Annotated in this window: 217 protein-coding genes, 3 pseudogenes and 2 riboswitches (2 of these 222 running past the window's edge); of the genes and pseudogenes, 114 read left to right on the top strand and 106 right to left on the bottom strand. The window is 71.8% G+C overall.

Annotated features, from left to right (window positions below; all coding sequences use genetic code 11):
* Together ACQP1V_RS24120 and ACQP1V_RS24115 are read right to left on the bottom strand one after the other, a co-directional pair.
* Positions 1 to 619 carry the 5' portion of a DUF7064 domain-containing protein gene (locus ACQP1V_RS24120; RefSeq protein WP_433411950.1) on the bottom strand. 488 nt of this gene lie to the left of the window's left edge, so 619 of the gene's 1,107 nt are visible here — the first part of the coding sequence; its start codon is at positions 617 to 619; its stop codon lies beyond the left edge, outside the window.
* 3 nt (positions 620 to 622) lie between these two features.
* Complete coding sequence (locus ACQP1V_RS24115) at positions 623 to 3,388, bottom strand: FAD-binding protein (RefSeq protein WP_433411947.1); 2,766 nt, start codon at positions 3,386 to 3,388, stop codon at positions 623 to 625.
* Between the two features lie 157 nt (positions 3,389 to 3,545).
* On the opposite strand from ACQP1V_RS24115, the gene ACQP1V_RS24110 reads away from it, so the two are divergent.
* The gene (locus ACQP1V_RS24110) at positions 3,546 to 4,163 is read left to right on the top strand and encodes a TetR family transcriptional regulator (RefSeq protein WP_387416991.1); all 618 of its coding nucleotides are present in this window, start codon (positions 3,546 to 3,548) and stop codon (positions 4,161 to 4,163) included.
* A gap of 130 nt (positions 4,164 to 4,293) precedes the next feature.
* On the top strand, positions 4,294 to 5,070 hold the full coding sequence (locus ACQP1V_RS24105; protein ID WP_433411944.1) for an SDR family oxidoreductase: 777 nt from the start codon (positions 4,294 to 4,296) through the stop codon (positions 5,068 to 5,070).
* 67 nt (positions 5,071 to 5,137) lie between these two features.
* Here the strand turns inward: ACQP1V_RS24105 and ACQP1V_RS24100 are convergent, their stop codons facing one another.
* On the bottom strand, positions 5,138 to 6,076 hold the full coding sequence (locus ACQP1V_RS24100; protein ID WP_433411942.1) for a 3-oxoacyl-ACP reductase: 939 nt from the start codon (positions 6,074 to 6,076) through the stop codon (positions 5,138 to 5,140).
* A 228-nt stretch (positions 6,077 to 6,304) separates the two neighbouring features.
* Here ACQP1V_RS24100 and ACQP1V_RS24095 point away from each other — a divergent pair, with 228 nt between their 5' ends.
* From ACQP1V_RS24095 to ACQP1V_RS24075, 5 genes are all read left to right on the top strand, one after another.
* The gene (locus ACQP1V_RS24095; RefSeq protein WP_433411940.1) at positions 6,305 to 7,465 is read left to right on the top strand and encodes a steroid 3-ketoacyl-CoA thiolase; all 1,161 of its coding nucleotides are present in this window, start codon (positions 6,305 to 6,307) and stop codon (positions 7,463 to 7,465) included.
* Between the two features lie 105 nt (positions 7,466 to 7,570).
* Complete coding sequence (locus tag ACQP1V_RS24090) at positions 7,571 to 8,806, top strand: lipid-transfer protein (RefSeq protein ID WP_433411938.1); 1,236 nt, start codon at positions 7,571 to 7,573, stop codon at positions 8,804 to 8,806.
* Between the two features lie 3 nt (positions 8,807 to 8,809).
* Positions 8,810 to 9,676 carry a MaoC/PaaZ C-terminal domain-containing protein gene (locus tag ACQP1V_RS24085; RefSeq protein WP_433411935.1) on the top strand — a complete coding sequence of 289 codons (867 nt, stop codon included), beginning with the start codon at positions 8,810 to 8,812 and terminating at the stop codon, positions 9,674 to 9,676.
* Positions 9,673 to 10,293 (top strand): PaaI family thioesterase, encoded by a 621-nt coding sequence (locus ACQP1V_RS24080; protein WP_433411932.1) that lies wholly within the window; start codon positions 9,673 to 9,675, stop codon positions 10,291 to 10,293. The genes ACQP1V_RS24085 and ACQP1V_RS24080 overlap by 4 nt, the downstream gene beginning before the upstream one ends.
* A gap of 137 nt (positions 10,294 to 10,430) precedes the next feature.
* Positions 10,431 to 11,129: a poly-gamma-glutamate hydrolase family protein gene (locus ACQP1V_RS24075; protein ID WP_433411930.1), complete on the top strand. Its 699-nt coding sequence runs from the start codon at positions 10,431 to 10,433 to the stop codon at positions 11,127 to 11,129.
* 120 nt (positions 11,130 to 11,249) lie between these two features.
* On the opposite strand, the gene ACQP1V_RS24070 is transcribed toward ACQP1V_RS24075, so the two are convergent.
* Both ACQP1V_RS24070 and ACQP1V_RS24065 read right to left on the bottom strand, forming a co-directional pair.
* On the bottom strand, positions 11,250 to 12,344 hold the full coding sequence (locus ACQP1V_RS24070; RefSeq protein WP_433411927.1) for a HEAT repeat domain-containing protein: 1,095 nt from the start codon (positions 12,342 to 12,344) through the stop codon (positions 11,250 to 11,252).
* Positions 12,345 to 12,348: 4 nt separating this feature from the next.
* Positions 12,349 to 13,989 (bottom strand): class I adenylate-forming enzyme family protein, encoded by a 1,641-nt coding sequence (locus tag ACQP1V_RS24065; protein WP_433411925.1) that lies wholly within the window; start codon positions 13,987 to 13,989, stop codon positions 12,349 to 12,351.
* Positions 13,990 to 14,160: 171 nt separating this feature from the next.
* Between ACQP1V_RS24065 and ACQP1V_RS24060 the strand changes: the two genes are divergently transcribed.
* From ACQP1V_RS24060 to ACQP1V_RS24025, 8 genes are read left to right on the top strand one after another with little or no spacing between them, the layout of a single operon-like run.
* Positions 14,161 to 15,390, top strand: a complete 1,230-nt coding sequence (locus ACQP1V_RS24060; protein WP_433411922.1) for an NADH:flavin oxidoreductase — start codon at positions 14,161 to 14,163, stop codon at positions 15,388 to 15,390.
* Between the two features lie 21 nt (positions 15,391 to 15,411).
* Positions 15,412 to 17,067 carry an AMP-binding protein gene (locus tag ACQP1V_RS24055; RefSeq protein WP_433411920.1) on the top strand — a complete coding sequence of 552 codons (1,656 nt, stop codon included), beginning with the start codon at positions 15,412 to 15,414 and terminating at the stop codon, positions 17,065 to 17,067.
* A gap of 39 nt (positions 17,068 to 17,106) precedes the next feature.
* A complete protein-coding gene (locus tag ACQP1V_RS24050) occupies positions 17,107 to 18,273 on the top strand; it encodes an acyl-CoA dehydrogenase family protein (protein ID WP_433411917.1) in 1,167 nt (388 codons plus the stop codon).
* Entirely contained in the window at positions 18,270 to 19,289 is a 1,020-nt protein-coding gene (locus ACQP1V_RS24045; RefSeq protein ID WP_433411915.1) for a bifunctional MaoC family dehydratase N-terminal/OB-fold nucleic acid binding domain-containing protein, read from the top strand. The genes ACQP1V_RS24050 and ACQP1V_RS24045 overlap by 4 nt, the downstream gene beginning before the upstream one ends.
* On the top strand, positions 19,289 to 20,404 hold the full coding sequence (locus ACQP1V_RS24040) for an acyl-CoA dehydrogenase family protein (RefSeq protein WP_433411913.1): 1,116 nt from the start codon (positions 19,289 to 19,291) through the stop codon (positions 20,402 to 20,404). The genes ACQP1V_RS24045 and ACQP1V_RS24040 overlap by 1 nt, the downstream gene beginning before the upstream one ends.
* Positions 20,401 to 20,880 carry a MaoC family dehydratase gene (locus tag ACQP1V_RS24035; RefSeq protein ID WP_433411911.1) on the top strand — a complete coding sequence of 160 codons (480 nt, stop codon included), beginning with the start codon at positions 20,401 to 20,403 and terminating at the stop codon, positions 20,878 to 20,880. Before ACQP1V_RS24040 ends, ACQP1V_RS24035 begins: the two co-directional genes overlap by 4 nt.
* Positions 20,877 to 22,061 carry a lipid-transfer protein gene (locus ACQP1V_RS24030; RefSeq protein WP_433411908.1) on the top strand — a complete coding sequence of 395 codons (1,185 nt, stop codon included), beginning with the start codon at positions 20,877 to 20,879 and terminating at the stop codon, positions 22,059 to 22,061. The genes ACQP1V_RS24035 and ACQP1V_RS24030 overlap by 4 nt, the downstream gene beginning before the upstream one ends.
* Complete coding sequence (locus tag ACQP1V_RS24025) at positions 22,058 to 22,981, top strand: MaoC/PaaZ C-terminal domain-containing protein (protein ID WP_433411906.1); 924 nt, start codon at positions 22,058 to 22,060, stop codon at positions 22,979 to 22,981. Before ACQP1V_RS24030 ends, ACQP1V_RS24025 begins: the two co-directional genes overlap by 4 nt.
* A 240-nt stretch (positions 22,982 to 23,221) precedes the next feature.
* On the opposite strand, the gene ACQP1V_RS24020 is transcribed toward ACQP1V_RS24025, so the two are convergent.
* The 3 genes from ACQP1V_RS24020 to ACQP1V_RS24010 form a co-directional block, all read right to left on the bottom strand.
* Positions 23,222 to 23,671: an ester cyclase gene (locus ACQP1V_RS24020; protein WP_067133297.1), complete on the bottom strand. Its 450-nt coding sequence runs from the start codon at positions 23,669 to 23,671 to the stop codon at positions 23,222 to 23,224.
* 555 nt (positions 23,672 to 24,226) lie between these two features.
* A complete protein-coding gene (locus tag ACQP1V_RS24015; RefSeq protein ID WP_433411904.1) occupies positions 24,227 to 24,685 on the bottom strand; it encodes a DUF5990 family protein in 459 nt (152 codons plus the stop codon).
* Positions 24,686 to 24,960: 275 nt separating this feature from the next.
* The gene (locus tag ACQP1V_RS24010; protein ID WP_433411902.1) at positions 24,961 to 25,770 is read right to left on the bottom strand and encodes an SDR family oxidoreductase; all 810 of its coding nucleotides are present in this window, start codon (positions 25,768 to 25,770) and stop codon (positions 24,961 to 24,963) included.
* Positions 25,771 to 25,946: 176 nt separating this feature from the next.
* Here ACQP1V_RS24010 and ACQP1V_RS24005 point away from each other — a divergent pair, with 176 nt between their 5' ends.
* Positions 25,947 to 27,524 (top strand): FadD3 family acyl-CoA ligase, encoded by a 1,578-nt coding sequence (locus ACQP1V_RS24005; RefSeq protein WP_433411900.1) that lies wholly within the window; start codon positions 25,947 to 25,949, stop codon positions 27,522 to 27,524.
* A gap of 8 nt (positions 27,525 to 27,532) precedes the next feature.
* Here ACQP1V_RS24005 and ACQP1V_RS24000 read toward each other — a convergent pair whose 3' ends face one another.
* Both ACQP1V_RS24000 and ACQP1V_RS23995 read right to left on the bottom strand, forming a co-directional pair.
* Positions 27,533 to 28,015, bottom strand: coding sequence for a hypothetical protein (locus ACQP1V_RS24000; RefSeq protein ID WP_433411898.1), 483 nt, complete (start codon positions 28,013 to 28,015; stop codon positions 27,533 to 27,535).
* A gap of 259 nt (positions 28,016 to 28,274) precedes the next feature.
* Positions 28,275 to 29,240, bottom strand: coding sequence for a helix-turn-helix transcriptional regulator (locus tag ACQP1V_RS23995; protein WP_433411896.1), 966 nt, complete (start codon positions 29,238 to 29,240; stop codon positions 28,275 to 28,277).
* A gap of 52 nt (positions 29,241 to 29,292) precedes the next feature.
* Between ACQP1V_RS23995 and ACQP1V_RS23990 the strand changes: the two genes are divergently transcribed.
* Together ACQP1V_RS23990 and ACQP1V_RS23985 are read left to right on the top strand one after the other, a co-directional pair.
* Positions 29,293 to 30,438, top strand: coding sequence for an epoxide hydrolase family protein (locus ACQP1V_RS23990; protein WP_433411895.1), 1,146 nt, complete (start codon positions 29,293 to 29,295; stop codon positions 30,436 to 30,438).
* Positions 30,439 to 30,687: 249 nt separating this feature from the next.
* Entirely contained in the window at positions 30,688 to 31,983 is a 1,296-nt protein-coding gene (locus tag ACQP1V_RS23985) for a sensor histidine kinase (RefSeq protein WP_387414444.1), read from the top strand.
* 49 nt (positions 31,984 to 32,032) lie between these two features.
* Here ACQP1V_RS23985 and ACQP1V_RS23980 read toward each other — a convergent pair whose 3' ends face one another.
* Complete coding sequence (locus ACQP1V_RS23980; RefSeq protein WP_433411892.1) at positions 32,033 to 33,187, bottom strand: sensor histidine kinase; 1,155 nt, start codon at positions 33,185 to 33,187, stop codon at positions 32,033 to 32,035.
* On the bottom strand, positions 33,184 to 33,840 hold the full coding sequence (locus tag ACQP1V_RS23975) for a response regulator transcription factor (RefSeq protein ID WP_433411890.1): 657 nt from the start codon (positions 33,838 to 33,840) through the stop codon (positions 33,184 to 33,186). The genes ACQP1V_RS23980 and ACQP1V_RS23975 overlap by 4 nt, the downstream gene beginning before the upstream one ends.
* Before the next feature lie 183 nt (positions 33,841 to 34,023).
* Here ACQP1V_RS23975 and ACQP1V_RS23970 point away from each other — a divergent pair, with 183 nt between their 5' ends.
* From ACQP1V_RS23970 to ACQP1V_RS23960, 3 genes are all read left to right on the top strand, one after another.
* On the top strand, positions 34,024 to 35,457 hold the full coding sequence (locus ACQP1V_RS23970) for a hypothetical protein (protein WP_433411888.1): 1,434 nt from the start codon (positions 34,024 to 34,026) through the stop codon (positions 35,455 to 35,457).
* Between the two features lie 157 nt (positions 35,458 to 35,614).
* Positions 35,615 to 36,058 carry a CBS domain-containing protein gene (locus ACQP1V_RS23965; RefSeq protein WP_433411886.1) on the top strand — a complete coding sequence of 148 codons (444 nt, stop codon included), beginning with the start codon at positions 35,615 to 35,617 and terminating at the stop codon, positions 36,056 to 36,058.
* Positions 36,059 to 36,107: 49 nt separating this feature from the next.
* Complete coding sequence (locus ACQP1V_RS23960) at positions 36,108 to 39,812, top strand: FHA domain-containing protein (RefSeq protein ID WP_433411884.1); 3,705 nt, start codon at positions 36,108 to 36,110, stop codon at positions 39,810 to 39,812.
* 109 nt (positions 39,813 to 39,921) lie between these two features.
* Here the strand turns inward: ACQP1V_RS23960 and ACQP1V_RS23955 are convergent, their stop codons facing one another.
* Complete coding sequence (locus ACQP1V_RS23955) at positions 39,922 to 40,824, bottom strand: SDR family oxidoreductase (protein ID WP_433411882.1); 903 nt, start codon at positions 40,822 to 40,824, stop codon at positions 39,922 to 39,924.
* 127 nt (positions 40,825 to 40,951) lie between these two features.
* Between ACQP1V_RS23955 and ACQP1V_RS23950 the strand changes: the two genes are divergently transcribed.
* The 4 genes from ACQP1V_RS23950 to ACQP1V_RS23935 all read left to right on the top strand — a co-directional run bounded on the left by ACQP1V_RS23950 (position 40,952) and on the right by ACQP1V_RS23935 (position 44,483).
* Positions 40,952 to 41,713 (top strand): enoyl-CoA hydratase family protein, encoded by a 762-nt coding sequence (locus ACQP1V_RS23950; protein ID WP_433411880.1) that lies wholly within the window; start codon positions 40,952 to 40,954, stop codon positions 41,711 to 41,713.
* A gap of 105 nt (positions 41,714 to 41,818) precedes the next feature.
* A complete protein-coding gene (locus tag ACQP1V_RS23945; RefSeq protein ID WP_433425929.1) occupies positions 41,819 to 42,673 on the top strand; it encodes a CoA transferase subunit A in 855 nt (284 codons plus the stop codon).
* On the top strand, positions 42,670 to 43,422 hold the full coding sequence (locus tag ACQP1V_RS23940) for a CoA-transferase subunit beta (protein WP_433411877.1): 753 nt from the start codon (positions 42,670 to 42,672) through the stop codon (positions 43,420 to 43,422). The genes ACQP1V_RS23945 and ACQP1V_RS23940 overlap by 4 nt, the downstream gene beginning before the upstream one ends.
* Positions 43,422 to 44,483, top strand: a complete 1,062-nt coding sequence (locus tag ACQP1V_RS23935; RefSeq protein WP_433425927.1) for an NAD(P)H-dependent flavin oxidoreductase — start codon at positions 43,422 to 43,424, stop codon at positions 44,481 to 44,483. Before ACQP1V_RS23940 ends, ACQP1V_RS23935 begins: the two co-directional genes overlap by 1 nt.
* Positions 44,484 to 44,671: 188 nt before the next feature.
* On the opposite strand, the gene ACQP1V_RS23930 is transcribed toward ACQP1V_RS23935, so the two are convergent.
* Positions 44,672 to 44,830, bottom strand: coding sequence for a transposase (locus tag ACQP1V_RS23930; protein WP_433411875.1), 159 nt, complete (start codon positions 44,828 to 44,830; stop codon positions 44,672 to 44,674).
* A 72-nt stretch (positions 44,831 to 44,902) separates the two neighbouring features.
* Here ACQP1V_RS23930 and ACQP1V_RS23925 point away from each other — a divergent pair, with 72 nt between their 5' ends.
* On the top strand, positions 44,903 to 46,051 hold the full coding sequence (locus tag ACQP1V_RS23925; protein WP_433411873.1) for an RNA-guided endonuclease InsQ/TnpB family protein: 1,149 nt from the start codon (positions 44,903 to 44,905) through the stop codon (positions 46,049 to 46,051).
* A 62-nt stretch (positions 46,052 to 46,113) separates the two neighbouring features.
* Here the strand turns inward: ACQP1V_RS23925 and ACQP1V_RS23920 are convergent, their stop codons facing one another.
* Entirely contained in the window at positions 46,114 to 46,488 is a 375-nt protein-coding gene (locus ACQP1V_RS23920; RefSeq protein WP_433411871.1) for a VOC family protein, read from the bottom strand.
* A 153-nt stretch (positions 46,489 to 46,641) separates the two neighbouring features.
* On the opposite strand from ACQP1V_RS23920, the gene ACQP1V_RS23915 reads away from it, so the two are divergent.
* Both ACQP1V_RS23915 and ACQP1V_RS23910 read left to right on the top strand, forming a co-directional pair.
* A complete protein-coding gene (locus ACQP1V_RS23915) occupies positions 46,642 to 47,190 on the top strand; it encodes a TetR/AcrR family transcriptional regulator (RefSeq protein WP_433411869.1) in 549 nt (182 codons plus the stop codon).
* Between the two features lie 27 nt (positions 47,191 to 47,217).
* Positions 47,218 to 49,374: an MMPL family transporter gene (locus ACQP1V_RS23910; RefSeq protein WP_433411867.1), complete on the top strand. Its 2,157-nt coding sequence runs from the start codon at positions 47,218 to 47,220 to the stop codon at positions 49,372 to 49,374.
* Between the two features lie 142 nt (positions 49,375 to 49,516).
* Here the strand turns inward: ACQP1V_RS23910 and ACQP1V_RS23905 are convergent, their stop codons facing one another.
* The 3 genes from ACQP1V_RS23905 to ACQP1V_RS23895 form a co-directional block, all read right to left on the bottom strand.
* On the bottom strand, positions 49,517 to 50,518 hold the full coding sequence (locus ACQP1V_RS23905) for an acyl-CoA dehydrogenase family protein (protein WP_433411865.1): 1,002 nt from the start codon (positions 50,516 to 50,518) through the stop codon (positions 49,517 to 49,519).
* A gap of 125 nt (positions 50,519 to 50,643) precedes the next feature.
* Complete coding sequence (locus ACQP1V_RS23900) at positions 50,644 to 51,771, bottom strand: acyl-CoA dehydrogenase family protein (RefSeq protein ID WP_387414183.1); 1,128 nt, start codon at positions 51,769 to 51,771, stop codon at positions 50,644 to 50,646.
* The gene (locus ACQP1V_RS23895; RefSeq protein ID WP_387414185.1) at positions 51,761 to 52,600 is read right to left on the bottom strand and encodes an enoyl-CoA hydratase; all 840 of its coding nucleotides are present in this window, start codon (positions 52,598 to 52,600) and stop codon (positions 51,761 to 51,763) included. The genes ACQP1V_RS23900 and ACQP1V_RS23895 overlap by 11 nt, the downstream gene beginning before the upstream one ends.
* A 72-nt stretch (positions 52,601 to 52,672) precedes the next feature.
* On the opposite strand from ACQP1V_RS23895, the gene ACQP1V_RS23890 reads away from it, so the two are divergent.
* Genes ACQP1V_RS23890 through ACQP1V_RS23880 form a run of 3 tightly spaced genes read left to right on the top strand, consistent with a single transcriptional unit; the run spans position 52,673 to position 55,288 of the window.
* Positions 52,673 to 53,449, top strand: coding sequence for an SDR family oxidoreductase (locus ACQP1V_RS23890; RefSeq protein WP_433411862.1), 777 nt, complete (start codon positions 52,673 to 52,675; stop codon positions 53,447 to 53,449).
* Between the two features lie 55 nt (positions 53,450 to 53,504).
* The gene (locus ACQP1V_RS23885) at positions 53,505 to 54,131 is read left to right on the top strand and encodes a TetR/AcrR family transcriptional regulator (RefSeq protein WP_067133383.1); all 627 of its coding nucleotides are present in this window, start codon (positions 53,505 to 53,507) and stop codon (positions 54,129 to 54,131) included.
* Positions 54,131 to 55,288, top strand: a complete 1,158-nt coding sequence (locus ACQP1V_RS23880) for an acetyl-CoA C-acetyltransferase (protein ID WP_433411860.1) — start codon at positions 54,131 to 54,133, stop codon at positions 55,286 to 55,288. Before ACQP1V_RS23885 ends, ACQP1V_RS23880 begins: the two co-directional genes overlap by 1 nt.
* Before the next feature lie 24 nt (positions 55,289 to 55,312).
* Here ACQP1V_RS23880 and ACQP1V_RS23875 read toward each other — a convergent pair whose 3' ends face one another.
* Positions 55,313 to 56,824 (bottom strand): hypothetical protein, encoded by a 1,512-nt coding sequence (locus ACQP1V_RS23875; RefSeq protein WP_433411858.1) that lies wholly within the window; start codon positions 56,822 to 56,824, stop codon positions 55,313 to 55,315.
* Positions 56,825 to 57,301: 477 nt separating this feature from the next.
* Here ACQP1V_RS23875 and ACQP1V_RS23870 point away from each other — a divergent pair, with 477 nt between their 5' ends.
* On the top strand, positions 57,302 to 57,655 hold the full coding sequence (locus ACQP1V_RS23870) for a PadR family transcriptional regulator (RefSeq protein WP_387414449.1): 354 nt from the start codon (positions 57,302 to 57,304) through the stop codon (positions 57,653 to 57,655).
* Between the two features lie 189 nt (positions 57,656 to 57,844).
* On the opposite strand, the gene ACQP1V_RS23865 is transcribed toward ACQP1V_RS23870, so the two are convergent.
* Positions 57,845 to 58,753, bottom strand: coding sequence for an oxidoreductase (locus tag ACQP1V_RS23865; protein WP_433411856.1), 909 nt, complete (start codon positions 58,751 to 58,753; stop codon positions 57,845 to 57,847).
* 67 nt (positions 58,754 to 58,820) lie between these two features.
* Here ACQP1V_RS23865 and ACQP1V_RS23860 point away from each other — a divergent pair, with 67 nt between their 5' ends.
* Positions 58,821 to 59,816 (top strand): ArsR/SmtB family transcription factor, encoded by a 996-nt coding sequence (locus ACQP1V_RS23860; RefSeq protein WP_433411854.1) that lies wholly within the window; start codon positions 58,821 to 58,823, stop codon positions 59,814 to 59,816.
* 124 nt (positions 59,817 to 59,940) lie between these two features.
* Here ACQP1V_RS23860 and ACQP1V_RS23855 read toward each other — a convergent pair whose 3' ends face one another.
* The 10 genes from ACQP1V_RS23855 to ACQP1V_RS23810 all read right to left on the bottom strand — a co-directional run bounded on the left by ACQP1V_RS23855 (position 59,941) and on the right by ACQP1V_RS23810 (position 67,949).
* A complete protein-coding gene (locus ACQP1V_RS23855) occupies positions 59,941 to 60,666 on the bottom strand; it encodes a polysaccharide deacetylase family protein (protein ID WP_433411852.1) in 726 nt (241 codons plus the stop codon).
* A gap of 96 nt (positions 60,667 to 60,762) precedes the next feature.
* Entirely contained in the window at positions 60,763 to 60,870 is a 108-nt protein-coding gene (locus ACQP1V_RS23850; protein WP_387414193.1) for a DUF6893 family small protein, read from the bottom strand.
* Complete coding sequence (locus ACQP1V_RS23845; RefSeq protein WP_433411850.1) at positions 60,867 to 61,754, bottom strand: hydrogenase maturation protease; 888 nt, start codon at positions 61,752 to 61,754, stop codon at positions 60,867 to 60,869. The genes ACQP1V_RS23850 and ACQP1V_RS23845 overlap by 4 nt, the downstream gene beginning before the upstream one ends.
* Positions 61,751 to 62,803 carry a hypothetical protein gene (locus tag ACQP1V_RS23840; protein ID WP_433411848.1) on the bottom strand — a complete coding sequence of 351 codons (1,053 nt, stop codon included), beginning with the start codon at positions 62,801 to 62,803 and terminating at the stop codon, positions 61,751 to 61,753. Before ACQP1V_RS23840 ends, ACQP1V_RS23845 begins: the two co-directional genes overlap by 4 nt.
* A gap of 7 nt (positions 62,804 to 62,810) precedes the next feature.
* The gene (locus ACQP1V_RS23835) at positions 62,811 to 63,458 is read right to left on the bottom strand and encodes a DUF6084 family protein (RefSeq protein WP_433411846.1); all 648 of its coding nucleotides are present in this window, start codon (positions 63,456 to 63,458) and stop codon (positions 62,811 to 62,813) included.
* Positions 63,459 to 63,476: 18 nt separating this feature from the next.
* The gene (locus ACQP1V_RS23830) at positions 63,477 to 63,743 is read right to left on the bottom strand and encodes a hypothetical protein (protein ID WP_433411844.1); all 267 of its coding nucleotides are present in this window, start codon (positions 63,741 to 63,743) and stop codon (positions 63,477 to 63,479) included.
* Positions 63,740 to 64,468 (bottom strand): DUF5947 family protein, encoded by a 729-nt coding sequence (locus ACQP1V_RS23825; protein ID WP_433411841.1) that lies wholly within the window; start codon positions 64,466 to 64,468, stop codon positions 63,740 to 63,742. The genes ACQP1V_RS23830 and ACQP1V_RS23825 overlap by 4 nt, the downstream gene beginning before the upstream one ends.
* A gap of 10 nt (positions 64,469 to 64,478) precedes the next feature.
* A complete protein-coding gene (locus tag ACQP1V_RS23820) occupies positions 64,479 to 65,078 on the bottom strand; it encodes a NifU family protein (RefSeq protein WP_387414201.1) in 600 nt (199 codons plus the stop codon).
* A gap of 10 nt (positions 65,079 to 65,088) precedes the next feature.
* A complete protein-coding gene (locus ACQP1V_RS23815) occupies positions 65,089 to 66,885 on the bottom strand; it encodes a nickel-dependent hydrogenase large subunit (RefSeq protein ID WP_387414203.1) in 1,797 nt (598 codons plus the stop codon).
* Between the two features lie 17 nt (positions 66,886 to 66,902).
* A complete protein-coding gene (locus ACQP1V_RS23810; RefSeq protein ID WP_387414205.1) occupies positions 66,903 to 67,949 on the bottom strand; it encodes a hydrogenase expression protein HypE in 1,047 nt (348 codons plus the stop codon).
* A 373-nt stretch (positions 67,950 to 68,322) separates the two neighbouring features.
* On the opposite strand from ACQP1V_RS23810, the gene iolC reads away from it, so the two are divergent.
* The 4 genes from iolC to ACQP1V_RS23790 all read left to right on the top strand — a co-directional run bounded on the left by iolC (position 68,323) and on the right by ACQP1V_RS23790 (position 73,245).
* Entirely contained in the window at positions 68,323 to 69,285 is a 963-nt protein-coding gene (iolC, locus tag ACQP1V_RS23805; protein ID WP_433411838.1) for a 5-dehydro-2-deoxygluconokinase, read from the top strand.
* A 96-nt stretch (positions 69,286 to 69,381) separates the two neighbouring features.
* Entirely contained in the window at positions 69,382 to 71,256 is a 1,875-nt protein-coding gene (gene iolD / locus ACQP1V_RS23800) for a 3D-(3,5/4)-trihydroxycyclohexane-1,2-dione acylhydrolase (decyclizing) (RefSeq protein ID WP_433411836.1), read from the top strand.
* Between the two features lie 237 nt (positions 71,257 to 71,493).
* On the top strand, positions 71,494 to 72,270 hold the full coding sequence (locus tag ACQP1V_RS23795; RefSeq protein ID WP_067133415.1) for a nuclease-related domain-containing protein: 777 nt from the start codon (positions 71,494 to 71,496) through the stop codon (positions 72,268 to 72,270).
* A gap of 108 nt (positions 72,271 to 72,378) precedes the next feature.
* Positions 72,379 to 73,245, top strand: coding sequence for an alpha/beta fold hydrolase (locus ACQP1V_RS23790; protein WP_433411833.1), 867 nt, complete (start codon positions 72,379 to 72,381; stop codon positions 73,243 to 73,245).
* A gap of 49 nt (positions 73,246 to 73,294) precedes the next feature.
* Here ACQP1V_RS23790 and ACQP1V_RS23785 read toward each other — a convergent pair whose 3' ends face one another.
* From ACQP1V_RS23785 to ACQP1V_RS23775, 3 genes are all read right to left on the bottom strand, one after another.
* Entirely contained in the window at positions 73,295 to 73,555 is a 261-nt protein-coding gene (locus tag ACQP1V_RS23785) for a hypothetical protein (protein ID WP_433411830.1), read from the bottom strand.
* Between the two features lie 252 nt (positions 73,556 to 73,807).
* Entirely contained in the window at positions 73,808 to 74,431 is a 624-nt protein-coding gene (locus tag ACQP1V_RS23780) for a DJ-1/PfpI family protein (RefSeq protein ID WP_433411828.1), read from the bottom strand.
* Between the two features lie 2 nt (positions 74,432 to 74,433).
* The gene (locus tag ACQP1V_RS23775) at positions 74,434 to 75,399 is read right to left on the bottom strand and encodes a GlxA family transcriptional regulator (RefSeq protein ID WP_433411825.1); all 966 of its coding nucleotides are present in this window, start codon (positions 75,397 to 75,399) and stop codon (positions 74,434 to 74,436) included.
* A 273-nt stretch (positions 75,400 to 75,672) separates the two neighbouring features.
* On the opposite strand from ACQP1V_RS23775, the gene ACQP1V_RS23770 reads away from it, so the two are divergent.
* Entirely contained in the window at positions 75,673 to 76,557 is an 885-nt protein-coding gene (locus ACQP1V_RS23770; RefSeq protein WP_433411823.1) for a hypothetical protein, read from the top strand.
* A complete protein-coding gene (locus ACQP1V_RS23765; protein WP_433411821.1) occupies positions 76,554 to 76,919 on the top strand; it encodes a GntR family transcriptional regulator in 366 nt (121 codons plus the stop codon). Before ACQP1V_RS23770 ends, ACQP1V_RS23765 begins: the two co-directional genes overlap by 4 nt.
* 104 nt (positions 76,920 to 77,023) lie before the next feature.
* On the opposite strand, the gene ACQP1V_RS23760 is transcribed toward ACQP1V_RS23765, so the two are convergent.
* From ACQP1V_RS23760 to ACQP1V_RS23745, 4 genes are all read right to left on the bottom strand, one after another.
* A complete protein-coding gene (locus ACQP1V_RS23760) occupies positions 77,024 to 77,446 on the bottom strand; it encodes a DUF3147 family protein (RefSeq protein WP_433411819.1) in 423 nt (140 codons plus the stop codon).
* On the bottom strand, positions 77,443 to 77,793 hold the full coding sequence (locus ACQP1V_RS23755; protein WP_433411817.1) for a hypothetical protein: 351 nt from the start codon (positions 77,791 to 77,793) through the stop codon (positions 77,443 to 77,445). The genes ACQP1V_RS23760 and ACQP1V_RS23755 overlap by 4 nt, the downstream gene beginning before the upstream one ends.
* Positions 77,794 to 78,005: 212 nt before the next feature.
* Positions 78,006 to 79,097: a M20 family metallopeptidase gene (locus ACQP1V_RS23750; protein ID WP_433411815.1), complete on the bottom strand. Its 1,092-nt coding sequence runs from the start codon at positions 79,095 to 79,097 to the stop codon at positions 78,006 to 78,008.
* Positions 79,094 to 80,140 (bottom strand): LacI family DNA-binding transcriptional regulator, encoded by a 1,047-nt coding sequence (locus ACQP1V_RS23745; RefSeq protein WP_433411813.1) that lies wholly within the window; start codon positions 80,138 to 80,140, stop codon positions 79,094 to 79,096. The genes ACQP1V_RS23750 and ACQP1V_RS23745 overlap by 4 nt, the downstream gene beginning before the upstream one ends.
* Before the next feature lie 234 nt (positions 80,141 to 80,374).
* On the opposite strand from ACQP1V_RS23745, the gene ACQP1V_RS23740 reads away from it, so the two are divergent.
* From ACQP1V_RS23740 to ACQP1V_RS23715, 6 genes are read left to right on the top strand one after another with little or no spacing between them, the layout of a single operon-like run.
* Positions 80,375 to 81,355, top strand: a complete 981-nt coding sequence (locus tag ACQP1V_RS23740; RefSeq protein WP_084258919.1) for a substrate-binding domain-containing protein — start codon at positions 80,375 to 80,377, stop codon at positions 81,353 to 81,355.
* A gap of 50 nt (positions 81,356 to 81,405) precedes the next feature.
* Positions 81,406 to 82,245, top strand: coding sequence for an ATP-binding cassette domain-containing protein (locus ACQP1V_RS23735; RefSeq protein WP_387414225.1), 840 nt, complete (start codon positions 81,406 to 81,408; stop codon positions 82,243 to 82,245).
* Positions 82,242 to 83,279 carry an ABC transporter permease gene (locus tag ACQP1V_RS23730; protein WP_218001796.1) on the top strand — a complete coding sequence of 346 codons (1,038 nt, stop codon included), beginning with the start codon at positions 82,242 to 82,244 and terminating at the stop codon, positions 83,277 to 83,279. The genes ACQP1V_RS23735 and ACQP1V_RS23730 overlap by 4 nt, the downstream gene beginning before the upstream one ends.
* Positions 83,276 to 84,373: a phosphotriesterase family protein gene (locus ACQP1V_RS23725; protein WP_433411810.1), complete on the top strand. Its 1,098-nt coding sequence runs from the start codon at positions 83,276 to 83,278 to the stop codon at positions 84,371 to 84,373. Before ACQP1V_RS23730 ends, ACQP1V_RS23725 begins: the two co-directional genes overlap by 4 nt.
* 12 nt (positions 84,374 to 84,385) lie before the next feature.
* Positions 84,386 to 85,135 carry a glutamine amidotransferase gene (locus ACQP1V_RS23720; RefSeq protein ID WP_067133455.1) on the top strand — a complete coding sequence of 250 codons (750 nt, stop codon included), beginning with the start codon at positions 84,386 to 84,388 and terminating at the stop codon, positions 85,133 to 85,135.
* Position 85,136: 1 nt separating this feature from the next.
* Positions 85,137 to 86,078 carry a nucleoside hydrolase gene (locus ACQP1V_RS23715; RefSeq protein WP_433411808.1) on the top strand — a complete coding sequence of 314 codons (942 nt, stop codon included), beginning with the start codon at positions 85,137 to 85,139 and terminating at the stop codon, positions 86,076 to 86,078.
* A gap of 449 nt (positions 86,079 to 86,527) precedes the next feature.
* Here the strand turns inward: ACQP1V_RS23715 and ACQP1V_RS23710 are convergent, their stop codons facing one another.
* The 4 genes from ACQP1V_RS23710 to ACQP1V_RS23695 form a co-directional block, all read right to left on the bottom strand.
* Positions 86,528 to 87,031, bottom strand: a complete 504-nt coding sequence (locus ACQP1V_RS23710; RefSeq protein ID WP_433411806.1) for an N-acetyltransferase family protein — start codon at positions 87,029 to 87,031, stop codon at positions 86,528 to 86,530.
* Positions 87,028 to 87,384, bottom strand: a complete 357-nt coding sequence (locus ACQP1V_RS23705; protein WP_433425925.1) for an arsenate reductase ArsC — start codon at positions 87,382 to 87,384, stop codon at positions 87,028 to 87,030. Before ACQP1V_RS23705 ends, ACQP1V_RS23710 begins: the two co-directional genes overlap by 4 nt.
* A gap of 84 nt (positions 87,385 to 87,468) precedes the next feature.
* Positions 87,469 to 88,569, bottom strand: coding sequence for an ACR3 family arsenite efflux transporter (gene arsB, locus ACQP1V_RS23700; RefSeq protein ID WP_433411804.1), 1,101 nt, complete (start codon positions 88,567 to 88,569; stop codon positions 87,469 to 87,471).
* Entirely contained in the window at positions 88,566 to 88,949 is a 384-nt protein-coding gene (locus ACQP1V_RS23695) for an ArsR/SmtB family transcription factor (RefSeq protein ID WP_433411802.1), read from the bottom strand. Before ACQP1V_RS23695 ends, arsB begins: the two co-directional genes overlap by 4 nt.
* A 126-nt stretch (positions 88,950 to 89,075) precedes the next feature.
* Here ACQP1V_RS23695 and ACQP1V_RS23690 point away from each other — a divergent pair, with 126 nt between their 5' ends.
* Together ACQP1V_RS23690 and ACQP1V_RS23685 are read left to right on the top strand one after the other, a co-directional pair.
* Positions 89,076 to 89,555 carry an ArsI/CadI family heavy metal resistance metalloenzyme gene (locus tag ACQP1V_RS23690; RefSeq protein WP_433411800.1) on the top strand — a complete coding sequence of 160 codons (480 nt, stop codon included), beginning with the start codon at positions 89,076 to 89,078 and terminating at the stop codon, positions 89,553 to 89,555.
* A gap of 143 nt (positions 89,556 to 89,698) precedes the next feature.
* Positions 89,699 to 90,142 (top strand): hypothetical protein, encoded by a 444-nt coding sequence (locus ACQP1V_RS23685; protein WP_433411798.1) that lies wholly within the window; start codon positions 89,699 to 89,701, stop codon positions 90,140 to 90,142.
* 80 nt (positions 90,143 to 90,222) lie between these two features.
* On the opposite strand, the gene ACQP1V_RS23680 is transcribed toward ACQP1V_RS23685, so the two are convergent.
* Positions 90,223 to 90,687, bottom strand: coding sequence for a hypothetical protein (locus tag ACQP1V_RS23680; RefSeq protein WP_433426142.1), 465 nt, complete (start codon positions 90,685 to 90,687; stop codon positions 90,223 to 90,225).
* Between the two features lie 22 nt (positions 90,688 to 90,709).
* Positions 90,710 to 91,108: pseudogene (locus tag ACQP1V_RS23675) on the bottom strand (AMP-binding protein); the annotation flags it as partial.
* Positions 91,109 to 91,114: 6 nt separating this feature from the next.
* Here ACQP1V_RS23675 and ACQP1V_RS23670 point away from each other — a divergent pair.
* The gene (locus tag ACQP1V_RS23670; protein ID WP_433411796.1) at positions 91,115 to 91,486 is read left to right on the top strand and encodes a hypothetical protein; all 372 of its coding nucleotides are present in this window, start codon (positions 91,115 to 91,117) and stop codon (positions 91,484 to 91,486) included.
* Between the two features lie 98 nt (positions 91,487 to 91,584).
* Here the strand turns inward: ACQP1V_RS23670 and ACQP1V_RS23665 are convergent, their stop codons facing one another.
* Positions 91,585 to 92,709, bottom strand: coding sequence for a terpene synthase family protein (locus tag ACQP1V_RS23665; RefSeq protein ID WP_433411794.1), 1,125 nt, complete (start codon positions 92,707 to 92,709; stop codon positions 91,585 to 91,587).
* 739 nt (positions 92,710 to 93,448) lie between these two features.
* Between ACQP1V_RS23665 and ACQP1V_RS23660 the strand changes: the two are divergent.
* A pseudogene (locus ACQP1V_RS23660) lies at positions 93,449 to 93,898 on the top strand (IS30 family transposase); the annotation flags it as partial.
* A gap of 298 nt (positions 93,899 to 94,196) precedes the next feature.
* Here ACQP1V_RS23660 and ACQP1V_RS23655 read toward each other — a convergent pair.
* The 3 genes from ACQP1V_RS23655 to ACQP1V_RS23645 all read right to left on the bottom strand — a co-directional run bounded on the left by ACQP1V_RS23655 (position 94,197) and on the right by ACQP1V_RS23645 (position 97,541).
* Positions 94,197 to 94,574: a hypothetical protein gene (locus ACQP1V_RS23655; protein WP_433411792.1), complete on the bottom strand. Its 378-nt coding sequence runs from the start codon at positions 94,572 to 94,574 to the stop codon at positions 94,197 to 94,199.
* Between the two features lie 649 nt (positions 94,575 to 95,223).
* Positions 95,224 to 96,264 carry a trypsin-like serine peptidase gene (locus ACQP1V_RS23650; RefSeq protein ID WP_433411790.1) on the bottom strand — a complete coding sequence of 347 codons (1,041 nt, stop codon included), beginning with the start codon at positions 96,262 to 96,264 and terminating at the stop codon, positions 95,224 to 95,226.
* Positions 96,265 to 96,887: 623 nt separating this feature from the next.
* Complete coding sequence (locus ACQP1V_RS23645; RefSeq protein WP_433411788.1) at positions 96,888 to 97,541, bottom strand: GNAT family N-acetyltransferase; 654 nt, start codon at positions 97,539 to 97,541, stop codon at positions 96,888 to 96,890.
* A 269-nt stretch (positions 97,542 to 97,810) separates the two neighbouring features.
* On the opposite strand from ACQP1V_RS23645, the gene ACQP1V_RS23640 reads away from it, so the two are divergent.
* Positions 97,811 to 98,671 carry a class I SAM-dependent methyltransferase gene (locus ACQP1V_RS23640; RefSeq protein ID WP_433411786.1) on the top strand — a complete coding sequence of 287 codons (861 nt, stop codon included), beginning with the start codon at positions 97,811 to 97,813 and terminating at the stop codon, positions 98,669 to 98,671.
* Between the two features lie 428 nt (positions 98,672 to 99,099).
* Entirely contained in the window at positions 99,100 to 100,740 is a 1,641-nt protein-coding gene (gene pgm, locus ACQP1V_RS23635) for a phosphoglucomutase (alpha-D-glucose-1,6-bisphosphate-dependent) (protein WP_433411784.1), read from the top strand.
* 20 nt (positions 100,741 to 100,760) lie between these two features.
* On the opposite strand, the gene ACQP1V_RS23630 is transcribed toward pgm, so the two are convergent.
* On the bottom strand, positions 100,761 to 102,503 hold the full coding sequence (locus tag ACQP1V_RS23630) for a bis-aminopropyl spermidine synthase family protein (RefSeq protein ID WP_433411782.1): 1,743 nt from the start codon (positions 102,501 to 102,503) through the stop codon (positions 100,761 to 100,763).
* 776 nt (positions 102,504 to 103,279) lie between these two features.
* Here ACQP1V_RS23630 and ACQP1V_RS23625 point away from each other — a divergent pair.
* From ACQP1V_RS23625 to ACQP1V_RS23595, 7 genes are all read left to right on the top strand, one after another.
* Positions 103,280 to 104,326 carry a PP2C family protein-serine/threonine phosphatase gene (locus tag ACQP1V_RS23625; RefSeq protein ID WP_433411779.1) on the top strand — a complete coding sequence of 349 codons (1,047 nt, stop codon included), beginning with the start codon at positions 103,280 to 103,282 and terminating at the stop codon, positions 104,324 to 104,326.
* Between the two features lie 138 nt (positions 104,327 to 104,464).
* Complete coding sequence (locus ACQP1V_RS23620) at positions 104,465 to 104,908, top strand: CBS domain-containing protein (protein ID WP_433411777.1); 444 nt, start codon at positions 104,465 to 104,467, stop codon at positions 104,906 to 104,908.
* Positions 104,905 to 106,197, top strand: coding sequence for an ArsB/NhaD family transporter (locus ACQP1V_RS23615; RefSeq protein ID WP_433411775.1), 1,293 nt, complete (start codon positions 104,905 to 104,907; stop codon positions 106,195 to 106,197). Before ACQP1V_RS23620 ends, ACQP1V_RS23615 begins: the two co-directional genes overlap by 4 nt.
* 71 nt (positions 106,198 to 106,268) lie before the next feature.
* Positions 106,269 to 106,853, top strand: coding sequence for an MFS transporter (locus ACQP1V_RS23610; RefSeq protein WP_433411772.1), 585 nt, complete (start codon positions 106,269 to 106,271; stop codon positions 106,851 to 106,853).
* Between the two features lie 453 nt (positions 106,854 to 107,306).
* The gene (locus ACQP1V_RS23605) at positions 107,307 to 107,915 is read left to right on the top strand and encodes a copper chaperone PCu(A)C (protein ID WP_387414256.1); all 609 of its coding nucleotides are present in this window, start codon (positions 107,307 to 107,309) and stop codon (positions 107,913 to 107,915) included.
* A 5-nt stretch (positions 107,916 to 107,920) separates the two neighbouring features.
* Positions 107,921 to 109,132, top strand: coding sequence for a Dyp-type peroxidase (locus ACQP1V_RS23600; protein ID WP_433411770.1), 1,212 nt, complete (start codon positions 107,921 to 107,923; stop codon positions 109,130 to 109,132).
* A 67-nt stretch (positions 109,133 to 109,199) separates the two neighbouring features.
* Positions 109,200 to 111,062, top strand: coding sequence for a cytochrome P450 (locus ACQP1V_RS23595; RefSeq protein ID WP_433411768.1), 1,863 nt, complete (start codon positions 109,200 to 109,202; stop codon positions 111,060 to 111,062).
* A gap of 73 nt (positions 111,063 to 111,135) precedes the next feature.
* Here the strand turns inward: ACQP1V_RS23595 and trxA (ACQP1V_RS23590) are convergent, their stop codons facing one another.
* From trxA (ACQP1V_RS23590) to ACQP1V_RS23580, 3 genes are all read right to left on the bottom strand, one after another.
* Positions 111,136 to 111,579, bottom strand: a complete 444-nt coding sequence (gene trxA, locus ACQP1V_RS23590) for a thioredoxin (protein ID WP_433411766.1) — start codon at positions 111,577 to 111,579, stop codon at positions 111,136 to 111,138.
* Between the two features lie 93 nt (positions 111,580 to 111,672).
* Positions 111,673 to 112,137 carry a hypothetical protein gene (locus ACQP1V_RS23585; protein ID WP_433411764.1) on the bottom strand — a complete coding sequence of 155 codons (465 nt, stop codon included), beginning with the start codon at positions 112,135 to 112,137 and terminating at the stop codon, positions 111,673 to 111,675.
* Positions 112,138 to 112,236: 99 nt separating this feature from the next.
* On the bottom strand, positions 112,237 to 112,485 hold the full coding sequence (locus tag ACQP1V_RS23580) for a hypothetical protein (protein WP_433411762.1): 249 nt from the start codon (positions 112,483 to 112,485) through the stop codon (positions 112,237 to 112,239).
* A gap of 191 nt (positions 112,486 to 112,676) precedes the next feature.
* Between ACQP1V_RS23580 and ACQP1V_RS23575 the strand changes: the two genes are divergently transcribed.
* Both ACQP1V_RS23575 and ACQP1V_RS23570 read left to right on the top strand, forming a co-directional pair.
* A complete protein-coding gene (locus tag ACQP1V_RS23575; protein WP_433411759.1) occupies positions 112,677 to 113,693 on the top strand; it encodes a sigma-70 family RNA polymerase sigma factor in 1,017 nt (338 codons plus the stop codon).
* A gap of 7 nt (positions 113,694 to 113,700) precedes the next feature.
* Entirely contained in the window at positions 113,701 to 114,546 is an 846-nt protein-coding gene (locus ACQP1V_RS23570) for a glycosyltransferase family 2 protein (protein ID WP_433411757.1), read from the top strand.
* Between the two features lie 4 nt (positions 114,547 to 114,550).
* Here ACQP1V_RS23570 and ACQP1V_RS23565 read toward each other — a convergent pair whose 3' ends face one another.
* The gene (locus ACQP1V_RS23565) at positions 114,551 to 114,946 is read right to left on the bottom strand and encodes a VOC family protein (protein WP_387414270.1); all 396 of its coding nucleotides are present in this window, start codon (positions 114,944 to 114,946) and stop codon (positions 114,551 to 114,553) included.
* Positions 114,947 to 115,074: 128 nt separating this feature from the next.
* Here ACQP1V_RS23565 and thyX point away from each other — a divergent pair, with 128 nt between their 5' ends.
* The gene (gene thyX, locus ACQP1V_RS23560) at positions 115,075 to 115,857 is read left to right on the top strand and encodes an FAD-dependent thymidylate synthase (RefSeq protein ID WP_432861045.1); all 783 of its coding nucleotides are present in this window, start codon (positions 115,075 to 115,077) and stop codon (positions 115,855 to 115,857) included.
* 145 nt (positions 115,858 to 116,002) lie between these two features.
* Here the strand turns inward: thyX and ACQP1V_RS23555 are convergent, their stop codons facing one another.
* From ACQP1V_RS23555 to ACQP1V_RS23515, 9 genes are all read right to left on the bottom strand, one after another.
* Complete coding sequence (locus ACQP1V_RS23555; RefSeq protein WP_433411755.1) at positions 116,003 to 116,551, bottom strand: RICIN domain-containing protein; 549 nt, start codon at positions 116,549 to 116,551, stop codon at positions 116,003 to 116,005.
* 444 nt (positions 116,552 to 116,995) lie between these two features.
* Positions 116,996 to 118,432: a hypothetical protein gene (locus ACQP1V_RS23550; RefSeq protein ID WP_433411753.1), complete on the bottom strand. Its 1,437-nt coding sequence runs from the start codon at positions 118,430 to 118,432 to the stop codon at positions 116,996 to 116,998.
* Positions 118,433 to 118,508: 76 nt separating this feature from the next.
* Positions 118,509 to 119,249 (bottom strand): hypothetical protein, encoded by a 741-nt coding sequence (locus ACQP1V_RS23545; protein WP_387414278.1) that lies wholly within the window; start codon positions 119,247 to 119,249, stop codon positions 118,509 to 118,511.
* Positions 119,249 to 120,232 (bottom strand): MinD/ParA family ATP-binding protein, encoded by a 984-nt coding sequence (locus ACQP1V_RS23540; protein ID WP_387414280.1) that lies wholly within the window; start codon positions 120,230 to 120,232, stop codon positions 119,249 to 119,251. The genes ACQP1V_RS23545 and ACQP1V_RS23540 overlap by 1 nt, the downstream gene beginning before the upstream one ends.
* Before the next feature lie 26 nt (positions 120,233 to 120,258).
* Complete coding sequence (locus tag ACQP1V_RS23535; RefSeq protein ID WP_433411750.1) at positions 120,259 to 122,949, bottom strand: hypothetical protein; 2,691 nt, start codon at positions 122,947 to 122,949, stop codon at positions 120,259 to 120,261.
* 5 nt (positions 122,950 to 122,954) lie between these two features.
* Complete coding sequence (locus ACQP1V_RS23530; RefSeq protein WP_433411748.1) at positions 122,955 to 124,895, bottom strand: hypothetical protein; 1,941 nt, start codon at positions 124,893 to 124,895, stop codon at positions 122,955 to 122,957.
* Between the two features lie 31 nt (positions 124,896 to 124,926).
* Complete coding sequence (locus ACQP1V_RS23525) at positions 124,927 to 125,979, bottom strand: hypothetical protein (RefSeq protein WP_433411746.1); 1,053 nt, start codon at positions 125,977 to 125,979, stop codon at positions 124,927 to 124,929.
* A gap of 567 nt (positions 125,980 to 126,546) precedes the next feature.
* Positions 126,547 to 126,855 carry a hypothetical protein gene (locus tag ACQP1V_RS23520; RefSeq protein WP_084258924.1) on the bottom strand — a complete coding sequence of 103 codons (309 nt, stop codon included), beginning with the start codon at positions 126,853 to 126,855 and terminating at the stop codon, positions 126,547 to 126,549.
* Positions 126,856 to 127,932, bottom strand: coding sequence for a WD40/YVTN/BNR-like repeat-containing protein (locus ACQP1V_RS23515; RefSeq protein ID WP_433411744.1), 1,077 nt, complete (start codon positions 127,930 to 127,932; stop codon positions 126,856 to 126,858).
* A 557-nt stretch (positions 127,933 to 128,489) separates the two neighbouring features.
* Between ACQP1V_RS23515 and ACQP1V_RS23510 the strand changes: the two genes are divergently transcribed.
* Together ACQP1V_RS23510 and ACQP1V_RS23505 are read left to right on the top strand one after the other, a co-directional pair.
* Complete coding sequence (locus tag ACQP1V_RS23510; RefSeq protein WP_433411742.1) at positions 128,490 to 129,173, top strand: gamma-glutamyl-gamma-aminobutyrate hydrolase family protein; 684 nt, start codon at positions 128,490 to 128,492, stop codon at positions 129,171 to 129,173.
* 260 nt (positions 129,174 to 129,433) lie between these two features.
* Positions 129,434 to 130,354, top strand: a complete 921-nt coding sequence (locus ACQP1V_RS23505; protein WP_433411740.1) for an alpha/beta hydrolase — start codon at positions 129,434 to 129,436, stop codon at positions 130,352 to 130,354.
* A 124-nt stretch (positions 130,355 to 130,478) separates the two neighbouring features.
* On the opposite strand, the gene ACQP1V_RS23500 is transcribed toward ACQP1V_RS23505, so the two are convergent.
* Positions 130,479 to 131,090, bottom strand: a complete 612-nt coding sequence (locus ACQP1V_RS23500; protein ID WP_433411738.1) for a class I SAM-dependent methyltransferase — start codon at positions 131,088 to 131,090, stop codon at positions 130,479 to 130,481.
* 133 nt (positions 131,091 to 131,223) lie between these two features.
* Between ACQP1V_RS23500 and ACQP1V_RS23495 the strand changes: the two genes are divergently transcribed.
* From ACQP1V_RS23495 to ACQP1V_RS23445, 11 genes are all read left to right on the top strand, one after another.
* Positions 131,224 to 132,816, top strand: a complete 1,593-nt coding sequence (locus tag ACQP1V_RS23495) for a histidine kinase (protein WP_433411736.1) — start codon at positions 131,224 to 131,226, stop codon at positions 132,814 to 132,816.
* Between the two features lie 73 nt (positions 132,817 to 132,889).
* A complete protein-coding gene (locus ACQP1V_RS23490; RefSeq protein ID WP_387414297.1) occupies positions 132,890 to 133,579 on the top strand; it encodes a response regulator in 690 nt (229 codons plus the stop codon).
* Positions 133,580 to 133,665: 86 nt separating this feature from the next.
* Positions 133,666 to 134,232 (top strand): CDP-alcohol phosphatidyltransferase family protein, encoded by a 567-nt coding sequence (locus tag ACQP1V_RS23485; RefSeq protein WP_433411734.1) that lies wholly within the window; start codon positions 133,666 to 133,668, stop codon positions 134,230 to 134,232.
* A 4-nt stretch (positions 134,233 to 134,236) separates the two neighbouring features.
* Positions 134,237 to 136,741, top strand: a complete 2,505-nt coding sequence (locus tag ACQP1V_RS23480) for a sugar phosphate nucleotidyltransferase (RefSeq protein WP_433411732.1) — start codon at positions 134,237 to 134,239, stop codon at positions 136,739 to 136,741.
* A 203-nt stretch (positions 136,742 to 136,944) separates the two neighbouring features.
* The gene (locus ACQP1V_RS23475) at positions 136,945 to 137,448 is read left to right on the top strand and encodes an FHA domain-containing protein (protein ID WP_067133549.1); all 504 of its coding nucleotides are present in this window, start codon (positions 136,945 to 136,947) and stop codon (positions 137,446 to 137,448) included.
* 25 nt (positions 137,449 to 137,473) lie between these two features.
* Positions 137,474 to 138,130 (top strand): transcriptional regulator FtsR, encoded by a 657-nt coding sequence (ftsR, locus tag ACQP1V_RS23470; protein ID WP_387414302.1) that lies wholly within the window; start codon positions 137,474 to 137,476, stop codon positions 138,128 to 138,130.
* Positions 138,131 to 138,203: 73 nt separating this feature from the next.
* A complete protein-coding gene (locus ACQP1V_RS23465; RefSeq protein ID WP_157570373.1) occupies positions 138,204 to 138,674 on the top strand; it encodes a bifunctional nuclease family protein in 471 nt (156 codons plus the stop codon).
* Positions 138,675 to 138,825: 151 nt separating this feature from the next.
* A complete protein-coding gene (locus ACQP1V_RS23460) occupies positions 138,826 to 139,443 on the top strand; it encodes a MerR family transcriptional regulator (protein WP_387414303.1) in 618 nt (205 codons plus the stop codon).
* 152 nt (positions 139,444 to 139,595) lie between these two features.
* Positions 139,596 to 139,686, top strand: a riboswitch (glycine riboswitch).
* Positions 139,687 to 139,808, top strand: a riboswitch (glycine riboswitch).
* Between the two features lie 52 nt (positions 139,809 to 139,860).
* On the top strand, positions 139,861 to 142,719 hold the full coding sequence (gene gcvP, locus ACQP1V_RS23455) for an aminomethyl-transferring glycine dehydrogenase (RefSeq protein WP_433411730.1): 2,859 nt from the start codon (positions 139,861 to 139,863) through the stop codon (positions 142,717 to 142,719).
* 126 nt (positions 142,720 to 142,845) lie between these two features.
* Positions 142,846 to 143,358 (top strand): hypothetical protein, encoded by a 513-nt coding sequence (locus ACQP1V_RS23450; protein WP_387414307.1) that lies wholly within the window; start codon positions 142,846 to 142,848, stop codon positions 143,356 to 143,358.
* Between the two features lie 5 nt (positions 143,359 to 143,363).
* The gene (locus tag ACQP1V_RS23445) at positions 143,364 to 143,960 is read left to right on the top strand and encodes an alpha/beta hydrolase family protein (protein ID WP_433411727.1); all 597 of its coding nucleotides are present in this window, start codon (positions 143,364 to 143,366) and stop codon (positions 143,958 to 143,960) included.
* 103 nt (positions 143,961 to 144,063) lie between these two features.
* On the opposite strand, the gene ACQP1V_RS23440 is transcribed toward ACQP1V_RS23445, so the two are convergent.
* Positions 144,064 to 144,264: a DUF5999 family protein gene (locus tag ACQP1V_RS23440; RefSeq protein ID WP_067133568.1), complete on the bottom strand. Its 201-nt coding sequence runs from the start codon at positions 144,262 to 144,264 to the stop codon at positions 144,064 to 144,066.
* A 655-nt stretch (positions 144,265 to 144,919) separates the two neighbouring features.
* Here ACQP1V_RS23440 and ACQP1V_RS23435 point away from each other — a divergent pair.
* The 4 genes from ACQP1V_RS23435 to ACQP1V_RS23420 are packed head-to-tail and all read left to right on the top strand — an operon-like array spanning position 144,920 to position 148,931.
* Entirely contained in the window at positions 144,920 to 146,212 is a 1,293-nt protein-coding gene (locus tag ACQP1V_RS23435) for an extracellular solute-binding protein (RefSeq protein ID WP_433411725.1), read from the top strand.
* Positions 146,191 to 147,159: a carbohydrate ABC transporter permease gene (locus ACQP1V_RS23430; RefSeq protein WP_433411723.1), complete on the top strand. Its 969-nt coding sequence runs from the start codon at positions 146,191 to 146,193 to the stop codon at positions 147,157 to 147,159. Before ACQP1V_RS23435 ends, ACQP1V_RS23430 begins: the two co-directional genes overlap by 22 nt.
* Complete coding sequence (locus ACQP1V_RS23425; protein ID WP_433411721.1) at positions 147,156 to 147,986, top strand: carbohydrate ABC transporter permease; 831 nt, start codon at positions 147,156 to 147,158, stop codon at positions 147,984 to 147,986. The genes ACQP1V_RS23430 and ACQP1V_RS23425 overlap by 4 nt, the downstream gene beginning before the upstream one ends.
* Before the next feature lie 39 nt (positions 147,987 to 148,025).
* Positions 148,026 to 148,931 carry a MurR/RpiR family transcriptional regulator gene (locus ACQP1V_RS23420; protein WP_433411719.1) on the top strand — a complete coding sequence of 302 codons (906 nt, stop codon included), beginning with the start codon at positions 148,026 to 148,028 and terminating at the stop codon, positions 148,929 to 148,931.
* A 30-nt stretch (positions 148,932 to 148,961) separates the two neighbouring features.
* Here ACQP1V_RS23420 and ACQP1V_RS23415 read toward each other — a convergent pair whose 3' ends face one another.
* Complete coding sequence (locus ACQP1V_RS23415) at positions 148,962 to 149,540, bottom strand: TetR/AcrR family transcriptional regulator C-terminal domain-containing protein (RefSeq protein WP_433411717.1); 579 nt, start codon at positions 149,538 to 149,540, stop codon at positions 148,962 to 148,964.
* Positions 149,541 to 149,663: 123 nt separating this feature from the next.
* Here ACQP1V_RS23415 and ACQP1V_RS23410 point away from each other — a divergent pair, with 123 nt between their 5' ends.
* Together ACQP1V_RS23410 and ACQP1V_RS23405 are read left to right on the top strand one after the other, a co-directional pair.
* A complete protein-coding gene (locus ACQP1V_RS23410) occupies positions 149,664 to 150,062 on the top strand; it encodes a hypothetical protein (RefSeq protein WP_433411715.1) in 399 nt (132 codons plus the stop codon).
* A 233-nt stretch (positions 150,063 to 150,295) separates the two neighbouring features.
* Positions 150,296 to 151,420 carry an MFS transporter gene (locus ACQP1V_RS23405; RefSeq protein ID WP_387414315.1) on the top strand — a complete coding sequence of 375 codons (1,125 nt, stop codon included), beginning with the start codon at positions 150,296 to 150,298 and terminating at the stop codon, positions 151,418 to 151,420.
* Between the two features lie 132 nt (positions 151,421 to 151,552).
* Here the strand turns inward: ACQP1V_RS23405 and ACQP1V_RS23400 are convergent, their stop codons facing one another.
* From ACQP1V_RS23400 to ACQP1V_RS23385, 4 genes are all read right to left on the bottom strand, one after another.
* Positions 151,553 to 152,527 carry a LuxR C-terminal-related transcriptional regulator gene (locus ACQP1V_RS23400; RefSeq protein ID WP_433411713.1) on the bottom strand — a complete coding sequence of 325 codons (975 nt, stop codon included), beginning with the start codon at positions 152,525 to 152,527 and terminating at the stop codon, positions 151,553 to 151,555.
* Positions 152,528 to 152,881: 354 nt separating this feature from the next.
* A complete protein-coding gene (locus tag ACQP1V_RS23395) occupies positions 152,882 to 154,240 on the bottom strand; it encodes an RNA polymerase sigma factor (protein WP_433411711.1) in 1,359 nt (452 codons plus the stop codon).
* A gap of 131 nt (positions 154,241 to 154,371) precedes the next feature.
* Positions 154,372 to 154,746 (bottom strand): hypothetical protein, encoded by a 375-nt coding sequence (locus ACQP1V_RS23390; RefSeq protein WP_433411709.1) that lies wholly within the window; start codon positions 154,744 to 154,746, stop codon positions 154,372 to 154,374.
* 34 nt (positions 154,747 to 154,780) lie between these two features.
* Positions 154,781 to 155,968: an AMP-binding protein gene (locus ACQP1V_RS23385; RefSeq protein WP_433411707.1), complete on the bottom strand. Its 1,188-nt coding sequence runs from the start codon at positions 155,966 to 155,968 to the stop codon at positions 154,781 to 154,783.
* A 68-nt stretch (positions 155,969 to 156,036) separates the two neighbouring features.
* Here ACQP1V_RS23385 and menB point away from each other — a divergent pair, with 68 nt between their 5' ends.
* The 4 genes from menB (at position 156,037) to ACQP1V_RS23365 (ending at position 160,181) form a co-directional block, all read left to right on the top strand.
* The gene (gene menB, locus ACQP1V_RS23380) at positions 156,037 to 156,867 is read left to right on the top strand and encodes a 1,4-dihydroxy-2-naphthoyl-CoA synthase (RefSeq protein ID WP_067133594.1); all 831 of its coding nucleotides are present in this window, start codon (positions 156,037 to 156,039) and stop codon (positions 156,865 to 156,867) included.
* Positions 156,867 to 157,802: an o-succinylbenzoate synthase gene (locus tag ACQP1V_RS23375; protein ID WP_084258926.1), complete on the top strand. Its 936-nt coding sequence runs from the start codon at positions 156,867 to 156,869 to the stop codon at positions 157,800 to 157,802. The genes menB and ACQP1V_RS23375 overlap by 1 nt, the downstream gene beginning before the upstream one ends.
* Positions 157,799 to 159,463, top strand: coding sequence for a 2-succinyl-5-enolpyruvyl-6-hydroxy-3-cyclohexene-1-carboxylic-acid synthase (gene menD, locus ACQP1V_RS23370; protein WP_433411704.1), 1,665 nt, complete (start codon positions 157,799 to 157,801; stop codon positions 159,461 to 159,463). The genes ACQP1V_RS23375 and menD overlap by 4 nt, the downstream gene beginning before the upstream one ends.
* Before the next feature lie 88 nt (positions 159,464 to 159,551).
* On the top strand, positions 159,552 to 160,181 hold the full coding sequence (locus ACQP1V_RS23365) for a DedA family protein (protein WP_433411702.1): 630 nt from the start codon (positions 159,552 to 159,554) through the stop codon (positions 160,179 to 160,181).
* Here ACQP1V_RS23365 and ACQP1V_RS23360 read toward each other — a convergent pair.
* Entirely contained in the window at positions 160,168 to 160,911 is a 744-nt protein-coding gene (locus ACQP1V_RS23360; protein WP_433411700.1) for a GntR family transcriptional regulator, read from the bottom strand. The genes ACQP1V_RS23365 and ACQP1V_RS23360 overlap by 14 nt on opposite strands.
* 162 nt (positions 160,912 to 161,073) lie before the next feature.
* Between ACQP1V_RS23360 and ACQP1V_RS23355 the strand changes: the two genes are divergently transcribed.
* On the top strand, positions 161,074 to 162,186 hold the full coding sequence (locus tag ACQP1V_RS23355) for a winged helix DNA-binding domain-containing protein (protein ID WP_433411698.1): 1,113 nt from the start codon (positions 161,074 to 161,076) through the stop codon (positions 162,184 to 162,186).
* Here ACQP1V_RS23355 and ACQP1V_RS23350 read toward each other — a convergent pair.
* Positions 162,176 to 162,466: a hypothetical protein gene (locus ACQP1V_RS23350; protein WP_433411696.1), complete on the bottom strand. Its 291-nt coding sequence runs from the start codon at positions 162,464 to 162,466 to the stop codon at positions 162,176 to 162,178. The two genes, ACQP1V_RS23355 and ACQP1V_RS23350, sit on opposite strands and share 11 nt — an antisense overlap.
* A gap of 76 nt (positions 162,467 to 162,542) precedes the next feature.
* On the opposite strand from ACQP1V_RS23350, the gene ACQP1V_RS23345 reads away from it, so the two are divergent.
* Together ACQP1V_RS23345 and ACQP1V_RS23340 are read left to right on the top strand one after the other, a co-directional pair.
* Positions 162,543 to 163,571, top strand: a complete 1,029-nt coding sequence (locus ACQP1V_RS23345; protein ID WP_433411694.1) for a fatty acid desaturase family protein — start codon at positions 162,543 to 162,545, stop codon at positions 163,569 to 163,571.
* A complete protein-coding gene (locus tag ACQP1V_RS23340; RefSeq protein WP_433411692.1) occupies positions 163,568 to 164,599 on the top strand; it encodes an MFS transporter in 1,032 nt (343 codons plus the stop codon). The genes ACQP1V_RS23345 and ACQP1V_RS23340 overlap by 4 nt, the downstream gene beginning before the upstream one ends.
* 6 nt (positions 164,600 to 164,605) lie before the next feature.
* Here ACQP1V_RS23340 and ACQP1V_RS23335 read toward each other — a convergent pair whose 3' ends face one another.
* Positions 164,606 to 165,142, bottom strand: a complete 537-nt coding sequence (locus ACQP1V_RS23335; RefSeq protein WP_433411690.1) for a TetR/AcrR family transcriptional regulator — start codon at positions 165,140 to 165,142, stop codon at positions 164,606 to 164,608.
* 127 nt (positions 165,143 to 165,269) lie between these two features.
* Here ACQP1V_RS23335 and ACQP1V_RS23330 point away from each other — a divergent pair, with 127 nt between their 5' ends.
* Positions 165,270 to 165,920 (top strand): YigZ family protein, encoded by a 651-nt coding sequence (locus ACQP1V_RS23330; protein ID WP_387414336.1) that lies wholly within the window; start codon positions 165,270 to 165,272, stop codon positions 165,918 to 165,920.
* Here the strand turns inward: ACQP1V_RS23330 and ACQP1V_RS23325 are convergent.
* Positions 165,895 to 167,142, bottom strand: coding sequence for an isochorismate synthase (locus ACQP1V_RS23325; protein WP_433425923.1), 1,248 nt, complete (start codon positions 167,140 to 167,142; stop codon positions 165,895 to 165,897). The genes ACQP1V_RS23330 and ACQP1V_RS23325 overlap by 26 nt on opposite strands.
* Before the next feature lie 144 nt (positions 167,143 to 167,286).
* Between ACQP1V_RS23325 and ACQP1V_RS23320 the strand changes: the two genes are divergently transcribed.
* On the top strand, positions 167,287 to 168,123 hold the full coding sequence (locus ACQP1V_RS23320; protein WP_433411688.1) for an SGNH/GDSL hydrolase family protein: 837 nt from the start codon (positions 167,287 to 167,289) through the stop codon (positions 168,121 to 168,123).
* 109 nt (positions 168,124 to 168,232) lie between these two features.
* On the opposite strand, the gene ACQP1V_RS23315 is transcribed toward ACQP1V_RS23320, so the two are convergent.
* From ACQP1V_RS23315 to ACQP1V_RS23290, 6 genes are all read right to left on the bottom strand, one after another.
* Positions 168,233 to 168,838, bottom strand: coding sequence for a response regulator (locus ACQP1V_RS23315; protein ID WP_433411686.1), 606 nt, complete (start codon positions 168,836 to 168,838; stop codon positions 168,233 to 168,235).
* On the bottom strand, positions 168,835 to 169,620 hold the full coding sequence (locus tag ACQP1V_RS23310) for a sensor histidine kinase (protein WP_433411684.1): 786 nt from the start codon (positions 169,618 to 169,620) through the stop codon (positions 168,835 to 168,837). Before ACQP1V_RS23310 ends, ACQP1V_RS23315 begins: the two co-directional genes overlap by 4 nt.
* A gap of 17 nt (positions 169,621 to 169,637) precedes the next feature.
* Positions 169,638 to 169,979 (bottom strand): hypothetical protein, encoded by a 342-nt coding sequence (locus tag ACQP1V_RS23305; RefSeq protein ID WP_433411681.1) that lies wholly within the window; start codon positions 169,977 to 169,979, stop codon positions 169,638 to 169,640.
* Positions 169,980 to 169,989: 10 nt separating this feature from the next.
* On the bottom strand, positions 169,990 to 170,715 hold the full coding sequence (locus tag ACQP1V_RS23300; protein WP_433411678.1) for an ABC transporter permease: 726 nt from the start codon (positions 170,713 to 170,715) through the stop codon (positions 169,990 to 169,992).
* The gene (locus tag ACQP1V_RS23295; protein WP_433411676.1) at positions 170,715 to 171,629 is read right to left on the bottom strand and encodes an ABC transporter ATP-binding protein; all 915 of its coding nucleotides are present in this window, start codon (positions 171,627 to 171,629) and stop codon (positions 170,715 to 170,717) included. The genes ACQP1V_RS23300 and ACQP1V_RS23295 overlap by 1 nt, the downstream gene beginning before the upstream one ends.
* Before the next feature lie 112 nt (positions 171,630 to 171,741).
* A complete protein-coding gene (locus ACQP1V_RS23290) occupies positions 171,742 to 172,476 on the bottom strand; it encodes an alpha/beta fold hydrolase (protein WP_433411674.1) in 735 nt (244 codons plus the stop codon).
* A 42-nt stretch (positions 172,477 to 172,518) separates the two neighbouring features.
* Between ACQP1V_RS23290 and ACQP1V_RS23285 the strand changes: the two genes are divergently transcribed.
* Complete coding sequence (locus ACQP1V_RS23285) at positions 172,519 to 173,478, top strand: helix-turn-helix transcriptional regulator (RefSeq protein ID WP_433411672.1); 960 nt, start codon at positions 172,519 to 172,521, stop codon at positions 173,476 to 173,478.
* Positions 173,479 to 173,494: 16 nt separating this feature from the next.
* On the opposite strand, the gene ACQP1V_RS23280 is transcribed toward ACQP1V_RS23285, so the two are convergent.
* The 5 genes from ACQP1V_RS23280 to ACQP1V_RS23260 form a co-directional block, all read right to left on the bottom strand.
* Complete coding sequence (locus tag ACQP1V_RS23280) at positions 173,495 to 173,917, bottom strand: hypothetical protein (protein ID WP_433411670.1); 423 nt, start codon at positions 173,915 to 173,917, stop codon at positions 173,495 to 173,497.
* A 52-nt stretch (positions 173,918 to 173,969) separates the two neighbouring features.
* Entirely contained in the window at positions 173,970 to 175,184 is a 1,215-nt protein-coding gene (locus tag ACQP1V_RS23275) for an SRPBCC family protein (RefSeq protein ID WP_433411668.1), read from the bottom strand.
* A gap of 118 nt (positions 175,185 to 175,302) precedes the next feature.
* A complete protein-coding gene (locus ACQP1V_RS23270) occupies positions 175,303 to 176,448 on the bottom strand; it encodes a glycosyltransferase family 4 protein (protein ID WP_433411666.1) in 1,146 nt (381 codons plus the stop codon).
* 209 nt (positions 176,449 to 176,657) lie between these two features.
* Positions 176,658 to 177,359, bottom strand: coding sequence for a class I SAM-dependent methyltransferase (locus ACQP1V_RS23265; protein ID WP_433411664.1), 702 nt, complete (start codon positions 177,357 to 177,359; stop codon positions 176,658 to 176,660).
* 196 nt (positions 177,360 to 177,555) lie between these two features.
* Positions 177,556 to 178,581 (bottom strand): Rv2578c family radical SAM protein, encoded by a 1,026-nt coding sequence (locus tag ACQP1V_RS23260; protein ID WP_433411662.1) that lies wholly within the window; start codon positions 178,579 to 178,581, stop codon positions 177,556 to 177,558.
* A 302-nt stretch (positions 178,582 to 178,883) separates the two neighbouring features.
* Between ACQP1V_RS23260 and ACQP1V_RS23255 the strand changes: the two genes are divergently transcribed.
* A complete protein-coding gene (locus ACQP1V_RS23255) occupies positions 178,884 to 179,156 on the top strand; it encodes a DUF3040 domain-containing protein (RefSeq protein WP_067133652.1) in 273 nt (90 codons plus the stop codon).
* Between the two features lie 92 nt (positions 179,157 to 179,248).
* Here the strand turns inward: ACQP1V_RS23255 and ACQP1V_RS23250 are convergent, their stop codons facing one another.
* From ACQP1V_RS23250 to ACQP1V_RS23240, 3 genes are all read right to left on the bottom strand, one after another.
* Positions 179,249 to 181,087 carry a protein kinase domain-containing protein gene (locus tag ACQP1V_RS23250; protein WP_433411659.1) on the bottom strand — a complete coding sequence of 613 codons (1,839 nt, stop codon included), beginning with the start codon at positions 181,085 to 181,087 and terminating at the stop codon, positions 179,249 to 179,251.
* A 98-nt stretch (positions 181,088 to 181,185) separates the two neighbouring features.
* Positions 181,186 to 182,799 carry a penicillin-binding transpeptidase domain-containing protein gene (locus ACQP1V_RS23245; RefSeq protein WP_433411657.1) on the bottom strand — a complete coding sequence of 538 codons (1,614 nt, stop codon included), beginning with the start codon at positions 182,797 to 182,799 and terminating at the stop codon, positions 181,186 to 181,188.
* A 66-nt stretch (positions 182,800 to 182,865) separates the two neighbouring features.
* The gene (locus ACQP1V_RS23240; protein ID WP_387414352.1) at positions 182,866 to 183,516 is read right to left on the bottom strand and encodes a lysophospholipid acyltransferase family protein; all 651 of its coding nucleotides are present in this window, start codon (positions 183,514 to 183,516) and stop codon (positions 182,866 to 182,868) included.
* A 793-nt stretch (positions 183,517 to 184,309) separates the two neighbouring features.
* Here ACQP1V_RS23240 and ACQP1V_RS23235 point away from each other — a divergent pair.
* A pseudogene (locus ACQP1V_RS23235) lies at positions 184,310 to 184,801 on the top strand (GNAT family N-acetyltransferase); the annotation flags it as partial.
* Here the strand turns inward: ACQP1V_RS23235 and ACQP1V_RS23230 are convergent.
* Complete coding sequence (locus tag ACQP1V_RS23230) at positions 184,765 to 185,349, bottom strand: dihydrofolate reductase family protein (RefSeq protein ID WP_433411655.1); 585 nt, start codon at positions 185,347 to 185,349, stop codon at positions 184,765 to 184,767. The pseudogene ACQP1V_RS23235 and the gene ACQP1V_RS23230 sit on opposite strands and share 37 nt — an antisense overlap.
* A gap of 42 nt (positions 185,350 to 185,391) precedes the next feature.
* The gene (locus ACQP1V_RS23225; protein ID WP_433411653.1) at positions 185,392 to 185,913 is read right to left on the bottom strand and encodes a pyridoxamine 5'-phosphate oxidase family protein; all 522 of its coding nucleotides are present in this window, start codon (positions 185,911 to 185,913) and stop codon (positions 185,392 to 185,394) included.
* A 77-nt stretch (positions 185,914 to 185,990) separates the two neighbouring features.
* Here ACQP1V_RS23225 and ACQP1V_RS23220 point away from each other — a divergent pair, with 77 nt between their 5' ends.
* From ACQP1V_RS23220 to ACQP1V_RS23190, 7 genes are all read left to right on the top strand, one after another.
* On the top strand, positions 185,991 to 186,647 hold the full coding sequence (locus ACQP1V_RS23220) for a winged helix-turn-helix transcriptional regulator (RefSeq protein WP_433411651.1): 657 nt from the start codon (positions 185,991 to 185,993) through the stop codon (positions 186,645 to 186,647).
* A 206-nt stretch (positions 186,648 to 186,853) separates the two neighbouring features.
* Complete coding sequence (locus ACQP1V_RS23215) at positions 186,854 to 187,069, top strand: hypothetical protein (RefSeq protein ID WP_433411649.1); 216 nt, start codon at positions 186,854 to 186,856, stop codon at positions 187,067 to 187,069.
* Between the two features lie 258 nt (positions 187,070 to 187,327).
* Positions 187,328 to 187,597, top strand: coding sequence for a metal-sensitive transcriptional regulator (locus ACQP1V_RS23210; protein WP_067133675.1), 270 nt, complete (start codon positions 187,328 to 187,330; stop codon positions 187,595 to 187,597).
* Positions 187,598 to 187,709: 112 nt separating this feature from the next.
* Positions 187,710 to 188,300: a rhodanese-like domain-containing protein gene (locus tag ACQP1V_RS23205; protein WP_433411647.1), complete on the top strand. Its 591-nt coding sequence runs from the start codon at positions 187,710 to 187,712 to the stop codon at positions 188,298 to 188,300.
* A 77-nt stretch (positions 188,301 to 188,377) separates the two neighbouring features.
* Positions 188,378 to 189,280 carry a sulfite exporter TauE/SafE family protein gene (locus tag ACQP1V_RS23200; protein ID WP_433411645.1) on the top strand — a complete coding sequence of 301 codons (903 nt, stop codon included), beginning with the start codon at positions 188,378 to 188,380 and terminating at the stop codon, positions 189,278 to 189,280.
* A gap of 33 nt (positions 189,281 to 189,313) precedes the next feature.
* Positions 189,314 to 189,679, top strand: a complete 366-nt coding sequence (trxA, locus tag ACQP1V_RS23195; RefSeq protein WP_433411643.1) for a thioredoxin — start codon at positions 189,314 to 189,316, stop codon at positions 189,677 to 189,679.
* 63 nt (positions 189,680 to 189,742) lie between these two features.
* Positions 189,743 to 191,128, top strand: coding sequence for an MBL fold metallo-hydrolase (locus ACQP1V_RS23190; protein ID WP_433411641.1), 1,386 nt, complete (start codon positions 189,743 to 189,745; stop codon positions 191,126 to 191,128).
* A 61-nt stretch (positions 191,129 to 191,189) separates the two neighbouring features.
* Here the strand turns inward: ACQP1V_RS23190 and ACQP1V_RS23185 are convergent, their stop codons facing one another.
* Complete coding sequence (locus ACQP1V_RS23185) at positions 191,190 to 192,149, bottom strand: tyrosine-type recombinase/integrase (protein WP_387414370.1); 960 nt, start codon at positions 192,147 to 192,149, stop codon at positions 191,190 to 191,192.
* A 264-nt stretch (positions 192,150 to 192,413) separates the two neighbouring features.
* Between ACQP1V_RS23185 and ACQP1V_RS23180 the strand changes: the two genes are divergently transcribed.
* Positions 192,414 to 193,187 (top strand): aminotransferase class IV, encoded by a 774-nt coding sequence (locus ACQP1V_RS23180; RefSeq protein WP_433411639.1) that lies wholly within the window; start codon positions 192,414 to 192,416, stop codon positions 193,185 to 193,187.
* A gap of 72 nt (positions 193,188 to 193,259) precedes the next feature.
* Here ACQP1V_RS23180 and ACQP1V_RS23175 read toward each other — a convergent pair whose 3' ends face one another.
* Complete coding sequence (locus ACQP1V_RS23175; protein ID WP_433411637.1) at positions 193,260 to 194,072, bottom strand: hypothetical protein; 813 nt, start codon at positions 194,070 to 194,072, stop codon at positions 193,260 to 193,262.
* Between the two features lie 227 nt (positions 194,073 to 194,299).
* On the bottom strand, positions 194,300 to 196,138 hold the full coding sequence (locus ACQP1V_RS23170; RefSeq protein ID WP_433411635.1) for a SpoIIE family protein phosphatase: 1,839 nt from the start codon (positions 196,136 to 196,138) through the stop codon (positions 194,300 to 194,302).
* Positions 196,139 to 196,262: 124 nt separating this feature from the next.
* Here ACQP1V_RS23170 and ACQP1V_RS23165 point away from each other — a divergent pair, with 124 nt between their 5' ends.
* Positions 196,263 to 196,856, top strand: a complete 594-nt coding sequence (locus ACQP1V_RS23165; RefSeq protein ID WP_387414376.1) for a TetR/AcrR family transcriptional regulator — start codon at positions 196,263 to 196,265, stop codon at positions 196,854 to 196,856.
* A gap of 6 nt (positions 196,857 to 196,862) precedes the next feature.
* Here the strand turns inward: ACQP1V_RS23165 and ACQP1V_RS23160 are convergent, their stop codons facing one another.
* Together ACQP1V_RS23160 and ACQP1V_RS23155 are read right to left on the bottom strand one after the other, a co-directional pair.
* Positions 196,863 to 197,519 carry a response regulator gene (locus tag ACQP1V_RS23160; RefSeq protein WP_433411633.1) on the bottom strand — a complete coding sequence of 219 codons (657 nt, stop codon included), beginning with the start codon at positions 197,517 to 197,519 and terminating at the stop codon, positions 196,863 to 196,865.
* Positions 197,516 to 198,712, bottom strand: a complete 1,197-nt coding sequence (locus ACQP1V_RS23155) for a sensor histidine kinase (protein ID WP_433411630.1) — start codon at positions 198,710 to 198,712, stop codon at positions 197,516 to 197,518. Before ACQP1V_RS23155 ends, ACQP1V_RS23160 begins: the two co-directional genes overlap by 4 nt.
* Positions 198,713 to 198,887: 175 nt before the next feature.
* On the opposite strand from ACQP1V_RS23155, the gene ACQP1V_RS23150 reads away from it, so the two are divergent.
* From ACQP1V_RS23150 to ACQP1V_RS23140, 3 genes are read left to right on the top strand one after another with little or no spacing between them, the layout of a single operon-like run.
* Positions 198,888 to 199,811, top strand: a complete 924-nt coding sequence (locus tag ACQP1V_RS23150; protein ID WP_433411628.1) for an ABC transporter ATP-binding protein — start codon at positions 198,888 to 198,890, stop codon at positions 199,809 to 199,811.
* On the top strand, positions 199,808 to 200,605 hold the full coding sequence (locus tag ACQP1V_RS23145) for a hypothetical protein (protein WP_433411626.1): 798 nt from the start codon (positions 199,808 to 199,810) through the stop codon (positions 200,603 to 200,605). The genes ACQP1V_RS23150 and ACQP1V_RS23145 overlap by 4 nt, the downstream gene beginning before the upstream one ends.
* Before the next feature lie 21 nt (positions 200,606 to 200,626).
* Positions 200,627 to 201,817: an alpha/beta hydrolase family protein gene (locus tag ACQP1V_RS23140; RefSeq protein ID WP_433411623.1), complete on the top strand. Its 1,191-nt coding sequence runs from the start codon at positions 200,627 to 200,629 to the stop codon at positions 201,815 to 201,817.
* A gap of 80 nt (positions 201,818 to 201,897) precedes the next feature.
* Here ACQP1V_RS23140 and ACQP1V_RS23135 read toward each other — a convergent pair whose 3' ends face one another.
* Together ACQP1V_RS23135 and ACQP1V_RS23130 are read right to left on the bottom strand one after the other, a co-directional pair.
* On the bottom strand, positions 201,898 to 202,722 hold the full coding sequence (locus ACQP1V_RS23135; protein WP_433411621.1) for an ABC transporter permease: 825 nt from the start codon (positions 202,720 to 202,722) through the stop codon (positions 201,898 to 201,900).
* Positions 202,722 to 203,705: an ATP-binding cassette domain-containing protein gene (locus tag ACQP1V_RS23130; protein ID WP_433411619.1), complete on the bottom strand. Its 984-nt coding sequence runs from the start codon at positions 203,703 to 203,705 to the stop codon at positions 202,722 to 202,724. Before ACQP1V_RS23130 ends, ACQP1V_RS23135 begins: the two co-directional genes overlap by 1 nt.
* A 78-nt stretch (positions 203,706 to 203,783) precedes the next feature.
* On the opposite strand from ACQP1V_RS23130, the gene ACQP1V_RS23125 reads away from it, so the two are divergent.
* Positions 203,784 to 204,602, top strand: a complete 819-nt coding sequence (locus tag ACQP1V_RS23125; protein WP_433411617.1) for a TetR/AcrR family transcriptional regulator — start codon at positions 203,784 to 203,786, stop codon at positions 204,600 to 204,602.
* Positions 204,603 to 204,623: 21 nt separating this feature from the next.
* On the opposite strand, the gene ACQP1V_RS23120 is transcribed toward ACQP1V_RS23125, so the two are convergent.
* A complete protein-coding gene (locus ACQP1V_RS23120) occupies positions 204,624 to 205,799 on the bottom strand; it encodes an FAD-dependent oxidoreductase (protein ID WP_433411615.1) in 1,176 nt (391 codons plus the stop codon).
* A gap of 78 nt (positions 205,800 to 205,877) precedes the next feature.
* On the opposite strand from ACQP1V_RS23120, the gene ACQP1V_RS23115 reads away from it, so the two are divergent.
* The gene (locus ACQP1V_RS23115) at positions 205,878 to 206,372 is read left to right on the top strand and encodes a MarR family winged helix-turn-helix transcriptional regulator (protein ID WP_433411613.1); all 495 of its coding nucleotides are present in this window, start codon (positions 205,878 to 205,880) and stop codon (positions 206,370 to 206,372) included.
* Here the strand turns inward: ACQP1V_RS23115 and ACQP1V_RS23110 are convergent.
* The 3 genes from ACQP1V_RS23110 to ACQP1V_RS23100 are packed head-to-tail and all read right to left on the bottom strand — an operon-like array spanning position 206,348 to position 207,665.
* Positions 206,348 to 206,506, bottom strand: coding sequence for a hypothetical protein (locus ACQP1V_RS23110; RefSeq protein ID WP_433411611.1), 159 nt, complete (start codon positions 206,504 to 206,506; stop codon positions 206,348 to 206,350). The genes ACQP1V_RS23115 and ACQP1V_RS23110 overlap by 25 nt on opposite strands.
* Positions 206,507 to 206,511: 5 nt before the next feature.
* Complete coding sequence (gene narJ / locus ACQP1V_RS23105) at positions 206,512 to 207,219, bottom strand: nitrate reductase molybdenum cofactor assembly chaperone (protein WP_433411609.1); 708 nt, start codon at positions 207,217 to 207,219, stop codon at positions 206,512 to 206,514.
* Positions 207,216 to 207,665, bottom strand: a complete 450-nt coding sequence (locus ACQP1V_RS23100) for a hypothetical protein (RefSeq protein WP_433411607.1) — start codon at positions 207,663 to 207,665, stop codon at positions 207,216 to 207,218. The genes narJ and ACQP1V_RS23100 overlap by 4 nt, the downstream gene beginning before the upstream one ends.
* Positions 207,666 to 208,080: 415 nt before the next feature.
* On the opposite strand from ACQP1V_RS23100, the gene ACQP1V_RS23095 reads away from it, so the two are divergent.
* A complete protein-coding gene (locus ACQP1V_RS23095; RefSeq protein ID WP_433411605.1) occupies positions 208,081 to 209,562 on the top strand; it encodes a nitronate monooxygenase in 1,482 nt (493 codons plus the stop codon).
* A gap of 69 nt (positions 209,563 to 209,631) precedes the next feature.
* Here the strand turns inward: ACQP1V_RS23095 and ACQP1V_RS23090 are convergent, their stop codons facing one another.
* Entirely contained in the window at positions 209,632 to 210,048 is a 417-nt protein-coding gene (locus ACQP1V_RS23090; RefSeq protein ID WP_433411603.1) for a cupin domain-containing protein, read from the bottom strand.
* 60 nt (positions 210,049 to 210,108) lie between these two features.
* Between ACQP1V_RS23090 and ACQP1V_RS23085 the strand changes: the two genes are divergently transcribed.
* The 4 genes from ACQP1V_RS23085 (at position 210,109) to ACQP1V_RS23070 (ending at position 213,943) form a co-directional block, all read left to right on the top strand.
* Positions 210,109 to 210,573, top strand: a complete 465-nt coding sequence (locus ACQP1V_RS23085; RefSeq protein ID WP_433411601.1) for a MarR family winged helix-turn-helix transcriptional regulator — start codon at positions 210,109 to 210,111, stop codon at positions 210,571 to 210,573.
* A gap of 72 nt (positions 210,574 to 210,645) precedes the next feature.
* Positions 210,646 to 211,788, top strand: coding sequence for a TetR/AcrR family transcriptional regulator (locus ACQP1V_RS23080; RefSeq protein WP_433411599.1), 1,143 nt, complete (start codon positions 210,646 to 210,648; stop codon positions 211,786 to 211,788).
* Complete coding sequence (locus ACQP1V_RS23075; RefSeq protein ID WP_433411597.1) at positions 211,785 to 212,396, top strand: transcriptional regulator; 612 nt, start codon at positions 211,785 to 211,787, stop codon at positions 212,394 to 212,396. The genes ACQP1V_RS23080 and ACQP1V_RS23075 overlap by 4 nt, the downstream gene beginning before the upstream one ends.
* Positions 212,393 to 213,943 carry a pyruvate, phosphate dikinase gene (locus tag ACQP1V_RS23070; RefSeq protein WP_433411595.1) on the top strand — a complete coding sequence of 517 codons (1,551 nt, stop codon included), beginning with the start codon at positions 212,393 to 212,395 and terminating at the stop codon, positions 213,941 to 213,943. The genes ACQP1V_RS23075 and ACQP1V_RS23070 overlap by 4 nt, the downstream gene beginning before the upstream one ends.
* Positions 213,944 to 213,963: 20 nt before the next feature.
* Here ACQP1V_RS23070 and ACQP1V_RS23065 read toward each other — a convergent pair whose 3' ends face one another.
* The 3 genes from ACQP1V_RS23065 to ACQP1V_RS23055 all read right to left on the bottom strand — a co-directional run bounded on the left by ACQP1V_RS23065 (position 213,964) and on the right by ACQP1V_RS23055 (position 215,362).
* A complete protein-coding gene (locus ACQP1V_RS23065) occupies positions 213,964 to 214,551 on the bottom strand; it encodes a histidine phosphatase family protein (RefSeq protein ID WP_433411593.1) in 588 nt (195 codons plus the stop codon).
* Positions 214,552 to 214,682: 131 nt separating this feature from the next.
* On the bottom strand, positions 214,683 to 215,132 hold the full coding sequence (locus ACQP1V_RS23060) for a hypothetical protein (protein WP_433411591.1): 450 nt from the start codon (positions 215,130 to 215,132) through the stop codon (positions 214,683 to 214,685).
* The gene (locus ACQP1V_RS23055; protein ID WP_387414415.1) at positions 215,129 to 215,362 is read right to left on the bottom strand and encodes a hypothetical protein; all 234 of its coding nucleotides are present in this window, start codon (positions 215,360 to 215,362) and stop codon (positions 215,129 to 215,131) included. The genes ACQP1V_RS23060 and ACQP1V_RS23055 overlap by 4 nt, the downstream gene beginning before the upstream one ends.
* A 186-nt stretch (positions 215,363 to 215,548) precedes the next feature.
* On the opposite strand from ACQP1V_RS23055, the gene ACQP1V_RS23050 reads away from it, so the two are divergent.
* Positions 215,549 to 216,010: a MarR family winged helix-turn-helix transcriptional regulator gene (locus ACQP1V_RS23050; RefSeq protein ID WP_387414417.1), complete on the top strand. Its 462-nt coding sequence runs from the start codon at positions 215,549 to 215,551 to the stop codon at positions 216,008 to 216,010.
* A gap of 30 nt (positions 216,011 to 216,040) precedes the next feature.
* On the opposite strand, the gene leuA is transcribed toward ACQP1V_RS23050, so the two are convergent.
* A complete protein-coding gene (gene leuA / locus ACQP1V_RS23045) occupies positions 216,041 to 217,729 on the bottom strand; it encodes a 2-isopropylmalate synthase (protein WP_433425921.1) in 1,689 nt (562 codons plus the stop codon).
* A 317-nt stretch (positions 217,730 to 218,046) separates the two neighbouring features.
* Between leuA and ACQP1V_RS23040 the strand changes: the two genes are divergently transcribed.
* On the top strand, positions 218,047 to 218,736 hold the full coding sequence (locus tag ACQP1V_RS23040; RefSeq protein ID WP_433411588.1) for a FadR/GntR family transcriptional regulator: 690 nt from the start codon (positions 218,047 to 218,049) through the stop codon (positions 218,734 to 218,736).
* A gap of 32 nt (positions 218,737 to 218,768) precedes the next feature.
* Here the strand turns inward: ACQP1V_RS23040 and ACQP1V_RS23035 are convergent, their stop codons facing one another.
* Positions 218,769 to 219,662, bottom strand: a complete 894-nt coding sequence (locus ACQP1V_RS23035; RefSeq protein WP_433411586.1) for an endonuclease/exonuclease/phosphatase family protein — start codon at positions 219,660 to 219,662, stop codon at positions 218,769 to 218,771.
* A gap of 354 nt (positions 219,663 to 220,016) precedes the next feature.
* Between ACQP1V_RS23035 and ACQP1V_RS23030 the strand changes: the two genes are divergently transcribed.
* A complete protein-coding gene (locus tag ACQP1V_RS23030) occupies positions 220,017 to 220,976 on the top strand; it encodes a helix-turn-helix transcriptional regulator (RefSeq protein ID WP_387414421.1) in 960 nt (319 codons plus the stop codon).
* A gap of 28 nt (positions 220,977 to 221,004) precedes the next feature.
* Here the strand turns inward: ACQP1V_RS23030 and ACQP1V_RS23025 are convergent, their stop codons facing one another.
* On the bottom strand, positions 221,005 to 221,855 hold the 3' portion of the coding sequence (locus tag ACQP1V_RS23025; protein ID WP_433411584.1) for an SDR family oxidoreductase. 64 nt of this gene lie beyond the right edge of the window; only the last 851 of its 915 coding nucleotides appear in the window; its start codon lies beyond the right edge, outside the window; its stop codon occupies positions 221,005 to 221,007.

Below are 221,855 nucleotides of genomic sequence, written 5' to 3'. Positions count from 1 at the left end.
GCGGCGCGTACACCCACCAGTGGCCGGCGAGGGGCTCGTCGGCGAGCCGTCCGGCGGGGTCGGCGTCGCCGACGGGGCGGATGCCCCACGACCGGTCGCGGCCGCCGACCCAGACCTCGGGATCGGCCCGCAGCTCCTCGCCGGCCACGCTCAGCGTGCCCGACCAGCCGCCGACCTGCGCGAACCGGGTGGCGTCGAGGATCGCCTTCGGCCCCGACATGAGCACGTGCCGGTCTTCGAGGACCGCCGGGAACGCGCCCTCCCAGGTGAGGTCGAAGCACACGGAGCCGTCCGCGGGCTCGCACACCACCCGGACGCGGCGCAGCGGCTCCACGACCTCCACCCGGTAGCCGCCCACCCGCGCCTCCAGCGAGCGCTCGTCGAGGGCGTCGGAGAAGCGCACCGCCCACTGCTCGCCGCCGCGCCGCACGGTCGCGAACGCGTCGGTCACACCGAGGTTCGGGTACACGCCGAGCCCGGTGACCAGGAACACCTCACCCGTGCGGTCGTGGGCGTTGAAGTAGCACCGGTCGTAGAAGTTGCGGTCGGTGGCCGCGACCTGGGCCATCGACAGCGGCGACTGGTGGATCGGGTACTCGTCCAGAGGGACCGGTCTCATCCATCACTCCCAGGCGTAGGTTCCGGCGACGAGGTCGCGCAGGGCGGCGTGGTGCATGACGTACTCGTCGGGGGTCGGCGGCACGGTCTCCTCGCCGAACCGGATGGCCCGGCGTCTGATCTGCGACATGACGATGGCGTGCCGCAGCGCGGCGTACGTCAGATAGAAGTCGAGATCGCGGACCCGGTGGCCGGTGCGCCGCTCGTACTCCTCGACCACGTCCGAACGGCGGCAGAAGCCGGGCAGGCCCGGCGCTTCCAGCACCTCGGCGATGTCCTGGAAGAACCGGTGGAGGAAGACGAACCACCCGAGGTCCGTCTCGCGCGGCCCCAGCGCGGCCATCTCCCAGTCGAGCACGGCGACGGGCCGGGTCCCGCCGTACACGATGTTGCCGACCCGCGCGTCGCCCCACAGCAGCACCGGCGGGCCGGGGTCGGCCGGCCAGTTCTCCTCCAGCCAGGCGAACGCGTCCTCGATCACCGGGATGCGCACGCCGTCGTCGCGGCGGGTCCACTCGTAGTAGGCGCGCTCCCGCTCGACGTGGCCGCGCAGCGCGTCCTCGCCCGCCTCGGCGGCCAGATCGGGAAGCAGGCCGGCGGCCCCCGCCAGCCCGTGCACCCCGGCCAGGACCGCGACGCCCGAGTCCTGGACCTCGCGCCTCTCCTGCGCGGTCGCGTCCCGTAACCACCCGTCGAAGACGTACGGCGGGTTGTCGACGGGCACCCGGCCGTCCGCGCGGCTCATTACGAGGAACGGCACGCCGAGGACGTCGCCGGACTCCTCCAGCCAGTGGACCTCGGGGACCGGGACCTCGGTGTGCCGGGCCACCGTCCGCATCACCTCGAACTGGCGGCGGATGTCGTAGCCGGGGAAGACCGGGAAGGTGCTCGGCCGGGGCGCCAGCCGGGCGACCAGGGACGTCCGCCGCTCCTCGCCGGCGACCGTCCACTCGGCGTCGAACAGGACCGAGACGCTCGACATGCCGGAGTGGGCCGGTCGGGTCAGCCCGCTCAGCCGTACCGGGCCGTCGGCGCCGAGCCGTTCGGCCAGCCAGCCGGCCAGGGCGGCGCGCACCGCGTCGAGGTCCGTCGGATCGACGGTGATGACCCGGCGGGCCGCCTCCGGCACGTCGCCGGACGGTTCCGGGGGTGCGGACGGTCGCATGCCACCGGCCAGGTCACCGGCCGTGTTCCCTGCCGTGCTTCCGGCCATGTCACCGGTCACGTCGCCGGCCGTGTTTCCGGCCATATTTTCGGCCATGTCCCGCGCGGCCCGATAGGCGAAGACCATCGCCGACCCGATCGGCACCCCCGGGCCGGGGTAGACGCGCCCCGAGAAGGAGGCGCTGGTGTTGCCCGCGGCGTACAGCCCGGCGATCGGGCGGCCCGCGCCGTCCAGCACGCGGCCCTCCGTGTCGGTGCGCAGGCCGCCCTTGGTGCCGAGGTCGCTGAGGACCAGGCGCGCCGCGTAGTACGGCGGGCGGTCCACCGGGACCAGGCAGGGGTTCGGGCCCGCCCCCTCGGAGCGGCCGGCGAAGAACAGGTCGTAGGGGTCCTCACCTCGATGGAAGTCGGCGTCCACGCCGTCCCGGGCGAAGCCGTTGAACCGCTCGACCGTGGCGGCCAGCGCGGCGGCGGGCAGGCCCAGCTTCTCCGCCAGCTCGTCCAGCGAGCCGGCCTCGACCCAGGCCGAGCGGGGGAGGGACGGGATCGAGATGGCCGGGAGCGCGTCCGCGTGCCGCGAGTCGAAGACCAGATACGCGGGCACCCGCTCGGGCGCGGCGGCCATCTCCCGCCCCATCCGGTCGTAGGGGAGCGACTCGTTGGCGAACCGGCGGCCGGCCGAGTCGACCACCAGCCCGCCGCGGAAGCCGAGCGTGAAGCAGCCGCGGCCGTTCTCGTCCGCCACGCCGGGGCACCACCACGCCTGGTCCATCAGCTCGGTGGCGGCCCCGGCGGCGACGGCGGCCACGATGGGGTCGCCGGTGTTCGCCCCGGCGGGCGCCATCGACCACTCGGCCGCGCCGGGGACGCCGTGCTCGGCCCGCATCGCGCCGTTCCCCTCGAAGCCGCCCGCCGCCAGCAGCACCCCGCGCGCCGCGCGGATCCGCGCCGGGCCGTCCGCGGTGTCGACCTCCACGCCGGTCACCCGGCCGTCCTCGACGACGAGGCGGCGGAGCCGGACACCGGTGCGCACGGTGGCGTTCCCCGTGTTCGTCAGTGCGAGCAGCAGCCGGCCGATGAGCGCCCGGCCCTGGGCGAGCGCGGCGCCGGCGTGGCCGCGTCCGGTCCGGTCGCGGTCCACCGGCGGGCGCACCAGGGAGGCGAGCCCGCCCAGGCGCTCGGCGGGCAGGTCCAGCGGGACGAACGAGCGCCCGGCGTCCATGCGGCCGGGGACCGCGTAGTAGTCGGGGAAGGGACGCCACTCGAACTCGATCGCCGGGTCGCGCTCCAGGAACTCGGCGACCTCGGGGGCGGTCGCCAGGAACGCCTCCTGCCGGCCGTGGGCGTCCTCGCCCAGCAGGGCGCGCAGGTAGGCGCGCGCCGACTCGGTCGAGTCACCGATGCCCGCCCGCTCCTGGACCCGGGTCCCCGGCAGCCAGACGGCGGCCCCGGCGTACGCGGAGGTGCCGCCGAGCAGGGAGGTCTTCTCCAGCACCACGGTGCGCAGGCCGTGCGACGCGGCGATGAGCGCCCCGGTCATCGCCCCGGCGCCGGAGCCCGCGACCACCACGTCGTACTCGTCGTCCCATACCCCGGTACCGGCCATGCCGTCCGTCCTTCCGTGAACATCTCGCGCTGTCCGCCCAGGGAACCCCAGCGCTGCCGCCGCGTCGCGATGGCATCCCACTCACCGGTATGGACCAATTCACGGAGCCACCCGGAGCCGTGTGTAATGTCTTGTCGAAACACCTGGGGGGAAGACCGTGCCGAGAATCGCCGAAGCCAGGCCGCCGGCCGAGCCGAGCTCGCCCGAGCAGCGCGCCCGGCATCTGCGCATCCTCCGGGCGGCCGCGCACCTCGGCGCGGACAAGGGCCTGGAACGGGTCCAGATGCACGAGGTGGCGAAGGCCGCGGGCGTCGCGATCGGCACGCTGTACCGCTACTTCCCGTCGAAGACCCACCTGTTCACCGCGGTGATGGCCGAGCAGATCGACCGGTTCAACGAGACCGTCACCCGGCCCAAGCCCGGCGTGAGCCCCGAGGACGCGGTCGGCGACCTGCTGGTGAGCGCGAGCAGGCAGCTGCTGCGCCGGCCCGCGCTGGCGACCGCGATGCTCAACTCCGCCAACGCCGCCAACGCCGCGGCGGTCGCGGACGCGGGCCGGATCGACAGCACGTTCCGCGACATCGTGCTGCGGGCCCTCGGCATCGACGACCCCACCGCCCAGGACGTCACGCTCGTCCGGCTGCTCATGCAGTGCTGGTACGGCGTACTGCAGTCGAGCCTCAACAGCCGGGCCTCGATCCCGGACATGGAGAGCGACATCCGGCTCGCCTCCCGGCTGCTGCTCGCCCCCCGCTCCAACGCCGCCGACGCCTGACCCGTACTCACCCCTCCTCCGGCGGCTGAGCCGTCCCGGCCGTCCTGATGACCGGGATCCGCTGTCAGGCGGCCCGCCGTAGGGCTATCGTCCGAGGCTACCGGGCACGACTCGGAAGGGGAGCGGGCGAATGACGCGGAAGATCGCCGTCAGCGGTACGGCGTCGGGCATCGGCAGGGCACTGGCCGGACTGCTGCGCGAGCAGGGCGACCAGGTGATCGGGATCGATCTGAAGGACGCCGACGTGTGCGCGGACCTCGGCACCCGGGACGGGCGGGCGCTGGCCGTGGAGTCGGTGCTGCGGCTGGCCGGCGGCGCGCTCGACGGCGTTGTCGCCTGCGCGGGCGTCGCCGGGGTCACCCCGCTGACGGTGCGGGTGAACTACTTCGGCGTCCTCGCCCTGCTGGAGGGGCTGCGCCCGGCGCTCGCCGCCGCCCCCGCGCCGCGCGCCGCCGTGGTGTGCTCGATCGCCGGCACCCACGCGGTGGACCCGGACGTGGTGACGGCCTGTCTGGAAGGCGACGAGGACGCCGCGGTCGCCCTGGCGGATCGGGCGATCGAGCGCGGGGCGGGGGCGCTGCTCTACCCGTCGTCCAAGTCGGCGCTGGCGCGGTGGCTGCGCCGCGTCGCGGTCACGCCGGAGTGGGCGGGTACGGGCATCTCGCTCAACGCGATCGCCCCGGGCATCGTGCTCACGCCGATGACGGCGCCGCTCTTCGCGGACGAGGCGATGCGCGCGGTCATGGCGACCGCCGTCCCCATGCCCCTCAACGGGCACGCCCGGCCCGAGGCGATCGGCGAGGCGTTGCGCTGGCTGATCAGCCCGGCGAACACCCACATGGCGGGGCAGATCGTGTACGTGGACGGCGGCGCCGAGGCCACCGTGCGCGGCCCGAACGTCTACTGACCGAACGCGGCGAGAGCCAGGTGGGGGAACCGCATGCACACGGAGGGGGCGGCCCCCGCCGCGTGAGTCACTTCTTTGCCGTGGCGGCGTTCGGGACGCCGGTCATGTCGAGTTCGGCGACGCTGTAGGCCGCGAAGTTCCGGTACGGGCCGCGGCCGTCGAAGTACGGCGTGAGCTGCGCGTCGAGTTCCTCGACCGAGAAGACGCCGTCGGCGGCGGTGAACTTCCGCTCGACCGTCGGCGCGGCCATGAGGGCGACCATGTCGCCGTACACCACGAACACCTGGCCGTTGATCTCGGCGGCGGCGGGGGAGGCGAGGTAGCTGACGAACGTGCCGACCCGCTCGGGCGCCAGGACGTCCAGGCCGCCGGGGGCGTTCCCGCCGCCGGCGAACACGTGCGCGGTCATGCCGGTGCGGGCGCGCGGGCAGATCGCGTTGGCGCGCACGCCGTACCTCGACAGGCCCTGGGCGGTCGAGAGGGTCAGCGCGACGATGCCCGCCTTGGCCGCCGAGTAGTTCGGCTGGCCCGCCGAGCCGAAGAGGAACGCCTCGGACGAGGTGTTGATCACGCGGCCGTAGACCGGCCCGCCGGCGGCCTTGCTCGCCTCGCGCCAGTACGCGGCCGCGGCGCGGGACACCGCCGCGTGCCCCTTGAGGTGGACGCGGACCACGTCGTCCCAGTCGGACTCGGTCAGGTTGAAGAGCATCTTGTCGCGGAGCACGCCCGCGTTGTTGACCAGGATGTCGAGGCCGCCGAACGCGTCCACCGCGGTGCGGACCAGGCGGTCGCCCAGGGCCCACTCGCTCACGTCGCCGGTCACCGCGACGGCCTTCCGCCCGAGCGCCTCGATCTCGGCCACGACCTCGTCGGCGGCCGGTCCCATGTCGTTCACGACGACGTTCGCGCCGCACGCGGCGAGCGCGAGCGCCTCGCTGCGGCCGAGTCCGGCACCCGCGCCGGTGACGATGGCGGTCCTGCCCTCCAGGCTGACGTTCGGGCTCATGTCCCTGCTCCTGTCCGATCACCATATGAGGGCATAAAACTAGTACGTATTCTAATTTCGGCCGAGGCGGCGTCCCACTCAGTGGAGGGGGCTCGCCGGCCGCCGACCTGTGGTTGCCACTCACCGGGACACGAGCATTGTGGCGAACAAGAATTGATTCTAGTGTCGCCGCCAGGCCTGCCTGAAAGGGCCGGCGTGGACGGGAAGCACTGAATCGAGGAGAACCCCATGGCTGAGGCCGTCATCGTCGACGCCGCCCGCACGCCGGTCGGCAAGCGCCGGGGCGCCCTGTCCGGCCTGCACCCCGCCGATCTGCTCGGGCGCGTCCACAAGGGCCTGCTCGACCGTACGGGCGTCGCCCCCGGCGAGATCGGACAGGTGATCGGCGGCTGCGTCACCCAGGCGGGCGAGCAGTCGAACAACGTCACCCGTCAGGCGTGGCTGTACGCCGGTCTGCCGTACCAGACGGCGTGCACGACGATCGACTGCGCCTGCGGGTCCTCTCAGCAGGCCGTGCATCTGGTCGCGGGCCTGATCGCCTCCGGCGCGATCGACGCGGGCATCGGCTGCGGCGTCGAGTCGATGAGCCGTGTCTTCCTCGGGCAGGCGCGCACCCCCGAGACCGGCAGCCCCTTCCCGGAGGACTGGTCCCTTGACCTGCCCGACCAGTTCACCGCCGCCGAGCGGATCGCGCGCCGCCGCGGCATCACCCGCGCCGACGTGGACGACTTCGGCCTGGAGTCGCAGCGGCGCGCCGCCGCCGCGTGGGCCGAGGGACGGTTCGACGGGCAGATCATCCCGATCGAGGCGCCCGTGACGGGCCCGGACGGACCGACGGGGGAGACCGCCCTCGTCGCCCGCGACCAGGGGCTGCGCGAGACCAGCCCCGAGGCGCTGGCCAAGCTCGCCCCCGTGATCCCCGACGGCGTCCACACGGCCGGGAACTCCTCACAGATCAGCGACGGCGCCGCCGCCGTGCTGCTGATGAGCGCGGAGAAGGCGGCGGCGCTCGGCCTGCGGCCGCGGGCCCGCATCGTCGCCTCCGGCATGGTCGGCTCCGACCCGCACTACCACCTCGACGGCCCGGTGGAGGCGACCGCGCACGTGCTGCGTACGGCCGGGATGACGCTCTCCGACATCGACCTGGTCGAGATCAACGAGGCGTTCGCGTCGGTCGTGCTGTCCTGGGCGCGGGTCCACGACGCCGACATGGACAAGGTCAACGTGAACGGCGGCGCCATCGCCCTCGGGCACGCGGTCGGCTCCACCGGCGCCCGCCTGATCACCCAGGCGCTGCACGAGCTTGAACGGACCGGACGGTCCACCGCGCTGATCACCATGTGCGCGGGCGGCGCCCACGCCACGGCGACCGTCATCGAACGGATCTGAGAACCCCATGCGCATCGGACTCACCGACGAGCACCGCGCCCCGCCCGCGACCCCGTGCCCGCGCCTGTTATGGGCTGACACCCCCCGGACGAAGGAAGACCTGACATGAGCGAGAGGACGTTCGTCATCGGCGTCGGGATGACGAAGTTCGAGAAGATCGAAACCCGTGAATGGGAGTACCCCGACATGGTCGGGGAGGCGGTCGGCGCGGCCCTGGCCGACGCCGGGGTCGGTTACGAGGCGGTGGAGCGCGCCGCCGTCGGCTACGTGTTCGGCACCTCGACCGCCGGTCAGCGCGCCCTCTACGACGTCGGCCTGACCGGCATCCCGATCGTCAACGTCAACAACAACTGCGCCACCGGCTCCTCCGCGCTGATGCTGGCGCGGGAGTGGGTGCAGGCCGGCCTCGCCGACGTCGCCCTCGCGGTCGGCTTCGAGAAGATGACCCGGGACGCGCTGAACCCGTCCGGCGCGATGCCCAAGGTGACGACTGTGGACCGGCACCTGGAGGTGCTCGTCTCCACCTATGGCTGGGCCGCCGCGCCGATGACCGCGCAGTTCTTCGGCAACGCCGCGCGCGAGCACATGGACAGGCACGGCACGACCGCCGCGCAGATCGCCTCCGTCGCGGTCAAGAACCACCGGCACTCGGTGCACAACCCGTACGCGCAGTTCCAGCGCGCGTACACGCTGGAGCAGGTGCTCGGCGACAAGCCGATCCACGAGCCGCTCACCCGCTCGCAGTGCTCGCCGACCTCCGACGGCGCCGCCGCCGCGGTCGTCGTCGGCGAACGGTACGTACGCGAGCACGGGCTGGAGGGCCGGGCGGTCGAGATCCTCGCCCAGGCCATGACCACCGACACGGAGGAGGCGTTCGCCACGCGCTCCCACATCGACGTCGTCGGCGCCCCGATGACCCGCGCGGCCGCCCGCCAGGTCTTCGCCCGGTCCGGGCTCGGCATCGGCGACGTCGACGTGATCGAGCTGCACGACTGCTTCTCGATCAACGAGATCCTCACGTACGAGGCGCTCGGCATGTGCCCCGAGGGCGAGGGCGGCACGCTCGCCGAGTCCGGCGCCACGACGTACGGGGGCCGGTGGGTGGTCAACCCGTCCGGTGGCCTCATCTCCAAGGGGCACCCGCTGGGCGCGACCGGCCTGGCGCAGTGCGCCGAGCTGACCTGGCAGCTCCGCGGCGAGGCCGGCACCCGCCAGGTGGACGGCGCGCGGATCGGCCTGCAACACAATCTCGGGCTCGGCGGCGCCTGCGTCGTCACCCTGTACGGCGCGGGCACGCTGGACGGTTCCGTCGCGGGTCCCGGCACGAGTGAGGAGGACTGAACCATGCCGATCGACGTCGACGAGGCGCTCGGCGCGCCGCCCTCCGTGCGGGAGATCGCGTGGACCAGCCGTGACGTGCTGCTCTACCACCTCAGCCTGGGGGCGGGCCGCGGCGCGGACCCCGAGCTGTCCTACACCTACGAGCGGGGTCTGCGCGTGCTGCCGACGTTCGCGCTGGTCGCCGGCCAGGGCGTCTCGGCCGGGGAGCGCCGTCCCGCCGCGCTGCACCTGCCCGGCATGCACATCGACCTGCGCCGGATCCTGCACGCCGGGCAGGGCCTCACCGCCCACCGGCCGCTGCCCGCCTCGGGTGCCGCCACCGTCACCTCCCGCGTGGCCCACATCTGGGACAAGGGCAAGGCCGCAGTGATCGTCCTGGAGCAGTCGGCGGCCGCCCCCGACGGGGCGCCCCTGTGGACCACCACCATGCAGATCTGGGCGCGGGGCGAGGGCGGCTTCGGCGGCGACCCCGGCCCGGAGACCCCGTGGGCGGCGCCCGAGCGCGCGCCCGACCATGTGCTCGACACCCCAACCGGCGCCCGCCAGGCCCTGCTGTACCGGCTCAACGGCGACCTCAACCCGCTGCACGCCGACCCCGAATTCGCGCGGACGGCCGGCTTCGACCGGCCGATCCTGCACGGGCTCGCGTCCTACGGCATCGTCGCCAAGGCGCTGGTGGACGGCGTCCTCGGCGGCGACGTGACCCGGCTGACGGGCCTGTCGGTCCGGTTCGCCGGGACGCTGTTCCCCGGCGAGACGATCCGTACCACGGTGTGGCGCGAGGACGACCGGCTCGTGCTGACCTCGACCTGCCCGGAACGCGACGGCGCGCCCGTGCTCACCCACGCGACCGCGGAGGTGGGCGGGTGAACGAGGGCCGGTCGGAGCTGACCGCCAGAGCGAACAACAAGGGCGTGGACGCCGCCGTCGCCGCGGCCCGCCGGGTCATCGCCTCGCTGCTGCACGCGGGCGACGGGTCGGACGCCGAGATGTCCGAGGTGGCGGAGCGGCTGAACGCCGTCGCCGACTACCTCGACGAACACGCCCCCGCCGTGCGGGAACGGATGGTGGACATGTGGCGGGGCGAGGGTGTGACCCGGCACGACCCGGTGACCGGCCCGGAGAACGCCGTCGCGCCCCCGCTCGCGCTCACCGGCCAGGAGGACGGCTCGATCGAGGGCATCGTCGTCCTGGGCATGCCGTACCAGGGGCCGCCCGGGTTCGTGCACGGCGGGATCTCGGCGCTGCTTCTGGACCACACGCTCGGCGTGGCGAACGACTGGGGCGGGCCGTCCGGCATGACCGCCGAGCTGACCCTGCGTTATCACCGGCCCACGCCGCTGTTCGAGCCGCTGACGGTCACCGGGCGGCAGGTCGCGGTGGACGGCCGCAAGATCCGCGCCGTCGGCACGATCTCGGCCGGAGGCGAGGTGTGCGTCAGCGCGGAGGGCCTGTTCGTCGCCAAGCGCGTCCCGCGCCCCCGCTGACGGGGGACGCGCGTCGCGAGAGGGCCCGGGCCGGCGATCACCGACCCGGGCTCTCTTCGTCGTACGACCACGGCGAGAGCACCGGATGATCACGCGTTGTATTCTCGGGCGATCTTTGATCTTTGAAAGGTTTGCCCATGAGGAAAGCGCTGTTCGTCGTCGCGGCGAATGCACTGGTGCTCACGTTGTGCGGTACGGCCCAGGCCGCCTCGGCCAAGAGGGCCGACACGTATCCCAACTTCCGGCAGCTCGCGGCCCACGAGGCCGAGGGGAAGGACTTCCGCCGCGTACAGCGGTTTCCACGCGGGGCGCGAGTGGCGCACATCGCCATCCACGGCGGCGCGATCGAGTCGCCCACCACTCAACTTGCCAACGCGGCCGCGGGGAGCAAATACGCCTTCTACTCCTTTGAGGGGCTCAAGCCGTCCGGCAACAGACAGCTCCACATCACCGCCACCCATTTCGACGAGCCCAAGGCCCTCAAGCTGGTGGCGGCGGTCGACTACACCGTCTCCTGGCACGCCGCCGCGGGCGCAAACGCGACGACGTACGTCGGCGGTCGCGACAAGGGGCTTGTCCGCAAGGTCAGCGCCGAACTGCGTGCGGCGGGGTTCACCGTCGCGACCTCGGTGCCCGGCGAGATCGCCGGTGTGAGCCCGCGAAACATCGCCAACAAGAACCGCAGGGGCATGGGCGTGCAGCTGGAGATCAGCCGCGGCCAGCGAGAGCGGTTCTTCGCCGGAGGGAAGCTGGGCCGCGCCTGGGTCGAGAACCCGGCCCACCGCACCGAGGCCTTCAACCGGTACGTCTCCGCGGTCAACCGCGCACTGTCCTGATCCGAGGCCGGCCTACCCGGCCGCCAGCCCTCGATGGGTTCTGGTCAAGGAGCCGCGGCAAACGATCCGTCCATCGCCCGCCGGCTCACTCAGCCGATCCGAGAAAGAAGCCAACGTAGCTCAGCGGCGCCTCCCGGACCGAGAGACGCCTCGGCCGCGTCGATCAGGGCAGCCAGTTCGTCCCTGAGCGGCTCCGGCGGCTTCGTGTACAGCGTCGCGCCGCCCTTCGCGTGCCAGGTCGTCGTGAGCCCGTCGGCGGAGCGACGCGTCGGCGTCGTCTATCAGCGTCAGATCGGCCTTGAGCCTGGTCCAGCCGTCCGCACCGGACAGGATCCGGTGGGCGGCCTGCCGTACGTGTCGTGGCCGGGCGGTGTCGAGCAGCGGCCACAGCCGGTCCGCGGGCACGCCGGAGCCGCGCAGTGCGGCGGCTGCCCGCCTGGTCACCGCGGGGGAGGGGTCGCCGAGCAGGGCGATGAGGTCCATCGGCGCGCCGAGTCGATGCAAGGTTCGGACGGCCTCGGCCCGGACCCGGGGGCGGGGGTCGGCCAGGTATGGCCGGACGAGATCGGTGTCGGCGCGGCCGCCGCAGTCGGCGAGGCCGGCGATCAGGTTACGGACCTCCGTGCCCGGCCGCCCGGCCAGGAGCCGGCGGTAGATGTGCGCCGGGTCCCCGCCCGCTCGCCTGACCGCCCATTGCGCGGTCAGGCGGGTCATCGAGGACGCGTCGCCCAGGAAGCGCGACCCGTGCTCCGGGCGTCCCAGCCGGACCAGGCCGGTGAGCGCGACGGCCCGGACCCGGGAGGAACGGGTGGCCAGCAGGCGCTCCAGCAGGTCGGGCCTATCCATGCGGTCGATCGCCTCCGCGCACCGGATCCGGGAGACGACGTCCGCCTCGCCGAGGGCGGCGGCCATCAGATCAGACTCGCGCAAACGGCCCACATCAAGCGAAATCTCGTAGGCGAACCTGCGGGCACGCGGATCGGCGCAGCCCCGCATTGTGGCCAGCGTCTCGTCGTCCGCGCCCAACGCGTCGAGGGCGCGGTCGGCGAGTTCGTCGTGCGTGACCACGTTGGCGAGAGCCACGCACAGGTCCTGGAGCGCGTGCCGGCGGCCGGCTTCCACTCCCGCCACGAGCCCGGGGACGACGTCCACAAACGACTTCGCCCGAGTAAGCGGCCAGATCCGTCGCGCCCTGAAGCCCTTCACACCGGTCATGATCTCAGGGTTCGATGTCGCGGCGGATCACTTTGCCGGTGGCGTTGCGGGGGAGGGGCTCGGTGGTGATGCGCCAGCGGGACGGCACCTTGAAGTACGCCAGCTCGCCCGCGGTGTAGGCGCGCAGCTCCTCCTCGCCGACGGGCCGCTCGCCGTCGGTGACGACCACGGCCATGACCTCCTGGCCGAGGTCGGGATGGGGGACGCCGATCACGGCGCACTCCAGCACGGCGGGGTGCTCCGCCAGGACGTTCTCGATCTCGGCGGGGTAGACGTTCTCGCCGCCGCGCAGGATCAGATCCGAGCGGCGGGCGGTGAGGCGCAGCCGCCCCTGCTCCATCACGCCGACGTCGCCGGTGTGCAGCCACCGGTCGGCCCGGATGGCCTGTTCGGTGGCCGCCGGGTCCTTCCAGTAGCCGAGCATGGTGAACGGGCTGCGGACGCAGATCTCGCCCTCCTCGCCCTCGGGGAGCGGCTCGCCCAGCGGGTCGCGGATCTCCACCTGCACAGTGAGGACGGGACGGCCCAGCGTGCCGGGCGCCTCGGCGAGGTCGGCGGGCGTCGCGGCGGACACGGCGGTCGAGGTCTCGGTCAGGCCGTAGCTGTCGACCAGGGCGTTCTTCGCCGGAGGGAAGGCCCCGCGCAGCCGCTCCTTGAACGCGGGCGAGGACGGCGCGGAGGCGAGCGCGAAGGCGGTCAGCGAGGAGAGGTCGTATTCCGACAGGTCGCCGTGCTCGATCAGGCGGTGCGCCATCGTCGGCACCGCGCCCCAGTTCGTGATCCGCTCCTTCTCGATGAGGCGCAGCACCCGGTCCACGTCGAAGGCCCCCTGGTGCATCACCACGGCGCTGCCGGTCGCCAGGCGGGGCACGACGAGGTTGTGCAGGCTCGCGATGTGGAACAGCGGCAGGGCGAGCAGGTAGCGCCGGTCGGCGGGATCGACCGGGTCGCCGAACGCGGCGGCCAGGGCGTCGTTCATCCGGTGGTACTCGATGACCGATGTCAGGTTGCGGTGCGAGTGGACGGCTCCCTTCGGCCGCCCGGACGTGCCGCTGGTGTAGAGGATGACCGCGGGGTCGTCCTCGGCGACATCGGCGACGGGCAGGACGGCGCCGGGGTGGCGGCGGGCGAGCCGGGGGACGTCGTCCTCGATGGTCAGGACGGTGCCGCCGTCCTCGACCAGGGCGGCCCGCTTCGCGTCCGCGACGATCAGCGCGGGCTCGGTGTGGCCGATCGCGTACGCGACCTCGCGGCGTGACCACCAGGCGTTGTAGCCGACGGCGACGGCGCCGATCGCGACGCTCGCCCAGAAGGAGAGGATCCAGCCGGGGGAGTTGGCCGCGTTGATCGCGACCCGGTCGCCGGGGCGCACACCGTACTCGTCCCGGAGGGCGGTGGCGAGAGAGGCGACCTGGGCGGCGTGCTCGGCGAAGCTCAGCCGGCCGTCCGCGGTGACGATGTAGTCGCGGTCGCCGAACCGGACGGACCGGGCCAGCACCTCTCCCAGGGACCTGGCGCGGTTCTTGTAGACCCGCATGCGCGCGCCGAGGACGTCCTCCTCGACCAGTTCGAAATCCCCGCCGGGGCCGGTCAGCCGGGCCATCACGGCGAGGGCCGCCGCTCTCGGATCCGTCGACGTCGACATCAGTTCCCTCCCGTGTCGCCGGGACTAGGTCTTCCTGGCCGCCAATATTCGCGATCGCGGGTGCCGCGGAACGCGGCTTTCCCGTTCAGCGGGATTCACCGGAGCCGGGGGACCCTCCGCTGGCTAACGTCGGCCGTGCTCCCCGAGACGGAGTGCGGACGGAGGACCCTCTTGACTCACACGACGCCCGGGGCCCGCGAGGTGCCGGACGTGCTCGCTCCGGCGAAGCTCGGCCCGGTGGCCCTGCGCAACCGCATCATCAAGGCCGCGACCTACGAGGGGTTGAGCCGCAAGGGCCTCGTCACCGACGAGCTCATCGACTTCCACGTGCGCCACGCGGCCGGCGGCGTCGGAATGACCACGGTGGCCTACTGCGCGGTCGCGCCCGAGGGCCGAACCGACCGGCGCCAGATCCTGTGGACTCCGGAGGCACTGCCCGGCCTGCGCAAGCTGACCGAGGCGGTGCACGCCGAGGGCGCCGCGGTCGCCGCGCAGATCGGCCACGCGGGCCCGGTGGCCAACCCCAAGTCCAACAGGCTCCCCGCGCTCGCGCCCAGCCGGCACTTCCACGCCACCACCACCAGCTTCACGAAGGCCGCCACCCGGGACGACCTGACCCGGATCGTGGCCGCCCACGGCCACGCCGCGTCGATGGCCGTCGAGGCCGGGTTCGACGCCGTCGAGATCCACCTCGGGCACAACTACCTCGCCAGCTCGTTCCTCAGCCCCAAGCTCAACCACCGCAAGGACGAGTACGGCGGAAGCCTGGAGAACCGCGCCCGCTTCTCCCGGGACATCGCCCGGGCCGTGCGCGACGCCGTCGGCGACCGGATCGCCATCACCGCCAAGCTCAACATGGACGACGGCGTGCCCGGCGGGTTCTGGCTCGACGAGGCGATCACGGTCGCCCGGTGGCTGGAGCAGGATGGCTCGCTCGACGCCCTCGAACTCACCGCGGGCAGCTCCCTGCTCAACCCCATGTACCTGTTCAAGGGCGACGCGCCGCTGCGGGAGTTCGCGGCGGTGATGAAGCAGCCGGTCAAGCTGGGCGTCCAGCTCGTCGGCAAGCGTTTCCTGCGCGCCTACCCGTACCGGGACGCCTACCTGCTCGACGACGCCCGGCAGATCCGCGCCGCCGTCACGATGCCGCTCATCCTGCTCGGCGGCATCACGAACAAGGCGGTCATGGACCAGGCGATGGCGGAGGGCTTCCAGTTCGTCGCGATGGCGCGGGCGCTGCTGCGCGAGCCGGACCTGATCAATCGGATCGCGGCCGACGAGAGCGTCCGCTCCCTGTGCATCCACTGCAACAAGTGCATGACGGCGATCTACGGCGGCACCCACTGCGTGCTCACCGGCCCCCTGATCGCGCAGCCGCCGGTACGGAAGCCGCGGGCCTGAGCAGGAGGAGAACGGAGAACCGTGCACCGAGAGACGATCGCCGACCTGTTGCTCGACCGGGTGGGGGACGACCGCCCGGGCCTGCGCACCCGGGAGCGTACCTGGACCTGGGACGAGGTGGTCCGCGAGAGCGCCGCCCGGGCCTCCCTGCTGCGCGAGCTGCGGATCGAGGGGCCCTTCCACGTCGGGGTCCTGCTCGGCAACGTGCCCGAGTACGTCTTCTGGCTCGGCGCGGCGGCGCTCAGCGGCGCCTCGATCGTCGGCATCAACTCGACCCGGCGCGGCGCGTACCTGGAGCAGGAGGTCAGGCATGCCGACCTGCGGCTCGTCGTCACCGACGAGGCCGGGCTGAAACTGCTCGACGGCCTCGACATCGGCGTGGAGCGCGACCGCTTCCTCCTCGTGGACGGCGAGGACTACGCGGCCCGGGTGGCCGCGCACGCCTGCGAGCCGGAGCGCGACCGCGGCATCACCGCCGCGACCCGGATGCTGCTGCTGTTCACCTCCGGCACCACCGGCGCGTCCAAGGCGGCGATCTGCTCCCAGGGCCGGCTGGCCGCGCTCGGCTACGCCAACTGCGCCAAGTACGGCGTGGCCAGGGACGACGTCACGTACTGCTGCATGCCGCTGTTCCACGGCAACGCCGTCATGGGCCTGTGGGCGCCCTCGCTCGCCGCGGGCGCGACCGTCGCCCTTGTGCCCGCGTTCTCCGCGTCCACGTTCCTGCCCGACGTCCGGTTCTACGGCGTCACGTTCTTCACGTACGTCGGCAAGGCGATCGCGTACATCCTGGCCACGCCCGAGCGTCCGGACGACGCGGACAACACGCTCGACCACGCCTTCGGCACGGAGGCCTCGCCCGAGGACCAGGCCGAGTTCCGGCGCCGCTTCGGCTGCCGGCTGATCGAGGCCTACGGGTCGAGCGAGGGGTCCGGCATGGTCACGCTCGCGCCCGAGGGGCCCGCGAGCGCGCTGGGCCGCCCCGCCCACGCCGGTGTCGTCGTCGTCGATTCAGAAACCAGGGAGCGGCGGCCGCGCGCGGTGCTCGACGAGCACGGCCGGGTCGTCAACGCCGAGGAGGCGATCGGCGAGATCGTCAACACCGAGGGCGCGGCGAAGTTCGAGGGCTACTACAAGAACGACGCGGCCAACGCCGAACGGGTCCGGCACGGCTGGTACTGGACCGGCGACCTCGGCTACATCGACGAGGCCGGCTACATCTACTTCGCCGGCCGTTCCGGCGACTGGATCCGGGTGGACGGCGAGAACATCTCCGCGCTGCTGACCGAGCGCGTCCTGCGCCGCCATCCGCGCGTCGTCGCCGCCGCCGTCTTCGGCGTGCCCGACCCGCGCTCCGGCGACCAGGTGATGGCCGCGATCGAGATCCCCGAGGGGACGGCCTTCGAGGACCTCGACCTGCCCGCGTTCCTCGCCCGGCAGGCGGACCTCGGCACCAAGGGCGCGCCGCGCTACGTGCGGGTGTCCCACGCGCTGCCGGCCACCGGCTCGAACAAGCTCCGCAAGAAGGAGATGCGGCACGACGGCTGGCGGACCGAGGACGCCGTGTACCGCTGGGCCGGCCGCGCCGCGCCGCGCTACACCCCGATGACCGCCGAGGACAAGGCCGCGTTGCGCGCGGAGTTCCACGCCAACGGACGGCAGCGCTTCCTGCCGTAGCCCCCGTACGGCCCAGCAACCCGAGTAGGAGAGCGGAACATGGATCTGCGCGAGACCGCCGCGCAGCAAGAGCTGCGCATGGAGCTGCGAAGGTACTTCGCCGGCCTCATGCCGGAGGCCGAACGCCGCCGCGCCGGCGAGCAGGGCGTCGGAGGCGACCGCTTCCGCGAGGTGGTCAAGCGCCTCGGGGCCGACGGCTGGCTCGGCATCGGGTGGCCGGTCGAGTACGGCGGCCAGGGCCGCTCGATCGAGGAGCAGTACGTCTTCTTCGACGAGGTCCAGCGGGCCGGGCTGCCGTTCCCGTTCGTCACCGTCAACACGGTCGGCCCGACCCTGATGAGCCAGGGGTCGGAGGAGCAGAAGAGGCGCTTCCTGCCCGGCATCCTGTCCGGCGACATCGTCTTCGCGATCGGCTACACCGAGCCGGACGCCGGCACCGACCTCGCGTCTCTGACGACCCGCGCGGTCCGCGACGGCGACGAGTTCGTCGTGGACGGCAGCAAGATCTTCACCAGCGGCGCGAACACCGCCGACTACGTGTGGCTGGCCTGCCGTACCGACCCGGACGCGCCGAAACACAAGGGCATCTCCATCCTGATCGTGCCGACGGACGCGCCCGGGTTCTCGTGGAGCCCGATCCATACCGTGGGCGGCATGATCGTGACCGCCACCTACTACAGCGGCGTACGGGTGCCCGCGACCGACGTCGTCGGCGAGGTGAACGGCGGCTGGCGGCTGATCACCCACCAGCTCAACCACGAGCGGATCGGGCTCGCCGCGCTCGGCGGTCGCATGATCAGGCTCTGGGAGGACGTCCTCGCCTGGGCCAGGGAGAACGGGACCATCGAGCTGCCGTGGGTCCAGCGGGACTTCGCCCGCACCTACGCCAAGCTGGAGGCGATGCGCCTGCTCAACTGGAAGATGACCGGCGCCGTGGCGCGCGGCTCCCTGTCCGGCGCGGAGGCCGGGGCCGCCAAGGCGTACGGCACCGAGACCCACATCGACGTGCAGCGCACCCTCACCGGCATCATCGGCGCGGCCGGGCGGATCCGGCCCGATTCACCCGGCGCGGCGCTGGCCGGCCAGATCGAGCAGCTCTCCCGCCAGGGCATCGTGAACACCTTCGGCGGCGGTGTGAACGAGATCCTCAGGGACATGGTCGCCACCCAGGGGCTCGGCCTGCCCCGGCTGGGGCGGGGCGTATGAGCGCGGCGTACGAGGACCGGCTGCGCGCGTTCGTCGGCCGCGAGATCCACCCGCTGCGGCGAGGACAGGACCCGGTCAACGTGCCGATGATCCGGCACTGGGTCGAGGCCATGGAGGACGACAACCCGATCTACCTCGACGAGGAGGCCGCCCGCGCCACCGGCAGGGACGGCGTCGTCGCGCCCGCGTCCATGGCGCAGGCGTGGGTGATGCGCGGGTACGCCGCGACGGCGGCGGCGAAGGGCGGCGGCGGCCCCGCCGACGAGCTGACCGACCTGCTCGCCGAGGGCGGTTACACCTCGGTGGTGGCGACCGACTCGGAGTTCGAGTTCCACCGCGAGCTGGTGCCCGGCGACCACGTCGCCGCGCGGGAGGTGGTCGAGTCCATCTCACCGGAGAAGGCCACCGCGCTGGGCGCGGGCCGTTTCATCACGTCGTTGCGGACGTACCACGACCAGGACGGCGAGATCGTGGCCGTGCAGCGCTGGCGCATCCTGCGCTTCCGCCCCAAGCAGAAGCCGCAGAAGCCGCAGGGGCCGGAGGAGCGGCCCGAGGGCACCGCGGCGGAACGGCCCGAGGCCAACACGGGGGAACGGCCCGAGGAGCGGGCGCCCCGGCCGCAGCCGGCGATCAATAGGGACAACGCGTTCTGGTTCGAGGCGGCCCGCGAGCGCCGGCTGCTGATCCAGCGCTGCGCCGCCTGCCGGACGCTGCGCCACCCGCCCGGCCCCTGCTGCCCGGAGTGCGGCTCGTTCGAGTGGGACACCGTGCGGGCGTCCGGCGACGCGCACGTCTACAGCTTCGTGGTCAACCACCACCCCCGCCATCCGGCGTTCGACTACCCGTTGATCGTCGCGGTCGTCGAACTGGCGGAGGGCACCCGGCTGATCACCAACCTGGCCGGCGTCACCCCGGAGGAGGTCGAGATCGGCATGCCGGTCGTCCTCGACTGGGTGGACGCGGGCCCCGAGTCATCGCTTCCGGTGTTCCGGCCGGTCGCCCAGGAAGGCCACTGATGGACTTCACCCTTGACGAAGAGCTCGAAGCGATCCGCGACCTGGCCCGGAAGATCTTCACCGACCGCGCCACCCCCGAGCGGGCGCGCGAGGTGGAGCGCTCGCCCGAGCGCGTGGACGAGAGCCTGTGGGCCGAGCTGGCCAAGGCGGGACTGCTCGGCGTCTGCGCGCCGGAGGAGGCCGGGGGAGCCGGTCTCGGACTCGGCGCGCTGTGCGTCCTGCTTGAGGAGCAGGGCCGCGCCGTGGCGCCCGTCCCGCTGTGGCCGGCCTCCGTCGCCGCGCTCGCGGTCGCCGCGCACGGCACCGCCGAGCAGCGCGCGCGCCTGCTGCCCGGCGCCGTGGACGGCTCGTCGCGGCTCACCCTCGCCCTGGAGGAGTTCGGCCCGGACGAACCCGGCGCGCCGCGCTGTGCGGCGGTGCGCGACGGCGGGTCCGGCGGCTGGCGGCTGACCGGGGTCAAGGCGGTCGTCCCGTCGCCCTTCGGCGCCGCGCACGTCCTGGTCGCCGCCCGGATCGACGGCGGAACCGGGCTGTTCCTGGTCGCCCGCGACGCGGACGGCGTGACCTGGGAGGCGGCCGAGACCACGAGCCGCGACCTCGGCGGCACCATGACCCTGGACGGCGCGCCCGCGCAGGAGATCGGGTCCCCCGGCTCCGGCGTCCTCGACTGGACGATCGGGCGCGTCTCGGTGGCGCTGGCCGCCGTCCAGCTCGGGGTCGCCCAGGGGGCGCTGCGGCTCGCGGCCGGCTACCTCGGCGAGCGCCGGCAGTTCGGCCGCCCGCTGGCCACGTTCCAGGCGGTGCAGCACCAGCTCGCCGACTGCTACATCGACATCGAGGCCATGGGGGTCACCATGTGGCAGGCCGTCACCTCGCTGGAGGCGGGCGAACCCGCCGATGCCGCCGTGCTCGTCGCCAAGTGGTGGGCGGGCGAGGCCGGGCTGAACGTCGTCCACCGCACCCAGCACCTGCACGGCGGCATCGGCGTGGACGTCGACTATCCGGTGCACCGGCACTTCCTGTGGGGCAAACAGATCTCCGGCACGCTGGGCGGCGCGAGCGCGGATCTCGCCCGCCTCGGCGCGGTGCTGGCGGCGGGGCCGGTGACGTCATGACAGAGACCACTGCGAACGCCGCCGTGAATCACACCGTCCGGCAACTCGGCGGGCCCGGCCGCACGTACGACGAGGTGGCGGTCGGCGACCGGCTGCCCGAGCTGTCCGTCCCGCTGACCCGGACCCTGATCGTGGCGACCGCGATCGCGAGCCGCGACTACCAGGACGTGCACCACGACCCCGAGCTGGCGGTCGAGCGCGGGTCCAGGGACGTCTTCATGAACATCCTGACCAGCAACGGCCTGGTCGAACGCTTCGTCACCCGCTGGGCGGGCCCGGCCGCGGTCGTCGCCGCGATCCGGATCAGGCTCGGCGCGCCCAACTACCCGGGCGACACCATGGTGCTCACCGGCGAGGTCACCGCGAAGGACGACGCGGAGGGCCGGGTCGAGGTCTCCGTGCGCGGCGAGAACGCCCTCGGCGCGCACGTGACCGGCACCGTCGTCGTACGGCTCCCGAAGGGAGAGAACGCGTGAACGTCGCCCGCCCCCTCTCCGGCGCCGCGGCGATCGCGGGCATCGGCGCCACCGAGTTCTCCAAGAACTCCGGGCGCAGCGAGCTGCGGCTCGCCTGCGAGGCGGTGCTCGCCGCGGTCGCCGACGCCGGGCTGAAGCCGTCCGACGTGGACGGCCTGGTCACGTTCACCGCCGACACCAACAGCGAGATCCACGTCGCACGCAACACCGGCATCGGCGAGCTGACGTTCTTCTCCCGCGTCGGGTACGGCGGCGGCGCCGCCTGCGGCACGCTCCAGCAGGCGGCGATGGCCGTCGCGACCGGCGCCGCCGAGGTCGTCGTCTGCTACCGCGCGTTCAACGAGCGCTCCGGCGAGCGGTACGGCCTCGGCCAGGCGGAGCGGCCGATGGACACCAGCGCCGACCGGGCCGCCTACGCCTGGATGACCCCGTACGGGCTGAACACCCCGGCGCAGTGGGTCGCGATGTTCGCCCGCCGCTACATGCACGAGTACGGCGCGACCAGCGAGGACTTCGGCCGGGTCGCGGTCGTGGACCGCCGGCACGCGGCGGTCAACCCGGCCGCGTGGTTCTACGGGCGGCCGATCACCCTGGAGGAGCACCAGGCGTCGCGCTGGATCGCCGAGCCGCTGCACCTGCTCGACTGCTGCCAGGAGACGGACGGCGGTCAGGCGCTGGTCGTGGTCTCCGCCGAGCGGGCCCGCGACCTGCCGCACCCGCCCGCGGTCATCCGGGCCGCCGCGCAGGGGTCCGGCGCGGACCAGCACATGATGACCAGTTACTACCGGCCCTCGATCTCCGGCATCCCCGAGATGGGCCTGGTCGGGGGCCAGCTCTACCGGCAGAGCGGTCTGGGGCCGGGCGACGTCGACGCGGCGATCCTGTACGACCACTTCACGCCGCTGGTGCTCCCGCAGCTTGAGGAACTGGGCTTCTGCGGGACGGGAGAGGCCAAGGACTTCGTCGCGGACGGCCACCTCGAACTCGGCGGGCGGTTGCCGTTCAACACGCACGGCGGGCAGCTCGGCGAGGCGTACCTGCACGGCATGAACGGCGTCGCCGAGGCGGTCCGGCTGGTCCGGGGCACCTCGGTGAACCAGCCGGACGACGTGCGCAACGTGATCGTGACCGCGGGCACGGGCGTGCCCACCAGCGGCCTGCTGCTGGGAGCGGACGGATGAGCGGCGGGGGAGAGGCCCCCGCCACGACGGATGTGGGGGACGACGTGTCTCGTCCGACGACGGCGGAGCGGGACGCGGGCGCCTGGGCGGGCCACGACCTGGGTGAGCGCACGGTCGCCTACGACGAGCGGGACGTGATCCTCTACGCGCTCGCCGTCGGCGCCGAGGCGGCCGACCTGGACCTGGTGTTCGAGGAGCGGCTGCGGGTGCTGCCGACGTTCGCGCTGACGCAGGCGCAGTGGGCCCCGGACGCGCTGGGCGCGCTCGGCGCGTTCGACGTCGCCACCGCGGTGCACGGCTCGCAGCGCCTCGTGGTGCGCGCGCCGCTGCCCGCGTCCGGCGAGCTGACGATGCGGGCCCGGGTCGCGGCCGTGTGGGACAAGGGCAGCGCGGCCGTCTTCGACGTCGAGGTGGAGAGCGCGTGCTTCCAGGCCACCTGGTCGCTCTTCGCGCCGGGACGCGGCGGGTTCGGCGGCGAGCGCGGCGCCTCCCGCCCGAAGCCGCAGGAGACGCCCGCCGACCATGAGCTGCGGGTCCGCACCGCGCCCAACCAGGCGGCGCTGTACCGGCTGCTGGGCGACCGGCACCACATGCACATCGACCCGGAGGCGGCGAAGGCGGCCGGGATGCCCCGGCCGTTCATGCACGGCCTGTGCACGCTCGCGGCGGTGACCCTGCCGCTGGCCGCGGCCGTGGGCGCGCACCCCGCCGACCTGGTCGAGTTGGAGGGCCGCTTCGCCGCCCCCGTCTTCCCCGGCGACCGGCTCGACACGCGCGCCTGGGCGGACACCGGCGACGGGGCGGCGGTGCTGTTCGAGGCCGCCGCCGACGGCAGGACGGCGATCGCCGGTGGCCGCGCCTGCTTCCGCGCGTTAGTGCGGCGGCGTTCTCCCGGCGATCGTGGGCCCAGCTCGGCCTGACGCTGCCCTTGTGGTCAGCCTGCCGCAGGTACGGCAAGCCGGCGACGCCCTGACCGTGGAGCAGCCTTCGCGTCGTGGACCGAAGGGGGCCATCTGGTCGGCAACCCGATCAGCGCCGTGCCGATCGGCGACGGCGGCCCCACCGCACTGTGCGGTGGGGCCGGTCAAGCCGGGTGGGTCCATGCGGGAGTCCTGACCCTCCTCGCCCTCGATGAGCACCAGCTTGAGCGGGCGCTCAGCTCAGGCGGTAGGGATGATTCCGAGCTGCTGAAGGACCTTCACACCGTCGTCGAGCCCGAGCTCCTCGACGATGAGACCGTCCTGGATCTTGAGCACCGTCGTGCCGGTGAAGCGGAGCGTCTTGCCGGACGCCGCCGGCGCGGAGCCGATGGGAAGGTCATCGAAGATGATCGGCCCGGTGTGCGTGCCGCCGCCCTCCCACTGGCCGACGACGTAGTCGCCCTCGGCGATGAGGTCCGCGGTGCCCCAGAAGTTGAGGTCCGGGAACGCGGTGCGGAACTTGGTCGCGAACTCGCGCACCTCGTCGCGACCGCGCATGGGCTTGTGCAGCGAGTACTCGAACCGGATGTCCGGAGCGGCGAGTTCGTCGATGATGTCGGGGTTGAAGGGGTTGCCCCAGAACTCCGTAAACCATTGGCCGACAATGGCCTTGTTCTTCTCGAGCGACATGGGTTGTCCTTTTTGTCGGTGACCGCCACCGGTCCGCCAGCAGGCGTGGTGACATTTCGAAGACGCTGGTCGAAGCCGATACGTGAGGTTGGCGGTGAAGATTCACGGGCGAAGGCCGGGTGTCTGGTGGAACGACCGAGCGACCCTGTCGGAGGGAGCCCTGAACGCACTGCTTCCGGCTTTTCACACGTCATGAATCGAACGGATCTTCATGGCAGTCGCAAGCCCGTGGGCGTCCGTGATGTCTCGGTCATGCGGTCACCTCCAGGCGGCTGCAGGAAGCCTGCGGAGCTTCTCGCGAAGAAGCGTGCTCGACACGCCCGCGGCGTAGGGAAGCAGACGACTCGCACACTGATCTCGGCAAACAGCTACTCGTAGGCATCCCAGCCCACCGTGCCCTTCCAATCGCAGACTGCGACGGACCAGCCGCTGCCCCGTGCCCTACGAGAAGCTGTACAGGACGGCGAACGACACGCTCGTGGACTTGGTCTCCTGGCCCCTGAAGGTCACCGAACTGATCGACCAGCACCTGGCCTCTCCATCGGGGCGGGGGCTTCAGTCTGCGGGGGCGGACCACTCCACCAGCGGCGGGCGGATCGCCGCGCACAACGGCTGACCACGGGAATCCGTCAGCCCCAGCCGAGCCACCAGCAGCCCGTTGTGCACCGCAGCGTCCAGCACATCGGCAGGAATACTGTCGAACCACAGCTTCGCCCGCCGGAACATCGAGAACACCCCGGCGTCATCAACCGTCCCCCACGACAAGTACACGAATCGGCCACCCGGCCGGCCCTGCACAAACGGGCCCCGAAGATCCCACCCGGTCTCCCGATGGGTCGCGGTCACATCCAACTCCCAGACCGCTGACGGGGCATCTCCGCGGTGCAGATTGAGCAGTTCGTCACGGCGCTCCCGTCGCTGCACACCGACATGGATATTGCGGTATCCGGGGAACCCGGGTGCCTGCCCACATTCCCGCCCTGGAAGGGTCAACGCCTCGATACGGATCAGCACGCCAGCATCATCCCCCGGACTCATCGCGTTCGGCCGTCGCCAGGGTGCCATGCATCTTGTGAAAAACGCGCCCTCGTTCTCGCAAGCGACCTTGCGCGCTTGTGAGCACCCGTATCGGGCACCCAGGCTTCCGGACGCAATCCGGGTTGAGGAACATCTGTGTCAGCGTCACCCACGACAAGGGCAGTGAAGCCGGCGCCCGCCTCTTTCGGGAGTCCTCGACACCCTCCCGAGCCCCGGCCCGCGTTCCGGCGGCCGGCCGACCTGCCGATCTCCTACCTGCTCGGAACCGGCCCGCCCAGCTGCCGCGCCGCCAGGTAGCGTGCCGGGATCTCGCCGCCGCCGTGGACGGCGATGTCCGCGCCGGTCACGTAGGACGCCAGGTCACTGGCCAGGTAGAGGCAGGTGTCCGCCACGTCGCCGGGCACCGCCATGCGGCCCATCGGGATGACCTCGGCGACGGAGGCGCCCTCGTCCGGGCCGTAGATGTGGGCGGCGGCCTCGGTGCGGATCAGCCCGGTCGTGATGTGGTTGACCCGCACCTTGGGGGACCATTCGAGCGCCAGCGCGCGGGTCAGCACGAGCAGGCCCGCCTTGGCGGCGGAGTAGGCGGCGGTGCCCGGCTGCGGGTCGTGCGCGGACACGCTGCCGATGTTGATGATCGACCCGCCGGTCTCCTGCTCGCGCATCACCGTGTTGGCCGGCTGCGCTACGTAGAACGGCGCGAGCAGGTTCAGGTCCACGACACGCCGCACGAACCGGGGCGAGACGGTGGCGGCGTCCGCGTCCGGCGACCCCCCGGCGTTGTTCACCAGGACGTCGAGCCGTCCGAACTCGGCCACGACGCCCTCCACCAGGGCCGCGGCGGCCGCGGCGTCCCGGATGTCCGCCGGGAAGAATCGGGCGGTCCGGCCGCCTGCGCCGGGCAGGACGTCCGGCTCGTTGCGCGCGCACACGGCCACCTCGGCGCCCGCGGCCAGGAACCGCTCCGCGATCACGAAGCCGATGCCCTTGGTCCCCCCGGTCACGAGTACGGCGCGGCCGCCGAAGTCGATCGTCACGTTCATCGTGGTCCTCTCGTTCACGGTCGAACCGGCCCACCGGAGGCTACGGGCGCGCGGCGCCCGGCGGGGGCTCCGTACCGGCCACCGGGACAGCCTGGGCGGCGGGCGCCGCACGGCCGGATCATGGGCGTCGCGGCGTCTTCCCGTCGCGGTGTCTCCCCCCGGAACCCGAGAGGCTCCCACCGAAGGCAGGCAGCATGATCGACAACGACATACTGACGATTCCGTCCGTCCTGGAGCGTGCCGCGCGTGACTTCCCCGACGTCGAGGCCGTGGTGGACGGCCCCGACCGGGTGACGTACACGCGGTTACGGGACCGGGTGCGCGAGGCGGCGCGGGCGTTCGTCGCGCTCGGTGTCGAGCGCGGCGACCGGATCGCGATCTGGGCGCCGAACAGCCTGAAGTGGATCGTGACCGCTCTGGGCGCGCTCGCCGCCGGAGCCGTCGTCGTGCCGGTCAACACGCGCTACAAGGGCGAGGAGGCCCGGTGGCTGCTCCAGCGGAGCCGGGCCCGGATGCTCTTCGCGCAGGACGGGTTCCTCGGCAACGGCTACCTGGACATGCTCGGCGTGCCCGGGAACGGCGGCGGCGTCCCCGGGCTGCCCGGCCTCGCCACCGTGGTCACGTACGACGCCGAGCCGCGGCCCGGCGCGACCTCCTGGGACGCCTTCCTCGCCGAGGCGGGCGGCGTCACCGACGCGCGGGCGGCGGAGCGGGCGGCGTCGGTCGCCCCGGGCGACATCGCGGACATCCTGTTCACCTCGGGGACGACCGGCCGGTCCAAGGGCGCGATATGCACCCACGAGCAGAACGTCCGCACCTACCGGTCGTGGTGCGACCGGACCGGCGTCCGGCACGGCGACCGCTACCTCATCGTCAACCCGTTCTTCCACTCGTTCGGCTACAAGGCGGGCGTGATCGCCTGCCTGCTCCGGGGCGCGACGATGGTGCTCCAGCCGGTCTTCGAGACCGGCGAGACGATGCGGCTGGTCGAGGCCGAGCGGATCACCGTCCTGCCCGGGGCGCCGACCATCTACGTCTCGCTGCTGGACGCGCCCGGGCGGTCCCGGTTCGACCTCTCCTCGCTCCGCCTCGCGGTGACCGGCGCGGCGGTGGTGCCGGTCGCGCTGGTGCGGCGGATGCGGGCGGAGCTGTTCCCCGAGGTCGTCACCGCGTACGGGCTGACCGAGTCGTGCGGCACCGTCACCTCCTGCTCGCTGGACGACGACGACGCGACCGTGGCGAACACCGCCGGCCGCGTGATCGACGGCGTGGAGCTGCGCATCGTGGACCCGGAGGGCCGCGACGTCCCGGCAGGGGAGGACGGCGAGGTCCTCGTCCGCGGCTACAACGTGATGCTCGGCTACCTCGACGACGACGAGGCGACCGCCGGCGCGATCAGGGACGGCTGGCTGGTGACCGGAGACCGCGGCCGCCTGGACGAGCGCGGCAACCTGACCATCACCGGCCGCTCCAAGGACATGTTCGTGGTCGGCGGCTTCAACGTGTACCCCGCCGAGATCGAGCAGGTGCTCGCCCGGCACGAGGGGGTCGCCGAGGCGGCCGTGATCGGCGTCCCCGACCGGCGGATGGGCGAGGTCGGCCGCGCCTACGTCGTGCCGCGCCCCGGCGCCGACCTCGCCCCCGACGCGCTCGTGGAGTACTGCCGGGGCCTGCTCGCGAACTTCAAGGTGCCCCGCGAGGTCGTGGTCGTGGACGGCCTGCCCAAGAACGCCTCGGGGAAGGTGCAGAAGGCCGAGCTCTCCCGCGCCTGACCCGAGCCTCAGGCCGCCTGTACGAGCACGGTGCACCAGATCTCGTTGGAGTCGCCGATGCCGCAGTCGGCGATCTCCCCGTCCCTGATCTTCGTCCAGACTCCCTTCGTCCGCCAGTGCCAGGGGCCGACACGCGAGAATCGCTCGTGGTAGCCCTCGTTGTTGAACGTGAAGGCGTCGACGTCGACGCCGGTGCCGTTGCCGCCCTTCGTCCCGTTGCCGAACGCCTGCTGGTCGCATCGCATTTGCTTGGAGTTGCTCCCGGTGCCACCGCCCGAGTTCCACACGTTGCAGAGGCCCGAGCCGGCGCCGAGGTTGAGCGTGATGTGCATCGTCCGGCCGGTCCTGTTCTTCACCGCGCCGCAGAAGCGACCGGTGCACGTGCTGGCGGAGGCGGCGGGCGCCCCCACGACGGCCACCCCGGACGCCAAGAGGACAACGGCGGCGGCCGCGCCGGCCGCCCGGGTCAGGCGAGACTTCGTCTTGCGCATGGCGGTTCCATCTCCTTTGAACGGCTTCGGTCCCCCGACATTGAGATGATCAGGTACGAGCACGGGGGACGGGAACCTGGAAGCTTCAAGGGTCCGGAGACAACGGGTCTGATGCGGGACGTCTCCGGCCCCGGGCCCGGCAGGGTTCCAGCGGGCGCCCTTGTCGGTGGCCGGGCCGTGGCGGAAGCCCTCCATCATGCAGACGCGGCCGGCCGGAGCGCCTCGGTGGAGCGGGGCAGCTGGCCGCCGGGGTGGGGTGTCAGATGGGCGGGTGCGGCCGGGCCGCGTCGACGAGGCGGGTGCCGAGCGCGTGGATGTGCTCGACGAGTTCGGGCGGTTCGTGCACCTGGAACGGGACGCCGAGTTGCGCGATCCACATGGCCAGTTCGTCAAGGGAGTTCGATCCGGCGTTGAGGACGCAGGTGCCGTCGTCGGCCGGCTCGACCACCGCCATCGTCGGCGCCATCCGGGCGGCGATGATGTCGGCCGGGGCGTGCACCGTGAACCGGCCGCGGTAGCGGTACGGGTCGACGGAGATCCGCTCGGAGACGTAGCGGACGAGGTCGGCACTGGGCGGCTCACGGGGTGTGAAGCGTGGCCCGTTCGGGGTGTGCAGGCGCAGTCGGTCGACGCGGAACGTGCGCCAGTCGCCCCGGCCGGTGTCCCACGCCACCAGGTACCAGCGGCGGCCCGAGTTCACCAGCCGGTACGGCTCGGCGGTGCGGCGGTCCTCGGTGCCGTTGTGGGAGCGGTAGTCGAACCGCAGGCTTTCCCGGTGGCGGACGGCCGCGGCGATCGCGGTGAGCACGGCCGGGTCCACGGCGGCGGCCGGGCCAGCCAGCGGGACCGTGACCGACCGCAGGTCACCGACGCGGTGCCGGAGCCGGGACGGGAGGACCTGCTCAAGCTTGGCGAGGGCGCGAACCGAGGTCTCCTGGATGCCCGTCACGCCGGAGACGGCGGCGGTGCCGAGCCCGATGGCGACCGCGACCGCCTCGTCGTCGTCGAGCAGCAGCGGCGGGAGCCCGGTGCCGGCGCCGAGCCGGTAGCCGGGTGCGCCCGCGGTGGCGTGCACGACGTAGCCGAGTTCGCGTAGCCGGTCGATGTCGCGGCGGATCGTGCGGTGCGAGACCCCGAGCCGGTCGGCCAGCTCGGCGCCCGGCCAGTCTTTGGGGGTCTGCAGCAGCGACAGCAACCGCAGCAGCCGCGCCGATGTCTCCAACATGGCGCCCATCCTAGGACCGAATCTGTCCTAACCGGTATCTACTGTTACAGACATGAACGACGACCTGCGAATTACCCCGTTCCGGATCGATGTCCCGCAGGCGCAGCTGGACGACCTGCATGGTCGGCTGGCGGCGGCCCGCTGGCCGGACGAACTGCCCGGTGTGGGCTGGTCCTACGGGGTCCCCGTCGGCTACGCGAAGAAACTTGCCGAGTACTGGCGCACCACTTTCGACTGGCGTGCCGCCGAGGCGCGGCTGAACGCCTTCGCGCAGTTCACGACCCCCATCGACGGGCAGAACATTCACTTCCTGCACGTCCGCTCGCCCGAACCCGACGCGCTGCCGCTGATCATCACGCACGGCTGGCCGGGTTCGGTCGCCGAGTTCTTGAAGGTCATCGGCCCGCTCACCGACCCGGCGGCGCACGGCGGCGACCCGGCCGACGCCTTCCACGTCGTCGCTCCGTCGATCCCCGGGTTCGGCTTCTCCGGTCCCACCACCGAGACCGGCTGGGACCTGCAGCGGGTCGCGCGGGCGTGGGCGGAGCTGATGGACCGGCTCGGCTACCGGCGGTACGGCGCGCAGGGCGGCGACAGCGGCGCGGTCATCTCGCCGATGCTCGGCCGCGCCGCGCCCCAGAACGTCGTCGGCGTGCACGTCAACGGCGCGCTCGGGTTCCCGACGGGCGACCCGGCCGACTTCGAGGGGCTCACCCATGCGGAACTCGCCCGCCTCGGCCAGTACCAGGACCAGGACCGGGCCGGTTACGCGATCATCCAGGCGACCCGGCCGCAGACCCTCGCGTTCGGGCTGCACGACTCGCCCGCGGCGCAACTGGCGTGGATCGTGGAGAAGTTCAAGGAGTGGACCGACCCGGCCCGCGAACTGCCCGAGGACGCGGTGGACCTCGACCAGATGCTCACCGACGTGAGCATCTACTGGTTCACCCAGACCGCCGCCTCAGCCGCCCGTCTCTACAAGGAAGGGCAGAAGGGCTGGGGAGCGGTGGCCGAGTACTCCGCGCTGCCGCACGGCGTGGCCGTCTTCCCCGGCGACGCCGGGGTCCGGCGGATCGCCGAGCGCGAACACAACGTCGTGCACTGGTCGGAGTTCGACCGCGGCGGCCACTTCGCCGCGATGGAGGCGCCCGACCTGCTCGTTGAGGACGTCAGGGCCTTCTTCCGCCCCCTCCGATGAGCTCCTGACCCCGGCGGCCACCACCGCCGGGGTCCCACGTCGGATCGGCGTCGGAAGGCCGAGCCCTCCTGTCGGGCAACAGCCAGGGCCGCTGGTAAACGCGGCCCCGAACCCCGCCGAATATCGCACTAATTAGTCTTTTTTGGGATTGAATCTCCCATTAACGGAAAAAAGCTGTCCTAGTGTGACGATGACATGGCTCGAGTGCGCATATGGCAGCGATGCTCCATCAGAACCCGCTTGACGGCGATGACGACCGCCGTCATGGCGCTGATCTGCACTGTCATCGCGGCCCTCATCCTGGTGAACGTACGGGATAATGTCCGGGAATACTATTCGAAGGACCTCGTCGCGAAGGCCGTGCAGATCAGTCAGGAGGTACGCCAGAAGGGCACGGTCTCCCACCTCCCCAAGGATCCGGACACCGCGATCCAGGTGTTCGACCCCTCCGGCTCCCTTGTCGCGGCGACACCGAACGTGGCGAACGCGCCACCGATGACGATGCTGATCTACCGTGCCGACAACATCGCGACCAGTGACATCTGCACCCTGCGGGCCTTCCCGGGCGAGTGCAAGATCGGCGTCTATTTTCCCTTCCACGTGTCCGATGGGATCTGGCGGCTCCATATGGTCGTCTCCGACGTCCCCTGGTACATCAGCCCCCGTTTGCTGGGCCTGCTCATCGGGGGCTGGATCCTGCTGGTCGGGGTCACCGCCCTGGCTGCCTACCGGGCTGTGAGCAGCACGCTTGCACCGGTGGACGCGATGACGTCCAAGCTGGCCGAGATCACCGGTGGCGACCTGAGCCAGCGGGTGCCGGTGCCCTGGTTCCACGACGAGCTGCGCCGGCTCGCGGAACGGGCGAACCAGACGTTGGACCGGGCGGAGCGCGCGGTGGAACAGCAGCGCCGTTTCGCCTCCGATACGTCCCATGATCTGCGCACCCCCTTGACCGCCATGCACACCGAGCTCGATGAGGCGCTCCTCCACCCGGAGGAGACCGACTGGCCGCGCACCGCGTGTAAGGTGCTGGGCAGCCTGGAACGGCTGCAGGTCATGGTCGCCAGCCTTCTGGACATCGCGCGCCTGGACGCGGGTGCTCCCGAACGACGCGAACCCGTCGACCTTGCCGAGCTGGTGAAGTCCGAGCTGGTACGGCGGGCACGCAAGGTCACGGTGACCGAGCAGCTCACCCCCGGCGTGGTGGTCGACGGCGACCCGCTGCACCTGTCCCGGCTCCTGGGCAACCTTCTCGACAACGCGGAGCGCCACGCCGAGCGCAACGTGACGGTCGAGGTCGCTCGCGATGACGGATCAGCGGTGCTCGAAGTGGTGGACGACGGCGACGGCATCCCGCCCGATCAACGGGAGATCGTCTTCAAGCGTTTCGCCCGGCTGGACGCCTCACGGAGAAAGGACGCCGGGGGCACCGGCCTCGGCCTGCCGATCGCCCGGCAGATCGCGGAGAGCCACGGCGGCACGCTCACGATCGGCGACTCCCCGCGCGGCGCCAGGTTCGTGCTCCGCCTGCCGTTGCGCTCCTGAAGCGCACGGCAGGCCGACGGTCCGGTGCCCGGCCCCACGCCCCGGGGTCTCAGGCGCTCTCCTGCGGCAGCTCGACGGCGATCGTGAGGCCGCCTTCCTCACGGGGGTCGGCGGTCACGGTGCCGCCGTGCGCCTCGGCGACCACCCGGACGATGGACAGCCCGAGCCCGCTGCCCCGGTCGGAGCGCAGCCGGTCGCCGTGCAGCCGCCGGAACGGTTCGAAGATCGTCTCGATCTCGTACGGCGGCACGGGCAGGCCGGTGTTGGACACGACCAGTTCCACCCGGTCGGTCCGCCGCCGGGTGGACACCCACACCTCGCCGCCCGTGTGATTGTGCCGGATCGCGTTCTCCACCAGGTTCTGCACGAGCCGCTCGACCAGGACGGCCTCGCCCGCGGTGGGCGCGGGGTCGAGCAGCCGGTGGACGGTCACGCCCTGCTCCTTGGCCTCGCCGGCGGCCAGGTCGATCACGTGCTCGGCCACGTCGGCCAGGTCGAACGGCCGCCGGTCGAGCACCTCCCGCTCGCCCTCGGCCAGGGCGAGGAGGCCGTTGATCAGCCGTTCGTGCCGGGTGTTGACCACGAGCAGGGACTCGCCGAGCCGCTTGACGTCCTCGCTCGCGTCGGACCGCCGGACCGCCACGTCCACCAGCGTGCGGTTGATGGTGAGCGGCGTGCGCAGTTCGTGCGAGGCGTTGGCGATGAACCGCCGCTGACCGTCGAACGAGCGGGACAGCCGGGCGAGGACGATGTCGATGGTGTCGGCCAGCTCCTTGACCTCGTCGTCCGGCCCCGTGTGGGCGATGCGTTCGGTGAGGTCGTGGTTCTGGGCGACGCGCACCGCGCGCGCCGTGACCGACCGGACGGGGAGCATCGCCCATCCGGCGGCCCGCCAGCCGGCCGCCGCCGCCACCCCGCCGCCCGCAAGGACTGCGACGCCGCCCCAGACCAGCACGTTCTTGATCGTGTCGGCCTGGTAGACGCGCCTGACCTGCGCGACCCGCTGCCCGGCGATGTAGTACTCGTCGGTGCCGGGCCAGATGGTGCGCCCCGCGGCGTTGATCTGCCGCGGCTGCCGGAGCCCGTCACGCGGTTCCAGGCTCTGCCGTACGACGAAGGCGAGCGCCGCGACCAGGAGGACCCCGACGAAAACGAAGACCCCGCCGCAGGCGAGGGCGAACCGGAACCGGACGCTGCTCTTCACGGGATCCGGTACCCCACTCCGGTGACGGTCTCGATGACCGGCGGGTCGCCGATCTTGCGGCGCAGCTTCATCATCGTGGTGCGCACCGTGTTGGTGAACGGGTCGATGTGCTCGTCCCACACCTTTTCCAGCAACGTCTCGGCGGAGACCACCGCCCCGCGGGCGCGCAGCAGCTCGGCCAGCAGGCCGAACTCCTTGCGCGCCAGCGGCACGTAGCGCCCGTCCCGGAACGCCTGCCGGTGCGCCCAGTCCAGGCGGATGCCCGCCCGCTCCAGGATCGGCGGATCGGCCGCCCGGACCCGGCGGCCCAGCGCGTGGACCCGGGCCACCAGCTCCTCGAACGCGAACGGCTTGGGCAGGTAGTCGTCGGCCCCGAGGGAGAGGCCCGCCACCCGGGAGCGCACGTCAGCCGACGCGGTGAGCATGAGGATGCGCACGGGCACGGCGTCGGCCACCACGGCCCGGCACACCTCGTCGCCGTGCATGCCCGGCATGTCCCGGTCCAGGATCAGCACGTCGTAGTCGTTGACGCGGACCCGTTCCATCGCCGCCTCCCCGTCGTAGGCGACGTCCACGGCGAGCGCCTCCCCGCGCAGCCCCTCCGCGATCGAGTCGGCGAGCATCCGCTCGTCCTCGGCGACCAATACCCGCAACGTGCCCCCTATGTCATGCGATGCCGTCGAGCTGTTCGTCAAATGCCGTTGAATCGCGCCACCCTGCCATCAACGCCATAACGCGGACATAACCGGATCAGGTTACGCCGAGTTTAACGATCATCGGTTTCAGTTCTCCTCTGATGCCGGGAACCGCCCGGCCCTGGATCAGGGGGACCATCCATGCTCACCTCACCGGGTGGCGTCCAGACAGAACAGACCGAACCGGTCACGGAGGGCGGTGGCGCGCGCCACCGCCTGCGCCGGGCGCTCAGCTCGGGTCACAGCCTGTTCGTCGTCGTGATCACCCTGGCGGCGGCGCTGCGCGCCGTCGTGATGCTCGGCTACAACACCGCCCAGCTCTACTGGTACGACTCGTTCACGTACCTGGACACGGCCGTCCATCTGAAGCCCGGCGGCGCGTTCCATCCCGCCGGCTACTCGTTCTTCCTGCGGCTGCTCTGGCCGTTCCACAGCGTCTCGCTCGTGGTCGGGCTGCAGCACGTCATGGGGCTCGGCATGGGCCTGATGATCTATCTCCTGCTGCGCCGCCGCTCACTGCCCGCGTGGGGTGCGACGCTGGCCACGGTGCCCGTGCTGTTCAACCCGTCGTTCCTGCGGCTCGAACACTCCGTGCTCTCCGACACCCAGGTCACGTTCCTCGTCATCGCCGCGCTGACGGTCCTCATGTGGCGGGCGAAGCCCTCGGTGCGGTCCGCCGCCGTGGCCGGGGTGCTGCTCGCGGTGGCCGGGCTCACCCGGACGGCCGCGGCGCCGCTGCTCGTCCTGTTCGTGCTCTACCTGGTCCTGCAGCGGGTCGGCTGGCGGCACGTGGTCGCGCTGGCCATCGCGGGGACGCTGCCGCTCGCCGCTTACGCGGGCTGGTATCAGCAGCACCACGGGCGCTTCGCGCTCAGCGGCTCGGACGGAGTGGCGCTGTGGGCACGCACCATGACGTTCGCCGACTGCTCGAAGATCAAGCCGCCGGCCGAGGAGGCGCGGCTCTGCCCGAACGGCACCGTCGTCGACGCCGCCGGGGAGTACGTGTGGGCCGCGGACGCCTCGCTCAACCGGCTGCCCGGCGACCGCTTCTCCCACAACGACCTGGCCAGGTCCTTCGCGCTGCGCGCCATCGCCGCCCAGCCTCTCGACTACCTGCGCGAGGTCGTCTCCGACGCGTCGCTCGCCTTCGCGTGGACGCCCGTGAGCCACCCGAAGCGGGTCGTCCCGGCGCTGTCGCTTCCGGTCGGCTCGTGGCCGCTGCCCTCGTTCCCGCTCATCCACCAGGTCCGGGTGGAGTACGACCCCGCCATCCGCGGGATGGCGTCCGTCGCGCCCTACGACACGTTCTTCGCGGGCTACCGTTTCCCGAACGTCCTGCACGGTCCGCTGTTCGGCGTGGTCCTGCTGCTCGGCGGCCTCGGCGCGATCGGGCGGCGGCGTCCGGCGCTGCTGCCGTGGGCCGCGGCGATGTTCCTGTTCGTCGGGCCGATCGCCGCGCTCGACTTCGACCACCGCTACATGCTGCCCGCGGTCCCGATCGCGTGCATCGCCGCGGCCCTGGGCGCGGCGAGCCTGTGGCGCGCCCGCCGGGGCCGCCGCGCGACCGCTCGGTGAAGCGCCGGTGACCAGTACACCCACCGGCCGCGTGCCGACCGCGTCCGGTGGCTGTACCCGGCATTCGTAACGAATTCGTACTCGCGGACGATTGTTCTGGATGAGCGGCCAGGTAACCGATTGTGCGGGACGACCGCGGGGCGGACCTGGAGGTGGCGTGCTCGTAAGCGACGTCATGACGGCGTTCCCGGCCTACATACGGCTCGGCGCGACCATCCGGCGGGCGGCTGAGATGGTCAGCGTGTCGGAGGTCGGCCAGCTGATGGTCCTGGACCACGACGGCCGGTTCGCCGGGTCACTGTCCGAGGAGGACCTGGTGCGGGCCATGCTCCCCGGCTTCGACGACGTGACCGCCGCCGGCGGCACGCTCGCCGACGCGTTCCGGGTGTTCCTGGAGCGGGGCCGCGCTCTCGCCGACCGCGTCATCGACCCTCTCGTCGTGCGCGACGCGGCGACGGTCCGATCGATCGACGAACTTGCCCGGGCGGCGATCGTGATGATCGACCGCGGGATCCGAAGGCTTCCCGTGGTCGACGACGGGACCCTCGTGGGCACGTTGTCCCGGGCCGATCTGTGCCGTGCGGTGATCTACCATTCCTGAACTCCGGCTGATTCTCACCGATCGGCACACCCGGGAGACCGGCGAGCGGGTGTGTGCGCTGCCGGCCACTCTCGGCCGGGACAGCGGTGCGGCGGCGGTGGTGCTGGACGACGGCGCCGTCTCCCGGCGCCACGCGCGGCTGGAGATCGTCGACGACCATCTGGTGATCACCGATCTCGGCAGCTCCAACGGAACCTACGTGAACGACACCCGGGTGACGCGCCGGGTGCTCGTCCCCGGGGATCGTATGCGGATCGGCCGATACGAGCTGACGTGGACGTTCCTCGATCCGGAGGCGACGGCGCTCGTCGATCCGGACCAGCTGACCGTGCTGCGGCCGGTCGGGTCGCCGCGCGTCGCCGCACGACGCGTGGTGGAGGCCGCCGAGGCGCACAACCGGCAGGTCGGGCACGAACTCGACGGCTTCCTGTCGCTTGCGCACGGATTCCTGCCGGCCGAGCTGCCATTGCTGGCCTTCCCGGAATCGCACCGAGCCTGGGACGAGATGACCGACCGGCTCCCCGGCCTGTTCCGCGGGCTGTCGCTGCGCCGGGCGTTCGATGCGATGCCGGTGCTCGACGCCCGGCCCGAGGCGTTGCCCGACCGATACCTGTTGCGCGCCTCGACGCTGCTCGGCGTTTTCGCCCACGCCTATCAGTACATGGCGATCGATCCGCCGACCGCTCTGCCCGCGTCGCTGCTGCGACCGTGGACCACGGTCTCGCGTCGACTGGGTAAGAAGATCCCGGCCGTCTCCTACATCGATCTGTTCTTCTACAACTGGCGGCTGCGCGATCCCGCCGGGCCACGGGCGCTGGACAACATGGACCTGCTCGTGCCGACCTGGAACAACGCGGCGGAGCGGGTGTTCTACCTGGTCACCACCGAATTCGCGATGGGGCTCACACCCGTGCTGGGCGCCATGCTGGATGCTCAGGAGGCCGTCGTCGCGGACGATCCGGCCGCCTTGGAAAGCGCGCTACTGGTGATCCTCGACCGGCTGTGGCACGTCACCCAGGCCATTTATCCGAAGATCGATCCCAACCCCCGCGGCCGCGATCCGCTCGACCAGGTGCTGTGGGCCAAGACGGTCGGCACCGCGGGCGTCCCGATCTTCGACGGCGCACCCAGTCCGAGCGGCACCGCGCAACCGCAGATCCACGCGCTGGACGCGTTTCTCGAGCGCCGCGACTACGGCTCGCTGGTCGGGCGACAGAGCGTCTACCTCGCCGGATTCTTCCCGCGGCACTGGCGGGAGCTGGTGGCCGCGTTACGCGAGGTGTCGGTGCGCCAGTACGTCGAGGACACCCGCAACAGCGCTTTGCGCGGCATCTACAACGCCATGCTCGACGCCTATGTGGGCGACCGCGGCTGGATGGGCCTGCACCGCATCAAGGCGTACGGCTTCCTGGAGGTGGCGTTCAAGGTCGGCCGGCAGGTGACGACCGGCGCCCGTTTCACCGGACTGTTCAAGGACCGGACCTGGGACAAGGTGGACGGCGAGCTGGCCGTCGTCCGCGACGAGCGCCGCCCCCCGGTGGGTCCGCCGGTGGTCTTCGGGACCGCTCGTCGGGGCCGTGTCGTCACCGGAGCGTCCGGCGCCTGGACCTGCTATCTGGAGATCGACGTCACCGGGCAGGGCGTGCACCACTTGCCCGGTGACCGGGTCGGCGTGCTGGCCGAGAACGACGACGAGTTGGTGCGCCGCACCGTCGCCGCCCTGCAGGCGACCGGCGATGAGCTGGTACGGCTCACCCCGCAGTGGCGAGCGGCGGTGGCCTGCCGGGCGGGCTACGGCGAGGTCGACGTGCTGCCGCTGCGGACATTGCTGCGCTTCGCCCGGCTCCGGCCGGTCGGACGGCAGGTGGCGAAACGGCTGGTGAAACTGACGGCCGTGGGTTCGTGGCAGCGAGTGGTGGACGCCCGTATGGAAGACCAATGGGAGCTGTGGGACGTCCTGAACTTGTTGTACGCGGGCGGATACGACGTCACCCGGCTGTGGAAGGCCGATCCGCGCGAGGACGACGCGTTCTGCGCGGTGATTCCGCCCGAGCCGTTCCGGCTGTATTCGATCGCCTCGGCGCCGCCGCCCGGCCAACCGGCCACCACGCTGCAGTTGGTGGTCGCCGGCCTCGACTACACCTCCGCCCGGACGCCGTGGTCGTACCCGCGGGAACGGCAAGGCACGGCATCGCATTTCCTGCGCCGGGCGAGCGTCGAGGGCCGGCAGCGGCTGTCGCTGCAGATCGTCCCCACGCCCCGGTTCCGGCTGCCGGCCGATCCGGCCCGGCCCGTCGTCATGTTCGCGGCCGGCTCAGGGATCGCCCCGTTCCTGGGGTTCGTCGCGGCGCGCACGGGGTCGGGCGAGAACCGGCTCTATCTGGGGATCCGGACGCCGGAGGAATTCGTCGAACGCACAGACGTGGACGCGGCGGCGGCCGCGGGCCGGCTGAAACTCGTCGTCGCGTTCTCCCGCGCCGACGCCGCGATCGGATTCGACGGCCGCCGCCATGTCGTCCACGCCGGACAGCGGCGCCGGGTGGACGACGTGATCCGCGCCGAGGCGGACGCACTCTGGGAGCTGTTGCGGTCCACCGACGACGGCGGGCGCGGCGCGTTCGTCTACGTCTGCGGCAGCGCACGGTTCGCCGTCTCCGTGCTCCAGGCGCTGACCGACATCGTGCCCGGAGACGGACGCGAATTCCTCCGCCAGCTGGTGGCCGACGGGCGTCTGGGCCAGGACGTCTTCACCACCTATCTGGGCCACGCGCAGCAGGGGCCCCGCTTCGAGGTGTCGGATCTGGCGCAGCACAACACCGCCGACGCGGGCTACTGGATGGCGATCGGCGGCGCGGTGTTCGACGTCAGCGAATTCCTGCACCTGCACATCGGCGGGCCGCACATCATCCGTAATCACGTCGGGCTCGACGCGACCGCGGCGTATCGAAAAGTGCTGCACCACGCGCACGCCGAGATCGACGCCCAACTCGCGATGTATCAGATCGGCCATCTGCGCCGGCTGCAGTTCGGTGCGCGGTGGGGCGTGGTGCTCACCGAGGACGGTCTGCGCGCGCTGCCGCTGGAAGAACTGTTCCGGACCTGGGTGCGGTTCGTGTATCTGCTGGCCGGCATGGAAAACGCGTTGACCGCCGACTACGGATTCACGACGTCGGTCACCACTTCGGGCGAAGATCCGCGGGAGCTGACGCCCTTCAAGGCGCAGTACGTCCTCGAGGCGCACCGGCGGTTCCTGGTGAGTTATCTGGACGGACTGGTGCACGAGGATCTACGGACCCTGTGGCAACTCACCGTCGGCTTCTGCGACCCGCACCTGGACATCCGCTCCTTCGACACCGATCTCGCCGCCATGTCCGCGCGGCCGGATGTCGGGCTGGCCCGGAATTCCGTGTCCGCAGTAAAGGAACTGCTGCTCGCCGGGGACGACTTCCGGCGGGTTGCGGCGCTGTGCCGCAGCTACGCGTACGTCGACGTCCAACTGCTGCGCGACCTGAAAACCGCTGTGCTGGCAGGAATTCGGGCGTTCGAGATCCACGAGGCCGACGTCGTCGAGCAGGCGGGGGCCACGCTGCTGAACGCGGTGCGCGAGGCGCTCGCTGCGGTCTCGGCCTACTACGAGCGCCTCGCCGAGCAGACCCGTGGCCAGGGCGTCACCGCCGACGACCCGGCCGAGGAGAGGATCCCGGCCGACCGGGGCCTGCCCGGCCACGGTGGTCCGCTACCGCTTCCCGATTGACGCTCGATCGTGACAAGGGATCAGCGGCGCCGGTCCGCGGGCCCGTGTACCGCCAGTACGGTGACCGGCGCGGTGGCGGCATGGTGACGGTAGTGGTGAGCCCGGGGGATCAGGCGCCGTAGACGGGCTCGGGGCGGGCGGCCTCCTTCAGCAGGCCGCTGATCTCCGGGCCCAGCTCGGCGGGGTCCCAGCGGACGCCCTTGTCGGTGGCCGGGCCGTGGCGGAATCCCTCCATCACGCAGATCCGGCCGCCCTCGACCTCGAAGACGCGGCCGGTCACGTCCCTGGACTCGGCCGAGCCGAGCCAGGCCACCAGCGGGGAGACGTTCTCCGGGGCCATCGCGTCGAAGGCGCCCTCCTCCGGCGCGGCCATTGTGGCGGCGAAGACCTCCTCGGTCATCCGGGTGCGCGCCGCCGGGGCGATGGCGTTGACGGTCACGCCGTACCGGCCGAGCTCGGCGGCGGCGACCAGGGTGAGGCCGACGATGCCCGCCTTGGCGGCGGAGTAGTTGCCCTGGCCCACGCTGCCGAGCAGGCCGGCGCCGGACGAGGTGTTGATCACCCGGGCCTCGGGCCGCCGGCCCGCCTTGGACTCCGCCCGCCAGTGCAGGCCGGCGTGCTTGAGCGGCAGGAAGTGGCCCTTCAGGTGGACCCGCATGACCGCGTCCCACTCCTCCTCGGAGAGGTTGACCAGCATGCGGTCGCGCAGGAACCCGGCGTTGTTGACCAGCACGTCCAGCCGGCCGAAGCGCTCCAGGGCGGTGGCGACCAGCGAGCGCGCCCCGGCGTCGGTGGCGATGTCGGAGGTCTCGGCCACGGCCTCGCCGCCGAGCGCGCGGATCTCCTCGACCACCTGCCGCGCCGGGCCGTCCGAGCCGCCGTCGCCGGACCGGCTCACGCCCAGGTCGTTGACGACGACCTTGGCGCCCTGCCGGGCGAACTCCAGGGCGTGCGCGCGGCCGAGGCCGCGCCCGGCGCCAGTCACGATGACGACGCGGTCCTTGCAGATCATCCTCAGCTCTCCCTTTTCTGCCTGTCGTCCGCCTGCTCGCGGCGACGCCCGGGACGGCGAGCCGTGTCCGGGGACGGTCCCCTCTGCTACCTTCATTTCTAACAAATGTTTGGTGGAAAGGTAGCGCATGGGAATCTCCACCAGGAACCATGGCAACGGCATCGCCGAGGTGGTCGTCGACGCGCCGCCCGTCAACGCGCTGACCGTGCGTGGCTGGTTCGACCTCGCCGACGCCGTACGGCAGGCCGGGCGGGATCCGGAGACCCGCGTCGTCGTGCTGCGCGCCGAGGGCCGCGGGTTCAACGCCGGCGTGGACATCAAGGAGATGCAGGCGACCAGCGGGTTCGACGCCCTGGTGGGCGCCAACCGGGGCTGCTATGCCGCGTTCTCCGCGGTGTACGAGTGCGAGGTGCCGGTCATCGCGGCCGTGCACGGTTTCTGCCTGGGCGGCGGGGTCGGCCTCGTGGGCAACGCCGACATCGTGGTCGCGTCCGAGGACGCGTACTTCGGGCTGCCCGAGGTGGACCGCGGCGCGCTCGGCGCGGCCACGCACCTCGCCCGGCTGGTCCCGCAGCACCTGATGCGGGCGATGGTGTACACCTGCCGGACCGTCACGGCGGCCGAGCTGCACGCGCACGGCTCGGTGCTGGAAGTGGTGCCGCGCGACCGGCTCAGGGACGCGGCCTTCGCGGTCGCGGTCCAGATCGCCGGCAAGGACCCGTACGTGATCCGCCGGGCCAAGGAGTCGCTGAACGGCATCGACCCGGTCGACGTCCACCGCAGCTACCGGTTCGAGCAGGGCTTCACCTTCGAGCTCAACCTCATGGGCGCCGGCGACCGCCACCGCGACGACTTCGTCTCCGAGGGAGGAGCGGTGAGCGACCGATGAGCGCGGAGCGAACCCGACGGAGCGAGGGGAGTGGTCGGCCGAGGGACGAGGCCGCCCGCGGAGCGAGTGAGGAGCGGTGAGCGACCAGTGAGCACAGACAAGATCATGACGATCGAGGAGATCGTCGGGTCGCTGGAGAGCGGCATGACGATCGGCATCGGTGGCTGGGGCTCGCGGCGCAAGCCGATGGCCCTGGTCCGCGCGATCTACCGCTCCTCCCTCAAGGACCTGACGATCGTGTCGCTGGGCGGGGCCGACGTGGGCCTGCTGTGCGCCGCCGGCAAGGTCCGCAGGGTGATCGCCCCCTTCGTGACGCTGGACTCCGTGCCGCTCGAACCGCACTTCAGGGTGGCCAGGCAGAGCGGCGCGGTCGAGTTCGCCGAGTACGACGAGGGCATGTTCATGTTCGGCCTGCTCGCCGCCGCGCACCGGCTGCCGTTCCTGCCCACCCGGGCCGGGCTCGGCTCGGACGTCCCGCGGGTCAACCCGGACCTGCGCACCGTCCGCTCGCCGTACGACGACGGGGAGGAGCTCCTCGCGGTGCCCGCGCTGACGCTCGACGCGGCGCTGATCCACATGGACCGGGCCGACACGCGGGGCAACGGCCAGTACCTCGGCCCCGACCCGTACATGGACGACCTGTTCGCCAAGGCGGCGGGCCGCTGCTACGTGAGCTGTGAGCGGCTGGTCGGCCCCGGCGAGCTGGACGGGCCGCCGCAGACGCTGCTCGTCAGCCGGATGCACACGGCCGGAGTGGTGGAGACCCCGAACGGCGGCCACTTCACCGACTGCGGCCCCGACCGCGCGAGGGACGAGGCGTTCCAGCGGCACTACGCGACGTCGGCGGCCGACCCGGAGGCGTGGGCGGCGTTCGCCGAGCGGTTCCTGAGCGGGGACGAGGCGGCCTACCAGGAGGCGGTCCGCCGCTGGCGCGAGGAGCAGGAGGAGAGGGCACGATGAGCGCGACCCGTGCGGAGATCTGCGTGGCCGCCTGCGCCGAGGCATGGCTCGGCGACGGCGAGGTCCTGGCCGCGGCGATGGGCACCTGCTCGATCCTGGGCGCCCGGCTGGCCCGGCTCACCTTCGAGCCGGGGCTGCTGACCACCGACGGCGGGGCGATGCTCACCGCCGAGCCGGTCCCGTTCGGCGCGCCGGCCGGGCCAGCCGAGGGCTGGATGCCGTTCCGCGACCACCTGTGGCTGGTGCAGAACGGCCGCCGCCATGTGATGATGGGCGCTTCCCAGATCGACCGGTTCGGCAACACCAACATCTCGGCCGTCGGCGCCTGGGATCGGCCGAAATCCCAGCTCCTCGGGGTACGCGGCGCCCCCGGCAACACGATCTGCAACCCGACGAGCTACTGGATCCCCAAGCACTCCACCCGGGTGTTCGTCCCCAAGGTGGACATGGTCAGCGGCGTCGGCTACGACCGCGCGGCCGAGCTCGGCCCGGTGGCGTCCCGTTTCCACGGCCTGCGCCGGGTGGTCACCGACCTCGGAGTATTCGACTTCGGCACGCCGGACGGCGCGATGCGGCTCGTCTCCACCCATCCCGGCGTCACGGTTGAGGAGGTCGCCGCCGCCACCGGGTTCGATCTCGTGATCGACGGCGACGTGCCGGAGACCCGGCAGCCGACGGACGAGGAACTGCGGCTGATCCGCGAGATGCTCGACCCGAGAAGCCTGCGCGACCGGGAGGTCCGGGCGTGATCGAGCAGGCCCTGGACACCCCGCTGACCCGGCTCACCGGCGTACGGCACCCCGTCGTGCAGACCGGCATGGGCTGGGTGGCGGGCCCGCGGCTGGTGTCGGCGGTGGCGGACGCGGGCGGCCTCGGCATCCTCGCCTCGGCCACCATGACGCTCGACCAGCTCGCCTCGGCCATCGCGGAGGTCCGCTCGCGCACCGACGCGCCCTTCGGCGTGAACCTGCGCGCGGACGCCTCGGACGCGGGCGACCGCGTCGACCTGTTGATCAAACACCGGGTGACGGTCGCCTCGTTCGCGCTCGCCCCCCGCCAGGAGCTGATCGCCAGGCTGAAGGACGCCGGGATCGTGGTGATCCCGTCCGTCGGGGCGCGGCGGCACGCGGAGAAGGTCGCCGCCTGGGGCGCCGACGCCGTCCTGGTCCAGGGCGGTGAGGGCGGCGGCCACACCGGAGCGGTCGCCACCACCCTGCTGCTGCCCCAGGTCGTGGACGCGGTCGACATCCCGGTGATCGCCGCCGGCGGCTTCTTCGACGGGCGCGGCCTGGCCGCCGCCCTCGCGTACGGCGCGGCCGGCGTGGCCATGGGCACCCGCTTCCTGCTCACCCGGGACAGCTCGGTCCCGGACGCGGTCAAGCGGACCTACCTCGGCACATCGGACACCGTGGTCACCCGGCAGGTGGACGGCATGCCGCATCGGGTGCTGCGCACGCCGCTCGTCGACGCGCTGGAGCGGTCGGGGCGGGTGAGCGGGCTGGTCCGCGCGGTGCGCAACGCCGCGAGGTTCCGCCGCGTCTCCGGGATGTCCTGGCCCGGGATGATCCGCGACGGGCTGGCCATGAAGCACGGCAAGGAGCTGACCTGGTCCCAGGTGCTGATGGCGGCCAACACGCCCATGCTGCTCAAGGCGGCCATGGTGGACGGACGCCCCGACCTCGGCGTGATGGCCTCCGGCCAGGTGGTGGCGCTCATCGACGACCTGCCCTCCTGCGAGGAGCTGATCGACGGGATCGTCACCCAGGCCGCGGGGGTCCTGCGGGGCCTCGGCGCCAACCTGGCCGGCTGAGCCGCCGCCGGCGATGGCCGGTGCGCCCCTGGGGCGTACCGGCCATTCTCATGCGTGCCGTGGGTTCAGCGGTATATAGCGAGGAACCCCGGGCGTTCACGCCCGGGAGGAATCGCTTCCCTCTCCTCGCCCGGACGCTAGTCCGCCGGGTGGCCCGGAGGTGAGATCCCTCCGGGCCACCCGGCACGCTAGTCCGGGCGTTTCTGGTTCTCGATGTACTCCTTGATGATCGACAGTGAACCGTCGCCGCAGGACGCCGCGAAGTGCGACGGTGACCAGGAATGGCCGCCTCCGGCACTTGGTAGGGAAGACCGAATGCGCGTGGAGGCCGTAGACCTGTAGACCACACTGCGACGTCCGCGGATATCCGGATTCGGTTTCCATCACGGCGACACGACCCAACCGATAATGTGTTCGACGTGAAGCTGGTGGTGCAGGTGAGACTCCTGCCCACGCCCAAGCAGGCGGCGGCGTTGAAGGCGACCCTGCGCGCTTGCAACGACGCGGCGAACTTCGCCTCGGTGACCGCGTTCACGACCGGGGACCGGCGTGAGTACGCGCTGCGCAAGCACACCTACCGCGAGGTGAAAGCACGCGGACTGGGGGCGCAAGCCGCCCAGCATGTGATCAAGAAGGTCGCCGACGCCTACACCACCCTGAAAGCAGGCATCCGTGCGGGGAACCTGGGACCGCAAGGCTGTGCGCGCCGCATCCGGGCCGAGAGCAAACCGATCGCCTTCCGCGCCGATGCCGCCCAGCCGTTCGACGACCGCTGCCTGTCCTGGGACCACACCGCCCACACGGTGTCGATCTGGAGCACGACCGGCCGGCTGAAGAATGTCGCGTTCATCGGCTCGCCCGGACTCCAAACACTCGCGGAGTACCGGAAAGGCGAATCCGACCTGGTCTGCCGGGACGGCATGTGGTTTCTGTACGCCACCTGCGAGATCCCCGACGTCGCGATCACTGAGCCGGACGGGTTCATCGGCGTGGACGTGGGGATCGCCAACATCGCCACCACCAGCGACGGCACCCGCCACTGCGGCAAGGGCCTGAACGCGGTCCGCCACCGCAACCGGGAACTGCGCCGCAGGTTGCAGGCCAAGGCCACCACATCCGCCAAACGGCTCCTGAAGAAGCGCCGCCGCACGGAGGCACGGTTCGCCGCCGACACCAACCACACCATCGCCAAACGCATCGTGACCGAGGCAGAACGCACCGGACGCGGCATCGCCCTGGAAGACCTGGGCGGGATCCGTGACCGGGTACGGCTCCGCAAGCCCCAGCGGGTCACGCTGCACTCGTGGAGTTTCCACCAGCTTGGGTCGTTCATCGTTTACAAGGCGGCCCGGCACGGGGTCGCCGTGATCCGTGTGGATCCGGCCTACACCTCGCAGGCGTGCTCGGCTTGCGGGCACGTGGACAAGGCCAACCGGCCGAGCCAGGCAACCTTCTCCTGTACGTCGTGCGGCTTCGCTGAGCACGCCGACGTCAACGCAGCCCGCAACATCGCCTCGCGCGGTGTCGCGGGCTGGGCAGTGAGTCACGCTGCCGACGACGCGGCCTGACCCGTACCCGCCAGGTACGGCGAGGAGCTGCAAGCTCGGCCCTTTCAGTGCCGAGAAGCTGACTACGGCAGCTGCTGCAGCGTCCAGCCGTTGCCGTCCGGGTCGGAGAAGGCGGCGTAGGAGACGGTGGGCTTGCCGGGCGCGCTGAGGTCCTCCACTTCGGCGACGTCCACCCCGCGCTCGACGAGCAGGGCGCGGGCGGCGTGGATGTCCTTCACCACCAGGTGCAGGGCCTTGACCGACCCCGGCGGGGTGTCGATCATGCCGGCCCCGAACGAGACGGAGCAGGCCGACCCCGGAGGCGTCACCTGTACGACGCGGAACGCGCCGTTGCTGAAGTCCACGTCGCAGACGAACCCCAGCTTCTCCGTGTAGAACTCCTTCGCGCGGTCCACGTCCGAGACGGGGATCGGCACCAGTTCGAGCTTGAAGTCCACGGCACGCCTTCCTGGCCTTGATGATCGCGGCTGGTTCCCGCCCCACCCTTCCACGGAATCTCGGCCCGCGCCCGGAGATGTGGTGATCCGTCGTACCACGGCTCCACTGTCCGATCGGTCAGAACTGTCCGATCGGTCAGCTAAGGTGATCGCATGACTCGCTCCGCCACCAGCATGCGCGCGGACATCCTGGAGTCGGCGGCGCGGCTGTTCGCCACGGTCGGCTTCCGCGGCACGTCGCTGCAGGACATCGCCTCGGACGTCGGCTGCTCCAAGGCGTCCCTGCTGTACCACTTCACCAACAAAGACGCGATCCTCACCGAGCTGTTGTCGCCGGTGGGGCGGGAGCTGGCCGAGTTGGAGGAGCGGCTCGCCGGGCTGGACGGCGACGAGGCCGCGCACGCGGCGGTCGTCGGGCTCGTCGAGTCGTCCCTGCGCTTCCGGCGCGAGATCACGATCCTCATGCAGGACCTGGACGCCATGACCGCACGTCCCGAGCTGCCCGACATCAACGCCCTCATCGAGCGGCTGGTGGACGCGCTGACCGGCCGTTCCGGTGACCCGCGGGCCCGGGTCTGGGGCTGGATGGCGCTGCTGGGTGTCGCCCTGACGGGCGCCGGCGACCTCGCGGTGCCCGAGGAGACGCTGCGCGCGGAGCTGACCCGGGGTGCGCTGCGTACGCTCGGCCGCCCCATCGACTGACCCTTCGAGAAAGAGATCCCGCTTCCGATGTCAACCTTGCTGTACCGGCTGGGCCGGTTCTCCTTCCGCAGACGGGGGCGCGTGGCCGCCGTATGGCTGCTGTTGCTGGCGCTGCTGGTAGGGGCGGTCGCCGCCTTCAGCGGGTCCACCACCGACAAGTTCGTCATGCCCGGCACCGAGTCGCAGCGGGCGCTGGACGCACTGGCCAGGGAGTTCCCCCAGGCCAGTGGGGCCACCGGCGCCATCGTCGTCGCCGCCCCGCAGGGGAAGAAGCTGGACCCCGCGGCCGTCGCCCCCGTCGTGAAGGAGGCGGCCGCCGTCCCCGGCGTGGTCGCCGCCCTCGACCCGTTCCAGGTCGGCGCGGTCTCCGCAGACGGCCGCCACGCCCTGGTCCAGGTCCAGTTCGACCGGGGGCTCAATGACGTCACCGCGGCCCAGCGCGACGCGTACCTCAAGGCCGGCTCCTCGGTGACCGGGCTGCGGGTGGAGCACGGCGGCGAGATCATGACCACCGCGCCCGAAGTGGGCGGCTCCGAAGGGATCGGCGTTCTGATCGCCGCAGTCGTGCTGGTCGTCACCTTCGGCTCGCTGGTGGCCGCCGGCATGACGCTGCTGAACGCGCTGATCGGCGTCGGCGTCGGAATGGCCGGGCTCTTCGCGCTCAGCGGCGTCGTCGAGCTGACCTCGGTCACGCCGGTGCTGGCGCTGATGCTGGGCCTGGCCGTCGGCATCGACTACTCGCTGTTCATCACGTCCCGCTACCGCCAGTTCCTCGCGGAGGGCATGGAGCGTGACGAGGCCGCCGGGCTGGCGACCGGCACCGCCGGCTCGGCGGTCGTGTTCGCCGGAGCCACCGTCGTGATCGCGCTCGCCGGTCTGTCGGTCGTCGGCATCCCCTTCCTCACCGTCATGGGCCTGGCCGCCGCCGGCACCGTGGCGGTCGCCGTCCTGGTCGCCCTCACGCTGCTGCCCGCCTTCCTGTCGTACGCCGGGACCCGCGTGCTGCCACGTGGGCAGCGCGCGGGCCAGGAGGCGAGCCCGGCCCGGGAGGGCTTCGGATACGCCTGGGGGCGGATTGTCACCCGGCTGCGTGTGCCGATCCTGCTGGCCGGGATCGTCGGCCTGGGCGCGCTCGCGCTGCCCGCCCAGGACCTGCGTCTGGCCCTGCCGGACGCCGGCACCGCCGCCCCCGGCTCACCGGCCCGCGAGGCGTACGACCTGACCAGCGAAGGGTTCGGCGAGGGCTTCAACGCCCGGCTGATCGCCGTGGTCACCGCGGCCGACGCCAAGGCGACCACCGCGGCCGCCGGACAGGCCGCCGCGCTGATCCAGCAGACCGAGGGCGTCCTGGCCGTGGCCCCGCCCCAGGCCAACCCCGCGGGCACCACCGCGCTGCTGACCATCATCCCGAAGGCCGGACCCACCGACGCGGCCACCGAGGACGCCGTCCACGCCATCCGCGCCAAGGTCGCCGACATCAAGGGCGCGGAGATCGCGGTGACCGGTGCCACCGCCGTGGGCATCGACGTCTCCGACAAGCTCGCCGACGCCATGCCGGTGTACCTGCTGCTGGTGATCGGCCTGTCGGTGCTGCTGCTGATGCTGGTCTTCCGCTCGATCCTGGTGCCGGTCAAGGCGGCGCTGGGCTTCCTGCTCACCGTCGGCTCGACCTTCGGCGTCACGGTCGCGATCTTCCAGCAGGGGCATCTGGCCGACCTGGTCGGGCTGGACGTGCCGGGACCGCTGGTCAGCTTCCTGCCGATCCTGCTGATCGGCATCCTGTTCGGGCTAGCCATGGATTACCAGGTGTTCCTGGTCTCGCGGATGCGCGAGGACTACGTGCACGGCGACACGCCGCGCCAGGCCACGATCAACGGCATGGGACACAACGCCCGCGTCGTCACCGCCGCCGCGCTGATCATGACGGCCGTGTTCGGCGGGTTCGTGTTCATGGACGATCCGATCATCAAGTCCATGGGCTTCGCGCTGGCCGTCGGCGTGCTGGTGGACGCCTTCGTGGTCCGCATGACGCTGGTCCCGGCCGTGATGTCCATGTTCGGCGCCGCCGCCTGGTGGCTGCCCCGCCCCCTGGACCGGGCGTTGCCCAACCTCGACGTCGAGGGCGAAAGCCTGCGTCACCACCTCGCCGCGGCCGTCCCGGAAACGGTCGGCGCCGGACGCTGATCCCTGACCGGCGGCGCGCGCCGTTTCCGGACCGGGCGACGGCCACGGACCTGATCGAAAGGGCGGACGGGGGCCGGTACGCCCAACTGCGACGGGCCCCCGATCGCCGCACGCGGCCGGGGCCCGTCGGCCGGGGGAGGGGTCAGGCCAGGGCGGCGAGCACCCGGGCGCGGTGCGCCGAGGGGGAGCCCCACGCCGAGTGGAGGGCCCGAGCCTTCCTGATCCACAGGCTCGGGTCGTACTCGTCGGTGTAGCCGATCGCGCCGTGCACCTGGAGGGCGATCTTGGCCGCCGCGTATGCCCCCTCCGACGCAGCGACCTTCGCGGCGGACACGTCGCGAGGGAAGTCCGGTGAGCCGTGGGCCAGGGCCGCGCCGTGGACCAGCGGCCGGGCGTACTCCAGGCCGACGAGCGCGTTCGCGAGGTGGTGCTTGACCGCCTGGAACTCGCCGATCGGCCGTCCGAACTGCCGCCGCGCCCGGGCGTACTCGACCGAGGCGTCCAGCAGCGCGCGGCCCACGCCGACGAGCTGGGCGGCGGTCGCCAGGGCGCCCATGTCGCGGGCGGCCTCGGCCGCGGTGCGCACCGAGGGGCCGCGGGCGAGGAGGTCGCCGCCCTCGACGGGGAAGAGCCGGCGGGCCGGATCCAGGGAGACGCGCGCCGCGCCGGGGAGCGCCGCGCGCAGTTCGTCGCCGTCCACCCTCAGCACGAGCCCCGCCGCGTCCGCGTCCAGCGCGTACGGCACGGCCGGGGGCAGGGCCGCCGTCGCCACCGTGTTCCCCTCGGCGATGCACGCGAGCCACGCGTCCACCGTCTCGGGCGCGACGACGAGATCCTCGGGGGACAGCCGGTCGAGCAGCGCGGCGACGGCGACACTCTCGGCGAGCGGCCCCGGTGCGGCGTGCCGTCCCAGCTCGTGGAAGGCGGTGACCAGCTCGACGGGGAGCGGTCCCGCGCCGCCCGCCGACTCGGGTACGGCGACGGCGAGGACGCCCGCGTCGGCGAATGAGCGCCACAGGGCCAGGCCGGGCCCGTGCGACCCGGCCGCCCACGCGCGGATCGCGGCCGGCGTGCCCGCCTCGGCCAGGAGCTTGTGCAGGGTCTCGCCGAACAGCCGCTGCTCGGCGTCGAGGATGAACTTCACGGCCGCCTCCCGATGGTCGTCACGGCGCCGCGCCCGCGGCAGGTGCGGGCGCCCCGGCTGTAGACGCGGCTACAAGCGCTGTCATAAGCGCTGTCACGCGTGCTGCCTTGGTCGTGTCCCACCGGTCACCGCCCCGACCTGGGCAGGCCGAGGACGCGCTCGGCGATCACGTTGCGCTGGATCTCGTTGGTCCCGGCGTAGATCGGGCCGGCGAGGGAGAAGACGTAGCCCTCCAGCCACTCGCCGTCGAGCTCGCCGTCCGGGCCGAGTAGATCGAGCGCGGTCTCGTGCAGCGCCACGTCCAGCTCCGACCAGAAGATCTTGTTGACGCTGGACTCGGCCCCGACGTCCTCGGTGCGCGAGACGGTCTCGAACCCCTTCAGCCGGTACGCCCGCGACTTGATCCACGCGTCGGCCACCCGGTCGCGCAGCGCCGTGTCGGACGGGTCGCCGCGCTCCTTCCAAAGCTCCACCAGCCGGTCGGCGGCGGCGAGGAACCGCCCGGGGCTGCGCAGGATGAGCCCGCGCTCGTTGCCGGTGGTGCTCATCGCGACCCGCCAGCCCTCGCCCGGCGCGCCGATCACGTCCCGGTCGGGCACGAAGACGTCGTCGAAGAACAGCTCGGCGAAGGCCGGCTTGCCGTCGATGCGTCCGATCGGGCGGCGGGTCACGCCCTCGGCGTCCAGCGGGAACATGAGGTACGTCAGGCCGCGGTGCCGTTCGGCCTCCGGGTCGGAGCGGAACGGGCCGAAGCCCCGGTCGGCGAAGGCGGCGCGGGAGCTCCACGTCTTCTGGCCGTTGAGCAGCCAGCCGCCGTCCACCCGGGTCGCGGTGGCGCGCAGCGACGCCAGGTCGCTGCCGGCGCCCGGCTCCGACCACGCCTGGGCCCAGATCACCTCGCCCGACGCCATCGAGGGCAGGATCCGGTCGAGCTGTTCGGGCGTGCCGTGGTTGAAGAGGGTCGGGGCGAGGAGGTTGATGCCGTTCTGGCTGACCCGGCCCGGGGCCCCGGCCGCGTAGTACTCTTCCTCGAAGACCAGCCACTCCAGCGGCGTCGCGTCCCGGCCGCCGTACCGGCTGGGCCAGGAGACGACGGACAGCCGCGCCGCGTGCAGCTCGCGCTCCCACGCGCGGTGCGCGGCGAAGCCCTCCTCGACCTCCAGCGAGGGCAGGGGAGCGGCGGGGACGTGCGCGCGCAGCCACTCCCGGACCTCGGTACGGAACGGTTCGACGGACGACAGATCAAGATCCATCGGCGGCCGCCTTCATGCTCCTGGGGTCCATGCCGGCCAGGGAGTCGGCCGAGGTCTCGGCGTTGTGCGCGTGAGCGAGGTGGTGCAGGCCGAACACCGAATCCATCCCGGCGCGCATCCCCTGCAGGTCCTCGGCCTGGTTCACCGCCTTCTTCGTCAGCGCGAGCCCGAGGCGCGGCATGGCGGCGATCCGCTCGGCCAGCGCGAACGTCTCGGCCTCCAGCTCCTCGCGGGCGACGACCCGGTTGACCATGCCCACCTCGTACGCCCGGCGGGCGGGCATCCGGTCCCCGGTGAAGAGGAACTCCTTGGCGATCCGCGGCGGCATCGCCCACGGGTGGGCGAAGTACTCGACGCCGGGGATGCCCATGCGCACCACCGGGTCGGCGAAGAACGCGTCGTCCGAGGCGACGATCAGGTCGCACACCCAGGCGAGCATGAGCCCGCCCGCGATGCAGGCGCCCTGCACCATGGCGATCGTCGGCTTGGGGATCTCGCGCCAGCGGCGGCACATGCCGAGGTACACCTCGGACTCGCGGGCGAAGCGGCTCTCGGCGCCCTCCTTGCCCACGTGGTCCCACCACAGGCTCGCCTTGCGCGTGAAGGAGACGTGCGCGTCGCGTTCGGGCGTGCCGATGTCGTGCCCGGCGGAGAAGTGCTTGCCCTCGCCGGCCAGCACGATCACCTTGACCTCGTCGTCGGCGGCGGCGCGGTAGAAGGCCTCGTCGAGGGCGTAGGTCATCGCTGAGTTCTGCGCGTTGCGGTACTTCGGGCGGTTCATGGTGACCGCCGCCACCGGCCCGCGCCGCTCGTAGCGGACTACGGTCATCGGCACCCCTCATTCTTTCTAACAATTGTTTGGTAGAGTAACTCATGTGACGCTCACTGAGGAGGGCCGGGGATGAAGCCGCCCTACGTTCCGGGCCACGGCCTGCTGCGCGACCGGGTGGCCGTGGTGACCGCGGCCGCCGGCACCGGCATCGGCGGCGCCTGCGCCCGCCGCATGCTGGAGGAGGGCGCCCGCGTGGTGATCAGCGACGCCCACGAGCGGCGGCTGTCGGAGACCCAGGCTGCCCTGGAGAAGGAGTTCGGCTCCGGCTCGGTGACCGCCGTCCCCTGCGACGTGACCTCCGAGGAGCAGGTCCAGCGCCTGTTCTCCGAGGCCGAGGAGCGCTTCGGCCCACTCGACGTGGTGATCAACAACGCCGGTCTCGGCGGCACCGCCACGCTCGTCGAGATGACCGACGAGCAGTGGAACAGGGTGCTCGACGTGACGCTCAACGGCACTATGCGCTGCACCCGCGCCGCGCTCGTCCGGATGCGGCCGCGCGGGCGCGGCGTGATCGTGAACAACGCGTCCGTCATCGGGTGGCGGGCACAGGAGGGCCAGGCGCACTACGCGGCGGCCAAGGCCGGCGTCATGGCGCTCACCCGGTGCGCCGCCGTCGAGGCCGCGGCGTACGGCGTGCGGATCAACGCGGTGGCCCCCTCGCTGGCCATGCACCCCTTCCTGGCCAAGGTCACCACCGAGGAGCTGCTGGCCGAGCTCACCAAGCGCGAGGCCCTCGGCCGGTACGCCGAGCCGTGGGAGGTCGCCAACGTCATCGTCTTCCTCGCCAGCGACTACTCGTCGTACATGACCGGAGAGGTGGTCTCCGTGTCCAGCCAGCACCCCTGAGCGGGTCCGCCGCGCGAGCCCCGACCCCTACGGCACCGGAAAGGCCCACCGATCCATGAGCCCACGTCGCCGAGACTCCGACAGCACCGCGGCCGCGCGGGCCGAGCGGCGGGCCGAGCTGCTCGCCGCGGCGGCCGAGGTCTTCGCCTCCCGCGGGTACGCCGTCACCACCGTGCGCGAGGTGGCCGACGCGGCCGGGATCCTCGGGGGAAGCCTCTACTACCACTTCGACTCCAAGGAGTCGATCGCCGACGAGATTCTGTCGGCGTTCCTTACCGACATGTGGGCGGCGTACGAGCAGGTGCTGGGCGCGGGGCTCGGCGCCGGCGCGACCTTCCGCGCGCTGGTCGGCGCGTCGTTCCAGACGATCCACCGGCACCGCCCCGCCGTCGTGATCTACCAGAACGAGTCCAAGCACCTGGCGGCGAACCCGCGCTTCTCGTACCTGCTGGACAACCAGCGGCGGTTCCGCGAGGTGTGGCTGTCGGTCCTCGACCGGGGCGTCCTGGACGGCGAGCTGCGCGCCGACCTCGACACCGGCCTCATCTACCGGTTCATCCGCGACACCGTCTGGGTGGCCGCGACCTGGTACCGCTGCGACGGCCCGCTGCCCGCCGAGGAGATCGCCAGGCAGTACGTCGCGATGGTCCTCGAAGGGATCCTTCAACCTAAGGAGTTGTGATGGCGGAGGCGTACATCGTCGAAGCGGTGCGCACCCCGGTCGGCAAGCGGGGCGGCGGCCTGTCCGGCGTGCACCCGGCCGACCTCGGCGCGCACGTGCTCACGGCGCTCATGGCCCGCTCGGGCGTGGACCCGTCGGCCGTGGAGGACGTGGTGTTCGGCTGCCTCGACACCGTCGGCCCGCAGGCCGGCGACATCGCGCGCACCTGCTGGCTGGCCGCCGGGCTGCCCGAGGAGGTGCCCGGCGTCACCGTGGACCGCCAGTGCGGCTCGTCCCAGCAGGCGCTGCACTTCGCCGCCCAGGCCGTCATGTCCGGCACCTCCGACCTCGTGGTCGCGGGCGGCGTGCAGAACATGTCGCAGATCCCCATCGCGTTCGCCTCGCGCGGCGCGGCCGACTCACTCGGCTTCACCGAGGGCCCGTACGTCGGCTCACTCGGCTGGCAGGCCCGGTACGGCAAGCAGGACGTCTCCCAGTTCCGCGGCGCCGAGATGATCGCCCGCGACTGGGACATCTCCCGCGAGGACATGGAGGCGTTCGCCTACCGGTCGCACCGGCGCGCGATCGCGGCCATCGACGAGGGCCGCTTCACTCGTGAGATCGAGCCGATCGAGGGTGTCAAGGACGATGAGGGCCCGCGGCGCGACACCAGCCTGGAGAAGATGGCCGGGCTGAAGACCCTGGAGGAGGGCGGGCGGCTCACCGCCGCGGTCGCCTCGCAGATCTCCGACGGCGCCGCCGCGCTCCTCATCGCCTCCGAGGAGGCGGTCCGGACGCACGGCCTGCGGCCACGCGCCCGCGTCCACCACCTCTCCGCGCGCGGAGAGGACCCCATCCGGATGCTGTCCGCGCCGATCCCCGCCACCGCGTACGCGCTGAAGAAGGCCGGGATGCGCATCGAGGACATGGACCTGGTCGAGATCAACGAGGCGTTCGCCTCGGTCGTGCTGGCCTGGCTCAAGGAGACGGACGCGGACCCCGGGCGGGTCAACGTCAACGGCGGCGCCATCGCCCTCGGCCACCCCCTCGGCGCCACCGGCGCCCGCCTCATGATCACTCTGCTGCACGAGCTGGAGCGCACCGGCGGCCGCTACGGCATGCAGACCATGTGCGAGGGCGGCGGCCAGGCCAACGTCACGATCATCGAGCGCCTCTGATCCGGCCCGGCCGCCGCGCCGCGCTCACCGGTGTCGCGGTGACTCGGGCGCGAGGGCGCTCGGCGGCCGGTAGAGGTACCACTGCTCGGTCGCCGTCGTGATCAGCGGGACCCGCCGCCAGGACGCCAGGAACCCGGCCGGGGTGTCTTTCCTGTTGCTGAGCACGCCGACCCAGTCCCCGCGCACGAGCGCGGCGTCGATCGGCGAGGGAAGGCTGTACCCGCCGTAGTTGGTGGTGATCCCGACCATGCCGCAGCCGGAGAGGTAGCCGACCTGGATCGCGGCGTGGCCGTACAGGAAGCACGGACGCGAGATGCCGAGGCCCCGCAGCGCCTCGGCGGCCAGGCTGTCGGGCTGCCGGGCGGCGCCCTCGATGTCGACGCGCTGGAGCAGCGTGCTGCCCTGGAGCACGAAGAACGCCAGCATCGCGGCGGCGACCAGCACCCGGCCGATCCGGACCCGGGCCACCGAGGCGAGGCCGCAGGCCACGGGCAGGGCGAGCAGCGCGTACGCCGGCAGGAGGAAGCGCGGTGCGGCGTACCCGATGGTGACGATGTACGACAGCGCGAGAGCGGTCCCGGAGGCGGTCGCGATGAGCAGCGGCCGCCGCCGCGCCGGCTTGCGCACCGCCCACAGGCCGACCGCCGCCAGCACCGGGATGGCGGCGAACCACGCGACGTGGCCGAGCGGGATGTCGCCGCACGGGTGGCCGAAGCGGCACAGGACGGGGCCGTCCAGCGCCCGCAGGTGCTCGCCCAGGCTGAAGTGCAGCCCGGCCTCGTTCTTCGCGCCCGCCGCGGACAGCCGCGTGAGCGGGCCGCCGTAGCTCAGCGCCGCCTCGACCAGCCACTCGCCCCAGCCGACCGCGAGCCCCGCGACGACGGCCCCGATCTGGCGGAACCGCCGGGTCGCCAGCCCGTACACCACGAGGGGGAGCGCCAGCCAGGACGCGTCCGTCGGGCGGACCAGCGAGGCGATCGCGAAGGCGATCGCCAGCCCCGCCAGCGCCCCCTTGCGCTTGGTCTGGCAGAACAGGGCGACGCCGCCGACCGCGCAGAACGCGACCCAGATGTTCGGCATCGCCTCGCTGCCGTAGAAGAGCGTCGTCCACAGCCCGGCGAACAGCGCGGCCGCGGCGGGGACGGCGGCCCCCGGGCGCAGCCGCACCCAGGGCGCGTACGCGAGGAACAGGCCGAGCCCGGACAGCAGGCTGAGGTAGACGCGGATGGCGATGACCGACGAGGTGAACACGGTCACCGGCGCCACCAGGAGGGGCACGCCCCGGGCCCGCGGCGCGCTGAACCAGGCCGGGGGGATCCCCGGCGTGACCTGGCTGACGTAGATGCTCTCGTCCCAGCCCAGCCCGACCCGGATCGTCACCATGAGCTGGACCGCCGAGTAGCAGACGGCCACCGCGGCGAGCGCCAGGTACCAGCGGCGCGAGGCCGCCCAGGCCCGGATCCCCTTGCGGGGGGACAGATCCGGCGCCGGTGAGGAGCCGCCACCCCGTGCGGCGGTCTCCGTAAGCTGATTCATCGTATTTCTCCCCGTCACAGCCGGCGCAGGTTTCCCTCCTGGCTCGGCGAGTCATCTGCGCCAGATTAGTTAGCGATTCTTCAGCGACTGTTGAGCGTCGGGTAAAGGCCGGTTTAACTCCGCCGCCGAGGGTTACGAACCGGATTTTCCCGGCCGTCGTCCGGGATTCGTTCGCGCACGTCGTCCGGATTCTCGGAGGCGTCGGCGCCGCGCTCCGGGCGGTGGGAGCGATTTGTTGGCGTGATTGCGACAGCTCCTGGGGAAAAGATGAAAATCCGGATAATTCCCCTGGCGTGGACTTTTGGGGTAGGACGGGTATTCACCGGCATGACTCGGGGATTTCGACCGTCGAATTCGCGGGACGTCCCCGCCCGCGTTCCCAGAGCGGCGAGCCGCCAGGTCCGCCGTGGGCGGGCCGGCCACGCACCGGCGCCCCGGGAACGACGAGCGGCCGAGGAACGGTGGTGCCGAGTGAGCATGTGGGAGCCGAAGAATCTGCTCAGCCCGTGCCTGCTCCTGCTGCTCGGCGAGCGCCCCGACCACGGGTACGAGCTGGTACGGCGGCTGCGGCCCCTCGGCATCGTCGACGGCGACACCAGCACCGTCTACCGCACCCTGCGCTCCCTGGAACGCCACGGATGCCTGTGCTCCGACTGGGCCCCCTCCGGCACGGGCCCGGCCCGTCGCGTCTACCGGATCACCGCCAAGGGGCGGACCGAACTGCTGAGCTGGCTGGGCACGCTGGAGGAGACGCGCAGGAGGCTCGACTACTACATGTGTCGGCTCGCGCCGCTGATCGAGAACCGCCACCCCCACCCCGACGGCGCTTGATCGCCGCGCCGAGCCCGCGCCGCATCTGCTCCTTGCATCCGGCCTGCCCCGCGGCCGGGTTGCGCACACAAGAACGCCGCCGGCGACGGCCCAACGCCAGAAGCGAATGCACCTGACCGTCCGGAATGCTCCGGTCGGAGGGTCCTTCCAGGACCGGTTGCTCACCAAGCAGCCCTCGGGGTGTCCTGTTTACGCTGTTTCGTGGTGGAGGGAAGCCAGGACGCCCAGTTCGTTCTCGGAAAGGCGCAGCGAGCCGGCGGCCACGTTCTGGGCGAGGTGGTCGCGGTCGCCGGTGCCGGGGATGGCCAGGACGTGAGGGCCACGGTGCAGCGTCCACGCCAGCCGGACCTGAGCGGTGCTCACCCCGTGGGTGCGGGCGATGGCGCGCACCGCACTGCTGTCGCCGGTAGGCGCGCCGGCCGTGCGTCCGCTACCGGCGATCGCGTAGAACGGCACGAACGCGACGCCCTGTTCACCACAGATCCGCAGGAACTCCTCCTGTTCCGGCGATGCGCCGATGCCGTACATGTTCTGGACGCAGACGACCGGTGCGATGGCCTGAGCCTCGGCGAAGTGGTGGGGGCGGACGTTGGACAGGCCCAGGTGGCGGATGAGTCCGGCGTCGCGCAGTTCGGCGAGTGTGCCGAAGCGTTCGGCGATGGAATCGGTGCCGACGATGCGCAGGTTCACCACATCGAGGTGGTCGCGGCCGAGCTGGCGCAGGTTCTCCTCGACCTGGCCGCGCAGCTGCTCGGGATCGGCGTGCGGCAGCCACTGGCCTGAGGGGTCGCGACTCGGTCCGACCTTGGTGGTGATGACGAGGTCGTCCGGGTAGGGGGCCAGCGCCCGGTTGATCAGTTCGTTGGCGGAACGCAGTCGCGAGAAGTAGAACGCGGCGGTGTCGATGTGGTTCACGCCGAGCTCGACCGCGTGGCGCAGCACTCGGATCGCCTGGTCGCGGTCGCTCGGGACGGCGTCGGGCGCGAACGCCTCGCCGTGCTGCGTCAGGCGCATCGCGCCGAAACCGACCCGGTTGACCGTGCGGTCGCCGAGCTTCCAGGTGCCCGATGCCGCCGCGGTGATGGTCTGTGAAGTCATGGCGGGATGATCTCCGCACGGTAGGCTGGCCCGCCATTGTTTAAGGCATGTGTGAATCTATGGAGGAGTGGTCGTCCTGGCGGAGCTGGCGTTCTCGGCGAGCGATCTGGCACAGGTGCGGTTCGCCGTCTCACCGATGTGGGAGGTCGCGCCCAGCTTCCGGCTGCTGACGTCCCGCACCGCGCATCCGGTCCACCGGCCCTGGGCCGACCAGGTCCGGCCGCGCATGGTGGCCGCCGGGCTGGACCGGGGATGGCTCTCCGAGCTGATCCCGCCCACCGGCTACGTCCCCGACTTCCTCAACCCGGCCCCCGCCGGACCGGCCCCCGCGCCGGCGGCAGAGTGGGACGCGATCCGGGCCTCGCCCGCCGACCGGGTACGCCAGGATCTCGACCATCTCGCCCGCCACCAGGGGCATCTCGGCCCCCGCCTGAGGGCCCTGCACGCCGACCCGCCCTCCCGCCTGGCCAAGGTCACACAAGAGATCGAAACGTACTGGGAGCTGGCGCTCGCCCCCTACTGGGCACGGATCCGGGCAGTACTGGACGCCGACATCTTCTACCGGGCCCGCACGGTCGCCGAGCACGGCTCCGGCCGCCTGTTCAACGACCTGCACACCTCCGTGAGTTGGAACGACAACGCGCTGAGGCTGGCCCGCCGAAAGCAGCCGATGACCCGCAACAAGGCCGGTACAGGACTGCTGCTCATCCCTTCAGCGTTCACCGGACCCGGCCTGCGCACCAGGGTGGGACCGCCGGACCCACCGCAGCTCGCTTATCCGGCACGTGGCGTCGGCACGCTCTGGGAGACACGGCCTGCCAAGGGAGCCGCCGCCCTTACCCTCGTCCTCGGCCGCTCGCGAACCCTGCTGCTGACCGAACTGGAGACCCCGGCCTCCACCACCGAACTGGCCCACCGCACCGGACTCTCCCCGGCCGGGGTGTCCCAATACCTCACCGCGCTACGCGACGCGGGCCTGGTCAGCGCCCACCGCGCTGGCCGCTCCGTGCTCTACGCCCGCACCGCTGCCGCCGAAACCCTCCTCAAAGCCGCCTCCGCTTGAGGCTCCGGTAGCCAACCCCCGAAGAACTTCCGGAGCCGACGGGTTCCCGCCGTACTGGCGTCCTCTCCAGCCCGACGAACCTGATCGAGGGATGGAGACGGGGGCCAGACCCAGGTCAACGACGTTACAAAGCGAGCAACTCTGAGACCGTGACGAATCGGTATCCCTGGTCACGGAGGCCAGTGATCAGGCCTTTGACGGCCTCGCGAGTGTTCCGCCCACTGGCGTACCAGGGGTGGAGCAAGATGATCGATCCTGGCCTTGTCTCCTTGCGCACAGCCGCGACGATCTCGGCGGCGGTTGGAGTCGTGCCCGAGTCCGGCTCCACGTCCCACATCACCGTGCGCCTCTGGTTGTCGGCCAGATACAGCGGTAGCACCAGCAATTTCTTGCCTGTCGGCGGACGGAACGGGATCTCGCCGCGTTGCCCTGCCATCCGGATGGCCGCATCGGCGCGTTCGACCTCACTCGCGACGGTGGCGGGGGAAACGAAGACCATTCGCCGATGGGTGTAGGTGTGGTTGGCGAGCTGATGGCCTGCGGCGACCAGCGCCTGCGCGTCCTGCGGCCGGGCCTCGACCTGAGAGCCGATGACGAAGAACGTCGCGCTAACGCGCTGCTCGGCGAGGATGTCGATGATCTCGGGAGTGTGCTCGTCAGGGCCGTCGTCGAAGGTCAGGGCAACGACCTTCTCGTCGGTCGCCACGCGGTCGGTCAGTTCTCCCGCCAGTTGGAAGGTCCGCGCGTTCATCAGCTGATACATGCCCATCGCTCCAAGGAGGAGGACGGCGAGTAGGGCCGCGAGAAGCTTGATCCATCTTCTCCTCACGGTCGTTTCCGTTGCGTTCATGGGTGATCATGGAATCACAGGCCGGGGAATCCGGTAACCGTGCTCACACAACGCTCGCGCGGGCTTGGGCGACCTGAGGTGGTGGCCCGGCCACCGCTACATCCGCTTCAGTCTGAGGTAGCGGCGGATGTCCGGCCACTGCACCACGATGAGCGCAACCATGAGGCCGGCCAGGACTACGGCGGCCACCTTCAGCTTCTTCATCGGCGCGCACTCCCTTTTTCCTCCGGGATCTCTCCCGGACGTCCGTCAGGATCGGCTTCGCCCGCCGCGTCGGCGACGAGGTCGGCCGCCACCGACACGACCATGCGGGCCGCGTCGTCCACCGCTGTCCGCACCGGGGCGCTGAGCTCGACCAGGACGTCCTCGTCGGGCGTCCCCCTCAGCACCGCCGACGGCTCGCAGCACAGGACGAGGACACGCGGGGGGATCCGGCCGAGTTCGCGGGCGAGGCGCAGTACCTGCACCGGGTCCATGCCGTGCGTCTCCACCGGTGTTCCGCCCTCGTCCGAGAGGCGGGGCTCCAGGAGGGTGAGCGTCCCGGGGCGCTCGCCGCGCGGCGCGGCGTCCACGAACAACACGGCCGCGTAGTCCCGCTGCAGCGCGTACGCGAGGTCCATGCCGCGGATCCCGAAGTCCACGACGTCCACCCCGGCGGGCAGCTCGGGCGGCCGGGACTGCGTCAGGCGCCGCACGACCTCGACGCCGAAGCCGTCGTCGCCGAGGAAGATGTTGCCGATCCCGGCGACGAGGACGCGGACCGGCCGGTCGCCGGCGGCGGCCTCCTCCTCGACCACCGGCTCCACCTCCTCGGCGGTGTAGAAGAAGCGGTGGCCGGGAAGCCGCGCCTCGCCGAGGTCGCGGCCCGGGTCGTCCTCCAGGGTGACCGCGAGGTGCGGCCGGCCCTCGTCGTCCTGCTCGACCGCCTCCACGACCGCGATCCGCCCGGCGAGCGCGAGGTCGAAGATGTCCGCCCGGGAGGACCCCGGCCGCAGCCGCACCCGGCTGCCCGGGCCGACGGGCACGCCGTCCACCTCCACCATGCCGGGCCCCCGCCGCTCCATGCGCGCCCAGAAGTCCATGGTCATGTCCCCGGTCCCTCCTCGGCCATCGGCCGTACGGGCCGGACCGGGCGGATGTCGCGCAGGGTGCCGTGCAGCCGCATGAGCTGCTCCGGCGTCAGCGCGGCGCACCGGTCGAGGATCTCCCGGGCGCGGGGGTCGCCGTCGCGGATCTCGCGCCGCTCCTCGTCGGTCAGCGACAGCACGCTCAGGGTCAGCAGCTGGTCGATCTCGGTGGCGTCGAAGAGGTCGCCCGGGCTTTCCGGCGCGATCTCGGGGTTGTCGTACAGGATGATCGGCGCGGAGAGCATCGTGTCGCGCGTGCCGGAGGGGCCGACCAGGACCGGCCAGACGCCGACGTTGCGGCATCCCTCGGCGAGCGGCCGCAGCTTGTCCGGCGGGTCCGTGAGCGAGACGAAGCCCGCCCCGCCTTGCGCTCGCAGGACCGTGTGGCAGGACAGGAGCGTCCGCTTCAGCGCCTCCTCGCGGGAGTCGCCCTCCCATCCGCTCGTGTTGACCACCAGGACGGTGAGCCGGAAGACCCCGGGGGCCGGTTGCTCCGCGCGGATCTCCACCTCGCCGCGCACCTTGCGCCAGGCGCGCACGATCGCGCCGACCCGCCGCCCGGACGGCTCGGACAGCCACTCGACCTCGCGCCCGGCGGGGAAGTCGACCGGCTCGCGGCGGGGGCGCTCCATGAGCGCGCCGAGGGTCAGGCCGAGCACGTGGACTTCGCGTTCGGTCGCCTCCTCGTGGGCGACGTGTCGCTGGTCGCCCGCGGTCAGCTCCGGGACCGTCTCCAGGCGCAGGTTGTGGCCGTCGTCCCGGGGCCGGGCGGGGTCGCACGTGAGGGCGTGCAGGAAGCGCACCTCCACGTCCACCGCGTCCTCGGGCGCCGCCTCCACCAGGCACTGCGTCTGCGCGTACCACGCGTCGCCGCCCTCGGAGCAGAACGCCCTGGGGTGGATGCCCCCGATGGTCCAGCGGTGCCGGTTCTTCAGCGCCGACCGGCGGTAGGGCCACAGCAGGTAGCCCTCGTACAGCACGGCCTGGGCGATCCTCCGCACGTCGTCCACGGCCCCCTCACCGCCCTTCCAGAAGGGCGGAGATCACGTCGTCCCAGCCGGTGAGCGTGTTGCGGACCCTGTAGGCGTAGAGCCGGTCGAAGACCGAGCGGTCCAGGCGCAGCCAGGCGCTGCCGGGGAAGTAGTGGTCCATGAGGTCCTTCCAGACGTGTACCGGCATGGTGAACTCGGCCTCGGTGTCCCACGGGACGCGGGCCGCTCGCAGGAGCCCGTCCTCCAGGTAGAAGATCGTCCCGCTGAAGAGGAACTCCAGCGGGACCTCCCCGCCCGGCAGGGCGTGCAGGTATTTGGTCGCGACCACGTCGAAGTCGTACGTGCAGGTCACCGGGATCTCGGCGGCGCAGCGGCCGTCGTGGAAGGCGGGGGCCCGCACCGTGGCGTGCGTCCACAGGAGGCCGCGCAGCGTGCGGCCCCAATCTCGCGACGGACCGAACAGCTCGGCGAGGCGTTCCTGCGCCTCGTCGTCGTAGGAGCGGCGCGCCGCCGCGATGCGGATCTGCGCGTGCAGATCGAGCGAACGGATCTCGGCGGGGCCCGTGCTGTCGAGCCGCGCGTGGAACCGCAGCGTGGGGACGGCCGCGAACTCGGCCGCCTCCACGCCCTCGACCGTCACCCGCAGCGCGGGCGGGCAGGCCGTCGTCGTCATCGGATGCTCGCCTCCTCCTCAGGCCGGGGAGAGGTTCGGCATACGCGGGTCGATGGGGTCGTGCGCGCTCGGGTTGATCCCGGTGGATCGCGCCGCGGTCGAGCGGCCGTCGGGGAGGTGGCCCCGCTGGCGCTCGTAGTGTCCCGTCGCGTTCCCCTCGTTGACCCCCTGAAGATGCGAGGTGAAGTCCGGGCTGACCATGGCGCGCCCCGTCCTGATCGCCGCGGGCGCCCTGCCCTTCCCGGCTTTGGGCTTGACCTTGGTCGCGGTGCTCGACTTCGTCATGGCCGGGCTCCTTCCGGTCGGTTCCCGTCACGTGCGCCGCGGGCGTCCATGGTCGCGGCCCCGCGGCGCAGCTCGGCGAAGAAGGCGGCGATCTCGCGCCAGACGTCCGGCCCACCGGCCAGGCCCTTCCAGTGCGTCCGGATGAGGCCCACCAGCGCGTAGCAGTCGTCGATCGGCACGATCCAGTGGTCGCGCGCGTCGCCCGTACGGTCGACCAGCAGCGCCTCCACGTCGGGGGTCAGCCCGCCGAGCACGGGATTGGCCGCCTCCAGCCGGGCCCAGGTCACGCGGGCCAGCGGCGACTCGACCGCGCCTCCCGGGCTGGGGTAGAGGAGCACCGCCCGCCGCGCGGTCGAGTCGTGGGAGAAGAACGCCATCCGGACGGGGATGCGCAGGGCGTCCCAGGCCGCGTCGTCCAGCGCGAAGCCGCGCAGGTGCCAGCGGCGGTCGGGGACGGCCCGGTACTGCCGGCCGCCCGCCCCGGGCCGGTCGAAGAGCGTCGCGCAGGGGCGGCACGCGCAGCGCAGCTCGCGGCTGGACAGGTCCACCAGGTGCCGGTGCCCGTCCGTGACCGGTGTCCCGCAAAGGTCGCACCGCTCGACGGCCGCCGTGGCGTCCGCGCCCGTGGCGTCCTGCGGCGTGTCCTGCGGTGTGTCCGGCGGTGTGGTGTTCTGGCGCCGGGTGAGATACCGGCGCAGGGCGTTCGTCGTGATCCGTCGTTCCATCGCGGCCGCCTCACGACGTCCCGGCGCCGGAACGGCCGCGCAGCAGGCTGTCCACGGGGATCACGGCCGCCGGAGGGGCCGCCTCCTCGATCTCGACCCGCACGATCTCGGGCGCGGCGTCGCGGATCGCCTCCTCCAGCGCGGCGCGGAGCGCGGGCACCGTGGAGCGGCAGCCGCCGCGGCGGCGCAGCCGGACCCGGGCCACCGGACCGCCGGGGGCCGCGCCCGTTTCGTCGTCCGCCGGGCCGCCGTCCGCCTCGATCGCGACCAGCTCGGCGCTCGCCCCGCCCAGGCGCGGGGCGGCCCGCTCCACCGCCTTCCGTACGCGGGTCTCGGCGTCCGACGGGTGCAGGCCGTGCAGCAGGAGCAGGTGCCCGACCAGCTCGTCCGCCGCCAGGGCGCTCCCCAGCGAAGCGCCGCCCGCGGTCACGGCCGCCGCCATGATCCGCGCCAGGCCCTCGCCGTACAGCTCCAGCAGCGGCTGGAGGAGCTCCGTGACGGTGGCGCGGGCCTGCGGGTCGGTCATCGACTCGACCCGCTGGAGCAGCTCCTCCACGCGGTGCGCGCGGTCGGCGGCCTCCTCGTCCGTCAGCGGGATGTGCGCTGCCATCAGCCCCACCTCAGCCCGACACACTCGTGCCAAGAGTGGGGGAGTGGACCTGCCTGAGCACCCTGCCCTCACCGAGGTACATGTGCACGCCGCACGGCAGGCAGGGGTCGAAGCTGCGCACCGTGCGCATGATGTCGATGCCCTTGAAGTTCTCCGGGCCGTTCTCCTCGAAGATGTGCATCCCCTGCACCGCGTCCTCGTACGGACCGGGCGTCCCGTAGATGTCCCGCGGGCTGGCGTTCCACGGCGTCGGCGGGTACGGGTGGTAGTTGGCGATCTTGCCGTCGCGGATCACCATGTGGTGCGAAAGGACGCCACGGACGGCCTCGTGGAAGCCGCAGCCGAGCCCTTCCTCCGGGACGTCGAAGTCGGTGAAGACCTTGGTACGCCCCGCCCTGACCTCGCCGAGGGCCTGCTCCACGAAGTGGACCGCCATCGCCGCCGCGTACGCGATGAAGTAGACGCGGGCGCGGTCCCGTTCGATGGTGTTGGACCACTTCGGGATCTTCCACTCGAACTGCATCTCGGGGAGCTGTCCGCTCTTGGGCAGGTTGATGATGACGCTGTGGCCGGTCGCCTTGACCGTTCCGGTGTCCACCAGGCCGGCGAGCGCCGTGGTCCAGAGGCGGGCGATGGGGCCGCCGCCCGTGTCCAGCGCGAGGTGGTCGCCGGTGCGCGAGTCGTACCAGCGGGGGCTCATGACCCAGGAGTAGTTGCCGTTCTCCAGGTCGCGCTTCTGCGGCCGGGGCAGGGTCGTCTGGTTCCACGGGTGCCGCTGGTCCACCGGGTTGCCGAGCGGGTCGCGGGTGACGAACGTCTCCTCGTTCTCCCAGTCGTCGTAGTAGGAGCTGCCCAGCAGGATGCGGATGCCGAGGTTGATGTCGACCAGGTTGGTCGTCAGGAGCTGCCCGTCCAGGACGATGCCCGGGGTCACGAACATCGCGCGGCCCCAGTCGTTCATCGTGCGGTAGTCATAGTCGACCACGCCGGGGTTCTGGAACGCGCCCCAGCAGCCGAGCATGATCCGCCGCCGCCCCACCTCCTCGTAGCCGGGCAGCGCCTCGTAGAAGAAGTCGAAGACGTCGTCGTTCATCGGGACGGCCTTCTTGATGAAGTCCAGCGCCCGTAGCAGCCGCACCAGGTAGTCGGTGAACACCTGCGGCGTCGCGACCGTCCCCACGCCTCCGGGATAGATGGTGGACGGGTGGACGTGCCGTCCCTCCATCAGGCAGAACATCTCCCGGGTGAGCCGGCTCATCTGCAGCGCCTCGCGGTAGACCGCCCCGGTGAACGGGTTGAAGGCGCGCATGATGTCGGCGATCGTGCGATAGCCGTGGATGTGGCCGTGCGGTGCCTCGGTCGTCTCCGCCCGGCGCAGCAGGCCCGGGTTCGTCTCCTTGACCATCTGCTCGCAGAAGTCGACGAACACCAGGTTGTCCTGGAAGAGCGTGTGGTCGAACATGTACTCGGCGGCTTCACCCAGATTGATGATCATCTCGCCGAGCGGCGGCGTCTTGATGCCGTACGCCATGTTCTGGGCGTAGACCGAGCAGGTGGCGTGGTTGTCGCCGCAGATGCCGCAGATCCGGCTGGTGATGAAGTGTGAGTCCCGCGGATCCTTGCCGCGCATGAACACGCTGTAGCCCCGGAACAGGGACGACGTGCTCTTGCACTCCACGACTTCCTTGTTGCTGAAGTCGATCTTGGTGTAGATGCCGAGGTTCCCGATGATCCTGGTGATCGGGTCCCAGGACATCTCCACCAGCGTCCGCTGCTCCTCGGGCGCCTTCTGCGATCGGATTGCCACCGTGTCGTTCCCCTCTTCTAGCGTTGCGGCCAGCGCGGCGCGTATCCGCTGGTGAGCTTGGGTCGGTTGTGCCGCCAGCGGGGCTCCTCGTTGACCGTCGTGTTCGTGATCCCGCGCAGCCTGCGGATCATCCCCCCGTACACGCTGGACATCGCCGAGGAGACCTTGCCGCCGGGCGGCTCGTCCATGAACGGCATGAACTTGTCGGGGAACCCGGGCATGGTGCAGCCGATGCAGATGCCGCCCACGTTGGGGCAGCCGCCGATGCCGTCCATCCAGCCGCGCTTGGTGACGTTGCAGTTGACCACCGGGCCCCAGCACCCGATGCGTACCTGGCACTTGGGCGAGTTGTAGTCCTTGGCGAAGTCGCCCTGCTCGTAGTAGCCGGCCCGGTCGCAGCCCTCGTGGACCGTCTTGCCGAACAGCCACGTCGGCCGGAGCCGCTCGTCGAGCGGGATCATCGGCGCCAGGCCGGCGGCCTGGTAGAGCAGCCAGGTCAGGGTCTCCATGAAGTTGTCCGGCTGCACCGGGCAGCCGGGAACGTTCACGATGGGCAGCCCGCCCGCCGAGCGGAAGTCGGCCCCGAGGTAGTCGGTGAGCCCCATACAGCCGGTCGGGTTGCCCGCCATCGCGTGGATGCCGCCGTACGTGGCGCAGGTGCCCGCCGCGACGACCGCCCACGCCTTCGGCGCGAGCCGGTCGATCCACTCGTTGACCGTGATGGGGTCGCCGGTGACCGGGTCGTTGCCCATGGACGTCCAGTAACCCTCGCCGTTGATCTTCTCGTTGGGGATCGAGCCCTCGACGACGAAGATGAACGCGCCGAGCTCGTCCCGCGCGGCGCGGTGGAAGGCCGCCATGAACTCGTCGCCCACCTGCGGGGCCAGCACCTTGTTGTGCAGGTGTACCTTCGGCAGGCCGGGGACGAGGCCGAGGACGACGTCCTCGATGCTGGGCAGCGACGCGGCGGTCACCGACACCGTGTCTCCGTCGCAGCTCATCCCCTCTGAGGTCCACAGGATGTGCACCTCGTCCAGCGCCGCGGTAACCGCTGGTGCGCTCATGCCTACCCCCCTCTTGGCCACAGCGGGGCGTCACGCGCTGCGCATCAACGCGGTGTGCGCCGACGCCGTGTGCCTCAACGTCTATCAACCTCCGGCTGCCTTGGTAAGTGCGTCGCGCACCTAGTGCACCCCAGATGACCTGCGGTTATTTGGCCGGTGGCGGCGGTCCCCGTTACCCGCGGAGGGGTTTGCCGGGAGGGCGCGCCGGCGGCGCGACAGGATTGATAGTTCGTCAGGATGTCCTGACAAATGTTTGACGCGGCATCGTTGGTCATTTACAACTGGAGGTCTGTGGGCAAGGAGTCGACATGTGTGTGGGTTCGCCGGGCCTGGGCCGCGCCGGAGCGTTCGTCACGTCCCCGAGGAGCGCGGAGTGACGGACGTGCTCACCATCGGCCGGGTCGGTGTGGACGTCTACCCGCTGCAGATCGGGGTGTCGCTGCGGGAGGTGGAGACCTTCGGCAAGTACCTCGGCGGCAGCCCGGTCAACGTGGCGGTGGCCGCCGCCCGGCTGGGCCGGTCGAGCGCCGTGATCACCCGCACCGGGGCCGACCCGTTCGGCCTGTTCGTCCACGACGCGCTGCGTGAGTACGGTGTGGACGACCGGTACGTCCTCCCGGTGCCCGGCCTGCCCACGCCCGTGACGTTCTGCGAGATCCGGCCGCCGGAGGACTTCCCGCTCTACTTCTACCGCTTCCCCAAGGCGCCGGACCTGGAGATCCTCCCGTCCGAACTCGACCTGAACGCCATCGCGCGGGTGCCCCTGTTCTGGGCGACCGTGACCGGCCTGTCCCAGGAGCCGTCCCGGAGCGCGCACTTCGCGGCCTGGCGCGCCCGGGGGCGGCGCCCGCACACGGTGCTCGACCTCGACTACCGGCCGATGTTCTGGCCGAGCGGGGAGGCCGCCGCCGAGCAGGTGCGCCGCGCCCTCCCGCACGTCACCGTCGCGGTCGGCAACGTCGACGAGGTCGAGGTGGCCACCGGCACGCGGGAGCCGTACGAGGCGGCGCGGGCGCTGCTGGACGCCGGGGTCGAAGTGGCGATCGTCAAGCGCGGATCGGCGGGCGTACTGGGCATGAGCAGGGGAGAGGCCGTGGAGGTGCCGCCGGTCCCGGTGGACGTCGTCAACGGGCTCGGCGCCGGTGACGCCTTCGGCGGGGCGCTCTGCCACGGCCTGCTCGCCGGCTGGCCGCTGGAGCGGATCCTGGGTTTCGCGAACGCGGCGGGCGCGATCGTCGCGGGACGGCTGGCCTGCGCGCCCGCGATGCCCACGGCCGGCGAGGTCGAGGCCGTCCTGTCAGGCGACTCTTCGAGGGGGGACGCGTCAGATGCGTGAGGAGGACCACCGCCGGCTGCCCGACGGGCGCGCGTGGCGGCCGGACCTGGTGGCCGACGCGGTCGGCCTGCTGGAGACATCGGGAGGAACGTCATCGTGAGACTCACCACGGCCCAGGCGCTGGTCCGCTTCCTGTCCCGGCAGTGGAGCGAGCGGGACGGCGTGGAGCGGCGGCTCATCGAGGGCTGCCTCGGCATCTTCGGCCACGGCAACGTCGCGGGAGTCGGCCAGGCGCTGGCCGAGCAGGGCGCCGGCGCCCGGTCGGCCCTGCCGTACTGTCCGGCGCGCAACGAGCAGGCGATGGTCCACACCGCCGTCGGCTACGCGCGGGCGGCGAACCGGCTGTCCACCTTCGCCTGCACCAGCTCGATCGGTCCCGGCGCGACCAACATGGTCACCGGCGCGGCGCTGGCCACGATCAACCGGATCCCGGTGCTGCTGCTGCCCGGCGACGTCTTCGCCACCCGGGTCTCCGCGCCGGTGCTCCAGCAGCTGGAGGACCCACGCTTCTCCGACGTGACCGTCAACGACACGATGCGTCCGGTCTCCCGCTTCTTCGACCGGATCAACCGTCCCGAGCAGCTGCCGTCGGCGCTGCTCGCCGCGATGCGGGTGCTCACCGACCCGGCCGAGACCGGCGCGGTCACGCTCGCCCTGCCCCAGGACGTGCAGGCCGAGGCGTACGACTGGCCGGAGGAGCTGTTCCGCGACCGCGTGTGGCACGTCCCGCGGCCGGTGCCCGAGCCCGCCGCGCTGGCGCGCGCCGTACGCGCGATCGAGTCCGCGCGGCGGCCGCTGATCGTCGCGGGCGGCGGGGTGAAGTACAGCGAGGCGTGCGAGGAGCTGCGGCGCTTCGCCGAGAAGCACGGCATCCCGGTCGCCGAGACGCAGGCGGGCAAGGGCGCGTTGCCGTACGACCACCCGCTCGCGGCGGGCGCCGTCGGCCACACCGGCACCGCGGCGGCGAACGCGCTGGCCCGCGAGGCCGACCTGGTGATCGGCATCGGGACGCGCTACACCGACTTCACCACCGCCTCGCGCACGCTCTTCGGCGGCGCGCGGTTCCTCAACATCAACGTCGCCGCGTTCGACGCGGCCAAGAACGCGGGCGAGACGCTCGTCGCCGACGCGAAGGAGGCGCTGTTCGCCCTCGACGCGGCGGTCGGCAGGACGGTCGGCGCACCGGCCTGGCGGGCCGACCCCGAGTGGTCCGCGCGCGCGGCCCGCCTCGCCGGAGAATGGCGGGAGGAGATCGGCCGCGCCACCTCGGGCGGCGAGCTGACCCAGCCGGTACTCCTCGGCGTCGTCAACGACGCGCTCAACGACCTGCCGGACGGCGGCGTGGTCGTGAACGCCGCCGGGTCGATGCCCGGCGACCTGCATCGGCTGTGGCGGCCGGGCGACCCCGACCAGTACCACGTCGAGTACGGCTACTCCTGCATGGGCTACGAGATCGCGGGCGGGCTGGGCGTGAAGCTGGCCAGGCCCGAGCGTGAGGTGGTCGTGCTGGTCGGCGACGGGTCCTACCTGATGATGGCCCAGGAGATCGCCACCGCCGTGCAGGAGGGCGTCAAACTCGTCGTCGTCCTGGTCGACAACCACGGGTTCGCCTCCATCGGCGGCCTGTCGGAGTCGGTGGGCGCGCGGCGGCTCGGCACCGCGTACCGGCTGCGCGGTAGCTCCGGCGAGCTGGACGGCGGCCCACTCCCCGTCGATCTGGCCGCCAACGCGGCCAGCCTCGGCGCCGACGTGCTGACCGCCAGGGACCCGGACGGCCTGCGCGCCGCGCTCGCCAAGGCGCTCGCGGCCAGGACCACCACGGTCGTGTACGCCGAGCCGGTCCCGGGGGAGGGGCCGCCGGCCCAGGCCTGGTGGGACGTCCCGGTCGCGGAGGTGTCGCGCGCCCCCGAGACGCGGGCGGCGCGGGAGCGGTACGAGGAGCGCAAGCGCGACCAGCGGCCCTACCTCTGACGGGGCGGACGCCGGACGATCCGCGTGGGACCCCAGCGCTGTCGTGACACTGTCGCGGGGCCCGATGTCGTCGTGCCTGAGGGTGCCGGTGAGGTCGCTTTGAGTAGTGTGTCCGATGTTGACATGGTGTGTGTATCTTTGCCGGGTTAATTCACTTACCTCCGTCGAGGCTGGGCGATCTATCGGGTACTGCGTGATCAAGCGCATTTCTCCCACTTCCTCGCTCGGGGGTGCCCTGTGCCCGGCCAATCCATCTATGTCGAGCAAGATGAGAAGTTCCAGGGGAGTTCCCCACAGTGGTGGTACGAGCAGTTCTGGCATGAGGCCCGGCCCTCCCGGATCAAACGACGACGCTGGATCGCGGGCATCGGCGCCGTGGCCGGGCTCCTGTTGTCGGTCCGGTTCGGGCTCATGCCGGTATTGACGGTCCCCCTCGGCGCCGCCGTCGCGGCCGGAGGCGACCTGCTCTTCGTCTGGTGGGACCACGAGTCCACCGCCGTGTGGCGGGGCAAACGGCGCGGCGAGATCCGCACCGGCAAGCTGCTCCGCCGCGCCCTGCGGCGACGCGGATACAACGTGCTCGACGGCCGTGCCGTACCGGGGGAGCCCTCGATCGACCACCTCGTGATCGGCCCCGGCGGGGTGTGGATCGTGGACAACGAGGCATGGGGCCCCGACATCTACATCGCCCGCTACGGCGACCGGCTGTTCTTCGACGAGAAGTACGGCAGCGCCTTCGCCAAGGGGCTGACCGACGCGGCGGCCGCCATGGCCGAGCGCCTGAGCCGCGAGTCCGGCATCGAGGTGACCGTCCAGCCGATCCTCGCGGTGCACGGCGGCAAGCTGTTCACACCCCATGGGCCGCGCGGGTTGGTGGTCGCCGAGGGGCTCGCCCTCGCCTATCCCCGGGTGGTGTCCCGGATCATCCTCGGCACGGGTGAAGCGAGCTACGACGAGAAAGACGTCGAACTGCTCACCCGCACCGCCGCCCGGATCCTGCGCCGCGTGTTCTGAGGCCTTCCGGCGCATTCTGGCACCGCCCGTGTACGGCCCGGCCTGCGTAGGCAAACCCGTTGGCCGGGCGCGGGCGCGTGCCTAGAATGGCCGGTCATGATTCACGGAGTGAGCGCCCCGGACCTGCTCGGCGAGACGGAACTGCCTGACGGCCGCACGCTGGGATGGGCGCAGTGGGGGCCGCCGGAGGGCACCCCGGTGTTGTACTTCTCCGGCGCGGCGATGGGGCGCGGCCTCGGGTTCGGCGCCGACGCGCTCGGCCGGCTCGGCGCGCGGCTGATCGCCGTGGACCGCCCGGGGCTTGGGGCGTCCGCCCCGCTCCCCGGCCGGACGCTGGAAAGCTGGGCCGCCGACGTGGCGCACCTCGCCGAACGGCTGGAGCTGCCGGAGTACGGCATCGTCGCCTTCTCCCAGGGCGCGCCGTTCGCGCTGGCGTGCGCGGCGGCGGGGCTGCCGAAGGCGGTGGCCGTGGTCTCGGGGCAGGACGATCTCACCTACCCGGCCTTCGCCGATCTGCTCGACCCGGGCCTGGCCGATCTGCTCCGGGCCGTGGCCGCCGACCCCGGGGGGTTCGAGAGGGAGTTCGCCCGCGAGGCCGACGCGGCGATGATGTGGCGCCTGGTGGTCGGGACGAGCTCCGAGGTCGATCTGGCCGTCTACACCGATCCGGACTTCGCCGCGGTCTACCGCGCGTCGCTGGAGGAGGGCTTCCGCCAGGGGCCCGCGGGCTACGTCCGCGATCTCGTCCTGGCCTTCGGACGCTGGCCCTTCGACCCGTCCCTGATCACCGTTCCCGTGGACCTCTGGTACGGCGGGCACGACGCGAGCAGCGTCCACTCCCCGGACCACGGGGCCGAGCTGGCGCGCCGGATACCCGCCTCGCGTAGGCACCTACTGCCCGAGGCGGGCGGCTCGCTGCTGTGGACCCACGCCGAGGAGATCCTCACGGCCCTGCTGGACGCGGTGCGTCGCTGACGGCGGAACAAAGGGTCACGGTGTATCCGGCGCCCCCGGCGCCGGTGCGTCACGGGGCGGACGCGTCCGGCTCCCCGCCCGGCCCCGCGTCGGGGACGGTGGCGAGCCGGTCGAAGATCTCGATGGCGGCCTGCCGTACCTCCTCGGGCGTGATGCCGTCGAGCGCGACGCGTGCCTGGTCGATGTCGCGGGCGGTGGCGCAGCTGATCGCGACGGACGCGGCCGCGGCCTGGCGCAGCGACCCGGCCGGCGCGCTGTCCGCCATCTCCCTGGCGCTCATGGCGACGTCGAGGTTGTCTTTGAGGTTCACGGCTCTCCTCACACACGGTCATCGGGCGCTCAGGCCATTGTGCGACATGGACGCTGCTCCGCTCCGTCCGGGCGGCCCCGCTCGCGCGCCGTCGCGTCGCCGAGGAGTGTCCTGGGCGGGCGCTGTCGAGGGTAGTGGTGTCCGTGCCGGGACGCCACAGACGGGGTCCCGTGGGCCGGCGGGCGTGGTCACACAGTCGAGCGGCTCCCGTGGACCGCGTCCGCGCCCGATCAGCCGGCCCGGCGGCGTCCGTCAGTTGATCAGGCTCAGGGCCCGCTCGGCGAGCCCGGCCGGGGCGGTCTTCGGGGAGCCCGCGCCGAACGGCGGCCGCGGGTCGTACTCGATCGCCAACTGCACCGCCTGGGCGGTCGTCGGGTCGGCGGCCTCGGCCAGCAGCGTCAGCGCCATGTCGATCCCGGCCGATACGCCCGCCGCGGTGACCACCGTCCCGTCGGCGACCACCCGCTCGCTCACCGGTTCGGCGCCGAACTCGGCGAGCCGGTCGAGGAAGCCCCAATGCGTGGTCGCCCGGCGGCCGCGCAGCACCCCGGCGGCGCCCAGCAGGAATGACCCGCTGCAGACCGAGGTCGTCCACCGGGCGTGTTCGTGCGCCGCGGCGATCCAGCCGACGAGGGCCGGATCGGACAGGGCGTCCAGTGTCCCGACGCCGCCGGGGACCAGGATCATGTCCGGGCGCGGCAGATCGGCGAGGCGCGCGGCGGCGGTGAGGGTGAGGGTGCCCCGGTCGTCGAGCACCGGTCCCGTCTCGGGGGCCACGAAGGTGACCCGCCAGCCGGGCGCGAAGGCCAGCACCGTGTACGGTCCCACCGCGTCGAGGGCGGTGAACCGGGGATAGAGCGGGATGGCGACGTGCATGATCAGCTCTCCGTGAGGTGGAATCGGCGGCGGTGATCGCCCGGTGAGATCCGCCAGTGCCGGCGGAAGACTCGGTAGAGGGTCTCCGGGCTGCCCAGCCCGCACTCGCGGGCGACCCGGTCCAGGGGGTGGTCGGTCGTCTCCAGCAGGCGCCGGGCGGCGTCGGCCCGGCTTCGCTCGACGTACCGGCCGGGCGGGACGCCGGTCTGCGCGGTGAAGACCCGGGAGAAATGGCGCGCGCTCATCCCCGTGCGCCGCGCGAGGGCCGGGACGCTCAGGTCCGCGCAGGGGTTGGCGTCGATGAACGCCTGCAGTTCCCGCAGCGGCTCGCTGCGCGGGGTGAGCGCGCGCAGCGGCACGCTGAACTGGCTCTGTCCGCCGGGCCGGTGCAGGTATACGACGAGGCCCCGCGCGACGTCCCGGGCCAGGCGGTGCCCGTGGTCCTCGGCCACCATGGCCAGGGCGAGGTCGACCCCGGCGCTGACCCCGGCGGAGGTCCACATGTCGCCGTCCCGGACGTAGATCGAGTCGGCGTCCACCTGGACGCCGGGATAACGGGAGGCGAGATCGTCGGCCGTCAGCCAGTGGGTGGTCGCGCGCCTGCCGTCGAGCAGCCCGGCCTCGGCCAGCAGCAGCGCCCCGCTGCACACCGACGCGACCCGGCGGGCGGAACTCGCCAGCCGGGCGATCCCGCCGACCAGGTCCCGGTCCCGCAGGTGCGAGGGCACGGACAGCCCGCCCGCGACCAGCAGGGTGTCGAGCGGCTCCGCCACCTCGCCGAGCGAGAGCTGTGCGGCGACGTCGATGCCCGAATGCGTCGGTACGGCGCCGGCCCGGACGGCGGCCACCCGCAGCCGGTAGCCGTCGGCGCGGAGCAGCAGGTTCGCGGTGGCGAACACGTCGGCAGGTCCGGCCAGGTCGAAGAGCTGGAAGCCATCGAAGATCACAAGGACGACGTCGCGGGGCACGCCTCCATCCTGGTCACCGGCCCGATTTGGCTGCAACGCCACGACTATTGCATTTCATGCCATACGAGGTGCTCCGACAGGCCAGGCGGGACCGGTCCGTACGCACGCCCACCTGGGTGATCTCGCGGGTGCGCGGGTGCGAGTGTCTGCCCGTGGTGGCGTCGGCCGGGCAGGTGCGGCGAGCTGCCGGGCGGCGGATTTGTATCAGCGAGTTGCAACAAGTCGCCGAGTGGGGCAATCTTTGTGCCAACGGATTGATACAAAGGAGTCGGCATGACGGCTGTGCTTGTCCTTCCCCTCACGGCGCTTCTCGTGCTCGTCGCCGTGCTTCTCGCGGTGCTGCTGTCGCTGAACCGGGTGGTACGCGTCCCGGCCGGCGGTGACGCGGCCGTGCTGCGCGCCACGTCAAGGCGGCTCCTGTGGCCCCGGCTGGCCGGGCTCGCCGCCGGAGTCGCGGCGTCCTGGGTCGTGTTCGCCTGGGACGGTCTCGGCCGGGGGCCGATGCTGGCGGCTCCCGTGCTGGGGGTGGGGCTCCTGGTCGGCACGCTGGCCGGCGAGCTGACCGTGCAGCGACCGCACGGTCCGGTCCGGGGGGCCTCGCTGGAGATCAGACGCGCCCGTGACTACCTGCCCGCATTCTCCGCGCCGCTGGCCGCGGTGCTGTCGCTGATCGCCGTCGTGCTGCTGACCGTCACCTCCGTCACCGCCGCCGACGACGATCTCGGCCGGCCCGGGCGGGCGTTGGCGATGATCAGCGCCGACGGCACGGTGCGCAGCGCGGTGGGTCCGTGGCCCGGCTGGTTCTACGCGTGGCCGATGCTGGCCATGCTGGCGGCCGCGTTCCTGCTCTCCGCTCTGGTCGTCCACCGGGTCGTCCAGCGCGGACGCCCCGGTCTCGACGCGGCGGCCAGAGCGGTGGACGACGCGCAACGCGCCCACTCTGCCCGGGTCGTCACCGCGGCCTACGGCCTCTGCGTGGCCCTGCCGCTGACCGGCGTCGCCGTCGTCGCCGCCGGTGCCCTCTTCCGGCAGAGCGACCTCGCCGGCTGGGCCGGGCCCGCCGGGTTCGCGGTGCTGGGGGTCGCCCTCATCGCCGTCGCCTCGGCCGTCTGGTACCTGGCCGAGCTGTTCTCCCGCACCCGGATCAGGACGTCATGATCGAGGTCGACGTCACCAGTCCCTCGCCGCCGTACGAGCAGATCCGGGCGCAGCTCGCTCAGCTGATCAGGTGCGGGGTGCTGAGCGCGGGCACCCGGCTGCCGCCGGTCCGGCAGCTCGCCGCGGATCTCGGCCTGGCGGCCGGCACGGTGGCGCGGGCGTACAAGGAGCTTGAGCAGGGCGGATACGTCACTGGAAAGCGTGGCGGCGGCACCCGTGTCCTGTCGCAACCCGAGCCCGGCCCGGCCCGGGAGGAGCTGATCAGGGAGCACGCCCGTGCCTACCTCGCCGAGGTGGTCCGGCTCGGCGGCACCGCCGAGGAAGCCGTCGCCGCCCTGACGAGACTGGCCGACGAGCGATAGCCCTCGGGCACGCGCAGCCGGTCCCGCCGGATGGGCTTTCGCGCGGTTCGGCGCTGCCGGGGCCGCCGCGGGAAAGGCGACGACCGGCATGGCGGAACAGACGGTCAGCGATCGGATCCGGAGCGTCCGCGACGGAAGATGTCCCAGACGAGGAAGTACAGGGCGGCGGAGACGACCGCCCAGGCGCCGAGCCCGGCGAGCAGGGCGAGCGGCGTCGGGATCCGGGTCGCGAGCACCCAGACGCAGGCGGCGTACACGATCATGCCGACCGCGCCGAGTATCGCGCCGCGCGCGTCCTGGGCAGCCGGCCTCCGGTTGTGCTCCTCATGCTGGATGAGCGTGAGCGTCGCCGCGAGGATGGCGGGGAAGGCCAGGAAGACCCCGCCGGTGACCTCGCCCCAGGCGCGGCCGATCAGCGCGGCGGCCACCGAGATCACCGCGCCGAAGACGAACCGCACCGCCATCTCACGCTTGGTGATCTTCTTCAGGTGTGCGGGCTCGACGCGGATCCTCATCGACGGGCTCATCCGACCACTGTGAGCAGCACTCGGCAGACGGTGGCCGTGGCGGCCCAGGCAGCGAGTGCGGCCACGGTGCCGACCGTCGCGCCCAGACGCGTGACCAGCGGGACGGCCGAGGCGCAGTAGGCCACCAGCGCGACCGCACCGGCGAGCATCCCGAGGGCGGACTCCGCGACCGGCACGGCTCCATTTACCGCCATCGTGATGGTCATGCCGGCGAGCGCGACGGACGGGGCGGCGGAGAAGATCCCGGCGAACTGCTTGGGCATGACCAGCTCTCCGATCAGCGCGAACGCCATGACGAAGAGGCCGCCGCAGAGTCCCCGAGCGGCGAGCACCAGCACCTCGCCCAATCTCGCCTCCCACAGTCCGCCCGGCCGCCGGCCTCACCGTCCTCCGCCGGAACCGGCGCGGGGGAGGCACGCGGAGACCACGCTCGCGCGGCGGACAGGAGATCCCGCCTTTGTAACACCCGTCCGGGCGATTCCGCCGGAGCCGTGCCGTACAGGTGACAGGCTTGGGCGGCCGATCACCGTTCCCGGACCCCGCCGCATGGCGGACGGCGTCAGGGGGCGAGCCGGGCCAGAGCTCCGGTGTAGATCTCGACGGCCTCCTCGATGCGCGAGATCACGCAGTACTCGTCGGTGACGTGGGCCTGCTCGGGCTCCCCGGGACCGCAGATCACGGCCGGCGTTCCGCCACCGGCGGCGACCAGGACGGACGCGTCGGTGAAGTAGCTGGCCGCGGGCCGGTCGCCCGGCGGCGTGGCCCCCGCCGCGAGCAGCGCCTGGACGAAGGCGTCGTCCGGGTCGGTCCACACGGCGGGCAGGTCGGTCAGCACCTCGAGGGAGGTCTCCCCGCCGAGGGCGCGCCCCAGCCGCGCGCGCAGCTCGGCGTGGTCCTGGCCGGCGACGGTGCGCATGTCCACGGTCGCCTCGGCCAGGTCGGGGACGGAGTTCACGTTGATCCCGCCGCGTACCGTGCCGACGTTGGCGGTGGGGGCGCCCAGCCACGGGTGGGCGGGCACGCCGGGGTCGAACCGCTCGACCGCGCCGATCGCGCGGGCCAGCGTGTAGATCGCGTTGTCCCCCAGATGCGGCATCGAGCCGTGCGCGGTGCGCCCGCGGGCGACGGCCTTGAGCCACAGCGCGCCCTTGTGCCCGAGCAGCGCCCGGTTGGCGGTCGGCTCGGCCACCAGCATCGCCCGCGCCTCGCCCACCATCCCGGTGGCGATCATGTCGATCGCGCCCTCGCACCCGGTCTCCTCGCCGGCGGTGAGGACGACCTCCAGGGCCGCCCGCGGGCCCGAGCCGCGCACGTGCCGTTCGGCGGCGACGACGAGCGCGGCCACCCCGGCCTTCATGTCGCTGGAACCGCGCCCGTAGAGGCGGTCGCCGTCCACCTCGGCGGCGTGCGGGTCATGCGCCCACGCCTGGCCGCCCAGCGGCACCGTGTCCAGGTGCCCGGTCAGGACGACCGGGACGCCGGCCCCCCAGCGGGCCACCAGTCCGGTGCGTCCCGGCGCGTACCGATGCTCCCGCACGTCGAAGCCCGCCGCCGACAGCCGCCGGGCGAGCGGCTCGGCGACCGCCGCCTCGCCGCCGCCGACCGAGTCGATCCTGATCAGGTCGCGGGCCAGCTCCACCGCCTCGTTCACGCGGTTCCCCTTCCCATTTCTGTTCCGTTCGCGCCGCCGGCGGCCACCGGTCGGCTGGTCTCCCGTACGACGAGCCGCGGGGCGATCGCGATGCGCTGGGCGGGCCTCGGGTCGCTCACCCGGACCTGCCCGAGCAGGCGCACCGCCTCGGCCGCCATCTCCTCGACCGGCTGCCGGACGGTGGTGAGCGGGGGGTCGCACATCGTGGCGTGCCCGACGTCGTCGAAGCCGACGACCGACATGTCGTCGGGCACCCGGACGCCGCCCGCCCGGAGCGCGCGCACCAGCCCCACGGCGATCTCGTCGTTGCCGCACACGACGGCGTCGGGCATGGTCTCGCCGTCGAGCAGCAGCAGGCGGCCCGCCTCGATGCCCCATTCAAGAGTGAACTCGCCGAGCAGCGGCGCCGTGGCGTTCACCCCGGCCCGGGCGGCGGCCCGCTCGAAGCCGGACAGGCGGGATCTGGCCGAGGAGTTCATCAGACGGCTGCCCACGAACGTGACCGTCCGCGCGCCGCCCGCGGCCACATGCTCGACCGCCTGGGCCAGGGCGGAGTCGTCGTCCACGCCCACCCAGTCGGCTCCGCCGCCCTCGATGTGCCGGTCGACCTGGACCAGCGGGACGCGCCGGGCGGCGTTCAGCACAGCGGGTACGCTGGCCTCGATGTCACACGGGCTGATGATCAGGCCGTCCACCCGCCGGGCGAGCAGCGTCTCAAGCCGCCTGGCCTCGACGTCCGGCCGGTACTGCGACGCGCACAGGAGCAAATCGCGCCCGGTCTCCTGGAGCTGGTGCTCGACCGCCTCGACGATCGTGGTGAAGAACGGGTTGCCGATGCCGGGGACGATCATGCCGATCGTGCCCGTGGTCCGGTCACGCAGCGCCTTGGCGACCGCGTTCGGCTGGTATCCCAGCTCGGCGGCGGCGCGGGACACCCGCTCGGCGATCTCGGGGGTGACCTTGCGCCGCCCCGAGAGGGCGCGGGAGGCCGAGGCCACGGAGACGCCGGCCGCCCTGGCCACGTCGTGGATTGTCACGCCCATGGTGCCCTCATTGTGTAATCGATTTCCCTGTCCTGTCGGGGGCGGACGGCTTGTTGTCGATCTGTGAGCTTCCTCACTGATGAGTTCAGCAGAACGATAGATCGTCGTGGGGCTTACGTCACCTTGACGCCCGTTTGTGCTGCTCGCTAGCATCCCAGAAATTGGTAATCGATTACCACACTCCCCACACTTTTACCTGCGGCTCCACTGGAGCGGCCCCCGAAAGGCTGTCCGATGGCACGATCCATTCGACTCACCCGCATCACCACGGCGACCGCAATCCTCGCGACCGGCCTGCTGGCCGCCGCGTGCGGTGGCACGGACGACTCCGGCTCCGCGGCCTCCGGCGGCGGTGACAAGCCGAAGGTCGGCCTCGTCCAGATCAACCAGCAGGCGATCTTCTTCAACGAGATGAACGCCGGCGCCGAGCAGGCGGCGAAGGAGGCGGGCGTCGATCTGACGATCTTCAACGCCAACGACGACCCCGCCAAGCAGAACGAGGCGATCGACAACTTCGTCCAGCAGCAGTTCGACGCCGTCGTCGTGGTCGCCATCGACGTCGAGGGCATCAAGCCCGCCGTCAAGATCGCCAAGGATGCCGGGCTGAAGGTCGTCGCGGTGGACGCCATCGTGGACTCCCCGTCCGTCGACACCCAGGTCGGCGTGGACAACGCGGACGCCGCCCAGAAGGCCGGCGCGTTCGTCAACGACTGGGCCAAGGCGCAGAACCTCTCCGAGCCCAAGATCGGCGTCGTCGGCGCGCTCAACTCGTTCATCCAGAACATCCGCAAGGACGACTTCGTCAAGACGGTCGAGGGCGCGGGCGCGAAGATCGTGCAGACGGTGGACGGCCAGAACAAGCAGGAGGCCGCCATGACGGCCGCCGAGAACCTGCTCACCTCCCGTTCCGACATGAACGTCGTCTACGCCACCGGGGAGCCGGCCCTCCTCGGCACCGTCGCCGCGGTCAAGTCGCAGAACGCGGCCGACCGGGTCAAGGTCTTCGGCTGGGACCTCACCAAGGAGGCGATCAGCGGCATCGACGCCGGGTTCGTCGCCGGTGTCGTCCAGCAGGACCCGAAGACCGAGGGCTACGAGGCGGTCAAGGAGGCCAAGGCCCTGGTCGGCGGCGCCCAGGCCAAGAAGACGATCGACGTGCCGGTGACGATCGTGACCAAGGACAACGTCGACCAGTACCGGGCCACCTTCAAGTGAGCGACGACACGGCACCGGAGACCGGACGGAAAGCAGAGGAGGTGAGACCCGTGGCCCCAGCGGACGGCGCCGCCGAGCGCACCGTCGACCGGGTGGTCATGCGCGACATCCGCAAGCGCTACGGAATGGTCGACGCGCTGCGCGGCGTGACGCTGCGCGTCGGCCCGGGTGAGGTGATCGGGCTCGTCGGCGACAACGCCGCCGGAAAGTCCACCCTGATGAAGGTGCTCGCGGGCGCGGTCGTGCCGGACTCCGGCGAGATCGTCTTCGACGGGCAGACGGTCTCGTTCGCCACGCCGCGCGACGCGCGCGAGCTGGGCATCGAGATGGTGTACCAGGACCTCGCCCTCTGCGACGACATCGACGTGGCCGGCAACCTGTTCCTCGGCCGCGAGCCCCGCAAGGCCGGCGGCCTGCTGCTCGACGTCGCGCGGATGCACAGGGACGCCCGTCAGCACCTGGACGCGCTGAACATCCGGATCCCGCTCACCGACATCCCGGTGGGCGGCCTGTCCGGAGGGCAGCGCCAGGCCGTGGCCATCGCCCGCGCGGTGACCTTCGGCCCCAAGCTGCTCATCCTCGACGAGCCCACGGCGGCGCTGGCCGTCGCCGAGGTCGAGACCGTGCTCGAACTGATCAAGACGGTCTCCGCGCAGGGCGTCTCGGTCATCCTGATCACGCACCGCCTGCAGGACCTGTTCCGGGTCTGCGACCGGCTCTGCGTGATGTACGAGGGCACCCTGCGGGCCGACCTCGACGCCCGGGCCACCAGCCTGGAGCGGCTCGTCTCCGAGATCGTCGCCCACGACCAGATCGACTCCGGCAAGAGTGACGCCGGAGAGGCCGGCGGGCGGAAGGGGAACGACACGACCGAGGGAGCGCGACGGTGACCACGAGCGAGCCGACCACCACCGCAGGCAAGCCACCCGTCGTCAGCGAACGGGTCGTGACCACGCGCGCGGCCCGCGCCAACGCTCACATCGGCAAGCACGCGCAGACGATCGCGATCGGCGTCGTGCTGGTCCTCCTGCTGATCTTCTTCGCGTTCTCGGCGGACCGGTTCGCGACGACCGGCAACCTGCTCAACCTGCTGCGGCAGATCTCGCCGACGCTGATCGTCGCCATCGCCATGACGTTCGTGATCAGCACGTCCGGCATCGACCTGTCGGTCGGATCCACGGTCGCGCTGACGGGGTCGCTGCTGGCGATCGTGCTGCAGCACGGCTGGGACCCGACGCTGGCGCTCGTCGCCATCCTCGCGCTCGGCGCGCTGATCGGGTTCATCAACGGCTGGTTCTCGTCGTACCAGAACATCCCGCCGTTCATCGTCACCCTGGCCATGCTGTCGATCATGCGCGGCACCGCGCTGCGCGCCACCGAGGGGTACTCCACCCCGATCGACGGCGACCTGTGGATCGTCCAGCTCGGGCAGGGACGCGTCGCCGGGATCCCGGTGCCGGTCATCCTCGCCGTCGTGGTCGCGGCGGTCGGCTGGATCACCCTGACCCGCACGCCGTTCGGCCGGTACGTGATCGGCCTGGGCTCCAACGGCGAGTCGCTGCGCCGTACCGGCGTGAACACCCGCAAGGTCGGGCTGGCCGTCTACGTGCTGACCGGCCTGGCCGCGGCCCTGGCCGGCGTGCTGATCGCCACCCGGCTCAGCTCCGGCTCCTCGAATGCGGGGAGCGGCTTCGAGCTCGAAGTGATCACGGCCGTGGTGCTCGGCGGCACCAGCCTCTTCGGCGGCCGGGGCAGCATGCTCGGCACCATGCTGGGCGCGCTCACCCTCGGCGTCATCGCCAACGGCCTCGTGCTGCTGCACGTCTCGCCGTTCTACGTCCAGATCGTGCAGGGCGCGATCCTGCTGCTGGCCATCTTCGCCAACAGCAAGGTCTGGGCCAGATTCGGCGCGGTGCGCAAATGACCACGGGGGCGCGAGGCACCGGCGTCACCGTGACCACGGTGCTCGGCCCGGTGCCCGTCGAGGAGCTGGGCGTCACGCTCTGCCACGAGCACCTGCGCAACGACGGCGACCTGGCCTGGCACCCGGCGCCCGACGGCGACGCCGAGGGCGAGCTGATCGCCAGCGCGCCGGTGCGGATGGAGTTCCTCGGCCGGCTGCATAACGACCCGTACCTCTCCCGCGACAACGTGTCCCTGGACGACACCGACGTCGCGATCGAGGAGGTGGCCCGGTTCGCCGCGCGCGGCGGGCGCAGCGTCCTCGAGGTCACCCCGGAGGGCCTCGGCCGCGCCCCGGCCGAGCTGGCCGCGATCGCCCGCGCCACCGGTCTCAACATCGTGATGGGCTGCGGCTTCTATCTGGAGCGCACCCATCCCGAGCGGGTCCGCGGCATGAGCGTCGCGGACATCGCCGCCGAGATCGAGCGCGACCTCACCGAGGGCGTGGACGGCGTGCGCGCGGGCGTCATCGGCGAGATCGGTGTCTCCCCGGACTTCACCACCGAGGAGGAGAAGGTCCTGCGCGCCGCCGCGCGGGCGCAGGCCCGCACGCGGGTGCCGCTGTCCGTGCACCTCCCCGGGTGGGTACGGCACGGCCACCGCGTGCTCGACGTCATCGCCGAGGAGGGCGGCCTGATCGAGGCCACCGTCCTGTCGCACCTCAACCCCAGCGGAGGGGACCGCGACTACCAGGTCGCGCTCGCCACCCGCGGCGCCTACCTCGGGTACGACATGTGCGGCATGGACTACCTCTACCCGGGCGAGGGCCAGTCCCCGTGCGACGAGGACAACGCCGCCGCGGTCGCGTGGCTGCACCGCGCCGGGCTGGGCCACCGGGTGCTGCTGTCCCAGGACGTGTTCCTCAAGACCATGCTGGTCCGCTACGGCGGCACCGGTTACGCGCACATCCTGACCCACTTCGTGCCGCGGTTGCACCGGCACGGGCTGACCCCCGCGGACACCACGCGGATGCTCGTGGACAACCCGCGCGACCTCTTCCTGGCCTTCGCGGCGCCAGGGAACCGCCACACTTCCGACACCATCGACACCCTCTAAGGAGACATCCTCATGACCCGCGTGCTTGTCGCCGGCGAATCGTGGGTGAGCGTTTCGACCCATTACAAGGGCTTCGACGCGTTCACCTCGACCACCTACCACACCGGTTTCGAGCCGCTGCGGGACGTCCTGGTCGCCGACGGCGTGGAGGTCGACCACCTTCCCGCGCACGACGTGCCCAAACTGTTCCCGGGGACGCTCGACGCCCTGTCCGCGTACGACGTCATCGTGCTCTCCGACATCGGCGCCAACAGCATCCTGCTGCACCCCGACACCTGGCTGGCCTGCGGCAAGACCGTCAACCGGATCGAGCTGCTGGCGGAGTGGGTTGAGCAGGGCGGCGGCCTCGCGATGGCGGGCGGCTACCTGAGCTTCCAGGGCTTCGAGGCCAAGGCCGCCTACAGCGGCACCGCCGTCGAGCGGGTGCTGCCCGCCCGGATCTCCCGGTTCGACGACCGGGTGGAGACGCCGCAGGGCGTGCCCGGCGCCCTCGCCGACGGCTCGCACCCGATCACCGCCGGCCTTCCCGCGGAATGGCCCGCGCTGCTCGGGTACAACCGGTTCGAGGTGCCGGAGGACGCGACCCTCCTCGCCACGGTCGGCGGCGACCCGCTGCTCGCCGTACGCGAGGCCGGGGCCGGCCGCACGCTCGCCTGGGCGTCGGACATCGCGCCGCACTGGTGCCCGGACGAGTTCATGGCGTGGGACGGGTACGCCACCCTGTTCACCCGCGCCGTACGGTGGCTGGCCAAGGAGATCTGACGTGCCCATCCCGGTGATCCTGGACTGTGACCCCGGCCATGACGACGCCATGGCCATTCTGCTCGCGGTGGCGAATCCGGCGATCGACCTGCGCGCGGTGTCCACCGTCGCGGGCAACCAGACCGTCGAGAAGACGGCGCTCAACGCCCGGCGGATGCTCAGCCTGGCGGGGGTCACCGGGGTGCCCGTCGCGGCCGGCTGCGACCGGCCGCTGACCGGGACCCTGGAGGTCGGCGACTACGTGCACGGGGAGAGCGGGCTGGACGGCCCGGCGTTCGGCGAGCCGGACGTGCCCCTCGACCCGCGGCACGGCGTCGAGCTCATCCACGACACGCTCGCGGCGGCGGACGAGCCCGTCACGATCGTGGCGATCGGGCCGCTGACCAACATCGCGACCCTGCTGCGGCGCCACCCCGAGGACCGGGAGCGGATCCGCCAGATCGTGATCATGGGTGGCTCGACCGAGCGGGGCAACCACACCCCGTACGCCGAGTTCAACATCGTCACCGACCCGGAGGCCGCCGCCGAGGTTCTCGACAGCGGTGTCCCGACCACGTGGGTGGGGCTCAACGTCAGCCACCAGGCGCTGGTCACCGCTGACGTGCTCGACCGCATCTCCGCGCTCGGCACCCCGCTGGCCCGCGTCTGCGTGGAACTGCTCACCTTCTTCGGGTCGAGCTACCACCAGGCGTGGGGCTTCGAGGCGCCGCCGCTGCACGACCCGATCACCATCGCGTACCTGATCGACCCGCAGGTCATGACGTACGCGCGGGTGGGGCTGCGGATCGAGGTCGAGGGCAAGTACACCCGGGGTGCCACGGTCGCCGACCTGCACGGCCGGATGGACTGGGAGCCCAACGCGAATGTGGGCCTGATCCTCGACCGTGACCGCTTCTGGGACCTGATGATCGGCGCGATCGAGACGCTGGGCGCCGCGAAGTAGCCCAGGACCTGTAGAGACGTCTTTCGGGAATCGTCCAGGAAACTCCACGATCCGCGAAGATCATGACGCACGTGTGACGCACGATCATGAAACGCGCCCCGCCGCCATCCAGGCGACGGGGCGCACGCGCGCACAGGGTCAGCGCTTGGCCGGCAGCGCTCCGCGCCGGATGGGGTACGCCGCCTGATCCGGAGTTTCACGATCGTGTGAAACTTAGCCGGCACTCACAGTCATACCTTCGTCACATGGTTCCCCCCCACGAATGTGATTCGCCAGGGGTGACGGAACCCCCGACCGGGCGACTTCCCGCCGCCCGGCACCCGGTTCGGCCGCACCCTGGTCTGGCGCCCGGAGACCCTCACCCGATGGCACGCCGGCCGTCCGGGACGCGGAGCCGGAGGAGGCCGGCCGCCGAAAGGCTGACCAGGACACGTCGGTCTGTTGGGACCTCAAGAGATGATCGGACTGCGACGTTCGACAAGAACGACGTCACGCCAGACGCCATGGTGGCGGCCGATGCGCTCGCGGGTTCCGACAATGTGGAAGCCGGCGCGGGCGTGCAGGGCGAGGCTGGCGGCGTTCTCTGGGAAGATGCCTGACTGGATGGTCCAGATCCCGGCGGCCTCGGTGGATCGGATCAACGCCTGGAGCAGCGCGAGTCCGACTCCTCGTCCACGCGCCTCGGGGTGGACGTAGACGGAATGCTCGACCACGCCGGCGTAGGCGCAGCGGTCCGACAACGCCACGGCGGCGATCCAGCCCAGCACCCGCCCCTCGTCATCGAGGGCGACGTGCCGGTGGGCGGGCAGTTTCCTGGCGTCGAACTGCTCCCAGGTGGGGGCGGCGGTCTCGAAGGTCGCCTGGCCCTCGTCGACGCCGAGTTGGTAGATCGCGAGTACCTGGTCGGCGTGCTCAGGCGCCATGGCGACAATGCGCACGCTGTCAGCGGTCATCGGTGTTCCTCCGGGAGGATCTCGGCGATCAGGCCGCGAACGCGCTTCTCGATCTCGTCGCGGATCGGGCGGACGGCCTCCACTCCCCGGCCCGCGGGGTCGTCGAGCTGCCAGTCCAGGTAGCGCTTTCCGGGGAAGATCGGGCAGGCGTCCCCGCATCCCATGGTGATGACAGCGTCGGAGGCGCGCACCGCGTCGGCGGTGAGCACCTTGGGGATCTCCGCGGAGATGTCGATGCCAACCTCTTTCATCGCCTCCACCACGGCCGGGTTCACCCCGTCCGCGGGCGCGGATCCGGCGGAGTGGACTCGGACCCGGCCCGGCGCGAGGTGGGTGAGGAAGGCGGCGGCCATCTGTGAGCGGCCGGCGTTGTGGACGCAGACGAACAGCACTTCCGGAATATCGGACACAGGGACGGCTCCTCGCGAGGGCGGCGATCAGGCGGGCTGGGGCTGGATGCGGCGGCGCAAAGCCAGGGACAGGTAGACGAGCGAGACCAGGGCGGGAACCTCGATCAGCGGGCCGACCACCCCGGCGAGGGCCTGGCCGGATATGAGGCCGAAGGTGGCGATGGCCACCGCGATGGCCAGCTCGAAGTTGTTGCCCGCCGCGGTGAATGCCAGCGTCGCGGTGCGCGCGTACCCGAGCCCGGCGAGCCGGCCCAGGGCGAAGGAGCCGCACCACATGATGGCGAAGTAGGCCAGCAGCGGCAGCGCGATCCGGGCCACGTCGAAGGGCTGGGATGTGATGGCCTCGCCTTGCAGAGCGAACAGGATCACGATGGTGAACAGCAGTCCCCACAGCGCCGCGGGGCCGATCTTCGGCAGGAAGCGGGTCTCGTACCAGTGCCGGCCTTTGGCCTTCTCTCCCAGGCGGCGGGTGAGGTAGCCGGCGACGAGCGGGACGCCGAGGAAGATGAGGACGGAGCGGGCGATGTCCCAGGTGGAGACGTCCAGCTCGGTCTGGGGCAGGCCGAGCCAGCCGGGCAGCACGCTGAGGTAGAACCAGCCGAGCCCGGAGAAGGCGATGACCTGGAAGACGCTGTTGAGCGCGACCAGGACGGCGGCGGCCTCCCGGTCGCCGCAGGCCAGGTCGTTCCAGATGACGACCATGGCGATGCAGCGGGCCAGGCCGACGATGATCAGTCCGGTGCGGTAGGCAGGCAGGTCGGGCAGGAAGATCCAGGCCAGGGCGAACATGACGGCCGGGCCGAGCAGCCAGTTGAGCACCAGCGAGGAGATGAGGAGTCGCCGGTCGCCGGTCACCGTGTCCAGGCGGTCGTAGCGGACCTTGGCCAGCACGGGATACATCATCACCAGCAGGCCGAGCGCGATCGGCAGCGAGATACCGTCCACCTGCACGGCCTCCAGCGCGCTTCCCAGGCCGGGGATCGCTCGGCCGGCCACCAACCCGGCGGCCATGGCGGCGGCGATCCAGACCGGCAGCAGTCGGTCCAGCATCGACAACCGTCCCACCACCACCGCCGCGGCGCCGTCCGCGGTGTCGGAAGCGACAGCAGTCCTGGGTATGTCGCTCATACCGTCGCCACCACACGCGGCCCCAGGATCGCCGACAACCGCTCCAGCGTCCCGGGGTTGATCCAGTAGTAGACCCAGGTGCCGCGCCGCTCACAGTCGATCAGGCCCGCCTTCCGCAGGACCTTCAGATGGTGGCTGATGGTCGGCGCGGTTAGGTCGAAGGCGTCGGTCAGATCGCACACGCACGCCTCGCCGCCCTCATGGCAGGCGATGAGGGACAGCAGACGCAGCCGCACCGGGTCGGCGATCGCCTTGAACAGCGCGGCCAGCTCTTCGGCCTCAGCCTGGCCGAGAGGCGCGCAGGCCAGCGGCGTGCAGCAGGCCGTGTCGCCGGTGCCGCTCGTCGGGGACTGGATGACCGGCAGCGCTTGTTTCGACATATTTCTAATTTGACAGAGTTCAAAGCAGGCTGCAAGCTGGCGGCGAAGCGCTGGTTAGATGTTCATCTAACCAGCACGTGCGGTGGTGGATGGCCACCACCCGCCCACGTGTCCGAGGAGGATCACATGTCCCGTGTCCAGCTCGCCCTGCGCGTCGCCGACCTGGAAGGATCGATCGCCTTCTACTCCCGGCTGTTCGGCGCCGAGCCGACCAAGCGCCGGGAGGGGTACGCCAACTTCGCCATCACCGAGCCGCCGCTCAAGCTCGTCCTGATCGAGGGAGAGGCCGGACAGGAGACCCGCCTGGACCACCTCGGCGTCGAGGTGTCCTCGACCGAGGAGGTCACCGCCGCGACCGAGCGACTGAAGGAGGCGGGCCTGGCTACCTTCGAGGAGAACGACACCTCCTGCTGCTACGCCCTGCAGGACAAGGTGTGGGTGCACGGCCCCGGACGCGAACCGTGGGAGGTCTACGTGGTCAAGGCCGACGCCGACACCCTCGGCAAGAGCGCGGTCTCCGGCGACCTGTCGGCTCCTTGCGTCTGCGGTAGCCCAGAAACCGAGGATGCGCAGCAGGCCACGGCCGCCACCGGCGGCTGCTGCTGACGGTCACGCATCTCTACCCACGGCAGTGGTGTGCTGTGGATCGGGTGTGTCGTCCCCTCTGTGGTCCGCGATGCCGTGCGTCCCTGGCGTCCCAGGGCAACGAGCCGCCCGCGCCGCGCGGCCCCGGTCGCGACGATGACCGGATGGACGAGGCGAACCCGCTCACAAAGTTGCCTGCCGCGCTCCACGAGGAGCTGGAGGAGCCGTGCCCGGCCGAGGTGACCGAGGCGGCCTTGCAGGTGTGGGCGGAACGCCGGGCTACGCCGAGTCCCGATCTTGGTCACCAACACTCTTCGAGACGGTTGCCGCAGACCGGTCTCATGGTATTGATCGCTACGCCCGGCGCGACCGGAGCAGCAGACATCCAGATCCTGATCTACCCGGCCGGGGCCACCAACCTGGTGCACGGCATGATCGCGCAGGCTCACCGCATCATCGATAGGCACTGGAAGGATCAGCCCGAACGGCTCGACGATCAGGGGGCCACACACCGGGACCACCTTCGGGACCTGATTCTCTACATCGACGTCGCTCTGGCGCGAGAACTGGGAGGAGAACCACCATGGCGGCGGCGAACTCGACTTTGAGTCGATCGCGCCCGCCGCGGCCCGAAAATCTCCTCGACGAACAGCGCTGTGGGCAGGTCGGACAACGCCTGGATCCGCACCTAACCGAGTGCCGGCGGGTGCTCGGCTGGACGGCGTCCCCAGGCCGAGATCAGCGGCGCGAGTGTCAGGTCGAGTTTGCCCGCGTGGATGGCGGCCAAGTGCGCGTCGATCTCGGCGTCGTCGGCCAGGCCGGCCGCGAGCAGCTCGCCGCGCACGTGCCGGATGGTCGCCGCCTCCAGCCGGTCGCAGGCCAGCCCGCCGACCGGGAAAGAGCCCGCCGCGGCGACATCTACCAAGCCGGCCTCACGCAATGCCCGCGGCAGTGTCCGGCCGTAGCGCAGGTCCGCGCCGCGGCGCGTCAGCAGCTCCCGGACCGCGTCACGCAGCCGGTTGGCCCGCCGCTGCGCCGGGCCGCTGTCGTCCAGGCATGCCAGTGGCTGCAGAGCGGTATCGGCGTCCTCGACCAGCAGCCAGCCGCCGGGCCGCAGCCATCGTGGCCAACGCCCGAGCCCGGTCGGGTACATGGACCAGCACGAGCCGGGCGTGCACCAGATCGAACGTCCCCGGCTCCGGGGGCGGGTCAGCGGCGACGTCGTGCCGGCGCACCTCGTACCCGCCGCCTGCCTTCAGCCACGACGGGTCGATGTCCGTCGCCAGCACGTGCCCGGTCGGACCGACGGCCGCCGCGAGCGCCTCCGGGATACTGCGGCCACCGGCCCCCACCTCCCAGCAGCGCGAGCCAACCCTGACCCCCAGTCGATCGAAGTGCCCCCGCGTCACACCGTCGAACAGCTCGGCCAGCCAAACGAATCGCTCGCCCGCCTCGGCGCGCGCGTTGTCCAGCAGGTACCCGCGGGCGGGAGCGGGCTCTCCACCGAGCGCGGTAGTCCCGCCTATCGGATCCGGTCGGCCACCGACGTGCGGCGGGCGGGGCGAGGAGGTCATCACTACATGGTCACCTCCCCAGACCACCAGCGCCACGACGACGGGAGAGGGATATCTCACACAGCCAGCGAACCCCGCACGTCCTACAGCACGGTTCTGCGCCGTGACGCGCCGGAAGGGGTCGGCCACCCCGCCTACGGGGCGGGACAGCAGCAGGGCGTCCGCGTTGTCAGGGGAGCGGCCAAGGCGCTTGATGATGTCTTCCTTGGGATCGACTTTGATCTTTCCCTTGGGGCCGAGTTCCCACGGTGGTTCGAGCCGTGCTCCAAGAGCCTCATCGCCCAGGTCGAGCGCGGGCACAAGCCCGCCACCCAATCGGCGGGCGAAGGCCGCCCGGGACAGTTCGGCCTGCCGGCGACCCCGAACTGGACCTACTGACCCTCGGCGAGATCAGGCGCCTGCTCGTTCGACTGCTCCATCAGGACCGCTCACACCGCGACTGATGTGCTGAGCTGGTCCCGCCGGCGGCGACGCCATCAAGCCCGTGCTTCTGGGCGGCTCCCGAAATCGCGGAGAAACGCGTCCCGTTCCCACGTGGACAGCAGGCTCGAAGGGATGGTGAAGTCCCGCGCGGAATCCCGGCGGTGCGAGTCGGCGGCGGGCCGGTACCGATCGGTTTCGCTGTGCCAGCGGTACGAGCCGGCAGCCCAGCCCTGGATGGCCTGGGCATGCCGTAGGACGGCACGCTGAGTCTCAGGATCCGCATGCAGGTCATGCAGCACTTGCGGGAGGTCCGTCTCGACGTTCTCTTCGAGTGTCCTGACCCGGCCCGTCAGGATGCGGTCGACGAAGGAGACCGCGTCCTTGAGGGAGACACCGAGGAGTTCCTGGGCCACGTGCACGATGTTGTTCCTCGCGACGCCCTCGCGGACTTCCTTGGGATAGGACACGATGTCGTTGTGCAGATCGACCGTGTCCCGGAATGAGTCGATCAGCACAGTGAACGGCCGGGTGCCCCGGATGTCATCGGGGATCTCCCAACCGAGGGAGTGCTCCATCAGTAGAGCGCTGCACCCGGCCGCCCCGTAGTCGCGGCGCATCTCGGTCTGCTCGATGAGGTCGGGAAACCGGTGGCGTTCGAGGTTCTCTGTCTCCCACAGCGATGCCTCCAGGAACTGCCGTACGGACCTGGTGTACAGCAGGCGCCACGGAATCGACGCCGAGGGCGCCGTGCGGCGCCACAGGTCGGCCAGCGCACGTTCCACAGGATGCTCGGGAGGTGGCACCAGGCCGGGTGTCATGATCGGCATGAATGCCATCAGTCGCTCGATACGTCGCAGGATCTGCTCCCGGTTACCGAGAGCTTCACACCCGGCGTTGAAGACGTCGTCCAGGCACCAGATGAGGCTGTGCCAGCCAGACAACAACTCCAGCTCCTCGGCACAGGCATGGGGATAGGTCCAGGCGGTGAACCGGGTGAAGTCCGCCCGGTCGAAGGTCTCCGCACTCCAGCCGCCGTGGTGTGAGTCGGTGCCCAGCGGCTCAAGCAGACCCACAGCGCATGCCCAGGCGCGAACTCGCGGGCGGACGGCCTCCAGGTGCGGATTCACCTTGGCCTGGAACGGCATATAGAACGAGGGGAGCTGGAAGGCGTCCGTCAACGCGGCCTCCTGGATGGTGCCGTCAGTTCGGGGTCACGCCCGCTGGAGAGCGGTGGGTTGCCGGCAGGCGGATCAAGGAGCGCGATATCGCCGGTGAGGCTACCCGGTGAGTCCGGTGGGTAAACAAGGCCGCTGGTTTCCAGCTTCGATCGGGTGGCGGGTCGTGGCGACACATTGCCGGTCGGCCCGGAATCGTCTGATCGGACGAACGTCCTTCCTTCCGGCCAGATCACGATCAGACCGCGATCCGCGCCACCGCTGATCAATAAACACGAAAAGAGCTGCCTAAGAACGGAATGGCGGTGTTTGTCGTCTCACAGCGCCGGAGATCCACACGATGCGGAAATAGCCCCATCGAGGGTTATCCGGGGCAATCTTCGGCATGGATGACTCCGTTGGTAAATCCACAAATCCACCACCATAGCTGGGTAATACGGGCAGGATCGGTGCGCCGGTCGGGTCATGAGAGGTGGGAAAGTGTCGCTGGATGCTCGGGGTGATCAGGAGGTGCCGGAGTTAACCGCACGGGTGGTGCGGGCGGCATTCCCCAAGGGCACGCTGGCTGTTCGGATGCGTGAAGCGCTCGGGCCGCTGTTCGCCGATGAGTCATTCGCCGAAGCCTTCTCCCGCCGTGGCCGTCCGGCGGTCTCGCGCCGACTCACGCCGCCCCCGGCCCAAGCCGAGCAAGATCGGGCAAAATCCCGAACTTCGGGCATACATTCAGGACCACATGCACAAACGCTGGAGTCCTGAGCAGATCTGCCAGAGCCTGCGCAGGAGCTTTCCCGACCGCGCGGAGATCTACGTGTGCCACGAGACGATCTACCAGGCCCTCTACGTTCAAGGCCGCGGTGGTGAAGATCAGCGAACGGCCCGCCGAGGCCACCGACCGAGCCGTCCCCGGCCACTGGGAAGGTGACCTCATCATCGGCAAGAATCACACATCGGCCATATCGCGGCCGACATGCCGGTCTACTTCTGTGATCCGGCCAGTCCGTGGCAGCGCGGCTCGAACGAAAGCACCAACGGCCTGCTGCGCCAGTACTTCCCCAAAAGCACCGATTTGTCTGTCCACACGCGCGAATTCCTAGATGCCGTCGCTGCCGAACTCAACGCGAGGCCAAGAAAGACGCTCGACTGGGATACCCCAGCCGAGCGTCTCGCTATGCTTCTCGCCGCCAGTAACTGATCACAGTGTTGCGACGACCCCTCGAATTCGCCTGGCGAAGGGTGGCGGGGCGCTCTGGTGCAGATCAGCAGGCCAGCTCCTGTATGAGCCGGCAGGTCGTTCGCGGTCCTCCACTAGATGGCAAGAGCCAACCGATTCGTGGACGTTCAGGTCCTGCGGATCGATATGCGTCCCCTCGGCCGTTCCTCCTACTGGCCTTTGAGTGCGGCGACGGCGCATGCCACCGATTTTAATTGGGTGAGACCGGCTATCTCAGCCCTGCGTCCCCGATGAGCCCGTTTCACGGGACGTCGAAGCCTCAGTCCTCACGCTCCTGTCGCGGCTGGCTGATCCGGATGTTGTTGACCACGAACTGGTGCTGACGCTGGTGCTGGCGCTGGTCTCCGCGCTGCTGCTGGTGGTCGCGGTTGTGGTTGCGGTTGTGGTTGCGGTTGCGGCTGCTCTCCCATCTGGGGAAGCTGACCGTCGGCGTCACCGTGACCGGCTTCGTCACCGTTACCGGCTTCGCCACCGTTACGTGCTTCACCACCGGGGCCGGCGGGGGGATGTAGCCGCCGGCCTGGACGATGGCGGCGCTCGCCGCAGTGACGGTGGTAGCGGCGCCCAGCGCGACCGCCCCACCGGTCAACGCGGCGCCCACGGCGAGCAGCCCGACGAGACTCTTGAACTTGGACATAGCGATTCTCCCCTGAAAAGGAATCGATTCCTCTAGACGCTCGAGCATCTCCGCCATCCAGGCCGAAGAATGCCCCGGATAACCCTCGATGGGGCTATTTCCGCATCGTGTGGATCTCCGGCGCTGTGAGGCGACAAACACCGCCATTCCGTTCTTAGGGAGCTCTTTTCGTGTTATTGATCAGCGGTGGCCCGGATCGCGGTCTAATCGTGATCTGGCCGGAAGGTGCGCATCGATAGTCCGCGTGACGGGGTTTCTTACCGGCCCGGTAGGGGTTGGCCGCGCCTCGACCCGCCCACCGACAAGGCCGGCGGCGCCGATCGCAACCGCGGCAACGCCGACCAGCTCCGGCACTGGTACATCCGCGGCGAGGGCGCCGCCCGGATCGCATGGGGCACCCCGGGCGACCTTCGGGGGATCGCTCCTCGACGCAGACGGAAACCAGCCGCCGAGGGCGACGACTGGGTCAAGGAGCTGCTGGGGCATTCCTCCGGGCCATGCCCGGGTTCACGCGCATGGGTGACGCACGATCCCGACACGACGCGACGCCCCATCCCTTTCCTGCCTGGAAATGGATGAGGCGTCGTGGTGTGCGGGCTCGCGCTCGACTACCGCCGCCCGGCTGGGCCGGGCAGCGTGCGGCGGCCGTCTACACGATGGTGCCGCTCCAGAGGTTCTTGGCCACGTTGTAGACCCCGAAGAACTCGCCGTCGAAGTACGGGGAGACGCTGATGTCGTAGCGGTTGTCGCCATCGGTGTCGGAGACGCTGATTGTGATGCCGTTGAGGTAACCGGAGCGGCTGCCATTGCTGTAGTTGTGCAGCCAGGCGGAGCCGAGGGAGCCTTCACCGGTGAAGGGGGAGTCGACGCCGATGAGCCGCTCGCCGTTGATGTCCAAAGCCATGGCGTTGAAGGTCTTGCCGTAGCTCCGTTCGAGGGTCTGGCCTGTGTAGGGCTGGGTTCCGTCGGGATTGGGTCCGGCCGGGTAGCCGAAGACGTCGACAGAAGAAGTCGTCGTCTGGTTGTAGGCGAGGCCCTGTCCGCCGACGTTTTCGACCAGCCTCCCGCTGTCGGTCAGCATGCCGGAGGAAGACAGGACGACGCCGTTGTACACAGTTACGAAGGCGAAGTCGCGGTCGTAGTCCTCGTACACGTCGAAGTCGTAGTGGACGAAGGCCTGCTTTGCGACGTACAGGCCCCACGGGGTCGTGCCCTCGGAGTAGCCGGGAACGAAGGCCCATTTGTCGAGCATGGCGCCGGCGCTCTGGGTGTCCTTCGCGCAGTGACCGGCCGTGGCGACGACGTTCTTGTAGCTCGACTGCATGGCGGTGCCCGTGCACCAGTGCGGCTGTCCGTCGGCGCCGACGAAGAACACCTTGCCTGAGGTCGTGGGCAGTTTCCCCTTCGGCGAGGTCGGGCCCGGCGCCGGCGGGACCACGCCGGGCTTGCCGTCCGGGACGATGGGGGTGGACGTCCGTTCTCCGTGGGCCACGGTCTGTACGGCGTAGGGTGTGGCGTTCTTCAGGTTGGCGGCCCCGTCGGCGAGCCAGAACGCCGCGACCTCCTGAGCGGCCGCCACAGTGGAGGCCAGCGGGGCCGCCACCGGGCTCGCGGCCTGAGTCGGCGCGGAGATGACAGTGGATCCCAGCAGACCTAAGCCGACACCTAACGCGACCAGTGCGCGCCTCATAATCGATCTCCCTGTCCGGTCGTGGGGCGTCCTTCACGGGCCCCGTCAGCATGGAAAATCGGCCCGGATGATCAGCGCGGCCGGGCAGGAAAATGATCTTACCCATTGTGGAAAATCTTGTGAAGACAACCAGTGTGGCCAAATTTATGCAGAGATGGAGGAGTCGTTCCCGAGGTCTCGCGCCTGGGGTCCCGGGTACGCCGGTACCGGACCGGGCGTACCACGAGGGGCGTCGGGCGGGGGCGACGCCGCGATCTCGACGCAGCTGGGGAAGTCAGAGGCTCCTCGTCCGCGACACAACGCGTCGTGGCATGAGCGGATAACAATGCTGAACGGAAAATCGGACCTAAGCCGGGCAGGCGGCAGCCTCCGCTCTGCGCAGCGGAACGGATGTCGTGGACCGGCCAGTGCCGAGGCGATCAGGTGGCGGGCGTGAGGGTGACCTGGTGGCCGAGAGCTTGGAGTTGGCGGACCTCCCTGGTCTCCTCCACCGGCTTCTCCCTCGTCAGACTCCTATGCGAGCTCGGCGGCTCAAACATCATGCGGCGTCGGCGAGGCGGCCCCACGCAGATTTTCACGCCCGCGAGGCGTCATCCGCAGGTGAACGGCTGACTCCTATGAAGTCACCCCGCCACGTCCAGGCCGAACATCGGGCGGCAAGCTGTCATCCCGTCAACCCCTACCGGGGGCCGGTTCTGCTGAGTCCACTTCTGTCTGGTGAGCCGTAGGCGGTCGGATACGACGGCCTCGTCACCGCGGGCGTCAACCGAGACGCCGTCGTGCTCGTAGCCGAGCTTGCGGGACACGCCCTGAGAGGCGTGGTTGTCGTGGAACACTTCGGTGCGCGCGGCACGTGCGTCGAGGTGGTCGAAGGCCAGGGTGAGCAGGCCGGTCCGTGCCTCGGTTCCGTAGCCCTTGCCGTGGTGTTCGATGCCCAGCCACGAGGACGTCGTGACCTCCCGAACGACTGGGAAATCGCGTGCTCGAAGCGTGACCACGCCAAGCGGCCGGCTGTTGCGGAAGACCCCGAGTCCGAGCTGCCACGCTGCCACGTCCCACTCCGCGAGCTGGCTCCAGTGTCCCTGGAGCACGGACCGTGCTCGATCCTCGGGGCCGCCGTCGGTCCACGGAGTCAAGAACGGGCGCTCGTCCGCCCGGTGCACGCCCTTGCCCGCGAGACTTGCGAGTGCCGCCAGCTCCTCCTCGCGCGGCAGGCGGAGTTCAAGTCGTGGTGTGAAGATGGTCAGGCCGTATTGGGGCCACAGGTCAGCAAGCACGGGCCGGATCATTACGACTCAGTCCACGCCACGCAACTGAAATTACTGCCGAGATCAGAATCGTCATCGCCATGTCAGCGATTTGGGCAAAGATGGAGGCGTCGTTCCCGAGGTCTCGCGCCTGGGGCCCCGCACGCCGGTACCGGCCTGGGGGTAGGGCGAGGGGCGCCGGGTGGGGATATTTCGATGGAATGGGAGCGGCGGGTCTCGTTACTCTCGAGCGGTGATCTACGAGCATCCAGCTGGCGTACCTGATCGGCGTCGAGGGCATGGCTCTGCTGCGGTCCTTCACGGGAGAATTCGACCGCGATTTCGTGGACGCTCGCATCGCCGAGGTGCGGCGGCTGCTCGACGACGAGGCGCTGGCGGACGCGGCCATCGAGGTGGCGCGCGTGGGCACGACCGAGGGATACCGCATCTGGTCGCCCACCTATGACGGGCCCAACGGCCTGTTCGACATCGACGAGCCGATCGTCGAGCGGATCCTCGACGAGATTCCGGCGGGCGTCGCCCTGGACGCCGCCTGCGGCACCGGCCGGGTCGCGGCGTCGCTGGCCAAGCGCGGCCACCGGGTCCTCGGCGTGGACGGCTCACCCGACATGCTCGCCCGGGCGCGGGCCCGGGTGCCGGAGGGTGACTTCCTGCTCGGGGACCTGCACCGCCTGCCGGTGCCCGACGACGCGGTGGACCTGGTCGTCTGCTCGCTCGCGCTGACGCATGTTCCCTCGCTCCAGCCGGTGCTGGCCGAGTTCGCCAGGGTGCTGCGTCCGGGCGGGTACGTCCTGATCTCGGACATGCATCCGGAAGGAGTCGCCCGAGGCCTTGTCCCGACCGTACGGCGGGCGGACGGGAAGCCGGGACGGATCACGAGCTACCGCCACTCGATCGGCGACTACCTGCGCGCGGGCCTGTCGGCCGGATTGCAGGTACGCCGATGCGAGGAGCCCCGGGTGCCGAAGACGGGAGACCCGAGACCGGCGGAGACGCCGTCCACGTCGGAGGCGATCGAGGTCTGGGACGTCTGGCCGTGGTGCCTGACACAACTGGTGCCCGAGGCGGCGCTGGCCGCCCATGGCGACGTGCCGGCGATGGTGATCTGGCTTTTCCAGTCGCCCCCGCTCGACCACTGACGGCGGAGGCCACGGCGTCCGCCGGATCAGCCGGCCGCCTCCCCGGAGGGCGCGAGGACACAGAACTCGGTGCCTTCCGGCCGGGCGGGTGCTTCCACGTTGTCACGCACGAGGCTCATCGGCGCACACCTTGAGGATCGTCCCGGACCGTGTGTCCGCTGTATGTTCGAAAGCCTGCCGGTCTTCTCCGGCCGGGGCCGTCCCGCATCGGGACGGGCGCGGTGCGAACACCGGGGACGCCGTCGCGAGCGGCTCGTCCGCAAGGTGAGGCTCGGGCATCGGGCCGCCGGTGGCGATGCGGCAGACTGATCTGTAGGTCTTGTGAGTGTTCTGTAGTGACCGGCCAACACGCGGGCCAGCGTGGCGGCCCGCGTGAAGGCCGGTGTGCCGGCCCGAGCGGGCCGACATTGAAGGAGCGTGAGAAGCCCATGGCCCATGAGCGTGCGGGACTGCCCGCCCGGCCGTCCGATCTCGTCGACGTGGCCCGTCTCGTCACCGCGTACTACGCGCTGCACCCGGACCCCGAGCAGGTGGGGCAGCGGGTGGCCTTCGGGACGTCGGGGCACCGCGGTTCGGCGCTGAACACGGCGTTCAACGAGGACCACATCCTCGCCACCAGTCAGGCGATCTGCGAGTTCAGGGCGATGAAGGGCGTGGACGGGCCGCTGTTCCTGGGCGCCGACACGCACGCCCTGTCCGAGCCCGCCCGGGTGTCCGCGCTTGAGGTGTTCGCCGCCAACGGCGTGACCGTGCTGATCGACAGCAGGGACGGCTACACGCCGACCCCGGCCGTCTCGCATGCCATCTTGATCCACAACCGCGGCCGCACGTCCGGCCTGGCGGACGGCGTCGTGGTGACGCCGTCGCACAACCCGCCGGCCGACGGCGGCTTCAAGTACAACCCGCCGAACGGCGGCCCGGCCGACACCGACGCCACCGGGTGGATCCAGGACCGGGCCAACGCGCTGATCGCCAGCGGGCTGAAGGAGGTCAGGCGCGTGCCGTACGCGCGGGCCCTGGCCGCCGAGACGACCGGCCGGTACGACTTCCTGTCCGCGTACGTGGACGACCTCGGCTCCGTGCTCGACCTGGACGCGATCAGGAACGCGGGCGTGCGGATCGGCGCCGACCCGCTCGGCGGCGCGTCCGTGGCCTACTGGGGAGAGATCGCCGAGCGGCACCGGCTGGACCTGACCGTGGTGAACCCGCTGGTCGACCCGACCTGGCGGTTCATGACGCTCGACTGGGACGGCAAGATCCGGATGGACTGCTCGTCGCCGCACGCGATGGCGTCCCTGATCGCGAACCGGGGCGCGTACGACGTGTCCACCGGCAACGACGCCGACGCCGACCGGCACGGCATCGTGACCCCCGACGCCGGGCTGATGAACCCCAACCACTTCCTGGCCGCCGCGATCTCCTACCTGTACGGCCACCGGCCCGGCTGGCAGGCGGCGGCCGGGGTCGGCAAGACGCTGGTCAGCAGCAGCATGATCGACCGGGTGGCGGCCGACCTCAACCGGCGGCTGGTCGAGGTCCCGGTCGGGTTCAAGTGGTTCGTCCCCGGGCTGCTCGACGGCTCCCTGGGCTTCGGCGGCGAGGAGAGCGCGGGCGCGTCGTTCCTCCGCCGGGACGGCTCGGTGTGGACGACCGACAAGGACGGCATCATCATGGCCCTGCTCGCCGCCGAGATGCTCGCCGTCACCGGCCGCTCGCCCAGCATGCTGTACGGAGACCTGGTCGCCCGCTTCGGCAACCCGGCGTATGCGCGGGTGGACGCGCCGGCCACCCGCGAGGAGAAGGCGGTGCTGTCGAAGCTCTCCGCCGACCAGGTCACCGCCGACTCCCTGGCCGGCGAGTCGATCACCGAGGTGCTGACGACCGCGCCGGGGAACGGCGCGCCGATCGGCGGGCTGAAGGTCTGCACCGCCAACGCGTGGTTCGCGGCGCGTCCCTCGGGCACCGAGGACGTGTACAAGATCTACGCCGAGTCGTTCCACGGCCCCGAGCACCTCGCCCAGGTGCAGGAGGAGGCCCGGGAGCTCGTCAGCGACGCCCTGCGCGCCTGAACACCCGCGCGCCCGGCGGCTTAAGACGGTTCGGCCTGGGCCAGTGACGCGGCCACGGCGGCGCGCAGCTCCCGCAGCCGGTGCGCGGGCAGTTCGAGAGGGGTGACGTCGGCCGACCAGGGGGCGACGGCGGCCACGATCGAGCGGGCCTGCTTCTTGGTCGGGCCGCCGGGCAGCTTGGTCAGCGCCTCGCGCCAGGTGTTGGCCAGCTTGCCGTGCGCGTGGTCCAGGATCCGGCGCAGGATGATCTCGACGCGCTCCTCCACGACGGCCGCGCTCGCCTGCCCGGCCGGGACCTCCTCCGGCAGCGGTCGCCGCGTCGCGTCCACGACGTTTCCGCGCGCGCGGACGGCGTAGACGGGCGCGAGCGGTTCGGACAGCGCGGAGAGATCGTCCAGGGGCGCGCCGAGGTAGGCACGCACATGCGGCCCCCGCGCGGCCAGCAACAGCCGGGGCAGCGCGGCCTCCAACCCGGCCGGTACGGCGATCGCCACCCGCTCGGCAGCCGCCGCGTACGGCTTGGCCAGCCACGTGGCCAGCTTGGCCCGAGGGGCCCGGGGGAGCAGGTCCCTGGGCCACTCGCCGACGAGGAGCCCGGGGGCGAACTCCGCGAGCGCGGCGGCGTCCGCGCCGCTCGCCGCGGCCTGGGACTCCACCGACTGCGGGCCGTGCGTGTAGATCGCGGAGGCGAAGCGCTCGGTCCGCGCCGCCACGGCGGGCAGGGTCTTGGTCGTCGGGCGCAGGACGTACATGTCGGCGGCCGAGCCGATGGCCTCTGCCCCGAAATACCGGTTGAAATCCGGATACATGGCCTCGTAGGCGAGGTTGAGGTCGTGGAGGGTGCTCTGGACCTTCAACGCCAGCATCGGCGTCCGCTCGCTCGCGCCGTACGCGAGAAGGATCCGGCCCTGCTCCACGTCCCGCAGTCCCTCGCAGGCGCGGGCGACGAAGAGGCCGATGCCCTCCGGCGTGTACGGCGGGTCGGTGACAGCCAGGTCCGCGTACCCGTGCACCGAGGGCGGCAGGCCGAGACGCAGATCCGCCCAGCGGGTGCGCACGTTGAGGCCCAGCCGCTCGGCCTGCTCGCCGATGTAGCCGAGGATGCGCTCGTCGATGTCCACGACGGTCACCTCGACGTCCGGACGGAGCAGCGCCACCGCGAGCGAGGTCAGGTCGTGGTCGCCCACGCACAGGAGCCGCGCCCCCGGCAACCAGAACCGCGCGTCCAGCAGCAGCGCCCGGCGCACGACCGTCTCCGGCGTCGCCGCGACGTGGTCCAGCGCCTGCACCGCGCGCGGCGCGCCCGCGACGAGCCCCTCCATCCGCGCGAGCAGGTCCGCGTGCCGGGGGAGCAGGTGCCCGACCGGGTCGGCGGGCAGTCCGCCCACAGGCAGGCCGGGTCCCCTCCGGCCGGGGCCCGTCGCGTCCGGCGCGGGGCCGGGAACGCGGGGCGCTTCCGCGGCGGGAGCGGCGAGGGGATCCTCCCCGAGCAGCTCCCGGCAGGCGCGGGCCTCCGCGCCGGTCAGCCGGAACCGGTCGCCGGAGTGCTCGACCGCGACCTCGCGCAGCAGCGCCTCGACGCCCCGCCTGGAGGTGGCGGTGACCCGGACCAGATCGGCCCGCGTCCACCACCCGCCTTCGCACAGCAGGGCCAACGCCAGGCGGTAGCGCCGCGCGTCCACTCCCGTCAGCAGTGCGCGCAAAGCGTCGCGCCCCGCGTCCTGATCGCCGCGATCCGCGTTCCGGTATGTCCCCTGATTCACCTGGTCACCCTATCGACGGCGCCGGGGGCGGCCGTCCCCGTCCGCCCGCTCGCTTCCCGGCTGGAACAAACAGACAGACGATCTATCCTGGGAGCATGACGGACGTACTGGTCGGCCAGGGCTGCGTGGGGGCTTGTCAGCTTCTCGGCCGTAAACGACCGAGCTTGCAGCTCCTCGCCATCGATGGAGTCGACGGTTCAGGCCGCGTACGGCAGCGTGACTCACTGCCCAGCGTGGCGAACCACGCCGCGTTGCGATGTCGATAACAGACCAGAGAGCCGTTCCCCGGCATACCGGGTGCGTTCAGTCCCGCCACCGCAACACGAACCGTAACAACAAAACCACGAAGAGGGAAGCCATTCCTCTCGGGCGTGAACGCCCGAGGTTCCTGGCTAGATGGCGCTGAAGCGGGGGCCGTACGAATCCGGTACGAACAGCAACGCAGGGTTCCCCGGCCGCGCCACGAGCTCGGCGAGCTCCCCTCGGCCGGGCTCATCGGCGATGCCGAGCTCCAGGAGAAGAAGGCGAAGCCACCGGCGCGCCGGTGAGCACGTTTCCCCCGTCCTGGCCGCCAACCTGGGCGTCCAGGGGACGTATCGCCTGTTCTCGGGCGACGCCGCTTGTTAAGGTGACGGCGGCGCACGGGGGAGGCTCGTCCGGCAGCGACTGCGCCCGGCGACATTTCGGAGGCATACAGTGACGCACGTCCAGAGTCGCCGGTCGACATTCACGCCGGCGGCCATCCGTCCCGCACGACGCCCGCTCCCGGAGGCCGCGTGAGCCGAGCGCAGCCCCTGATGGCGATGCTGCCCTTCCTGATGATGGGCATCATCGCCACCGCCGACATCCTCGCCGGGTCCCAGTACGTGTTCCTGTCGCTGCTGGCCATCGGCCCGGCGTTCGCGAGCCTGGTGGGCGGCATCCGCCGTACGGTGCTGATCGGCCTCGTCGCGCTGGTGCTCTCGCTGCTCCTCGCCGCCTACAACGACCTGCTGCGCGCCCCCGAGAGCGACCTGAGCGTCGTCTCGATCTGCGGAGTGACCGCCGCCAGCATCCTCGCCACGGCCGGGCGGCAGCGCCGCGAGCGCGAGCTGGCCAACGTGCGCTCGGTCGCCGAGGTCGCCCAGCGCGTGCTGCTGCGTCCGGTGCCCCGGCGGGCGGGCCACCTGCGCGCCGCCGTCTCCTACACGTCCGCGACGGCCGAGGCCCGCATCGGAGGCGACCTGTACGAGATCGTCACCGGTCCGAGCGGAGTCCGGGTCATCGTCGGCGACGTCCAGGGCAAGGGGCTGGAGGCGGTGGAGACCGCGGCCCTCGTCCTCGGCGCGTTCCGCGAGGCGGCGCACGACGAGCCGGACCTCCTCGGCGTCAGCGCCCGGGTGGAGAAGGCGCTCAACCGGCGGCTGACCGGTGAGGACTTCGTCACCGCGATACTCGCCGAGGCCCATCCGGACGGGACGCTGACCCTGCTCAACTACGGGCATCCGGCCCCGCTGATCCTGCGGGCCGACGGCGAGGTCGCGTTCGTCGAGCCGGACGTCTGCGCGCCGCCGCTCGGCCTCGCCATACTGGCGGTGGACGGGCCGTCCCCCTACGAGATCCCGTTCGGGGCGGGCGACCAGGTCCTCCTCTACACGGACGGGGTCATCGAGGCGCGTGACCGCGCCCGCCGCTTCTACCCGCTCGCCGAGCGCGCCCACCTGCTCAAGGAGGACGATCCCGAGGCGGCCCTGGAGGCGTTGCGGCTCGACCTCGTCGCGCACGTGGACGCCCCGCTGCACGACGACGCCGCCATGCTGCTGCTGCGCTGCCGCCGAGTGTGACCGGGCCGGATCCCGGGTCCGTGAGCGTTCGCCGTCCTGGGATCCCCGCTTCCACCGGCGCCCCGGTCTTGATAGGTTTCCCCGGGGTGAGCCGGGAAGTCTGGTCGGCAGTGCCGTCACCGACCCTGGAGTGCCCCCATGCGAGCTCGTGATCTCGCCGTCGACTTCCCGACGGTCACCCTCGACACGCCGATGATGGAGGCCGCGCGGTTACTCGCGGACCAGGATCTCCCCGGCCTGATCGTGGTCGATGACAGCGGTCTCCCGCGCACGGTCCTTCCGGGGACGCAGGTGCTGCGGCTGGCCGTGCCCCGCTACTGCCAGGACGACCCCGCACTCGCCCGCGTCGTGGACGAGGCGCACGCCGACGTGTTCGTCCGCTCGCTCGCCGGCCGTACCGTCCGGGAATGCCTGCCGGAGGACCCGCGTGAGCTGCCGGTGACCGACCCCGACGCCACGGTGCTGGAGATCGCCTCGCTCATGGCGCGGACGCGCAGCCCGCTGGTCGCGGTCGTCGGCGACGGACGGCTGTGCGGAGCGGTCACCCTGCAGGCTCTGCTCGACCGGGTGCTCGCCTCGTGACCGTCACCGCCTGGCTGTCGGTGGTGGCGTTCGTCTGCACGTACGCGCTGATCGCGACGGAGCGGGTGCACCGCGTGGCGGCGGCGCTCGGCGGTGCCGGGCTCATGCTGCTGATCCACGCCACCTCCGCCCCCTCGGCGTTCTTCTCCGAGCACACCGGGATCGACTGGAACGTCATCTTCCTGCTGTTCGGCATGATGGTCATCGTCGGCGTGCTCAAGCAGACGGGCGTCTTCGAATACCTGGCGATCTGGGCCGCGAAGCGGGCGCGGGGCCGCCCGTTCCGGCTGCTGGTGCTGCTCGTGGTGATCACCGCGGGCGCGTCCGCGCTGCTGGACAACGTCACGACCGTGCTGCTGATCGCCCCGGTGACGTTCCTCGTCTGTGAGCGGCTCGCGCTCAACGTCGCGCCGTTCCTCATCGCCGAGGCCATGGCGTCCAACATCGGCGGCACGGCCACGCTCGTCGGCGACCCGCCCAACATCATCATCGCCAGCCGGGGCGGGCTCACGTTCAATGACTTCCTCGTCCACCTGGCCCCCCTCATCGTCGTCCTGATGGTCGTGTTCATCGGTCTGTGCCGGGTGATGTTCCGGAAGGAGTTCCGCTACGACCCCGACCGGGCCGCCGAGATCATGGCGTTGAACGAGCGGGAGGCGATCGCCGACCGCAGGCTGCTGTGGCAGAGCCTCGCGGTGCTCGCCGTGGTGATGGCGGCGTTCGTACTGCATCCGGTGCTGCACTACGAGCCCTCCGTGGTGGCGCTTCTGGGCGCCGGGGTGCTGGTCGCCGCCACCCGGGTCACCACCGAGGAGGCGATCCGCGAGGTCGAGTGGCCGACCCTGGTGTTCTTCGCCGGGCTGTTCGTCATGGTCGGCGCGCTCGTCAATACCGGCGTGATCGGCAAGATCTCCGAGGCGGCGGTCGGTGCCACCCAGGGCCATCTCGGGTTCGCGACCATGCTGCTGCTGTGGGCCTCCGCGGCGCTGTCGGCCGTCGTGGACAACATCCCGTACGTCGCGACGATGAGCCCGATCGTGGCCGACCTCGTGCAGGCCAACGGCGGGAACGACGTGGCGCAGGTGCTGTGGTGGGCCCTGGCGCTCGGCGCCGACCTCGGCGGCAACGCGACCGCCGTGGGCGCGGCCGCCAACGTCGTCGTCCTCGGCATCGCCGCCCGCAACCGGACGCCGATCAGCTTCTGGCAGTTCACCAAGTACGGGTTGGTCGTCACCCTGGTCACCGTCGCGATCTCCACGCCCTACCTGTGGTTCCGCTATCTCATGTGAGGCGCGGCGGATGGTGATCTTCGGGGAGCGGTTGGGAGACCGGCGGGTCCCCGTGGGACGATGAAAGCGAAATGGGCGCGATTACTCCCTTCCGACTGGCACGCACCACGGCCTTCGCCGTGGTGTGCGTCGTGCTGGGCGTGATCGCGCACCTGTTCGGCGGTGGGTCGCTCTCGGGGCCGAGGGTCGCCGCCGCGCTCGCGCTCGCGTTCGCCGCCGCCCTTCCCTGGACCGGGAGGGAGCGCGGCCTGGCCGTGATCCTTCCTCTCCTCGGCGGCCTCCAGGTGGCCCTGCACCTGCTGTTCAGCCTGCGGTACACCGCGCCCGTCACGGACGGGTTCGGGGACGCGACGCCGCTTGTCGAGGCGGGCGGGCACCTCCACTCCGGGCTGGTGCCGGGCCTCGGCATGCTGATCACCCACGGGTGGGCCGTCGGCCTGACGGCGCTGTGGCTCGCGCGCGGCGAGGCCATGCTGTGGTCGCTGCTGCGGCGGTTCGCCGCCCGGCTGTGCCTCCTCCTGGACGTCCTGCTCGTCCCGGCCCCCGCTCCCTTCCACGCCTGCCGTACCACCGAGCCGGAGATCCTCCGCGCCCGGGAGCTGCGGCACGCGGTCAGCCGTCGCGGGCCGCCCGCGCTCCCGGCCGCCGCGCGCTGACGCGCCGCACCGCACTTTCCGTACGGGATTCGCCGGACGGCGGCTCTCGTGAGCCCGATTTCTGGGACCGACGGCGGATCGGACCGGGTGCGCACCTGTGCCCCGCACCGGCCGTGCCGCCGGGTCGCCCGGACGGCCTGACTCGCGAACGGCCGGTCCGGCCCGTACGCGCCGGGTCCCTGTCATGCCTGGCTCGCGGGCTCCGTCCGTGTGAACCGCTCCCGGCGTTCGCCGATGTGCCGGCCCGTCCCGGCTCGTCGTGACCGCTCTGCCGTCCCGCCGGCGTACGCGTCGACCGCGGCCGACGCGCTGAGCGGCCCGTCCATCCGAATCGAAGACTGCCGCGATCCCGCCCTGCCGCGGATTGCTCCCAACGACAACCACCACCGACCGGTACGGCACAGCCGCGGATCACCCGGCACGCCGTACCCGGCCGAAGAAAGGCAACCTGCCATGTTCCTTCGTCGCATCGCACCCGCCGCCGTCCTCATCGCCGTGGTCAGCGCCTGCGGCTCCCAGCCCGCGGCCCAGCCGGACACCCAGGCCGCGGCCCAGACCGCTCCTGCGGCCACCCCGGCGCCGTCCGGCCAGGCCGCGATCTCCGTGACCGACCCGTGGGTGAAGAGCACCGGGTCCGGCATGACCGCGGCCTTCGGCACCCTGGTCAACAACGGCGACACCGAGGTGACCGTGCTGTCCGCGACCTCCCCGCTCTCGCCCGACGTCGAGCTGCACGAGGTCGTCGACTCCGGCGGCAAGATGGTCATGCGGCCCAAGGAGGGCGGCTTCACGATCCCGGCCCACGGCACGCACCTGCTCGAACCGGGCGCCGACCACATCATGATGATGGGCGTCACCAAGCCGGTGAAGCCCGGCGACCAGATCTCCTTCACGCTCACCTTCAAGGACGGCGGGACGCTGGAGTTCACCGGGATCGGCAAGGACTTCGCCGGCGGCAAGGAGAACTACCAGCCCGGCATGGACCACGACGCCGACGGCGGCCACGGCGGGGATGACGGCGACCACGGTGCGAGCGGTGAGACCGGCAAGGACCACGGCTGATCGACATGCGTGAACCCCGACTGAGCCGGAGGGGACTGCTCGCGGGAGGCGCCGCCACTGCGGTCGGCGCCCTCGCCGCGTGCGCGCCCTCCGGAACCCCCACGGCCGCCACCGCGGCGGCGACCGCCGTCCCCGCCTCCGCGGGCACGGCGGTGGAGCCCTTCCACGGCACGCACCAGAGCGGCGTCGCGACGAGCCCGCAGACGTACGCCGCCTTCCTCGGCCTGGACCTGCGCAAGGGTATGGACAAGGAGGCGATCGGCCGCCTGATGCGGCTGCTCACCGACGACGCCCGCCGCCTCACCGAGGGACGGCCGGCTCTGGCCGACGTCGAACCGGAGCTCGCGCTCAACCCGGCCCGGCTGACCGTCACGTTCGGGTTCGGCCCCGGGTTGTTCACGGCGGCCGGGGTCGAGCACCTGCGGCCCAAGACGGTGGCGGCGCTGCCCGCGTTCTCCATCGACAAGCTGGAGAAACAGTGGAGCGACGGCGACCTGCTGGTGCAGATCTGCGCCGACGACGGCGTCACGCTCTCCCACGCCCTCCGCATGATCGTGAAGGACGCGCGGGCGTTCGCCAAGGTGCGCTGGACCCAGCGGGGGTTCCGCAGGAGCCCGCTGGTCCAGGAGCCCGGCACGACGCAGCGCAACCTCATGGGCCAGCTCGACGGGACCGTCAACCCGGCGCCGGGGACGGTGGACTTCGACCGCGCGGTCTGGATCAGCGACGGCCCCGAGTGGCTGCGCGGCGGCACGACCCTCGTGCTGCGGCGCATCCACATGGACCTGGAGACCTGGGACGCCGCGGACCGGGTCGCCAGAGAGTTCAGCGTGGGACGCCGTCTCGACAACGGGGCGCCCATCACCGGCAGCGCCGAACATGACGAACCGGACTTCGAGAAGCTCGGCCCCGCCGGGTTCCCCGTCATCTCCGAGTACGCCCACATCAGGCGGGCGCGCGTCCAGGACCCGGGCCAGCGGATCTTCCGGCGGCCGTACAACTACGACGAAGGCGTCACCGCGGACGGCAAATCCTCCTCCGGGCTGCTGTTCGCGTCGTACCAGGCCGACATCGACCGCCAGTTCGTCCCCGTGCAGCGGAACCTCGCGGAGGTCGACCTGCTGAACGAGTGGACGGTTCCGATCGGCTCCGCCGTCTTCGCGATCCCGCCCGGCTGCGCCCCCAACGGCTGGGTCGGAGACACGTTGCTCGGCTGACGCCGTCCGTCCCCCTCCCGGGACGTTTCGGCCGCTGACGAAACGTCCCGGGCCTAGCGTCTAAGGCATGGCAGCAGCGACGTCGCCCCGGTTCGAGGGCGGGCAGTGGGTCATCAGCCGGTACGCGGACGCGTGCGCGGTGCTCTCCGACGACCGCTTCGCGGTCCCGGACGCGCCGCCCGGCGGGACGGGTATCGAGACGGGCATCGAGACCGGCATGGGGTGGCTGCGCGGCGCGGTCAGCCGCTTCGCCAACGGCCGCAGGCACGCCGAGGGCCGCCGCGCCGCCGTCGCGGCGCTCACACCGCTCGATCCCGTACGCCTGCGCGAGGCGGCGCGGCGGCGGGCGGGTACGGCGCTGCGGGACGGCGTGCCGTTTGACGCGGTCGCCAGGCGGATCCCCGTGGCCGTGCTGGCGGACGTGCTGTGCGACGACTCGGGGAGCGATCCGGACGAGGTGGCCGACCTCGTCGGTGTGATCGCCGACGCGTACTTCCCCGGGACCGGGCCGGACGCCCCGGCGGACGCGGCCCTGGACCGGCTGCTGTGTCTGTTGCGCTCGCTCCGCTCGCGCGGGCTCGGGGCGCCCTCAGGCGATTCCTCAGCCCACTCGTTCCTCAGGCCAGACACCGCCGCGCCCCTCGCGGGGCCGGAGGCCGGAACGCTCGCCGCCACGGTAATGCTGCTGGTCCAGGCGTGCGACTCCACCGCCGGTCTGATCCGCAACGCCGCCCGGAGCCTGACCGGCCGGCCCGATCCGGCCGCGATCGACGAGCTGCTGGAGGAGACGCTGCGGCTCGACCCGCCGCTGAAGGTGCTGCGCCGGGTGGCCACGGAGCGGGTGACGCTGGGTGACGTCGTCGTCGAGGCGGGCACGGCGGTCGTGATCGACGTGCCCGCCGCCGGCCGGGACGCCGCGGTGTCCTCCACGAGGCCTCCGGGCGCGGCTCATCTCACCTTCGGGCACGGGCTCCGCCCCTGCCCCGGCGACCGGCTCGCCCTTTCCCTGGCCGCCGGCGTCCTGGAGGCCGTCGCGGACAGCCGCCGTACCACGGGGACGCCGGGGGAGCGGGCCTTCGCCGCGTTCCGGGAGATGCACCACGGACCGGCGCCCCTGGTGCTGCCGAACGCGTGGGACTACGCGTCGGCGGCGGCGCTGGCCCGGGCCGGGTTCACGGCGGTGGGGACGACGAGTCTCGGCGTGGCGGCCGTCGCCGGAAAGCCGGACGGCGAGGGGGCCACCAGGGACGAGACGGTCGCGCTGGCCCGGCGGCTGGCACGGCTGCCCTGCCTGGTGAGCGTGGACATCGAAGGCGGGTTCGGCGGCACGCCCGGCCAGGTGGCGGACCTGGCGGCGGAGCTGGCCGCGTTCGGCGTGGTCGGGGTGAACCTGGAGGACGGACGGCCCGGCGGCCGCCTCGCCCCGGTCGCCGCCGTCCAGGAGGCGGTGGCGGCGATCAAGGAGCGGGTGCCCGGCATGTTCGTCAACGCCCGTACGGACACGTTCTGGCTCGCCACGACCTTGACGGGAGACGAGGCCGGGACGGCGGAGAGCCGGCTCCGGCCGGAGGATCAGGTCGCGGGGAAGGAGCCGAGCGGGGCCGAGATGCTGGACGAGGCCCTGCGCAGGTGCCGGGCGTACGCGGAGGCGGGGGCCGACGGCGTCTTCGTGCCCGGTATCGCCGAGGCGGAGCACATCCGGGCGCTCGCCGGCGGAACGGGAGTGCCGCTCAACGTCCTGTTCCTGCCGGCCGGGCACACCGTGGCCGGGCTGGCCGAGCTGGGCGTACGGCGGATCAGTTGCGGCTCCCTGCTGTACCGGGCGGCGCTGGGCGCGGCCGTCACGACGGCGCTCGCCGTCGCGGAGGGCGGCCCGGTGGCCGCCGGCCTCCCCGGCTACGCGGAGGTCCAGGCGCTCCTGAAGGGGTGACCGGCCGCGAGCGCGCTCGACGGCCGGAAGCACGTCCTCCCCGGCCGTCTCTGCGACGGGCGGTGCGGCGAGATCACCGGGCCAGCGTGTCGCCGACCCACTCGCGCAGCTCCGACGGCGGCGCCGCGCCCCTCTGCCGGCTGACGACCTGCCCCTGCTTCATCACGACGAGGGTCGGGATGGCATGGACGCCGAAGCGCTCGGACAGGCGGTGCGCCTGGTCGACGTTCACCTTCACGAGCTTGAGCCGTCCGGCGAACTCCTCCGCGAGCCGTTCGAGCGCCGGGGTCACCATGCGGCACGGCGCGCACCACCCGGCCCAGAAGTCGACCACGACGGGGATCTGCGCGGCTTCGGCGATCTCGGCGAAGTCGTCGTCCCCCGCGTCGGTGACCCAGGGCAGGGGCTCGTGGCAGTGGCCGCAGCGCGGGACCCCCGAGGAGGCGCTGGGCAGCCGGTTCTTCCGCTCGCAGTGCACGCACTGCACCACGCCCGATTCCGTGATCTGGGAGGACATTCGCCGTGCCTCCGGATGCTCGTCCCTACTGGTCCAGCCCGCCTACCCGCCACCGGAACGGATAAACCGTGCCTGTTCGCCGGGCCGGCGTGGTCACTTCGACAGGTAGAGCGTCTTCCAGGTCCCCGCGTAGAGGCAGGTGAGGGACGGCTGCTTCTTCTTGCCCTCGGCGCAGACCTTCAGCTCGACCTGGTAGACGTCCCGCCGGGTGAACGAGAACGCCAGCGGCCTCCCGTACGTGCAGTCGCGGAAGCTGCGGTGGACGAAGGGCAGGCCGCCCTCCGCGTCGCGGTACGTGATGCGGAAGACCGCCCAGCCGCAGGTCGCGGACGACCTGGTCAGGTTGTACACCTTGCCGGAGATCCGGACGAGGCCGGCCGTGGGGATGTCGGCGTGGTCCTCGTCCTCGGCCTGCAGGGTGCCGACCGCCTTCGCCTTGCCGCCCGGGGCGGCGTACGGACCCCACGAGGTGCCGGACGCGGCCTGGGCGGCGAGCGGCACGCCGACGAGGAAGGCGGTGGTCAGGGCCAGACCGGTGAGAGTGCGGGTGAGCTTCATGGCAGGGGTCCTTTCGCGCTGCGGTTGCCCGCAGTCTGGAACGGACCGCTTTCAATTCTCTTGATCCCCCACTGCACGCCGGTGTCCGGCGGCCGTCGATCACGCCCCCATATCGTGGACGACGTTGTCGAGACGGTCCGCCAGCAGGTCGAGCTGCTGATCGGTGATCGTGTCCCCGTGCAGCTGCGCGGTCAGGTCCCTGCGGCGGATGATGACCAGCCCCTGGTGTGCGTCGTCGATCTCCGCGGCCGGGAGGACCACGCAGTCGCCGCGGACGAACACCAGCGCCGCGTCCGGATCCGGCGCCTCGATCAGCTGCCGGACGCACTCCCGATCGATGAAGGCCATGGCGATCCTCCCTCTCCGTCCCCGGCGCCGCCCGGAGGCGGCCGTCCTGCCTGCCAGCGGTCCGCTACCCGGCCGTGCCGGGCGAAACCCGCCGGAGGAGAATGGCCGGGAGGGCCCTGGGTAGGCGAGGCCGGGAGGAACCCGGGAGAGCCTCCTGGGAAGGACGCCTCGGTGGTGAAGAGGTGACCAGGATGCGCGGACATGCGGGCACCGGCCGCGCGGAGCCGTACGAGCCCTACGACGAGCAGGACCTGCTCGGCCAGTACCTGAGGCAGATCGGCAGGACGCCACTGCTCAGCGCCCAGGACGAGGTGAACCTCGCCCGGCGCATCGAGGCGGGGCTGTACGCGCGGCATCTGCTTGAGGAGATGGGCGCCGGTGATCCGGAAGATCGAGGGCACGAGGGCCCGCGGGTCCCCGACCAGAGACGTGCCGAGGGCGAGCGGGCCCGGCTGGAGGAGCTGCGGGAGATCGTCCAGGACGGCGAGGCCGCCAAGGACCACATGCTCCGCGCCAACCTCCGGCTGGTCGTCGCCGCGGCGAAGAAGTACGGCCATCGCGGCTGGCCGCTCCTGGACGTGATCCAGGAGGGCAATCTGGGCCTGATCAGGGCGGTCGAGAAGTTCGACTACGCCAAGGGCTTCAAGTTCTCGACGTACGCCATGTGGTGGATCCGCCAGGCCATCGAACGCGGCCTGGCCGACAAGAGCCGGACGGTGCGGCTGCCGGTGCACATCCTCGAACAGCTCTCCAAGGTGACCAGGGCCGAGCGCCACCTCGAACGCCATCTGGGGCACGAGCCCACCGAGGAGGAGATCGCCGCGGCGTCCGGGCAGTCCGTCGAGGCGCTCGCCGAGCTGCGCCGCCTCGCCCACGACACGGTCAGCCTCGACATGGTGGTGGGTGATGACGGCGAGACCAGGATGGGCGACCTGATCGCCGACGCCGAGGTGGTCCCCGTCTCGGAGGTGCTGGAGTGCCGGGTGCTGGCCGAGCAGCTCCGCTCCCTCGTCGACACGCTGCCGGACCGCGAGGCGTACATCGTCACCCTCCGGTACGGCCTCGGCGACGGGAAGACGCACACCTACCAGGAGATCGGCGACCGGCTCGGGCTCACCCGCGAGCGGATCCGCCAGCTCGAACGGCAGGCCCTGCGGTCGCTCCGCCAGCCGGAGCACATCGAGCCGCTCCTGTCCTGGACGGGCTGAGCGCGGGGTGTCCGCGCCGCCGTGCGCACGCGTCACCGTGGTGGTCGCCACCCGCGACCGACGCGCCGACCTCGCCCGCTCGCTGCCCCGCCACGAGGCGCACGTGATCCTCGTGGACAACGGCTCGACGGACGGCTCCCCCCGGTTCGTACGGGAGCGGTTCCCGCGGGTCGAGGTGGTCGAGGCGGGGCGGAACCTGGGCGCCCCGGCCAGGAACGTCGGCGTGCTGCGGGCGCGCACCCCCTACGTCGCCTTCGCCGACGACGACTCCTGGTGGGCTCCCGGCGCGCTCGACCGGGCGGCCGAGATCATGGACGCCCATCCGCGCCTCGCCGTACTGGCCGGGCGGGTCCTGGTGGGGGAGGACGGGCAGCTTGACCCCATTTGTGAAGAAATGGCGGCCGGGCGCCTCGGCCTGGAGCCCGACCTGCCCGGGCCGAGCGTCCTCGGCTTCCTGGCCCGCGGCGCGGTCGTGCGCCGCGACGCCTATCTCGCGGCCGGAGGATTCGACGACGTCGTCTTCTTCGTCGGGGAAGAGGAGCGCCTGGCGGTCGACCTGGCCGCCGCCGGATGGGGCCTCGCCTACGTTGAGGACGTTGTCGCCCACCATCACCCGTCCCCGTCCGGGGACCCGCGTGGCCGGCAGGCGCTCGCCGTACGGAACGCGCTGCTCACCGCCGTGCTGCGCCGCCCCTGGCGGGTGGTCGCCATCGGGGCGCTGGCCGCCCTGCGCGCGGGCCCGGCCGGGCGGAGAGGCCTGCGGGACGCCGCCCGCAGGCTGCCGTCGGTGCTGCTGCTGCGCCGTCGCCTCCCGCCGCCCGTGGAGGCGGCGCGGAGCCTGCTCGACCCGTGACCGGTCACCTGACGTCCCGCCGCAGCGGATGATCGCGTGGAACCTCGACCAGCACGATCCGCACGCCGTCCGGGTCCTCGATCCACATCTCGACGAGCCCCCACGGCTCCGTGCGCGGCGGCCGCAACACAGTGACGCCCGCCTCCCGCAGCCGGACGTGCTCCGCGCGCACGTCCCGCACCTGGAACCAGAGCTCCACGGGGGCCCGGTCCGCCTCGGCGGAAGCCGCGCGGCGGCCGGACACTTCAAGGAGGCCCTGCCCGAGGAAGAAGACGACGCCCCGGGCCTCCGGCGGCCCGAACTCGCGATAGACGGCCAGCCCCAGCACCTCGCCGTAGAAGCGATGGCTCGCCTCGAGGTCGCGGGGGCGGATCAGCACCCGGCTGCTCAGCACTTCCATGCGACCCATCGTTCCCGTGAGCACGGCCTGCCACAGCTCCGGCCCCTGTCGGGGGTCCCCGGTTTCGTCCCAGGCCAGAAGGCTGGTTTGCTTGGACCGGCACATCCACCGATACCTGAGGATCAAGCATGCGCAGCGTCGAACCGGAGGTCTTCCTCGTCGCCAGGCCCGAGCTGGACTACGACGAGCTCGCCCGCTACCTGCGGGAGATCGGAGGCGAGACCTGGCTGGATCGGCTGGAGCGGGGCGAGTTCGACGCGCAGAACCTCGCCGAGTTCGCCGGACGTCTGTGCTACCGGTCCTTCGAGCCGGGCCTCAACCCCAACGTCACCCGCATCAGGAAAGACCAGGACTCCTACCTGCGCAACATCCTCGCCAGCGCGCACGGCTCGGTCCTGGAGCACATCAGCTTCAGCTTCGTGCTGCACAACGTCAGCCGGGTGTTCACCCACGAGCTGGTACGGCACCGCCCCGGCGTCGCCATCTCGCAGGAGTCCCTCCGCTACGTCCGGCTGTCGGAGATCCCGTTCTGGTTCCCCGAGTGGGCCAAGGAGGACCCCGAGCTGATGAAGCGCGCCACGGCCCTGCTCGACCAGCTCGAAGAGTTCCAGACGTGGATGGGCGAGCACTTCCACCTGGACGACGAGGGGGTGCCCTTCCACGAGAAGAAGCACCGCACCTCGTTCATGCGCCGGTTCGCGCCCGAGGGCGTCGCCACCGGCCTCGTCTGGACCGCCAACGTCCGCACCCTGCGCCACACGATCGAGGCGCGTACGGCCGCCGGGGCGGAGGAGGAGATCCGCCTCATCTTCGGCCGCATCGGCGAGATCATGAAGGAGGAGGCCCCCGCCCTGTTCGGTGACTACGTCGTCGAGGACGGCGCCTGGGTCCCCGGCTGGCGGAAGGTCTGACCCACTCCGGGAAAAGAACGCCCGGAAGGGCGGCACGTCCCCGCGGGGCCGCCACGGCCGGCCGTGTGGGGATGTGGGGCCGTGAGGTCGCGCTGACGGTTGGCCCGGATCGCTCTTTCGCCGCGATCCGGGCCAACCGGCTATGTCAGCCTATGTTCTTGATCTGGCCGTTCTGGAGGCTCCACCTCAGGTTGGAGGAGGGGTTGGTGCAGTCGCGCCAGAGGTAGACGGGCGCCTTGATCTTTGAGTTGTCTCCGCCGCTGTCGAGGCAGTAGCCCGTGGCGACGTTCTTGATCTGGCCGTTCTGGATGACCCACCTCAGGTTCGGGGAGGGGTTGGTGCAGTCGCGCCAGAGGTAGGCGGGCACCTTCATCTGGGAGTTGTCTCCGCCGCTGTCGAGGCAGTAGCCCGTGGCGACGTTCTTGATCTGGCCGTTCTGGATGACCCACCTCAGGTTGGAGGAGGGGTTGGTGCAGTCGCCCCAGAGGTAGGCGGGCACCTTCATCTGGAAGCCGGCTCTGCTGCTGCTGTTCAGGCAGAAGCCGGTGGCCACCCGTCCCGCGTGTGCGGCGGCCTGCCCGGTCGAGGTTGCGGCCAGGGCGGTGCCACCGGCGGCCGTCAGCGCGAAAGCGGTCAGCGCTGCGAGAGTGGCAGCCCTGGAGCGTCGGACGGTCGTGGGTACGGCTAGTCGCATGAAGTCTCCGATCTTCGGTTGCCGGTGAGACGGTATGTCTACGCCGCCTCGGTCAATTACTTACAGCACATAAATGAATGCGGAGAGTAATGACACGGACCGTATTCGCAGTGTGATGACTTCGTGATGCGAAGGAGCGTCGCGATCGCGCCAAATGCGTCCATAGATCGCATCGGCTCTGAGATATGCGAACAACTGATGAAACCCGGCAACTCGGAGATGTGGCTGGACTACCAGGCACAACGTCGGTCACGGGGGCCGAGCACATGGTGCGGCGTCGTCCGCGCCCGCCGCCGTGGAGAGCTGATCGGGGCCGCCGCCTGCGGGTCGCGGAGCGTGATGCGGTCGTGGGCGGACAGCCGCGCGGGGCGGGTCCCGCCGAAACCTTGGACATGGGATCGGCGGGACCGGCTCCTCTGCGCGCTTCTCGGCGCCGTGTCGCCGCTACCGCTGCGGCCGGGCGCAGGCGGCGGAGGGGCTGAAGATCCAGCACCCCGATCTGGCCGGCGTCGGCACCCAGGAGACCGGCGCGACCCGGGCGGGGGCGATCCGGGTGGGCGGCGGTGCGAAGGCCCAACGCGGCGCCGCCGACGGCGTCACCCCCACGAGCCCCGCTGACGGCTGGTCACTCGTACGGCCGCGCCACGGGGCGAGGCTCCAGCACGACGCGTCCGTCACGGAACGGCAGGACTCGGCGAACGAGATGGCCAGCGGCGGCAGCGGCACCAGGCGCGGGTGCGACTCGGGCACGTGCGTCTCGATGACCGGCAGGGTGAGCGTATCTCCGGTGGTGTCCCCCGTCCTGCCTTCGAGGTCGCCCGCGGGGTCGGGGGACGAGGTCGGCTCATCCTTCGCCGGGTTCGCCGTGGCGGTCGGCATCGGCAGCGTGGGCCGGGGCACACCGGAGGGGGTGACCGTCGGCTTCGGCCCGCCGCCTGAGCCGCCCGGCTTGTCGGCGCTCGGCGAGGGCGTCGGGCTCGGGACGGTGCTCTTCGACGGACTCGGGCTCGGACTTGTGGTCGGGCTCGGCTGCGGTGAGGAACCGGGCGATCCGCTCGCCGCGGGTGTCTCGCTGGGAGCGGGGGTCGTGCCCTTCGTGGGGGTCACGGCCGGGGTGGGCTTCCCGCCGTCTTCTCCGGTCGGCGTGACGGTGGGAGTGGAGGTGGGCTCGACGGTGGGCGTGGCCGCCGGGGTCGCCGGGTCCGTCTCACGGGTGGAGGCGCCCGACGCCTTCGGCGTGGATTGGGCCACCGTGGTGCGGGTGTCCTGGTCGGTGCTCTTCAACGCACGGGAGGTGCGTCCCGTCGCGTCCCCGCCGGAGCTCCCCGTCGAGTCTGTGCTCGATGTGGACGATCTTGAGCCCGTGCCGGACGTCCCCGACCTCGTGCCGGACGTCCCTGAGCTCGTGCCGGATGAGGCGGTGTCGCTCGCGGCCGACCGGACGCTGTCGGAGGAAGCGCCGCCGGAGGAACTGGTGTCGGTGGCCGAGACATCGGTCGTGGTGTCGGAGCCGGATGCGCGGGTGCGCCGCACGGAGCCGTCGGCCGTCGAGGCGGAGCCTCCCGAGGCCGATGCGGGGTCTCCCGGCGCGACCGTGCCGGGCGCACGGGAGTCCGAACCGCCGGACGAGGCGTCCGCGGCCCCGGACCCGCTCGATCCGGACCCGCCCGACCCGGTGGCGGCCGAGTCGCTGACGGAGGAGTCCCGCGTGCCGGAGCGCGTACTCGACGAGTCCGACGCGCCCGGGTCGGCGGCGGCGGAACCGCCGGAAGAGCCGCCGGAGGCGTCGGGGGGCGCGTCGACGGGCACGGAGACGTCCACGGTGGGATCGGCACCCGCCGCGAAGGGTTGCGCGACGATCGCGCCCGTCGTCGCGGACACGCTGACCAGGAGGAGATTCGAGAGCAAACCGGCACGCCGGGAGGAGTTACGAGGGGACATGGGGGGATTCCTCGTTCTAGGCGGTTTTAAGGGGTTTCCAGCCGGCGGCGGCGAACTCGGGGGTACCCGGGAGGGCCGCCTGCGGCACGGTGGGAGGCGTGGGATCGGGGATGTTGACCCAATCGCCCTGGTTCTCGCCGCGCACGCCGGGATACCAGACCATGAGCAGGGTCATCGCGTACGGACTGGAGTACGTCGGGCCGTTGTCATCGCCACCGGTCGTGGCCGTGACCTGCACGAGCACGGACACCTCGACTTGGTCCTGGGCGCGCGGCCGCCACTGCACCCCGATCGTCTGTGTGCGGAGCGAGGCGCCCTCGGGCAGCTTGCCCTCCTTGGGCAGGCCGAGCGTCTCGCGCCATCCGCTGACGGCGGCCCGGGCGCCGTCGCTCGCGGCCTTGCGCTGCTCCGGGGGCGCGTACAGCATCGCGGCCTGCTCGGCCTGCTCGCCGTCCAACGTCCAGGCCGCCTCCAGGGCCGCCGCCGCGGCGGAGACCGCGCCCAGCTCCGTGTGGGGGAACCCGATGGGATAGCCGCCGTTCCCCTCGTACGCCATGGGCTGCGCCAGCGCGACCGACGACGGCGCCGGGCTCGGCGTGGGGGTGGTGGACGCCGCCCCCACGACCCGCCACATCCCGACGATGAGGACGATCGCCACCACGACGACGACCGCCACGACGACGACCAGGGCGGTGCGGATCCGGCGCGGCGGCCGGAGGTCCCAGTCGAGGGCGGGATCCTCGACGACCGGCGGCACTAGCGTCCCGTCCGATCCGGCCGCAGGCCGAAGGAGTGCCCCACGGCGGCCGCGAGCCGCAGGTAGGCGCCGCGGGTGGTGGGCCGCAGCCGCAGCAGGTCCACCTCCGCGCCCTCCTTGAGATGCGGGTCGTACGGCACGCGGATCACGGTCCGGCAGCGCGCCCGGAAGTGGCGCTCAAGCAGGTCGAGGTCGACGTCGGACTTGCTCTCCACCGAGTTGAGCACGACGATCGCGCTCTTGACCAGGTCCGCGTACCCGTGGGCGGTGAGCCAGTCGAGGGTCGCGGCGGCGGAGTTCGCCCCGTCCACCGCCGGCAGGCTGACCAGCACGATCTGGTCGGCCAGTTCGAGGGTGGCGCGCATCGCCCCGTGGAGCAGCCCTGTCCCGCAGTCGGTGATGCAGATCGAGTAGTAGCGCTCGATCAGCCCGGCCACCTTCCGGTAGTCGTCCGCGTTGAACGCCTCGCTCACCGCCGGATCGGTGTCGGAGGCCAGCACCTCGAGCCGGGCCGGGGACTGCGACGTGAACGCCCGCGCGTCCGCGTACCGCATGATGTGGTCCGCCTCGGCGAGCAGCGTCCGGATGGTCGCGGCCGTCTCGGACTTGACCTTGAGGCCGAGCGTCCCCCGGTCCGGGTTCGCGTCGATGGCGATCACCCGGTCCCCGCGCAGCGAGGCCAGCGTGTTGCCGAGCGCGGCCGTCGTCGTGGTCTTGCCGACACCGCCCTTGAGGCTCATGACGGCGATGCGGTGGTGGCCGCTCGCCACGGGCGTCTGCGCCTGCGCGATCAGCGTGCGCCGCTCACGCTCCGCCGCGGACTCCGACGGGATGTACCTGCGGCCGGAGAGACGCCACACGATCCGCCGCCACCCGCCGGACGGCTCGGGACGCCGGTTGGTGAGGAGATGTTCCGCCGTGAGCGGGACCGTCTCGGGAACGTGCTCGGCCGGGGCGTCGGCCGAGGTATGGATCTCTGTCAAGGCACGGTCCTTTCGAACGTGAGCAGTCAGCAGGTGCGCCAGCGCACCGTCGTGGTGATCGACTCGGACGGGCCGTGGACGGTGAGCGGCGCGGTCACCGCCTCCGGATCGCCGCACCAGTAACGGACCCGCAGCGCGCGCACGCTGACGACGCCGCTTCCGCCGCGCTTCAGGGTGCCCTTGGAGGGCGTCACCACCAGCCCGGGGGCGGAGATCCGCCAGCTGATCGATCCCTCGGCGCCCTCCGAGACGGTGAGCGTCATCGTGCCCCGGCCGAACTCGTCGAGCGTCACGGTCGCCGGTATCCGCAGCGGTCCGTTGCCCAGGCTCTGGTCGTCCGCGGGGCCGGGGTCGTCGAAGATCCCCTGGGCGCTCGGATCGCTCCGCGCCGTCTCGACCGCGACGGACTGGAGGGAGCGCGCGGGCGCCTCGCCGTCGAGCGCCGGGCCGAGGATCTTGATCCCTGTCACGGTGCCGGCGGCCCCGGCGAGGACGATGACCGCGATCTTCAGTGACGTGTTCCTGGCGATCGGCCGTTCCCTGGACAGCACCGGAACCGGCCGGGTCGGCTCGTCCGAGAGTGGCCGGCGCCGCGCGCCTCCCGGCCTCCGGTCCCTCGTCCGGCCGGGCCGCTCGTCCTCCGGCTCGGTCAGTACGGCCGGCAGCGGGCCGGTGAGTTCGGCCGGCAGGGGGGAGGGCAGCGGCGCGGACAGGGGCAGTGCGGACGACCCGGCCGCCGGCACGGAAGACGGCACGGAAGGCGGAACGGATGACGGCGCGGACACCGGTGTGGGTGACGGTGGGGACGCGGGTGACGGTGCGGGCCGCGGTTTGGGCCGCGGGGTGGCGGGTCGCGCGGGCTTCGGGGGCGTCCCCGCCGGGCCGGTCGGCGGCGTGCCGGGCGTGGCCGGGGGCGCCGCCGGAGTGATGGGGATCGGCTGGGTCGCGGCCGTCGTCTCCGCCGCTCGCGCCAGGACCTCGCGGGCCCACGCCTGCGTCCGCAGCGCGTTGTACAGGGGTGTGTCGTACCCGGGTCCGTCCGATTCCGCCGCGGCGGGCTCCGGCGCGGACGGCAGCGGCAGGGGGGAGTGCTGTCCCGGCGACTCCGGTTCGGCGGGCGAGCCGGCCGAACCCCGCCGAGACTCCCCGGAGCCGTCCTCGCCCACGCCGGGACGACCGGAACCGTCCGCGTCGATGTCCCCGTCAGGATGGCCGGACTCGCCGGAACCGTCCGCGTTCACCTCCGCATCGGCGTCGCCGGTGCCGGCCTCGGCGGTGCCCGCTGCCGCGCCCGCCGTGCCGTCCGTGGCCTGGCCGGGTTCGTCGGCGGAGACCTCGGCCGCGTCCCGATAGGGGTGGCGGCGGCTCGGAGCGGTACGGCGGCCCGCGTGCGGGGCTCCGGGAGGGTGGTCGCCGTGATCCGTGATGTCGCCGCCGTGCGGTTGGTCCCCGGCGGCGTGGTGATCGTCTCGTTCCGAAGCGGACGCTCGGGGCGCCGCGTGGGTGTCACCGCCGTCGGCCACGCCGCCGGTCATGTCGTCGATCACCCAGACGATGACCTCGGTCGCCGAGCCGTCCGGAAGGTCGCGCGTGTCGGCGGGCCGGTCCGGAGCGGGGTGGTCGGGCGTGGCGGGATCCGCGTCCGCGGTCGTGTCCCCGGTGCGGGCGGCGGCGTCCTCACCGGGAGCGGGCGCGTCCGCCGGACCGGTGGCCGACTTCTCGTGCCGCCCGCCGAGCACGATCGGAGGCAGAGGAGCGCCGAGATCGCCCGGAGCCGCGTGCAACGACCAGGGAGCATCGTCACCCGACGGAGGCGCGTAGGGCGGCGGGGACGTGTCGCTCGTCCCCGCTCCCGGAAAGACGGAGGGACGGCGCGGCCGGGGAACCTGGACCTCGCGCCCGCCAGGCTCTCCGGCCCCCGAGCCCGAACCCGAGCCGAACCGCTCCAGCCCGGACGAGGCCCAGGAGTCAACGGCGGAAGCCGACTTATGGCTAGAAAAACCCCAGGGGGGAGCAGAGTCGGAAGGGGGAGAGGACGGGGCCCCCTCCAGGAGCCTCCTCGACTCGTCCGTAAGACGCTGGAGCGCCGGATGCGAGGTCATCTGCGGGACGGTGTAGCGGATGTTGATCGGCCGCTTGCACACCGCGCAGCCGACGATGTGCGCGGTCAGCGCCAGGCGCCCGTCGGCGAACTCCTCCGGCGCCGGCGCGGCCGGCGGATCGGGAAACAGCACGTCCAGCAGCGGAGCGAGCTCGCGGCAGGCCGGCCGGCCGTGGCTGAGCGCGTCCATCGCGCTCACCATGATCTCGACCAGGTCCTGGGTGCGCGTGGTGAGCCGCCCGGCGTCCTCCACGGACAGATCCAGCACGTGCGCGACGTCCGGGAGCGCCAGCTCGTGCCGGTACATCAGCCGGAGCGCCTCGGTGCCCAGCGGATCGGCGAGCGTCCAGGCGCGCTCGACGGACCGGGGGTCGGGAACCCCCGGTCCCAGCGCCGGCTCCGGCGTGTATCCCGCCCGATGCCCGGGGTCGGCGTGGCAGCGCTGCCGTACCGACCCGAGCAGCCAGGCGGCGGGGGAGACGCCGTCGGGCGGCTCCCCCTGCGCGCGGCAGGCGGCCAGGACGGCGGCGACCACCTCCGGCGCCCTGGCCGGTCCGACCAGGCCCGCGGCGTAGTCCAGCAGGTGCGCGCCGTGGTCGTCGACCCATCGGGGCATGGTCATCAGCCGGCGTACCCGGAGGCGTCCGGCTCGACCTGGCCCGGCGCCCCGGCGGACGTGGGCTGGGCCGAGGGGTTCGTGACCACGAGTTCCAGGTTGCGTTCCGGCAGGCCGGTGAACTTGGTCCAGTTGCTCACCTCACCGGGGGTCGGGTCGGCGTACAGCCAGCGGACGAACGCCGGAAGCGCGCACGAGTCGCGGGGGATGCCGCGCCGGGACAGCTCGCTCCTGGAGTAGTCGTGGCAGGGCGGCGTGCCCGGGGGCGCGATGTTGAGGTCCCAGACGCCGTTCTCGTCCGTGTAGCTCATGCCCTCGTCCAGGCCGAGGGCCTGGGACGCCCGCTGCAGCAGCTCCGGGTCCTGGAGGACGGGGAGAGCGTCCTCCATGCCGGGCGCGTACGCGTTCCCGCCGCCTGAACCCGCGCCGTCTCCGGAACCGGCACCCGTGCCAACTCCGGCACTCGCGCCCGCTCCGGCATCTGCGCCGGTCCCGGTGACCGTTCCGTCCGCCGCACCGCCGTCCGGTCGGCCCGCGGTGCCGGAGACGCCCTCCGTCCCGCTGCCCTCGGCGGACCTTCCCGCGGATCCGCCCCGTTCAGAGCGGTACCGACTGCGCTCTCCGTCCCCGTGGCCGCTCCTGTGGCGGGTCCCGTGTCCGGCGCCGTCACCCGTGCTCCCGGTGCCGGTGCCGGTCGTGATGTCCGAGCCGGCGCCCGTGCCGGTGGTGCCCGTGCTGCCCGTGGTCGTGGTGCCGCCGGTGGCTGTCCCACCCGCCGCACCCGTCCCTGCTCCAGCGCCGGTACCCGTCCCTGCTCCAGCGCCGGTCCCCGTTCCTCCCCCGGCACCTGCCCCGGATCCTGTCCCGGTTCCTGTCCCAGCGCCGGTCCCGGTTCTGGCACCCGCCCCGGTCCCCGTTCCCGTACCGCCGGCAGGCGGGGTCGGCGGGGCCGTGTTCTGCTGGGGCGCGAGCTCCAGCCCGGCCGGGCTCACGATCATGCGGTCGCCGTTCGGCCGCAGCATGAGCCAGTTGCCGTCCGGCAGCACCTTGACGTCGGTGGCCCACGGGCCCGGCATGACCCGGATCAGCTTGTTGTCCGGCCCGAAGATCGCCCGGCTGCCGTCGCTCCGCTCCATCAGCTTGGCGCCGTCCTGAGTCGTGCCGACGACCTTCCCCCACTGGCCGGCGGCCGGAGAGGGGATGGCCGACGGTGAGGCGGCGGCCACGGCGCCCTTGGCCGGGGAAGGCGTCACGGCGGGGGTGGTCGACGTCGTCACGCCCGGCGTCGCCGTCACGGTGACGAAGCTCTGTACCGGGGCCGGGCTCGCCGTCGCGCCGATCGTCTCGGTGGTCGCCGGGGGGACGGTGGCCGCCGGAGCCTTGGTCGGCTCCGGCGCCTTGATGGGCGCGACCACTGCGGGGGGTTTCCCGGCCGCCTTGGCGGTGGGCTGGGGCGTCGCTCCTGCGCCGCCCGCTCCAGCCTTGGGAGTGTTCTTCGTGTCCTTCGGTGTGTTCTTCGGTTCGCTCTTGGGGGTGTTCTTCGGCTCCGGTACCCCCGTCGCCTTGGTATTGCCCGGTTGACGCAGCGCGGCGAACTGGCTCGCCGCGAGCACCGGCAGCGAGGCGCAGCCCTGCGCCGCCGCGTCCACGGCGTGGCCGTCCGTCGTCGTGCCGAGGCAGACTCGCTGCTTTCCGGAGTCGGCCGTGATCGTGCTGCCCGCGTCGGTCCCCGTGAGCGAGGTGGCCAGCCCGGTGCCGGTGGCCGCCAGGGTGGTCCAGGCGTCCACCCCGTCGTCCAGCTGGTAGGTGCCCGCGGTCAGCCGGGCCGCGCTCAGGTCGGTGGGGTGGGAGTTCGTGGCGATGACGGTGCCCACGGCGGTACCGGCCCCGAACACGCCGATCGCGACGCTCGCGGTGATCACCGTCGCGCGTGAGGGTGTCGACATGGATCCACCTCTTCCTCTGCTGGTGGTGACGTCAGGCGCCGTCGGTCTCCAACACTTGGCTCCACTCGCCGAGCACCTGAACAGGATCGGTTGATCCGGCGGGCGGTACGTAGGCGGCGTACATCCGTCCGTACGTCGCGCTCACCCAGCGGCCGAAGGCCTTGCTCCCGCTGCGCACGGCGGCCGCTCCCTTCAGGGAGACCTTCGCGCCCAGGCGCCGGGCGGTCCGGGTCTCGGTTGAGCGGGCCGCGTACCAGATGAGCGCGCCGCCGTCGGCGGTCTGCAACGAGTGGATGGCGCCCTCCGGTTCGTACGACAGGGTGAGCCCCCAGCCGGCCTGCACGAGCTGCTCGCGCTCCCGCTGCCAGAACAGCGCGGCCTCGCTGGTCCACGATCCCTGGGCGAAGCGCTGGTCGGGCTGGGCCTTCTCGAGGCTGGCCAGGTGTGCGCGGACGATCTGGCGCGGGGTCCCGACCAGGCCGCTCGCGTTCTCCGGCAGGCTGACGGCGTAGCCCGCGGAGTCGGTGGCGATGGCGGGCAGCTCCGCCGCGTTGGCCCGGGCGTCGGCGGCCGCGATGACAAGTCGCCATCCGCTGCCGGTCTTGGTCATCACGTCGCTGATGCGGGCCACCTCCGGCTCGTACGACACCGCGACGAACCAGTCGGCCAGGCCGTCGATGTGGCGGGGCACCCACACCCGCGTGTTCGGCCACATGCCCGACGCGACCTTGGTGCCCTCCATTCGCGCGGTCGAGATGCTCGCCTTGGTCATCTCCATCGCGAGGCCCTGCTCCTGCTTCCCGATCGCGTCCTCGTCCATGCCGGCCTGCGCGGACGACATCCCGTGCTGGTAGCGGTCGAAGATCTCACCCGCCTTCTTGACGGTGAGCTGCGGAGACGCGGACTTCGCGGCGGCCTTGGCCGTCGAACGCTTGGAGCCGGACGGGGAGGGTGTCGGTGGCGCGGACGACGCCGCGCCGTCCCAGCCCGCGGCGGCGTGCTGGGGAGGGGACGACGGCGGCGTGTTTCCCTCGCGGGTCACGAGGACGGCGACGCCGAGCCCGGCGAGGGTCGCCACGGCCACGCCGATCGGGATGATCTTTCGCCAACGGGAATCTGAAAGAGTCTCGGGTTCCCACTCCATTGGGGGGCCGATGGCCTCCCACTCGTCATCGGCATGCACATCATTGCGGCGTGGCTGCCTGTCTGGGAAATCTGATGCATACCGAGACACAGCCCAAGATATTAGACTGACACTGATTCGTTGGGAAGGTAAATGAAGGCGGCAAATACCCTACGGGAATAAGTAACCGAAAAGTCGGACTCTGGCAGGTCCGAAACCCGGGAACCCTGCTCTACAAGCACCGGCGGTTCTCTAGAGATTAACTCCACGTTCGGCCGGTTTTGTCGCTACAGATGTGTCCGCACTTTGAGATAGTACGCCCCGTTATGTCAGGCTCGTGACCAAGCCGACCTGCGCGATCTTCAGGCGGTACGCGGCCCCCGGGCCGGCCGCGTACCCGCGCTGAATCCCGGGCCTGATCGACGTCAAGAGGGAAACGCGCCCCCGTTTTGGAGGGGAGGAGCGACTCCGACTAATCGCGATAAATTTCCGATGCAATTGCAAATGCCCGCGCATGTGCCGCGATTATCAAACCAGCGCCGGGAGGACGTGCACCTGAGCGCCCGAGGGGAGGGCGCACTCCAGGCCGCCGAGGCCGTCCGCGTTCGCGCCGCACACGTACAGCGTGATGTGCCTCTTGAGATGCCCGTCCTCGTCGCGCAGCCGCTCCTCCAGCGACGGGTGTGCTCGGCGGAGCGTGTCGAGCGCCCCGCCGAGCGTCGGGAAGCCGTGGTCGGAGGCGGCCACGGCGAACACCCGTACCTCTACCTGGCCGTTCACCCAGCGCCGCAGAGGCGGCGGCAGGACGAACGTCACCAGGGTGACCCGCTTCGCCACTCAGAGCACCGCGACGCGGACGGTCAGCACGTCCGGCAGGTGCTTGGCGATCAGCGTCCAGGACTCGCCGTGGTCGCGCGAGCCGTACACCTCGCCGTCACGGGTGCCGAAGAAAACGCCCGCCTCGCCGGCGCACATCGCGTCGCGCAGCACGGCGGAGTGGACCGGCTCGTCGGGGAGGCCGTGCGTGAACCCCTTCCAGGTGGCTCCCGCGTCCTCGCTGCGGAACACCTGGTAGTGGTGGTCCAGGGGAGTGCGGTCCATGTCCGCCCGCAGCGGGAACACGTACACGGTGTCCGGCCGCGTCGGGTCGACGACGATCGGGAAGCCGAAGTCCGACGGCAGATCGCCGCCGATGTCCCGCCAGGACCCGCCGAAGTCGTCCGACCGGTAGACGCCGAAATGGTGCTGCAGGAACAGCCGGTCGGGACGCTCCGGATGGGCAGTGACCTTGTGCACGCACTGCCCGAACTCGGGGTACTGCGCGCCCTCCGGGAAGAACGGCGCCCGGATGTTCTTGTTGGCCGGCTCCCAGGAGGCCCCGCCGTCGAAGCTGCGGAAGAACCCGACGGCTGAGGCGGCGATCGCGATCCGCTCCGGATCGACCGGATGCGGGATGATCGTGTGCAGGCAAAGGCCGCCGCCCCCGGCCTGCCACGTCGGCCGGGACGGATGGTTCCACAAGCCCTCGACCAGCGAGAAGGTGGTGCCGCGGTCCTCCGAGCGGAACAGCGCGGCGGGCTCGGCCCCGGCCCAGACCACGCCGGGCTCGGTCGGGGACGGTTGAAGCTGCCAGACCTTCGCCAGCGTCGCGCCCGTGTGCTCCGGGAACGCGACCGGTGGCCGCTCGGCCTCCCCCCACGTCTCGCCCAGGTCGTCGGACCACATCACCGACGGCCCGAAGTGGCCGTATTCGATCCCGGCGAGCAGCCGGGGAGCGGGGCCGCGTGTGTCGATCGCGACGGACGGGACGCCGACCGTGGTGAAGCGGACCGGCTCCACTTCGAACCGTCCGCCGTTCCTTGAGCGGGCGAGGAACAGTCCCTTGCGGGTCCCTACTGCGAGCAGCGCGTCCAATGGATGTCTCCTTTGCGCGAAGTGGCGTGACGGCCCGGCCTGCCCGGCGCCCGCCTGCGGACTGACATGAACGCAGCGACGCGAAATCACCCGTTAAGCGCAACCTCGTATCGCTTAAGTGCCTTTGTGTGCTTTGTGTCCTTTATGGCGCAGTTGGTGCATTACGTGCGCGTACCGACGTGCCGTACCGTCCGCTCGCGGGGCGGCCCCCGTTTCACGGCTCGGCGAGACGGCCCGGCGAGACGGCTCGCGTGTGCGGCCCTGCGCGTGCGGGCGGCGGCCCCGCGCCCGTCCGGACCGCCTCTCGCGAGGCCGGCCCTTCCGGAACGCGTTCTTCCGGCTCCGCGCCGTGCACGGCTATCGCCATCGTGCCAGGCGCGACCGACAGATTCGGGCCATCGCGAGATCCGGGCGTCGCGGGTGTCTCTCCGAGCCCTGATATCCGCAAGATCCACTCTGAACTGGGGTAACGCCGTCGATGCGCGAGATATGCGACAAAAGCGAAATCAGGTACGCCATTATGGGCGTGCAAGAATGCGAGATCCGTTGGAGAGACCATGCGCCGTCCACTCATTGGCATCACCGCCTACCTCGAGGCCGCCCGGTGGGGGGCCTGGGTGCGTGAGGCGGTGCTGTCCCCGCACGCGTACGCGCGAGCGGTGGAGAAGGCGGCCGGGGCCCCCGTCGTGCTGCCGCCGATGAGCCCGTACGCGGCGGCGGACTACGTGCGCGGCCTCGACGGCCTCATCCTCGCGGGCGGCGCGCCGGTCGACCCCGCGCTGTACGGCGAGGCCCGCGACCCGCGGGCGGAGGAGCCGCAGGCGCACCGGGACCGCTTCGAGATGGCGCTGGCCGAGGCCGCGATCAAGGGCAACCTGCCGTTCCTCGCGGTGTCCCGGGGGATGCACCTGGTCAACGTCGTCCAGGGCGGGACGCTCATCCCCTGGCTGCCCGAGTCCGTGGCGCACGACCGCCACGCGACGCCGCGGCACGCCGTCAGCGTGAGCGTCTCCAGCGCGCTGGGCAAGGCCATCGGCGACCGCGCCGAGGTGACCGGGCCGCACCAGCAGGCGCTCAGGCGGCTCGGGACCGGCCTGCTCGCCGTGGCGTGGGGCGAGGACCAGATCGTCGAGGGGATCGAGCTCCAGGGCCACAGGTTCGGTGTCGGCGTCCAGTGGCACCCCGAGCGCGACGCGGACAACCGGCTCATCGAGGCGCTGGTCGACGCCGCCCGCCCCTGACCCGATCGTCCGGGACGGCCCCGCCCGCCCTCCGGAGCGCGACAGGAAGCGGGTGAACCCGGAACCGCGACGTCGGCGAGGCAGGCACCTTACGGGACCGGACGAGGAGGCGGCGTCCGCCTTCGGGATGAGCCCGGCGCGGGCCCACAGGAGGAGTCCCACCGCGGAAGGGACCGGCCGGAACCCCGTTAGGCGGAGCCGGCGGTCAGGGGGCGGCACACGGACACGGCCGGCCGCAGAGGCACTGTTACTGTGCGGCCATGGCGTTGCATCCTCAGGCCGCTGCTTATCTGAAGCTCTTTCCCGCCGACCTCAACGTCGATCTGGCCGCCCTGACGCTGCCGGAGATCGTCCGGATGCGTGGCGTCGACGGCATGGCCGAGCAGCGCGGCCGGCCCGCCGACCTGCCCGGCGTCCGCGACCACGAGGTGGACGGGGTGCGGGTGCGCGTCTACCGGCCGGAGCCGGGTGACCGCCCCCTTCCCGTGGTGGTCTACTTCCACGGCGGAGGCTGGGTTTTCGGCAGCGTGAACCGCAACGACGCGCTCGGCCGCGACCTGGCGCGGCGCTGCGGCGCCGTCGTCGCGTCGGTGGACTACCGGCTGGCGCCGGAGCATCCCTTCCCGGCGGCGGCCGACGACGCCTTCACGGTCGTACAGGACGTCTTCGCCCGTCCCGAGTTCTACACCGGCGACGCGAGCCGGGTGGCGGTGATCGGCGACAGCGCGGGAGGCAACCTCGCGGCGGTCGCCGCCTGGCGGGCGCGCGACGCCGGACTCGCCCTGTCCCACCAGGTGCTGCTCTACCCGATCACCGACGTGGCGATGGACACGCCCAGCTACCGGGCGTGTGCCTCCGGATTCGGGCTGGACGCGGTCGAGATGGCCTGGTTCGTCGAGCAGTACGCCCGGGACGCTGACCCGCTCGACCCGCGGCTCGCGCCGCTGCGGCTGGCGGACAAGTCGGGGCTGGCCCCGGCCACCGTGATCACCGCGGAATACGATCCGCTCCGCGACGAGGGCGCCGCCTACGCCCGGGAGCTGTCCGCCGCGGGCGTGCCCGTCGAGTACCGCTGCTTTCCCGGGATGCTGCACGGTTTCTTCGGGGTCCCCGGCTTCTTCGACGACGCCGAGGACGCGCGCGACTACGTCGCCGCCCGGCTCAAGGAGGCGTTCGCCTGACTCCGGCTGCCGGGGGGAGCCCAACCGGTCGGCCGTACGGCTCACCGAGGGGCGGCCGCCGGGGGGACAGGGGCGCGAGACCGCCCCGCCGGGCCGCGGCGCGGACGGCGCGGGACGCCCCCGGTCACCCCTGGTCTCGGGCCGAGGACACCCGCGGCCGCCGGGCGTGGAAGACGAACGCGGGCGGCAGATTGCGCCACACCGTTCGCCCGGGGACGACCTCCTCGAACGTCCGGGCCAGGCTGCGCCGGAACCGCACCGCCGGGCCGAGCATCCGGGCGTGCACGTACGAGAAGGTGGTGAACGCGCCGTGCGGGCCGAGCGAGTCCACGACGGCACGCAGCAGCACGGCCTGCTTCGACGGTGAGAAGGCGGCCCAGGGCAGCCCGCTCACGATCACGTCGGCCTTCGTCAGGCCGCGGTCGGCGAGGAGGCTCGGCAGCCCGGCGGCGTCCTCCACCAGCACCTCCAGGCCGGGGTGCCTGGCCCGCAGATGGTCCGCCAGACGCGGGTTGATCTCTAACGCGATGTGCCGGCCGCGGCCGCCCAGCCGCCGCTGGATCTCGGCCGTGAAGGGGCCGGTGCCCGGTCCGAGTTCGACCACCACAGGATCTCCGCGTTCGGGGACCGGGACCGCCACCGCGGACGAGAGCCGCCGCGAGCTGGGCGCTATCGCGCCGACCACGGTCGGGGACCTGAAGAACTCGCCCAGGAAGAGCGTCGATTCGTTCGCCATGTCCACCGACACTAAGGCGGCGGGGGCTATTTGATCATCCGCCGCCCAGCCCATTTGAGCGGCCACTTGGAGGAGGGCGGCCGTCCTACCTGAGGATGACGGCCCGCGGGCGCCGCCTCGATACGGTTCACCCATGCGATGGCGCGGCGGCTACCTTCTGGACCTCTCCCTCGCCGTCTCCGGAGTCGTGCTCAACGTGCTCGTGGCCACATCCTCCTTGGGTGGCCCGTCCGCGCCGCCGTGGGTGGTGGTGCTTCTCGCGCTGCTCGGCGGGCTCCCGCTGGCGTTGCTGCGCAGGTGGCCGGGCGCCGCGGCGCTCTGCCTCATCGTCCTGCTCGCTGTCTACGACCAGATCGAGGCCTCGACCGTCGACGCCGTGCAGATCCTGCTCCCGGTCGCCGTGGGCGTGCTCGCCCGGCTGCGCGAGTGGCGGTGGACGGTTCCCGTGGCCGTCCTGGCCGCTTTCGCCACCGGGCTGAACCTCGCCGACCCCGGCCTCGCCTTCACCCGCGGCGCGTGGTTCTACACCGTCGGCATCGTCGCCGTCCCCGTGCTCATCGGCCGCTACCTGCGCGGTACGGCGCTGCGCCGTCCCGACGAGGACCACGCCCCGCTGCTCGATCTGCTGATGGCGGGCGGCGGCCTCGCCCTCGCCGTCCTGGGGAGCTGGCCGAACTGGTCCAGCGGCACGCTCCCCGCCTGGGCGGTCGGCCTCATGGTGGTGCTGTCGGGCCTGGCCCTCGGCGTGGTCCGCCGCCTCCCCGGAGCGGTGCTGCTGCTGGAGAGCGTCCTGGTGATCGTCTCCGACCAGTACGTCGGAGAGGTCGGCACCACCCTGCAGATCCTGCTGTTCGTCGCCCTCGGCGTGTTCGCGACCCGGGCGAGATGGGCGTGGGTGCTCGCCGGATACCTGCTCACCTGCGCGGCGTCCGTGATCACGGTCGTCGACGACAGTACGGAGATCACGGCCTGGCGGGCGATCGCCCTCATCGTGATGGTGGCCGCGCCGGTCGCCATCGGCCGCTACATCAGGGGCCGGCAGGCCGCCGCGCGCCAGGCAGCCGAGCTCGCCGCCGCGCGGAACCGGGCGGACCGGCTGGCCGAACGGGAGCGGATCGCCCGGGACGTCCACGACATCGTGGCCCACCACGTCGGCGCGATGGTGCTCCGCGCCGGCGCCGCGCTGTACGCGGGGGCGGACGGCCCGGCGGAGGAGGCGCTCACCGACATCCGCGCCACCGGGCACCGGGTGCTCGAGGACCTGCGCGGTCTGCTCGACGTGCTCAGGGACCCCGGCAAGGACGACATCCCCTCCGCCGACCCCGAGGACGTCGTACGGGACGCGGTGGCGCGGATGACGGCGGCCGGGCTGCGGGTCGAGCTCGACATCGCGCCAGAGGCGGAGGGGGCGCCGCTCGTCGTCCGCGCCTCCGCCGCGCGGATCGTCCAGGAGGGGCTGACGAACGTGCTCAAGCACGCGGGACCGGGCACGGAGGCCCGCGTCAGGGTGGGGATCACGGGACACGAGCTGGCGGTGGAGATCAGGAACGGCCCCGGCGCCGCCGCCTCCCGGGAGCTGCCGTCGACCGGGCAGGGCATCAACGGCATGCGGGAGCGGGCCGGCGCGCTCGGCGGGCGCCTGACGGCGGGCCCGGCCGAGGACGGCGGCTGGCGGCTGGCCGCCGCGCTCCCCGTGCGTACGGGAACGGCGAGGAGCCGCGAGTGACCACGCGCGCGACGGTGGAGGATACGGCCGTGACGGGAGAGACGACCATGACGAGGGCGGGGAGGGGACGCCGGTGATCCGGGTTCTGGTGGCCGACGATCAGGCCCTGGTACGCGCCGGGGTCCGGATGATGCTGGAGGCCGCGGGAGACACGGAGATCTGCGGCGAGGCCGCGGACGGGGCGCAGGCCGTGCATCTGGCCGAGCGGCTCCTGCCGGACGTGATCCTCATGGACCTTCGGATGCCGCGCGTGGACGGCCTGGAGGCGACCCGGCGGATTCTCGCCGCCCGGCCGTCGGCCCGGATCGTCGTGCTCACCACGTTCGCCGAGGACGACAACGTCTACGGCGCGCTGAGAGCCGGGGCGCTCGGCTTCCTCGTGAAGGACGACGCCCCCGAGCGGATCGTCGACGCCGTACGGCGCGCCGCGCACGGGGAGCCACTGCTGGCCCCGTCCGTGCTGCGCCGGGTGGTGGAGCGCGCGCTCGCCGCCGAGCGGGAGGCGGTGTCCCTCCCGCGCGGGCTGACCGAACGGGAGGTGCAGGTCCTCACCCTCGTGGGCATGGGCCTGTCCAACGCCGAGATCGGCGAGCGGCTGCGGGTGGGGGTGACGACGGTCAAGAGCCACGTCGCCGCCGTCATGGAGAAGCTGGAGCTGCGCAACCGCACCCAGGCCGCCGTGGTGGCGCACCGGCTCGGACTGGTGGACGCCGGTTTCCGCCCCGTACCGCCCTCGCCGGCCGGCCCCGGGAAGGACGCCTGAGAGAACGGCCGACCGGCCGGCGGAGCCGCCGAACGCGGCGCGCACCGCCCGCCGGGCGGCGTCCGGCCGCGATGTAAGGTCTGACCGTGGAGTCTGCCGAGGATCGGATCTTTACCCTGCCCAACCTGCTGAGCTTCCTGAGGTTGCTCGGCGTTCCCGTGTTCCTGTGGCTCGTGCTGGGGCCACAGGCGGACGCCTGGGCCATCCTCCTGCTCATCGCGGCGGGGATCAGCGACTGGCTCGACGGGAAGCTCGCCCGGGCGTGGAACCAGACGAGCAAGCTCGGCCGGCTGATCGATCCCCTCGCGGACCGGCTCTACATCCTCGCCACCCTCGCCGGGCTGGTCCTGCGCGAGGTGATCCCGTGGTGGCTGGCGGCCCTGGTCATCGGACGAGACGTTTTCCTGCTCTTCACCGTGCCTATCCTGCGCCGCCACGGCTACGGCCCGGCCCTGCCCGTACATTTCCTCGGTAAGGCCGCGACCGCCTGCCTCATGTACGCCTTTCCCCTGCTGTTCCTCGCGTCCCATGAGGGGTGGTACGCGGAGATCACGGGCATCTTCGGCTGGGCGTTCGTCCTGTGGGGGACTGGTCTGTACTGGTGGGCCGGGGTGTTGTATGTGGTACAGGTCCGCCAGCTGACAAGGGGGTGAGCCCGTGAAGGCCGTCGTCATGGCGGGCGGGGAGGGAACGCGGCTCCGGCCGATGACCGCCAATCAACCCAAACCCCTGCTCCCCATCATCAACCGGCCCATCATGGAGCACGTACTCCGGCTGCTGAAGAAACACGGCTTCATCGACACCGTGGTGACCGTGCAGTTCCTGGCCGCGCTCATCCGCAACTACTTCGGCGACGGCGACGAGCTCGGCATGCGCCTCCACTACGCCACCGAGGAGATCCCGCTCGGCACCGCGGGCAGCGTGAAGAACGCCGCCGACCGGCTCCGCGACGAGCGCTTCCTCGTCATCTCCGGCGACGCCCTGACCGACATCGACCTGACCGACATGCTCAGGTTCCACGAGGAGAACGGCGCACTCGTCACCATCGGCCTCAAGCGGGTGCCGAACCCCCTGGAGTTCGGCATCATCATCGTGGACGAGCACGGCCGGATCCAGCGGTTCCTGGAGAAGCCCACCTGGGGCCAGGTGTTCTCCGACACGGTCAACACCGGCATCTACATCATGGAGCCCGAGGTCCTCGACGAGGTCCCGGCCGGGCGGTCGGTCGACTGGTCCTCCGACGTCTTCCCCCGGCTGCTCGAACGCGGCCTCCCGCTCTTCGGGTACGTGGCCGAGGGCTACTGGGAGGACGTCGGCACGCACGAGAGCTACCTCAAGGCCCAGGCCGACGTCCTCGAGGGCAAGGTCAGGGTCGACTTCGACGCCTTCGAGCTCGCGCCGGGCGTCTGGACGGCCGAGGGCGCCTCGGTCGATCCCGACGCGGTGCTCAAGGGCCCGCTCTACATCGGCGACTACGCCAAGGTGGAGGCCGGCGCGGAGCTGCGGGAGTACACCGTGCTCGGCAGCAACGCGGTGGTCAAGGAGGGGGCGTTCCTCCACCGGGCGGTCGTCCACGACAACGTCTACGTCGGCCCGGCCGCCCACCTGCGCGGATGCGTGATCGGCAAGAACACCGACGTGATGACCGGCGCGAGGATCGAGGAGAACGCGGTCGTCGGCGACGAGTGCGTGATCGAGTCCGAGGCGTACGTCTCCTCCGGGGTGAAGATCTACCCGTTCAAGACCGTCGAGGCCGGCGCCGTCGTCAACACCAGCGTGATCTGGGAGTCGCGCGGCCAGCGCAGCCTGTTCGGCCCGCGCGGCGTCTCCGGCCTGGTCAACGTCGAGATCACCCCCGAGCTGTGCGTACGGCTCGCCAGCGCGTACGCCACGATGGTCAGCAAGGGCGACACCGTCGTCACCTCACGCGACGCCTCCCGCGCGGCCCGCGCCTTCAAGCGGGCGGTCATCGGCGCGCTGAACTCGAGCGCCATCAACGTGGTCGACCTGGAGGCGTGCGCGCTGCCCGTCGCCCGCTTCCACACCTCCCGGGAGAGCGTCAAGGGCGGCATCGCGCTGCGCACGAGCGCGGGCGACCCGCAGAGCGTCGACATCGTCTTCATGGACGACACCGGCGCCGACCTCTCGCAGGGCGCCCAGCGCAAGCTGGAGCGCATCTTCTCCCGGCAGGAGTACCGCCGGGCCTTCCCCGGCGAGATCGCCGAGCTGACCTTCCCGGCCCGCGCGGTGGACACCTACACCCGCGAGCTGCTGCGCTGCGTCGACGTGAACGGCGTCAAGGACGCCGAGATGAAGGTGGTCGTGGACTGCGCCGGGGGCACGTCGTCCCTGGTCCTGCCCAGCCTGCTGGGCCGGGTCGGGGTGGACGTCCTCACCGTGAACAACCGCCTCGACGACGCCTCGCCGACCGAGACCTTCGCCGAGCGGCGCCGCGACCTGCAGCGCCTGGCCGAGCTGGTCGCCTCCTCGCGGGCCGCCTTCGGCGTACGGTTCGACCCGGTGGGGGAGCGGATCTCCCTGGTCGACGAGATGGGCCAGCTCATCAGCGAGGAGCGGGCGCTGCTCGTGGTGCTCGACCTGGTGGCGGCCGAGCGCAGGGGCGGCCGGGTCGCCCTGCCGGTCACGACCACCAGGGTGGCGGAGATGGTCTGCCGGTTCCACGGGGTGCAGGTGGAGTGGACGCCCACCAGCCTGGACGCGCTGACCACGGCGGCGACGCACACCGACATGATCTTCGCGGGGGACGGGCGCGGCGGGTTCATCGTCCCCGAGTTCGGCCCGACCCTGGACGGGCTGGCGGTGTTCCTGAAGCTGCTCGGGCTGGTCGCGCGCACCCGCCTGTCGCTCAGCCAGATCGACGCCCGCATCCCGGAGGCGAAACTGCTGCGGCGGACCATCCCCACGCCGTGGGCGCACAAGGGCACGGTCATGCGGTCGGTGGTTGAGGCCGCCGAGGGGCTGCACGTCGACACCACCGACGGCGTGCGGGTCGTGGGCGAGGACGGGAGCTGGGCCCTGGTCCTGCCCGACCCCTCGCAGGCGGTCACCCACCTGTGGGCCGAGGGCGGCGACGTGGACACCGCGCAGGCCCTACTGGAACGATGGGCCCGCGTCGTGGAACACGCGGCCGGAGCACAGTAACAATCTCCCCGATCATGCACAAATCTTGGGAGCTGTGACGTTCGGGAACACGGGAAACGGTGTGGCGGGATGGACCTTGAGCGGTGCGGGGCTGTAGCGTTGGTCAGTCCGTGTCGAGCACGCTTTCTTGACCTTTGTGCGTGATCAGCGTAAGTTGCGGCATTCGCCGTCTGAGCAAGTCATAAGAGAGGCCGAGCCGTTCGATGCCCAGCGTCTACTGCACGCAGTGCGGTCATGCCAACCCCGAGGATGCCCGTTTCTGCTCCAGATGCGGTTCCCCGCTGAGCGCTCCGGCGCCGGCCGCTTTCGACACCACCTCGACGATCTCGCTGGAGGCGGTGGACTACGAGTCGGGGCAGACCCTGCTGCCCGACAGGGCGGCCATCGAGCAGCTCCCGCCGGGCACCGCGCTCCTGGTCGTCATGCGAGGCCCCAACGCGGGAAGCCGCTTTCTGCTGGACAGCGATCTCACCACGGCGGGTCGCCACCCGGAGAGCGACATTTTCCTGGACGATGTGACGGTGTCCAGAAGGCACGTGGAGTTCTACCGGCGCGGCGGCCAGTTCACCGTCCGTGACGTCGGCAGCCTCAACGGGACGTACGTCAACCGTGAGCGCATAGAGGAGTTCCCCCTGACGGGGGGCGACGAGGTGCAGATCGGCAAGTTCCGGTTGGTGTTCTTCATGCGCGGCCTTGGGGGCCAGTGATCTCTGAGGGAGGGGCGGGTAAGTCATGAGCGCGCAGGCGGTACGGGCGTTCATGAGCATCGGGGAGGTGCTCGCGCTGCTGCAGGGCGAGTTCCCCGACGTGACGATCTCCAAGATTCGTTTCCTGGAGGGCGAGGGGCTCATCGAGCCGCAGCGAAGTCCCTCGGGGTACCGCAAGTTCACCCACGCGGATGTCGAGCGGCTCCGCTACATCCTCACCGCGCAGCGTGACCACTACCTCCCGCTCCGCGTGATCAAGGAAAACCTCGACGAGCAGGCTGCCCGCCCGCGGGCGCTGCCGCAGGAGACCCCGCCGGCACGGCTCAGCCGCGAGGAGCTGCTCCGGGCCGCCGAGATCGACGAGGACACCCTCGCCGAGCTGGAGAGCTTCGGCCTGGTGGCCTCCGTGGCCCGCTGGTACGACGCGGACGCCCTGGAGATCGCCCGCAACGTGGGATCGCTGGCCAGGTTCGGCCTGCACGCCCGCCACCTGCGCATGGTCCGGGCCGCGGCCGAGCGTGAGGCGAGCCTGGTCGAGCAGGTCGTGGCCCCGCTGCTGCGCCGCCGCGCACCGGGCGCGATCGGACAGGCCGAGGAGACCGGACGGGAAATATCCGGACTTCTCCTCGAATTGCACACTGTGTTGCTTCGTGGCAGTGTTCGCCGCGTTCTGGGGCAGTGACCGGGCCGACCCGCAGCGGGTGTTACGTTGAAGGCCTGGTGATATGCCGCGCCACTTTGAGACGGAGTCGCCCGTGTTGCAGATGGAGGTCGTGGGGGTTCGCGTTGAGATGCCCACCAACCAGCCGATCGTCCTCCTGAAGGAGACGAACGGCGATCGGTACCTGCCGATCTGGATCGGCATGACCGAGGCGACGGCCATCGCGCTCGCCCAGGCGGAGGAGCCGCCACCGCGCCCGCTCACTCATGATCTGTTCCGTGACGTGCTGGAGGCGCTGGGGGTGCGCCTGCAAACGGTCAACATCGTCGCGCTACGCGACCAGATCTTCTTCGCCGATCTGGTGTTCTCGAACGGGGTGGAGGTGAGCGCCCGGCCCTCGGACTCGATCGCGCTCGCGCTCCGCACCGGAGCGACGATCTACGCCAGTGAGGAGGTCCTCAGGGAGGCCGGCGTGAGCATGCCGGACGACCAGGAGGACGAGGTGGAGAAGTTCCGGGAGTTCCTCGACAACATCACGCCCGAGGACTTCGGACGTGCCGGGTAGGGGTTGATTTCGGGAATTTAACGCTTCACGACGCGCCGTGCGGGGTCGTTGACTGAGAATGTCCCCGGTCCTACGGTGCAAGGGAATCCACGGTTGTAATTCATGAACCCCCAGATCAGACCGTGGGATGAGAGAAAGCCGGAGGTCCGCAGTGGCGGTCAGCAGCGGCGAGGGTAAAGCGGCCGACCAGCATGATCCGGCCCGTCAGTCAGCGCGAGAGCGCGCCGGTGAGCAGGGACTGCTGTTCGACGAGCGCCCGATGAGACTGCCCGACGACATCGGGTACCGCGGTCCCACCGCCTGCGCGGCGGCCGGCATCACCTACCGCCAGCTCGACTACTGGGCCCGGACGGAGCTGGTCCTGCCGACCATAAGAGCCGCGCACGGATCCGGCTCGCAGCGCCTGTACAGCTTTCGCGACATCCTCGTGCTCAAGGTCGTCAAACGCCTCCTGGACACCGGCGTCTCGCTCCAGCAGATCCGGACCGCCGTCCAGCATCTCCGGGACAGGGGAGTCAACGACCTCGCCCAGATCACTTTGATGAGCGACGGCGTCAGCGTGTACGAGTGCACGTCGCCCGACGAGGTCATCGACCTGCTCCAGGGCGGTCAGGGAGTGTTCGGCATCGCTCTCGGGCGCGTCTGGCGGGAAGTCGAGGGATCGCTGGCCGAGCTGCCGGGCGAGCGGGCCGAGTCCGGCTCGGGTTCGGAGGCCGACCATCCGGCCGACGAGCTGGCCCAGCGCAGGAAGTCCCGTAAGACCGGCTGAGAGCCGCGAGCGAGAGCCCCGCGCCGCCCCCGAAGCCGGATATGACCAGCGAAAACGGCTGTGACCGGTGATATGGCGGCGGATCGGGTGAAAATCCACGAGACCGGGTGAATGCCCCGCCTCGGGGTAAGCGGTAGAGTGACGAAAGCCGACGACCCCGTGCGGGAGAGACCTCTTTAGTAGAGGCGCCGAAGGAGCAACCCTCCCCGGAATCTCTCAGGCATCCCGTACCGCGCGGGAGAGGCAACTCTGGAAAGCAGCACGTCCACCAGGCGTGCTCACCGACGGTGCAAGCCCTCCGGGGTGAAGCTCTCAGGTCGTTGTCCCGCCGCCGGTCGGCTGGTCGCGATGACAGAGGGGGAGACCGGGCGCACGCGTGCGCCCCCGAGGTCTCGACCCGCCGCAGGAGGCTTGCACATGACCGACCGGTCACCACTTCGCGATCTTTCCGGCCCGCCCTTCGCGGCCCGTCACATCGGTCCCTCGGACGCCGAGCAGGCGCGCATGCTGGAGGCCGTCGGATACGCCTCCGTGGCCGACCTGGTGGCCGTCGCCGTACCCGAGGCGATCCGGACCACGACGCCGCTCGCGCTGCCCGAGGCGGCGAGCGAGACGCGCGCACTGGCCGAGCTGCGGGCGATCGCGGGCCGCAACCGCGTCCGCACCTCGATGATCGGCCTCGGCTACCACGACACGATCACGCCGGGCGTCATCCTGCGCAACGTGCTGGAGAACCCGGGCTGGTACACCGCGTACACGCCGTACCAGCCGGAGATCTCGCAGGGCCGGCTGGAGGCGCTGCTCAACTTCCAGACCGCGATCACCGACCTGACCGGCCTCGACGTGGCCGGGGCCTCGCTCCTGGACGAGGGCACGGCCGCCGCCGAGGCGATGACCCTGGCCCGCCGGGCCAGCAAGGTCAAGAGTGACGTCTTCGTCGTCGACACCGACGCGCTGCCGCAGACCAAGGCGGTCCTCGCGACCCGGGCCGAGCCGCTCGGCATCACCCTCGTCGAGGCGGACCTCGCCGACCCCGGCGTCGCGCTGCCCGAGTGCTTCGGCGTGCTGGTGCAGTACCCCGGGGCGAGCGGGCGGGTGGCGAGCTTCCGCGCGCTCGCCGAGCGGGCGCACACGGCGGGCGCGCAGGTGGTCGCCGCCGCCGACCTGCTCGCGCTGACGCTGCTGGCGTCGCCCGGCGAGCTGGGCGCGGACATCGCCGTCGGCTCCTCCCAGCGGTTCGGCGTCCCCCTCGGCTTCGGCGGCCCGCACGCCGCCTACATGGCCGTACGCGAGGGCCTCCAGCGGCAGATGCCCGGACGCCTGGTCGGCGTCTCCGTCGACGCGGACGGGCGGCCCGCCTACCGGCTCGCGCTGCAGACCCGCGAGCAGCACATCCGCAGGGAGAAGGCGACCAGCAACATCTGCACCGCGCAGGTCCTGCTCGCCGTCATGGCCTCCCTGTACGCCGTCTACCACGGTCCGGACGGCCTGCGACGGATCGCCCAGCGCGTCCACCGCCACGCGGCCGTGCTCGCCGCCGGGCTGCGTCAGGGCGGCGTCGAGGTCGCGCACGAGGAGTTCTTCGACACCGTCGTGGCCCGCGTCCCCGGGCGCGCCGCCCAGGTCGTGGCCGCCGCCGAGGCGGCGGGCGTCAACGTCCGGCCCGTGGACGCCGACCACGTCGCGGTCGCCTGCGACGAGAAGACCGCGGCCGAGCACCTGGAGATCGTGTGGGCCGCCTTCGGCGTGCCCGGCTCCGCCGACGGCGCCGTGATCGACGACCTGGACCGGGTGACCCCGGACGCGCTGCCGGCCGACCTTGCCCGGACCAGTGACTTCCTGACCCACCCGGTGTTCCACTCGTACCGGTCCGAGACGGCGATGCTGCGTTACCTGCGCCGGCTCCAGGACAAGGACGTCGCCCTCGACCGCTCGATGATCCCGCTCGGCTCCTGCACGATGAAGCTGAACGCGACCACCGAGATGGAGCCGATCACCTGGCCGGAGTTCGCCGGCATCCACCCCTTCGTCCCGGCCGAGCAGGCGGCGGGCTACGTCGAGCTGATCGAGACCCTCGAGGGCTGGCTCGCCGAGGTCACCGGCTACGACGCGGTGTCGATCCAGCCGAACGCGGGCTCCCAGGGCGAGTTCGCCGGGCTGCTCGCCATCCGCGCCTACCACCACGGGCGCGGCGAGGGCGGCCGGGACATCTGCCTGATCCCGTCGTCCGCGCACGGCACCAACGCGGCCAGCGCGGTCATGGCCGGGATGCGGGTCGTCGTCGTCGCCTGCGACGACAACGGCAACGTCGACCTCACCGACCTGGCCGCCAAGATCGACAAGCACCGCGACGCGCTCGCCGCGATCATGGTGACGTACCCGTCCACCCACGGGGTGTACGAGGAGACGATCGTCGAGATCTGCGCGCGGGTCCACGAGGCCGGGGGACAGGTCTACGTCGACGGCGCCAACCTCAACGCCCTCGTCGGCCTGGCCAGGCTCGGCGAGTTCGGCGCGGACGTCAGCCACCTCAACCTGCACAAGACGTTCTGCATCCCGCACGGCGGCGGCGGGCCGGGTGTCGGGCCGGTGGCGGTCAAGGCCCACCTCGCCCCCTACCTCCCCGGCCGGGGCTCGGGCGACGTCTCCGCCGCGCCGTACGGCTCCGCGGGCATCCTGCCGATCTCCTGGGCGTACATCAGGATGATGGGCGGCGAGGGGCTGCGCCAGGCGACCGAGCAGGCGATCCTCTCGGCGAACTACCTGGCCCGGCGGCTCGCCCCGCACTACCCGGTGCTGTACACCGGGCGGGACGGCCTCGTCGCGCACGAGTGCATCGTCGACCTGCGGCAGATCACCAAGGAGACCGGCGTCACCGTGGACGACGTCGCCAAGCGGCTGATCGACTACGGGTTCCACGCGCCGACGATGTCGTTCCCGGTCGCGGGCACGCTGATGATCGAGCCCACCGAGAGCGAGGACCTGGCCGAGCTGGACCGCTTCGTCGAGGCCATGGTCGCCATCCGCGGCGAGATCGCCCGCGTCGCGTCCGGGGAGTACGACCCGACGGACAACCCGCTGCGGAACGCGCCGCACACGGCCGCCTGCCTGGTCGCCGACGAGTGGCCGCACCCCTACTCGCGCACGGTCGCGGCCTACCCCGTGTCCGCGCTGCGGGAGAACAAGTACTGGTCGCCGGTCCGCCGCATCGACCAGGCGTACGGGGACCGCAACCTCGTCTGCTCCTGCCCTCCCCTGGAGGCGTACGAGGACTGAGCGGAGTGAGCGCGGGGAGGACCGCGGGCCCGGAACGGAAGCGGGCCGTCATCATGCGGATGTCCTCCCCGCGCGGGCCCGCCGGTCGTTAGGATCTTGCCGATCCCCGATTTTGGAGGGCCCGGCATGACGGCCATCGACCCCGGACGGCAGATCGACCGCGCACGCGGGCTGGCCGAGGCGGGCGATCTCGACGCCGCCGCCGCGATCTTCGCGGAGGTCGCGGCCGACGGAGACGCGCCCGACCGGCAGGAGGGCGCGGCGGGGCTCTCCGACGTCGCCGAGCGGATGGCCGAGCGGCTGCTGGAGGACGGCGAGCCGGGGCAGGCCGCCGACCTCCTGCTGCGCGCCCTGTCCGTGCCCGGCGTCGCCGAGCCCGCCCGGTTGCGGATCCTGCTCGGCCTCGCCCACCTGGACATGGCCTGCGGCGAGTTCGCCGGAGCGGTCGAGGAGGGCGACGGCGTCGACGCCGGCACCGGGGGGCTCGCCATCGAGCTGCTCGCCCGCGTCCTGCCGCTGCGCGGCCGGGACGGCGACGCCGAGACCGTCTGGCGGTATGGCCTGGCCCACCCCGACACGGCGCTGGCCGAGGAGGTGCGGCTCCGCCTCAGCAGGGACGTGCGCCCCTCGGTAACCTGACCCCGGTGGAGCTACAGACACCGCACGGCCCGGGACGGGCCGAGGTGGACGAGGCGGCCGACCCGCGGCTGCTGCTCGTCCTCACGCACGGCTCGTCCGGGGGAGTGGACGCGCCCGACCTGCTCGCCGTACGCGACGCCGTCCTGGCCATCGGCGGGACGGTCGCCCGGGTGACCCAGCCGTTCCGGCTCAGAGGCGCCCGCGCGCCGGGCTCGGCGGTGCGGCAGGACGAGGCGTGGATCGCGATGATCGAGGAGTTGCGGGCCCGCCATCCGGAGCTGCCTCTTGTGCAGGGCGGGCGGAGCAACGGCGCGCGGGTCGCCTGCCGTACCGCCCGGGCGGTGGGGGCGGACGCGGTGGTCGCGCTGGCGTTCCCGCTACACCCGCCGGGCAAGCCGGAACGCTCCAGAGCGGATGAGCTGAGGCAGGCGGGTACGGACGTTCTGGTGATCAACGGGGATCGCGACCCGTTCGGAGTGCCCGAGGAGTCCGACGCGGCACGGCTCGTGGTGCTGCCGGGTGAGGGGCACGATCTGAAGAAGGATCCCGCCCGGGTGGGCGAGGAGGTGGCCCGGTGGCTGCTGGCGCGGCTGCGGGCCTGAGCCGGAGCAGGCGGCGAAAAGGTACCTGAGCCCGTCGCCGGACGGGGCGACGGGAAGGGGCCCGGCTGGACGGACCAGCCGGGTGACCCGGCCACGATGCCGATCAGGCGGCGCTGGAAGCCAGGTCGGTCGGGCGGTGCGGGGCGATGGCGACACCGTCGGGCAGCAGCTCGCCGGTGTCCTCGAAGAGGACGACGCCGTTGCACAGCAGGCTCCACCCCTGCTCGGGGTGGGCCGCTACGGTGCGGGCCGCTTCGCGGTCCTTCGCATCCGCGCTCGGACAGGACGGGCTATGAGGGCACATCGCCGGGGCTCCGTGTCTTATCGTTCGCCCGCACGCGGGCGGCGGGCGTCTGGGGTTGGTGTGTGACTGACAGCACATTGGTGCCAATACCAGTGTGCCGCTCGCTCGCCACGTGGCGACATAGTCCGTTAGGACGGTTTCGGCCGGTCCTGGGGAGGGGCCGGGGGCGCCCGCGCGGGTTCCGCTCACCACGTTGTGAGCTATTCCACAAGATTGCCTCAGGGAAGATAACGGTCCAAGCTCGACACGCCGTCCGTCTGATAACCGGCAGATTACGGTTCTCCGCGCCGTCTCCACGCCGCCCCCGCGTCGTTTCGCGGCGTCACCCGGAGGCCGGATCTCGACCCCGCTGTTCAGGCGGCCGGGCCTCGCGCAGCGACGTGGTGGCCCATCTGTACGGGGAGCGGGCCCGCGTGAAGTTTCCGTAAAGAAAGCGTTGACCATCAGGGTCGGATGTAAGTAACTTCCAGTCAACGCGGTGACCTTGGCGGACATTTTCCTACATGTCAGGGGTGGGTGACGTCACGTCGAGGACCGGAAACCCGTACGACGGCGCCCTGTTCGTCCTGTTCGTGGCGTGGGCCGGACCTCGAGCCACGTGGTGAACCCGACCCTCGGTGAGAACGAACGGAACTGCGGGCCGAAGGGAAGTCTCATGAAGAGAAGGTGGATCGCGGGGGCGATCGGGGTGCTCGCGGTGGCACTGGCGGCGTGCGCGCCCGGCGGCGGCGCGTCCGACCAGGGCGACAAGGCGGGCGCCGACAAGGTCACCCTCAGCCTGTGGTCGTGGCGGGTGGAGGACGTCAAGGCGTACGAGAAGATCCTCGCCAAATTCGAGGAGTCGCACCCGAAGATCCACGTCGAGTTCAAGCCGTTCCAGGCCACCGAGTACAACAACATCCTGGCGACGGGCCTGTCCAGCAGCGGCGGTCCCGACGTCGCCCAGCTCCGGGCGTACGGCGGGCTCCAGCCGCTGGTCGAGGCGGGCCAGCTCCTCCCGCTGGACGGCAAGGTGGAGGCGCTGTCCGGCTTCGACGCCAAACTGCTGGAGGGCTCCAAGGGCCACACGGACGGCAAGATCTACGGCGTGCCGTTCGCGTACCAGACGCTCCAGGTGCTCTACAACAAGAAGCTCTTCAGTGACAACGGCATCGAGGCGCCCGCCACCTGGGACGACATGATCGCGGCGGCCAAGAAGCTGAAGGCCGCCGGGATCACGCCGTTCGCCGTCGCGGCCGGCCCCGACGCCACCTGGACGCTGCCGATCACCCATGAGATCTTCGGCAACGCCCGCTACGGCAGCACCGCCTTCCGGGACGCGCTGGTCAAGGGTGAGAAGAAGTTCACCGATCCCGACTTCACGGCCTCCGTCAAGCTGATCAAGGACCTGGAGCCGTACTTCCCCAAGGACGTGGTGGCCGTCAAGGTCCCCGACGTCCAGGCGCTGTTCGTCACCGGGAAGGCCGCGATGTACCCGACGGGCACCTTCGACCTGGCGCCCGTGCTCGCGGCCGACCCGAGCCTGGAACTCGGCATCTTCCAGGTGCCGCCACCGCCCGGCTCCCCGGTGACCACACCGGTCACGCCGGGCTGGGCCGACGGCTCGTTCGGCGTCAACGCCAAGTCGGCCCACCAGGCCGAGGCGCTCGAACTGGTCAAGTGGATGGCGACGCCGGAGTTCGGAGAGCTCTATTCGACCGAGCTGAAGCAGCTCTCCGCGGTCCCCGGGGTCACGCCGTCGGACCCGCTACTGGCCGAGATGGCCAAGAACTACGCCGGCAACGGCGCGCCGTACACGCTGCTCGTGAACTTCCGGTACGGCCAGCCGAACGGTGACGCGGTCTTCCGGGACGAGGTGCAGAAGATGCTCACGGGCCAGACCGACCCCGAGGCGGTCGCCGCGAGTGTGCAGAAGGGCGTCGAGCAGTGGTTCAAGCCAGGGAACTGAGCGTTCCCCGACGTCGCGCGGCACGTACCGGCGCCCGCCGCCGGTACGCGCCGCGCTGGCGGGTGCTGGCCGTCTTCCTGCTGCCCGCGCTCCTGCTCTACTCGGTCTTCATCGTCTATCCGCTGGTGAGCGCGCTCGACTACAGCTTCTTCGAGTGGCGCGGGATCCGGCAGACGGGGTTCGCCGGACTCGGCAACTACCGGGACCTGCTCAGCGTCTACCCGTACGACCAGCAGCTGTGGCGGGCGTTCGGGCACAACGCGCTGTTCTTCGGCGGGACCATGCTGATCCAGAACACGGTCGGGCTGCTCTTCGCCCTCCTGCTGTTCCGGTACGGCCGGGGCAAGCGGTTCCTGCAGGCCGCGTTCACCACGCCGTACCTGGTGGACCCGCTGGTCGTCGGCTACCTCTGGAGCCTGCTGCTCAACCCGACGTTCGGCCCGGTCAACGCGTTCCTCGATGCGGTCGGGCTGGACTCGTGGGCGTTGCCCTGGCTGGGTGACACGCGTACGGCGCTGCCGATCGTCATCCTGGTCAACGCGTGGCAGTGGGTGGGCTTCCCCATGCTGCTGTTCTCCGCCGCGCTCGCCGGGATCCCGGCCGAGTACCACGAGGCGGCCCGGGTCGACGGCGCGTCGGCGTGGCAGGCGTTCCGGCGGGTGACGCTGCCGCTGCTCACCCCGGCGATCGGCGTGGTGAGCGTGCTGACGTTCATCGGCAACTTCAACGCCTTCGGGCTGGTCTACGCGATGGCCGGTTCGTCCGGATCTCCGGCGGGTTCGACCGACGTGCTCGGTCTGCTGTTCTACCGGGTCGGGTTCGTGGAGGGCGGCGTGGAGGCGATCGGGCGGTCGTCGGCGCTCGCCGTGCTGATGTTCGTGTTCATCTTCGGGGTGTCGCTGCTGGCCACCTCGTACTTCCGCCGCCGCGAAAGGAGGCTGGTGTGACGTCCGCGCGCCGGGCTCCGGGGCGGGTCGCCGTCCACCTGCTGCTGTGGGGGTACGCGGTCGTCGCGCTGCTGCCGCTGGTGGTCATGCTGCTCAATTCGCTGCGGCCGACCAGCGAGATCTTCACCGCGCCGCTGCGGCTGCCGACGTCGCCCACGCTGCACAGCTACCTCAAGGTGTGGACGGACGCGTCGTTCAGCACCTACTTCCTGAACTCGCTGATCGTCACCGGCGGCGCGGTGCTGATCGGCACCGCGGTGTCCGCGCTGGCGGCCTACCCGCTGGCCCGCCACGACTTCTTCGGCAGCCGTTTCCTCGGCGCGTACTTCCTGGCCGGGCTGATGCTGCCGATCCGGCTGGGCCTGGTGCCGATCTTCTACCTCATGGACTCCATGGGGTTGATCGACTCGCTGCTCGGGCTCACGCTGCTGTACGCCGCGTCCGGGGTGCCGTTCTGCGTCTTCGTGCTGTCGGCGTTCTATCGTTCCCTGCCCGGAGAGCTGGACGAGGCGGCCCGGCTCGACGGGGCCGGCGAGTTCCGGATCTTCGGGCAGATCATGCTTCCACTGGTGCGGCCCGCGCTGGCGTCGGTGACGCTGTTCCAGTTCGTGCCGCTGTGGCATGAGTTCCTCTACCCGCTGGTGCTGCTGCGCTCCGACGAGAAGTTCACCATCCCACGCGGGCTGTCGCAGTTCTTCGGCGAGTACACGACCGACTGGTCGGCGCTGTTCGCCGGGCTGGTCCTCGCCACGGCGCCGCTGTTCGTGCTGTTCGTCCTGGCGACCAAGCAGATCATCGCCGGGTTGACCGCCGGCATGAGCAAGTAGGCACGCATCGTACGTTCCGGAGACCTATGGGGAGGCGGCGTGGACGCCGGCGACGACTACTCGAGCGGCATCCTGGTGCGGTTACGCGGCGCGATCCCGTCCTTGCGGCCCGCCGAGCAGCGGGTCGCGCGCGCGGTGCTGGCCGACCCTCAGGGCGTCGCCGACCTGTCCATCGGCGTGCTCGCCCGCAAGTGCGGCACCTCGGAGACCACGGTGCTGCGGTTCTGCCGGGCCATCGGGTTGCGCGGCTACACCGAGCTGCGGCTCGCGCTCGCCCGCGAGATGGCGCTGGAGGCGTCGCGGGACGGCGGCGCCCGCCCGCTCGGCGGCGACATCACCGCCGACGATCCACTCGAGGAGATCGTCGCCAAGATCGGCTACAGCGACTCCCGCGCGGTGGCGGATACCGCCGAGCACCTCGACGTCACGGCGCTGGGGCGCGCGGTCGACGCGATCATCGCGGCCCGCCGGGTCGATCTTTACGGCGCGGGGGCGAGCGGCTACGTCGCGGACGACCTGCGTCAGAAGCTGCACCGGATCGGGCTGACGGCGTTCGCCTGGCGGGACTTCCACAGCGCGCTCACCTCGGCGGCGCTGCTGGGCGAGGCGGATGTCGCGATCGGCATCTCGCACACGGGCGCCACGGTCGACGTCCTGGAGGCGCTGCGGATCGCCGCCGACCACGGGGCGACCACGATCGCGATCACGAACTTCCACCCGTCGCCGATCACCGAGCTGGCCGACATCGTGCTGAAGACCGCGGCCCGGGAGACCCCGTTCCGCTTCGGCGCGATGGGCAGCCGGATCGCCCAGCTCACCGTCGTCGACTGCCTCTTCGTCGGAGTGGCCGCCCAGCGTACGTACGACGAGACCCTGACCGCCCTGGAGGACACCTACCGCGCGATCGGCAGCCGCCGGCGCAAGGGGGCGCGACCGTACTCCTGAAGCTCCTGAGGTCGTCTCTGCCGACGGCCGTCAGCCTGGACGGTGCCCGGCGGCCTGGAGGCCGGAGAGGAGGGCGTCCAGGCCCCGCTCGAACTCCTCCTCGCCCTGGACGGTCTTCGCGTCCCGCACGGTCGCGTCGGGGTCGGCCCACCCGGACTGCTGCACCTCGACGGCCACGCTGCCGAAGACGTACGCCCGCAGCGCCCGCACGGCGTCCGCCGCGCCCGCGAGCCCGGCCTCGGCGAGTTGCTCCGTCTGGTCCCTGATCGAGATCAGCGCGGTGCCCTTGGGCGGCTTGGTGAGCGCGAGCGACAGCACGCCGGGGTGCTCCAGCAGCGCGGCGCGGCCGGACCGGGCCCAGGCGCGGGCGCGGTCCTGCCAGCTTCCCTCGGCCTCCACCCGCACGGTCGTCACGTGCTCGGCCAGGGCGTCCATCAGCGCCTCCTTGCCGCGGGGGAGGTGATGGTAGATCGCCATGGCCTCCACCTGGAGCGCGTCGCCGAGGCGGCGCATGGTCAGCCGCCGCAGCCCCTGCCCGTCGGCGATGTGCAGCGCGGCGTCGATGATGCGTTCGAGGGAGAGCGGGACCGGCGGTCGCTTGGCAGGCATGTGGATCATGCTGCCACAGTTGACCTTACTGTGTAAAGGACGTTGCCCGGCCCGGATGTGAGGGTCGCGGCGAAACGGCGTACGCTACGGCCAGCGATATCTGCCCGATCTGGAGGACCTTCGATGGCGTTTTTCCGTCCGCGTGTGAGCCGGGAGGCGGAGGTCAGGTACCACGCCGACCAGGAGGTCGGAAAGGGATACCACGACCTGCTGGAGAAGGCGAGGGAGGCTGAGCGCGCCCTGAGGGAGAAGCAGGCCGCAGAGGCCTCCACCGAGGAGCTGCGCGAGGCCGGTCTCGCCCTGGACCTCGCGCTCACCGACGCCCTGCGCGCGGCGGAGGCCGTGCAGCGCGCGACCTTCGGCGTGAAGTCGTACGACGACCGCATCCGCCGCAGGAAGGGCAAGGCCACGCCCAAGGGCGCCATGTGGACCGCCGAGGTGAACCGCCTGCGCACGCTGCGGGAGGCCCACCGGCTCACCGGCATCGTCCGGGTGCCGCGCGCGTCCGTCGCGGCCCGCTGAGGCCGCCGCCGGTTGAAAGACGGCCCGCGCCCCTTTCGGGGGCGCGGGCCGTCTCGTTTCGTGTGGCGTCCGCGGCGTGCGAGCCGCCGCCCTTGTCTCAGCCGTGTGACGGAGACGGGCTCCCTCGACCCCCGTCGGCCGACGTGCTCGGCGGCGATAGATACGCCGTACCAGGCAAATTGTCGGTCGCTCATGCGAGCATGACGCCTTTGTTCGCCGCAACGGAGGACGGAATGCTCAGGTCACTGCCCCCGGCGGCCAGGACGTTGTTGTGGGTGCGGATCCTCAACCAGCTCGGCGCCTACGCGCTGTCCTTCCTGGCGGTGCTGGCCGGACCGGATCTCGCCGTGGTGGCACTGGCGGTTTTCGGCGTCACGGCACTTCTGTCTCGCTGGGCCGGAGCGCTCCTGCTCGATCGCTGGCCGCCCGGCCGCGTCCTTGCCGCGGGGCTCGCCGCCACCGGCCTGTCGCTGATCGCTCTGGCTCTCGCCCAGACTCCGGCGCAGGTGCTGATCACGATCGCGCTGGTCGGGTTGGCCTTCGAGATCTACGAGCCCGCGACGCAGGAGCTGCTGGCGCGGGCGAGCTCCGGCGAGCGACGGCATGCGACCTATGCGCTGTTGGGCGTGGCGTTGACCGCGGCCGGAGCGGCCGCGGGGCTGCTCGCCGCCGTCTTGCTCCCGCTTGGCGTGCGCTGGCTGGTGATCGCCGATGCGCTCACCTGCCTGGCGGCGTCCGCAGTGGCCGTGGCGTTCCTGCCGCGCGAAGGCACGCGCGTCGCGCGGCGCGTCACCCCGGACGCGCGCTGGCGCCCGCCCGCTGCGTTGGTACGCCTCACCGTGGCGAGTCTCGCGTTCGCGGTCGGCTACCTGGCGGTGATGATGTACCTGCCCCTGGCGCTGTTGGAGCGGGGCGTGCCCGCGTGGGTTCCCGGGCTGACGTTGGCGGGCGCGGCCGTCCTGGCTCCATTCGCCCTTTGGGTGACCAAACGGCTGCTGACAGGGCGCGCTCATGGGGTGATTCTCAGCGTCGGCACGTTACTGCTGGGATTGCTTGCGATCGTCATGGCCATCACCGCGAATCCGCAGCTCACCGTCGCGGCCTACCTGGCCTGCACCGCAGTGAACGGCGTGCTGCTCGGCCGTTGGCAGTCGATGATCGCCGATGCCGCCCCGGAGCGGGAACGATCTCGCTGGTTCGCCTTTCAAGGGTCGTCTTGGGGCGTGGCGCAACCCGCCGTTCCACCGCTGGCCGCGCTGGCCGGCGGGGTCGTCGGCGCAGCGGGGGCCGGCGCCTTCCTCACCGCGGGCGTGGCGTTCCTTCTCGTACCGTTCGTCTTGCGGCGCGTCACGACCTGACGATCTCGCGCGCCCGGCCGCTGCGTCCCGGCCGGCACCTCCTGCCCGCGGCGGTGATGGCCGCGCGGAACGCAATGTCCCCGTCCCGCCGCCGGGAGCCACCGGAAACCGACAGCTCAGCGCATGGGTCCGTCAGTCGAGCCAGCCGAGTCGCGCGGCGCGCACCCCGGCCTGGAAGCGGCTGCCCGCTCCGAGCATGGTCGTGAGCTCGCCCACCAGGCGGGTCACCGTACGCGTCGAGACGCCGAGGCCGCGGGCGATGGCGTCGTCCTTGGCGCCCGTGGCCAGCAGGCGCAGCACGGCTCGCTGCTGCTCGGTGAGCGCCGCGTCGTCCGCCGAGCGCGGGACGTCGACCAACTCGGACGCATTCGTCCAGCAGAACTGGTAAAGCGCCGCGAGAGACCTGACCACGTCACGTCCGCGGATCAGTACGGCGCCGCCGTCCAGATCCTCGGGGTCGGCCTGCACGACCGCGACCTGCCGGTCATAGATGAGCATCCGGGTCGGGATCACCGGCGCGACCCGGATCTCCATCCCCTCGTCCCTCCGTGCTCGTAGCCGATCGCGGAACGTCGGGTGGGAGAGCATCGCTTGGGCGTGCAGAGCGCGTACCCGCACGCCTCGGCCCATGTGGCGCCTGGTGCGGGTGTCGTCGGCGTTCAACTGCTCCGGAGTCCAGTTCGCCGCCGGGTGCATCGCCATCACCTCCAGCTGGGCCAGGTCCGCCAGTTCGTCGATCCGGTTGTTGAGCGCCGCCAGCCGCTCGCGCTCGTAGAACTCGACGCGGAGGTCGTCGTTCGCATGCCGGGTGAACCCGAGGTAGTTCTGTGTGAGAGAGGCCGCCTTGACGTGGTGTTCGACCAGCCGGTCCAGCATGCGGTGGCTGTTCTGAAGGTTGCGGGTCAGTGCCACGGTCGCGTCGACGGTGGTCTCCGTCTCGGTGTCCAGCAGGCCGAGGCGTACCAGGCCGTCCTGGGCCTGCCTGAGATCGTCGACTGACAATCCGAGTTGCGCCGTGGCCTCCGCGAGGGACTCGCCCTGCTCGTGCATCCGCGCGTACAGCATGCGGACATGGCGCTCTTTCTCGGTATGAGACGCGTCGGTCACCGACCCCGGCACCCCCGTTTCGGTATCAAGGATGCGACAACGATGACATCGGGCGCCTTCGCCGCCAAATTCGGATGATCCACGCCTGGGTGGCTGATTCACGCCATGGCGTGCTCCGGATGCCTCATCAGCCACTCGCCCGGCTAACTCGAACGCACATGTTCGAGTTATTGTTGTAGTCGGTGCGCGATGACGCGAATAGTCCAATTTGGGCGGGTGTGGTGAGGTGGATGGCCGTCGGACTACGGGCCGACAACGGACCCCGCGCGGCTCTGTCAGCGGTCATGGAAAAACGGTCCGCGCCCCTTCGCGGGGCGCGGACCGTCTCGTCTCGTGTGGCGTCCGCCGGGCCGCTCAGCTGGCCCAGTCGAGCAGCGGACGGGTGTTGCTCGGGTGGCGGAGCTTGGACAGCGACTCCTTCTCGAGCTGGCGGATCCGCTCCCGGGTGAGGCCCAGGAACTTGCCGATCTCGTCGAGGGTGTGCGGCTTGCCGTCGGCCAGACCGAACCGGAGCGCCATGATCTTCGCCTCGCGCGGCGTCAGGTTCCCGAGCACGCCCTTGAGCTGCTCGGCCAGGAGCTGCCGGTCCACGACCTCGGACGCCTCGGGGGAGTCCACGTCCTCGATCAGGTCGCCGATGCGGGTCTCGCCGTCCTCGCCGATCGTGGAGTCGAGGCTGATCGGCTGCCTGCTCGTCCGCAGCAGCTCCTCGATCTGGTCGGGCGTCTTGTCCAGCTCGACCGCCAGCTCCTCGGGGGAGGGTTCCCGGCCGAGGCGCTGGTGCATGTCGCGCTCCACGCGGGACAGCTTGGACAGCATCTCCAGCACGTGGACGGGCAGCCGGATCGTCCGGGCCGAGTCGGCGAAGCCGCGCTGGATCGCCTGTCGGATCCACCACATGGCATACGTGGAGAACTTGTAGCCCTTGGTGTAGTCGAACTTCTCGACCGCGCGGATCAGGCCGAGGTTGCCCTCCTGGACGACGTCGAGCAGGGCCATGCCGCGGTCGGTGTACTTCTTGGCCACCGACACGACGAGGCGCAGGTTGGCCTCCAGCATGTGGTCCTTGGCGCGCCTGCCGTCCTCGATGACCCACTCGAGGTCGTCGCGGACCTCGGGGCGCAGGACCTCGCCGCTCTCCAGCGCGGTCTCCAGCTTGTGCTCCGCGTACAGGCCGGCCTCGATGCGCTTGGCCAGCTCGACCTCCTGCGCGGCGGTCAGCAGGGTGCGCCGGCCGATCGACTTGAGGTACGTGTGGACGGAGTCGCCCATGACGGAGGAGTTGTCGTCGAGGTCGATCGGGGCGCTGTCGTCGGACGACTCCTCCGCCCCGGCCTTCTCGCCGGTCGACTCCTCATCCTCGTCATCGTCGAGGGCGAGGTCGGCCGACGATTCGTCGGCGCCCGCGGCGGACTTGCGCTTCGCGGACTTGCGTGGCTTGGCGGGCTTCGCGGCCTTGGCGGTCGCGGCCTTGGCGGAGGCGCGGGGCCCCTTCTTCGCCGGCTCCGACTCCGTCAGCTCTACGCCGGCCTCGCTGAGCTCACGCAGGATGCTGCGGGCCTCGGTGGGCGCGACGCCGGCCTGGCCGAACGCCTCGCGAAGCTCCGAGAGGGAAAGGTGACCGTTCGTGCGGCCCCGGTCCATGAGCTGGTCCAGAGTCGTCATCGGGGTCGCCACACGCTCGGGCGAGGTCGCCACGGCGGTCGGGGGCATGAGGACACCTCCTCCTGACGGAGAACGTCGTACTGGGTGGCAATGAGCGGGGCGCGGCGGTTGTGGCGGCGCTGCGCGCCTGTATCAATAACGTCCGCGAGCCGAGTTTGTTCCCCCAGTACGCGGGGAGGTCAGTCCGACGGGGTGACGACGCTGATGCTGACCTGGGGCATCGGCATGGGCTCGGCGCCCTGGAGCCGCTCGGTCGTCCAGTGGTCGGCGGTCGCGCCCGGATCCACGCTGAGGTGCCGTTCCACCACGTCGGGGAGGACGTCGACGAGCTCCTCGGGCAGCGTGCCCGTCTCCTCGACGGCCGGGGCCACCGGTTGACGGGTCGGCGCGGGGGCCGTCTTCTTCTGGGCTTCCTTGGCGCGGGCCTGGTCGGCCTGCTCCTTGACCGCCTGCTCGAGGCGTCCCGCCGAGGCGGTGGTGGCCACGGAGACCCCGCCCACCACGATGGCGGTGACGACACCCGCGGAGATCAGCATCCTGCGATCCGGCTTCATATGGACGTCCTCCCTCAAATGTGACGCGCGGAGGTCATTTTTGGTTTCGCAGGGCGACCATATCCGGTTTTCCGTTGGGCAACAGCGGGATCTGCTGCACCTTTTGCACCATTCGTGGAGCGGCGTAGGCGGGCAGCCGCTCCTTGGCATACGCGCGGAGATCCTCCAGCGTCGCCGTGCCGACGACGACCGCGACGACGACCTCGCCCCACTCCGGGTCGGGCCGGCCGACCACCGCGACGTCGCGGACGCCCGGGTGCCCGGCGAGGACGCGCGCGACCGCCCCGGCGACCACCTTCTGCCCGCCGGTGTTGATGACGTCGTCGGCCCGGCCGAGGACCGTGAGCCGCCCGTCCTCGATCGACCCGAGGTCGGAGGTGACGAACCAGCCGCCCTCGAACTCGGCGCCCCCGGAACCGGAGCCGTCGCGCCGTGGGCGATATCCGGAGAACAGCACCGGGCCGGTGATCATGACCCGTCCGTCGGCCCGGATTTTGAGATCTACATTGTCAAGGGCGACGCCGTCGTACACGCACCCGCCGCTGGTCTCGCTCATGCCGTACGTCGTGACGACGCGGGCGCCACGGGCCCGCGCCTCGCCGAGCAGGCCGGGCGGCGCGGCGGCCCCGCCGAGCAGGATGGTCCGGAACGCCGAAACGTCCAGGCCCAGGTCGAGGAGCCGCCTGAGCTGGGTCGGCACCAGGGACACGTGCTCGGCCCCGCTCGCTGCCACGTCCTCGGGGGAGAAACGCGGATGGATGATCGGCTCGGCCCCGCTCAGCAGCGACCTGACCAGCACCTGCGCGCCCGAAATGTGCGACGGGGGGAGGCAGCACAGCCACCGCTCGCCCGGGGCGGCCCCGACCCGTTCCAGCGACGCCCGCGCCGACGAGGTGAGGGCGCGCGCCGTCAGCTCGACCCCCTTCGGGGCGCCGGTCGAGCCGGATGTGGCGATGATCACCGCGGCGCGCGTCGGCACCCCGCCCGGCTCCCGCCGCACGCCCTCGGGGGTCACGACGTGGGTGGGGCGCAGCGAGGCGAGCGCGGCCGAGAGCGCGGGACGCGGCAGGCCGGGGGAGAGCGGCAGCACCGCGGGGCCGTCCCCGGACAGGGCGCGCTCGATCGCGGCGAACAGTGCCGGACCCGGGGGCAGAAGCAGCGCGTGCAGCTCCCTGTCGTCGGGTCCGTGTTCGTGGGCCTTGTGTTCGCGACTGCTGGGCACGGTCGTAAGGTTAGTCCCGGCAGACGGAACCGCCGGTGAACGGGCGGTTCGTGGAGTGAGGAGCGAGTGTGACGAGCGGCGTCGACTGGAAGCGGTCAGGCGAGTACGAGGACATCATCTACGAGACCGCCGAGGGCATCGCGAAGATCACGATCAACCGGCCGGAGCGGCACAACGCGTTCCGCCCGACGACGCTCTTCGAGCTGCGGGACGCGTTCAACGTCGCCCAGGAGGACACCTCCGTCGGTGTGATCATTTTCACTGGTGCCGGCGACCGGGCATTCTGCTCGGGCGGCGACCAGAAGATCCGCGGTGACGACGGCTACGTCGACGACAAGACGCACGGCATCGGCCGGCTGAACGTCCTGGACCTGCAGGTTCAGATCCGGCGCTGCCCCAAGCCGGTCATCGCGATGGTCGCGGGCTACGCCATCGGCGGCGGCCACGTGCTGCATGTCTGCTGCGATCTCACGATCGCCGCGGACAACGCGCAGTTCGGGCAGACCGGCCCCAAGGTGGGCTCGTTCGACGGCGGGTACGGCTCGTGGCTGCTGGCCGAGACGGTCGGCCTCAAGCGGGCGCGAGAGATCTGGTACCTCTGCCGCCAGTACGACGCCGAGACCGCCCTCCAGTGGGGCCTGGTCAACGCGGTCGTGCCGCTGGAGCGCCTGGAGGAGGAGACCGTCCAGTGGGCGCGCGAGCTGCTGGAGAAGTCCCCGCTCGCGCTGCGCATGCTCAAGGGCGCGCTCAACGCGGTCACCGACGGCGCGGCCGGCATGCAGCAGTTCGCCGGCGACGCGACGCTCCTCTACTACATGAGCGAGGAGGCCCAGGAGGGCCGCGACGCGTTCAAGGAGAAGCGCACCCCGGACTTCGCGAAGTTCCCGCGCCGCCCGTAGTGCACATCTTCCGCATCCCGATGGCCCTGCGGTTCCGGGGGCAGACCGTCCGCGAGGGCGTGCTGATCCACGGACCCGCGGGGTGGGGGGAGTTCTCGCCCTTCCCCGAGTACGGCCCCGCCGAATGCGCCCGCTGGCTGGCCTGCGCGCGCGAGGCCGCCTTCGACGGCTGGCCGGCGCCGCTGCGCGACTCCGTCCCGGTGAACGCCACCGTGCCCGCCGTCGGCCCGGAGAAGGCCGCCGAGATCGTACGGCTGTCGCAGTGCGGCACCGCGAAGGTCAAGGTCGCCGAGCGTGGCCAGGACTTCGCCGAGGACATGGCGCGGGTCGAGGCGGTCCGTGACGCGATCGGCCCAGGAGGACGGGTCCGGGTGGACGTCAACGGCGCGTGGGACGTCGACTCCGCCGTCCGGCGGCTCAAGGAGCTCGACCGGTTCGACCTGGAGTACGCCGAGCAGCCGTGCGCCACGCTCGACGAGCTCGCCGCCGTCCGGCGCCGGGTGGACGTGCCGATCGCCGCCGACGAGTCGATCCGCCGCGCGGAGGACCCGCTGAAGGTCCGCGCCGCGGAGGCGGCCGACATCGCGGTGATCAAGGTGCAGCCTCTTGGTGGCGTGCGCGACGCGCTGCGCGTCGCCGAGGCGTGCGGGCTGCCCGTGGTCGTGTCGAGCGCCGTCGAGACGTCGGTCGGCCTGGCGGCCGGTCTCGCTCTCGCTGCCGCGTTGCCCGAATTGCCGTACGCTTGCGGACTCGGGACGATGCCTTTGCTGAGCGGCGACGTCGTCACGGACTCCCTCGTCCCCGTCGGCGGGGCGATAGCCGTACGACGTCCAGAGGTGGATCAGCGCGCCCTCGCGGCGTACGAGATCGAGTCGCCCGCCTGGAGACGACGGATGGAGGAGGCCGCCGGAACGGCCGGAGAGGGGCGGCAGTGAATCCCGCCACCGCGCTTGCCACGGTGCTGGTCGACGAGCTGGTGCGCTGCGGGGTGACCGACGTCGTCCTCGCCCCGGGGTCCCGGTCGACGCCGCTGGCCCTGGCCGTGCACGAAGAGCCGCGGGTACGGCTGCACGTGCGGATCGACGAACGGTCGGCCGCGTTCCTCGCGCTCGGCCTGGCCAAGCGGTCGGAGCGGCCGGTCGTGATCATCTGCACGTCCGGCACCGCCGCGGCGAATTTCCACCCCGCCGTCATCGAGGCGTCGGAGTCGGGCGTGCCGCTGCTGGTGCTCACCGCCGACCGGCCGCCCGAGCTGCGCGGCACCGGGGCCAACCAGACGATCGACCAGATCAAGATGTACGGCTCCGCGGTCCGCTGGTTCGCCGAGGTCGGCGTGCCCGAGGACCGGCCGGGCCAGGCAGCCTACTGGCGTTCGCTGGCCTGCCGCGCCTACCAGCGGGCCGCGGGCCCGCCGGACCCGGGCCCCGTCCACCTCAACGTGGCCTTCCGCGAGCCGCTGGTCCCCGACGGCGACGGCTCCTGGTGCGAGTCGCTCGACGGCGACGCGGGCGGCGCGTGGATCAGGGCCAGGGTGGCGCCCCCGGCGTCCGCGCTGCACATCCCGCCGACCCGGCGCGGCGTGCTCGTGGTCGGCGACGGCGCGGCCAACGTCCGCCGGTACGTCGCGGCGGCCGGGATGGCGGGCTGGCCGGTGCTCTCCGAGCCGAACGGCGGCGGCCGCTACGGCGACCACGCCATCTCGACCTACCACTTCCTGCTCGGCAACCCCGAGTTCGCCCAGGCGCACCGGCCCGACGTCGTGGTCACGCTGGGGCGTCCCGGGCTGTCGCGGCCGCTGCTGTCGTGGATCAGGCGGGCCGAGGAGCACATCGTGGTCGCCTCGGACCTCACCCGCTGGCCGGACCCGACGCGGTCGGCGACCCAGGTCGCGCAGGCGGTGGAGATCCCGGTCACCTCGGGGGACGACTCCTGGCTGCGCTCCTGGCGGCACGCCGAGCACGTCGCCAGACACGCGATCGACTCCGTCCTGGACGGCTCCGGCCTCACCGAGCCGAGGCTGGCCCGCGACCTGGTCGAGATCCTGCCGAACGGCTCGCTGCTGTTCTGCGGCTCCTCGATGCCGATCAGGGACCTCGACCAGGCCATGCGGCCGCGTCGCGGGCTGCGGCTGATGGCGAGCCGCGGCGCGTCCGGCATCGACGGGCTGGTGTCCACCGCCATCGGCGCCGCCCTGGCGCACAACGGCCCCTCGTACGCGCTGATCGGCGACCTGACGCTGCTGCACGACCAGAACGGGCTGATCCTCGGCCCCCAGGAGCCGCGGCCCGACCTGTGCCTGGTCGTGGTCAACAACGACGGCGGCGGGATCTTCTCGCTGCTGCCGCAGGCCACCCTGGGCGACCCCTTCGAGCGGATCTTCGGGACGTCCCACGGCGTCGATCTGGAGTATCTCGCCGCCTCGACCGGCCTGCCGTACACGCGGGTCGAAGACCTCGACGACCTGCCGAGGGCGATCAAGGGGGACGGCCTGCGCATGGTCGAGGTGCGCACCCGGCGGGACGGCAACGCCGCCATACACGCTGCCATGGGTGAGGCCGTACGCTCAGCGATGATCGTGGGTGCTACCGGAGACTGACCCGGGATGGTCCTTCGGATGGATGTGGCATTGCCGGGGCGACGGCAGAATGGACCGTGCCTACCCCGCCCCGATCCTGAGGAGTGACATGCACATCGAGGAGTGGCTGCAGACGATTCCAGCCGTCTGGGTCTACATCCTCGTCGGCGCGATCATCGGGCTGGAGAGCCTGGGCATCCCGCTTCCGGGCGAGATCGTCCTGGTCAGCGCGGCGCTGCTGTCGTCCAAGGGCGTGGTCAGCCCCGTCGTGGTGGGCATCTGCGCCAGCGCCGGCGCGATCGTCGGCGACTCGATCGGCTACTACATCGGGTGGAAGGGCGGCCGGCCGCTGTTCGACCGGCTCGGCCGCAGGTTCCCCAAACACTTCGGACCGCCCCACATCGCCAAGGCCGAGCGGCTCTTCGACCGCTGGGGCATGTGGGCGGTCTTCTTCGGCCGCTTCGTGGCCCTGCTGCGGATCCTCGCCGGGCCGCTCGCGGGTGCGCTGCGGATGCCGTACTGGCGGTTCCTGATCGCGAACGTGCTCGGCGGCATCGTGTGGGCGGGCGGCACGACGGCCGCCATCTACTACCTCGGCGTCGTGGCCGACAAGTGGCTGAAGGGCTTCTCCTGGATCGGTCTCGTGGCCGCCCTGCTCTTCGGCCTGGGCACCACGGTGTGGCTCAAGCGGAAGGTCCGGGCGAACGAGGACGAGCCGGAGTCGGTCAGCGCTCGATGAGCGTGACCTCCAGGGAGTAGTGCGAGGCCCGGTAGAGGTGGGAGCCGTGTTCGACGGCCCGTCCCTGGTCGTCGTACGTCGTGCGGACCATGGTCAGCAGGGGCGCGCCGCGCCGCTCGTCCAGCAGCCGCGCCTCGGCGGGGGTGGCCGCCCGGGCGCCGATCCGCTGGTTCGCCACCCGCATCCTGACCCCGGCGGCGCGCAGCAGCTCGTACAGGCCGCGCTCCTGCAGGGACGTGGCGGACAGGTCGGCGATGCCGATCGGCAGCCAGTTGCTGAGCAGGGCGAGCGGCTCACCTCCCGCGTAGCGGAGCCGTTCGATCCGGAGCACCTCGGTGCCCTCGGGGACCGCGAGGACGGCCGCCACGTTCTCGTCGGCGGGCGCGATCTCGATCGCGAGCACCTGGGTGGCCGGCTCCTTCCCGGAGCGCCGCAGGTCGTCGTACAGGCTGGTCAGCTCGACCGATCGCTTGACCTGGCCGTGGACCACCTGGGTGCCGACGCCGCGCTTGCGGACGAGCAGGCCCTTGTCCACGAGGTACTGGATCGCCTGCCGGATGGTGGGGCGGGAGAGTCCGAGCCGGTCCGCGAGCTGGATCTCGTTGTCGAGCCGGGACCCGGGGGCGAGGACGCCGCGGCGGATCGCTTCTGAGATCTGCTCGGCGACCTGAAAATACAGGGGGACGGGGCTCGACCGGTCCAGGTCGATGTCCAGACGCTCGGAAGTCACACGTCGAGATTAGCGGACGTCATAATGTCCTGACGAAGTAGTGCGCGCCGGGCGGGCGGCCCCGGGTGATCCCGCCGGTGCCGCCGGGTGTGCCGTTCCTGCCGGTCTGGGACGATCATGCGGGGCGCGGGTTTGTCAGTGGCGTGGTGTAGAACTTCTCGGGTGACCGTTCGACTGACCTGGGCCCAGGTGCTCGCCTGGCGGCTGGAGCGCCAGTTCGTCGAGCCCGCCGCCGGATCCGGACCCGTGATGATCGCCCGCAGGTTGTGCGGGGTGCAGGCACAGGTGGCCTCCTCGGCCGAACTGGCGATGGCGGTGCGCTCCGCCGACCCCCGGCCCGGCGCGGTGGACGAGGCGCTGTGGGAGGAGCGCGCGCTCGTCAAGACCTGGCTGATGCGCGGCACCCTGCATCTGGCCCCCGCGGACGAGCTGCCCGCGTATTGTGCGGCGCTCGGCGCCCTGCGGTTCTGGGAGAGAGGGGCCTGGCAGCGGGGGCACGGGGTCACCGCCGCCGACGTCGAGGCGATCATCGGCGCGGTTCCCGAGGCGCTCAAGGGGCGCTGTCTCACCCGGGAGGAGCTGGTCGAGGCGGTGATCGAGGTGAGCGGCGTCGCCCATCTACGGCAGGCGCTCACCTCCGGCTGGGGAGCGCTGCTCAAGCCGCTGAGCTTCCTGGGGGAGCTGTGCTACGGCCCGCCCCGGGACGGGCGGGTGACCTTCGCCCGGCCCGCGGACCGGCTGGCCGGCTGGCCGGGGGCGCTGCCGTCCATGGAGGAGGGCGGCCGGGCGCTGCTGCGCGCGTTCCTGGGCGCGCACGGACCGGCCACGCCGGAGATGTTCGACACCTGGCTGATGCGGGGCGCGATGCGCAAGGCGGCGCTGCGCGGCTGGTTCCGTGACCTCGGCCCCGAGCTCGCCGAGGTCGAGGTCGACGGAGCGCCGATGACGGCGCTCGCCGAGCACGTGGACGCGCTCGCCGTGGCCCGGCCGTCCGAGGGCGTGCACCTGCTGCCCGGGTTCGATCAGTACGTGCTGGGGGCTCCCCGCGACCTGGAGGCGCTGCTGCCGGCGGACGTCCGGCCCAAGGTGAGTCGCGCGGCGGGGTGGATCTCGCCGGTCGTGGTGCACCGGGGGAGAGTGGCCGGGGTCTGGGAGGCCAAGGACGGGCGGCTCGCCGTCGAGCTCGCCGAGCCCGTGCCGGGGGCGCCGCTCCAGGCCGCGGCGGAGCGGATCGCCGCGCTGCTCGGCCGTCCGGCGGAGCTGGTCATCGGATAGCTCGTCGTGGCATAGCTCGTCGTCGGGCGGGGGATCGAGGTTCGTCGCGCCGCCGCCCGTCGGTGTCGATCACGACCAGGCGGTGGCGGATCGTCCCCGTTTCGATCATGCGTAGCAGGGCGGGCCCGTCCGCCGCCCTGGCGATGTCGCGCGCCGTGGTGTGCGCGTAGCCGCGCTCCGGCACGTGGCGCTTGGCACCGTCGATCAGCGTGTCTCGCTCTTCCATGCCGCCACCCTCTTCCATGCCGCCACCCTCTTCCATGCCGCCACCCTCTTCCATGCCGCCACCCTATCCGAACAGTCGTCACAAACATTTGTTTTGTACGACTGATTAAAACATATGTATGGTCGGCGGCATGACGCAAGCAACCGCAACGGCCACGGCCGCGAGCGACTTCAGCCGTCTGTCCAGACGTGTCCGGCAGGCCGGACTACTCGACCGGCGCCCGCGCTACTACCTGACACGGCTCAGCGTGGTCGCGGGTCTCTACCTCGCGGGCCTGGCGGCGTTCTTCTGGATCGGCGACTCCTGGCTTCAGGTGCCGCTCGCTGCCTACTTCGCGATCGTCTTCGCCCAGGTCGCCCTCGTGCTGCACGATCTGGCACATCGGCAGATCTTCCCCCTCAGGCAGCCGAGCGAGATCCTCGGACAGCTCGCGGGCAACCTCGGGATCGGCCTCGGCTACGGCTGGTGGATGAACAAGCACACCCGCCATCACGCCAACCCCAACCACGAGGACCTCGATCCGGACGTCGTGCCCGACATCCTGGTGTGGTCACAGGAGCAGGCGCGCGACAGCAGCGGGCCGGCCCGGCTCATCGGCGGTCGGCAGGCGTACCTGTTCTATCCGCTGCTCCTGCTGGAAGGGCTCAACCTGCATGTCGCCGGCGTGCGCGCGCTGCGACAGCCCTGGATGAAGCAGCGCTTCCTGGAAGGCGCACTGCTGCTCGCCCACTTCGCCCTCTACCTGGGCGTGCTGGCCTGGACCCTGTCACCCGGCAGGGCGCTGGCCTTTGCCGCCGTGCACCAAGGCCTGTTCGGCCTCTACCTGGGCTGCGTCTTCGCGCCCGGCCACAAGGGCATGCCGACGCTGACCGGGGAGGCCACGCTCGACTTCCTGCGCCGGCAGGTGCTGACCACCCGCAACGTGCGTGGCGGCCGGTTCGTCGACATCGCGATGGGCGGGCTCAACTACCAGATCGAACACCACCTGTTCCCCAACATGCCCACCCCCAACCTCCGCCGGGCGCGGCCGATCGTGCGGGCCTACTGCCGGCAGCTGCGCCTGCCGTACCACGAAGTCGGTTTCGTGACCTCGCACGTGGAGGGCCTGCGGCACCTGCACCACGCGGGCGCCCCCCTCAGGAAGAAAGGCCGCTCATGAAAGCCGGACGCAAGCAGTGGATCGGACTCGCCGTACTCGTCCTGCCGGTCTTGCTGATCTCCGTGGATCTGCACGTGCTGTCGTACGCGCTGCCGTTCATCAGCGCCAGTCTGGCGCCGAGCAGTTCCCAACTGTTATGGATCATCGACATCTACCCGTTCATCCTGGCCGGGCTCCTGTTGCCGATGGGCACTCTGGGCGACAGGATCGGACGGCGCCGGCTGCTGATGGCCGGGGCGGCCGCGTTCGGCGCCGCCTCCGCGATCGCCGCCTTCTCAGGTGACGCCGGCACGCTCATCGCCACCCGGGCCCTGCTCGGTATCGGTGGTGCCACGCTGATGCCCTCGACGCTCTCGCTGATCCGCAACATGTTCCACGACGACGGCCGGCGCCGCGTCGCCATCTCCATCTGGACCGCCGCCTTCGCCGGCGGCGCCATGCTGGGGCCGCTGATGGGCGGCGCGCTGCTGGAGCATTTCTGGTGGGGTTCGGTGTTCCTGGTCAACCTGCCGGTGATGGCGCTGCTGCTGGTCCTGGCCCCGCTGCTGCTGCCGGAGTCGCGTGATCCGCGTCCGGGCCGGTTCGACGTGCTCAGCGTGGCGCTGTCGCTGGCGGCGATCCTGCCGGCCATCTACGGCGTGCAGCACCTCGCCCAGGACGGCTTCGGCCCGCTTCCGGTGCTGGCCATCACGGCCGGCCTGGCGCTGGGGGTCGCGTTCGTGCGCCGCCAGCGCGTGCTGCCCGAGCCGATGCTGGACGTGCGGTTGTTCGGCAGCCGCGCGTTCAGCGCCGCCATCGGCGCCAACACCCTCGGCGCCGCCTTGGACGTGGCGGGTCGCCTGCCGCAACCCGCAGGTGACGCCCTGGCCGCCGCGGCCCGTGACGCCTTCACCCAGGGCCAGCACTACGCCATGATCGCGGCAGCCGCGGGCCTGTACCTGATGGCGGTGCTGGCGCCGATCCTGCTGCGGTCCGTACGGCGTGCCGACCAGCCGGAACGGCGTAGTGGTGAGCACGCGATGCGGTGACCCGCCTCAGGCGGTGGCCGCCTCGGCGACCGCCCGGACGCCGCGGGCAAGGTCCTGGGGGGTCGGGGCGTTGTCCGGATCGATGCTCCACCGCACCAGCAGGCCGATGAGCAGCGTCAACAACACCTGACTCCCTTCTTTGTCCTCCTGCGGCAGTCGCTTGCCCAGCTCGTGCTGGGCACGTGACTGCCCTTCGGCCAACCGGGCCCGCACGTCGGGAAGATGGGCCGCCTGCGCCAGCGTGTCCATGTTGGCTCGCCACAGCGCCGGGTTGGTCTGGAAGGAGTCGATCAGCTCGCTCCAGAACGCCGTGAACCACTCCCGGGAATCGTCGGGGAGTGCCTTGAGGATCTCCTCGATCGCCTCTCCGGTCGTCTCGATCATCGCCTGGGTGAGGAGAGCGTCCTTGGAGCGGAAGTGGTAGTTGATCGCGGCGAGGTTGCTGCCGGAGACGGCGACGATGTCACGCACCGTCGTGCGCGCGTAGCCACGCTCGGCCAGGCACTGTTTGGTCGCGGCCAGCAGATCCTCGGGGACTCCCATGCGGGGATCTTACCAGCGTGGCAAACGCTCGTTTCAAACATATGACTGGAGTCATGGTGGGGGCGGAATGAATCTACAACGTAAAGGCGCTGGGCTGGTCGCGAGCCGGACTGACTAGGCTGACCTCGTGCCCTCCTATCTCACGATCACCGACCCCCTGGAACACGAAACCGAGGTCCGCCGCTCGCGGTTCATCTGCGCGCTCGCCCCGGTCGGTACGGAGGAGGAGGCCAGGGCGTTCATCGCCGAGCGCAGGAGGTTGTACGGCGACGCCACCCACAACTGCACGGCGTACGTGCTGGGGGACCGGGTGCAGAAGGCCGACGACGACGGGGAGCCGGGCGGCACGGCCGGGACCCCGATGCTGGAGGTGCTGAACCGGCGCGGCTTCGCCGACGTCGTGGCCGTGGTCACGCGGTATTTCGGCGGTGTCCTGCTGGGCGCGGGCGGCCTGGTCAGGGCGTACGGCGGCGCGGTGGGCGAGACGCTCGACCGGGCGGTGAGCGTGCGCATGGTGCCGGCGACGATCATGTCGGTGGTGATCGACCACGCGCACGCCGGGCGGCTGGAGAACGACCTGCGCGTCTCGCCGTACCCGGTGCGGGCGGTGGACTACGGGGCGGACGTGACCTTCGAGGTGGCGGTCGCCGCCGACGCGCTGGACGGCTTCGCGGGCTGGCTCGCGGGCGTGACGGCGGGCCGCGCCATCGCCCTCCCGGGGGAGGGCGTCCACCTCAGGGAGGACGCGGCGGTCAGCTCTCCAGGGCGTAGCGCATGACGCGGAACTTCGCCTGAGCCTCGGCCAGCTCGGCGACCGGGTCGGAGTCGCCCATGATGCCGCACCCGGCGAACAGCCGGGCGCGGTTGCCCGTGACCTGCCCGCAGCGCAGGGCGATGCCCCACTCGCCGTCGCCCCTGGCGTCGATCCAGCCGACCGGCCCGGCGTAGCCCGCCCGGTCCATGCCCTCCAGCTCGCGGATGACCTCGAGGGCGGTGCCGGTGGGAGTGCCGCCGACCGCCGCGGTCGGGTGCATCGCCGCGACCACGTCGAGCACGGACGCGCCGTCCGACAGCCGGCCGGTCACCCGGCTGGCCAGGTGCTGCACGTTGGGGAGCACGAGCAGCTCGGGTTCGTCGGGCACGTCGAGCGCCGAGCACAGCGGGGCGAGCGCCTCTCGGACCGAGCTGACCGCGCACACGTGCTCGTACCGGTCCTTGGAGGAGGCGAACAGGGCCGCGCCGCGGGCCAGGTCGTCCGCCTCGTCCGCGCCGCGCGGGGTGGTGCCCGCGAGGACGAGCGACTCGATGGCGTTGCCCCGGTGGCGTACCAGCAGCTCGGGGGTGGCGCCGGTGAAGCCGTCGACCGAGAACGTGTAGCACTCGGGATAGCGGGTGGACAGCCGGGACAGCAGGAAGCGGACGTCGATGTCGTTCTCGGCGACGGCGGTCAGGTCGCGGGCCAGGACGACCTTGTCGAGCCGGCCGTCGTTGATCTGCCGCACGGCCTGCGCCACGGCGTGCTGCCATTCGAGCGCGGTGAGGGAGCCGTCGCCGTACCGGATGCGGCCGGGCGGCGTCGGCGGTGTCCTGAGGCCGGGCCGGTGGCCGGCGTCGTGATCGTCCTCGCCGATCGTGGTGAGCCAGGCGCGGCCGCCCCTGCGGGCGAGCACCACGCGCGGGACGACGAGCCTCGACCCGGGAGCGTCGGCCTCGAAGGTGAACGACCCGAACGCGACGGGCCCCGAGCCGGGCACCTCCACGTCGTCGTCGATGCGCGCGTCCGCGAAGAGCGCCGACATCCAGTCGCGGGCCCAGCGGAACCGGTCCGGGCCCGGCGGCACGGTCGCGCGGGCGGCCTCGCCCCAGCCCACGAGTCCCTCCCCGTGCCGGATCCAGGCGTACGGCGCGGTGTCGGGAAGGCAGGAGACGAGATCTCCGGGATCGCCGACGGGGACCGTGCGCACCACGAGGGGGCGGATGAGAGCGACACTCACTTGCACCACTTTACGCAGAATCTGAACATGTTCGACATGAGCCCCCCTGGTCCGCCCCCTGTCAAGCGGTGATAGGAACTTGGTCACAGAAGGCACGGCTTCCTGTGAGGTGGTGGAGCACGCGCGGCGGCGCTTCCTACCTTTGGCCGCATGAAGATCGCGTCCATTCTCGTCGCCGCGGCCCTGCTGCCGCCGAGCGCGGCCCACGCCCCGACCGCCCCCATGGTGATGGCGGCGCTGGGCGACTCGATCAGCTCCGGGTTCAACGCCTGCGGCTGGTACGTCACCTGCCCGTCGCGCTCGTGGTCCACCGGGGACAGCGCCGACGTGAACAGCCACTACATGCGGCTGCGGAAGCTCGTCCCGGAGATCGACGGCCACAACGTCAATCTCGCCGTCCCGGGCGCGACCAGCGCCGACCTGGCCGGTCAGGCGCGCGCGGCGGTCGCGCAGGGCGCGCGCTACGTCACGGTCCTGATCGGCGCGCAGGACGCCTGCACGGCCACGGAGACGGAGATGACGCCCGTGGACGTCTTCGGGCGGCGCGTGGCGGAGGCGCTCGCCGTGCTCCGGCCGACCGGCGCGCGGGTCTTCGTCGGCAGCATCCCCGACCTGCGGCGACTGTGGTCGCTGGGCAAGACGAGCCTGCTCGCGCGGGGCTTCTGGGCGATCGGGCACGTCTGCCAGAGCATGCTGGCCGATCCCACGTCGACCGCGCTGAAGGACCGGCTGCGCCGGCAACGGGTGCGCGCCCGGGTCATGGCCTACAACGACCGCCTGGAGAAGGCGTGCCTGGCGTACGGCGCGGCCTGCCGTTACGACGGCGGGGCGGTGTTCTCCTTCCCGTACACGCTGCGGCACGTGAGCGGATGGGACTACTTCCATCCGAACGGCGAGGGGCAGCGGGACCTGGCCAGGGTGACGTTCGAGGCGGCGTTCCCGGCGGGCGTCGCCACCCTGGGGCTGCCCGGAGCCGGGGTGGCCTGAGCGCGACGGTGCCATTCGACCGCCGGCTCCGCCGCGCCCGGCCCGGGCCCCCTCCCGCGGCGGGCGCTCCTTCCGCTCGCCCGCCGGTCGGGCCGCCCCCTGGGAAGCCTCAGAGCCAGCCGTTGTGCCGGGCCTGCCGGGCCGCCTCGATCCGGTTGCGGGTGCCGGTTTTGCCGATCGCCGAGGACAGGTAGTTGCGTACCGTGCTCTCGGACAGGTGCAGACGGGCGGCGACGTCCGCGACCGTGGAGCCGTCCGCGGCGGCGGCGAGCACGTCGCGCTCCCGGTCGGTGAGGGGACTCGGGCCGGTGCTCAGCGCCGCGGCCGCGAGGGCCGGGTCGATGACCCGCTCGCCCGCGAGGACCCGGCGGATCGCCGCGGCCAGCTCCTCGACCGGCCCGTCCTTCACGAGGAAGCCGTACGCGCCGGCCTCCATCGCGCGCCGCAGGTAGCCGGGGCGTCCGAACGTCGTGAGGATCAGCACCCGGCAGTGCGGGAGGCGGTCGCGCAGCTCGGCGGCGGCGTCGAGACCGCTCCGGCCCGGCATCTCGATGTCCAGGAGCGCGACGTCCGGCCGCGCGCGCAGCGCGGCGGGCACGACGTCGCCGCCGTCGGACACCTGGGCGACGACCTCGATGTCGTCTTCGAGGCCGAGCAGCAGGGCGAGCGCGCCGCGCATCATGCCCTGGTCCTCGGCCAGCAGGACCTTGATCATGTGTCCAACATCACCTGGAGCCGGAATCCGCCGGACGGTGCGGAGCCGGTGGACAGCCGCCCGCCGGCGGCCCGCACCCGCTCGCGCAGGCCCGCCAGGCCGTTCCCCTGCCGGGCTCCCGGTTCCCTGCCGGGGGCGGGGGAGCGGCCGCCGCCGTCGTCGCTGATCCGCAGCTCCATGCCGCCGTCCGTCACCTGCTCCAGTTCGATCTCGCACCGGGTCGCCCCGCTGTGCCTGATCACGTTCGTCACCCCTTCTCGTACGGCCCAGCCGAGCAGCGCGTCCACCTCGGGCGGGAGGCCGAAGGACGCCGTCCGGATCGTGAGGCCGATCCCCGCGTCGGCGAGCGCAGTGCGCGCGGAGTCCAGTTCGGCGGCCAGGCCGCGTCCCCGGTAACCGGTGACGGCGGCCCGGACCTCGGTGAGCGCCTGGCGCCCGATCCGTTCGATGTCGGTGGCCTGTTCCACCGCCGCGTCGACGTCCCTGGGCGCGAGCCGGCGTACGGCCTCGGCCTTGACGACGATGACGGACAGGGTGTGCCCGAGGAGGTCGTGCAGGTCGCGGGAGAAGCGGAGCCGCTCCTCGGTCACCGCCGCCCGGGCGAGCTCCTCCCGGGTGCGCTGAAGCTCCCGGATGGCCTCCCAGAGGCGGACGATCATCGCGGGGATGAGGCCCGCGCAGAAGGTGCCCCAGAGGAGGCTGAGGACGGTGGACAGGTCACCGCCCCTCAGCCAGGCGATCGCGGCGGAGGCCGCGCACAGGGCGAACAGCAGGAGCGGCATCCATCGGCTCCTGACGGTCACCCCGAGCGCGAGCGCCAGCAGGACCAGCAGGTAGAGCCAGTTGTCGCCGTACGCGGCGGCGCTTGCGAGGACGGCGAGGGCGAGCAGGGGCAGCCAGAGGCGCCGGGCCCGCGGTGGTCGGTGAAGGCGAGGCGGACCGTGACCAGGTAGAGGGCGGGGACGAGGAGCGCCGCCGTACAGGCCGCCCACAGCGGGTGGGAACGGCCGTGCGCGATGTCCCAGATGGGGCCGGCGACCAGGAGGACCCAGGGGTGCATGCCCTTGGCGTCCGGTCCCCGTTCCCCCTCGCGGAGCGGGTTCAGCCAGGACTCGCCGCCCGGCACCTCTTGTGCTGCCATTTTTCGTGTTTCAGGCTGTCTTGCCCGCACGGCGGTAACCGTACATCGCGTAGAGACCGAAGACGACCAGCCAGCCCGTCAGGATGGCCGTCTCGCGCAGGCCGGGAGCGTTGCCCGCGGCGGCGTGCCAGGACAGGGCGGCGTAGCTGTTGGACGGCGTCCACTCCGCGATCGCGCGTAGCCAGGAGGGGAAGCCGGTGGTGGGGATCCACAGGCCGCCGACGATGGACAGGCCCAGCATGGTGGCCAGGTTGGCCATGGCGGCGGTCTGTCCGCTGAGACGGTAGCCATTGCCCAGCCCGAGCAGGGAGAACGGCACGGTCCCGACCCAGAGCAGCGCGACGATCTGCGCCCACTGGGCCGCAGTGAGCGTGACGTGGTTGACCAGGACGCCGGTCAGCAGGACCGCGGCGATGCTCGGGACGACGCCCAGCACCCCGGTGACCACCTTGCCCGCGACGACCTGCGCGGGCGTCAGCGGCGTGAGCTGGAGCTGGCGCAGCCAGCCCGCCGCGCGGTCTTCGGCGATGCCGCTCCCGTTGTTGAACGCGCTGCCCAGCGCGCCGTACGCGGCCATGCTCACCATCGCGAAGAGCGTGGCGTCGTGCTTGTCGCCGGGGGCGATGCCGAGGTTGGTGAAGAGGAGATACATCACGACGGGCATGATCACGCCGAAGGCGATGTAGCCGCCGTCCCGCAGAGACCGGATGAGTTCGAGGCGGATGTAGCCGGGCATCACGCGTTCTCCTTGAGAGGAGCCGCGCCGGAGGGGGCCGCGGCGGTGGTGAGGGCGACGAACGCGTCTTCCAGGTCGGCCGGCGTGACCTCGATGTCCCGTACGGCCCCTGCCTGGGCGAGAGCGGCCACGGTCGCGTCCGCGTCGGTGCTGCGCAGGGTGGCGCGGTCGCCGTTGATCTCCAGCCCGGTCACCCCGGGGAGCCGGCCCAGCCAGGCGGCGTCGCCGGAGACGGTCACGCGTACGGTCGTGACGGCCACGAGGCGCTTGATCTCGGTGCTGGTGCCGTCCGCCGCCACCCGGCCGCGGTTGATCACGATGACACGGTCGGCCTGCTCGTCGGCCTCGTCGAGGTAGTGCGTGGAGAACAGGATGGTCCTGCCCCGCTCGGCGAAGCCGCGCATGCTCGCCCACAGCTCCCGCCTGGCCTCGACGTCCAGGGCGGCGGTCGGCTCGTCGAGGACGATCAGCTCGGGGTCGCCCGCGATCGCCATCGCGAACCTCACCCGCTGCGCCTGGCCGCCGGAGAGCCGGTCCACCCGCCGGTCGGCCAGCGCGGTGAGCTGGGCGAGGGCGAGGATCCGGTCGAGCGGGAGCGGTTCGCGATAGGTCCGGGAGACGAAGGTGAGCAGTTCACGTACGGTGACCCGCGCGATGATCCCGCCCTCCTGTGGCATGGCGCCGACCCTGCCCTGCCGTACGGCCCGCTCGGGGGCGCCGCCGAAGAGCGACGCCGTACCCGAGTCGGGCGGGAGCAGCCCGAGGAGCATGCTGATGGCGGTGGACTTGCCCGCGCCGTTGGGGCCGAGAAGCGCCACGGTCTGGCCCCGGGGGATGGAGAGCGTCAGGCCGTCCGCGGCCCGGGTGACGCCGAACGTCTTGGTGACGTCCGTTAGGGATGCTGCGATTTCCATGATCGGAACGGTACGGAGGCGCGGCTCGCGACCGTAGATCGAAGCATCCCCGGTTGGGCGGGACAAATGTCACTGGGCGCGTACGCGGCGGCCGGACGCGACTCCCCGGCGGTCAGAGGCTGGGCGTGAGCTCGGCGAGCAGCGCCGCCGTGTCGGCCGGGCGGGAGAGCATCGGCCAGTGGCCGGTGGGCAGTTCGCGCAGCTCCCACTCCGGCCCCGCGAGTGGGGCGAAGAGCGGATGCCCGTCGGCGATCAGCGCCTTGACCTGGGCGAGCGGGAAGGACGAGCTGATCAGGGTCTTGGGCAGCCGGTCGAACGCGCCGGTGAGCCGGATCGGCGCGGTGATCGTGCCGAGCGGCTGGTCGGTGGCGCGGGAACGCATCAGCTCGCGCTCCGCGGGTCCGAGCCCGGCCAGGCTCGACCCGGACGCCTCCAGGTCCTCCCACGCCGGGAGGGGATAGCGCCAGCCGTCCCGCACCCTGGCCTCGGCGAACTCGCGCCCGGCCATGTCGATCGGGGCGACCCCGTCCGGCACGGGACCGCTCTCCAGGTAGACCACCCGGGCGATCCGGTCCGGCACGCGGTCGGCCGCGCCGGTGACCGCCGCGCTGCCGAGGCTGTGCCCGACGAGCACCACGTCGCGCAGATCCTCGTACGTGATCAGGTTGACGATGTCGTCGATGTGCGTGTCGAGGGTCAACTCCGGCGCGGCGAGATGTGAGCGGTCGGCGAGGCCGGTGAGCGTCACGGGATAGGCGGCGTGGCCGTCCTCGCGCAGGTGGGAGGTAACGCCCTGCCACGCCCACGCGCCGAGCCAGAGACCGGGGACCAGTACGTATGTCGTCATGGGGCGACGCTATCGGCGAATCAGGGCAGAATCGGTCCTGTTATGTCAGCGAATCGCATCTTGGCCCTACTAGAACTGCTGCAGGACCGTCCCGGCCTCACCGGGCCGCAGCTCGCCGCCCGGCTGGAGGTGGACGAGCGCACGGTCCGCCGCTACGCCGTACGGCTCGGCGACCTCGGCGTCCCGGTCGAGGCGGAGCGGGGGCGGTACGGCGGGTATCGGCTGCGCCCGGGATACCGGTTGCCGCCGCTGATGTTCGGCGACGACGAGGCGGCGGCCGTCGTGCTCGGACTCTTGGCGGGACGCCGTACCGGCCTGTCGGTGGGGGAGGCCGCGACCGAGAGCGCGCTGGCGAAGATCCGGCGGGTGCTGCCCGAGGCGCTGCGCGAGCGGGTGCGGGCGATCGAGGAGACAGTGGACGTGACCTCGCGCGCGGCGGACGCGCCCCGCCCCGACGCGACGGCGCTGCTCGCGCTCGCCGACGCGGTGCGGCGCGGCCGGCGGGTGCGGGTCGCCTACCGGTCGTTCCGGGGGAGCGAGAGCGAGCGGGAGATCGACCCCTACGGGCTGGTCTTCCACTCCGGCCGCTGGTACGTGACCGGGCACGACCATCGCAGCGGGGATGTGCGGACCTTCCGCGTGGATCGGGTGGCGCGGGCGGAGGTCACCGGGGTGGGGTTCCGCGCTCCGGCCGGGTTCGACCCGGTGGCGCACGTGGTGGAGTCGCTGGCGGGCGTGCCGTACGAGCATGAGGTCGAGGTGGTGCTGGCGACGAGCCTGGAGGAGGCGCGCCGCCGCATCCCCCCGACCGTGGCCAGGCTCGCCCGGACGGACGACACGGCCGACGACGGCGGGGGAGTGCGGATGATCACGCGGGTGGAGCGGCTGGACGGCATGGCCCTGATGCTGGCCGGGCTCGGCTGGCGTTTCACCGTCGTCCGCCCGGAGGGGCTGCGCGACGAGGTGCGCGCACTCGCGCGGCGGCTGCTCGCCGACGCGTAGCCGGGAACCCGGACGGTCAGGCCGGGTACGGAGGCTGGTTCTCGGGGGGAACGCCGCCTCCCTTGCCGCCGCCCCTCTTGCCCTTGTCCGTGCCGTGCGGCCGCCCCTTGCGCGCCCGTCCGACCCCGGACCGCGCCTTGCTCTCCGCCGCGTCCTGCGTGGCGCCCCCGCGACCGGAGCGGCGTGCCTCAGGCTGTTGTGGCTGGCCCATCGTTCCTCCCTCGATGCTGTCCTCCACGCCGTGGAGCACGGATCCCCCTGCCCTCCGATGGGAACGCCATGCGCGGAAACCATGCCGGGACGCCGCCAGGCCGGGCGTGAGCGGCCCCGGGTGCCCCTCCCGGGCACGGCGGCGCTCCATGACGTACGGCATCGCGGGAGGAGGCGTGGAGAACACGACCCCTGGCCCGCCGGTGAGGGCGCGATCCGGCTCACTCACCAGCGGCCACCAGGCGCCGGGTCCGCCCGAACAGCAGGGCCGGCAGCTCTCGTCAGACGTGGGCGACGGCCGGCCGGGCGGCCGCCTGCTCGCCTTCCGCGACCGTCTTCAGCCGCATCAGGTCCTCCCGGAGCTTGTGGACCGGGTCCACGCCGAGCAGCTTGGCCACGGCGTGGCCGATCGCGCCGACCGCCGGGTTGTAGGCCATCTGCACCTGCACGCGGGTGCGGCCCTTGCCCTCGGGCGTGAGCCGCAACGCGCCCACGTGCGCGAAGAGCTGCCCGTCGGGCGTCTTCCAGGCGATCTCGCGGTTCTCCTCGCGCCGGGTCTCCACGGCGTCGAAGCGGACGCACGTCCCGGCGGGGCCCGCGATCACCCAGTGAGACCGGCCGTCGCCCAGCAGGCGGACCTCGAGGACGTCCGGCATGATCTCCTGGTAGAGCCGGTAGTCGCTCACCAGCGGCCAGATGTTCTCCGGGGAGGCCGCGATGGAGATCGCGTCCTGCAGGTCGATCGCGCGCCGTCCCGAGCTGATCCCGGTGATCCGCCGCAGGGGCAGGTTGGTCACCACACGCAGGGCGAGGGCCGTGCAGGCGGTGCGCGCCGCCCACGAGAGCGGTCGCGGAAGCCTGCCGGTCAGTCCCCACACCAGGGCCGTGCAGCAGGCGACGAACAGGCGCGCGCTCGGCGACCACCGCTGCTGCAGCAGCTCGGGCACCGGCCTCCTCGGCCGGGACGGGCCCTGCAGCCCCGGCGTGGCCCCGGCCACGACGTGCGTCCTCCACCGGAGGTCGACCCGCCGGACACCCGGGACCCGCCGCACCGCGCGCCGGGCCCGCTGCTCCTCGACGCTCAGGATGTCCCCGGTCAGCGCCACGACGCCGCCGTCCACGTGGACCTCCACCGCGTGCGGATGCGAGACGTAGCGGCCGAGCTCCGCCCGTACGCGTTCGTACAGGATCCGGTCGTCCACGGCGGATCTCGCGCGCAGGCGATGCCGGGCGCCCGCAACCGCGCCGCGCCCCCGTTTCGGCAGATCGCTGGAGAGGACGGCGACGCCCTTGTACATCTTGTGCGTGGCGTGCGCGGCCTTGTCGCGCACCCGCGCCCGGCGGGTACGGCCCCGGTCGGGATCGCAGAGGTACTGGATCACCGCGCCGGCGCAGACGCCCGCGCCGGCTGTGCCGAGGGTCCGGCGCAACGGTGATCGCTCCACGAGCACGATGTCGGCGTAGCGGTCTCGTTGAGGCTGAGCGGAAGTACGCATAACGACCATGCCTCCCTCGCTGTGCTGAGCCTCCTTCACTTGCTCGTCGCCCCTCTACCCGGCCGGTCGCCGACGATTCACCGGGCCCGCCGGGTCCGCGCCGCTTCGGCGTGGGGGCCTACTCGCCTGCGGGGATCGTCTCCGGGTCCCGATCGGCCGGTGTCGCGGCTTCCTCGCGGCACAGGTCGTGCAGCAGTTCCTCCCAGCGCGCGCCGATGACGTCCAGGTCGTAGCGGGCCGCCTTCTCCAGGGCGTTGGCGCCGAACGTACGGCGCAGCTCCTCGTCCTCGATGAGGGTGCAGATCGCGTCGGCCATCGCGTGGATCTTCTGGGGCTTGACGAGCAGGCCGTCGTGTCCGTGGGTGATCAGCTCGGCGGGGCCGGTCGGGCAGTCATAGCTCACCACCGGCACGCCCTTGCTCATCGCCTCGAGGATGACCATCGGCAGGCCCTCGCCGCGCGAGCTGAGCACGTAGAGCGACGCCTTGGCCAGCTCGGGGCCGACGTCGGGGACCGACCCCATGAGCAGCACCTTCCCGGTCAGCTCCCGCTTGTCGATCGACGCCTGGAGTTTCTCGCGGCGCGGGCCGTCGCCGAAGATGCGCAGTGTCCAGTCGGGGTAGCGGGCCGCGACGTGCGCCCACGCGCGGATCAGCAGGTCGTAGCCCTTGCCGTAGGTGAGCCGGCCGACCGCGATGACGGTCTTCTCGGTGAGGGGGGAGCGGCCGCCCGTCAGCCTCGTCACCGCGTTCGGCACCTGGGCGAGCAGCCGCGGCCGTGTTTTGAGCGCCCGCTCGTACGCCCGGAGGTCGGTCTGGGTCAGGGTGACGACCGCGTCGAGCCGGCCGTACCGGCGGACGATCTGTTTGCGCAGCTCCGGGCCGTGGCCGCTGAGATTGCCGTGCTCCTGCGCGATCGTGGTGATCTCCGGAGGGGCGGCCAGCGACATGATCAGGTTCAGGCCGGGGCGGGTCCCGATGAGCACGCCGCGCCGCCGCCCCCGGATGTAACGGATGAGCTTGAGATCGGTGCGCAGCGTGAACCAGTGGTGGGCGGCCTCCTCCTGCGGGATCAGCCTGCTGGGGAAGCGGGACAGCAGGCCCTTGCGGCGCGGGAGCCGGTCGTCCAGGTATCGGATCCGCACGCCGGGCGGTACGGGGAAGAAGGGCTCCTCGCGTTCCCGGACCACGCTCACGATCTCGACGTCGTGCTCTCTGGCGAGGTAGCCGGCGAGGTTGAACACGGTGCGGATGGTGCCGCCCATTCCATTTGCATGCAAAAGGAGGATGCGTACCTCATGGGCGTTTCGGGGCTCCGCGCGCCGAGCGCGACTTCTGTCGCGTGCTGAACGAATTTTGACCGCAGAGCGCCGCAATATCCCCGTAAAAGACAAAATAAGTCCCCGTCCTGTATCAATGTTTACCCCTATTTACTAGGACGAAGAAGGACGTAAAAGCGTTGTGGTGATCTGCATCACATTAGATGCCAGATGGTCGTGCGCTTGTACGGAACGTCTTCCAGGACGGCGGGGACCAGATGGACGCCGACCGGCTGAAAGAGGCGCCGTGGCAGGTAGGAGCAGGCGCGTTCCGGGGCGCCCACCAACACGGTCCGCCCCGCCGCCCCACGTCCGTCCGCGGTCTCCCTCGCCGCACCCGTGCCCGCCGTATCCCGGTCCGGAGCCTGATCGTCCGGGGCGGGCCGTGCCCGGAGAAGGAAGGGCGTCACCCGCTCGGCGAGCGCCGCGTCGTAGAAGGCGTCGCCGACCAGCACCACGTCCTCCCGGGGCGTCGTCGCGAGGATGTCTCCCCGGCGGACGGTCACGGCCGCCCCGTTGGCGCGGGCGTTGAGCGCGATGGCCGCCGCGGCGTGCGGATCGATGTCGTTGGCGACCACCGCCGCCGCGCCCGCCACGGCGGCGGCGACGGCGACCAGGCCCGAGCCCGAGGCGAGGTCCAGCACGGTGCGGCCCCGCACCAGTTCCGGGTGGTCGAGCACGTGGCGGGCCAGCGCCTGGCCGCCCGCCCACGCGTACGCCCAGTACGGCAGGTCGCCGGTGCGCTCCCAGAGCCCGAACACCGTGTCCTGCTCCTCGGCCGGCGCGAGGTGCAGCCGGATCTCCGGCACGTACGGCACGGCCGCCAGTCGTGTGTGCGCCCGTACCAGCTGCTCCATGCCCGAGCCTTCCCGCCGCGTCGCCGAGACCGCCGGTGCGGCCCTCGCCCCGGTGCCTCGACACCGCACCGGGAAGCGGGAGCGCGGACGGTCGCGGACAGGATCCCATCGAAGGGTCGTCCGGGGGGACGCATCGCGTCACGTGGGCCGTGTGAGGCGATGCGCCGGGGTCGGACCGTGCTCGTGCCCGGAGAGGTCAGAGCAGGGAGAGCTGCTCCGGCGCCGCGGGAGGCCGCGGCCGTCGGACCGTGCGCGCCGCCCGGCCGGTGGAGCGCCCCACGCCGTATTGCCGCGCCAGCTCGGCCACCTCGCGCCCGATCCGCTCCCGATACGCCTTCGGAGCGTAGGCGCCCCTGCCGTACAGCTCCTGGTAGCGCGGGACGAGACGCGGGTGCTCGCGGGAGAGCCAGGCGAGGAACCACTCCCGGGCGCCGGGGCGCAGGTGCAGCACGATCGGCGCGATGTGGGTCGCCCCGGCCGCCGCGATCTCGCGTACGGCCGCGTCCAGCGCGCTCGGCGAGTCGGTGAGGTAGGGGAGGATCGGGGCCATCAGCACGCCACACGGAACGCCGCGGCCGTTGAGCGTGGCGCAGACCTCCAGCCGCTTGCGCGGCGCGGGCGTCCCCGGCTCGACCGAGCGCCACACGTCCCTGTCGAGGAAGCCGGCCGACACGGCCGTGCTCACCTCGGTCACCTCGGCGGCCTCGGCGAGCAGGTCGAGGTCGCGCAGGATCAGCGACCCCTTGGTGAGGATGGAGAAGGGGTTGGCGGCGTCCCTGAGCGCGGTGATGATGCCGGGCATCAGCGCGTATCGCCCCTCGGCCCGCTGGTAGCAGTCGACGTTGGTCCCCATTGCGATGGACTGGCCGCGCCACCGGGGGGCGGCCAGTTCCTTGCGGACCAGGTCGGGCGCGTTGACCTTCACCACGATCTTCGAGTCGAAGTCGTGGCCGGCGTCCAGGTCGAGGTACTCGTGCGACCGGCGGGCGAAGCAGTAGACGCACGCGTGGCTACACCCCCGGTAGGGGTTGACGGTCCACTCGAACGGCACCTGGCTCGCCCCGGGCACCCGGTTGACGATCGAGCGGGCGTGGACCTCGTAGAACGTGATGCCGCGGAACTCCGGGGTGTCGAACGTCCTGGTCACCGCGCCGCGGGCGAAGAGCGGAACGGCAGGCTCGCCCTGGCCGGTGTCGTCCAGCCGCAGGTTGTCCCAGCGCATGACTCGATTAGAACAAGGTTTCGAGGCGGTTCGCAACTCGGGGCGCCGGTCCGCGGGCTCCCGTGTCCGGCGAGCATCGCGATCGGTCGGTGATCGGATGGGCGGCACAAGACGCTGCAATCAGGTTCAACGGGCACTTCCGGCCGCAAAAGTTACGCGGAGTTACTTCTTCTCTGGTGCCGTCGACACGCGCCGCCCGCGACGCCAACGGATCGCAAATACCCGACCAGGAAACGGCTAACGATCTTCATCGTTGGGCAGAACGTCCGCACACACCTTGCATTACCGGGAGGTGCGCCATTATGGCCTGGTCGCAGGATGAAGAGCGGATGCTGGCGTTGATCGAACAGCACCTCACCGATGAGGATCCGCGGCTCGCCGCCCGGCTTGATTCGTTCAACGAGCGGGTCGAGCGCCGGCAGCGGGGACGCCGGCGTGATGACCACGTGCGACGGCGAGGCATGCCGCGGCGGTCGACGATCATCATCGTGGTGAGCTGGTTGCTGATCGCCACTTTGATCGCCACCTTGCTCATCATGGCGTTGCACAACGACGCCGCCGCCTTTCCCGCCTGAGCCGCCCGGCACGCCCGCCGCCTCGCCGAACGCCGGGCCCGTCACGCCCGTGGCCTGACCGGTTCCTTCCGGGGCCGGGCTCGGCCGTGAGGTCAGCGCGCGGCCTCGGGCGACCCGTGCATGGTGAAGTTGTCGAAGCCGACCTTGAGCGTCGCCGTGCTCTTCTCGCCGACCCGGGCCATGATGCCGACCAGGCCCCTCGGCAGTGGCCGGGCGTCGACCACCGACGCGGCCCGGGACCCGTTGACCCACATGGTCAGCTCGACGCCCTCCTGGGTCGTCCGGCACCTGGCCTGCAGGCTGGTCGGCTCGCCCTTCTTCGCCGCGTCCGTCCCGTCCGGCGAGGACTGGTCGTTGCCGACGTCGTCCGCGACCTTCGCGTCCGTCTGCGCCCGGGCGGTCAGGTCACCGCCCGCGTCCTCCACGACCTTCCTGATCCGCGCCCGCCCGGCGGTGTCGAGGAGGAACTCGTACCGGGTGACCTTGCTTCCCTGCGGATCCTGCCGGCAGTACAGGCCGTACTCGCCGGTGCCGCCCGCCACACCCCTGACCGTGGTCTCCACGCCCAGCAGGTAGTCATCGGGGACGGTCGGCGTCGGCGTCTCACCGGGCGAGGGGCTCTGCGGCTCGGCGGTGAAGGGGATCGGGGCGTCCTCTCCCAGTTCGCTCTTGTCCTCGCCGTAGGCGTCCAAGGCGTAGAAGCCGCCCGGCGCGTACCCCTGCCGCTGGTACTTCTCGCCGGTGTAGGTGCTGCCCCAGCCGGTGCCGCTCCGGCTGAAGTCGTCCTGGTAGAGCAGCAGCAGGTCGGTCGGCGGTCCGCCAGGGGCAAGCGCCGTGTACAGGGTGACGCCGACCGCGACGACGAGCGCGGCGGCGCCCGCGCCGATCAGCAGCCGGGTGCGGTGGGCCGAGGAGGACGGCCGCGTGACGTCGGCGCCGGGCCGCGGGCCGGTCGGGGCCTCCGCCCCGAACGCGCCCGGCGGGGACCAGGACGGCGGCCGCCCGTCAGGCGCGGAGGCCCACGGCGCCTGCGCCGTGTACGCGGTCGTGTGTTGCGGCGCGGCGGGGACGGTCGCGGTCTGCTGCCAGGTCGTCTGCACCGAGTGCGCGGTCTGCTCCGGCGCGGCGGCCCGGCCCACCATCTGGTCGAGGAGCTGCTGCGAGGTGGGCCGCCACTCGGGATCCTTCGCCAGCGCGCGGGCGACCAGGTCGCGCAGCGCCGGCTCCAGCCCTTCGAGGTCCGGCTCGTTGTTGAGCACCTGGTACAGCACGGCGTGGAGGGTCTCGCCGTGGAACGGCGCGCGGCCGGTGGCGGCGAAGGCGACGAGGCAGCCCCAGGAGAAGACGTCGCAGGCCGGGGTGATCGGCTCGCCGCGCAGCACCTCGGGGGACATGTAGCGCGGGGTGCCGATCAGCTCGCCCGTGCCGGTGATCCCGCCGAGCGTGTCGCGGGCGCGGGCGATGCCGAAGTCGATCACGCGCGGTCCGACGGGGGAGAGCAGCACGTTCGACGGCTTGAGATCGCGGTGGATCACTCCGGCGCCGTGGATGGCCGCCAGCGCGGTCGCCACGCCCACGGCGAGGGCGTCCAGGCTGGAGCCGCGCAGCGGCCCGGACGACTGTACGGCCTCCTCCAGGTTGGGGCCGGGGACGAACTCGGTGACGACGTAGAGCTGGTCGCCGTCGAGCGCGGCCTCGATCACCGCGGCGGTGCAGAACCGGCGGACCCGGGACGCGGCGTCGGCCTCGCGGCGGAAGCGCATCCTGAACTGCTCGTGCCGGCTGAACTCGGGGTTGATCACCTTGATGGCGACCTGCTGGCCGTCCGGGGACTCGCCGAGGTAGACCGTGCCCATGCCGCCCGCGCCCAGGCGTCCAAGCAGGCGATATGCGCCGATGTGAGGGGGGTCTCCCGGAGTGAGGTCGTTCACCACGCCATCCAACCGCGTACCGTCATATTTCGCACATTCAGCGGCAAAGCCTACAGAGATCTCCGAGGAGGCCGGGACCTGCGGCGAACGCTCCCCGGTTAGCCGAGGCCCTTGAGGAAGGCGGCGGCGATCGGCGCGGCGACCTTCCCGCCGCCGCCCCCGCCCTCGACGACGACGGCGAAGGCCACGTCGCCGCGGTAACCCATGAACCAGGCGTGGGAGTCCAGCTTCTCGCCGGTGCCGAACTCGGCCGTCCCGGTCTTGCCTGCCGTACCGGCGGGGAGGCCCGCGGAGCGAGCCGTGCCCTTGCTCACGACGGCCTTCATCATCGAGCGCAACTGCTCGGCGACACCGTCCGGCAGCTTCTTCGGCGTGACCTTCTGCTTGAGGTCGGGCACCAGGGTCGGCGGGCGCCAGGTGCCGTCCGCCACCGCGGCGGCGACCGTCGCGACGACCAACGGGCTCGCGGTGATCCGGGCCTGGCCGAAGGACTCCGCGGCCAGCTCCGCGTCACTGCTCGCCTTGGGCATGCTCGCCTTGGTGACGGGGACGCCGATGTTGAGCGGCTGGTTGAAGCCGAGGTCGGAGGCGATGTCGTAGAGCTTCTGCGCGCCGAGCTTGGCCGCCGCCAGCGGGGCGAAGGTCGTGTTGCACGAGTGCGCATAAGAGTCGAGGAACGACAACGCGCCGAACGCCTCGTGGTCGGAGTTGCGGATCTTCAGGCCGCCGACGCTGGCGGTCTCGGGGCAGGTGACCCGCGCCGACGGGGTCAGGCCCTCCGCCAGCAGGGCGGCGGCGGTGATGGTCTTGAACGTGGAGCCGGGCGGGTAGCGGCCGTCCAGCGCCCGGTTGAAGCCGCCCACGTTGTTGACGACCGCGAGGATCTCGCCGCTGGACGGCCGTACGGCGACGAGCGAGGTGGGCTTCTTCACGTCGCGTACGGCGTCGGCGGCCGCGCGCTGGACCCGCAGGTCGAGGCTGGTCGTGATGTCGCGCCCCGCCGCGCCCTTGATCGTCTTCAGCGTCTTGTCGCCGCCCCGGATCTCGGTGGTCGGCGTGCCGGCCAGCCGCCGCTGGAACGCCTCCTGCAGGCCGCCGCGTCCGATGGCGTCGCCGGCCTTGTACGCCGAGCCCAGGGCCTTGACGTCCTTGGCCGCCGCCTTGTCGAGGTAGCCGACGAGCTGCGCGACCGACCCGCCCACGTCGCCGCCGTCGATGCGGTTCCCGGCCACGTCGGTGATCTTGCCTCGGGCCGGCCAGGTCGTCTTGAGGGACAGATGGTTCGTGCCGGTCAGCTCAGGATGCGCGGCGCGCGGGGTCCAGGCGACCTTCCAGTAGTGGTCCTTGACCACGAGGTCGATCGTCCCGTCGTAGGCCCACTCGCCGACGTCCTTCAGCGTGGCCGTCGCGCGATAGGCGGCGGTGGCCCGGTCGTCTCCGGACGGGGTGACCGCGCCGAGGGCGACGGCGACCGCGGTCGCGCCGAGGTTCTTGGTGAGCTCGGCGTAGGCCGCGTCGAAGCCGGGCGCCTGCGCGGTCAGCTCCGCCTTCATCGCGGTCAGGTCGCCCCGGGACCAGGCGTCGGCGAACCGCCGTGCGGTCTCCTGCGGGGTGCCCCTGGTGTGCAGGACGTAGTAGGCGCCGCCCGCCGCGCCCCCGGCCAGAACCACCGCGACGGCGGTTGAGATCGCGATCGTACGTCCTCGGGGCATGCGCCGCCTCCCAGCCTCGAAACCGGCACAGAGCCTATCGCGGTCAAATCGCCCTACATGCCTCGGTCAAGAAGAGTTTTTGACGCTGGCCGCGTATTTGTTGACGTACTCCTGGCCGGACAGGTCGCGGATGCCGGCCATGATCTCGTCGGTGACCCGGCGCCGATCGCGGGCGCTGCCCGGGTCGCCGGTGTAGACGGTCGGGGCGCCGAGCCGTACCCCGATGCGGGTGAGCCGTGGCACGGTGGCCCCCGGGGGCAGCACACGGTCGAGCCCCTTCATGGCGACCGGGATGACCGGGGCGCCGGTGGTGAGCGCGAGCCAGGCCACGCCGATCTTGCCCTTGTAGAGACGGCCGTCGGGGGAGCGGGTGCCCTCGGGATAGATGCCGAAGAGCTCGCCCTCCTTGAGCACCTGCGCGGCGGCGTCCAGCATGGCCTGCGCGGCGCCGGCGCTCTCCCGGTCGATGGCCAGGTTGCCCGTGGTGCGCATGAACATCGCCGTCACCGGGTTGCCGGTGAAGTATTCGTTCTTGGCGACGAACGTCACCTTTCGCGGCAGCAGCGCCGGGAGGAAGAACGAGTCGAGGATGGAGAGGTGGTTGGACGCGAGGATCGCGGGTCCGGTCTCGGGCACGTGCTCCCTGCCCTCGATCACCGGGCGCCACAGCAGCCGCACGGTGGGCGCGGTGACAATCTTGGCGATGCGGTAGAGCACGGGTACTCCTTCGGATCTCCGCCGTCCTGCCTGCGTGGGCGACGACGCGATCAACCCTAAGCCAGCGCGGGGTGTGACCGCCGTGCGCGTCGCGTCCCAAGGTTCGGTACGGCTTGACCTGATCGTCGTTTTGGGTAGCGAAAACCCCCGCGAGAGCGGGTCTCGCGGGGGTTTTCCACGTTTAAGCCGATGTGGTGGTCGCCTCCTCGGCGAGAGGCACAACACGGCTCCAGCCGAACGGTATTCCGTGAAGGCGGTAATTGCGGCCCGGGGGACACATCCACATCGGCAGTACTAAGCCTATAGGACGGCCGGCCGTGGTCATTCCGGCTCCCCGGATTCACAGCCTCTCCACAGTCGGTTCGTTATGTGATGCTATATCCGTTTTGTCAGGATTTTTCGTGTGAGAAGTGGAGGCCGGTCGGTGGAGCGCGTTCCCGCGGCGCGAGCCCCCGAGTCGCCCTGCTGCGGGCGGAGAGGGAACGACCGGGGCGCCGGCCTGATCCGAGTTGGGCTCAGTGGCCTGCAACGGCGAAAGGCCGCCCCCCATCACATGGAGCGGCCCTTCGTCTTGGAAGAGAGAACGCACCTGTGTGACGCCCCACTCCCGCGGAGGGTTCACACGGCGCTCCAGGGTCTCGGCCCCGCGGCCCCGGCCGTTCCACAGGCCGGCCCGTCCGGAGCTCACGTGCCTCTCGGGTCGCCGTCCGGCGCCAGGGGGCGCAGCCGCCGGTACGGTGAACAGGTGATCGAGACCGAGCGGCTGGTGCTGCGGCGCTGACGGGAGTCGGACCGTGAGCCGTTCGCGGCGTTGAACGCGGACCCCGAGGTGATGGAGTACTTCCCGTCCACCCTGACGAGGGAGCGGAGCGACGCGCTCGCCGACCGCCTGGAGGCGGAGTTCGAGGAGCGCGGCTTCGGCCTGTGGGCCGTCGAGCTGTCGGGGGAGTTCATCGGCTTCACCGGCCTGTCCGTACCGCGGTTCACCGCGCATTTCACGCCCTGCGTGGAGGTCGGTTGGCGGCTGGCCCGCTCCGCCTGGGGCCACGGCTACGCGAGCGAGGCGGCGCGCGCCGCCCTCGACCACGGCTTCGGGACGGTCGGCCTGCGGGAGATCACCTCATTCACCGCCGTCGTGAACACCCGTTCCCGCCGGGTGATGGAACGCATCGGGATGCGGCACGACCCGGACGGCGATTTCGACCACCCGGCCCTGGCGCAGGACAGCCCGCTGCGCCGGCACGTCCTCTATCGGATCGGCGCCGACGGTTCTGCGCGGCGGTAACTACACATCATCACGCCGGAGCCCGATGTCGCCGTATGGGTCAGCTGGAGTCCGAGCGGGGTGTCACCGCTGAAGAGTCTCTTCCCGCCGCCGACCACGATGGGATAGGTCAACAGCACGAACTCGTCGATCAGTTCTTCGCGTAGCAGGACGGGGATCAGGGTGCTGCTGCCCCAGACGCTGATCTGGTTGTGTCGCTCCTTCAGCCGAAGGACCTGCTTGGCCACATCATCCCCATTGAGCACCGTCGCGTTGGTCCACTGTGCCGTCCGCAGGGTCCGTGACACGACGTACTTGGGCTGGCTGTTCAGTTTGGCGGTTCTCGGATCCGCTGGATCGGCTCCGGGCCAGTAGCCGGCGAACAGTTGATAGGTCCTTCGGCCGAGCAGGAGCGCGTCCGCGCTCAACACCGACTCAGCGGTCCGCTGGTCGACCATCGGGTCTGCGTACGGCCCCGTCCAGCCATCAAGCTCGAACCCGCCGTCACGGTCCTCGTCCGGAAGGCCAGGCGCCTGAATCACGCCGTCGAGTGTGACGAACGCCGTCACAACGATCTTCCCCATATGTGCCCCTTCAGGGTCGTGGTGGTGTCATCGGCCGGCGCCGAAGGCGGCCAGGACAGGGGCGGGCGTCCGTTCCGCGAACCGCCGCCGGAAGTCGAGCACGCCGACCCAGGTCGGCCGCAGGGCGATGCGCACCATCCGTAGCCCGGGTTGATCGATCGCCTGGATATAGGCGGCCCCGGCTTCCTCACCCATCATCCTGCGCTGCATCGTCGCGTATTCGGGGAGAACGCCCTCGACCTCGGTCAGCGCGACCTGCCCGCGAAGCATGAGTACCTGCGGGGGAGCGTCGGTGGTGTCGATGCACGTGGCGACGTCGGGGCGGGCGCGCAGGTCCCGGATCTTGTAGGTGCCGGCGAACGCGGCGATGACCAGTTCGTCGCCGGTCCACAGGAAGTTGACCGGGATCAGCCGTGGCGTCCCGTCCTTGCCGGTGTAGGCCAGGCGCGCCACAAGGGACGTGGTGAGCAGATGCTGCGCCGTGGGCGTGTCCAGCAGCCGTAGGTCACCTTGCGGCAGGTCTGCACCTTCGTTGTCGAGGAGGCTCATGACGATCAACGTAAAGGAGCTAGTCCTAAAAAACAAGTAGGGGTCCTAATTAAGGATTAGTGCCCTAGGATGGAGACATGAGCCGTAGCTATGGCGATCTGTGTGGTGTGGCCCGCGGACTGGACGTCGTCGGGGAACGGTGGGCGCTGCTGGTGGTTCGAGACCTCCTGCTCGGTCCCAAACGCTTCAGCGACCTGCTCGGCGGACTGCCCGGCGTGAGTCCCAACGTGCTGAGTCAGCGGTTGCGCGAGCTTGCCGAGCACGGCGTCATCCGGCGCCGCGACCTCGGGCCACCGGCCCGAGTCCACCTCTACGAGCTCACCGAATGGGGCCGCGGCCTCGAACCCGTCCTGCTCGAGCTCGGCAGATGGGGAAGCCACGCATCACCTCCGCCTGAAGGCGTGTTCGGCATCGACTCCCTGTTGCTGAGCATCAAAGCGGGCTTCGACCCGGCACGAGCCGCCGAACTGCGCGGCGTCTATGAATTTCGCGTCGGCGCCGACACCTACGTCGCCGAAGTCGCCGACAACGCGGTAAAGGTCAGCCGCCGGCCGGCAACCGGACAGCCCGACGCCGCTCTCACCACGGACGTGGACACCCTCCGTGCCGTGTGCGATCACCGGATGACCGTCCACGACGCCACCCGATCCGGCCTCGCGCGCCTCGACGGCGAAGAAGACGCCCAGCAGCGCCTCCTCGACCTCCTCCTGACGCCATTCCCGCCCATCCGTTAGGAGGTCCTCGGCGCCTTCCCGAACGGGTGCCGTCAGGCTGCGCTGAGGTGCGGGCGGGTGTCCATGCCGAGGCGGAGCCGTCCGTACGGGTGGATGGGCGCGGCTCTGCCGGAGTGAGCGGTTCCTCGATCCAGATCTCGTGGGGATATCAGGAAGTTCATGATTCGGCGAGGAACTTCGGGAGGAGGTGGGGCGTCATTCATAACATGAGCGACGAGACGCAAATCCATCGGTTCCGGCACCTGCCGGAGCGGCCGGACCCGGCAACGTGGCAGTCTGATCTGGATGAGAGGCCGTTGCCGCAGGTAGTCGCCGAGCCGGCGGAGGTGGAAGACACCGGCCTGCGCTGGGTGGCACCCGAACTCGAAGCGGCACGGCAAATCAGCGATGCGATCGTACGGCGCCGCGGTTCCCGTGACTGAACGGAACATGTGAACGACCGCCGAAGCGTGTTCCACGTGATCCTTCCGGTCGGATTCGCCCTCATGGCCCTGCGCAGTAAGCGCCACGACAGATTGGCCTCGTAGGGGCCTGTGCCGTGGTCACTTGGCCTCGATGGAGAGTCCGGCTCCGATCGGACCGCCGGCAAGTGGAGGCGGCCGGTCTTCTTCGGGTCGCGTTCGACGATGTGAGTGCGGCGGCGTTTGTCATCGACATACCCCGGGGGGTACATTACGGGCATGGAGTTGAACCAGGCCATGGTCGGCGACGCGGTGACGCGTCTGCGGCGCGCGCACGGTCAGTTGGCCGGCGTGATCGCGATGATCGAGGCGGGGGAGGACTGCGCGAAGGTGCTGACCCAGCTCGCCGCGGTCTCCAAGGCCCTCGATCGGGCCGGGTTCAAGCTGGTCGCGACCGGCCTGCGGCACTGCCAGGCCGCCCAGGAGCGTGGCGAGCAGGCTCCGATGAGCATGGCCGAACTCGAGAAGCTGTTCTTGGCGCTGGCGTAAACGGCGCCGTACGCACGCACCCCCTGAGCAAGTTCCGCTGTTCAATGCTGCCGTCCAGGCCGCTTTATGTGCTGAATATACCCCCAGGGGTATAGGGAAAGTGAGGTATCCGATGACTACGAACGCTGCATCCTCCACCGTCGACGTGACCACGGCGCGTGCGCTGATCGAGTCCAATTCCGACGTGCTCGTCGTCGACGTGCGGACTCCTGCGGAGTTCGAGACCGCGCACATCAACGGCGCGATCAACCTGCCGCTCGATCAGGTCGACGCCCACCTGCGCCAGATCGTCGCCGACGCGGGCGGGTCGATGCTGCTGATCTGCCAGTCGGGCAACCGCGCCACCCAGGCGCAGAAGAAGCTCTGCGAGGCCGGGCTGCCCGGCACGGCCGTGCTGTCGGGCGGGATGAACTCCTGGATCGCCTCCGGCGCGCCCGTCGTCCGGGGCAGGCAGAAGTGGAGCCTTGAGCGCCAGGTGCGGCTCGTCGCGGGCGGCATCGTGCTGACGTCCATCGTGGCCGACCTGTGGCTGCCCGGGGCGCGGTACGTGGGCGCCTTCGTCGGTGCGGGTCTGGTGTTCGCCGCCGTGAGCGACACCTGCGCGATGGGCATGCTGCTCGCCCGACTGCCCTACAACCGCGGCAGGGCCGACGCCGCCGAGGCGATGGCCTGCATCGCCCGGCCCGCCCGCGCCCGGAACTGACCCCTTCTCCTTCGTTCCGTACGGCGGGGCCGTCTGTCTCATATATACCCCCCCGGGTATAGAGGAAAGGCAATGCAATGCTCATCGTGACCCTTGCCGTCGCTGTGGTGGTCGGCCTGACGCTCGGGTTGTTCGGCGGCGGTGGGTCGATCCTCACCGTGCCGATGCTCGTCTACGTCGCGGGCGTCCCGGCCAAAACGGCGATCGCCATGTCCCTGTTCGTGGTGGGCGTGACGAGTGCGGTCAGCGCCATCGGGCATGCCCGGGCCGGACGGATCCGATGGAAGACCGGGCTGATCTTCGGCGCCGCCGGCATGGCCGGCGCCTACGGCGGCGGCCTGCTCGGGCCGCGTCTGCCCGAGGCGCTGCTGATGGCCGCGTTCGCGCTGATGATGGCCGCCACCGCGATCGCGATGATCCGCGGCCGCAAGACGCCGTCACATGACCCCGCCCGCACGGACCTGCCGATCGCGCACGTGGTCGTCGAGGGTGTGGTCGTCGGTGTCGTCACCGGGCTGGTCGGCGCGGGCGGCGGGTTCCTGGTGGTCCCCACGCTGGTGCTGCTCGGCGGCCTGCCCATGAGCGTCGCTGTCGGCACCTCGCTGATCGTCATCGCGATGAAGTCGTTCGCCGGCCTGGCCGGATACCTGCAAAGCGTCCCCATCGACTGGCCGATCGCGCTCTACGTCACCGCCGCCGCGGTCGTCGGAGGCCTCATCGGCGGGCAGCTCGCCGGGCGGATCCAGGCGGACCGGCTCCGCAAGGCGTTCGGCTGGTTCGTGCTCGTGATGGGTGTCTTCGTGCTGAGCCAGCAGGTGCCGCCGGAACTGCTCCACTCGGCGTGGGGTCGGGCCGTACTGGCCGCCGCCGCCCTGGTGGCCGTGGCCGTCGCCGCGTACCTGCTCTCCGTGCGCCGGGGGCGGCGGCAGAGGGGCCGGGCGACGCGCGTACCGCAGCTGTCGCAGACCGACCGCCGCTGACCAACGCGGCGATCCGAAAGGGAGGGAGCAGTCATGACCGTGGAACTGACCAAGGACAACTGGAACACGATGGTCGCCTCCGACGGCATCGTGCTCGTGGATTTCTGGGCCGCCTGGTGTGGGCCGTGCCGCCGCTTCGCGCCGGTGTTCGAGGCGGTGGCGGCCCGTAACCCGGACCTCGTGTTCGGCAAGGTGGACACGGAGGCCGAGCGGGAGCTGGCGACGGCGTTCCGCATCACCTCGATCCCGACCCTGGTCGCGATCCGGGACGGCCTCGTGGTCTTCGCCCAGCCCGGGGCGCTGTCCGAGGCGATGCTCGATGACCTGGTCGCCCGGGTCCGGGCGCTCGACATGGCGGAGGTCCGCCGCCATCTCACCCGTCAGCCGGCGCAGGGCTGAGGACACCGTTGTGCGCGGAATATACCCCCAGGGGTATTCGCCAATACAGTGGAAGGAAATGAAATGATCTTCACTCAGTACTACCTGGACTGCCTGTCCCAGGCGTCGTACCTGATCGGCGACGAGACCACCGATCGCGCCGTGGTCGTGGACCCCAGGCGCGACGTCTCTGAGTACGTCACCGACGCCGAGGCGCAGGGGCTGCGGATCGAAGGCGTGATCAACACCCACTTCCACGCCGACTTCGTCGCCGGCCACCTGGAGCTGGCCGCCCGAACCGGTGCCTGGATCGGCTACGGCAGCCGCGCCGAGGCCGAGTACCCCATCCGCAAGCTCGCGGAGGGTGAGCGCATCGAGCTGGGCGAGGTCGTGCTGGAGATCCTCGAAACGCCGGGCCACACCCCCGAGTCGATCAGTGTCCTGGTGTACGAGCACGCCCGCGACGCCGTGCCGTACGGGGTGCTCACCGGCGACGCGCTGTTCATCGGCGATGTGGGCCGCCCCGACCTGCTCGCCTCGTTCGGCGTCACCGCCGCCGAGCTGGGCCGGATGCTCTACGACAGCGTCCAGCGCAAGCTGATGGCGCTCGATGACGCGGTGCGGGTCTTCCCCGCACACGGCGCCGGCTCGGCCTGCGGCAAGAACCTGTCCACCGACAGGTGGTCGACGATCGGGCAGCAGCGCGTGGGCAACTACGCCTGCGCGCCGATGAGCGAGGACGAGTTCCTGGCCATCGTCACCGAGGGGCAGCCGTCCGCGCCCGGCTACTTCGCCTTCGACGCCGAGCTCAACCGCAAGAACCGGGGACTGCTCGACGCCGACGCGCACGCCCGTCCGCTGGCGGCGGCGGAGTTCCTGGCCGCGCGGGCCGCCGGAGCGGTCGTCGTCGACGCCAGGGACGCCCAGGAGTTCGCGCTCGCGCACCTGCGGGGCTCTCTCAACGTCGCCGCCGACGGGCGTTTCGCCGAGCGGGTCGGCATGGTCGTCAAGCCCGGCAGCGAGATCATCGTGGTCGCGCCGCAGGGGCGGGAGGACGAGGTCGTCACCCGGCTGGCCAGGATCGGCTTCGACACGGTCACCGGATATCTGCGCGACCCGGAGGCCGTCTTCCTCGCCACGCCCGACGAGGTCGCCCACTCCTCCAGGGTTACCGTCGCCGAGCTGAGCGAGGTTCTGGGAGGGGCCGAGCCCCCTGTGCTCATCGACGTGCGCAACGCCGGGGAGGTCGCCGAAGGCGCCATCGAGCACTCGATCAACATCCCGCTGGCCGAGCTCGCCGCGCGGCTCGCGGAGGTCCCGGCCGACCGCCCGGTCGTGGTCTACTGCGCGGGCGGCGCCCGCTCGGCCATCGCGGCCAGCCTGCTCACGCACCACCGGCGCGCGACGGTGTCGGACCTGCTCGGCGGGTACGGCGCCTGGCAGCGCGCGGTCATGCCCGCCGAGGCATAGGCCGGCACGGTAGGCCCCGGGGGACGGCACACGACGTCCCCCGGGGCCCTCGCTCCCGGTGTCAGCGCAGCGGTTTGGCGGTGGGCATGGACAGCCGGTCCACCGCCTCCCTGCGGCGGCGTTCCGGCCGTCTGTCATAGCGGGCGGTCGTGGCGGGTGAGGCGTGGCCGACCAGCGCCTGGGTGGTGGCGAGGTCCACGCCGGCGTCGAGCAGTTCGCCGATGAAGGTGCGCCGGAAGTCGTGCGGGGTCCGCTTGGCGGCGCCCGCGTCGGACAGGCGGCGGGCGACGATGTCGGAGACCGCCTGCCCGCTCATCCGCGTACGGCGGAGCCGGCCCGCCTTGTTGATCGCGCAGAACAGCGGGCCCGCGTCTTCGCCGCGTACCGAGAGCCACAGCTCAAGCCGGGCGACGGCGGGGGCGGTGAGGTAGGCGAACCGCTCCTTGTCGCCCTTCCCGCGCACGCGGAGGGACCGGGCGGCGGAGTCGAAGTCGGCCAGGGTGAGCCCGGCGAGTTCCGCCCGGCGGCAGCCGGTGGAGTAGAGCACGGCGAGGATTGCGCCGTCGCGCAGCCCGGTGGGGGAGTCGTCGCCGTCGCAGGCGGCGAGCGCGGCGCCCAGGACCTCGGGAGGGACGTGCCGGCCCGCGGGCACCCGGGTGTGCTTGAAGGCGGGCAGGTCCGCGGCGCGCTGGTAGTCCTCGCTGGTCATCAGACCGAGCCGCCACGCCTCCTTGAGCACGCGCCGCAGCGCCACCAGGTGCTTGTTGACGTGGGAGGGGGACCAGTCCTGCTCGCGCATCGCCGTACGGAGGCGGATGGTGTGCTCGTAGCGGAGGCGCTCCCACGGCTGGCCCGCCCCGGTGGCGTCGGGGTCGCCGGTGATGAGGCGGGCGATCCGGTCGAGGCAGCCGCGCATGGTCCGCTTCGACTCGGCGCTGGGGAGGGAGTCCAGGTAGGCGTGGTACGGATCCGCCTGGGGCCGGGCGAGAGCGCCGGATTCCGGCACGGCTGGGACGTTCATCACCGGCGATCCTATAATAAATCTACAATGTAAAGGCGCCGGGGTGTTCGAAAATCACTCTCCCCGCCTGAAAACCCGCTCCGAAGGGGAGGCCGCTCGAATCGCCGGGCTCGCGACGGGAAGAGGCCTCCTCCTTCGGCCCTCGATGGAGAAGCCGTGCGGGGCTTCCTGGAGCGCGCGGCGAGCCGTGCGGGGCGCGCGCCGGCCGCTGGGCCCGGGCTAGCGTGATGGGGGTTTCCGAGCCGGATCTTCGCGGGGAAGGGGATGATCGCCATCAAGCGTACGGTGATCGAGGGGCGGGTCGTGGGCGCCGACGTCGGCCGCGCCGTGGACGCGAGGTACGGGCACTTCACCGCCATGCAGGTGCGGGATCGGAGGGTGCGCGGTCTCGACCTGCACCTGGACCGGCTGGAGGAGGCCAGCCGGGAGCTGTTCGGCGGCGAGCTGGGGCGGGAGCGGCTGCTCGGCTCGATCGAGGCGGTCCTCGGGGACGACGTCCGCGACGCGAGTGTCCGGGTGTACGTCCTGCTGGAGGGGGAGAGCCCGCTGGTGTTCGCCACGGCGCGGCCGCCGGCCGAGATGGCCGGTCCGCCGCGGCGCGTCCGGTCGGTCGGCTACCAGCGCTTCCTCCCTCACATCAAGCATGTCGGGGGCTTCCCGCAGCAGCACCTCAGGCTGCGGGTGGGGGCCGAGGGGTACGACGAGGCGCTGCTCACCACGGCCGACGGCGTGATCTCGGAGGGGGCGATCACGAACGTGGGATGCTTCGACGGCGAGACCGTGGTGTGGCCGGAGGCGCCGATGCTGCGCGGCATCACGATGGCGCTGCTGGAGCGGGCGATGGAGCGCGAGGGGGTGCGCCAGGAGCGCCGTGTGCTCCGGGTCGGTGACCTGCCGGAGTACGACGCGGTCTTCCTCTCCAACTCCCAGGGGGTGGTCGCGGTCGGCCGGGTGGACGAGGTGGAGCTGAAGACGGACCCGTCGGCGGTGCGGCGGCTGCGCGAGCTGTACGAGAGCCTTCTCTGGGATCGGATCTGATTCCAGGGGCGGCGCGTGGGAGGGGGTGGCGCCGGTCGTGGGGCACCGGGGGCCGGGACGTGCGCGGTGGTCTCAGGCTTCCAGCGTGCTCTGTTCGATGCTCTCCGTGCGCGCGTGGAGGATCTGCTCGTTGATCTCCAGGTTGTTGATCAGTCTCAGGGTGGCCACGAGGGTGTTGCCGAGCAGTCCGCCGGCGACTTCGCCGTACTCGATCTGGCAGAGGGCGTCGACGGCGGGGTCGTCGGTGACGGCGCGACGGTGGCCGGGCCACGCGGTCTCGGCGCACATCTCGGCGGCGGCCAGCAGGGGCGCGACGGAGTGGCTCTTGGCGTGGGGGACGGTGAGCGTGAGGAGTTCGCGTTCGACCCGCCTGAGCCGTACGCCTTCGGATTCGCCGCCGAACAGGAGGGCGTGGAGCACGTCCTTGGCCTGGCACAGCAGCGCCTCGCCCTGAGAGGAGCGGCAGGACGCGGGGATCAGGTCGGCTCCCTTGGGTGGCGGGTTGCGCAGGTAGCCCGCGGCCTCCAGGACGTCGCGTTTGAGCGCGGCGTAGCGCTGGAGGTATCGGGGGAGGGACTCCTCGTCCAGGTGGAGGAGGCGGATGCGGGCGGCCCGTTCGGCGCGCTCCTCCTCGGTCTCGCGTACGGGGCGTTCGTGACGGGCCTGGCGCGGGATGGTGGGCGCGTCGGGTGGTTCGGTCGCGCTCGTGCCGGCGGGTAGGTCGGTGGTGGAGAGGTCGGCGGTGTCGTCGAGGTGGGTGAGCGCCAGGATCTGTTCGACCAGCCATTCGGTGGGCTGGGCGCGCAGGTGGTCCCGGAGGCGCTCGCGCAGCTCGTCCGCCAGCTCGCTGCGGATCTGGGTGACGATCTGGGCGATCTCTGACAATCGTTCTCCCTGGTGGTGTGGTCGGAGCGCGGCCATTGTGCCAGCCGGGGCGCTCGAGATCCGGAAGTCGCGGATCTGGGGCTCTCGCCTTCTCTGGCGTCCTTTGCCGAGGCGGCCCGACGCGAGCATCTCCTCTCACTCGTCAGAGGCGGACTCCGGTGTCGCCCGATGACGCGCCCGGAATGATCCGGGGGAGACGCCCGTCCGCGCCGTACGTGGGTCGGCGATCAGGAAGCCCGCGGGTTCGGACCGGTGCCGCGCGCGGCGGTTTCGGGTTCGCCCGGGGTGTGGCGGGCGGGCAGGCGGAGCGCGAGCAGGGCGATGTCGTCCTCGTTGTCCTGCGGGCGGGCGCGCGCGATGAGCTGGTCGCAGAAGACGCCGAGCGGTCGGCGGGCGAGCGAGGCGGCGTGGCGGGCGAGGTCGGCCATCCCGCGGTCGATGGGCTCGCGCGGCGACTCGATGAGGCCGTCGGTGTAGAGGACGAGGGTGGCCCGGGGCGGGAGGGGGGTGATGGCGTTGGGGCGTCCGGTGGGCATGCCGACGCCGAGCATGAGGCCCTGTCCGTCGTCCAGGAAGGAGACCTTGCCGTCATCGGTGACCAGCAGGGGCGGCGGGTGGCCGGCGCTGGTCCAGTGCAGCCGCCAGGGGCCGCCTTCGGGGCCTTCCACGCGGGCGAACACCAGCGTGGCGAGGGTGGCGGTGGTGATGTGGGGGAGCGCCCAGTCCAGCCGGTCCACTACGAAGCTGGGCGGCCCTCCGTAGTATTCCCAGGCGTACGCGCGGAGGATGTTGCGGAGCTGGGACATCTGGGCGGCGGCGGTGAGGTCGTGGCCGATCACGTCGCCGATGACGAGGGCGGTGACGCCGTCGGGGAGGATGAACAGGTCGTACCAGTCGCCGCCGACTTCGGATGCGTGTGGCGCGGCGAGGTAGCGGGCGGTCATCTGCAGGTCGTCGATCTCGAGCATCGGCGGGAGCAGGTGGCGTTGCATGGTTTCGACTGAGCGGCGTTCCCGCTCGTACAGGCGGGCGTTGTCGACGGCGAGTCCGGCGCGGCGGCCGATGTCGTCGACGAGGGACAGTTCGGTGGGGCCGAACGTCCGGGAGTCGGCGGCCCGTCCGACGGTCAGGGCGCCGAGGACCTGGTGCAGGTGGCCTCGCAGGGGGGCGATGACGGCGGAGTGCATGCCGGTGGAGGTGAAGAGGTCGCGTTGCACGGCGGCGATGCCGGAGTCGGGGAGGGCGTCGTACATTTCGGGTTCGATGAGCATGGTCGGTGCTCCGAGCAGCACCTGGGACAGGGGTTGCCGGGAGTGTTCGGTCACGGGGGGCAGGGGGCCTTCGAGGTCCGTGACGTTGACGATGGCGCCGTTCTCGTGGTGGACGACGGTTACGCGGCGTAGTTCGTCGTTGTCGTCGAGGAGGTCGACGATGGCCCAGTCGGCGAGGCGTGGGACGACGAGCCGGACGAGCCGGCGCAGGGCCTCGTCCATGTCGAGGGTCGAGGTGAGCGCGACGGTGGTTTCGGCGACGAGGGCGAGGCGGTCGGTGAGGTCGACGAGTTCGGTGTGGTGGGAGCGGTCCGGCTCCTCGTCGGGGGTTCGGGGGGAGAAGACGACGATGTTCCCGGCGGGTTCGTCGTCGATGGTGTAGGCGCTGCTGACGCAGCGGACGGGGAGGAGGCTGCCGTCGCCTCTGGCGAACCACTCGCTGTCCGCGTGGGTGGTGCCGCCGGCGAGGAACGCCTGGATCAGGCGGCATTCGGACCGTTGGGCGAGGGTGCCGTCGGCGGTGCGGTGGAGTTGGTCGTGGGCGTCGTGGCCGACGAGGTCGGCGGCGGTTCGGCGGAGCAGTTGCTCGCCGCGGGGGTTGATGTAGACGAGGCGTGCCTGTCTGTCGAGTACGTAGACGCCGGCATCGAGGGAGGGGAGGAGGCGCCGGAGCAGTTGGTCGCGCTCGTCGGGGCCCAGGGGAAGGCGGAAGGGCGGGGGCGGCTCGTCGTGTCGGCGGCCTGGGGGGTGGGGGGCCTCCGGTGGTGGTCCTTCATGGCGCGGCGGATGTGCCATGGCCGTGTCTCCTCTCGGCGAGGATGTCACCGTGCCGTTGTGGCGCTTCTCCCATCATCGACCCCGGGGGTGAGTGGGTTGCGTCGCGCCCGGTGGTCGGGGCCAGGCGTCTATGATTAGTGAGGTGGCTAACTCAACAGTGTCCCGGTCGGCTGACAAGCGGCGGAGGTTGACGGCTGCGGCCGCCGACGTCCTCCATCGGCAGGGTGTGGAGCGCACCACCATCGCCGACATCGCCGCCGCGGCCGATGTGCCGGTGGGCAACGTGTACTACTACTTCAAGACCAAGGACGAGCTGGTTCAGGCCGCCCTGGCCGAGCATGCCGCTCACCTGGCCGAGCTGACCGGCGAGCTCGATCGGCACCCCGACCCCCTCCACCGCCTCAAGGCCCTGGTCGCCGCCTGGGTGGAGCAGCGTGACGTCGCGGTCCGTTTCGGCTGCCCTACCGGCACCCTGGCCGCCGAACTGGACAAACGTGCCGAGGGAGGGCTCGATGAGGAGGCGGGCAAGGTCATCGGTCTCCTGCTGGGCTGGGTGGAGCGCCAGTTCCGGGAGCTGGGCCTGCCCGACCCCGACGGCCTGGCGCTCACCCTGGTCGCCGGCTACCAGGGCATGTCCCTGCTGGCCAGCGCCCTGCGCGACCCGGACGTCATGACCCGTGAAGGAGCCCGGCTCACCCGCTGGCTCGACTCCCTGTCGCAGGGCGGCGCCTCCTGAGGACGTTCAGCGGGACGGGGACACCAGGCCCGCGTCGTAGGCCGCGATGACCAGCTGTACCCGGTCGCGGGCGCCCAGCTTGGCGAGCAGGCTGGCCACGTGTGCTTTCGCGGTGCCGGGGCTGATGTGCAGCCGAGTGGCGATCTCGGCGTTGGACAGGCCGCGCCCGACCAGGGTCAGCACCTCGTGTTCCCGTCCGGTGACGCTCGTGAGCCGGCGCGGCTGAGGAGCGGGGGCGGGGCGGCGGGTGAAGTCCTCGATGAGGCGGCGGGTGACGCTGGGCGCGATCAGGGCGTCTCCGGCGGCGACAACGTGGACGGCGGACAGGATGTCCTCCAGCGCCATGTCCTTGACCAGGAATCCGCTCGCTCCGGCGCGCAGGGAGGCGTAGACGTTGTCGTCGTCGTCGAACGTGGTGAGCATGATCACGCGGGTGTTCGGGGACTCTGCGGTGATGGTCTGGGTGGCTTCGATGCCGTCCATGCCGGGCATGCGGATGTCCATCACCACGACGTCGGGGTGCAGCTGCCTGGTGAGCTGAACGGCCTGGGCGCCGGTCCCGGCTTCTCCGGCGACCTCGACGTCGGGGGCGGTGTCGATGACCATGCGCAGGCCGGCGCGGATCAGCGGCTGGTCGTCGGCGAGTACGACACGGATCGTCACGGGGCCTCCGTCCAGCCGGCCTGGGCCGGTGCCTCGGCGGTCGTGAGCGGCAGCCGGGCGGTGACGCGGAAGCCGCCGTCGGGCCGGGGGCCCGCGCCGAAGTCTCCGTTCAGCAGGTCGACCCGTTCGCGCATGCCGGTGATCCCGTGCCCGCTTCCCTCTCTGGCGATGGGGGCGCTGGAGGGGGTGGCGTCGCCGGGTCCGTCGTCGATGACGTCGATGCGCAATTCCTCGCTCCTGTAATCGAGTACGACCTGGCAGTGGCCGGTGTCCGCGTGGCGGAGCACGTTGGTCACCGACTCCTGGACGATGCGGAAGGCGGACCGGTCGACGGCGTCGGGCAGGGGGTGTGGTCGACCGCGTCGGCGCAGGTCCACGTGGAGGCCGGCCGTCGCGGCCGTTTCGACCAGCCGGTCGACGTCTGACAGCGTCGCGGGAGGGGCCGGGGCAGGCGGCGCGCCGGGGTGCCCGTGCTCGGTGTCGCGGAGCACGCCGAGCAGGTGCCGTAGGCCCTTCAAGGTCTGTCTGCTGGTGGCCTCGATCGTGGTCAGCGTCTCGCGCGCCTGCTCCGGGCGGCTGTCGATCACGCGAGCGCCCGCGCCGGCCTGGATGGCGATGACGCCGATGTTGTGCGCGACCATGTCGTGTAGTTCGCGGGCGATGCGCAGCCGCTCGTCGGTGACGGCCCGGGCCTCGGCGTGCGCGCGCAGCGCAAGGTCGTACTCGCGCCGCTGCCGGATGACCATTGCGGCCATCCAGGCGACCAGGACGCCCAGGGCGAGCAGGACCGACAGCGCGAGGAAGCCGGGTGCCCAGGAACGCAGGCCGAGGTGCAGCAGATCCACCTGCCGGCTCGTCTGCTGCACGATCAGCGTGGCGCCCGCCGCGGTCAGGCCCGTGCGGCGCGACCGGGTGGCGGTGATGAGGAAGACCAGGACGTCGGACGCGGGGAAGAGCGGCCAGATCCACTGCGCCGGCTGTCCCAGCGCGGTCACCGCGACGATTTCGGCCAATTGGATCGCGAGCACCAGGGCCGGCCGTTGCCGTGCCCAGGCGAGGGGGACGGCCATGGCGACGGTGAACGCCGCATGGGCCGCGCCCACCGGGAGCAGGCTTTCGCCCTTGCTCAGCGTCATGGCCCACAGCAGTGGCACCAGGGCCGCGACGCCGCACCAGGTGAGCAGGCTCTGCACGCCCCGAGGCAACCGTGACCAAAGCGGCGGTATGGGCGTTTTGTCGCGCACCTGGTCGATCGTAGTCAGCTGATCGTGGATGGAGCATCGGCCCGCGGGCGTATGCCCGCGGGCCAGTGAGAATCGGCCTGCGGCCAGATGTGGCGCACCTGTGCGCTGCGACACCGTGAACCACGTGATCGAAGTCAATGGACTGACCAAGCGCTACGGCGCGGTGACGGCGGTGCGGGACCTGACGTTCGCCGTTCGGCCGGGGCACGTCACCGGGTTTCTCGGCCCGAACGGCGCCGGCAAGAGCACCACTCTGCGCATGATTCTCGGCCTGAACCGCCCCACCGCGGGGGGCGCCACCATCGACGGCCGCTCCTTCGCCCGCCATCGGGCCGGGCTGCGTCATGTGGGCGCGCTGCTGGACGCCGGCGACGTCCACGGCGGTCGCACCGCCGCCGCCCACCTGCACGCGCTCGCCCGCGGCAACGGCCTGCCCCGCCGCCGGGTGGCCGACGTGCTGGAGGAGGTGGGGTTGGCCGGGGTGGCGCGCCGCCGCATCGGCGGGTTCTCCCTCGGCATGCGCCAGCGGCTCGGCATCGCCGCCGCCCTACTGGGCGACCCGCCCGTGCTGCTGTTCGACGAGCCGGTCAACGGCCTGGACCCCGAGGGCGTGCGCTGGATACGCGGCCTGTTCCGCCGCCTGGCCGCCGAAGGACGGACCGTGCTGGTCTCCAGCCACCTGATGAGCGAGATGGAGAACACCGCCGACCATCTGGTCGTCATCGGCCGTGGCGAGCTGATCGCCGCCGAGAGCCTGGCCGTGTTCGCCGCCCGTGGCACCGGCGCCTCGGTATCGGTACGCACGCCCGACTCTGCCGAGCTGGCGGCCGTCCTCGCTCTGGAGGGTGCGCACGTACGGCCGGACGGCGGCGACGTTCTGACCGTGACCGGGCTGGGCGCGGCCCGTATCGGCGAGCTGGCCCATCAGCGCCGGATCATGCTGCATGAGCTCGCCCCGCGCACCGCCTCCCTGGAGCAGGCTTTCATGGAGCTGACCGCGGACCGTGCCGACTATCGCGCCGATGTTCGGGTCGGTGACGCGCGATGACCACCGCCCGCTTCCGCGATCTGCTCGCCGCCGAATGGATCAAACTCTGGTCCCTGCGCTCGACCTCCTGGCTGGTCGGCCTGGGCTCCCTGGCCATCGTCGCGTTCGCCGCCCGAAGCAGCCTGGACGCCTACAACAGCTGGCCCGGCTTCACCGCGATGGAGAAGGCCAGGTCCACCCCCCTCAACGAGGCGTTCAGCGGCTTGGGCGCCTGCATGCTGATGATCGGCGCGGGCAGCCTGGGCGCCCTGACCATCGTCGGCGAGTACGCCACGGGCCTGATCCGGACCACCCTTGCCGCCGTCCCGGCCCGCCACCTCGTCGTGGCCGCCAAACTCACGGTCACCGGGGCCGTCACGCTGGCGACCGGGACGCTCATCTCGGCGGGCACGTTCGGCGTCAGCCAGGCGATCCTGTCGGGCCGCGGCGTCGCCGTCTCGCTCGGCGATCCAGGCGTGCTGCGTGTCCTGGCCGCCAACGCGCTGCTCGCGCCGGTGTCGGCGCTGGCCGGCATGGGCATCGGCGCGCTGGTGCGGCACACCGCCGCCGCCGTCGTCACCGTATGCGCCGCGCTGGTCATCGTGCCCACCTTCCTCAAGCCCACCGTCCACCAGTGGCAGAACGACCTGTTCGCCCTGGTCCCCTTCTACGTCTGGCGCAACTGCCTGGGCCTGCCCCAGCTCCGTGACGACCCCGCGCTGCCCACGGTGGCCGGGTCCTGGGCCGTCTTCGCGCTCTGGCCATTGGCCGCCGCCGTCGTGACCTTGATCGTCGTGCGTCGCCGCGACGTGTGACCGCCTGCCGAAAGGAATCCGATGAAGACCCCGTTGTCTCCGCGCCTGCTGGCCGTTCCGCTGACGGCCTGCCTCACCCTGACCGTCACGGCCTGCGCCACGGCGACCGCGTCGGCTGTCTCGGCCACGCGATCCGGCCCCGCCATCATGGGCGCCGCGTCCCCAGCCGCTCTCCGGCTGGAACTGCCCCGCCCCACCGGCCCCGATCCGGTCGGCCGCGACACGCTCTATTTGGTCGACAAAAGCCGCAAGGACCCCTGGGTCCCGGCCTCGGGCCCGCGCCGGCTCATGCTCTCGCTGTACTACCCCGCCCGTTCCGCCGCCGGCGACCCCGCCCCGTACATGGCCCCCGAGGAGGCCGCATCGCTGCTGCGGCGCAAGGCCCCCGGCGCCGACCTTCCCGCTGAGATCATCAGCGGCATCCGCACCCACGCCCGAACTGGCGCCCCGCCTGAGAACGGCCGTCACCCGCTGGTGGTGCTCTCGCCCGGCCTTGGTCTGCCCCGCGCCAGCCTCACCTTCCTCGCCGAGGACCTGGCCAGCCGCGGCTACGTTGTCGCGGCGGTCGACCACGCCTACGAATCCTCCGGCACCACCTTCCCCGGCGTCGGCCTGCTCACCTGCGCACCCCTGTGCGACCAGCCCAAGCCCCCCGAAGGCGGGCAGGCGGCCATCACCAAGAACCGGACCGAGGACATCTCCTTCGTCCTCGACCGGCTGACCGGCCGCCACCCCGCCTGGAAACACGCCAACCTGATCAACCCCAGGCGCATCGGCATGGCGGGCCACTCTCTCGGCGGCGATGCCGGTGCGGCCACCATCACCGTGGACGAGCGCGTACGAGCCGGGGTGAACCTGGACGGCACCTTCCACCCCGCCGTCACACTCGACCGCCCCTTCCTGCTGTTGGGCAGCCAGGCCGACCACATCCCCGGCAAGGACAGCACCTGGGACGAGAGCTGGCCCAGGATGAGCGGCTGGAAGCGCTGGCTCACCGTCGCCCATGCCGAGCACAGCAGCTTCAGTGACCTGGCCATCCCGATGAGCGAGGCCGGCCTGCCGGCTCCGGACACCATCGCCGCCGAACGCGGGCTTGCGCTCATCCGCGCCTACGTCGGCGCCTTCTTCGACCTGCATCTGAAAGGCAGGAAGCAACCACTGCTGGACGGCCCGTCACCGGCCAATCCCGAGGTCGCCTTCCACAACCCCTGACCCCGCAGGCGGCCCTCGCCGTCGGCGGTGTTGAGCGTGCCCCATGCCACCGCCAGGACCGAGCCGATCCGCCAGGGGTATCAGCGGCTGAGCCGCCGGTAGCGGCGTACGGACAGAGGGAAGAAGACCGCGATGAGCAGCGCGGGCCAGGCGACGGCCAGCGCGACGGCGTGTTCGGCGACCCAGGAGTCGCCCGTTCCCGGGTTGCCGAACAGGTGCCGGGCGGCGGTGGCCGTGACCGAGATCGGGTTCCACTCGGCGAGCGTGCCGAGCCAGCCCGGCATGGTGCCGGTCGGGACGAACGCGTTGGAGAGGAACCCGACCGGCCAGACGAGGAGCTGCACTGCCGCGAGCGACTCGGGTCCGCGTGCGAGGAGGCCGAGGTAGATGCCGATCCAGAGGAACGCGAGCCGGAGCAGCAGGAGCAGGGCGAGGGCGAGTGCGGCGTCGGCGGCGTCGCCACGCCATCGCCAGCCGACGGCGAGGCCGCATCCGATCATGATGGCGAGGCCGAGGGCGGAGTGCAGCATGTCGGCGGTGGCGCGGCCGGTGACGACGGCGGAGGGCGCCATGGGCATGGAGCGGAACAGGTCGGTGACGCCCCTGGCGGCGTCGGTGGCGATGGCGGCGAAGGTGGTCTCGATGCCGAAGAGCATGGTCATCGCGAACATGCCGGGCAGGAGGAACTCGCGGTAGTCGCCGCCGCCGGGGATCAGGATGCCGCCGCCGAGGAGGTAGCCGAACATCAGGACCATCAGGACGGGGAACAGGAGGGCGACGGCGGTCTCGCCGGGGCGGCGTGCCCAGTGGGTGAGGGTGCGGCGGGCGATGGTCCAGCCGTCGGCGGCGGCCCAGCGCAGTCGGGCGGCCGGGGTGCGGGGGACGGGCGGAAGGATGACGGTCATCAGGCGGCCACCTCCGTGCCGCGCGGGGTGGTGCCGGGGGCGGGGTCGGCGCGTCTGCCGGTGAGCTGGAGGAAGACCTCGTCCAGGGTGGGGCGGCGGACGGCGATGTCCTCGGCGGTGACGGCGGCGTCGTCCAGGGCGCGGACGACCTCGGTGAGGGCGGCGGCGCGTTCGCGTACCGGTGCGCTGGCGCGGCGGGTGTCCGGGTCGACCTCGGGGTCGGCGGTGGAGACGCGGGCGAGCGCGGCCGCGGCGGCGGGCAGGTCGCGGGGGTCGCGCACGGTCACGTCGAGGCGGTCGCCGCCGATCATGCCCTTGAGCTCGTCGGGGGTGCCGTCCGCGATGCGGCGGCCTGAGTCGATCACGGAGACGCGGGAGGCGAGCTGGTCGGCCTCCTCGAGGTACTGCGTGGTGAGTAGCACGGTGGTGCCGTCGGCGACGAGGGCGCGGACGGCGTCCCAGACCTCGGTGCGGGCGCGTGGGTCGAGCCCGGTGGTGGGCTCGTCGAGGAACAGCACGGGCGGCACGAGGATCATGCCGGCGGCGAGGTCGAGGCGGCGGCGCATGCCGCCGGAGTAATGGGCGGTGGGCCGGTCGGCCGCGTCGGTGAGGGAGAACCGCTCCAGCAGTTCGAGCGCGCGGGTGCGGGCGCGGCGGGCGCCGAGGTGGTGGAGCCGGCCGAACATCTCCAGGTTCTGCCGGCCGGTCAGGACCTCGTCCACCGCTGCGTGCTGGCCGACCAGGCCGATTCGGTGGCGTACCTCGGCGGGCCGGGTGGCGACGTCGAGGCCGGCGACCTCGGCGCGGCCGCCGTCGGCGCGCAGGAGCGTGGTGAGGATGCGTACGGCGGTGCTCTTGCCCGCGCCGTTGGGGCCGAGCAGGCCGTGGACGGTGCCCTCGGTGACGGCCAGGTCGAGGCCGGTGAGGGCCTCGGTGTCGCCGTACCGCTTGCGCAGTGCCTCGGCGACGACGGCGAAGGTCATGTGGCTTCTCCTCGGATCGGGTCTTTGTACGGCGTACCGTACACCATACGGTACGGGAGGAAGTAGACTTCGCGGACCATGACGACCGAGTACACCGGCCGGGGTGATCCGGCCCGCAGCCTGGCGCTTCTGTGGCGGACGGCGGAGCGGGCCAGCCGCAAGGGCAAGCCGGACCTGAGCGTGGACCGCATCGTGCGCGCGGCGATCGAGGTGGCCGACACCGAGGGGCTGGCCGCGCTGTCCATGCGCAAGGTCGCCGAACGGCTCGGCGTCGGCACGATGTCGCTTTACACGTACGTGCCGGGCAAGGCCGAGCTGATCGACGTCATGCTCGACACCGTGTACGGCGAGCTGCCCCTGCCCGCCCGCGAGGAGGAGGCGGCCGACGCGGCCGGGAAGCCGGACGGCGGCTGGCGGGCGCGGCTGGAGGCGATCGCCCGGGATCACAAGGCGCTCTACCACCGCCATCCGTGGATGTTGCAGGTGGGGAGCAGCCGGCCGCCGCTCGGCCCGAACGTGACGGCGGTCTACGACCACTCGCTGCGCGCGGTGGACGGCATCGGGCTGAGCGACACGGAGATGGACGCGGTGGTCACGCTCGTGACCGGGTTCGTCAACGGCGCGGTCCGGGGCGCGGTGGAGGCGGAGCAGGTCGAGCGGCTGACCGGCATGACCGACGAGCAGTGGTGGTGGGCGCACGCCCCGTTCCTGAGCAAGGTCATGGATCCCCGCCGCTATCCGGTCGCGGCGCGGGTGGGGGCGGCGGCGGGGGAGGCGCACAACGCGCCCTACAACCCCGAGCATGCCTTCGAGTTCGGCCTGGCGCGGGTACTGGACGGCGTCGAGGTGTTCGTCCGTTCCCGTGTCGGCTCCGCGTCACCGGAGGGCGGCGCCTGACGGGCTCTCGGCCCGGCGCCGCTACGGGCGGGCCGGGCCGCGTGCGGCGCGCGGGGCGAACGGCTGGGTGAGGGAGGCTCGGACGGCGGCGAAGCCGTAGGCGAGCATGTCGGTCTCGTAGTGCCGGATCGTCTCGGTCAGTGAGGCGCCGGCGGCGGCCGCGGTGACGGCCCGGCGCAGCAGCGCGGCGTCCCTGAGCCCGACGTTGGCGCCCTCGCCCCGGCCGGGTGACATGGTGTGGATCGCGTCTCCGAGCAGCGTCACGTTCGTGGTCTCCCAGTGGCGGACGGGCCGGGCTGAGCGCAGCCGCACCGGGAACGTGGCCGCGGCGTCGGCCTCCCGGACGATCCGGCGGGCCGCGGGGTGGAAGCCGTGGATCGCCTCCAGGGCCAGGCGGTGCAGGGTCGGGCCGTCGGCGCGGTGGAAGCCGTCGCCGCCGGGCGGCCGCCCCTCGTCGCCGGCGACGGTCCAGGCGAAGTAGCCGGGGATGTCGGTGAGCCGGGCGTCCGGCGCGTACGCGGCGGCAGCCTCGGAGGGGGTGCGCAGGGGGCGGCAGGTGGCGACGGACAGCGCGGCGCCGCCGGGGGCGGTGAGGCGGTTGAAGCTGTCGATCAGGATCTCGGGCACTTCGTGCAGCAGGCCCGGAGTGATGGGGGTTCGTCCGTAGACGAAGCCGCCGATCTCGTCGAGCTCGGCGCCGGGGACGAGGAGGCGGCGCACCGCCGAGCCGGTGCCGTCCGCCCCGACGAGCAGATCGGCGTGGGCGGTGGTCCCGTCGGCGAAGCGGGCGCGGACCCGGCCGTCCGGGGTGTGGCTGTAGCGGGTGAAGGTCGCGCCGAAGCGCACGTCGAGGCCGGTGAGGAGGATCTCCCGCAGGGTCAGCCGGTTGACCCCGAAGACGGTGTCGGCGGGCGGGGCGGGGATCGGCTTGGTGAACGCGGGCGTGAGCCGGTGGTCGAGGAATGCCATCCGGGTGGCGGGGCGGATGGCGGTGGTCACGCAGAGGTCGAAGAGCGGGGCGGGGAGGCACTCGCGCAGGGCGCGGCTGCCGTCCTCTTTCAGGGTGATGCGCCAGCCCTGGTCGCGGGCGTGAGGTGAGGGGTCGCGTTCGTAGACGGCGACGCTGACGCCGGATTTGGCCAGGCCCTGGGCGAGGCAGAGCCCGCCGAGCCCGCCACCGACGATCACAACGTGCATGTGCGGGTCCTTTCGTGGACGGTCACCGTAACATTTCACTGTCGCGACAGTAAATGGCGGAACAGCTATTGTTGCGGCATGGAGGATCGATCACCCGGCGGCGTTCCCGTCGAACTCGTGCTCGGCGGCGGCTCGCTGATCAACCAGGTGGGGCGCGACCTGCGCACGGCGGTGGAGGGGATGCTCGCCCCCTACGGGGTCACCTCCCAACAGGCGGCGCTCCTGATGCGGGCGGCACACGGGGAGACCAGCCCGAACCGGCTCGCGTCCCACCTGGGCACCGACACCGCCGGCATGACCCGGCTGCTCGACCGCCTCGAGGCCAAGGGGCTGGTCAGGCGGCAGCGGAACGCGGGCGACCGCCGCTCGATCGTCGTGGAGCTGACCGAGGAGGGCAGGACGCTCGTGCCGCGCCTGGCGCCCGTGTTCGGGCGGGCCAGCGTTCGGCTTCTCGCGGGGTTCTCAGAGGAGGAGGTGCGCGGGCTCGCCGGGATGCTGCGCCGGATGCTGGACAACCTGCACGCCGCCCCGAGCCCGGACGCGGTGGGTCAGGCGTCCGGGACGCCGAGGTAGGGGCGGGCGCTCTCCCAGGAACCGTCCACGATCACCATCTCGCGCGCGTCGTCCGCGCCGACGCCGATGTCCTTGAAGCCCCGGAGGTGGACGTCCGCGGTGGTCATCGCGGTGGTCATCGCAGTGGTCGTCAAGGTCGTCATCGTGGTTCTCCCGTCGCCGTCGGGCGCGACGACGACGGCGGGGTGAGCGGTCCGCCCATGACCGCGTACGGGTCGAGGCCGACGTCCTCGGCGGCCAGCCGCCGCGCGGCGGCGCGCTCCCGCGGTCCGGGTGGCGGGAGGGTGGCCAGGACGGCGGCGACGACGTGAGCGTAGGGAGAGTGCTCGGCGAGGAGGGCCTGGCGCAGGACCTGGATGCCGGCGTGGTGCTCGCGCAGCAGTCGGGTGGCCTCGCGGACGGCGCCGCGTCCGGACAGTTCGCACACGACGGCGAGGTGGTCGGGCAGTTCGTCGGCGGGTGGCCGGTAGCCGGCGGCGCGGTAGGCGTGGTTGAAGCGCAGCAGCGCCATCCCGCGTCGGCGGGTGTCGCCGTGGGTGTAGTAGGTGAGGTACGGGCAGCATCGGCGTTTGAGGTCGAAGACGGCCACGTAGTGGGCGGCCAGCTCGGGCAGCGGGGTGGCGTCCACGTGGACGAGGAACGCGGCGAGATGGCCCGCCGCCTCCCCGATCGCGCCTCGGCTCCCGTCCGCACGCGGCGCGTCGGCGAGTGCGGCCAGGCAGTCGCCGATCAGCGGCCGGGCGGCGGGCAGCCGTTCGTCGGGGTAGCTCAGGAGGATCGAGGCCGTCATGTGGACGGTGCGTACCGCGCCGTCCCCCGAGGCGGCGTGCCCGGCGGGTCCGATCATGAGTCCTTCTTCTTCCGTTTGGGGAACAGCCCTTCAGGCAGTTCCTTGCCGTCCCAGTTGAGGAGGTTGACCCGTTCGCGGCGTTCCTCCGGGCGGAGGAGGGCGTCGCTCCGCTGCCGCTGCCGTAGCGCGTGGAAGGTCTCGACCGCGATGGGAGGGGGCTCGCCGGACGCTTCCTCGAAGGGGCCGCTCATCCCGGGGCCGCCTTCGTAGTCGAGGCTGCAGCCGGTCGCGAGCTCCTCCATCCAGGGCCCCTGCTCGGGGTGCGCGGTCGGGATGACGTAGCGCTCGTCGTAGGCGGCGATCGCGAGCAGCCGGTGCATCGCCTCGATCCGCTCGCCGGTCATCCCCACAGCCGCGGCGACGGACTCGCGCGGCGGTCGGCCGAGGTTGATGTCCCGCATGTAGGAGCGCATCGCGGCCAGGCGGCGTAGCGCGGCCCGCACCGGCTCCGTTCACCCCGTGTGTGGAGCGTACGACCTTGTCATGGCTCCACCGGTCGCGGTAGAAGACGTCGCCCTGGCGCTTGCCCACCTGGTGGAGGCTGCGCAGGTCGGGGGAGACGGTCCCGGGGTGGAGGTAGCGGCCGAGCCGTACGAGGGCGTCGCTCACCGGCCCGTCGATCCCCGCCATGGCTCCACCCCCGTTCCCTTTGGTCACATCAGGGATGCTCCGTCACGGAGAGTGATAAACCGTACGGATTGGAGTGGCGGCGCGGTACTGATGTGACGGCGGGCCCGCTCTCTCGGGACTTTGGTCACTACAGGGAGATCGCCGGGTGGCGGTTGACTCGTCCCGCATCCATTGACGTGTCCGGGCCGCGCACAGGTCCGGCGCGCCGCCGAGCAGGAGGTTCTCCCCTTGACCATCGCCGAGCGGCCGGTTCACGGCCCGGTCCCGTCCGCTTCGGCCGCGTCCGAGGGCGGGCTGCCCGCGCTCATCCAGGGAGGCATGGGAGTAGGCGTGTCCGGGTGGCGGCTGGCGCGGGCCGTCGCCCGGACCGGTCAGCTCGGCGTGGTGTCCGGGGTGGCGCTCGACGTCACGCTGGCCCGGCGGCTCCAGGACGGCGACCCGGGAGGGCATCTGCGCGCGGCGCTGGCCGCGTTCCCCGTTCCCGCGCTCAGCGAGCGGATCCTGGCCAGGTACTACGTGCGCGGCGGGATCGGGCCCGGCGCGCCGTACCGGCCGGTGCCCCGGCTCGGCCTGCGCCCGAACCGGGCGCGCGACGAGCTGGCCGTGGTGGCCAACTTCGCCGAGGTGTTCCTGGCCCGGCGCGACGGCGGCCTGATCGGGATCAACTATCTGGAGAAGATCCAGATGGCGACGCCCGCGGCGGCGTACGGGGCGATGCTCGCGGGCGTCGACTACGTGCTGATGGGGGCGGGCATCCCGTCGCAGATCCCGCGGCTGCTCGATCGACTCGCCGCGCACCTGCCGGCCGAGGTCTCGGTCACGGTGGCGGGAGCCGAGTCGGGGGAGCGGCACGCGGTCGGCGTCGACCCGGTCGCGCTGCTCGGGCGGGCGTCGGAGCCGCTGAAGCGGCCGCGGCTGCTGGCGATCGTGTCTTCCGACGTGCTCGCCGGCTATCTCGCGCGTACGCCGGAGACCCGGCCGGACGGTTTCGTGGTGGAGACGCCGGTGGCGGGCGGGCACAGCGCGCCGCCGCGCGGGCGGATGCGGCTGGACGAGAGTGAGCAGCCGGTGTACGGCCCGCGCGATGAGGTGAACCTGGGAAAGGTGGCCGCGCTGGGCCTGCCGTTCTGGCTGGCCGGTGGGTACGCGAGCCGGGACGGGCTGGCGCGGGCGCGGGCCGCGGGCGCGGCGGGCGTCCAGGTGGGGACGGCGTTCGCGCTGTGCCGCGAGTCGGGGCTGGACGACAAGCAGCGGCGGCGGCTGCTGGAGCGGGCCCGGGCGGGCGGGCTGCGGGTGCGCAACGACCCGCGTGCCTCGCCGGCCGGGTTCCCGTTCAAGGTGGCCGGGCTGGAGGAGACGATGGCCGAGCCGGAGGTCTACGAGCGGCGGCCCCGGCTGTGCGATCTCGGCCACCTGCGCACTCCGTACGTGCGGCCCGAAGGCGGGGTGGGCTTCCGCTGCCCGGCCGAGCCGGTGGACGCGTACCTGCGTAAGGGAGGGCAGCCGGAGGAGGCGGACGGGCGTCGGTGCGTGTGCAACGGCCTGGTCGCCGCCATCGGTCTCGGGCAGCACCGGCCGGACGGCTACGCGGAGCCGGCCCTGCTCACGCTCGGCCAGGATCTGGACTTCCTCGGCGACCTGCCCGAAGGGTATGGGGCGGCCGACGTCGTCGCCCACCTGCTCGGTGACGCGCGGGAGGGGCGGCCCTAGGGAATCGCCCCCGCACGTGCCGTCGGGGGCGTGCGGGGGCGAGGCCGGGGACCTGCGATGGGGAGGCGGTCAGGCGATCCAGGGAGGCACGATCCGCTCGGCGTCCTTGGGGGCGATGTCGCACGCGTCGGCGGCCGTGACGCCGCCGGGGTTGTAGGCGCGACTTCCCGCCGGCGCGGTGACGATGGCGGCGAAGCCGTCGGAGGTGTCGGCGAAGATTTGCCGGGCCACGTCGGCGGGCAGCACGATCGTGTCGCCCGAGGCGGCGGTCGTCTTCTCGCCGCCGAGGTCGACCGCGCAGCCGCCGGACAGCAGGGTCCAGATCTGCTCGGTGTCGAACACGTGCAGGGGGCCGACGGAGCCGGCCGGCATGTCCACGCGCCACATGGCCTGGCCCGCGCCGCCCTGGGAGGGCGAGGCGAGCGTGGTCATGACGCCGTTGGGCGTGCTGGTCTTGCGGGCTTCATCGGCACGGATGACGGGCATGGCAGGCATCTCCTAAGATGGGCAACTACGTTGTCTAGATAGTGAACCTGGTTGTCTATCGTGTCAAACGACCCTCCCGGCTTCGAGCTGCCGCTGCGGCTCTTCCTGGGCTTTCGCACCCTCATCGACGCGCTGCACGCCGAGCTCGCCCGGCAGGGGCATCCCGACGTACGGCCGATGCACGGATTCGTCATGCAGGCGATCGGCGTGGACGGCACCACCGCCGTCGAGCTCGGCCGCACCCTCGGAGTCTCCAAGCAGGCCGCCGGCAAGACCGTCGAGACGCTGGAGCGCCTCGGCTACGTCGAGCGCGCCCGTGACCCGCGCGACTCGCGGCGCAAGATCGTACGGCTGACGCCGCACGGCCTGGACGCCCTGGCGAGGTCGGCGCGGATCTTCGACGAGCTGCGGGCGGGCTGGGCGGCGACGCTGGGGGAGGACCGGCTGCGCGCCCTGGAGGCCGACCTGCGGCGGGTCACGCCGCACGACGCCTTCCGCCTCGACATCCCCGGCTGGTTCGGCTGACCTCCCACGCCCGAGCGGGGAGGGGCAGGTTTCAGATGCTATTATCATCTGGATTATGAGGGCATTTCGATCATGGCGTACGAGGGGGCGGCGATGGCGCGGCTGACGCGGGCCCAACAGCAGGAGCGCACGCGGTCGGCGGTGCTGGCGGCGGCGCGGGAGGAGTTCGTCCAACGCGGCTACACCCCGGCCAAGGTCGACCGGATCGCCGAGCGGGCCGAGCTGACCCGGGGCGCGGTGTACTCGAACTTCCCGAGCAAGCGCGCGCTCTACCTGGCGGTGCTCGTCGCGATGGTCGAGGAGACGGCCACGGTGGAGCCCGCGCGGCCGCCGGTGTCCCTGGAGGACGCGCTGGGCGAGTTCGCCCGGACGTGGCTGGACCGGCTGCCCTTGGCCGACGAGGACGCGCCCGGCGGCCGGTTGCGGCTGCGCTCGCTCGCCGGGGTCGTGGACGACGACCGAGGCCGGGCCGTGCTCGCCCAGCTCGCCCGCCTGGAGGCGCTGCTGCTGGCCGTCGGGTTGGAGTCCCATGACCCGGTGGCCGGGCGGCGGGTCCGCCTGGCCGAACTGGTGCTGACCCTGCTCAGTGGGGCGGGCGCCCTGGCCGAGACGGCGCCCGGCTTCGGCGACCCCTTCGACCGGGTACGCGCCTGCCGGCATCTGGCCGGGCTCGACCTCGCCGACACGTGGGCACCGGCACACGCGCCCTATGTCGAACCCACGGAACCGCGCCACGAGTCCTGGACCCCGCCCGCCGGTCTGCCCGACCAGATCACCGGCGACCCGGTCGACCTCGCCGCCGACGGCCTGGTGACCGTGCTCGGCGCACGCCGCCTCGGCGCCGCGGAGGAAACCGTCCGCTCCGCCCGCCCCGGTGAGCAGGTCACGGTCGTCGCCGTCACGGACGACCTCGCCGAGACCGGCCGGCTCGTCCGGCTGCGCGTCCGTGACCTGCTCACCTGCCTGCGCGGCGTGTTCCCCGCCGACGCCTGGCCGTCCCTGCGGCTGGTCGTCGACGACGGCGCCCTCGTGGCGTCGGCCCTCGGCCTGGCCGGCGTCGACGACGAGACCGAGACGGCGGTGCGCGTCCAGGGCGGCGCGATCGTCGCACGGGCCGCCGGACGGGGTGCCGCCGTCTCGGCGGCCGGTGCCGCACCGGCCGACCCACTGGCCGACCCACTGGCCGACTTCCGGAAGGGGAGGGCCGGCGCATGACTCGGCCGATCGAGACCGGGATCGACCTGCTGATCCTCCACACCGTGCGCTGCTGCGGCTACTGCGGGGTGGCCCGCGTGGCGGCGGCCACGAGGCTGGACGAGCCCACGGTCGAGTCCGAACTGATCGACCTGGCGGTGGCCGGCCACGTCACCCGACTGTCCGGCGCGTGGGGCCTGACCGAGTCCGGCCGCGCCGAGGACGCCCGGCGGATCACCGATGAGCTGGAGACGGCCGGCGCACGCCCCGCCGTGACCGCGGCGTACGAGCGCTTCCTCGAACTCAACCCGGAACTGCTCGACCTGTGCACGGCCTGGCAGTTGCGAATCGTCGACGGCGTCCCCACGGTCAACAAGCACGACGACCCGTCCTACGACGCACGCGTCCTGGACCTTTTCGCCGACCTGGACCGGCGCCTCGCCCCCGTCTGCGGCGAACTGTCCGCGGTCCTGCCGCGGTTCGCCCGCTACCCGGCCCGCCTCACCGAAGCCCTCGACCGCGCCACCGCCGGCGCACGGGAGCTGGTGACCGACGACACCGCGTCGTACCACACGGTGTGGGCCGAGCTGCACGAGGACCTGCTCGCCACCCTGGGGATCCCCCGATGAGGTGGGTGCGCCCGGTCTCCGCACGGGTCGCGGAGACCCCCGACGTTCTCGGCGCCAAGGCCCACGGCCTCGTGCTGCTTCACCGGCTCGGACTGCCGGTGCCCGCCGGGTTCGTCGTCACGACGCCGGCCTGCCGCGAGTTCCTGCGTACCGGGAGCTTCCCGGCCGGGCTCGCCGAGGAACTGCGGGCTGCCACGGCCGACCTGGAGACCCGGACCGGCCGCCGGTTCGGGGGAGGCGACAGGCCCCTGGCGGTGTCGGTCCGCTCCGGGGCCGGCGTGTCGATGCCGGGCATGATGAGCACCGTCCTCAACCTGGGCCTGACGACCGAGGCGACCGCCGCGCTGGCGGCCGAGACCGGCGACCCCCGGTTCGCGACGGCCTCCCGGCGCCGGTTCTTGTCCAGCTTCGCCTCCGCGCTGACCGGAACCGACGTCGATATTCCGCCTGCGGACACGCCGCCCGCGAACACCGGCGCGGCCATCCCCGACACCGCCGCCGACCAGTTGACGCTGGCGGTGCGGACCGTCTTCTCCTCGTGGAACACGCCGCGCGCGCGGACCTACCGCCGACTCCACGGCATCGCGGACGACCTCGGCACGGCCGCGATCGTGCAGACGATGGTGTTCGGCAACCGCGACGGGCGCAGCGGCACCAGTGTCGCGTTCAGCCGCGACCCCAACACCGGCGAGAACGTCCCGTTCGGTGACGTTCTGTTCGAACGCCAGGGGGAGGACGTCGTCTCGGGCCGCGCCCCCACCCTGCCCCTGCGTGCGCTCGCCGACCGCGAACCCGCCGTGTGGGCCGGCCTGCTCGACGCCCTGCGCCGGATCGAGGACCACTACCGCGACGCGTGCTACGTGGAGTTCACCTTCCAGGCCGGCGAGCTGTGGTTCCTCCAGGTCCGCCCCGGCCGGTTCACCGGCGCGGCGACCGTGCGTGTGGCCACCGACCTCGCCGACGAGGGCGTGCTCACCCGCGGTGAGGCGCTGCTGCGGGTCTCGCCGCATCACCTGGAGAACGCGCGCACGCTCCGTATCGTGGCGGCGCCGGACGTCGACGTCCTCACCCGGGGCGTGGGCGCCTGCCCCGGTGTCGCGGCCGGCCGGATCGCGACCACGGCCGACGCCGCGGTGCGCATGGCCGCCGACGGCCCGGTCGTCCTGGTACGGCCGGAGACGTCCCCGCACGACATGCGCGGTCTGGCCGCCGCGACAGGCGTCCTGACCGCGCGCGGCGGCCCGGCCAGCCACGCCGCGGTCGTCGCCCGCACGATGGGCAAACCGGCGGTGGTCGGAGCCGTGGACCTCACCGTCGACGGCACCTCGATCAGGGTGGGTGGGCGCACCTTCGGTGAGGGCACGACCATCACCATCGACGGGACCAGCGGCGAGGTGGCGCTCGGCCGCCCCCGCGCCGCCACGGGAGCGGCCGGTGCCCACCTGCACCGGCTGCTCGCCTGGGCGGACGACGCCTCGGGCGACCGGTCAGCGCGCGGGGAGGCCCAGCGGCTGCGCGACGCCCACGCCGCGCTCCGTCGCGACTGACCGGCCGCGGATCACGTGCCTCAGGGCCGGACCCCGGGGCCGAACCCGGTCCAGCGCAGGTCCGGCGGCAGATGGCTCATGTCGTTGTACAGCAGCAGCGCCGGCGCCGCGCCGTCGTAGTACTCGATCGCCGTCATCGCCGCGTTCCCGCAGCTCATCGTCAGCCACCGCGACCGCGGCGCGTCCAGGGCGTGCCGCACCAGCCAGGCCACCTGGTAGGCGTGGGTGACCAGGACCTCGTGCGTCTCGCTCTCGGCGGGGCGCGCGAACCGGCCGGTCAGCGCGTCCGCGAGCCGCTCCCCCTCAGCTGCCTCGGCGGGGTCGTACCCGTCGAAGAACCCGGCCCACGCCGGCGGCGCCTGCGCCGGCACGTGCGGGACATGGTCGATCAGCTCGGCAGCCTCCCGTACGGGCACGCCGCGCAGGTGCTCGCCGATGATCCGCGCCGACCGCACGGCCCGGGGCAGCGGCGAATGCCACACGGCCTCGACCGGCAGGTGGGCCAGGCGCTCGGCGAGCAGCTCCGTCTGCCGCTGACCGATGTCGGTCAGCTCTCCGAACGTGTCCGCCGCGCCGTGCCGGACCACGTACAGGTGCCGGGTCGCCATCAGATCCCCTCCAAGACTCAAGATGTTGAAAGCATTCGGATGTTATCAACATCTCAATTGGATTCGGGGGCGTGTTGAGGAACCCGGCTGGACGGCCCCCCGGCTGGGCCCGCATCCCCCATCCGGGCAGGTCAGGGAAGGATCTCCAGCCGCACGTCCAGCCCGTCGTAGAGGAAGGGGGTCGTGGTGAGGATCCGCCATCCGCGCCGGGCGGCGTAGACGGCGGCGTGCGCGGCCACGAGGACCTCCGACAGCCCCTCCTCGCCGGATCCCGGCCGGTTGCGGTGCAGGTTGGCGCGGATCGCGGTCGTGATCGGGGCGGCGGCGGCCGCATCGTCGGGGGAGAGCGCGCCGACCACGGCCACCGACATGCGCAGGAAGCGCTCCAGCCGGGGAGCGGCGGGGCCGAGGGAGAGGACCTGGACGGCGAGCGGCGGGACGAGCAGGGTGACGCCGTACGCCGAGGACTGCCGCACGACCTCCCTGCCGTACATGCTTTTGCCCTCGATCAGGTGGACGAGGGCGTCGATGTCGAGCACGTGGCCGGTGACGTGCCCGGCCGGGGGGATCGCCTCGGTCACGCCGCGTCTGCCTCGGAGTCGCCGGTGAGGAGGCGGGCCGCGCGGGCGCGCTCCTCGTCGGTGATGCCGTCCTGCCAGCCGGCGCCCCACAGGTCGTCCATGATCGCGAGATCCTGCTCGACGCGGCGGCGCTGGCGCAGGGCGTCCGCGATGTACGCGGAGGCGTTGCCGGACGCCTGCGCTTCCGCGGCCAGATCGTCGGGCAGCGAGATCGTGATCTTCTTGGTCATACCCGGGAGCTTACCGAGTCATACCCTGCCGGTCCATCGATACGCGGGTTTCGGGACCAGGCGCGCCGACGTCAGCGGGCCTCGGCGGCTGGGGCGTGGACCTGCGCGGCCGCGTATGGACGCAGGGTCCTCGCGAGCGGGGCCCGTCTGACGATGGGGCGGGAGAGCCGCCGCTAGACTCCCCGGATGGTGGACGAGACGGCCGACGCAGCCGCCCCCTCACGGCTGATGAACACGCCGAGCTGGCTGATAACGCAGACCGCGACCCATGCCCATCGCATGGTCTCCGAGGGGCTCGCCACGGCGGAGGCGCGCACCTACCATTACCGGCTGCTCGCGGCCCTGGAGGAGTTCGGCCCGGCCAGCCAGGCGGTGCTCGGCCGCCGGTGCGGCGTCGACCGCAGCGACATGGTCTCGATGATCAACGAGCTGGCGGACCGGAGGCTGCTCGAACGCGCCCCCGATCCCAGCGACCGGCGCAGGAACATCATCACGATCACCGCGGCCGGGTTGCGGCAGCTCCGGCGGCTCGACGGCGTGCTGGCGGAGGTGCAGGACGTGCTGCTCGCCCCCCTTTCCGCCGAGGAGCGGGGTCAGCTCGCCGGGCTGCTCGCCCGGGTCGTGCGCCACCACCAGCGCGACCAGTGACCGCCGGCAAGCCGGGCGGCGGGGGCCGGCTCAGCGGGCGCGGTTGACGGCGGCCAGCACCGCCCGCACCGACGCGGTCAGGACGGAGGTGTCCCGCCCGGCTCCCCAGCGTGTGACGGCGCCGGTCCGGCACTCCACGTACGCGACGGCCGGGCTGTCCGGTCCCGTCCCCGTCGCGTGTTCGGCGTACTGGAGGATGTCGATCGCGACGCCGGCGGACGCGAGCGCGTCGGCGAGGGCGGACAGAGGGCCGTTGCCGGTGCCGCGCAGCTCGCTCTCGCGCCCATCGGCGACCAGCGTGCCGGTGAACTCGTGCCGGCCCGGTGCGGTCTCGGCCGTGGCCCAGGACGCGAGTGCCAGCCGGCCGTCCTCGCCTGGGGCGAGATAGGTGGTGTGGAAGATCTCCCACAGGTCCTTGGCGGTGACCTCGTGGCCGCCGTCGTCGGTCGCGCGCTGCACCACCGCGGAGAAGTCGATCTGCAGGCGGCGCGGCAGGTCCAGCCCGTGGTGGGTCTGCAGCAGGTACGCGATGCCGCCCTTGCCCGACTGGCTGTTGACCCGGATGACCGCCTGGTAGTCGCGGCCCACGTCGGCCGGGTCGATCGGCAGGTACGGCACCTCCCACGGGGCCCGCGCGGCGGGCACGCCCAGCTCGGCGGCGCGCCGTTCATGGTGGGCCAGGCCCTTCTTGATGGCGTCCTGGTGCGTCCCGGAGAAGGCGGTGTAGACCAGGTCGCCCGCGTACGGGTGCCGGTCGGGGACCGGGAGCCGGTTGCAGTGCTCGACGGTCCGCCTGATCTCGTCGATGTCGCCGAAGTCGAGCATCGGGTCCACCCCCTGGGAGTGGAGGTTGAGGGCGAGGGTGACCAGGTCGACGTTTCCGGTACGCTCGCCGTTGCCGAACAGGCAGCCCTCGACGCGCTGGGCCCCGGCGAGCAGGGCGAGCTCGGCACAGGCGACGCCGGTGCCTCGGTCGTTGTGCGGGTGGACCGAGAGGATCACCGACCCGCGCCGGTCCAGGTGGCGGTGCATGTACTCGATCTGGTCGGCGTAGACGTTCGGGGTGGCGATCTCGACGGTGGCGGGCAGGTTGTGGATCACCGGCCGGTCGGGGGAGGCGTCCCACAGGGCGGTCAGCCCGTTGCAGACCTCCAGAACGTAGTCCGGCTCGGTGAGGTTGAAGACCTCGGGGGAGAACTCGAACCGCACCGGCGGCCCGGGACGGGCGTCGGCGAGGTGCGCCATCCGCTCGGCGGCGCGGTGGATGAGGGCGCGCAGGTCGGCGCGGTCATGCCCGAGGACGATGTCGCGCCAGGTGGGGGCGGTCGCGGTGTACAGGTGGACGACCACGCGCGGCAGGCCCTCGATGGAGGCGAAGGTCTGCTCGATCAGGTCCGCGCGGGCGGCGGTGAAGACCACGATGGTCACGTCGGCGGGTACGGAGTCCGACTCGGCCAGGTGCCGGACGAAGTCGTAGTCCGTGCGGCTGGCCGACGGGTAGCCGACCTCGATCTCCTTGAAGCCCATGGCGAGCATCAGGTCGAACATCCTCCGCTTGCGCGCGGGGTCCATCGGCTCGGCCAGCGCCTGGTTGCCGTCGCGCAGGTCGACCGGCACCCACAGCGGGGCCCGGTCGAGGCGCCGGGACGGCCAGCGGCGGTCGTCTCCCAGCGCGACGTGGACGCGTTCGTGTGCCGGCCGGTAGCGGTGGTACGGCATCGCGCCGGCACGCTGCGGGTTCCAGGCAGGTGCGCCGGCGGGGACGGGGCCGTCCGGGGTGCGCAGCGTGGGGAACGCCCGGGCGGCGGCAGAGCCGCCGGCGGGGGAACTGGGAAGGGAACTGGTGGGGGAATCGGTCATCGCGTCTGGTCTCCTTGCCGGTGGCGGGGTCGGTACGACCGGCACGAGCGGGCGCCGCGGCGGGGTGCCGGTCGCGTCAGGCCCCGCCGCGGCAGCCGAGAAGGAGGCCACGCAGCGTCATGGCGAGTACACTAACCACACCACAGGTCCTCAGACAAGCTGAGAGGTGAACACGGATGGCGCTCGGGACGCTGCGCCCCAGCCCGCTGGTCGACCAGGCCACCCAGCACCTGCGCGAGCAGATCACCGGCGGGCACTGGCCGGTCGGCACCCGGCTCCCCGGGGAGAACGCCCTGGCCAAGACGCTGGGCGTCGGCCGGTCCACGGTCCGGGAGGCGCTGCGGGCGCTCGCCGGCGCCGGGCTCGTCCAGGCGCGCCAGGGGTCGGGCGTCTTCGTCATCGCGACCGAGCCCGCCGAGGACTGGCCCGCCCGGCTGCGCCGCTCCGCGATCGGCGACATCTACGAGGTGCGGATGATGGTCGAGGTGCAGGCCGCCCGCCTCGCCGCGGTCCGCCGCACCGACGCCGACGTCGCGGCGCTGGCCGCCGCGCTCGACGCGCGCCGGGCCGCCGCGAGCGGGGACGACGCGGCCTTCGTCGACGCCGACATCGCCGTGCACGCCGCTGTCGTCGCCGCGGCGGGCAACCCCGTGCTCGTGGACCTGTTCGCGGAGTTCGTCCCCGCGCTGCGGCAGGGGCTCATCGATCTGGTGCGGCTGCTCGGCCTGCGCGACGACGACCCCGACCACGGCGACGCGGCCCATGCCGCCCTGGTGGACGCCGTCACGCGCGGCGACGCCGACGCGGCCGGCGCGGTGCTGGAGGCCGAGCTGCGGCAGACCCTCGCGCACCTGCACCGCACCTGAGCCCGCCGTCCGAAGTCAGTGCCGCGAGCGGGTCACTTCAGGCGCAGGGTGGCGACGGCCGCGCGGTGGTCGCTGCCGGCGGCCTCCTCCACGCCCGCGCTGGTCGCGGTGAGCCCGCGGTAGAGGATGTGGTCGGGCCGGGTGATCGGGAACGACGACGGCCAGGTGAACCCGAAGCCGCCGCCCGCCTCCTGCTGGGCGTCGAGCAGCGGGGGCACCAGGTCAGAGCGCTTTCGGTCGGTGGTGGCGGTGTTGAGGTCGCCGAGGAGCAGCAGGTGCTCGCTCGGGTCGCGGTCGATGAGGCGGCGGGCGTGGTCGAGGGTGTCGTCGCGCTTGGCCGTCGCCCCGGGGCGCGCCGAGGCCAGGTGCACGACGTAGACGGTCAGTTTGCCCTTCGGCGTCTTGACCACGGCGCGCAGCGCGCGGGTCCACGCCAGGCCGATGTCCACCCGGCGCTGCTCCACGATCGGGTGCCGGCTCCACAGCCCGATGGTGCTGACCTGCGCCTTGTACGGGAAGATCTGGTCGAGCTCCTTGGCCGCCGGCCCGCCCGGGGTCAGCTCCTGCGCCGCGAACAGGTCGCGGTCCTTGGCCACCGCGCGTACGGCCCGCCCCGAGTTGTTGTTGACCACGCCGACGTTGAGTGTGGCGACGGACAGGTCGCTCGGGCCGCCGGGCGCGGTGCGCAGCAGGTCGGGGCCGAACATGACGGCCCACACCAGCCCCGGGAGCAGCAGCACGGCCAGGGCCGCCTTCCCGGAACGGCTGACGAGCGCGCCGACGAGCAGGATGGGGACGCCGAGGCCCAGCCAGGGAAGGAGGCTCTCCAGCACGGGCGTGAACCCGTTCAGATCCGGCAGGAGCCCGTGCCCCCCGAGAAGCAGGGCAAGCGCCCCCGCCGTCACGATGATCACCCGCCGCAGCACGCCACTCCTGTTCCGCCTCGCCCGAAGGCTCGGCTGCCCCGAGATGGGCCAGGCTAGTCGCCTTCGGCTGTACGCGCGGACACCCTCGCGGTCCGGCCGCCGCAGGTCGCCGGGGGAAAGCACCCTCTACCGGGGCGATCCCCGGGAATCACCCGGGTTCCTCGCGGCGCCGGGCCGTCAGGCGTGATGTGGGGGTGTCGGCCATGGCGGCCGTCCGGGAGGGGGACGGCGGGCGGGCTTCGGAGGCTTCCTTTCACGAGAAGATGGACGGTGAACGACAGGGAGGCGCTCGCCCCGAGACCGGCAGGGGCGCCCGCGCCGTCCCCGTCGAACGCCGGACGGGAGGAGTAAGGGGTGCGCGCTGCCCGGGTCCTGTCCCTGCTGCTGTTGCTGCAGACGCGGCGCGCGATGACGGCCGCCGAGCTGGCGGCGGAGCTGGAGGTGTCCGAACGCACCGTGCAGCGTGACGTCGCCGCGCTGACCGAGGCGGGCGTGCCCGTGTACGCCGAGCGGGGGCGGGGCGGGGGATACCGCCTGGTGGACGGCTACCGGACCCGGCTGACCGGGCTGGAGCGGTCCGAGGCGGAGGTGCTGCTCCTGGCCGGGCTGCCCGGCCCGCTGCACGAGATGGGGCTGGCCGGGCGGGCGCTCGCCGCCCGGCTGAAGGTGGCCGCCGCGCTCGGCGACGCCCCCGGCACCGTCGTCCAGCGGTTCCACCTGGACGCGCCCGCGTGGTTCAAGACCGCGCGCCCGCCCGCACTTCTCGGCGCCGTCGCGCGCGCGGTGTGGGAGGACCGCGTCCTGCGGGCGCGGCACGCGCGCGGCGGCGCCGTCCGCGAGCACACGGTGGAACCGTACGGGCTCGTCCTGAAGGCCGGGCACTGGTACCTCGTCGCCCGCGCGGACGACGGGCGGTTCCGCACCTACCGGGTGGACCGCTTCGAGGCCGCGGAGGCGGGCGAGGAGCGCTTCGCCCGCGACGCGGACTTCGACCTCGCCGCCTTCTGGGAGGAGAAGTCCGCCGAGTTCGCCCGCTCGCTGCTGCGCGAGCACGTCACCGTACGGCTCAGCCGGCTGGGCGTGGCGCTCCTGCCCCGGGTGCTGGAACCCGTCGCGGCGGCGCAGGCGCTCGCCGCGGCGGGTGAGCCGGACGATCGGGGCCTGGTCACGGTCCGGCTGCCGGTGGAGTCGCAGGAGGTCGCCTACGACCAGATCCTGCGGCTCGGGCCGGACGCCGAGGTGCTCGACCCGCCCGAACTGCGCGAGCGGATCGCCCAGGCGGCCCGCCGCACCGTCGACCTCTACCGGCCGTGACCACGGTGAGCGGGCCGAGGGCCCCGGGTCAGCGGTAGCCGGTCGCGTCGGCGGGCTTGCCGGCGTCCTGGACCTCCGTGATGTACCGCCAGGCGTCCGGGCGGCTGCCGTCGAGGTCGGTGAAGCCGTACACCTGGGCCAGCCCGCCGCTGGAGAGGGACTGCCCGTTCCAGCGCGCGACGTCCGGATCGGCGGCCAGCGCCGCGACCGCGCGTCCCACGTACCGCGGCGTCTCGGAGATGCCGAAGTGCGGCTCCCGTTCGAGCGCGTCCTGCCAGTTCTCCTCGGTGACGCCGAAGTGATCGAGCATGATCTCCGAACGCATCCACCCGGGGGTGAGCGTCACGGCGGTCGCGCCGCGCGGGCCCAGCTCGTGGCCGAGCGCGAACCCCATGCGCAGCACGGCGGTCTTGGCGATGTCGTAGAAGAACGAGTTCCGGTAGGTGTTCCGGTTGTATTCGGCGGTGCCGTCGGTCATCTCCACCACCAGGCCGCCGGGCCGGCGCAGCAGCAGCGGCAGCGCGTGGTGGCTGGTGATCGCGTGGGTGTCGAGGGCGAGCCGGAGCAGCCGCAGCCCCTTGTCGAGGTCGTGTTCCCACACCGGGGTGCCCCACTCGAACAGCAGCTCACCGCCCCAGATGTCGTTGACCAGGACGTCCAGCCGTCCCTGCTCGGCGTCGATCCGCTCCACCAGCGCCCGGACCTCGTCCGGGACCAGATGGTCGACGCGTGCGGCGACGCCCCGGCCGCCGGCGGCGGTGACCAGGTCGGCGGTGTCCTCGATGGTCTCGGGGCGGTCGTACTCCGAGCGCCGCTCCCTGGTGGTGCGGCCGGTCACGTAGACGGTGGCCCCGGCCGCCCCGAGCTCGACCGCGATCC

The sequence above is a fragment of the Microtetraspora malaysiensis genome, from assembly GCF_050947145.1.
Lineage (GTDB): Bacteria > Actinomycetota > Actinomycetes > Streptosporangiales > Streptosporangiaceae > Microtetraspora_A > Microtetraspora_A malaysiensis.
Note: the sequence above shows the minus strand (reverse complement) of the source record. Positions and strands in the feature narration are given on the sequence as shown.

What these genes read in the sequence shown, in the direction of transcription:
- ACQP1V_RS23255 (WP_067133652.1), top strand. Translation starts at nt 178,884, where the DNA reads ATGGCCTGGTCGCAGGATGAAGAGCGGATGCTGGCGTTGATCGAACAG.
- ACQP1V_RS23915 (WP_433411869.1), top strand. Translation starts at nt 46,642, where the DNA reads ATGACTCGCTCCGCCACCAGCATGCGCGCGGACATCCTGGAGTCGGCG.
- ACQP1V_RS23040 (WP_433411588.1), top strand. Translation starts at nt 218,047, where the DNA reads ATGGCGCTCGGGACGCTGCGCCCCAGCCCGCTGGTCGACCAGGCCACC.
- ACQP1V_RS23885 (WP_067133383.1), top strand. Translation starts at nt 53,505, where the DNA reads ATGAGCCCACGTCGCCGAGACTCCGACAGCACCGCGGCCGCGCGGGCC.
- thyX (WP_432861045.1), top strand. Translation starts at nt 115,075, where the DNA reads ATGCGCAGCGTCGAACCGGAGGTCTTCCTCGTCGCCAGGCCCGAGCTG.
- ACQP1V_RS23215 (WP_433411649.1), top strand. Translation starts at nt 186,854, where the DNA reads ATGAGCGACGAGACGCAAATCCATCGGTTCCGGCACCTGCCGGAGCGG.
- ACQP1V_RS24100 (WP_433411942.1), bottom strand. Translation starts at nt 6,076, where the DNA reads ATGAGCCCGAACGTCAGCCTGGAGGGCAGGACCGCCATCGTCACCGGC.
- ACQP1V_RS24075 (WP_433411930.1), top strand. Translation starts at nt 10,431, where the DNA reads ATGAGGAAAGCGCTGTTCGTCGTCGCGGCGAATGCACTGGTGCTCACG.
- ACQP1V_RS23890 (WP_433411862.1), top strand. Translation starts at nt 52,673, where the DNA reads ATGAAGCCGCCCTACGTTCCGGGCCACGGCCTGCTGCGCGACCGGGTG.
- ACQP1V_RS23475 (WP_067133549.1), top strand. Translation starts at nt 136,945, where the DNA reads ATGCCCAGCGTCTACTGCACGCAGTGCGGTCATGCCAACCCCGAGGAT.
- ACQP1V_RS23435 (WP_433411725.1), top strand. Translation starts at nt 144,920, where the DNA reads ATGAAGAGAAGGTGGATCGCGGGGGCGATCGGGGTGCTCGCGGTGGCA.
- ACQP1V_RS24020 (WP_067133297.1), bottom strand. Translation starts at nt 23,671, where the DNA reads ATGTCGCTCGAGAAGAACAAGGCCATTGTCGGCCAATGGTTTACGGAG.
- narJ (WP_433411609.1), bottom strand. Translation starts at nt 207,219, where the DNA reads ATGATCGGACCCGCCGGGCACGCCGCCTCGGGGGACGGCGCGGTACGC.
- ACQP1V_RS23585 (WP_433411764.1), bottom strand. Translation starts at nt 112,137, where the DNA reads ATGAAGCTCACCCGCACTCTCACCGGTCTGGCCCTGACCACCGCCTTC.
- ftsR (WP_387414302.1), top strand. Translation starts at nt 137,474, where the DNA reads ATGAGCGCGCAGGCGGTACGGGCGTTCATGAGCATCGGGGAGGTGCTC.
- ACQP1V_RS23845 (WP_433411850.1), bottom strand. Translation starts at nt 61,754, where the DNA reads ATGACCATGGACTTCTGGGCGCGCATGGAGCGGCGGGGGCCCGGCATG.
- ACQP1V_RS23875 (WP_433411858.1), bottom strand. Translation starts at nt 56,824, where the DNA reads ATGAATCAGCTTACGGAGACCGCCGCACGGGGTGGCGGCTCCTCACCG.
- ACQP1V_RS23985 (WP_387414444.1), top strand. Translation starts at nt 30,688, where the DNA reads ATGACGACCGCCGTCATGGCGCTGATCTGCACTGTCATCGCGGCCCTC.
- ACQP1V_RS23290 (WP_433411674.1), bottom strand. Translation starts at nt 172,476, where the DNA reads ATGACGACATACGTACTGGTCCCCGGTCTCTGGCTCGGCGCGTGGGCG.
- ACQP1V_RS23440 (WP_067133568.1), bottom strand. Translation starts at nt 144,264, where the DNA reads ATGTGCCCTCATAGCCCGTCCTGTCCGAGCGCGGATGCGAAGGACCGC.
- ACQP1V_RS23855 (WP_433411852.1), bottom strand. Translation starts at nt 60,666, where the DNA reads ATGAACGCAACGGAAACGACCGTGAGGAGAAGATGGATCAAGCTTCTC.
- ACQP1V_RS23575 (WP_433411759.1), top strand. Translation starts at nt 112,677, where the DNA reads ATGCGCGGACATGCGGGCACCGGCCGCGCGGAGCCGTACGAGCCCTAC.
- ACQP1V_RS23955 (WP_433411882.1), bottom strand. Translation starts at nt 40,824, where the DNA reads ATGATCTGCAAGGACCGCGTCGTCATCGTGACTGGCGCCGGGCGCGGC.
- ACQP1V_RS23720 (WP_067133455.1), top strand. Translation starts at nt 84,386, where the DNA reads ATGACCCGCGTGCTTGTCGCCGGCGAATCGTGGGTGAGCGTTTCGACC.
- ACQP1V_RS23265 (WP_433411664.1), bottom strand. Translation starts at nt 177,359, where the DNA reads ATGGAGCAGCTGGTACGGGCGCACACACGACTGGCGGCCGTGCCGTAC.
- ACQP1V_RS24035 (WP_433411911.1), top strand. Translation starts at nt 20,401, where the DNA reads ATGACAGAGACCACTGCGAACGCCGCCGTGAATCACACCGTCCGGCAA.
- ACQP1V_RS23595 (WP_433411768.1), top strand. Translation starts at nt 109,200, where the DNA reads ATGGCAGCAGCGACGTCGCCCCGGTTCGAGGGCGGGCAGTGGGTCATC.
- ACQP1V_RS23670 (WP_433411796.1), top strand. Translation starts at nt 91,115, where the DNA reads ATGGTCACCTCCCCAGACCACCAGCGCCACGACGACGGGAGAGGGATA.
- ACQP1V_RS24115 (WP_433411947.1), bottom strand. Translation starts at nt 3,388, where the DNA reads ATGGCCGGTACCGGGGTATGGGACGACGAGTACGACGTGGTGGTCGCG.
- ACQP1V_RS23275 (WP_433411668.1), bottom strand. Translation starts at nt 175,184, where the DNA reads ATGCGTACTTCCGCTCAGCCTCAACGAGACCGCTACGCCGACATCGTG.
- ACQP1V_RS23220 (WP_433411651.1), top strand. Translation starts at nt 185,991, where the DNA reads ATGAGCCGTAGCTATGGCGATCTGTGTGGTGTGGCCCGCGGACTGGAC.
- ACQP1V_RS24090 (WP_433411938.1), top strand. Translation starts at nt 7,571, where the DNA reads ATGAGCGAGAGGACGTTCGTCATCGGCGTCGGGATGACGAAGTTCGAG.
- ACQP1V_RS23340 (WP_433411692.1), top strand. Translation starts at nt 163,568, where the DNA reads ATGAAAGCCGGACGCAAGCAGTGGATCGGACTCGCCGTACTCGTCCTG.
- ACQP1V_RS23345 (WP_433411694.1), top strand. Translation starts at nt 162,543, where the DNA reads ATGACGCAAGCAACCGCAACGGCCACGGCCGCGAGCGACTTCAGCCGT.
- ACQP1V_RS23990 (WP_433411895.1), top strand. Translation starts at nt 29,293, where the DNA reads ATGAACGACGACCTGCGAATTACCCCGTTCCGGATCGATGTCCCGCAG.
- ACQP1V_RS23895 (WP_387414185.1), bottom strand. Translation starts at nt 52,600, where the DNA reads ATGACCGTAGTCCGCTACGAGCGGCGCGGGCCGGTGGCGGCGGTCACC.
- ACQP1V_RS23745 (WP_433411813.1), bottom strand. Translation starts at nt 80,140, where the DNA reads ATGGGCGTGACAATCCACGACGTGGCCAGGGCGGCCGGCGTCTCCGTG.
- ACQP1V_RS23695 (WP_433411802.1), bottom strand. Translation starts at nt 88,949, where the DNA reads ATGTCGAAACAAGCGCTGCCGGTCATCCAGTCCCCGACGAGCGGCACC.
- ACQP1V_RS23780 (WP_433411828.1), bottom strand. Translation starts at nt 74,431, where the DNA reads ATGCACGTCGCCATCCCGCTCTATCCCCGGTTCACCGCCCTCGACGCG.
- ACQP1V_RS23900 (WP_387414183.1), bottom strand. Translation starts at nt 51,771, where the DNA reads ATGGATCTTGATCTGTCGTCCGTCGAACCGTTCCGTACCGAGGTCCGG.
- ACQP1V_RS23315 (WP_433411686.1), bottom strand. Translation starts at nt 168,838, where the DNA reads ATGATCAAGGTCCTGCTGGCCGAGGACCAGGGCATGATGCGCGGCGCG.
- ACQP1V_RS23405 (WP_387414315.1), top strand. Translation starts at nt 150,296, where the DNA reads ATGCTCAGGTCACTGCCCCCGGCGGCCAGGACGTTGTTGTGGGTGCGG.
- ACQP1V_RS23295 (WP_433411676.1), bottom strand. Translation starts at nt 171,629, where the DNA reads ATGGAAATCGCAGCATCCCTAACGGACGTCACCAAGACGTTCGGCGTC.
- ACQP1V_RS23130 (WP_433411619.1), bottom strand. Translation starts at nt 203,705, where the DNA reads ATGACCTTCGCCGTCGTCGCCGAGGCACTGCGCAAGCGGTACGGCGAC.
- ACQP1V_RS24070 (WP_433411927.1), bottom strand. Translation starts at nt 12,344, where the DNA reads ATGACCGGTGTGAAGGGCTTCAGGGCGCGACGGATCTGGCCGCTTACT.
- ACQP1V_RS24085 (WP_433411935.1), top strand. Translation starts at nt 8,810, where the DNA reads ATGCCGATCGACGTCGACGAGGCGCTCGGCGCGCCGCCCTCCGTGCGG.
- ACQP1V_RS23305 (WP_433411681.1), bottom strand. Translation starts at nt 169,979, where the DNA reads ATGGCAGCACAAGAGGTGCCGGGCGGCGAGTCCTGGCTGAACCCGCTC.
- ACQP1V_RS23125 (WP_433411617.1), top strand. Translation starts at nt 203,784, where the DNA reads ATGACGACCGAGTACACCGGCCGGGGTGATCCGGCCCGCAGCCTGGCG.
- ACQP1V_RS24025 (WP_433411906.1), top strand. Translation starts at nt 22,058, where the DNA reads ATGAGCGGCGGGGGAGAGGCCCCCGCCACGACGGATGTGGGGGACGAC.
- ACQP1V_RS23200 (WP_433411645.1), top strand. Translation starts at nt 188,378, where the DNA reads ATGCTCATCGTGACCCTTGCCGTCGCTGTGGTGGTCGGCCTGACGCTC.
- ACQP1V_RS23145 (WP_433411626.1), top strand. Translation starts at nt 199,808, where the DNA reads ATGACCACCGCCCGCTTCCGCGATCTGCTCGCCGCCGAATGGATCAAA.
- ACQP1V_RS23505 (WP_433411740.1), top strand. Translation starts at nt 129,434, where the DNA reads ATGGCGTTGCATCCTCAGGCCGCTGCTTATCTGAAGCTCTTTCCCGCC.
- ACQP1V_RS23225 (WP_433411653.1), bottom strand. Translation starts at nt 185,913, where the DNA reads ATGAGCCTCCTCGACAACGAAGGTGCAGACCTGCCGCAAGGTGACCTA.
- ACQP1V_RS23180 (WP_433411639.1), top strand. Translation starts at nt 192,414, where the DNA reads ATGATCGCCATCAAGCGTACGGTGATCGAGGGGCGGGTCGTGGGCGCC.
- ACQP1V_RS23115 (WP_433411613.1), top strand. Translation starts at nt 205,878, where the DNA reads ATGGAGGATCGATCACCCGGCGGCGTTCCCGTCGAACTCGTGCTCGGC.
- ACQP1V_RS23970 (WP_433411888.1), top strand. Translation starts at nt 34,024, where the DNA reads ATGCTCACCTCACCGGGTGGCGTCCAGACAGAACAGACCGAACCGGTC.
- ACQP1V_RS23880 (WP_433411860.1), top strand. Translation starts at nt 54,131, where the DNA reads ATGGCGGAGGCGTACATCGTCGAAGCGGTGCGCACCCCGGTCGGCAAG.
- ACQP1V_RS23835 (WP_433411846.1), bottom strand. Translation starts at nt 63,458, where the DNA reads ATGACGACGACGGCCTGCCCGCCCGCGCTGCGGGTGACGGTCGAGGGC.
- ACQP1V_RS24045 (WP_433411915.1), top strand. Translation starts at nt 18,270, where the DNA reads ATGAGCGCGGCGTACGAGGACCGGCTGCGCGCGTTCGTCGGCCGCGAG.
- ACQP1V_RS23765 (WP_433411821.1), top strand. Translation starts at nt 76,554, where the DNA reads ATGATCGAGGTCGACGTCACCAGTCCCTCGCCGCCGTACGAGCAGATC.
- ACQP1V_RS23500 (WP_433411738.1), bottom strand. Translation starts at nt 131,090, where the DNA reads ATGGCGAACGAATCGACGCTCTTCCTGGGCGAGTTCTTCAGGTCCCCG.
- ACQP1V_RS24040 (WP_433411913.1), top strand. Translation starts at nt 19,289, where the DNA reads ATGGACTTCACCCTTGACGAAGAGCTCGAAGCGATCCGCGACCTGGCC.
- ACQP1V_RS23870 (WP_387414449.1), top strand. Translation starts at nt 57,302, where the DNA reads ATGTGGGAGCCGAAGAATCTGCTCAGCCCGTGCCTGCTCCTGCTGCTC.
- ACQP1V_RS23065 (WP_433411593.1), bottom strand. Translation starts at nt 214,551, where the DNA reads ATGGCGACCCGGCACCTGTACGTGGTCCGGCACGGCGCGGCGGACACG.
- ACQP1V_RS23260 (WP_433411662.1), bottom strand. Translation starts at nt 178,581, where the DNA reads ATGCGCTGGGACAACCTGCGGCTGGACGACACCGGCCAGGGCGAGCCT.
- ACQP1V_RS23725 (WP_433411810.1), top strand. Translation starts at nt 83,276, where the DNA reads ATGACCACGGGGGCGCGAGGCACCGGCGTCACCGTGACCACGGTGCTC.
- ACQP1V_RS23685 (WP_433411798.1), top strand. Translation starts at nt 89,699, where the DNA reads ATGGACGAGGCGAACCCGCTCACAAAGTTGCCTGCCGCGCTCCACGAG.
- ACQP1V_RS23310 (WP_433411684.1), bottom strand. Translation starts at nt 169,620, where the DNA reads ATGCCGCTCCTGCTGTTCGCCCTGTGCGCGGCCTCCGCCGCGATCGCC.
- ACQP1V_RS23245 (WP_433411657.1), bottom strand. Translation starts at nt 182,799, where the DNA reads ATGCCCCGAGGACGTACGATCGCGATCTCAACCGCCGTCGCGGTGGTT.
- ACQP1V_RS23055 (WP_387414415.1), bottom strand. Translation starts at nt 215,362, where the DNA reads ATGACCAAGAAGATCACGATCTCGCTGCCCGACGATCTGGCCGCGGAA.
- ACQP1V_RS23680 (WP_433426142.1), bottom strand. Translation starts at nt 90,687, where the DNA reads ATGTACCCGACCGGGCTCGGGCGTTGGCCACGATGGCTGCGGCCCGGC.
- ACQP1V_RS24095 (WP_433411940.1), top strand. Translation starts at nt 6,305, where the DNA reads ATGGCTGAGGCCGTCATCGTCGACGCCGCCCGCACGCCGGTCGGCAAG.
- ACQP1V_RS23335 (WP_433411690.1), bottom strand. Translation starts at nt 165,142, where the DNA reads ATGGGAGTCCCCGAGGATCTGCTGGCCGCGACCAAACAGTGCCTGGCC.
- arsB (WP_433411804.1), bottom strand. Translation starts at nt 88,569, where the DNA reads ATGAGCGACATACCCAGGACTGCTGTCGCTTCCGACACCGCGGACGGC.
- ACQP1V_RS23450 (WP_387414307.1), top strand. Translation starts at nt 142,846, where the DNA reads ATGACGGCCATCGACCCCGGACGGCAGATCGACCGCGCACGCGGGCTG.
- ACQP1V_RS23135 (WP_433411621.1), bottom strand. Translation starts at nt 202,722, where the DNA reads ATGACCGTCATCCTTCCGCCCGTCCCCCGCACCCCGGCCGCCCGACTG.
- ACQP1V_RS23690 (WP_433411800.1), top strand. Translation starts at nt 89,076, where the DNA reads ATGTCCCGTGTCCAGCTCGCCCTGCGCGTCGCCGACCTGGAAGGATCG.
- ACQP1V_RS23350 (WP_433411696.1), bottom strand. Translation starts at nt 162,466, where the DNA reads ATGGAAGAGGGTGGCGGCATGGAAGAGGGTGGCGGCATGGAAGAGGGT.
- ACQP1V_RS23090 (WP_433411603.1), bottom strand. Translation starts at nt 210,048, where the DNA reads ATGCCCGTCATCCGTGCCGATGAAGCCCGCAAGACCAGCACGCCCAAC.
- ACQP1V_RS23050 (WP_387414417.1), top strand. Translation starts at nt 215,549, where the DNA reads ATGGTGGACGAGACGGCCGACGCAGCCGCCCCCTCACGGCTGATGAAC.
- trxA (WP_433411643.1), top strand. Translation starts at nt 189,314, where the DNA reads ATGACCGTGGAACTGACCAAGGACAACTGGAACACGATGGTCGCCTCC.
- ACQP1V_RS24050 (WP_433411917.1), top strand. Translation starts at nt 17,107, where the DNA reads ATGGATCTGCGCGAGACCGCCGCGCAGCAAGAGCTGCGCATGGAGCTG.
- ACQP1V_RS23940 (WP_433411877.1), top strand. Translation starts at nt 42,670, where the DNA reads ATGAGCGCGACCCGTGCGGAGATCTGCGTGGCCGCCTGCGCCGAGGCA.
- ACQP1V_RS23285 (WP_433411672.1), top strand. Translation starts at nt 172,519, where the DNA reads ATGTCAGCGAATCGCATCTTGGCCCTACTAGAACTGCTGCAGGACCGT.
- ACQP1V_RS23865 (WP_433411856.1), bottom strand. Translation starts at nt 58,753, where the DNA reads ATGACTTCACAGACCATCACCGCGGCGGCATCGGGCACCTGGAAGCTC.
- ACQP1V_RS23580 (WP_433411762.1), bottom strand. Translation starts at nt 112,485, where the DNA reads ATGGCCTTCATCGATCGGGAGTGCGTCCGGCAGCTGATCGAGGCGCCG.
- gcvP (WP_433411730.1), top strand. Translation starts at nt 139,861, where the DNA reads ATGACCGACCGGTCACCACTTCGCGATCTTTCCGGCCCGCCCTTCGCG.
- ACQP1V_RS23205 (WP_433411647.1), top strand. Translation starts at nt 187,710, where the DNA reads ATGACTACGAACGCTGCATCCTCCACCGTCGACGTGACCACGGCGCGT.
- ACQP1V_RS23610 (WP_433411772.1), top strand. Translation starts at nt 106,269, where the DNA reads ATGGGCGCGATTACTCCCTTCCGACTGGCACGCACCACGGCCTTCGCC.
- ACQP1V_RS23620 (WP_433411777.1), top strand. Translation starts at nt 104,465, where the DNA reads ATGCGAGCTCGTGATCTCGCCGTCGACTTCCCGACGGTCACCCTCGAC.
- ACQP1V_RS23830 (WP_433411844.1), bottom strand. Translation starts at nt 63,743, where the DNA reads ATGACGAAGTCGAGCACCGCGACCAAGGTCAAGCCCAAAGCCGGGAAG.
- ACQP1V_RS23650 (WP_433411790.1), bottom strand. Translation starts at nt 96,264, where the DNA reads ATGAGGCGCGCACTGGTCGCGTTAGGTGTCGGCTTAGGTCTGCTGGGA.
- ACQP1V_RS23300 (WP_433411678.1), bottom strand. Translation starts at nt 170,715, where the DNA reads ATGCCCGGCTACATCCGCCTCGAACTCATCCGGTCTCTGCGGGACGGC.
- ACQP1V_RS24005 (WP_433411900.1), top strand. Translation starts at nt 25,947, where the DNA reads ATGATCGACAACGACATACTGACGATTCCGTCCGTCCTGGAGCGTGCC.
- ACQP1V_RS23605 (WP_387414256.1), top strand. Translation starts at nt 107,307, where the DNA reads ATGTTCCTTCGTCGCATCGCACCCGCCGCCGTCCTCATCGCCGTGGTC.
- ACQP1V_RS23320 (WP_433411688.1), top strand. Translation starts at nt 167,287, where the DNA reads ATGAAGATCGCGTCCATTCTCGTCGCCGCGGCCCTGCTGCCGCCGAGC.
- ACQP1V_RS23995 (WP_433411896.1), bottom strand. Translation starts at nt 29,240, where the DNA reads ATGTTGGAGACATCGGCGCGGCTGCTGCGGTTGCTGTCGCTGCTGCAG.
- ACQP1V_RS23740 (WP_084258919.1), top strand. Translation starts at nt 80,375, where the DNA reads ATGGCACGATCCATTCGACTCACCCGCATCACCACGGCGACCGCAATC.
- ACQP1V_RS23910 (WP_433411867.1), top strand. Translation starts at nt 47,218, where the DNA reads ATGTCAACCTTGCTGTACCGGCTGGGCCGGTTCTCCTTCCGCAGACGG.
- trxA (WP_433411766.1), bottom strand. Translation starts at nt 111,579, where the DNA reads ATGTCCTCCCAGATCACGGAATCGGGCGTGGTGCAGTGCGTGCACTGC.
- ACQP1V_RS23810 (WP_387414205.1), bottom strand. Translation starts at nt 67,949, where the DNA reads ATGAGCGCACCAGCGGTTACCGCGGCGCTGGACGAGGTGCACATCCTG.
- ACQP1V_RS23530 (WP_433411748.1), bottom strand. Translation starts at nt 124,895, where the DNA reads ATGTCGACACCCTCACGCGCGACGGTGATCACCGCGAGCGTCGCGATC.
- ACQP1V_RS23950 (WP_433411880.1), top strand. Translation starts at nt 40,952, where the DNA reads ATGGGAATCTCCACCAGGAACCATGGCAACGGCATCGCCGAGGTGGTC.
- ACQP1V_RS24065 (WP_433411925.1), bottom strand. Translation starts at nt 13,989, where the DNA reads ATGTCGACGTCGACGGATCCGAGAGCGGCGGCCCTCGCCGTGATGGCC.
- ACQP1V_RS23365 (WP_433411702.1), top strand. Translation starts at nt 159,552, where the DNA reads ATGCACATCGAGGAGTGGCTGCAGACGATTCCAGCCGTCTGGGTCTAC.
- ACQP1V_RS23710 (WP_433411806.1), bottom strand. Translation starts at nt 87,031, where the DNA reads ATGACCGCTGACAGCGTGCGCATTGTCGCCATGGCGCCTGAGCACGCC.
- ACQP1V_RS23210 (WP_067133675.1), top strand. Translation starts at nt 187,328, where the DNA reads ATGGAGTTGAACCAGGCCATGGTCGGCGACGCGGTGACGCGTCTGCGG.
- ACQP1V_RS24105 (WP_433411944.1), top strand. Translation starts at nt 4,294, where the DNA reads ATGACGCGGAAGATCGCCGTCAGCGGTACGGCGTCGGGCATCGGCAGG.
- leuA (WP_433425921.1), bottom strand. Translation starts at nt 217,729, where the DNA reads ATGCCGTACCACCGCTACCGGCCGGCACACGAACGCGTCCACGTCGCG.
- ACQP1V_RS23640 (WP_433411786.1), top strand. Translation starts at nt 97,811, where the DNA reads ATGGCTCTGCTGCGGTCCTTCACGGGAGAATTCGACCGCGATTTCGTG.
- ACQP1V_RS23850 (WP_387414193.1), bottom strand. Translation starts at nt 60,870, where the DNA reads ATGAAGAAGCTGAAGGTGGCCGCCGTAGTCCTGGCCGGCCTCATGGTT.
- ACQP1V_RS23760 (WP_433411819.1), bottom strand. Translation starts at nt 77,446, where the DNA reads ATGAGCCCGTCGATGAGGATCCGCGTCGAGCCCGCACACCTGAAGAAG.
- ACQP1V_RS23140 (WP_433411623.1), top strand. Translation starts at nt 200,627, where the DNA reads ATGAAGACCCCGTTGTCTCCGCGCCTGCTGGCCGTTCCGCTGACGGCC.
- ACQP1V_RS23390 (WP_433411709.1), bottom strand. Translation starts at nt 154,746, where the DNA reads ATGAAGCCGGATCGCAGGATGCTGATCTCCGCGGGTGTCGTCACCGCC.
- ACQP1V_RS24000 (WP_433411898.1), bottom strand. Translation starts at nt 28,015, where the DNA reads ATGCGCAAGACGAAGTCTCGCCTGACCCGGGCGGCCGGCGCGGCCGCC.
- ACQP1V_RS23535 (WP_433411750.1), bottom strand. Translation starts at nt 122,949, where the DNA reads ATGCCCCGATGGGTCGACGACCACGGCGCGCACCTGCTGGACTACGCC.
- ACQP1V_RS23120 (WP_433411615.1), bottom strand. Translation starts at nt 205,799, where the DNA reads ATGCACGTTGTGATCGTCGGTGGCGGGCTCGGCGGGCTCTGCCTCGCC.
- ACQP1V_RS23600 (WP_433411770.1), top strand. Translation starts at nt 107,921, where the DNA reads ATGCGTGAACCCCGACTGAGCCGGAGGGGACTGCTCGCGGGAGGCGCC.
- ACQP1V_RS23825 (WP_433411841.1), bottom strand. Translation starts at nt 64,468, where the DNA reads ATGGAACGACGGATCACGACGAACGCCCTGCGCCGGTATCTCACCCGG.
- ACQP1V_RS23080 (WP_433411599.1), top strand. Translation starts at nt 210,646, where the DNA reads ATGGCGTACGAGGGGGCGGCGATGGCGCGGCTGACGCGGGCCCAACAG.
- ACQP1V_RS23185 (WP_387414370.1), bottom strand. Translation starts at nt 192,149, where the DNA reads ATGAACGTCCCAGCCGTGCCGGAATCCGGCGCTCTCGCCCGGCCCCAG.
- ACQP1V_RS23705 (WP_433425925.1), bottom strand. Translation starts at nt 87,384, where the DNA reads ATGGCCGCCGCCTTCCTCACCCACCTCGCGCCGGGCCGGGTCCGAGTC.
- ACQP1V_RS23495 (WP_433411736.1), top strand. Translation starts at nt 131,224, where the DNA reads ATGCGATGGCGCGGCGGCTACCTTCTGGACCTCTCCCTCGCCGTCTCC.
- ACQP1V_RS23565 (WP_387414270.1), bottom strand. Translation starts at nt 114,946, where the DNA reads ATGGAAGTGCTGAGCAGCCGGGTGCTGATCCGCCCCCGCGACCTCGAG.
- ACQP1V_RS23510 (WP_433411742.1), top strand. Translation starts at nt 128,490, where the DNA reads ATGCGCCGTCCACTCATTGGCATCACCGCCTACCTCGAGGCCGCCCGG.
- ACQP1V_RS23395 (WP_433411711.1), bottom strand. Translation starts at nt 154,240, where the DNA reads ATGCCCCCGACCGCCGTGGCGACCTCGCCCGAGCGTGTGGCGACCCCG.
- ACQP1V_RS23190 (WP_433411641.1), top strand. Translation starts at nt 189,743, where the DNA reads ATGATCTTCACTCAGTACTACCTGGACTGCCTGTCCCAGGCGTCGTAC.
- ACQP1V_RS23655 (WP_433411792.1), bottom strand. Translation starts at nt 94,574, where the DNA reads ATGTCCAAGTTCAAGAGTCTCGTCGGGCTGCTCGCCGTGGGCGCCGCG.
- ACQP1V_RS23945 (WP_433425929.1), top strand. Translation starts at nt 41,819, where the DNA reads ATGACGATCGAGGAGATCGTCGGGTCGCTGGAGAGCGGCATGACGATC.
- ACQP1V_RS23410 (WP_433411715.1), top strand. Translation starts at nt 149,664, where the DNA reads ATGGCGTTTTTCCGTCCGCGTGTGAGCCGGGAGGCGGAGGTCAGGTAC.
- ACQP1V_RS23415 (WP_433411717.1), bottom strand. Translation starts at nt 149,540, where the DNA reads ATGCCTGCCAAGCGACCGCCGGTCCCGCTCTCCCTCGAACGCATCATC.
- pgm (WP_433411784.1), top strand. Translation starts at nt 99,100, where the DNA reads ATGGCCCATGAGCGTGCGGGACTGCCCGCCCGGCCGTCCGATCTCGTC.
- ACQP1V_RS23555 (WP_433411755.1), bottom strand. Translation starts at nt 116,551, where the DNA reads ATGCGACTAGCCGTACCCACGACCGTCCGACGCTCCAGGGCTGCCACT.
- ACQP1V_RS23070 (WP_433411595.1), top strand. Translation starts at nt 212,393, where the DNA reads ATGAGGTGGGTGCGCCCGGTCTCCGCACGGGTCGCGGAGACCCCCGAC.
- ACQP1V_RS23820 (WP_387414201.1), bottom strand. Translation starts at nt 65,078, where the DNA reads ATGGCAGCGCACATCCCGCTGACGGACGAGGAGGCCGCCGACCGCGCG.
- ACQP1V_RS23075 (WP_433411597.1), top strand. Translation starts at nt 211,785, where the DNA reads ATGACTCGGCCGATCGAGACCGGGATCGACCTGCTGATCCTCCACACC.
- ACQP1V_RS23170 (WP_433411635.1), bottom strand. Translation starts at nt 196,138, where the DNA reads ATGGCACATCCGCCGCGCCATGAAGGACCACCACCGGAGGCCCCCCAC.
- ACQP1V_RS23270 (WP_433411666.1), bottom strand. Translation starts at nt 176,448, where the DNA reads ATGGGCGGCACCATCCGCACCGTGTTCAACCTCGCCGGCTACCTCGCC.
- ACQP1V_RS23770 (WP_433411823.1), top strand. Translation starts at nt 75,673, where the DNA reads ATGACGGCTGTGCTTGTCCTTCCCCTCACGGCGCTTCTCGTGCTCGTC.